Source organism: Novosphingobium sp. CECT 9465, from assembly GCF_920987055.1.
Lineage (GTDB): Bacteria > Pseudomonadota > Alphaproteobacteria > Sphingomonadales > Sphingomonadaceae > Novosphingobium.
Window position 1 is genome coordinate 226,416 of the sequence record NZ_CAKLBX010000001.1, and the last position, 230,686, is coordinate 457,101.

The 230,686-nt window shown below is 61.8% G+C and carries 218 protein-coding genes and 1 riboswitch (2 of these 219 only partly in view); of the genes, 136 read left to right on the top strand and 82 right to left on the bottom strand.

Translation table 11 applies throughout. The features are described 5' to 3' along the window. Positions 1-2,005, bottom strand: the 5' portion of a protein-coding gene (locus LUA85_RS01090; RefSeq protein WP_231466495.1) for a S9 family peptidase. 77 nt of this gene lie to the left of the window's left edge; 2,005 of the gene's 2,082 nt are visible here — the first part of the coding sequence; it begins with the start codon at positions 2,003-2,005; its stop codon lies off the left edge, out of view. Between the two features lie 62 nt (positions 2,006-2,067). On the opposite strand from LUA85_RS01090, the gene LUA85_RS01095 reads away from it, so the two are divergent. The 5 genes from LUA85_RS01095 (at position 2,068) to LUA85_RS01115 (ending at position 9,679) form a co-directional block, all read left to right on the top strand. Next, positions 2,068-3,879, top strand: coding sequence for an aminopeptidase P family protein (locus LUA85_RS01095; protein ID WP_231471730.1), 1,812 nt, complete (start codon positions 2,068-2,070; stop codon positions 3,877-3,879). 200 nt (positions 3,880-4,079) lie between these two features. Then, positions 4,080-4,694: an EF-hand domain-containing protein gene (locus tag LUA85_RS01100; RefSeq protein ID WP_231466496.1), complete on the top strand. Its 615-nt coding sequence runs from the start codon at positions 4,080-4,082 to the stop codon at positions 4,692-4,694. A gap of 5 nt (positions 4,695-4,699) precedes the next feature. Further along, the gene (locus tag LUA85_RS01105) at positions 4,700-5,437 is read left to right on the top strand and encodes a response regulator (RefSeq protein WP_231466497.1); all 738 of its coding nucleotides are present in this window, start codon (positions 4,700-4,702) and stop codon (positions 5,435-5,437) included. 4 nt (positions 5,438-5,441) lie between these two features. Then, the gene (locus tag LUA85_RS01110) at positions 5,442-6,848 is read left to right on the top strand and encodes a HAMP domain-containing sensor histidine kinase (RefSeq protein ID WP_231466498.1); all 1,407 of its coding nucleotides are present in this window, start codon (positions 5,442-5,444) and stop codon (positions 6,846-6,848) included. 164 nt (positions 6,849-7,012) lie between these two features. Beyond that, positions 7,013-9,679 carry a M1 family metallopeptidase gene (locus tag LUA85_RS01115; RefSeq protein WP_231466499.1) on the top strand — a complete coding sequence of 889 codons (2,667 nt, stop codon included), beginning with the start codon at positions 7,013-7,015 and terminating at the stop codon, positions 9,677-9,679. A gap of 68 nt (positions 9,680-9,747) precedes the next feature. On the opposite strand, the gene LUA85_RS01120 is transcribed toward LUA85_RS01115, so the two are convergent. The 5 genes from LUA85_RS01120 to LUA85_RS01140 form a co-directional block, all read right to left on the bottom strand. Further along, positions 9,748-10,551 carry a sterol desaturase family protein gene (locus LUA85_RS01120; protein ID WP_231466500.1) on the bottom strand — a complete coding sequence of 268 codons (804 nt, stop codon included), beginning with the start codon at positions 10,549-10,551 and terminating at the stop codon, positions 9,748-9,750. A 7-nt stretch (positions 10,552-10,558) separates the two neighbouring features. Beyond that, positions 10,559-10,972: an EF-hand domain-containing protein gene (locus LUA85_RS01125; RefSeq protein ID WP_231466501.1), complete on the bottom strand. Its 414-nt coding sequence runs from the start codon at positions 10,970-10,972 to the stop codon at positions 10,559-10,561. Positions 10,973-11,355: 383 nt separating this feature from the next. Then, positions 11,356-12,099, bottom strand: coding sequence for an ABC transporter ATP-binding protein (locus tag LUA85_RS01130; RefSeq protein WP_231466502.1), 744 nt, complete (start codon positions 12,097-12,099; stop codon positions 11,356-11,358). After that, on the bottom strand, positions 12,096-13,265 hold the full coding sequence (locus LUA85_RS01135) for an ABC transporter permease (protein WP_231466503.1): 1,170 nt from the start codon (positions 13,263-13,265) through the stop codon (positions 12,096-12,098). Before LUA85_RS01135 ends, LUA85_RS01130 begins: the two co-directional genes overlap by 4 nt. Further along, complete coding sequence (locus LUA85_RS01140) at positions 13,262-14,470, bottom strand: efflux RND transporter periplasmic adaptor subunit (RefSeq protein ID WP_231466504.1); 1,209 nt, start codon at positions 14,468-14,470, stop codon at positions 13,262-13,264. The genes LUA85_RS01135 and LUA85_RS01140 overlap by 4 nt, the downstream gene beginning before the upstream one ends. Positions 14,471-14,641: 171 nt before the next feature. On the opposite strand from LUA85_RS01140, the gene LUA85_RS01145 reads away from it, so the two are divergent. Both LUA85_RS01145 and LUA85_RS01150 read left to right on the top strand, forming a co-directional pair. Then, positions 14,642-15,358 (top strand): response regulator, encoded by a 717-nt coding sequence (locus tag LUA85_RS01145; protein WP_231466505.1) that lies wholly within the window; start codon positions 14,642-14,644, stop codon positions 15,356-15,358. A 13-nt stretch (positions 15,359-15,371) separates the two neighbouring features. Next, positions 15,372-16,718, top strand: a complete 1,347-nt coding sequence (locus LUA85_RS01150; RefSeq protein WP_231471731.1) for an ATP-binding protein — start codon at positions 15,372-15,374, stop codon at positions 16,716-16,718. Here the strand turns inward: LUA85_RS01150 and LUA85_RS01155 are convergent. From LUA85_RS01155 to LUA85_RS01170, 4 genes are all read right to left on the bottom strand, one after another. Next, on the bottom strand, positions 16,705-17,376 hold the full coding sequence (locus LUA85_RS01155; RefSeq protein ID WP_231466506.1) for a DUF4410 domain-containing protein: 672 nt from the start codon (positions 17,374-17,376) through the stop codon (positions 16,705-16,707). The two genes, LUA85_RS01150 and LUA85_RS01155, sit on opposite strands and share 14 nt — an antisense overlap. Further along, a complete protein-coding gene (locus LUA85_RS01160) occupies positions 17,373-17,771 on the bottom strand; it encodes a hypothetical protein (RefSeq protein ID WP_231466507.1) in 399 nt (132 codons plus the stop codon). The genes LUA85_RS01155 and LUA85_RS01160 overlap by 4 nt, the downstream gene beginning before the upstream one ends. Before the next feature lie 5 nt (positions 17,772-17,776). Next, entirely contained in the window at positions 17,777-18,361 is a 585-nt protein-coding gene (locus LUA85_RS01165) for an RcnB family protein (RefSeq protein ID WP_231466508.1), read from the bottom strand. Positions 18,362-18,486: 125 nt separating this feature from the next. Beyond that, complete coding sequence (locus LUA85_RS01170) at positions 18,487-20,013, bottom strand: TolC family outer membrane protein (RefSeq protein ID WP_371823635.1); 1,527 nt, start codon at positions 20,011-20,013, stop codon at positions 18,487-18,489. Between the two features lie 60 nt (positions 20,014-20,073). Between LUA85_RS01170 and LUA85_RS01175 the strand changes: the two genes are divergently transcribed. After that, entirely contained in the window at positions 20,074-20,928 is an 855-nt protein-coding gene (locus tag LUA85_RS01175; RefSeq protein WP_231466510.1) for a hypothetical protein, read from the top strand. 105 nt (positions 20,929-21,033) lie between these two features. Here LUA85_RS01175 and cobU read toward each other — a convergent pair whose 3' ends face one another. Further along, positions 21,034-21,543: a bifunctional adenosylcobinamide kinase/adenosylcobinamide-phosphate guanylyltransferase gene (gene cobU, locus LUA85_RS01180; RefSeq protein WP_231466511.1), complete on the bottom strand. Its 510-nt coding sequence runs from the start codon at positions 21,541-21,543 to the stop codon at positions 21,034-21,036. Between the two features lie 36 nt (positions 21,544-21,579). Beyond that, a riboswitch (cobalamin riboswitch) is annotated at positions 21,580-21,782 on the top strand. A gap of 203 nt (positions 21,783-21,985) precedes the next feature. Between cobU and LUA85_RS01185 the strand changes: the two genes are divergently transcribed. From LUA85_RS01185 to LUA85_RS01240, 12 genes are read left to right on the top strand one after another with little or no spacing between them, the layout of a single operon-like run. Further along, positions 21,986-23,842: a TonB-dependent siderophore receptor gene (locus LUA85_RS01185; protein WP_231471732.1), complete on the top strand. Its 1,857-nt coding sequence runs from the start codon at positions 21,986-21,988 to the stop codon at positions 23,840-23,842. Positions 23,843-23,858: 16 nt separating this feature from the next. After that, a complete protein-coding gene (locus LUA85_RS01190) occupies positions 23,859-24,845 on the top strand; it encodes an aminotransferase class I/II-fold pyridoxal phosphate-dependent enzyme (protein WP_231466512.1) in 987 nt (328 codons plus the stop codon). After that, positions 24,842-25,465 carry a cob(I)yrinic acid a,c-diamide adenosyltransferase gene (gene cobO / locus LUA85_RS01195; protein WP_231466513.1) on the top strand — a complete coding sequence of 208 codons (624 nt, stop codon included), beginning with the start codon at positions 24,842-24,844 and terminating at the stop codon, positions 25,463-25,465. Before LUA85_RS01190 ends, cobO begins: the two co-directional genes overlap by 4 nt. Further along, the gene (locus LUA85_RS01200) at positions 25,462-26,343 is read left to right on the top strand and encodes an ABC transporter substrate-binding protein (RefSeq protein WP_231466514.1); all 882 of its coding nucleotides are present in this window, start codon (positions 25,462-25,464) and stop codon (positions 26,341-26,343) included. The genes cobO and LUA85_RS01200 overlap by 4 nt, the downstream gene beginning before the upstream one ends. Further along, positions 26,340-27,299 (top strand): iron ABC transporter permease, encoded by a 960-nt coding sequence (locus LUA85_RS01205; RefSeq protein ID WP_231466515.1) that lies wholly within the window; start codon positions 26,340-26,342, stop codon positions 27,297-27,299. Before LUA85_RS01200 ends, LUA85_RS01205 begins: the two co-directional genes overlap by 4 nt. Continuing rightward, a complete protein-coding gene (locus tag LUA85_RS01210) occupies positions 27,299-28,072 on the top strand; it encodes an ABC transporter ATP-binding protein (protein ID WP_231466516.1) in 774 nt (257 codons plus the stop codon). Before LUA85_RS01205 ends, LUA85_RS01210 begins: the two co-directional genes overlap by 1 nt. Next, entirely contained in the window at positions 28,069-29,007 is a 939-nt protein-coding gene (gene cbiB / locus LUA85_RS01215; protein WP_231466517.1) for an adenosylcobinamide-phosphate synthase CbiB, read from the top strand. The genes LUA85_RS01210 and cbiB overlap by 4 nt, the downstream gene beginning before the upstream one ends. Beyond that, positions 28,995-30,455: a cobyric acid synthase gene (locus LUA85_RS01220; RefSeq protein ID WP_231466518.1), complete on the top strand. Its 1,461-nt coding sequence runs from the start codon at positions 28,995-28,997 to the stop codon at positions 30,453-30,455. Before cbiB ends, LUA85_RS01220 begins: the two co-directional genes overlap by 13 nt. Then, a complete protein-coding gene (bluB, locus tag LUA85_RS01225) occupies positions 30,452-31,090 on the top strand; it encodes a 5,6-dimethylbenzimidazole synthase (RefSeq protein WP_231466519.1) in 639 nt (212 codons plus the stop codon). Before LUA85_RS01220 ends, bluB begins: the two co-directional genes overlap by 4 nt. Beyond that, positions 31,087-32,091 carry a nicotinate-nucleotide--dimethylbenzimidazole phosphoribosyltransferase gene (cobT, locus tag LUA85_RS01230; RefSeq protein WP_231466520.1) on the top strand — a complete coding sequence of 335 codons (1,005 nt, stop codon included), beginning with the start codon at positions 31,087-31,089 and terminating at the stop codon, positions 32,089-32,091. The genes bluB and cobT overlap by 4 nt, the downstream gene beginning before the upstream one ends. Then, entirely contained in the window at positions 32,088-32,888 is an 801-nt protein-coding gene (locus LUA85_RS01235) for an adenosylcobinamide-GDP ribazoletransferase (protein WP_231466521.1), read from the top strand. Before cobT ends, LUA85_RS01235 begins: the two co-directional genes overlap by 4 nt. Continuing rightward, positions 32,873-33,433, top strand: coding sequence for a histidine phosphatase family protein (locus tag LUA85_RS01240; RefSeq protein ID WP_231466522.1), 561 nt, complete (start codon positions 32,873-32,875; stop codon positions 33,431-33,433). The genes LUA85_RS01235 and LUA85_RS01240 overlap by 16 nt, the downstream gene beginning before the upstream one ends. Before the next feature lie 32 nt (positions 33,434-33,465). On the opposite strand, the gene LUA85_RS01245 is transcribed toward LUA85_RS01240, so the two are convergent. The 3 genes from LUA85_RS01245 to LUA85_RS01255 are packed head-to-tail and all read right to left on the bottom strand — an operon-like array spanning position 33,466 to position 35,436. Then, a complete protein-coding gene (locus LUA85_RS01245; protein ID WP_231466523.1) occupies positions 33,466-34,266 on the bottom strand; it encodes a DNA-binding domain-containing protein in 801 nt (266 codons plus the stop codon). After that, positions 34,263-35,096: a DUF692 domain-containing protein gene (locus tag LUA85_RS01250; protein ID WP_231466524.1), complete on the bottom strand. Its 834-nt coding sequence runs from the start codon at positions 35,094-35,096 to the stop codon at positions 34,263-34,265. Before LUA85_RS01250 ends, LUA85_RS01245 begins: the two co-directional genes overlap by 4 nt. 52 nt (positions 35,097-35,148) lie before the next feature. Then, positions 35,149-35,436, bottom strand: coding sequence for a hypothetical protein (locus LUA85_RS01255; protein WP_231466525.1), 288 nt, complete (start codon positions 35,434-35,436; stop codon positions 35,149-35,151). Between the two features lie 200 nt (positions 35,437-35,636). Between LUA85_RS01255 and LUA85_RS01260 the strand changes: the two genes are divergently transcribed. The 8 genes from LUA85_RS01260 (at position 35,637) to LUA85_RS01295 (ending at position 41,143) form a co-directional block, all read left to right on the top strand. Then, positions 35,637-35,921: a DUF2282 domain-containing protein gene (locus LUA85_RS01260; RefSeq protein WP_231466526.1), complete on the top strand. Its 285-nt coding sequence runs from the start codon at positions 35,637-35,639 to the stop codon at positions 35,919-35,921. A gap of 19 nt (positions 35,922-35,940) precedes the next feature. Continuing rightward, entirely contained in the window at positions 35,941-36,399 is a 459-nt protein-coding gene (locus tag LUA85_RS01265; protein WP_231466527.1) for a DoxX family protein, read from the top strand. Next, entirely contained in the window at positions 36,396-36,926 is a 531-nt protein-coding gene (locus LUA85_RS01270) for a sigma-70 family RNA polymerase sigma factor (protein ID WP_231466528.1), read from the top strand. The genes LUA85_RS01265 and LUA85_RS01270 overlap by 4 nt, the downstream gene beginning before the upstream one ends. A 13-nt stretch (positions 36,927-36,939) precedes the next feature. Next, positions 36,940-37,584 carry an NrsF family protein gene (locus LUA85_RS01275; RefSeq protein ID WP_231466529.1) on the top strand — a complete coding sequence of 215 codons (645 nt, stop codon included), beginning with the start codon at positions 36,940-36,942 and terminating at the stop codon, positions 37,582-37,584. 125 nt (positions 37,585-37,709) lie between these two features. Next, positions 37,710-37,847: a hypothetical protein gene (locus tag LUA85_RS01280; RefSeq protein ID WP_231466530.1), complete on the top strand. Its 138-nt coding sequence runs from the start codon at positions 37,710-37,712 to the stop codon at positions 37,845-37,847. A gap of 40 nt (positions 37,848-37,887) precedes the next feature. Next, positions 37,888-38,538 (top strand): isochorismatase family protein, encoded by a 651-nt coding sequence (locus LUA85_RS01285; RefSeq protein WP_231466531.1) that lies wholly within the window; start codon positions 37,888-37,890, stop codon positions 38,536-38,538. Beyond that, positions 38,535-38,999 (top strand): (2Fe-2S)-binding protein, encoded by a 465-nt coding sequence (locus LUA85_RS01290; RefSeq protein WP_231466532.1) that lies wholly within the window; start codon positions 38,535-38,537, stop codon positions 38,997-38,999. Before LUA85_RS01285 ends, LUA85_RS01290 begins: the two co-directional genes overlap by 4 nt. Further along, positions 38,996-41,143, top strand: a complete 2,148-nt coding sequence (locus LUA85_RS01295; RefSeq protein WP_231466533.1) for a xanthine dehydrogenase family protein molybdopterin-binding subunit — start codon at positions 38,996-38,998, stop codon at positions 41,141-41,143. Before LUA85_RS01290 ends, LUA85_RS01295 begins: the two co-directional genes overlap by 4 nt. A gap of 53 nt (positions 41,144-41,196) precedes the next feature. Here the strand turns inward: LUA85_RS01295 and LUA85_RS01300 are convergent, their stop codons facing one another. Further along, a complete protein-coding gene (locus tag LUA85_RS01300; RefSeq protein WP_231466534.1) occupies positions 41,197-41,988 on the bottom strand; it encodes an arylmalonate decarboxylase in 792 nt (263 codons plus the stop codon). Then, positions 41,985-43,187 (bottom strand): NAD(P)/FAD-dependent oxidoreductase, encoded by a 1,203-nt coding sequence (locus LUA85_RS01305; RefSeq protein ID WP_231466535.1) that lies wholly within the window; start codon positions 43,185-43,187, stop codon positions 41,985-41,987. Before LUA85_RS01305 ends, LUA85_RS01300 begins: the two co-directional genes overlap by 4 nt. A 287-nt stretch (positions 43,188-43,474) precedes the next feature. On the opposite strand from LUA85_RS01305, the gene LUA85_RS01310 reads away from it, so the two are divergent. The 4 genes from LUA85_RS01310 (at position 43,475) to LUA85_RS01325 (ending at position 46,428) form a co-directional block, all read left to right on the top strand. Continuing rightward, positions 43,475-44,335, top strand: a complete 861-nt coding sequence (locus LUA85_RS01310) for a phytanoyl-CoA dioxygenase family protein (protein WP_231466536.1) — start codon at positions 43,475-43,477, stop codon at positions 44,333-44,335. 133 nt (positions 44,336-44,468) lie between these two features. Further along, a complete protein-coding gene (locus LUA85_RS01315) occupies positions 44,469-45,269 on the top strand; it encodes a helix-turn-helix domain-containing protein (protein WP_231466537.1) in 801 nt (266 codons plus the stop codon). Between the two features lie 17 nt (positions 45,270-45,286). Further along, positions 45,287-46,123, top strand: a complete 837-nt coding sequence (locus LUA85_RS01320; protein WP_231466538.1) for an alpha/beta fold hydrolase — start codon at positions 45,287-45,289, stop codon at positions 46,121-46,123. A 14-nt stretch (positions 46,124-46,137) separates the two neighbouring features. Beyond that, entirely contained in the window at positions 46,138-46,428 is a 291-nt protein-coding gene (locus tag LUA85_RS01325) for a DUF1330 domain-containing protein (RefSeq protein WP_231466539.1), read from the top strand. A gap of 90 nt (positions 46,429-46,518) precedes the next feature. Here LUA85_RS01325 and LUA85_RS01330 read toward each other — a convergent pair whose 3' ends face one another. Then, on the bottom strand, positions 46,519-47,148 hold the full coding sequence (locus LUA85_RS01330; RefSeq protein WP_231466540.1) for a glutathione S-transferase family protein: 630 nt from the start codon (positions 47,146-47,148) through the stop codon (positions 46,519-46,521). 240 nt (positions 47,149-47,388) lie between these two features. Between LUA85_RS01330 and LUA85_RS01335 the strand changes: the two genes are divergently transcribed. From LUA85_RS01335 to LUA85_RS21550, 8 genes are all read left to right on the top strand, one after another. Beyond that, positions 47,389-48,696 (top strand): MFS transporter, encoded by a 1,308-nt coding sequence (locus tag LUA85_RS01335; protein ID WP_231466541.1) that lies wholly within the window; start codon positions 47,389-47,391, stop codon positions 48,694-48,696. Further along, entirely contained in the window at positions 48,689-50,044 is a 1,356-nt protein-coding gene (locus tag LUA85_RS01340; protein WP_231466542.1) for an MFS transporter, read from the top strand. Before LUA85_RS01335 ends, LUA85_RS01340 begins: the two co-directional genes overlap by 8 nt. Positions 50,045-50,063: 19 nt before the next feature. Continuing rightward, positions 50,064-51,554 (top strand): aldehyde dehydrogenase, encoded by a 1,491-nt coding sequence (locus tag LUA85_RS01345; protein ID WP_231466543.1) that lies wholly within the window; start codon positions 50,064-50,066, stop codon positions 51,552-51,554. A gap of 18 nt (positions 51,555-51,572) precedes the next feature. Next, positions 51,573-52,349, top strand: coding sequence for a hypothetical protein (locus LUA85_RS01350; protein ID WP_231466544.1), 777 nt, complete (start codon positions 51,573-51,575; stop codon positions 52,347-52,349). A 250-nt stretch (positions 52,350-52,599) separates the two neighbouring features. Next, positions 52,600-54,147, top strand: a complete 1,548-nt coding sequence (locus tag LUA85_RS01355; RefSeq protein ID WP_231466545.1) for a tannase/feruloyl esterase family alpha/beta hydrolase — start codon at positions 52,600-52,602, stop codon at positions 54,145-54,147. Then, positions 54,144-54,527, top strand: a complete 384-nt coding sequence (locus LUA85_RS01360) for a hypothetical protein (protein ID WP_231466546.1) — start codon at positions 54,144-54,146, stop codon at positions 54,525-54,527. The genes LUA85_RS01355 and LUA85_RS01360 overlap by 4 nt, the downstream gene beginning before the upstream one ends. Before the next feature lie 38 nt (positions 54,528-54,565). Beyond that, positions 54,566-56,605 (top strand): TonB-dependent receptor, encoded by a 2,040-nt coding sequence (locus tag LUA85_RS01365; RefSeq protein WP_253073874.1) that lies wholly within the window; start codon positions 54,566-54,568, stop codon positions 56,603-56,605. After that, the gene (locus LUA85_RS21550) at positions 56,545-56,964 is read left to right on the top strand and encodes a TonB-dependent receptor (RefSeq protein ID WP_253073875.1); all 420 of its coding nucleotides are present in this window, start codon (positions 56,545-56,547) and stop codon (positions 56,962-56,964) included. Before LUA85_RS01365 ends, LUA85_RS21550 begins: the two co-directional genes overlap by 61 nt. A gap of 205 nt (positions 56,965-57,169) precedes the next feature. On the opposite strand, the gene LUA85_RS01370 is transcribed toward LUA85_RS21550, so the two are convergent. The 9 genes from LUA85_RS01370 to LUA85_RS01410 all read right to left on the bottom strand — a co-directional run bounded on the left by LUA85_RS01370 (position 57,170) and on the right by LUA85_RS01410 (position 66,921). Continuing rightward, positions 57,170-57,961: a glutathione S-transferase family protein gene (locus LUA85_RS01370; RefSeq protein WP_231466547.1), complete on the bottom strand. Its 792-nt coding sequence runs from the start codon at positions 57,959-57,961 to the stop codon at positions 57,170-57,172. A gap of 13 nt (positions 57,962-57,974) precedes the next feature. Further along, complete coding sequence (locus tag LUA85_RS01375) at positions 57,975-58,859, bottom strand: alpha/beta fold hydrolase (protein ID WP_231466548.1); 885 nt, start codon at positions 58,857-58,859, stop codon at positions 57,975-57,977. Continuing rightward, positions 58,856-59,668, bottom strand: a complete 813-nt coding sequence (locus LUA85_RS01380; RefSeq protein ID WP_231466549.1) for an alpha/beta fold hydrolase — start codon at positions 59,666-59,668, stop codon at positions 58,856-58,858. Before LUA85_RS01380 ends, LUA85_RS01375 begins: the two co-directional genes overlap by 4 nt. A 4-nt stretch (positions 59,669-59,672) precedes the next feature. Beyond that, on the bottom strand, positions 59,673-61,049 hold the full coding sequence (locus tag LUA85_RS01385; RefSeq protein ID WP_231466550.1) for an MmgE/PrpD family protein: 1,377 nt from the start codon (positions 61,047-61,049) through the stop codon (positions 59,673-59,675). Then, positions 61,046-61,972, bottom strand: a complete 927-nt coding sequence (locus LUA85_RS01390) for a hypothetical protein (RefSeq protein WP_231466551.1) — start codon at positions 61,970-61,972, stop codon at positions 61,046-61,048. Before LUA85_RS01390 ends, LUA85_RS01385 begins: the two co-directional genes overlap by 4 nt. A 151-nt stretch (positions 61,973-62,123) precedes the next feature. Beyond that, positions 62,124-63,083: an alpha/beta hydrolase gene (locus LUA85_RS01395; protein ID WP_231466552.1), complete on the bottom strand. Its 960-nt coding sequence runs from the start codon at positions 63,081-63,083 to the stop codon at positions 62,124-62,126. After that, positions 63,080-64,546, bottom strand: a complete 1,467-nt coding sequence (locus LUA85_RS01400) for an NAD(P)/FAD-dependent oxidoreductase (protein ID WP_231466553.1) — start codon at positions 64,544-64,546, stop codon at positions 63,080-63,082. The genes LUA85_RS01395 and LUA85_RS01400 overlap by 4 nt, the downstream gene beginning before the upstream one ends. A 134-nt stretch (positions 64,547-64,680) precedes the next feature. Then, positions 64,681-65,565, bottom strand: a complete 885-nt coding sequence (locus LUA85_RS01405) for a LysR family transcriptional regulator (RefSeq protein ID WP_231466554.1) — start codon at positions 65,563-65,565, stop codon at positions 64,681-64,683. A 60-nt stretch (positions 65,566-65,625) separates the two neighbouring features. Next, positions 65,626-66,921 (bottom strand): amidase, encoded by a 1,296-nt coding sequence (locus tag LUA85_RS01410; RefSeq protein ID WP_231466555.1) that lies wholly within the window; start codon positions 66,919-66,921, stop codon positions 65,626-65,628. Between the two features lie 111 nt (positions 66,922-67,032). Here LUA85_RS01410 and leuC point away from each other — a divergent pair, with 111 nt between their 5' ends. The 5 genes from leuC to LUA85_RS01435 are packed head-to-tail and all read left to right on the top strand — an operon-like array spanning position 67,033 to position 72,548. Continuing rightward, on the top strand, positions 67,033-68,448 hold the full coding sequence (leuC, locus tag LUA85_RS01415) for a 3-isopropylmalate dehydratase large subunit (protein ID WP_231466556.1): 1,416 nt from the start codon (positions 67,033-67,035) through the stop codon (positions 68,446-68,448). A 4-nt stretch (positions 68,449-68,452) separates the two neighbouring features. Then, complete coding sequence (gene leuD / locus LUA85_RS01420; RefSeq protein ID WP_231466557.1) at positions 68,453-69,079, top strand: 3-isopropylmalate dehydratase small subunit; 627 nt, start codon at positions 68,453-68,455, stop codon at positions 69,077-69,079. 3 nt (positions 69,080-69,082) lie between these two features. Next, positions 69,083-69,946 carry an oxaloacetate decarboxylase gene (locus LUA85_RS01425; RefSeq protein WP_231466558.1) on the top strand — a complete coding sequence of 288 codons (864 nt, stop codon included), beginning with the start codon at positions 69,083-69,085 and terminating at the stop codon, positions 69,944-69,946. 17 nt (positions 69,947-69,963) lie between these two features. Then, positions 69,964-71,088 (top strand): zinc-binding dehydrogenase, encoded by a 1,125-nt coding sequence (locus LUA85_RS01430; protein WP_231466559.1) that lies wholly within the window; start codon positions 69,964-69,966, stop codon positions 71,086-71,088. Between the two features lie 17 nt (positions 71,089-71,105). Next, on the top strand, positions 71,106-72,548 hold the full coding sequence (locus tag LUA85_RS01435; RefSeq protein WP_231471733.1) for an NAD-dependent succinate-semialdehyde dehydrogenase: 1,443 nt from the start codon (positions 71,106-71,108) through the stop codon (positions 72,546-72,548). 57 nt (positions 72,549-72,605) lie between these two features. Here LUA85_RS01435 and LUA85_RS01440 read toward each other — a convergent pair whose 3' ends face one another. Beyond that, positions 72,606-73,541, bottom strand: coding sequence for an alpha/beta fold hydrolase (locus LUA85_RS01440; protein ID WP_231466560.1), 936 nt, complete (start codon positions 73,539-73,541; stop codon positions 72,606-72,608). A gap of 176 nt (positions 73,542-73,717) precedes the next feature. Here LUA85_RS01440 and LUA85_RS01445 point away from each other — a divergent pair, with 176 nt between their 5' ends. From LUA85_RS01445 to LUA85_RS01455, 3 genes are read left to right on the top strand one after another with little or no spacing between them, the layout of a single operon-like run. Further along, the gene (locus tag LUA85_RS01445; RefSeq protein WP_231466561.1) at positions 73,718-74,158 is read left to right on the top strand and encodes a hypothetical protein; all 441 of its coding nucleotides are present in this window, start codon (positions 73,718-73,720) and stop codon (positions 74,156-74,158) included. Positions 74,159-74,163: 5 nt separating this feature from the next. Next, on the top strand, positions 74,164-74,577 hold the full coding sequence (locus LUA85_RS01450; RefSeq protein WP_231466562.1) for a nuclear transport factor 2 family protein: 414 nt from the start codon (positions 74,164-74,166) through the stop codon (positions 74,575-74,577). Then, positions 74,574-75,944 carry an MFS transporter gene (locus tag LUA85_RS01455; RefSeq protein ID WP_231466563.1) on the top strand — a complete coding sequence of 457 codons (1,371 nt, stop codon included), beginning with the start codon at positions 74,574-74,576 and terminating at the stop codon, positions 75,942-75,944. The genes LUA85_RS01450 and LUA85_RS01455 overlap by 4 nt, the downstream gene beginning before the upstream one ends. 58 nt (positions 75,945-76,002) lie before the next feature. Here LUA85_RS01455 and LUA85_RS01460 read toward each other — a convergent pair whose 3' ends face one another. Beyond that, on the bottom strand, positions 76,003-77,499 hold the full coding sequence (locus tag LUA85_RS01460; RefSeq protein ID WP_231466564.1) for an aldehyde dehydrogenase: 1,497 nt from the start codon (positions 77,497-77,499) through the stop codon (positions 76,003-76,005). A 146-nt stretch (positions 77,500-77,645) separates the two neighbouring features. On the opposite strand from LUA85_RS01460, the gene LUA85_RS01465 reads away from it, so the two are divergent. Continuing rightward, the gene (locus tag LUA85_RS01465) at positions 77,646-78,458 is read left to right on the top strand and encodes a helix-turn-helix domain-containing protein (RefSeq protein WP_231466565.1); all 813 of its coding nucleotides are present in this window, start codon (positions 77,646-77,648) and stop codon (positions 78,456-78,458) included. Positions 78,459-78,503: 45 nt separating this feature from the next. Here LUA85_RS01465 and LUA85_RS01470 read toward each other — a convergent pair whose 3' ends face one another. The 5 genes from LUA85_RS01470 to LUA85_RS01490 form a co-directional block, all read right to left on the bottom strand. After that, positions 78,504-80,927, bottom strand: coding sequence for a TonB-dependent receptor (locus LUA85_RS01470; RefSeq protein WP_231466566.1), 2,424 nt, complete (start codon positions 80,925-80,927; stop codon positions 78,504-78,506). Positions 80,928-81,143: 216 nt separating this feature from the next. Beyond that, positions 81,144-81,977: a CoA ester lyase gene (locus tag LUA85_RS01475; protein WP_231466567.1), complete on the bottom strand. Its 834-nt coding sequence runs from the start codon at positions 81,975-81,977 to the stop codon at positions 81,144-81,146. Between the two features lie 32 nt (positions 81,978-82,009). Next, positions 82,010-82,801 carry a MaoC family dehydratase N-terminal domain-containing protein gene (locus tag LUA85_RS01480; protein ID WP_231466568.1) on the bottom strand — a complete coding sequence of 264 codons (792 nt, stop codon included), beginning with the start codon at positions 82,799-82,801 and terminating at the stop codon, positions 82,010-82,012. Further along, complete coding sequence (locus tag LUA85_RS01485; protein ID WP_231466569.1) at positions 82,798-83,916, bottom strand: CaiB/BaiF CoA-transferase family protein; 1,119 nt, start codon at positions 83,914-83,916, stop codon at positions 82,798-82,800. Before LUA85_RS01485 ends, LUA85_RS01480 begins: the two co-directional genes overlap by 4 nt. Positions 83,917-83,918: 2 nt before the next feature. Beyond that, positions 83,919-85,082 carry an acyl-CoA dehydrogenase family protein gene (locus LUA85_RS01490; RefSeq protein ID WP_231471734.1) on the bottom strand — a complete coding sequence of 388 codons (1,164 nt, stop codon included), beginning with the start codon at positions 85,080-85,082 and terminating at the stop codon, positions 83,919-83,921. 350 nt (positions 85,083-85,432) lie between these two features. Here LUA85_RS01490 and LUA85_RS01495 point away from each other — a divergent pair, with 350 nt between their 5' ends. Further along, complete coding sequence (locus LUA85_RS01495; protein ID WP_231466570.1) at positions 85,433-86,509, top strand: LLM class flavin-dependent oxidoreductase; 1,077 nt, start codon at positions 85,433-85,435, stop codon at positions 86,507-86,509. 64 nt (positions 86,510-86,573) lie between these two features. Here LUA85_RS01495 and LUA85_RS01500 read toward each other — a convergent pair whose 3' ends face one another. Together LUA85_RS01500 and LUA85_RS01505 are read right to left on the bottom strand one after the other, a co-directional pair. Further along, the gene (locus tag LUA85_RS01500) at positions 86,574-87,404 is read right to left on the bottom strand and encodes an SDR family NAD(P)-dependent oxidoreductase (protein WP_231466571.1); all 831 of its coding nucleotides are present in this window, start codon (positions 87,402-87,404) and stop codon (positions 86,574-86,576) included. A gap of 76 nt (positions 87,405-87,480) precedes the next feature. After that, complete coding sequence (locus LUA85_RS01505) at positions 87,481-88,635, bottom strand: 12-oxophytodienoate reductase (protein ID WP_231466572.1); 1,155 nt, start codon at positions 88,633-88,635, stop codon at positions 87,481-87,483. 227 nt (positions 88,636-88,862) lie between these two features. Between LUA85_RS01505 and LUA85_RS01510 the strand changes: the two genes are divergently transcribed. The 4 genes from LUA85_RS01510 to LUA85_RS01525 all read left to right on the top strand — a co-directional run bounded on the left by LUA85_RS01510 (position 88,863) and on the right by LUA85_RS01525 (position 92,218). Then, a complete protein-coding gene (locus LUA85_RS01510; RefSeq protein WP_231466573.1) occupies positions 88,863-90,044 on the top strand; it encodes an MFS transporter in 1,182 nt (393 codons plus the stop codon). Between the two features lie 48 nt (positions 90,045-90,092). Further along, positions 90,093-90,812, top strand: coding sequence for an EthD domain-containing protein (locus tag LUA85_RS01515; RefSeq protein ID WP_231466574.1), 720 nt, complete (start codon positions 90,093-90,095; stop codon positions 90,810-90,812). A gap of 55 nt (positions 90,813-90,867) precedes the next feature. After that, the gene (locus LUA85_RS01520) at positions 90,868-91,701 is read left to right on the top strand and encodes a GntR family transcriptional regulator (protein ID WP_231466575.1); all 834 of its coding nucleotides are present in this window, start codon (positions 90,868-90,870) and stop codon (positions 91,699-91,701) included. A 139-nt stretch (positions 91,702-91,840) separates the two neighbouring features. Continuing rightward, positions 91,841-92,218 (top strand): VOC family protein, encoded by a 378-nt coding sequence (locus LUA85_RS01525; RefSeq protein WP_231466576.1) that lies wholly within the window; start codon positions 91,841-91,843, stop codon positions 92,216-92,218. A 70-nt stretch (positions 92,219-92,288) separates the two neighbouring features. Here the strand turns inward: LUA85_RS01525 and LUA85_RS01530 are convergent, their stop codons facing one another. From LUA85_RS01530 to LUA85_RS01540, 3 genes are all read right to left on the bottom strand, one after another. After that, a complete protein-coding gene (locus LUA85_RS01530) occupies positions 92,289-93,869 on the bottom strand; it encodes an NAD(P)/FAD-dependent oxidoreductase (RefSeq protein ID WP_231466577.1) in 1,581 nt (526 codons plus the stop codon). Between the two features lie 68 nt (positions 93,870-93,937). After that, positions 93,938-94,753, bottom strand: a complete 816-nt coding sequence (locus tag LUA85_RS01535) for an SDR family NAD(P)-dependent oxidoreductase (RefSeq protein ID WP_231466578.1) — start codon at positions 94,751-94,753, stop codon at positions 93,938-93,940. Between the two features lie 24 nt (positions 94,754-94,777). Continuing rightward, positions 94,778-95,545 carry an SDR family NAD(P)-dependent oxidoreductase gene (locus LUA85_RS01540; protein ID WP_231466579.1) on the bottom strand — a complete coding sequence of 256 codons (768 nt, stop codon included), beginning with the start codon at positions 95,543-95,545 and terminating at the stop codon, positions 94,778-94,780. Between the two features lie 281 nt (positions 95,546-95,826). Here LUA85_RS01540 and LUA85_RS01545 point away from each other — a divergent pair, with 281 nt between their 5' ends. Together LUA85_RS01545 and LUA85_RS01550 are read left to right on the top strand one after the other, a co-directional pair. After that, positions 95,827-96,660 carry an oxidoreductase gene (locus tag LUA85_RS01545; RefSeq protein WP_231466580.1) on the top strand — a complete coding sequence of 278 codons (834 nt, stop codon included), beginning with the start codon at positions 95,827-95,829 and terminating at the stop codon, positions 96,658-96,660. Between the two features lie 118 nt (positions 96,661-96,778). Beyond that, complete coding sequence (locus LUA85_RS01550; RefSeq protein WP_231466581.1) at positions 96,779-97,183, top strand: nuclear transport factor 2 family protein; 405 nt, start codon at positions 96,779-96,781, stop codon at positions 97,181-97,183. A gap of 69 nt (positions 97,184-97,252) precedes the next feature. On the opposite strand, the gene LUA85_RS01555 is transcribed toward LUA85_RS01550, so the two are convergent. Continuing rightward, positions 97,253-97,837 carry a carboxymuconolactone decarboxylase family protein gene (locus LUA85_RS01555; protein WP_231466582.1) on the bottom strand — a complete coding sequence of 195 codons (585 nt, stop codon included), beginning with the start codon at positions 97,835-97,837 and terminating at the stop codon, positions 97,253-97,255. Between the two features lie 237 nt (positions 97,838-98,074). Here LUA85_RS01555 and LUA85_RS01560 point away from each other — a divergent pair, with 237 nt between their 5' ends. The 5 genes from LUA85_RS01560 (at position 98,075) to LUA85_RS01580 (ending at position 101,371) form a co-directional block, all read left to right on the top strand. After that, positions 98,075-98,575 carry a nuclear transport factor 2 family protein gene (locus tag LUA85_RS01560; protein WP_231466583.1) on the top strand — a complete coding sequence of 167 codons (501 nt, stop codon included), beginning with the start codon at positions 98,075-98,077 and terminating at the stop codon, positions 98,573-98,575. Positions 98,576-98,715: 140 nt separating this feature from the next. Further along, positions 98,716-99,288: a hypothetical protein gene (locus tag LUA85_RS01565; protein ID WP_231466584.1), complete on the top strand. Its 573-nt coding sequence runs from the start codon at positions 98,716-98,718 to the stop codon at positions 99,286-99,288. A 27-nt stretch (positions 99,289-99,315) separates the two neighbouring features. After that, a complete protein-coding gene (locus LUA85_RS01570; protein WP_231466585.1) occupies positions 99,316-100,137 on the top strand; it encodes an SDR family NAD(P)-dependent oxidoreductase in 822 nt (273 codons plus the stop codon). Between the two features lie 11 nt (positions 100,138-100,148). Further along, entirely contained in the window at positions 100,149-100,979 is an 831-nt protein-coding gene (locus LUA85_RS01575; RefSeq protein WP_231466586.1) for an SDR family NAD(P)-dependent oxidoreductase, read from the top strand. Continuing rightward, a complete protein-coding gene (locus tag LUA85_RS01580; protein WP_231466587.1) occupies positions 100,976-101,371 on the top strand; it encodes a nuclear transport factor 2 family protein in 396 nt (131 codons plus the stop codon). Before LUA85_RS01575 ends, LUA85_RS01580 begins: the two co-directional genes overlap by 4 nt. Before the next feature lie 7 nt (positions 101,372-101,378). Here LUA85_RS01580 and LUA85_RS01585 read toward each other — a convergent pair whose 3' ends face one another. Both LUA85_RS01585 and LUA85_RS01590 read right to left on the bottom strand, forming a co-directional pair. Continuing rightward, on the bottom strand, positions 101,379-102,182 hold the full coding sequence (locus tag LUA85_RS01585) for an SDR family oxidoreductase (protein WP_231466588.1): 804 nt from the start codon (positions 102,180-102,182) through the stop codon (positions 101,379-101,381). A 105-nt stretch (positions 102,183-102,287) separates the two neighbouring features. After that, positions 102,288-103,496, bottom strand: coding sequence for a cytochrome P450 (locus LUA85_RS01590; RefSeq protein ID WP_231466589.1), 1,209 nt, complete (start codon positions 103,494-103,496; stop codon positions 102,288-102,290). A 271-nt stretch (positions 103,497-103,767) separates the two neighbouring features. Between LUA85_RS01590 and LUA85_RS01595 the strand changes: the two genes are divergently transcribed. The 5 genes from LUA85_RS01595 to LUA85_RS01615 all read left to right on the top strand — a co-directional run bounded on the left by LUA85_RS01595 (position 103,768) and on the right by LUA85_RS01615 (position 109,232). Further along, entirely contained in the window at positions 103,768-105,102 is a 1,335-nt protein-coding gene (locus LUA85_RS01595) for an MFS transporter (protein ID WP_231466590.1), read from the top strand. A gap of 107 nt (positions 105,103-105,209) precedes the next feature. Continuing rightward, positions 105,210-106,049, top strand: a complete 840-nt coding sequence (locus tag LUA85_RS01600) for an NAD(P)-dependent oxidoreductase (RefSeq protein WP_231466591.1) — start codon at positions 105,210-105,212, stop codon at positions 106,047-106,049. 87 nt (positions 106,050-106,136) lie between these two features. Next, positions 106,137-106,598, top strand: a complete 462-nt coding sequence (locus LUA85_RS01605) for a MaoC/PaaZ C-terminal domain-containing protein (protein WP_231466592.1) — start codon at positions 106,137-106,139, stop codon at positions 106,596-106,598. Then, positions 106,595-107,926, top strand: coding sequence for an MFS transporter (locus LUA85_RS01610; RefSeq protein ID WP_231466593.1), 1,332 nt, complete (start codon positions 106,595-106,597; stop codon positions 107,924-107,926). Before LUA85_RS01605 ends, LUA85_RS01610 begins: the two co-directional genes overlap by 4 nt. 127 nt (positions 107,927-108,053) lie before the next feature. Beyond that, entirely contained in the window at positions 108,054-109,232 is a 1,179-nt protein-coding gene (locus tag LUA85_RS01615; RefSeq protein WP_231466594.1) for an acyl-CoA dehydrogenase family protein, read from the top strand. 120 nt (positions 109,233-109,352) lie between these two features. Here the strand turns inward: LUA85_RS01615 and LUA85_RS01620 are convergent, their stop codons facing one another. Continuing rightward, the gene (locus tag LUA85_RS01620; protein WP_231466595.1) at positions 109,353-109,664 is read right to left on the bottom strand and encodes a hypothetical protein; all 312 of its coding nucleotides are present in this window, start codon (positions 109,662-109,664) and stop codon (positions 109,353-109,355) included. Positions 109,665-109,884: 220 nt separating this feature from the next. On the opposite strand from LUA85_RS01620, the gene LUA85_RS01625 reads away from it, so the two are divergent. The 3 genes from LUA85_RS01625 to LUA85_RS01635 all read left to right on the top strand — a co-directional run bounded on the left by LUA85_RS01625 (position 109,885) and on the right by LUA85_RS01635 (position 115,242). Beyond that, positions 109,885-110,532 (top strand): hypothetical protein, encoded by a 648-nt coding sequence (locus LUA85_RS01625; RefSeq protein ID WP_231466596.1) that lies wholly within the window; start codon positions 109,885-109,887, stop codon positions 110,530-110,532. Between the two features lie 128 nt (positions 110,533-110,660). After that, positions 110,661-112,367 (top strand): FAD-dependent oxidoreductase, encoded by a 1,707-nt coding sequence (locus tag LUA85_RS01630; RefSeq protein WP_231466597.1) that lies wholly within the window; start codon positions 110,661-110,663, stop codon positions 112,365-112,367. Positions 112,368-112,554: 187 nt separating this feature from the next. Then, a complete protein-coding gene (locus tag LUA85_RS01635) occupies positions 112,555-115,242 on the top strand; it encodes a LuxR C-terminal-related transcriptional regulator (protein WP_231466598.1) in 2,688 nt (895 codons plus the stop codon). 7 nt (positions 115,243-115,249) lie between these two features. Here LUA85_RS01635 and LUA85_RS01640 read toward each other — a convergent pair whose 3' ends face one another. Next, positions 115,250-117,394, bottom strand: coding sequence for a PQQ-binding-like beta-propeller repeat protein (locus LUA85_RS01640; protein ID WP_231466599.1), 2,145 nt, complete (start codon positions 117,392-117,394; stop codon positions 115,250-115,252). A 155-nt stretch (positions 117,395-117,549) separates the two neighbouring features. On the opposite strand from LUA85_RS01640, the gene LUA85_RS01645 reads away from it, so the two are divergent. Further along, complete coding sequence (locus LUA85_RS01645; protein ID WP_231466600.1) at positions 117,550-117,936, top strand: VOC family protein; 387 nt, start codon at positions 117,550-117,552, stop codon at positions 117,934-117,936. A gap of 10 nt (positions 117,937-117,946) precedes the next feature. On the opposite strand, the gene LUA85_RS01650 is transcribed toward LUA85_RS01645, so the two are convergent. Both LUA85_RS01650 and LUA85_RS01655 read right to left on the bottom strand, forming a co-directional pair. Further along, positions 117,947-119,158, bottom strand: a complete 1,212-nt coding sequence (locus LUA85_RS01650; protein WP_231466601.1) for an aromatic ring-hydroxylating dioxygenase subunit alpha — start codon at positions 119,156-119,158, stop codon at positions 117,947-117,949. Between the two features lie 298 nt (positions 119,159-119,456). After that, the gene (locus LUA85_RS01655; protein WP_231466602.1) at positions 119,457-119,774 is read right to left on the bottom strand and encodes a 2Fe-2S iron-sulfur cluster-binding protein; all 318 of its coding nucleotides are present in this window, start codon (positions 119,772-119,774) and stop codon (positions 119,457-119,459) included. A gap of 131 nt (positions 119,775-119,905) precedes the next feature. On the opposite strand from LUA85_RS01655, the gene LUA85_RS01660 reads away from it, so the two are divergent. Further along, entirely contained in the window at positions 119,906-120,220 is a 315-nt protein-coding gene (locus LUA85_RS01660) for an antibiotic biosynthesis monooxygenase family protein (RefSeq protein ID WP_231466603.1), read from the top strand. A 3-nt stretch (positions 120,221-120,223) separates the two neighbouring features. On the opposite strand, the gene LUA85_RS01665 is transcribed toward LUA85_RS01660, so the two are convergent. From LUA85_RS01665 to LUA85_RS01675, 3 genes are all read right to left on the bottom strand, one after another. Further along, a complete protein-coding gene (locus LUA85_RS01665) occupies positions 120,224-120,754 on the bottom strand; it encodes a VOC family protein (RefSeq protein ID WP_231466604.1) in 531 nt (176 codons plus the stop codon). 111 nt (positions 120,755-120,865) lie between these two features. Continuing rightward, positions 120,866-121,507 carry a TetR/AcrR family transcriptional regulator gene (locus LUA85_RS01670; protein WP_231466605.1) on the bottom strand — a complete coding sequence of 214 codons (642 nt, stop codon included), beginning with the start codon at positions 121,505-121,507 and terminating at the stop codon, positions 120,866-120,868. Between the two features lie 4 nt (positions 121,508-121,511). Then, on the bottom strand, positions 121,512-122,330 hold the full coding sequence (locus tag LUA85_RS01675) for an EthD domain-containing protein (RefSeq protein ID WP_231466606.1): 819 nt from the start codon (positions 122,328-122,330) through the stop codon (positions 121,512-121,514). Positions 122,331-122,487: 157 nt separating this feature from the next. Between LUA85_RS01675 and LUA85_RS01680 the strand changes: the two genes are divergently transcribed. From LUA85_RS01680 to LUA85_RS01695, 4 genes are all read left to right on the top strand, one after another. Next, complete coding sequence (locus LUA85_RS01680) at positions 122,488-123,270, top strand: SDR family NAD(P)-dependent oxidoreductase (protein WP_231466607.1); 783 nt, start codon at positions 122,488-122,490, stop codon at positions 123,268-123,270. A gap of 89 nt (positions 123,271-123,359) precedes the next feature. Next, entirely contained in the window at positions 123,360-123,956 is a 597-nt protein-coding gene (locus LUA85_RS01685) for a malonic semialdehyde reductase (RefSeq protein ID WP_371823636.1), read from the top strand. Between the two features lie 6 nt (positions 123,957-123,962). After that, positions 123,963-124,757, top strand: a complete 795-nt coding sequence (locus LUA85_RS01690) for a tyrosine-protein phosphatase (protein ID WP_231466608.1) — start codon at positions 123,963-123,965, stop codon at positions 124,755-124,757. Between the two features lie 103 nt (positions 124,758-124,860). After that, positions 124,861-125,721, top strand: a complete 861-nt coding sequence (locus tag LUA85_RS01695; RefSeq protein ID WP_231466609.1) for a fumarylacetoacetate hydrolase family protein — start codon at positions 124,861-124,863, stop codon at positions 125,719-125,721. A gap of 174 nt (positions 125,722-125,895) precedes the next feature. Here the strand turns inward: LUA85_RS01695 and LUA85_RS01700 are convergent, their stop codons facing one another. The 4 genes from LUA85_RS01700 to LUA85_RS01715 all read right to left on the bottom strand — a co-directional run bounded on the left by LUA85_RS01700 (position 125,896) and on the right by LUA85_RS01715 (position 130,304). Continuing rightward, positions 125,896-126,672: an SDR family NAD(P)-dependent oxidoreductase gene (locus tag LUA85_RS01700; protein WP_231466610.1), complete on the bottom strand. Its 777-nt coding sequence runs from the start codon at positions 126,670-126,672 to the stop codon at positions 125,896-125,898. A 10-nt stretch (positions 126,673-126,682) separates the two neighbouring features. After that, the gene (locus LUA85_RS01705; protein WP_231466611.1) at positions 126,683-128,401 is read right to left on the bottom strand and encodes a class I adenylate-forming enzyme family protein; all 1,719 of its coding nucleotides are present in this window, start codon (positions 128,399-128,401) and stop codon (positions 126,683-126,685) included. A 116-nt stretch (positions 128,402-128,517) separates the two neighbouring features. Beyond that, entirely contained in the window at positions 128,518-129,294 is a 777-nt protein-coding gene (locus LUA85_RS01710) for an SDR family oxidoreductase (protein ID WP_231466612.1), read from the bottom strand. Continuing rightward, positions 129,294-130,304 (bottom strand): zinc-binding dehydrogenase, encoded by a 1,011-nt coding sequence (locus LUA85_RS01715; RefSeq protein WP_231466613.1) that lies wholly within the window; start codon positions 130,302-130,304, stop codon positions 129,294-129,296. The genes LUA85_RS01710 and LUA85_RS01715 overlap by 1 nt, the downstream gene beginning before the upstream one ends. Positions 130,305-130,507: 203 nt before the next feature. Between LUA85_RS01715 and LUA85_RS01720 the strand changes: the two genes are divergently transcribed. Then, complete coding sequence (locus tag LUA85_RS01720) at positions 130,508-130,846, top strand: hypothetical protein (protein ID WP_231466614.1); 339 nt, start codon at positions 130,508-130,510, stop codon at positions 130,844-130,846. A gap of 3 nt (positions 130,847-130,849) precedes the next feature. On the opposite strand, the gene LUA85_RS01725 is transcribed toward LUA85_RS01720, so the two are convergent. Together LUA85_RS01725 and LUA85_RS01730 are read right to left on the bottom strand one after the other, a co-directional pair. Then, entirely contained in the window at positions 130,850-132,013 is a 1,164-nt protein-coding gene (locus LUA85_RS01725) for an acyl-CoA dehydrogenase family protein (RefSeq protein ID WP_231466615.1), read from the bottom strand. Between the two features lie 3 nt (positions 132,014-132,016). Further along, positions 132,017-132,703 carry a GntR family transcriptional regulator gene (locus LUA85_RS01730; protein WP_231466616.1) on the bottom strand — a complete coding sequence of 229 codons (687 nt, stop codon included), beginning with the start codon at positions 132,701-132,703 and terminating at the stop codon, positions 132,017-132,019. A 224-nt stretch (positions 132,704-132,927) separates the two neighbouring features. On the opposite strand from LUA85_RS01730, the gene LUA85_RS01735 reads away from it, so the two are divergent. From LUA85_RS01735 to LUA85_RS01760, 6 genes are all read left to right on the top strand, one after another. Continuing rightward, positions 132,928-134,190 carry an alkyl sulfatase dimerization domain-containing protein gene (locus LUA85_RS01735; RefSeq protein WP_231466617.1) on the top strand — a complete coding sequence of 421 codons (1,263 nt, stop codon included), beginning with the start codon at positions 132,928-132,930 and terminating at the stop codon, positions 134,188-134,190. A 14-nt stretch (positions 134,191-134,204) separates the two neighbouring features. Continuing rightward, positions 134,205-135,461: a sulfotransferase gene (locus LUA85_RS01740; protein WP_231466618.1), complete on the top strand. Its 1,257-nt coding sequence runs from the start codon at positions 134,205-134,207 to the stop codon at positions 135,459-135,461. A gap of 159 nt (positions 135,462-135,620) precedes the next feature. Further along, positions 135,621-136,385 (top strand): SDR family oxidoreductase, encoded by a 765-nt coding sequence (locus LUA85_RS01745; RefSeq protein WP_231466619.1) that lies wholly within the window; start codon positions 135,621-135,623, stop codon positions 136,383-136,385. 16 nt (positions 136,386-136,401) lie between these two features. Continuing rightward, the gene (locus tag LUA85_RS01750; RefSeq protein WP_231466620.1) at positions 136,402-137,559 is read left to right on the top strand and encodes an epoxide hydrolase family protein; all 1,158 of its coding nucleotides are present in this window, start codon (positions 136,402-136,404) and stop codon (positions 137,557-137,559) included. A gap of 45 nt (positions 137,560-137,604) precedes the next feature. Then, positions 137,605-138,558, top strand: a complete 954-nt coding sequence (locus tag LUA85_RS01755; RefSeq protein WP_231466621.1) for a VOC family protein — start codon at positions 137,605-137,607, stop codon at positions 138,556-138,558. Between the two features lie 39 nt (positions 138,559-138,597). Next, positions 138,598-139,329, top strand: a complete 732-nt coding sequence (locus tag LUA85_RS01760) for an alpha/beta hydrolase (RefSeq protein ID WP_231466622.1) — start codon at positions 138,598-138,600, stop codon at positions 139,327-139,329. Positions 139,330-139,380: 51 nt separating this feature from the next. Here the strand turns inward: LUA85_RS01760 and LUA85_RS01765 are convergent, their stop codons facing one another. From LUA85_RS01765 to LUA85_RS01775, 3 genes are all read right to left on the bottom strand, one after another. Then, positions 139,381-140,181 carry an SDR family NAD(P)-dependent oxidoreductase gene (locus LUA85_RS01765; protein WP_231466623.1) on the bottom strand — a complete coding sequence of 267 codons (801 nt, stop codon included), beginning with the start codon at positions 140,179-140,181 and terminating at the stop codon, positions 139,381-139,383. Between the two features lie 111 nt (positions 140,182-140,292). Beyond that, complete coding sequence (locus LUA85_RS01770) at positions 140,293-140,745, bottom strand: nuclear transport factor 2 family protein (protein WP_231466624.1); 453 nt, start codon at positions 140,743-140,745, stop codon at positions 140,293-140,295. A gap of 18 nt (positions 140,746-140,763) precedes the next feature. After that, positions 140,764-141,525 (bottom strand): SDR family NAD(P)-dependent oxidoreductase, encoded by a 762-nt coding sequence (locus tag LUA85_RS01775; protein ID WP_231466625.1) that lies wholly within the window; start codon positions 141,523-141,525, stop codon positions 140,764-140,766. Positions 141,526-141,744: 219 nt separating this feature from the next. On the opposite strand from LUA85_RS01775, the gene LUA85_RS01780 reads away from it, so the two are divergent. Further along, positions 141,745-143,232 carry an aldehyde dehydrogenase family protein gene (locus tag LUA85_RS01780; protein ID WP_231466626.1) on the top strand — a complete coding sequence of 496 codons (1,488 nt, stop codon included), beginning with the start codon at positions 141,745-141,747 and terminating at the stop codon, positions 143,230-143,232. A 58-nt stretch (positions 143,233-143,290) separates the two neighbouring features. Here LUA85_RS01780 and LUA85_RS01785 read toward each other — a convergent pair whose 3' ends face one another. Beyond that, positions 143,291-144,121: an SDR family NAD(P)-dependent oxidoreductase gene (locus tag LUA85_RS01785; protein ID WP_231466627.1), complete on the bottom strand. Its 831-nt coding sequence runs from the start codon at positions 144,119-144,121 to the stop codon at positions 143,291-143,293. A gap of 197 nt (positions 144,122-144,318) precedes the next feature. Between LUA85_RS01785 and LUA85_RS01790 the strand changes: the two genes are divergently transcribed. Both LUA85_RS01790 and LUA85_RS01795 read left to right on the top strand, forming a co-directional pair. Further along, complete coding sequence (locus tag LUA85_RS01790; protein ID WP_231466628.1) at positions 144,319-145,119, top strand: SDR family NAD(P)-dependent oxidoreductase; 801 nt, start codon at positions 144,319-144,321, stop codon at positions 145,117-145,119. A gap of 20 nt (positions 145,120-145,139) precedes the next feature. Beyond that, positions 145,140-145,958 (top strand): hypothetical protein, encoded by an 819-nt coding sequence (locus LUA85_RS01795; RefSeq protein WP_231466629.1) that lies wholly within the window; start codon positions 145,140-145,142, stop codon positions 145,956-145,958. A gap of 2 nt (positions 145,959-145,960) precedes the next feature. On the opposite strand, the gene LUA85_RS01800 is transcribed toward LUA85_RS01795, so the two are convergent. Both LUA85_RS01800 and LUA85_RS01805 read right to left on the bottom strand, forming a co-directional pair. Then, positions 145,961-147,316: an MFS transporter gene (locus LUA85_RS01800; protein WP_231466630.1), complete on the bottom strand. Its 1,356-nt coding sequence runs from the start codon at positions 147,314-147,316 to the stop codon at positions 145,961-145,963. Positions 147,317-147,503: 187 nt separating this feature from the next. Further along, positions 147,504-147,833 (bottom strand): helix-turn-helix domain-containing protein, encoded by a 330-nt coding sequence (locus tag LUA85_RS01805; RefSeq protein WP_231466631.1) that lies wholly within the window; start codon positions 147,831-147,833, stop codon positions 147,504-147,506. A gap of 220 nt (positions 147,834-148,053) precedes the next feature. Between LUA85_RS01805 and LUA85_RS01810 the strand changes: the two genes are divergently transcribed. The 4 genes from LUA85_RS01810 (at position 148,054) to LUA85_RS01825 (ending at position 153,219) form a co-directional block, all read left to right on the top strand. Continuing rightward, positions 148,054-149,268, top strand: coding sequence for a cytochrome P450 (locus LUA85_RS01810; protein ID WP_231466632.1), 1,215 nt, complete (start codon positions 148,054-148,056; stop codon positions 149,266-149,268). Between the two features lie 78 nt (positions 149,269-149,346). After that, positions 149,347-149,697 (top strand): DUF4286 family protein, encoded by a 351-nt coding sequence (locus tag LUA85_RS01815; protein WP_231466633.1) that lies wholly within the window; start codon positions 149,347-149,349, stop codon positions 149,695-149,697. A gap of 1 nt (position 149,698) precedes the next feature. Next, positions 149,699-150,457: an SDR family NAD(P)-dependent oxidoreductase gene (locus LUA85_RS01820; RefSeq protein ID WP_231466634.1), complete on the top strand. Its 759-nt coding sequence runs from the start codon at positions 149,699-149,701 to the stop codon at positions 150,455-150,457. A gap of 308 nt (positions 150,458-150,765) precedes the next feature. Then, the gene (locus LUA85_RS01825; RefSeq protein WP_231466635.1) at positions 150,766-153,219 is read left to right on the top strand and encodes a TonB-dependent receptor; all 2,454 of its coding nucleotides are present in this window, start codon (positions 150,766-150,768) and stop codon (positions 153,217-153,219) included. Positions 153,220-153,342: 123 nt separating this feature from the next. Here LUA85_RS01825 and LUA85_RS01830 read toward each other — a convergent pair whose 3' ends face one another. Further along, positions 153,343-154,263, bottom strand: a complete 921-nt coding sequence (locus tag LUA85_RS01830) for an SDR family NAD(P)-dependent oxidoreductase (protein WP_231466636.1) — start codon at positions 154,261-154,263, stop codon at positions 153,343-153,345. 44 nt (positions 154,264-154,307) lie between these two features. Here LUA85_RS01830 and LUA85_RS01835 point away from each other — a divergent pair, with 44 nt between their 5' ends. Next, positions 154,308-155,228 carry a TIGR03619 family F420-dependent LLM class oxidoreductase gene (locus tag LUA85_RS01835; protein ID WP_231466637.1) on the top strand — a complete coding sequence of 307 codons (921 nt, stop codon included), beginning with the start codon at positions 154,308-154,310 and terminating at the stop codon, positions 155,226-155,228. A gap of 42 nt (positions 155,229-155,270) precedes the next feature. On the opposite strand, the gene LUA85_RS01840 is transcribed toward LUA85_RS01835, so the two are convergent. The 7 genes from LUA85_RS01840 to LUA85_RS01870 all read right to left on the bottom strand — a co-directional run bounded on the left by LUA85_RS01840 (position 155,271) and on the right by LUA85_RS01870 (position 164,517). Continuing rightward, on the bottom strand, positions 155,271-156,458 hold the full coding sequence (locus LUA85_RS01840; RefSeq protein WP_231466638.1) for a hypothetical protein: 1,188 nt from the start codon (positions 156,456-156,458) through the stop codon (positions 155,271-155,273). Next, complete coding sequence (locus tag LUA85_RS01845) at positions 156,445-157,608, bottom strand: sulfotransferase (protein ID WP_231466639.1); 1,164 nt, start codon at positions 157,606-157,608, stop codon at positions 156,445-156,447. The genes LUA85_RS01840 and LUA85_RS01845 overlap by 14 nt, the downstream gene beginning before the upstream one ends. A gap of 434 nt (positions 157,609-158,042) precedes the next feature. Further along, the gene (locus tag LUA85_RS01850) at positions 158,043-158,471 is read right to left on the bottom strand and encodes a heme-binding protein (RefSeq protein ID WP_231466640.1); all 429 of its coding nucleotides are present in this window, start codon (positions 158,469-158,471) and stop codon (positions 158,043-158,045) included. Between the two features lie 5 nt (positions 158,472-158,476). Next, positions 158,477-159,778 carry a glycolate oxidase subunit GlcF gene (gene glcF / locus LUA85_RS01855; RefSeq protein WP_231466641.1) on the bottom strand — a complete coding sequence of 434 codons (1,302 nt, stop codon included), beginning with the start codon at positions 159,776-159,778 and terminating at the stop codon, positions 158,477-158,479. Beyond that, positions 159,756-160,898: an FAD-binding protein gene (locus LUA85_RS01860; protein ID WP_231466642.1), complete on the bottom strand. Its 1,143-nt coding sequence runs from the start codon at positions 160,896-160,898 to the stop codon at positions 159,756-159,758. The genes glcF and LUA85_RS01860 overlap by 23 nt, the downstream gene beginning before the upstream one ends. Further along, the gene (locus LUA85_RS01865; protein ID WP_231466643.1) at positions 160,898-162,391 is read right to left on the bottom strand and encodes an FAD-linked oxidase C-terminal domain-containing protein; all 1,494 of its coding nucleotides are present in this window, start codon (positions 162,389-162,391) and stop codon (positions 160,898-160,900) included. The genes LUA85_RS01860 and LUA85_RS01865 overlap by 1 nt, the downstream gene beginning before the upstream one ends. Positions 162,392-162,414: 23 nt before the next feature. Further along, positions 162,415-164,517: a malate synthase G gene (locus LUA85_RS01870; protein WP_231471736.1), complete on the bottom strand. Its 2,103-nt coding sequence runs from the start codon at positions 164,515-164,517 to the stop codon at positions 162,415-162,417. A gap of 569 nt (positions 164,518-165,086) precedes the next feature. Here LUA85_RS01870 and cofH point away from each other — a divergent pair. The 16 genes from cofH to LUA85_RS01950 all read left to right on the top strand — a co-directional run bounded on the left by cofH (position 165,087) and on the right by LUA85_RS01950 (position 180,632). Next, on the top strand, positions 165,087-167,345 hold the full coding sequence (cofH, locus tag LUA85_RS01875) for a 5-amino-6-(D-ribitylamino)uracil--L-tyrosine 4-hydroxyphenyl transferase CofH (protein ID WP_231471737.1): 2,259 nt from the start codon (positions 165,087-165,089) through the stop codon (positions 167,343-167,345). 4 nt (positions 167,346-167,349) lie between these two features. After that, a complete protein-coding gene (locus LUA85_RS01880; protein WP_231466644.1) occupies positions 167,350-168,180 on the top strand; it encodes an SDR family NAD(P)-dependent oxidoreductase in 831 nt (276 codons plus the stop codon). Beyond that, positions 168,177-168,833, top strand: a complete 657-nt coding sequence (gene npdG, locus LUA85_RS01885; protein ID WP_231466645.1) for an NADPH-dependent F420 reductase — start codon at positions 168,177-168,179, stop codon at positions 168,831-168,833. Before LUA85_RS01880 ends, npdG begins: the two co-directional genes overlap by 4 nt. Positions 168,834-168,868: 35 nt before the next feature. Then, a complete protein-coding gene (cofE, locus tag LUA85_RS01890) occupies positions 168,869-169,612 on the top strand; it encodes a coenzyme F420-0:L-glutamate ligase (RefSeq protein ID WP_231466646.1) in 744 nt (247 codons plus the stop codon). Then, on the top strand, positions 169,609-170,532 hold the full coding sequence (gene cofD, locus LUA85_RS01895; RefSeq protein ID WP_231466647.1) for a 2-phospho-L-lactate transferase: 924 nt from the start codon (positions 169,609-169,611) through the stop codon (positions 170,530-170,532). Before cofE ends, cofD begins: the two co-directional genes overlap by 4 nt. Next, entirely contained in the window at positions 170,529-171,098 is a 570-nt protein-coding gene (cofC, locus tag LUA85_RS01900) for a 2-phospho-L-lactate guanylyltransferase (RefSeq protein WP_231466648.1), read from the top strand. Before cofD ends, cofC begins: the two co-directional genes overlap by 4 nt. 81 nt (positions 171,099-171,179) lie before the next feature. Next, on the top strand, positions 171,180-172,100 hold the full coding sequence (locus tag LUA85_RS01905) for a TIGR03619 family F420-dependent LLM class oxidoreductase (protein ID WP_231466649.1): 921 nt from the start codon (positions 171,180-171,182) through the stop codon (positions 172,098-172,100). A 72-nt stretch (positions 172,101-172,172) separates the two neighbouring features. After that, entirely contained in the window at positions 172,173-172,976 is an 804-nt protein-coding gene (locus LUA85_RS01910; protein ID WP_231466650.1) for an SDR family NAD(P)-dependent oxidoreductase, read from the top strand. Continuing rightward, positions 172,973-174,070: an ecdysteroid 22-kinase family protein gene (locus LUA85_RS01915; RefSeq protein WP_231466651.1), complete on the top strand. Its 1,098-nt coding sequence runs from the start codon at positions 172,973-172,975 to the stop codon at positions 174,068-174,070. Before LUA85_RS01910 ends, LUA85_RS01915 begins: the two co-directional genes overlap by 4 nt. Positions 174,071-174,085: 15 nt before the next feature. Continuing rightward, positions 174,086-175,120, top strand: a complete 1,035-nt coding sequence (locus tag LUA85_RS01920) for an LLM class flavin-dependent oxidoreductase (protein WP_231466652.1) — start codon at positions 174,086-174,088, stop codon at positions 175,118-175,120. Positions 175,121-175,122: 2 nt separating this feature from the next. Further along, on the top strand, positions 175,123-175,518 hold the full coding sequence (locus LUA85_RS01925) for a nuclear transport factor 2 family protein (protein WP_231466653.1): 396 nt from the start codon (positions 175,123-175,125) through the stop codon (positions 175,516-175,518). Further along, positions 175,518-176,888: a phosphotransferase gene (locus LUA85_RS01930; protein ID WP_231466654.1), complete on the top strand. Its 1,371-nt coding sequence runs from the start codon at positions 175,518-175,520 to the stop codon at positions 176,886-176,888. The genes LUA85_RS01925 and LUA85_RS01930 overlap by 1 nt, the downstream gene beginning before the upstream one ends. A 4-nt stretch (positions 176,889-176,892) precedes the next feature. Continuing rightward, a complete protein-coding gene (locus tag LUA85_RS01935) occupies positions 176,893-178,167 on the top strand; it encodes a cytochrome P450 (RefSeq protein WP_231466655.1) in 1,275 nt (424 codons plus the stop codon). A gap of 5 nt (positions 178,168-178,172) precedes the next feature. Next, on the top strand, positions 178,173-178,940 hold the full coding sequence (locus LUA85_RS01940) for an SDR family NAD(P)-dependent oxidoreductase (protein ID WP_231466656.1): 768 nt from the start codon (positions 178,173-178,175) through the stop codon (positions 178,938-178,940). Positions 178,941-179,085: 145 nt separating this feature from the next. Then, complete coding sequence (locus LUA85_RS01945; protein WP_231466657.1) at positions 179,086-180,156, top strand: hypothetical protein; 1,071 nt, start codon at positions 179,086-179,088, stop codon at positions 180,154-180,156. After that, the gene (locus LUA85_RS01950; RefSeq protein WP_231466658.1) at positions 180,153-180,632 is read left to right on the top strand and encodes a nuclear transport factor 2 family protein; all 480 of its coding nucleotides are present in this window, start codon (positions 180,153-180,155) and stop codon (positions 180,630-180,632) included. The genes LUA85_RS01945 and LUA85_RS01950 overlap by 4 nt, the downstream gene beginning before the upstream one ends. On the opposite strand, the gene LUA85_RS01955 is transcribed toward LUA85_RS01950, so the two are convergent. From LUA85_RS01955 to LUA85_RS01970, 4 genes are read right to left on the bottom strand one after another with little or no spacing between them, the layout of a single operon-like run. Next, positions 180,620-181,246 carry a glutathione S-transferase family protein gene (locus LUA85_RS01955; protein WP_231466659.1) on the bottom strand — a complete coding sequence of 209 codons (627 nt, stop codon included), beginning with the start codon at positions 181,244-181,246 and terminating at the stop codon, positions 180,620-180,622. The genes LUA85_RS01950 and LUA85_RS01955 overlap by 13 nt on opposite strands. 12 nt (positions 181,247-181,258) lie before the next feature. Beyond that, the gene (locus tag LUA85_RS01960; protein ID WP_231466660.1) at positions 181,259-182,632 is read right to left on the bottom strand and encodes a phosphotransferase; all 1,374 of its coding nucleotides are present in this window, start codon (positions 182,630-182,632) and stop codon (positions 181,259-181,261) included. Further along, positions 182,629-183,261, bottom strand: a complete 633-nt coding sequence (locus LUA85_RS01965) for a glutathione S-transferase family protein (protein ID WP_231466661.1) — start codon at positions 183,259-183,261, stop codon at positions 182,629-182,631. Before LUA85_RS01965 ends, LUA85_RS01960 begins: the two co-directional genes overlap by 4 nt. Positions 183,262-183,264: 3 nt before the next feature. Next, a complete protein-coding gene (locus LUA85_RS01970) occupies positions 183,265-184,929 on the bottom strand; it encodes an FAD-dependent oxidoreductase (protein ID WP_231466662.1) in 1,665 nt (554 codons plus the stop codon). Between the two features lie 221 nt (positions 184,930-185,150). Between LUA85_RS01970 and LUA85_RS01975 the strand changes: the two genes are divergently transcribed. The 4 genes from LUA85_RS01975 (at position 185,151) to LUA85_RS01990 (ending at position 190,271) form a co-directional block, all read left to right on the top strand. Next, entirely contained in the window at positions 185,151-186,371 is a 1,221-nt protein-coding gene (locus LUA85_RS01975; RefSeq protein ID WP_231466663.1) for a cytochrome P450, read from the top strand. A 101-nt stretch (positions 186,372-186,472) separates the two neighbouring features. Further along, complete coding sequence (locus tag LUA85_RS01980) at positions 186,473-187,045, top strand: TetR/AcrR family transcriptional regulator (RefSeq protein WP_231466664.1); 573 nt, start codon at positions 186,473-186,475, stop codon at positions 187,043-187,045. A 119-nt stretch (positions 187,046-187,164) separates the two neighbouring features. Then, positions 187,165-188,775: a GMC family oxidoreductase gene (locus tag LUA85_RS01985; RefSeq protein ID WP_231466665.1), complete on the top strand. Its 1,611-nt coding sequence runs from the start codon at positions 187,165-187,167 to the stop codon at positions 188,773-188,775. Positions 188,776-188,783: 8 nt separating this feature from the next. Further along, a complete protein-coding gene (locus LUA85_RS01990) occupies positions 188,784-190,271 on the top strand; it encodes an aldehyde dehydrogenase family protein (RefSeq protein ID WP_231466666.1) in 1,488 nt (495 codons plus the stop codon). Positions 190,272-190,409: 138 nt separating this feature from the next. Here LUA85_RS01990 and LUA85_RS01995 read toward each other — a convergent pair whose 3' ends face one another. The 6 genes from LUA85_RS01995 to LUA85_RS02020 form a co-directional block, all read right to left on the bottom strand. Next, a complete protein-coding gene (locus LUA85_RS01995; protein ID WP_231466667.1) occupies positions 190,410-191,201 on the bottom strand; it encodes a tyrosine-protein phosphatase in 792 nt (263 codons plus the stop codon). A gap of 66 nt (positions 191,202-191,267) precedes the next feature. Next, on the bottom strand, positions 191,268-192,182 hold the full coding sequence (locus tag LUA85_RS02000; RefSeq protein ID WP_231466668.1) for an NADP-dependent oxidoreductase: 915 nt from the start codon (positions 192,180-192,182) through the stop codon (positions 191,268-191,270). A 90-nt stretch (positions 192,183-192,272) separates the two neighbouring features. Next, complete coding sequence (locus LUA85_RS02005) at positions 192,273-193,163, bottom strand: TIGR03619 family F420-dependent LLM class oxidoreductase (protein WP_231466669.1); 891 nt, start codon at positions 193,161-193,163, stop codon at positions 192,273-192,275. Between the two features lie 48 nt (positions 193,164-193,211). Then, a complete protein-coding gene (locus tag LUA85_RS02010; RefSeq protein ID WP_231466670.1) occupies positions 193,212-194,009 on the bottom strand; it encodes an SDR family oxidoreductase in 798 nt (265 codons plus the stop codon). Beyond that, a complete protein-coding gene (locus LUA85_RS02015; RefSeq protein ID WP_231466671.1) occupies positions 194,006-194,452 on the bottom strand; it encodes a nuclear transport factor 2 family protein in 447 nt (148 codons plus the stop codon). The genes LUA85_RS02010 and LUA85_RS02015 overlap by 4 nt, the downstream gene beginning before the upstream one ends. A 17-nt stretch (positions 194,453-194,469) precedes the next feature. Continuing rightward, positions 194,470-195,279, bottom strand: coding sequence for an SDR family NAD(P)-dependent oxidoreductase (locus LUA85_RS02020; protein ID WP_231466672.1), 810 nt, complete (start codon positions 195,277-195,279; stop codon positions 194,470-194,472). A gap of 271 nt (positions 195,280-195,550) precedes the next feature. Between LUA85_RS02020 and LUA85_RS02025 the strand changes: the two genes are divergently transcribed. Beyond that, a complete protein-coding gene (locus LUA85_RS02025; RefSeq protein ID WP_231466673.1) occupies positions 195,551-197,944 on the top strand; it encodes a TonB-dependent receptor in 2,394 nt (797 codons plus the stop codon). Positions 197,945-197,997: 53 nt separating this feature from the next. Then, the gene (locus LUA85_RS02030; RefSeq protein WP_231466674.1) at positions 197,998-199,359 is read left to right on the top strand and encodes a phosphotransferase; all 1,362 of its coding nucleotides are present in this window, start codon (positions 197,998-198,000) and stop codon (positions 199,357-199,359) included. Between the two features lie 2 nt (positions 199,360-199,361). Here the strand turns inward: LUA85_RS02030 and LUA85_RS02035 are convergent, their stop codons facing one another. Next, positions 199,362-200,036, bottom strand: coding sequence for a TetR/AcrR family transcriptional regulator (locus LUA85_RS02035; RefSeq protein ID WP_231466675.1), 675 nt, complete (start codon positions 200,034-200,036; stop codon positions 199,362-199,364). 192 nt (positions 200,037-200,228) lie between these two features. Between LUA85_RS02035 and LUA85_RS02040 the strand changes: the two genes are divergently transcribed. The 14 genes from LUA85_RS02040 to LUA85_RS02105 all read left to right on the top strand — a co-directional run bounded on the left by LUA85_RS02040 (position 200,229) and on the right by LUA85_RS02105 (position 219,102). Beyond that, a complete protein-coding gene (locus tag LUA85_RS02040; RefSeq protein ID WP_231466676.1) occupies positions 200,229-201,017 on the top strand; it encodes an SDR family NAD(P)-dependent oxidoreductase in 789 nt (262 codons plus the stop codon). 16 nt (positions 201,018-201,033) lie between these two features. Further along, a complete protein-coding gene (locus LUA85_RS02045) occupies positions 201,034-201,324 on the top strand; it encodes a DUF1330 domain-containing protein (protein ID WP_231466677.1) in 291 nt (96 codons plus the stop codon). A gap of 41 nt (positions 201,325-201,365) precedes the next feature. Next, entirely contained in the window at positions 201,366-203,333 is a 1,968-nt protein-coding gene (locus LUA85_RS02050; RefSeq protein WP_231466678.1) for an FAD-dependent oxidoreductase, read from the top strand. A 223-nt stretch (positions 203,334-203,556) separates the two neighbouring features. Next, positions 203,557-204,759, top strand: coding sequence for an acetyl-CoA C-acetyltransferase (locus LUA85_RS02055; RefSeq protein WP_231466679.1), 1,203 nt, complete (start codon positions 203,557-203,559; stop codon positions 204,757-204,759). 33 nt (positions 204,760-204,792) lie between these two features. Next, entirely contained in the window at positions 204,793-206,961 is a 2,169-nt protein-coding gene (locus LUA85_RS02060) for a 3-hydroxyacyl-CoA dehydrogenase NAD-binding domain-containing protein (protein ID WP_231466680.1), read from the top strand. Beyond that, positions 206,958-208,115 carry an acyl-CoA dehydrogenase family protein gene (locus LUA85_RS02065; protein WP_231466681.1) on the top strand — a complete coding sequence of 386 codons (1,158 nt, stop codon included), beginning with the start codon at positions 206,958-206,960 and terminating at the stop codon, positions 208,113-208,115. The genes LUA85_RS02060 and LUA85_RS02065 overlap by 4 nt, the downstream gene beginning before the upstream one ends. A gap of 5 nt (positions 208,116-208,120) precedes the next feature. After that, entirely contained in the window at positions 208,121-209,080 is a 960-nt protein-coding gene (locus LUA85_RS02070; RefSeq protein WP_231466682.1) for an alpha/beta hydrolase, read from the top strand. 64 nt (positions 209,081-209,144) lie between these two features. Next, positions 209,145-210,089: an alpha/beta hydrolase gene (locus LUA85_RS02075; RefSeq protein WP_231466683.1), complete on the top strand. Its 945-nt coding sequence runs from the start codon at positions 209,145-209,147 to the stop codon at positions 210,087-210,089. Next, on the top strand, positions 210,089-210,979 hold the full coding sequence (locus tag LUA85_RS02080) for a MaoC/PaaZ C-terminal domain-containing protein (protein ID WP_231466684.1): 891 nt from the start codon (positions 210,089-210,091) through the stop codon (positions 210,977-210,979). The genes LUA85_RS02075 and LUA85_RS02080 overlap by 1 nt, the downstream gene beginning before the upstream one ends. Next, the gene (locus LUA85_RS02085) at positions 210,976-211,803 is read left to right on the top strand and encodes an SDR family NAD(P)-dependent oxidoreductase (protein WP_231466685.1); all 828 of its coding nucleotides are present in this window, start codon (positions 210,976-210,978) and stop codon (positions 211,801-211,803) included. The genes LUA85_RS02080 and LUA85_RS02085 overlap by 4 nt, the downstream gene beginning before the upstream one ends. A gap of 96 nt (positions 211,804-211,899) precedes the next feature. After that, the gene (locus LUA85_RS02090) at positions 211,900-214,122 is read left to right on the top strand and encodes a molybdopterin-dependent oxidoreductase (protein ID WP_231466686.1); all 2,223 of its coding nucleotides are present in this window, start codon (positions 211,900-211,902) and stop codon (positions 214,120-214,122) included. A gap of 187 nt (positions 214,123-214,309) precedes the next feature. Continuing rightward, positions 214,310-216,994: a LuxR C-terminal-related transcriptional regulator gene (locus LUA85_RS02095; protein ID WP_231466687.1), complete on the top strand. Its 2,685-nt coding sequence runs from the start codon at positions 214,310-214,312 to the stop codon at positions 216,992-216,994. An 84-nt stretch (positions 216,995-217,078) separates the two neighbouring features. Then, positions 217,079-218,008 (top strand): 3-keto-5-aminohexanoate cleavage protein, encoded by a 930-nt coding sequence (locus LUA85_RS02100; RefSeq protein ID WP_231466688.1) that lies wholly within the window; start codon positions 217,079-217,081, stop codon positions 218,006-218,008. After that, positions 218,008-219,102 carry a CaiB/BaiF CoA-transferase family protein gene (locus LUA85_RS02105; protein ID WP_305799982.1) on the top strand — a complete coding sequence of 365 codons (1,095 nt, stop codon included), beginning with the start codon at positions 218,008-218,010 and terminating at the stop codon, positions 219,100-219,102. Before LUA85_RS02100 ends, LUA85_RS02105 begins: the two co-directional genes overlap by 1 nt. 55 nt (positions 219,103-219,157) lie before the next feature. Here the strand turns inward: LUA85_RS02105 and LUA85_RS02110 are convergent, their stop codons facing one another. Then, entirely contained in the window at positions 219,158-219,922 is a 765-nt protein-coding gene (locus LUA85_RS02110) for a tyrosine-protein phosphatase (RefSeq protein WP_231466689.1), read from the bottom strand. 104 nt (positions 219,923-220,026) lie between these two features. Beyond that, on the bottom strand, positions 220,027-220,221 hold the full coding sequence (locus LUA85_RS02115; RefSeq protein WP_231466690.1) for a hypothetical protein: 195 nt from the start codon (positions 220,219-220,221) through the stop codon (positions 220,027-220,029). A gap of 15 nt (positions 220,222-220,236) precedes the next feature. Between LUA85_RS02115 and LUA85_RS02120 the strand changes: the two genes are divergently transcribed. The 10 genes from LUA85_RS02120 to LUA85_RS02165 all read left to right on the top strand — a co-directional run bounded on the left by LUA85_RS02120 (position 220,237) and on the right by LUA85_RS02165 (position 229,551). Continuing rightward, complete coding sequence (locus tag LUA85_RS02120; RefSeq protein WP_231466691.1) at positions 220,237-220,470, top strand: hypothetical protein; 234 nt, start codon at positions 220,237-220,239, stop codon at positions 220,468-220,470. A 336-nt stretch (positions 220,471-220,806) separates the two neighbouring features. Further along, complete coding sequence (locus tag LUA85_RS02125; protein WP_231466692.1) at positions 220,807-222,189, top strand: Rieske 2Fe-2S domain-containing protein; 1,383 nt, start codon at positions 220,807-220,809, stop codon at positions 222,187-222,189. A gap of 27 nt (positions 222,190-222,216) precedes the next feature. Next, positions 222,217-222,783 (top strand): 3-phenylpropionate/cinnamic acid dioxygenase subunit beta, encoded by a 567-nt coding sequence (locus tag LUA85_RS02130; RefSeq protein ID WP_231466693.1) that lies wholly within the window; start codon positions 222,217-222,219, stop codon positions 222,781-222,783. Between the two features lie 118 nt (positions 222,784-222,901). After that, positions 222,902-224,191, top strand: a complete 1,290-nt coding sequence (locus tag LUA85_RS02135; protein ID WP_231466694.1) for a cytochrome P450 — start codon at positions 222,902-222,904, stop codon at positions 224,189-224,191. A gap of 34 nt (positions 224,192-224,225) precedes the next feature. Then, the gene (locus LUA85_RS02140) at positions 224,226-225,449 is read left to right on the top strand and encodes a cytochrome P450 (protein WP_231466695.1); all 1,224 of its coding nucleotides are present in this window, start codon (positions 224,226-224,228) and stop codon (positions 225,447-225,449) included. A 14-nt stretch (positions 225,450-225,463) separates the two neighbouring features. Beyond that, positions 225,464-225,778, top strand: a complete 315-nt coding sequence (locus LUA85_RS02145; RefSeq protein WP_231466696.1) for a 2Fe-2S iron-sulfur cluster-binding protein — start codon at positions 225,464-225,466, stop codon at positions 225,776-225,778. Next, positions 225,771-226,202: a globin gene (locus LUA85_RS02150; protein ID WP_231466697.1), complete on the top strand. Its 432-nt coding sequence runs from the start codon at positions 225,771-225,773 to the stop codon at positions 226,200-226,202. Before LUA85_RS02145 ends, LUA85_RS02150 begins: the two co-directional genes overlap by 8 nt. Before the next feature lie 162 nt (positions 226,203-226,364). Next, positions 226,365-227,279, top strand: a complete 915-nt coding sequence (locus LUA85_RS02155) for a VOC family protein (RefSeq protein WP_231466698.1) — start codon at positions 226,365-226,367, stop codon at positions 227,277-227,279. A 34-nt stretch (positions 227,280-227,313) separates the two neighbouring features. Continuing rightward, a complete protein-coding gene (locus LUA85_RS02160; protein ID WP_231466699.1) occupies positions 227,314-228,549 on the top strand; it encodes an acyl-CoA dehydrogenase family protein in 1,236 nt (411 codons plus the stop codon). 75 nt (positions 228,550-228,624) lie between these two features. Beyond that, complete coding sequence (locus LUA85_RS02165) at positions 228,625-229,551, top strand: SMP-30/gluconolactonase/LRE family protein (RefSeq protein ID WP_231466700.1); 927 nt, start codon at positions 228,625-228,627, stop codon at positions 229,549-229,551. A 67-nt stretch (positions 229,552-229,618) separates the two neighbouring features. Here the strand turns inward: LUA85_RS02165 and LUA85_RS02170 are convergent, their stop codons facing one another. Further along, positions 229,619-230,686: the 3' portion of a membrane-bound PQQ-dependent dehydrogenase, glucose/quinate/shikimate family gene (locus tag LUA85_RS02170; protein ID WP_231466701.1), read on the bottom strand. Its footprint extends 1,266 nt past the window's final position; 1,068 of the gene's 2,334 nt are visible here — the last part of the coding sequence; the start codon falls outside the window, past its right edge; the stop codon is at positions 229,619-229,621.

A 230,686-nucleotide genomic window follows, 5' to 3' on the forward strand; every position in this document is an offset into this window, starting at 1 on the left:
GGCCGGATTTTCCGCCATGCCCTGCGCCCATGTTGGTCTTGAGGATCAGCTCATTGGCATCGGTTTTCACTTCGCGCAGCCTGGCCACCCATTTGGCCGGTTCCCAGTAAGTCACGCGCGGATCGTTCAGCCCCGCCGTGACCATCAGCGGCGGATAGTCCTGCGCGCGGACCTGATCATAGGGCGAATAGGACTGGATCAGTTCGAACGCGGCCTTGTCCTCGATCGGATTGCCCCATTCGGGCCATTCGCCTGGCGTCAGCGGCAGGTCTGCATCCAGCATCGTTGCCAGCACATCGACGAACGGCACATGCGCCACCACCGCGCCCCACAGGCCTGGGTCCGAATTGATCACCGCACCCATCAGTTCGCCGCCCGCCGATCCGCCCGAAATGCTGATCCTGCCAGCTTGGGTGAAGCCGCGCTCGATCAGGCCTTTGGCCACATCGACAAAATCGTTGAAGGTGTTGGTGCGCGCTTCCAGCTTGCCCGCCTTGTACCACGCCCGGCCCAGATCATCACCGCCCCGGATATGCGCGATGGCATAAGCAAAGCCGCGATCCACAAGGCTGAGGCGCGTGGTCGAAAACCCCGGCCCGATGGCAATGCCATAAGCGCCGTAGCCATAAAGGTGCAAAGGACCGCCCGCGGCCCGATCCTTGCGCCACACCACCGAGACCGGCACCATCGTGCCATCGCGCGCTTCGATTTCCAGCCGCGCGGTTTCGTAAAGGGAGGCGTCGTACCCGCTGGGGATTTCCTGCACCTTGAGCAATTTCAGGCTGCGCGTGGCCACATCGTAATCGAACGACGATGCCGGGCTGACCATCGATTCATAGCCGACCCGCAGCACCTGCATCGTCCATTCGGGATTGTCGCCCAGCGATGCTTCATAACTGGCTTCGGGAAAATCAATGGGTTCGATCCGCGCCGGATCGTCGTAGTAACGGATCTCGATGCGATCCAGCCCGCGCACCCGGCCTTCGACCACATAGAAATCGCGGAACAGCTCGAACCCGGTGAGGTAAAAATCGTCCGACCCTTCGATCAGCGTGGTCCATTCGCCCGGATTGGACAGCGGTGCGGTTGCCAGCCGGAAGTTCTCGTGCGCGTCGTTGGTGTGGATGTACAGAACGGCGTCGCGCTCATCGACATCGTACTCCACGCCTGTCTGCCGCGCCTTCACCAGAATCGGCGGGGCCAGCGGATCGTTTGCGGGCACCAGCCGCGTTTCGCCGGTTTCATGATCGCCGGTCGAGATGATCAGCCACTGCTCGTTGGCTGAAAGCGCCGCGCCCACGCGGAAACCTTCGTCATCCTCGTGATACAGTTCGACATCGTTTTCCAGCGGCTGGCCGATCCAGTGCAGCCGCGCGTTGTCTGTCCGCCAGTTTTCGTTGGCGAGGGAATAGACCAGCCCGGTATCGCCCGCGACCCAGATCAGGCCGGATAACGTACCGGGAATCTCGTCGGCCAGCACTTCGCCGGTGGCAATCACCTTGATCCGCGCGGTGAAGCGTTCCGATCCGTTGTCGTCCACAGACCACGCCAGCTTCGTGCCGTCGGTCGATACGGCAATCGCGCCAAGGCGGAAATATTCGACGCCATCGGCCAGCGCCACTTCGTCGAGAATCAACTCGTCCGCGCTGCCATCGTCGGTCGCGCCAACCGGGCGGCGCCACCACTTCTTGTATTCCGCGCCTTCCTCGTATTCGATCCAGTACAGGAAATTGCCGTCCTTCTGCGGCACCGATTTGTCGGCTTCCTTGATCCGTCCGCGCATTTCGGTGAACAGTGCATCGATCACCGGCTTGCGTTCGGCCATGCGGCTTTCGAACCAGGCGTTCTCGGCCTCCAGATGGGCGAGCACGTCCTTGTCCGTTACCTGGGGGTAGCCCGGATCGCGCAGCCACGCGTAGTCGTCGGTCACGGTCAGGCCGTGGTGCGAAAAGGTGTGGGGCTTTTTCGGGGCGACGGGGGGTGTGGCAAGACTCATCCCTCGCATCTATGGTGTGTGCATGATGCCCGCAAGGCGGGCTGACGCAGTTCAGGACAAGTCCCATGTTGATGCACACACATGAAGCCCGCCTCGACGCCCTGCGCAAGCAATTGGCAGCCGATGGCCTCGACGGCTTCGTCATCCCGATTTCCGATGAACATATGAGCGAATATGTGGGGGCCTATGCCCAGCGGCTGGAATGGCTGACCGGCTTTGGCGGTTCGGCGGGCACGGCGGTTGTGCTGGCCGATCAGGCCGCGATCTTCGTCGATGGGCGCTACACGCTGCAAGTGCGCGATCAGGTGGACGGCACATTGTGGTCCTACGAATCGGTCCCGCAAACCAGCGTGGCGGCCTGGCTGGGCAAACATGCGCCGGAAGGTGCGCGCATCGGCTATGACGCCTGGCTTCACGCCAAGGGCTGGGCCGATGGCGTGGCGTTTGCGCTTCAGCCGCGAAACGCAACGCTCGTGCCGGTCACCAGCAATCCCGTCGATGCCGTGTGGCAGGATCAGCCCGCGCCTTCGCTTGCCCCTGCCGTGCCCCACGCGGATGAACACGCAGGCAAATCAGCCCATGAAAAGCGCGCGGACGTTGCCGAATGGCTTGCTGCAAAGGGGCTGGACGCCGCCGTCGTCACCGCGCTCGATTCGGTGGCGTGGCTGCTCAACATTCGCGGCGCGGACGTGGACCGGACGCCGGTGGCGCTGTCGTTCGTGATCGCGCATGCCGATGGCACCGCCGACCTGTTCATCGCGCCGGAAAAGGTGACCGCTGAATTGACCGCGCACCTCGGCAATGCCGTGCGGGTGCAATCGCGCGAAGCTTTCGTGCCCGCGCTCGAAGCGCTGAAGGGCCGCAAGGTCGCGGTTGATCCCGAACGCGCCGTTGCCGCCATCTTCCACGCGCTTGCAGATGCAGGCGCAAATGTGGTGCCCCTGACCGATCCCGTCGTCCTGCCCAAGGCGATCAAGAATCCGGCAGAACAGGCGGGCCACCGCGCCGCCCAGGCGCGCGATGGCGCCGCGATTGCCCGCTTCCTGCGCTGGGTTGCCATGGAAGCACCCAAGGGCGGAGTGACAGAGTTGTCCGCCGCTGACCGTCTGCAAGTTTTCCGTGCCGAAGGAGGCCTGCTCAGGGACTTGTCGTTCGACACCATATCGGGCGCAGGTCCCAACGGCGCGGTGGTGCATTATCGCGTGAGCGAGGAAACCAGCCGCACGCTGGAGGCCAACAGCGTCTACCTTGTCGATTCGGGCGGGCAATATGTCGATGGCACCACCGACATCACCCGCACGGTGTGGATCGGCCCGGATGCGCCGCCCGCCGAGGTCAAGGACCGCTTTACCCGTGTGCTCAAGGGCCATATCGCGCTGGCCCGCGCCATCTTTCCGAAAGGCACTGCTGGCAGCCAGCTCGATAGTTTCGCGCGTCAGTTCCTGTGGGCGGCGGGTCTCGATTACGCGCACGGCACCGGGCACGGCGTCGGCAGCTTCCTCTCGGTCCACGAAGGCCCGCAGCGTATTGCAAAGGCGGCGGGCGGGCAGGCCGGAACAGGGCAGGAGCTGTTTCCCGGCATGATCCTGTCAAACGAGCCGGGCTATTACAAAACCGGCGAATACGGTATCCGCATCGAAAATCTGGTGCTGGTCGAACAGCGTGAGATCACGGGCGCGGAAGGCGAGTTTTTCGGGTTCGAGACTCTCACGTTCGCTCCCATCGACCGCGCCCTGACAGACGTTGCGCTGCTGACGGGCGAAGAGCGCGCCTGGCTTGATGGCTATCATGCGCAAGTCCAGGCCATCCTTGCACCGCAGCTTTCGGGCGCTGACCTGGCATGGCTGGAAGCGGCCTGCGCACCCTTGCACCGTGATGAATGATCGGTCGAACCTGTGACAAATTGCGACAAAGAAACGGCTTTTTCGGCATAGTCGCGCGACAAGGTGCTCCTACATAGGGTTCATGGGAACTGCGGTCGTCCCCATCCAGTCCCCCTGGGCAAGGCTTCCCTCCCCCCTCTCCTTGCCAAAGGTGGATGGCCGCAGTTCCCACCCTTTTACGCTCATGGGAGCACACGCTTATGAAAACGAAATTCCAGATGGCCGCCGCAGTTGCGGTCATGGCAACCGCCTCGATGGCGCTTTATGCCGCATCGCCCGCCGTTGCACAGAAGATGGATGCCGATGGCGACAAGACCATTACCTGGGCAGAAGCCAAAACCAAGTCCGATGCGATGTGGGTAAAGCTGGATGTCAACAAGGACGGTAGGCTCGACAAGGCTGATCGCGCCGCCAAGATGGGTGAACGCTTCACCGCCATCGATACCGACAAGAACGGATCGATCAGCCGCGACGAATTCATCGCGCATCACAGCCAGATGAAGGATGGCAAGCCCGGCGATGGAATGCGCGATCATCGTGGCAAGAATGGGCATCGAGGCATGATGGGTGGCGGCATGCACATGGCGGCCATGGCCGATACCAACAAGGATGGTGCAGTCAGCCGGGCAGAGTTCGATGCCGCCGCCAAGGCCCACTTCGACAAGGCCGATGCGAACAAGGACGGCAAGGTCTCGCCTGAAGAACGCCGTACCGCAATGAAGGGCATGATGGGCAAGATGCGTGGTCCCGGTGGGCATCATGGTAGTATGGGCGCAATGGGTGATGGACCTCCACCCCCTCCTGCGGCTAACTGAATGCCATGAACGATACGCCGATCCGCGTCCTCCTCGTCGATGACGAACCGGCCCTGCGCGAACCCCTGGCGGACTATCTTGTCCGTCAGGGGTTTGTCGTAACACAGGCCGGTACAGCCGCCGAAGCGCGCAGCCGCCTTAACGAAACCGGCTGCGATATCGTTCTGCTCGATATCATGATGCCGGGCGAGGATGGCCTCTCGCTATGCCGCCATCTGGTCGAGGCCAAGCGGTTGCCGGTCATTTTCATCACGGCAAAGGGTGAATCGACCGACCGTATCGTCGGGCTGGAAATCGGCGCGGACGATTACGTGGTCAAGCCATTCGATCCGCGCGAACTGGTGGCGCGGATCCGCTCGGTCCTGCGGCGCGCCAGCAAGCAGTCGAGCGAGATCGACGAGGCGATGATCTATGATTTCGAAGGCTGGAGGCTCGATCCGCTGAAGCGTCGGCTGATTGATCGGGAAGGCGCGGTCGTGGCGATTTCTTCGGCGGAATTTCGCCTGCTGATGGCGTTTCTCGATCATCCGCGCCAGGTTCTGGATCGCGATCGGCTGCTTGATATGGTGCAGGGCCGCGAAGCGCACTTGTTCGACCGTGCGATCGACAACCAGATTTCGCGGCTGCGCCGCAAGATCGAGGTCGACAGCCGCAACCCGCAACTGATCCAGACGGTTTGGGGCGGAGGATACATGCTCGCGGCCGAAGTGCGCAAGCGCGCAGCAACTTCGGCCGAGGTGTAACGCATTGGCATCCAACCGTTCACGCTGGTACTTGTGGCCGCGCAGCCTGCAAGGACAAGTCCTTGCCGCCATCGCGCTGGCACTGCTTGTCGCGCAGACGATTTCGGCCGTGCTGATCTGGCGCGAACAAAGCCACCGTCGCGAATCCGGCATGGTGAGTTCGGCCGCTTTTCGCCTGCTTGGCCCATCGCCCGAACAGCGCAGGCGCCAACGCCGGGATGATGAGGATCGCGCTCCACCACCCTTCCGCGTCATGTATTCAGACCAGTCACCACGCCTTCCCGGCGAAGTGCGGTTGGCGCGGGTCGAGCACGAACTGGCCGAAATCCTCAGCGCGCAAGGTTTCGATGCTGCCGAAGTCGTCGTATTCGAGCGCGATCCCCGTCAGGATGTGGTCAGCATGCGTTTCATGCAGCGCCATCGCCGTGAACTGGCGGCGTTTTCCCGCCAGCCTACGCCTCGTCTGATCATCGCGTCGGTTCGCCAGAGTTCGGGCCGGTGGGCCTATACGCGCGTATTCAGCGAGGGCGGCGAAATGATGGTGCTGGCCCCGCTGGTCGGGCAGACTATCGTCCTTTATCTTGTCCTCGTCGGCGCGATGGCGCTGATTCTGCGCCGTATGACACGCCCGCTCAAAGCCCTGACGCGCCGGGTGGAGGATTTTGCCGGAAATCGGACGTTGGAAGGCCAGCTCGATCCCGATGGCCCGGACGATATCCAAGGCCTGATCGCAGCTCATAATGCCATGGAAGCGCGCATTGCAGCGATGCTCGATGAAAAGGACGTCATGCTGGGCGCGATCGGCCACGATCTCAAAACGCCGCTGGCCGCCTTGCGCGTAAGGATCGAAGCCGTGGACGATGATGTCGAGCGCGGCCGCATGGCGGCCACTATCGAGGACATCAATCGCTCGCTCGACGATATTCTTTCATTGGCCCGTGTCGGGCGACCGTCGGACCCTGTCGAGCCGAACGAACTGTCGGCGCTGGTGGCGGACGTGATCGGCGAATTCGAGGACATGGGCGAAGCGGTGGAACTGGGCGATACCGATCGCATCGTCGTGCCGATCCGCGCCACCTGGCTGCGCCGCGCATTGCGCAACCTTGTCTCCAACGCGTTGCGCTATGGCCATCGCGCGCGGATCACGCTGGCCCGCGAAGGCCGTATGGCCGTGTTGCGCGTCGATGATGAAGGCCCTGGCATTCCCGAAGGCGACATTGCCCGGATGATGGAACCTTTCACCCGGCTTGAAGCGTCGCGCAACAGCGGCACCGGCGGCACCGGCCTCGGCCTCACGCTTGCCCGCGCCATCGCTGACCAGCACGGGGGCACCCTGACGCTTGCCAACCGTCGTGGCCCCACCGGCGAGATTGTCGGACTGACTGCAACCATCAGACTGCCCGTGAGTTGATCGAGAGATCATCGGGCACAGATCATCGGCCAAAGATCATCAGGCAGGGCATAGTCAACCGACTTTGGTCGGGCTGCACATGTCGTTCGTCGAAAGGACTCGCGAAGGGTCAGACCGGTTGCTAGTGCAACCAATCTTCATTGCGCCGGGGAGTTCGTTTTCGCATGCGTACCATTTCACTTGTTTCAGCCCTTGCGCTGTCCGTTGCCAGCCTTGCCGTACCTGCCGTGGCCCAGCAGGCTCCCGCAAATCCTTCCGCAGCCGCAGGCGTACACACCGATCTGCCGCGCGTCGCCCACCCTTCGCACTATACCATCGCGATCACGCCGGATGCTTCCAACCTGACGTTTGCAGGCACCGCGTCAGTCGATCTGGAAGTGACCGAGGCGACCCCGTTCCTGACGCTGCATGCGCTCGATCTCAAGATTTCCTCGGCCACGCTGACCCCTGCCGGCGGCACGGCCATTCCTGTGACGGTGGCGATGGACGCGGCCAGCCAGACCGCGAAGTTCACTGCCGCCCAGCCGCTTGCACCCGGCAAGTACCGGCTCGATACGGTCTACACCGGCATCATCAACACGCAGGCCAATGGTCTTTTTGCGCTCGATTACCCTGACAAGATTACCGGCAAGGACGTGCGCGGCCTGTTCACCCAGTTCGAGGCGCCGGATGCGCGGCGCTTCGCCCCGATGTTCGATGAACCGATCTACAAGGCCACTTTCGATCTTTCAGCCGTGGTTCCCGCTACGCAACTGGCGATCAGCAACATGCCTGTCGCGCGCGAAGAACCTCTCGACAAGGGCCTGAAGCGCGTCACTTTCGGCACCAGCCCGAAGATGTCGTCATACCTGCTGTTCTTCGGCCTCGGCGATTGGGAACGCATGGCCAAGGAAGCCGCGCCGGGTGTGCAGGCGGGCATCGTCGCACCAAAGGGCAGCGGTGAACAGTCGCGCTTCGCGCTTGATGAACTTGCCCCGCTGATCCCGTACTACGCTGATTATTTCGGCCAGCCCTATCCATTGCCAAAGCTGGACAACGTCGCCGCTCCCGGTCAGTCGCAGTTCTTTTCGGCGATGGAAAACTGGGGCGCGATTCTCACCTTCGAACGCATCCTGCTGAATGATCCGGCGATCACCAGCGCGGCCGCCCGCCAGAACATCGTCACCACTCAGGCCCACGAAGTGGCGCACCAGTGGTTCGGAAATCTCGTCACCATGGCATGGTGGGAAGATCTCTGGCTGAACGAAGGTTTCGCCAGCTGGATGGAGACAAAGGCGACCGCGCATTTCCATCCTGACTGGTTCCCGCTGCTTGGCCGTGTCGAAGGGCGCGAAATCGCGATGGGTCTCGATGGCTTCAAGACCACGCACCCCATCGTGCAGGAAATCAGGACCGTCGACGAAACCAATCAGGCTTTCGATGCGATCACGTATCAGAAGGGCGAAGCGGTCATTTCGATGCTCGAAGCCTTTGCGGGCGAAACCGTCTGGCGCGATGGCCTGCGCAGCTACATGCGCGATCACAAGTTCGGGAACACCCGTTCGAAGGACTTGTGGCAGGCAGTGGAAAAGGCCGGTGCGCCGGGGCTGACATCCATTGCGATGGATTTCACCACCAAGCCCGGTATCCCGCTGGTCAAGGTCACCGGCCTTACGTGCAAGAAGGGCGTCTCGACCGTCACGCTCGAACAGAGCGAATTCAGCATCGACCGCAAGGATGATGTCGCTGCAAAGCCGACGATGTGGAAAGTGCCGCTGCTGGTTTCGGCAGGGGGCGATGCCACCCGCGCGATTCTCGAAGGCGGCAAGGGCACGGTTTCGGTCAAGGGCTGTGGGCCGGTCGTGATAAACGCGGGGCAACTGGGCTATTACCGCTCGCTCTATACGCCCAAGATGCTCGCTTCGCTGAAGACCGCGCTGCCCACCCTTGCCCCGGTCGACCAGATGGGTCTGATCCAGGACAATCTCGCGCTCTCGACCAGCGGCTATCAGGCTTATGCGCCTGCGTTCGATCTGCTGGCAGCGGTGCCGGGCAACGGCAATCCGGTCGTCGCCAACAGCGCCTTTGGCCGCTATGTCGGCGCATGGCGCACGCTTGAGGCCGATCCGGCAGTGCAAAAGGCGCTCGCAGCCAAGGTTTCGGCCAATTACAAGCCGCGCCTGATGGCGTTGGGCTTCGAACCCAAGGCCGATGAAAGCCTGCCTGATGCCGATCTGCGCTCGTCGCTGATCGGCGGGTTCGGCACGATGGGCGATCCCGATGTCGTGGCCGAAGCGCGCCGCCGCTTTGCCGCGCTGGCAAGCAACCCCAAGGCGATGGACGGTCCGCTCAAGACGACCTGGCTCAACATCGTTGCCCGCAATGCCACGAAGGCGGATTGGGACGCGCTTCAGAAGATGGCGGCAGCCTCCAACAGCGCGGTGGAGCGCCAGTTCCTCTACACGCTGCTGGGCCGTGCCGCCGATCCGGCGCTGGCCACGGCAGCGCGTGAACTGGCGTTGACCGATGTTCCGGGCAAGACCACCAGCGCCGCGATCATCGTCGCCTCGGCGGGTCTCCACGCTGATGCCACTTATGACTTCGCCCTGGCCAATCGCGCCCGGATCGAAGCGCTGGTCGATGCGCAAAGCCGCGTCACCTTCATCGCCAGCCTTGCCAATTCATCGAACGATCCGGCGATGATCGCCAAGCTGGAGACGTTCCGGGCCAGCGTCCCTGCCGAAGCCGCGCGCCCGGTGGATCGCGTGATCGGTGGCCTGACCGAAAAGGCCAAGGCACGGCCCCTGTTCGTGAGCGGCCTCACCCAGTGGCTGGGCACGAAGAAGAACTAGGCCCTGTTGTCGCCCCCTCCTCTGCGGGGAGGGGGGACTTCCATGCCGCACACGTCGCCGCATGGGCTTCACGGTGGGCCGAAAAGTATCCGGCCGACATTGCGCCCGCGGCTGGCCAGCAGATCACGCGCCATGAACAGCCATTCGCGGACAACGATCTTCAGCGGGTTTGAGGTCGCTTCGCGATGCGCAAGTCCATAGCGGACAACTTCGTCTTGCCGTTCGACAGCCAGTGTGCCGAACATGCGATCGAACACGATCAGAACCCCGCCATAGTTACGATCAATATAGGCGGCATTGCAGGCGTGATGCAGGCGGTGGTGTGAAGGAGTGTTGAAGATCCATTCGAGCGGTCCCAGACGTCCGATCAGTTCTGTATGAAGAAATGTCTGGAATCGCAGGTTGAAGACCAGCAGGCCCAGGATCAGCCATGGATCGAAACCGGCCAGGACCAGCGGGGCATAAAACAGCCATCCTGCCGAGATCAGGCTGGTCCAGCCCAGACGAAACGAAGACAGCAATGTCAGTTGCTCGGCCGAATGGTGCACCGAATGCGAAGCCCAGAACCAGCGCACCTGATGACTGGTGCGGTGGAACCAGTAATAGGCGAACTCGACGAGCAGGAAGCCGACCGCCCAGGTCCGCCAGTCATCAAGCGGAAAGCGCAGCGGTGCAAGGCTCCAGACCCATGAATAGATCGCGGCGATAATGACGCCGTTCAACGCGGCGAAGGGGATGCCGCCCAGGACAAGCGCCAGCGAGGTTAGCGCCGTGCGGCGATCATAACCGCGACCCAAGCGTAGCCGAAACAGCACTTCGGTTGTTACCATCGCCGCGACGAAGGCCAGCCAAAGCGGCGATTTCCCCATCATTTCCACGTCAGCCTTCCCTGTTCAGGGCCGTGCGCAGCGCATCGAGTTCAGCCCTGTCGACCACACCATCGCGATTGACGTCTGCGCGATCGAATAGTGGCGCAGGCGAAACGGCGAATTCGGCCTTGGTGACCTTTTGGTCCTGATTGGAATCGGCCGCCTTGATCATGGCAGTGAGCCGCTGGCCGATTTCCTGGCGGAACTGGGCGATACGTTTGACATCAGCATGGGAAATGGCCCCGTCGCCATTGCGATCGAAACGGTCAAATTGCTGCATTCGCGCCGCCCTGAACTCTGCGAGCGTGATGAGACCGTCACGATTCGCGTCTGCGCGTTCGAACACCTCCATCTGGTTGGGTTGGGCAAAGGCCATTGTGGGCGTGGCCATCATGGCAGAAGCAAGCAAAAGCCGGAATGTCATGTCATGTCCTTTCAAAGGAGGCCGCGCGCACGAGGGGCGTCCGTTATCGTGCGGCGCGGCCTCCACGCGGCCCAGGGTGGGGGGCAGCCGCGTATGAAGCTGGTGATCGGGGGGTGTCGTTCAGGGGGCAGGGGCTGCGCTGACGGTGGCCATCGCCTTGGTCAGTGCAGCAAGGCAGGCGAAGATCGATAGACCTTGTTTCATGAGTTGCTCCTTCCGCGGTTCGTCGAAGACCGGGGTTTCAAACGGAATGGAGCGTCTGCGTAAGCGGGGTACTGCACTGGACGGACAAAGCGTAACAGAGTGTTACGCCGCATCAGGGCCAATGCGGCTGCTGCCGCAACCGGCGCAGGGTCCAGCATCCGTGCCTGTTTGCCTCTCCCTTATTGGGGAAAGGGGGGATGGGGACGGGTCGCCACGGGCACACTCTTTTGGCCGGCTTCCGAAACGATACGCCCATCCTCAAGCCCGATCACTCGATCGAACAGATCGAGCGATCGGGGATCGTGGGTAACGACCATCACGCAGGCCTCCCGCTCTATCGCGATACGCCGGAAAAGCTCCATCACCTGCCGTCCGCGCACACTGTCGAGCGCGGCGGTAGGTTCATCTGCCAGGATCAGCGGGGGATCGTTCGCGAGCGCACGGGCAATCGCCACGCGCTGCTGCTCACCACCAGACAAGCGCGCAGGGCGGTTGCCGATACGGTGACCGAGGTCGAGCGACTGAAGAAGTTCTACCGCATAGTCATGGGCAGGCTGCGGCGCGACGTCCGCGATTTCCAGCGCGACGGCGACATTCTCGGCCGCTGTCAGGAAGGGGATGAGGTTGGCTTTCTGGAACACGAAGCCGATATTGTCCCGGCGGAAGGCGCGCAGACCATCGAGATCGGCATCGGGATAGGAAACCTGCTGGCCGCGGATAGAGACTTCGCCACGAGTGGGTGGCTCAAGGAGACCGCAGATCAGGAGCAGCGTACTCTTCCCGGACCCACTTGGCCCGGTGATGCCAATCAGTTCTCCGGCATGGGCATCCAGTGATGCATCGTCCAGCGCGCGGACAATGGTTTCACCGCTCTGGTAATGGCGGGATGCACCACGGACACTGAGCAAGGGGGCGCTGCTCACGACAGAACTTCCTGCGCGCGAACTTTCAGTGCGCGGGATATGCCGAACCAGCTTGCGATAATGCAGATCACGCAGAGTATGACGAACAACATGCCAAGATCGCCCGGCAGCATGACAATGCGACGCGGGAACCACGGAAAGACCGTATTGGCCAGCACCAGCGAAAGCACGAATCCGAACAGGCCGATCAGCGCCGCCTGTTGCAGGATCATCGACACGATCCGACCATTGGCCGCGCCAAGCAGCTTCATCAGTGCGATCTGATGCAGCTTCTCCATCGTCATGGTGTAAAGGATCAGCGAGATGACGATCGCGGTAACCAGCAGAAGCACCGACGTGAACGCGAGAATCTGAACGCGCAACCGCCACAGGCGCTGGTTCAGAAGCAGGTCGCGCTGTTCTGCCTTGCTGATGACATTGGCATCGCCCCAACGCATCACCGCCGCTTTCACCCGGCTGACATCGGCGCCTGGCTGGAGCGTTACCAGCACGGCGGCGATCTTGCTGTCCTGCGGGACCGAACTTTCGCCCGCGCTGGCAATCTGCGCTGCGGCGGTGCCGTTCGCCGCGCGCGCAAGCAGAACCTGCTCGCTTGGCCGGCGGGAGGCTATCGCCAGGGCGTCATTTATGGAAACGAACATCAGCCCGTCACCGGCGGAGTCCACCAGCCCACGGGTCAGCCCAACCACCGCGTATTCGTCTTTGGCGAGCCGCACCCTGGCGCCCAGAGGCAAACCGATACTGGCGTCGGCCACGATTTCGAAATGCGCCGCTGCGATATGGCGCCCTTCGGCCAGAGCAAACCAGTCGCCGCGATCCTTGGGATAATCCAGCCCGGTGATCGTTGCGCGCAAGGGCTGGCCGGCATGGTCGAATTGCTGGCTGAACTGCACGAAGCGGCGGACGGCAGCGACGCCCTGCACACCTTCGACGCGGCGGTCCATGGTGCCTGACACCGAGGAGCCTTCCGCGAAAGGACCTACGCGCTCGCCCTGCACGACCCACAGGTCCGCACCGATGCGGTCGATGACCAGCAGGGCATCGGCGACGATACCGCGATAAAGCCCCAGCGCGCCGATTGCTCCCATCAGCAGAAAGCCGATGCCAAGTGCGGTCAGGGCGAAGCGCGCAAGATTGAATCGAATGTCCTTGATGGCCAGATTCATGGCGCGCTCGCCGCTTGGCGCACCACACGCATCCCTGCATAAATGGCGTGGGGCGTCACGACGATGCTGCCAGACGCCAGACCCTTGCTGACGACAGCCAGCGATCCGTTGCTGGTTGCCACTTCGATTTCGCGCCGACGCGTCCGCCCGCCATCGACAACCCATACGCTGGCCGTTTTTCCATCCCGCATGATGAAAGACACGGGGATGGTTATGCCGGCCGCCCCGTTCGAATGGAGAATCTCCACGTTCGCGCGCTGGCCGAGCGCCCAGTTTTCGGGGAGACGGTCGACGACGACATCGACCGTGAACTCGCGTGTTTCGGGGTCTACTTCGCGGCTCAAACGGAGCACTCGCCCGGTCAGGATCTGGTCGGGATTGGCAATAAAGCGAATTCTGGCAGGCAGCCCGGCGTGAACCAGGGCAATCACGCTTTCATCAAGTCGCGTGGTCAGGACAATGCTGGTCGGATCGACGATATCCATGATCGATGTTCCGGCACTTATGATGTCGCCAAGGCTGCGATTGCGCACTGCGACCACCCCGGCAAAGGGCGCGCGAACCGTCGCCATGGCCAACTGCGCCTGATCGACTTCAAGGGTCGCTGCCGCAGCGTCGGCCTGTGCGCGGGTGCGTCCGATCGTCTGCTGGATGCCACCAAGCTGGGCCTCGCTTTGGGTCAGGCTGGTTTGCGCCTGATCGTAACTTGCGCGCGATACCCATCCGTCAGCGCGCAATTCGGCCTGCCGATCAAAGGTTGCGCGGGCATTCGCCAATGCCGCCCGCGCGCTGCCAAGATTGGCTTGCGCCTCGCGCTGCGCGCCTTGTGCTGCCAGCATATTGGCGCGGGACACCGACACCTTGCTGCGCAGGTCATCCTGTTCGATGACGGCCACCGGCTGCCCGGCTGAGACGTGCGCGTTGCGATCGACCAGAAGGCGTGTGAGCTTGCCCGATATCCGCGAACTGACATTCGCCTTGTTGATGGCATCAAGCGTTGCCGGGCCGGACACTGTCTGTTCGTAGGGCGCGCGAACGGCAGAGTAGGTTTCGGCAGGATGCGGCCATGCATAGCGCCAGAGAATCCAGGCAAGCAGCAGCAGCGCAAGCGCGCCAGCGATCCAGCGAAGACCACGACGCTTCGCGCGCTGGCGCGCAGGCGGACGCTGCAAGGAAAGTTTACCAGCAGATGCGGTGTCATTCATCGGTATGGTGCAATTCGCGCAAAGATGGATGTGGTGATGATCCTGTCATCGGCCAGCATCTGTCGCTTGTGCGTGTAAGCTGAGCACTTCGCCGCGATTGCAAAATGTAACGAAAAGTAACCGCGGTGACGGGCCGGTTTTATTGTGCGCGCCAACACGGCAATAGGAGTTATGGAAAACAGCCTCATCGCAGTTGTCGAGGACGACCGGGAAATCCGTACCATGGTGGTCGAATTGCTCGCACGTGAGGGATTCGTGCCTGCTGGTTGCAAGTCGACCAGGGAGTTCGACAGGCTGCTCGAACGGCAACGCGTCGATCTGGTCGTGCTCGACGTCATGCTCCCCGGTGAGGACGGGTTGTCGCTTTGCCGACGTCTGCGATCACAGACGGGCATTCCTGTCCTTATGGTGACTGCCAAGGCTGAAGATGTGGATCGGATTATCGGTCTTGAAGTCGGTGCGGACGATTATCTTCCCAAACCTTTCAACCCGCGTGAACTCATCGCCCGTGTAAAGGCCATATTGCGGCGAACGCGCGAGGCTAACCGCGTTACGGCGCCGCTCAGCGTCGAACGCTACCGCTTCGGGGGCTGGAATTTCGATGCCGGCTGCCGGACCCTGATCGATCCCGGTGGCGTGGCGATCGAATTGACGGGGGGTGAATTCGACCTGCTCGTCAGTCTTGTGACTCATCCCCATCGTGTGCTGAACCGGGACCAGCTTCTTGATTGGACGAGAGGGCGCAATGCGGGCCCGTTCGATCGTTCGATCGATGTGCAACTCAGCCGTTTGCGCCGCAAACTGGCCCAGCATCCTTCAGGGGAGGCGCTGATCAAGACTGTTCGTGGCGGCGGCTATGTCTTCGCCGAGCGGGTAGAGAAAGCCTAGCCCCTTGAGCGTCGTGCACAACCTTTCGCTGCGGTTTGCCACCGTGCTCATCGCGGGATTCGTGTTGCTCCAGCTCGCGGTGACGCTGGCGATGCTGCTGCCAAGCCAAGTCTACGACAGACAGGATGCCAATCTCCCGCCGCCAGATCAGGTCCGCGCCATGGCTTTCACGCTGGAGACAATCGATCCCGGCCTCCGCGCCGCCGCGCTCGCGAATTTTGACGATTCCCTGTTTCAGGTCCGCTTGACGGACCAGTTGCCGCCAGTCGAAAGGGAGAAGGCGGGCCACCTTTCCAGCCAGCGCCGGGCTTATCTTGCGGCGCTGGCTGACAGGCCCGTACTGTTGTGGCGCGACGATGCCATCATCCATCGCCCTTTGGGCGATCGGCCGGGGCCACAGAATTTCATCGATCCGACCAGACTTGCCGTCGGCTTGCGTGATGGACGATGGCTGCTTATCGACAGTCGTCCATCGGTCGTTGTCCAGCACTACATGCGCAGCCGCGCTTATGTTGGAATGGTGCTGGGGAGTTTCGTGCTGCTCGCGCTCGCCATCGCGGTTCGCCAGACTACCCGCCCGCTGGTACGGTTATCGCGCCGGATACGGACTTTCGCGGCTGAGCTGGACGCACCCGACCTGCCCCTGGAAGGCGCCCAGGAACTGCGCGATCTGAGCGCGGCTTTCAATGACATGAAAGGGCGGATTCGCGGTCTTGTCGCTGAAAGGACGCAATTGCTCGCAGCCGTTGCGCATGACATGCGGACTTATCTGACGCGGCTTCGACTGCGGACCGAATTTATCGAAGATCCTGAGCATCGACGGCGTGCCATCAACGATATCGGTGAAATGCACGATCTTCTGGAAGACACGCTGCTCTTTGCGCAGCGGGAGGCTGCGTCCGCGCCGAACCGGCAGCGGGTGGATCTTGCCGAGGAACTGACCCGGATGGTCGGGATACGAACCGAGATCGGCGAGAGTGTCGTGCTGGGCCTGGAGGGCGGCCCCTTGATCGTGGACAGCGACCCCGTGGCGCTACGGCGCATCGTGGCGAACCTTGTCGACAACGGTCTGCGCCACGGTGATTGCGTCAGGATCGATGTGGCCGGTGTCGGTTCTTCGATTCGCATGACGATCGAGGACGACGGGCCGGGTGTTCCCGACGATGCCCTCTCACGTCTTGGACGTCCGTTCGAGCGGCTCGATCCCTCCCGCGACCGGGAAACGGGCGGCGCGGGACTTGGGTTGGCCATCGTTCTGGCACTGGCTGAACGCAACGGGATTGAAGTGGGATTTGAAAATGCCGAGGCCGGGGGCCTTCGCATCATGCTGGTCATTGCCCGGTCCTTCAGTCAGCCTTGAGCGATTGTCCGCCAGTTTCAAAATAGACCGAAATTCGTTGCGCCAGCGCTTTCGAGACATTTTGCAGATCGCGACCGGCGCCTTGACGGGAATTGGTGGCTATGCCGAGCGCCGCCCCGATTGCGGCATTGGCAATCCTGCCGGTAGCGGCGCCGACGCCTGCGGGCAGGATCAGTCCCGGCCTGTTGCCGCTGCTCGCGCGCGCATCGAGATCGAGTATTGCGCCGTCCGGCGTCGAAAGGGTCGCGCGGACCGACATTCGGGACTTGCCCGCGCCAAACCCGATGAGCCAGCGCATCGCAGTATCGCCGCGTTGAAGTTCCTCGATCCGAAGTTCAAGTCGCACAGGGGCACTGCTGGCCGGGGACGACGCATGGATTGCCGGCAAACCGCGCTTGCGCAGGTCCATGACAAGTTGCTGCTCAAGCCGGTCGGCGGCTTTCAGACGATAAGGTTCATGCGAGCCGGACGAAATCGCATCTACAACTATCGTCGTCGGGCGCGCCAGGGGTGGGGCGATGGCTGTGATCTCGAAAACCTTTGTACTAGCGCATCCCGCAAGCGCCAGCGGTAACATCGCTGCCAGAAACGCCGGGGAAAGACCGGACGGGGTGCGGCGAACGTCGACCGGGGGTTGAATGGCGGGTGCGTTCGTCACTCGCTGTCGCCCGCTATCGGCATCTTCTCCAGACCCAGGTCGAAAGCCGATCTGGGGAACGCGAACTTGCTCGATGTCGTCTCGATGCATCCCTGCCCGACCAGGGGGCCTTCGCCATCTTTTGCAAGCGCTTCGGACAGCGCATCGCGCCACAGGATCATGGCCGCCAGACTGCCATCGGCAGCATCGACCAGAAGCGAAGCTGCCGCGCCATGGTCGCGGCGCAAGGTAAGCATTGTCATATGCCAGGCGACCCGAAATTGCGCCTTGGCTTTATCCTCTATCCAGAAGCGGCAGAGTTCGAGCCTTGGTTCGCCGATGGACGGCATGTCGGTACGATCCGTCTGCCCGGTCAGCGAGGGAACCCCTGCTGACGATATCGAGCCTGTTGCCATGGCGATCACCAGAACACCGGTCCAACCCGGACAACGACGCCGCTATGGCCTACCACGAGTACAACCCGGTTGCCTGCGAATATCCAGTTGTACCCGATCGGGGCAGGGGGAAGTCCGTATACTGCCGGAACCGGCACATAGTATCGCCGCAGGCCGACAGGCACGACGGCGCCGACCGCCCATGCCCGACCATAATACGGCGCCGGAACCGCGTAATAGCCGTACCCCGGAGCGAAATAGTACCCGCGCCGCGCGCCACGGTACACCGGGGGTGGCGGCGCTTGCCAGGCGTGGCCGGAAGCTGCGCGTGTTACTGTGCCACCATTGGGACCCGTGACGGTCGTGCGGGCGTCATAATGGCCACCACCCCAATGAGCGTTCCTGGAAATGCTGGCCTGCCGCCCGTCGTTCGTGCTGATCTCGCGGCTGACCGACCGGCTCCCCGGCCCCGCCTGAACCGAGCGTTCGGCGCTCCACCCTCGTCCCTGCGGGCCGCGGACGCTGATGCTGCCCTGCCCCGCCTGGGCGCTTGACGCGAAAATGGCCGAGGCAATTGCCGAAGCCATCAGGATGGTCCTGAACCGAGACATGATCGTCGCTCCTTGCTGTTCGACTGTCTGCTGAAGCGTGAAAAATGGTGGAGCGAGGTAACGTCATTACTGCGCCAGGGTGACCGACGGTGACAAAACGTATCGACAACCCGATCACGGCATCATCATTCGTTCGACATCTCGACCGGCGCCGCATCCTGGGCTGGCAGTCCGGTTGTTCTGGAAGCGTTCGGGCCAGGCTGGGGTTCGAAAGCAAAGTCCAGGAAGCTGCCGCGTACCCGCGCGTAATGGGCGGCGGGATCGTAGCTGTCTGACACATCCAGCCCCAGTTCCCGTGCATCGGCATGGCCCGTGGCCGCCAGAAGCGAAAATGCGGCGACATAAGCATCGCGCCGGGCCGTGACCAATTGTACACGGACACCAAGGAGTTCCTGCCGCGCGTTCAAAACGTCGAGGATAGTCCGGTTTCCGACCGAATGTTCAGCCTCGACCCCGCGCAAGGAAAGCTCGGCTGCACGAATGGCAGATCGTAACGACTCCGTGGCGGCTTCGGTAGACCGCCAGCTTGCATAAGATGCACGAACCTGGGCGATAACGTCGCGCTCGACCGCGATTGTCTGCTCGATGGCCGCCGTTTCTCTGGCGACGGCCTGGCGTTGTGCCGCTGCGGGCCTGCCGCCTTGATACAGGGGGACGCTGATTGTCAGCCCCGCTGCGGCGCTATGTGTAGTGGCTGGAATGAACCGCTGGTCCTCGCTTCCAAGGAAATCGGTGTAGCTGCCGTTGGCGAATGCCGAAACGCGCGGCATCACCGCGCCGCGCGCAGACCGGACATCATAACGCGCAGCCGTGCCCACCTTTCGCGCCGCCGCGATGTCGGCATTATCGGTCAGCGCCGTTTCAACTGCGGTTTCAGGCGTGGCAGGCAAGCCGGAAAGCGGCGGTGGAAGTGCCAGATCGTCGGGTGTGGAACCGACCAGCGAGACATAGTTCTCTTTCGAACTCACCAGCTGCGCACGGGCCCGCTCCAGATCAGCGCGGGCCGAATCCAGCCTGGACTGCGATTGGGCAACATCGGTACGCGTGATGTCGCCTACGTCATATCGATCCGACGTGGACTGGAGACCGACTTCGAGCGTGGTGACGTTCTGTGCGTTCAGCCGGACAATCTCGCTATCGCGGATCACATCCCAATAAGCGGCCACGACGCGTGAAAAGACCGACGCTTCCGTAGCACGCAAATCGCTCTGGCCCGCTTCGACGCGCGCCTCGGCGGCCTTGATCGCATTTCTGATCGCCCCTCCGTTGTAGAGCGGGACCGTGACGGATGCCTGGCCGGACACCGATCGGGCGGGCGTTGTCTGGACGGGCACGGTCGTGCCTTGAACCGGTTGTCCGGTACGGAGAATCTGTTCGGTATAGGCTGTGTCTGCGGCGGATAGCGGGCGCCCATCGGCCTTCGCCAGCGGAACGCTTTCGTCCGTCGCCCTTTGGTTTGCCCGCGCTGCCGCAAGGGTTGGATTGGTCCGATACGCTTCAAGGAGAGCCTCCTTGAGTGTTTGGGCATGAACCCCATGCGGAAACACCGTGAAGGCGCTGACGCTCACTGTTGCGGCGAAGCATGCTTTCCGTGCGGTCTGCCACTTCGTGCCTGTGGCGTGGGACGATAACGATGATCTTGCCGCAGGCATGGCGTTTTCCTGGCGATGGTTCCCTGATCCCTTCGCCCCTGACGGTCGCAGGTCACCGCAGTGCTGCGCCACCGTGACCTATCGTTACGAAATGTGTCGCGGTGGATATCCAGACCGGCATCGGCCGTCTGGCATTCGCAGAACCGATGGGCAGGCATAGCGGGGAAATACACCTTTCGTTACAGTCGCTCACACTGGCGAAAAGCTCGTCATTCAGTCGCATGGACGATCAATGGAGAAATCGGCATGCGGCCCCTGACGCTCGTGACCACCGTTCTGGGTGGTATCGCAATGTTTGTCTGCATTCATGCGGCGGGGGCGAAATCGAAAGGCGAGCAGATCGGATTGTTCATCAGTCCTATGGGCGAGCCATTTCGCGTGTCTCCCGGAGCGGAAGAACGTCCTTTCATGACATGGTTCGGCGCGGCTGATCGCAATCAGGATGGAAAGCTGGACAGCGCTGAATTTCGCGCCGATGCCGAGCGCTTTTTTCGGATACTGGATGGCGATGGCGATGGCAGGATCGGAGCCGTGGACATGCAGCGGTATGAAGAGGAAATCGTGCCGGAAATCCATACGCCCACATTGGGGCGAACGCAGCCGTCCATCGCGTCGCTCTTGAAGGAGGCCGGCGGCGCAGGCGGGCGACGCGCTGGCAAGCCTGACGTGGAAGAGCTGAAAAAGAAGCTGCGCGAACTGGAAGCGAAGCGACCGAAGGGACTCGAATTGTTCGGATTGCTACCGATACCCCATCCCGTTGCCTCGGCAGACAGCGATCTCAATTTCGTTGTCAGCGAATCCGAATTCGCCAGTGCCGCAGATTTGCGCTTTCAAGCGCTGGATCGCGACGGCGACAGTCTGTTCACTCCTGCCGATGCGCGGCAGGTTCTGAAAACGGCGCAAAGGCGACGTTGAGCGCGATCAACCCGTGCCTCGGTTGGTTCTGTCGCGGGCAGAAGCAGCCATCCGGCACTTGACTGTCGTCTCTGGCAGGTGCGCTCGCGCAGGACAACTACCTGCCTATTTCAGCCGCTGGGCAATGCCTGCCGTCACGAACCACACCTCGTCGGCCACACGCGCCAAAGCCTGATTGAGCCAGCCCGCTTCATCACGGAACTGGCGGGCAAGTGCATTTTCCGGCACAATCCCTTGCCCCACTTCGTTGGAAACCAGCAGCAGCGTGCCTTGCACCGCCGGTAGCAACTCCGCCAGATTGCTGCGCGCCGCCGCCACATCATGATTGCCCAGCATCAGATTGCTCAGCCACAAGGTCAGGCAATCGACCAGCATCACGCTGTCGTTTGCGTCATGCGCGGCAATCGCTTCTGACAGGGCAAGCGGGCATTCGACTGTTTGCCAGTGACCGGCGCGGTCGGCACGGTGGCGGGCGATGCGCTGCGTCATTTCATCGTCAAATGCCTGCGCGGTGGCGATGTAGATGTGCGGGCCGGGAAGGGCATCGCCCAATTGTTCGGCAAAGCCGCTTTTGCCCGATCGTGCCCCGCCCAATACAAGAACCGTCTTTCCCATTACCGCCACCCCTTGCGTTTCATATTGCGCTGCGACATAGGCGCGTCCGTTACAGGTTCCCAGCGATGGGATGAATAGGGAATCCGGGAATGGCCATCGGCCATGATCCGGGGCTGCCCCCGCAACTGTGATCGGTGAGTCGCCGCTTCGTTATGCCACTGGTTCTTGCGGACCGGGAAGGTGAAGCGGCCGACATTGACCCGAGAGCCAGGAGACCTGCCCGTAACAGTCGTTCTTTCACGCGGACGGGGTGTGCCGGGTGATGATCGAGGAATCCCTCGCGTGACGACTAAGCCAGAGTCGCATGCGGTGGGCTTCGTGTCCTTCGCGTAATCGCTGTCGTGCGGCTCTTTTGACGTTGTTCAAAAGGGGGAAACCCATGTCTGTTGCAAAATCGTCTGTTGCAAAATCGTCTGTTTTCAAGTCGGCCCTGCTCTTGTCGGTGGCCACTGTTCCCGTCGCTGCTCATGCCGAAGATGCTGATACCATCATCGTATCGGCCAACCGCACCCAGCAAACCACATCCGAAGTTGCCCAGTCGGTCACGGTCATCACGCTTGATGACATCACCACGCGGCAATCGGTGGCGGTTACCGATCTGCTCCGCTCTGTCCCCGGCATCACTGTCACCAGCAATGGCGGCCTTGGCACCAGCACGTCGGTCTCCATTCGCGGCGCGGAAAGCGACCAGACGGTCGCGCTGATCGATGGCGTCAAGCTCAACGATCCCTCGACACCGGGCGGCGGCTTCAACTTCGGTAACCTGCTGACCGGCAATATCGAACGGATCGAAGTGGTTCGCGGGTCGCAGTCGGTGCTGTGGGGCAGCCAGGCCATCGGCGGCGTGGTGAACATCGTCACGCGTACGCCCACCGAAGACCTGACGGTGAACGCCTCTGGCGAATATGGCTGGCGCGATACGGCGCGCGTGGTTGGCAATGTGTCGGGCAAGTTCGGCCCGGTTTCGGCAAGCGTCGGCGCTGGCTATCTGCGCACGGACGGCTTTTCGACTTTCAACGAAACGCGCGGCGGCAAGGAGCGCGATGGCTATCGCAACTTCGGTGCGAACGCGAAGTTCGCCATCGCTTTGTCCGATGCGATTTCGATCGATCTGCGCAGCTGGTATTCCGATGGCAAGGTGGGGGTCGATGGCTTCCCGGCACCCACATTCAGCTTTGGCGATACGCCCGAATTTGCCCGGACCAGGGAACTGGTGGGTTACGCCGGGCTTAACGCCGCGCTGTTCGATGGCCGTTTCCGCAACCGTATCGCCTATACGCTGACCGATACGCGCCGCCGCAATACCGATCTGACCGGCGGCACGGAACTGGAAACCTTCAACGCCAAGGGCCGCAACGAACGCTTCGAATATCAGGGCAACGTCGATCTCATCGATACAGTTGGCGCAACCTTCGGGGCTGAAACCGAAAAAGCCAGCTTCCGCACATCAAGCTATGGCAGCCCGTTCTCGCTTGCCGAAGCGCGGATCAACAGCGTCTATGGACAGCTCAGCGCCAGGCCGGTGACCGGTCTCACCTTCAGCGCGGGCCTGCGCCATGACGATCACGATACCTTTGGCGGCAAGACGACATTCTCCGCAGGCGGCGTGTTCACCCCGAACGAAGGCAGCACCACCCTGCGCGCCAGCTATGGCGAGGGCTTCAAGACCCCATCGCTGTTCCAGCTGTTCAGCGAATATGGCAATACCGCTCTGGTTCCCGAATCCTCGCAAGGGTGGGATGCAGGCGTTACCCAGAAGTTGCTGGGTGGCAGGATAGAGGTGGGCGCCACATGGTTCCACCGCGATACGCGCAACCTGATCGGCTTCGTGGGTTGTACGGTGCTGACCGGGATCTGCACCAATCGTCCATTCGGCACGTATGACAATGTTGCCAAGGCGCGGGCGCAGGGCCTTGAATTTGCCCTGACGCTGAAGCCGGTCGATGCGCTGCGGGTGCAGGCCAATTATGGCTATGTCGAAGCAACCAACGTGGCCACGGGTCTCGATCTGGTACGGCGTCCGCGCCACAGCATCAATACCTCGGTCGATTATGACTGGGCGTTCGGTCTGAAGACCGGGGCAACGGTCACCCATGTGGGTTCAAGTTTCGACAACGCGTCCAACACCCGTCAACTGGAGGGCTATGTGCTGGTCGATCTGCGCGCAGCCTTCCCGGTAACCGGCAACATCGAACTGTTCGGCCGGGTCGAAAACCTGTTCAACGAACAGTACGAGACGAGCTTCCGCTACGGTACGCCGCGCCGGGCGGCCTATGCGGGCTTCAGGCTGGCGATCTGAGCGGGAGAATAACGCCGTGGACCCACATACCGCATTGATGTGGCACGGCGGCCAGACAGCGGCGGCGGCGCAGCTTTACCCGGCTGCGCCCCGCCCCTGGCTGGACCTGTCAACCGGCATAAGCCCCTGGGCCTGGCCTGTGCCGGTGCTGGGGCCAAAAGTATGGCAGACGCTGCCTTCGCCGGCTGCGCTGGAACAGCTGGAACTGGCCGCTGCGCGCGCGTTCGGCCTGAACGATGCCGCACAGATTGCTGCTGTGCCCGGCAGCGACATCGCCATCCGCCTGCTCGCGCAGGTGTTGCGGGCAGAAGATGTCGCGATCATCGGGCAGGGCTATGCAGGTTATCGGGCGGCGTGGCCGGATGCGCGGGTGCTGTCTTTCGAAAACGCTCGCAATGCCGGTCTGATGATCTGCGCCAATCCGAACAATCCCGATGGCGTGGTGACTGAAGCGCGGGAGATCCGGCAATTGCACAACATCCGTATAGTGGATGAAGCCTTTGCCGACGCCATGCCGGAAGTCAGCATTCTGCCAGACCGCAACGGTGCGATCGTGCTGCGCTCATTCGGCAAGTTCTTTGGTCTGGCCGGTGTACGGCTGGGCTTCGTCATCGCCAACAAGCCGGTGATCCGCGATCTTCGCAGGCTACTGGGTGACTGGCCTGTTTCCGGCCCGGCAATCGCAATCGGCACCGCCGCCTATTGCGACAGCGCATGGCACGGATTGCAGCGGCACCGACTGGCGCAAGGCAGTGCGCGGCTGGTTGCGCTGTTGCAGGATCATGGACTGCAAGACGCGGGCGGCACGGCCAATTTCAGATTATGCCGGATACCGGGCCACGCCCCTGATTCATCCGATCTGTTTGTCCATCTTTGCCATAGCGGAATACTGGTGCGCCCCTTTAAGGACAGGCCGGATCAACTGCGGCTGGGCATTCCCGGCACGGACGCGGATTGGGCAAGGCTGGATACTGCCCTGAAAGCATGGAGTTCATCTGTATGACGGAACACAGCATTACGGACGATAGTGGCCACAACCGCCACAACGAACGCATGAAGAAGCTGAAGGTCGCGCGTGACAAAATCCAGGCGCGCAAGACCATCGAGCGCGGGCTGCTGATCGTCCACACCGGCAACGGCAAGGGCAAGTCGTCCTCCGCCTTCGGCATGGCCATCCGCAGCATCGGCTGGGGGATGAAGGTGGGCATATTGCAATATGTGAAGGGCAGCTGGGATACCGGCGAAAAGGCGTTCTTCGCCGCCAATCCCGATCTGCTGACTTTCGATGTGATGGGCAACGGCTTCACCTGGGACACGCAGGACCGCGCCCGCGATATTGCGGCGGCCCGCGCGGCGTGGGAACGCTCGAAAGCGCTGATCCTCGATCCGGCCTATGATTTCATCATCCTTGATGAACTCAACATCGTGTTGCGCGATGATACCCTGCCGATTGCTGAAATCGTGGAGTTTCTGAAGAACCGTCCGCTGGAAAAGCACATCTGCATCACCGGGCGCAATGCGAAGCCGGAACTGATCGAGATTGCCGATCTGGTGACGGAATTTCAGGAAGTGAAGCATCCGTTCAAAGCCGGGTTCAAGGCGCAGAAGGGCGTCGAATATTGATCCGCCGTCCCGCCCTGTTCACGCCCGCCGTGCTCCTTGCGCTGGCGTTGCTGCTGGCCGGATGTGGCAGTGCAGGGGGCCGTGCCGCGCCTGAAACAGGCGGACAACCCCGGCGGATCGTTTCGATGAACCCCTGTGTCGATGCCGTGCTTATGGAAATAGCCGATCCTGCACAGATCGCCGCGATCAGCCATTATTCGCAGGATCCCCGCGCCACGTCGATCCCGCTGGAGCGCGCATTGCGCTATCGGGCGGTGTCGGGTTCGGCAGAGGACGTGATCGGTGCCGCGCCCGATCTGGTGATCGCGGGGCCGCACGTTTCGATCCAGACGATTGCCGCGCTCAAACGGCTGGGCATTCCGCTGATGCAATTGACCGTGCCCGAAAGCGTCGCTGAAAATCAGGTACAGATTTCACAGATTGCCGCAAGGATCGGACGCGGCCCCCAGGGCGTGGCGCTCAATTCGCGGATCGATGCGGCGATGGCGGCCAGCCGCTGGCGCGCGGCCCCCATCGATGCGCTGATCTGGCAGGGCAGCGGACTGGTGCCGGGCAAGGGCACACTGGCCGACGAACTGATGACGCACACCGGATTCCGCAACATGAGCGGGCCGATGAACCTCAGTAAATGGGACATCCTGCCGCTGGAAGGATTGCTGGACCATCCCCCCGCCGTGTTGCTGGCCGGGCGGGCCGATATGGGCGCAGGCAGTGGTGACGGGAACCGGATGCTCACTCACCCCGCACTGGTAAAGGCGGGAAAGCAGATCACGGTCGCGGACTATCCGTCCAACCTGCTTCATTGCGGCGGGCCTGTGATCGTGCGCTCGGTCGAACGGCTGGCAGCGGTGCGCCGCGCATGGAGAGCATCGCGATGAAGCTGAATCTCGGACTACTGGCCGCCGTGCTGCTGACCATGCTGGTATCACTGATGGCCGGGCGGACATGGGTGCCGTTCGATCATTGGCTGGCCGGTGATCTGCAATCGCTGATCGTGATGGAACTGCGCCTCCCGCGCGCATTTGTCGGCGCCATCGTGGGGGCCAGCCTTTGCATGGCGGGTGCGGCGATGCAGGGATACCTGCGCAATCCGCTGGCCGATCCCGGCCTGTTCGGCGTATCGTCCAGCGCGGCGCTGGGGGCTGTCGTTTCGCTCTATTTCGGCTTTGCCATATCGGCGTGGCTGCTGCCGATCTTTGCGCTGACAGGTGCGGGCCTTGGCATGGCGGCACTGGCAATACTGGCGGGCCGGTCGGGCAGCCTGATCCTGTTCACCCTGTCGGGCGTGATCCTGTCAAGCCTGACCGGAGCGTTGACCAGCCTGCTGATCAGCCTTGCCCCCACGCCCTTTGCCTCGTCCGAGATCGTCACCTGGCTGATGGGCGCGCTGATGGATCGCAGCTGGGATGATGTGCGGATTGCCCTGCCGGTGTCGCTCGTCGGCATGGGCGCGCTGCTGTGGGCGGCGCGGTATCTTGATGCGCTGACGCTCGGCGATGCTGCGGCCCGCTCGATGGGCGTCAACATGGCACGGCTGCAATGGCTGATCGTGATCGGTGTGGGGTTGACCGTCGGCAGTTCGGTGGCGGTGGCCGGGATCATCGGCTTCGTCGGACTGGTCGTGCCGCATCTGGTACGCCCGCTGGTCGGGCATGAACCGTCGGCTTTGCTTATCCCCTCGGCGTTGACGGGGGCCTTGCTGGTTGTGCTGGCCGATTGTCTGGTGCGGATACTGCCTTCCACTTCGGAAGTGCGGCTGGGCATTGCGATGGCCTGCCTTGGCACACCGTTCTTCATGATGCTGTTGTTCAAGATGCGCCGGGAGGTGGCGTGATGGCCCTGCGATTCGAACATCTCTCGCTCACCCTGCGCAGCCGTCCGGTGCTGCGCGATGTAACCGGGGAATTCTCACCCGCCGGCGTCACGGTCATCCTTGGTGCGAACGGGGCGGGCAAAAGCACGCTGCTGTCGTGCCTGGCCGCCCTGCGCGTACCCGATAGCGGGGCGGTGATGCTGGACCGCAAGCCGTTGCTCGCCATCCCGGCGATGGAGCGCGCGCGCCGGATCGGCCTGCTGCCGCAACAGGCGGACATTCACTGGGACATCAATGTCCGGGCGCTGGTCGCGCTGGGCCGCCTGCCGCATCATGGCCGCTGGGGCCGCAGTGCCGCGGACGAAGCGGCCATCGATGATGCCATGGCGCAGACCGATTGCACCGGCTTTGCCAGCCGCAAGGCGCAGCGGCTTTCGGGCGGGGAACAGGCGCGCGTTCTGCTGGCGCGCGTGTTGGCGGGCAAGCCGGACTGGGTGCTGGCCGATGAACCGCTGGCCAATCTTGATCCGGCGCACCAGCTGGATGCCATGGCCTGCTTCCGCGCGGCGGCAACGGCTGGCGCGGGCGTGGTGCTGGTATTGCATGATCTGACGCAGGCAGCGCGGATCGCCGATCACCTGATCGTGATGAAGGAAGGCGCCATCCTGGCATCCGGCCCTGCTGCCGATGTGTTGACCCCTGCCGTGCTTGAGGCCGCCTATGGTGTGCGGGTTCACATCGGGCAGGATGAAACCGGCGCACCGGTTATCGCGGCGATGGCGCGGGTGGCATGATCGCAGATCGCCCCGAACAATTGCTGGCGGTGCTGATCGTCGAGGCAGCGCTGGGCTATCCGGCATGGCTGCTGGTGCGCATAGGCCATCCGGTGATGTGGGCGGGGCGATTGATCGCAGGCATGGACCGGCGCTGGAACCATGGTCTTCGCGCCCGCGCGGCCGGTGTGGTCGCCGCGATTGTGCTGGTGGTTACGGGCAGTGCGGCAGGGCTGGCCATCGAATGGGTGGCCAGCGAAGGGTTGGCCAGCGGCTGGACTGGCACCGTCGCCATTATCCTGATCGCCACCACCGGCCTTGCCCAGCGCAGCCTGCACGATCATGTTGCCGCCGTGATCCGGCCTTTGGCGGCGGGCGATCTTGAAGCAGCACGTATTGCGCTGTCCGGCATCGTCGGGCGCGATACCGCCGTACTGGACGCCTCTGGCATCGCCGCCGCCGCCACTGAAACCCTTGCGGAAAGCTTCTGCGATGGCATCGTCGCCCCCGCTTTCTGGTTCCTGTTGCTGGGTCTGCCCGGTCTGTTCGTGTTCAAGTGCGTCTCCACGGCAGACAGCATGATCGGCCATTGTGATGCCCGCTATCGCCAGTTCGGCTGGGCCTCGGCGCGGCTGGACGATGCGCTCAACTGGCTGCCCGCACGCCTTGCCGGGGCCTTGATCTGCCTTTGTGCGGGAAAGGGCTGGCGGACCATGTGGCGCGATTCCGGCAATCACCTTTCCCCCAACGCCGGCTGGCCCGAAAGCGCGATGGCCGGGGCGCTGGGCGTCAGGCTGGGCGGCGGCGCCGCCTATGACGGCGAATGGATCGCGCGCCAGTCGCTGGGTGAGGGGCCTGCACCGGGTGTTGCCGAACTGAACCGGGCCATGGCGGTCTATCGCCGCGCCTGCGTCCTGCTATGGCTGTCTGTCGGAGGCATCGCGTGGCTGCTGTAATGTTGCAGGGGACCGGCTCTGACGTCGGCAAATCGGTGCTGGTGGCGGGCCTGTGCCGGTTGCTGGCCAATCGCGGGTTGAGCGTGCTGCCGTTCAAGCCGCAGAACATGTCGAACAACGCCGCCGTCACTGCCGATGGCGGAGAGATCGGCCGGGCGCAGGCCTTGCAGGCGCTTGCCTGCCGCGCGCCCCTGTCTGTCGATATGAACCCGGTGCTGCTCAAGCCGCAGTCTGATCGCAGCGCGCAAGTGGTGGTGCATGGCAAAGTGCGCGGTACGTTGGGCGCGGAATATTACCGCAGCCGCAAGGGCGAACTGCTGGAAGCGGTCATGGCGTCCTACCGCCGCTTGCGCGCGCAGGCCGATATCGTCGTGGTCGAAGGCGCGGGCAGCCCGGCAGAGATCAACTTGCGCGCAGGCGACATCGCCAACATGGGCTTTGCCCGCGCGGCCAACGTGCCGGTGGTGCTGGTCGGCGATATTGATCGCGGCGGCGTGATCGCCTCTATCGTCGGCACCAGGGCGGTTATCGACCCTGAAGATTCCGCAATGATCCGGGGCTTCCTGATCAACAAGTTTCGCGGTGATGTGGCGCTGTTCGATGATGGCTATGCCGCGATTGCGCAGCGGACCGGCTGGGAAGGGCTGGGCGTGGTCCCGTGGATCGCCGCCGCGCGGGCGCTTCCGGCCGAAGACGCGGTAACATTGCAAACGCCCGATGCCATGGGCGGCGGCGTGATGGAAATCGCGGTGCCGATGCTGTCGCGCATCGCCAATTTCGATGATTTCGATCCGCTGGCCAATGAACCTGGCGTTCGCCTCACGATGGTGCCACCCGGCACACCCATCCCCGCCACCGCCTCGCTCATCATCATTCCCGGCACCAAGGCGACGATTGCCGATCTGGGGTTTCTGCGCGCGCAGGGCTGGGACATCGATATTGCCGCTCATGTCCGGCGCGGCGGGCGGGTGCTGGGCATTTGCGGCGGCTACCAGATGCTGGGCCGCACCATAGCCGATCCTGAAGGGATCGAAGGCGCGCCCGAAACGGTGCCAGGTCTGGGGCTGTTGCCGCTCGATACCGTAATGCAGGTGGACAAGACCTTGCGCGAAGCAGCTGGGGTCAGCATCGGCGATAATGCACCGTTTCGGGGCTATGAAATCCACGCCGGGACCACCACCTGTTCCACTAACGGCAATACCCGCCCGCTGCTGCGCATGGCCGATGGGCGTGATGAGGGCGCGATCAGCGTCGATGGCCGCGTGGCCGGCTGCTATATCCACGGCCTGTTCGATCTGGCAGCGCAGCGGCGCGGCTGGATCGATGGTCTATCCAACGGCGTCGATCAGGATGCGGCGGTGGATGCCGCGCTCGATGACCTGGCTGCGGCGCTTGACAGGTATGTCGCGGTGGATCGTCTGCTCGCGATTGCGGGGCAGGCGGCATGACCAGCCCGGTCTTTTCGCCCGCCTTCGCCGATGATCTCGATACGTTGCTGGCATGGCGGCGCGACGTGCGCCATTTCAACGCAACGCCTCTGCCGGACGGAACGCTCGATCATCTGCTTGACCGCGCCTGCCTCGCGCCATCGGTCGGCAACAGCCAGCCTTGGCGCTTTGTACGGGTAGTATCGGCGGAACGGCGCAATGCGATCATCACCCACGTCGAAGCGGAAAACCAGCGCGCTGCCGCGATCTATCAGGATGAAGCCCGTGCCGCCTACGATGCGCTGAAGCTGCATGGGTTGCGCGAAGCGCCCGAACATCTCGCGGTGTTCTGCGAACTGGACCCGAAAGCGGGGCGCGGCCTTGGCCGCCAGACCATGCCGGAAACGCTGGCCTATTCGGTGGTCATGGCAATCCACACCCTGTGGCTTTCGGCGCGCGCAATCGGCGTCGGCATGGGCTGGGTGTCGATTGTCGATCCGGCGGCGGTGAACGGCATGCTCGCCGTGCCTGAAGACTGGCGCTTCGTCGCCATGCTGTGCCTTGGCTATCCGGCCCAGGATAGCGAAACCCCGGAACTGGTCCGGTGCCACTGGCAAGACCGCCTCCCCGCCGATCAGACGAGATTCATCCGATGACCATCACCCCGGCCCTTGTGGAGGCCCGCCTCGATAGTCTGGCCAAGCCGCCCGGCAGTCTGGGACAGCTTGAAGCGCTGGCGGTGCAACTGGCAGTGGCTCAGGGTACATGTACCCCGCTTAGCCGTCCGCGCCGACTGGTGCTCTTCGCCGCCGATCACGGCGTGGTCGCGCAAGGCGTCACGCCGTGGCCGCAGGCGGTGACGACGGCGATGCTGGCCACGATCCTGTCTGGCCGCGCCACCAGCACGGCGCTGGCCGCTGTGCATGGCGTGGATGTGCGGGTGGTCGATGCCGGTGTGGCGCAGCCGCCTGCCGGCCCTTATCCGGCGCACTACCGTTCTGCCCCGGTTGCACCCGGCACCGCCGATCTTGCCAATGGCCCGGCGATGGATGCCGCACACTTCGATGCCGCATGGGAGCTCGGTGCGGACGAGGCGAAGGCGGCAGTGGCTGCGGGGTTCCGTGTGCTGATCGCGGGCGAGATGGGCATCGGCAATACCACCGCGTCTGCCTGCCTCACCCATGCCCTGACCGGCGTGGATGCCGATACCGCGACGGGCAGCGGCGCGGGCGCGGACCCGGCGATGCGGGCGCACAAGCGCGCGATCGTGGAACAGGCGGTCGCCCGGATTGGCAGCGCGCGTGACAAGGCGGCGCTGGCCGCCATCGCCGGGTTCGAGATCGTGGCCATGGCGGGATTCTACGCTGCGGGCGCTGCGGCGGGCGCGGTGCTGTTGCTTGATGGTTATGTAACCACCGCCGCCGCGCTGATTGCCGAAAAACTCGCGCCCGGTACGGCCCGTTCCATGATTGCGGGCCATCGCTCGGCAGAACCGGGGCATGGCGCGGCCCTTGCCCAGCTTGGCCTCACCCCGATACTTGATTGGCAGATGCGGCTGGGCGAAGGCACCGGCGCGCTGACCGCCCTGCCGCTGCTGGACAGTGCTGCCGCGCTGCTGTGCGATGTCGCGACGCTTGATGAAGTGCTGGGGCCATGATGCTGGCCAAAATCTGCAGCGCGGTGCTGCTGCCCCTGCTGCTGGCTATCCAGTTCCTCACGCGCCTGCCCGTCACCGCCGCGGTCCCGCCTCTCGACAAGGCACAACTGAAGGCGGGTCTGCGCCGCTCAGTCCTTTGGTTTCCGCTGGTGGGCGGGTTGATCGGCGGCATTGGCGCGCTGGTGCTGTGGGGCGCAGGGATGCTGTGGCCGCGCGTGATCGCGGTGGTGCTGATGCTGATCGTGGAGGCCCGGTTGACCGGCGCATTCCACGAAGATGCCGTGGCCGACTTTTGCGATGGCTTCGGTGGCGGGATGACGGCGGAGCGTATCCGCGAGATCATGAAGGACAGCCGCATCGGCACGTATGGCGCGCTGGGCCTGATGCTGGCGGTGGGCCTGCGCGCGGCCCTGCTGATTGCGCTTCCGGCAGCCTTGCTCCTGCCAGCGCTGGTCGCATCCGCCGCATTCGGCCGTTGGATGGCGGTCGTGGCGATGGTCATCGTGCCGCCGCTCGATCAGACGGGCAGTCTGGCCAAGGACATTGGCCAGCGCCCCGGCCTGGCGATCCTTGGCGGCGCAACCCTGCTGGCGCTGCCGTTCGTTACACCCCTGGCCATGGTCGCGCCGGGCGGGATGCTGGCGGGAACCGGCTGCGCGCTGTTGTTCCTGCTGTGGTTCCGGCAAGCGCTGATGCGCCATCTGGGCGGCGTGACCGGCGATTGCCTCGGCTTTGCTGTATATGCAGGGCAACTCATCGTCTTGCTCTGTGCGAGTGCGCAATGGCCAGCGCCCTGATCCTCGTCCGCCACCCGCCGGTTGTGCTGGCGTGGCAGAAGCGTTGTTATGGCCAGAGCGATCCGGGGCTGTCACGTGCGGGGCAGGCGATGGTGGCACCACTGGTCGATCAATTGGCGGCACTGGCCCCGGATGTCATCATCCACAGCGATATGCAGCGCACACGCGCGATTGCGCAGCCGCTCAGTGCGAAAGTCGGGGTCGTGCCGCTTGCCGATCCGCTCTGGCGTGAACGCGATTTCGGATCGTGGGAGGGGCAAAGCTGGAATGCCATCTACCGTGCAACCGGCAATGCGATGGACGGGATGATCGACGCACCCGATACGTTTCGTCCCGGAAACACGGGTGAGACGACACGGCAACTGATGGATCGTGCTGGCATCGCGCTTGCATCCCTGCCGCGCCGAGGCTGCATTGTCGTGATAAGTCACGGTGGGCCTATAGCCTGCGTCCGTGCAGCCGCTACGTCCGCCGACTTCCAGAGCATTGCAGACCTTGTTCCACCGCCCGGATCGGTAACCGTGCTTCAACGCGCGATGCTCTGAGCCAATCCCGAAAGCGCCACGACAATGGCCTTTCAGTCCGGGGCGGATTCAATCGCACGATGTTGCGTCGTGACCGCTTGGACAAGGCCAAGGGAAAGCCAGTTGCCCAGCATCATACCCGCCTGCTGCACCCCCTCTTCCGGGGATGACTGCGTTGCCAGCCAGTTGCACATTTCGTCAAAGCTGGCCCCATCCCTAAGTACGGTGAGGCATTGCAGTTCATCGCCAGACGTCAACCTGAATACGGGCGTAAAGCCTTCGCGCCACACAAGGCAGCCCTGCGGCTTTGGAAGGGTGGGCGACGAAGCAGGCGGTGCGCTTTCGGCCAGAGCTGTCCACAAGGCACCGCAATCATGGCCAACTTTGCGGCAGTGGAGTGATGGCACCAGTTCAACCTGCATTCCCGCCCAGTCCTCTTCGCTGAATTCACGCGTCGCGGCTGCAAATCCGGCGGCATCGATCGGATCGGTATCGGGTGCGGTGAAGGCGAGGTGCATCGACCATTCCAGCCAAGCCAGTTCCGGCACTTCGGGGTCGCCCGCGAACAGGTTCACCAGCGTTTCGGCAAAGTTCGCGCCCGCAAGATCAAGCGTCCAGCCTGCCGGTGGATGCTGAATCAGATGATGGGCAGCGGCTTGCTCAAAGGCATCGCCGCCCACCCACAGCGCCGTCTTCGGAAAGGTATCGCGCAGGGCATCGATCAGCCGTGCGCGATAGGCGCCGCGGTAGATCGCAAGCCCGGCGTCCATGCGCGCGTTCCAGCCCGAAGGCAGGGGGTGCGTCTCGTCGAACACCTGTGCCATGAATTCCTGCTGGAGCGCGGCAAGGCTCATGCGGCCCACCGTTGCGCCCCGGCGGCAATTTTGCGCGCCGTTTCCAGTTCGGCCAGCAGTTCCGGCAAGGGGGGAATGGCATCGTCCCGCTCGATCATCGTAGCCACCGGACCGGCCATGGATATTGCCTGCGCAAACAGCGACCAGACATCGTCGCAAACGGGGCGGTCATGCGTATCGATCAGGATTTCGCCAGGGGTGTGCCCGGCCAGATGGATCTGGCGAACCGCGTCCATCGGGATTCCGCCGAGGAAGTCCTGCGCCGCGTAACCGTGGTTATGCGCGCTGACGAACACGTTGTTGATGTCGAGCAGCAAATGGCAGCCGGTGCGGCGGGATACCGTCGACAGAAATTCCCATTCTGCCATGTCATCATCAGGGAAACTGCAATAGCTGGACGGGTTTTCAAGCAAAAGCGGCCGCCCCAGCACATCCTGCGCCAGCGTCAGGTTCGCGCACACGATGTCGAGCGCTTCGACGGTGTAGGGCAGCGGCAGCAGATCATGGCTGTTGTGCGCGCTGGTCCGGGTCCAGCACAGATGATCCGAAATCCACAGCGGCTCGATCCGGTCTGCCAGCAGTTTCAGCTTGCGCAGGTATTCCCGGTCCAGCCCCTGCGCCGATCCCACCGACAGCGATACACCGTGCATGGCGACCGGATAGTTCCTGCGCACGGCATCGAGCACCGCCAGCGGGCGCCCGCCATCGACCATGTAATTCTCCGAGATGATCTCGACGAAATCGACCTGCGCGGTCCCTGCGGTGAAATCCGCGTAGTGTTCGCGGCGAAGGCCGAGACCAAAACCGTGGAACGCAGGAATGCCGTTCATGCAAAGCTCCATGGAAGCGGGCCGGCCCCTGCAGAGCCGACCCGAATTGAAATCAGCCGATGTCGCCGATGGTGCCGCCGCGCGTCAGGCATTGCCCCGCTGCCATGGCCTTGAAACCGTGGCCTTTGCAGCTGTTCATGCCCTTGCATTCGTGCATGGTGGTCTTGCAATCGGAGTTGCCCTTGCAACTGTGGATGCCATAGCAGTGAACGGTATCGTCCTTGCCAAGGGCGGTGCCGCTGCTGCCTGCGGGCGCATTGGCGGCAAACGCGGTTGCAGCGGAAAGGGCGAGCGCGGCGGCTGCGGAGGCGATTCCGGCGGTCTTGCGAAGCGTCGTCATGGAAGTGTGTCCTTTCAAGCGAATGATCTTGCCGTGTGGGCAATCGGCAATTCGTCGAGGCAGCAAGGAAAGTTACATCACCCCGAAATTTTTTGCCTTTCACGGAATTTTTCCGCCGCTGTAACTTTCACGGCCTTTCCCCCGAACCCGGCAGGTAGCAGCACATGATGTGTCGCAATCCGCAAGAAAGGAAATCGACAATGACTGAGACAGCAGCCATCCGCGTTGCCGCCATCGCCATGTCGGCCGGTCTGGCCGTCAGCCTGTTGGCGGTCCCCGCCCATGCAGCCAAGGAGCCTATGGAAAAATGTTATGGCGTAGCCAAGGCAGGCAAGAACGATTGCGCCGCCGGGCCGGGCACCAGTTGTGCCGGCACGTCGACCCGCGACTATCAGGGGGATGCGTGGAAGCTGGTGCCCAAGGGCACCTGCATAAAAACGCAAACGCCACGCGGCCCCGGCGCACTGGCCCCGGTGAACCGCTGATCGGACGGAAGGCACCATCATGCGCGGTTTCGTTGCCATTCATGACCGGATGATCGCCCGGCTTTCCGGGCGTGTGCCCGAAGCGTTCGTCCTGCTGTTCGTGCGGATCAGCCTTGCGGGGATATTCTGGCGTTCTGGCCGCAGCAAGGTTGTCGAAGGAAGCTGGCTCGAAATCAGCGATGCGACCCACTTCCTCTTCGCCGAGGAATATACCGGTGTGCCATTGCCGCCCGATCTGGCGGCACCGCTGGCGACCTGGTCCGAACACCTGTTTCCGGTTTTGCTGGTGCTGGGGCTTGCCACGCGAGCCTCAGCGCTGGCGCTGCTGGGGATGACCATGGTGATCCAGTTATTTGTCTTTCCAGAAGCATGGTGGAGCGTTCACAGCATCTGGACGGCGCTGTGCCTTGTCCTGATCGTGCGCGGTGGCGGCCTCTTCTCGCTCGACACCGCAAGTGGCAGGATGCTGGCCAGATGATCGCGGACGAGCAGACCCTGGCCCGGTTGATGGCGGCGGCGCAAGGCGGCGACCGGCAGGCTTACGGTGTGCTGCTGGTCGAGGCGCGGCGCTGGCTACGCCGCTATCTTTCGCGCAAGGTCCCGCCGGGGCAGGTCGACGATCTGGTGCAGGATGTGCTGGTCGCGCTTCACAGCAAACGCGGCACTTATGATCCGGCGCGTCCGTTCCTGCCATGGCTTGCCGCGATTGCGCGCTATCGCTGGGTTGACTACTTGCGCCGCGCGTACAAGCGCGAGGATGTGGCGCTGGGGGATGATGACTTTCCGCAGGAAAGCCATGGTGACGCCGTTCTTGCCCGCATCAGCCTCGACCGGCTGTTCTGCCAGCTTTCAAATGCGCAGGCCCAGGCCATAGAACTGGTGAAAATCGAAGGCCATACCATCAGCGAAGCCGCCACGCGTTGCGGGCAGAGCGAACCTTCGATCAAGACAAACATTCATCGCGGCCTCAGGAAACTGGCCGCGCTGATCGAGAAAGCCGACTGATATGGACACTGGCATGAACAAGGACAGCAGCAGCCTGATCGACTCGCTGGTCGATGATCTCGCCCCGGTAAGATCGCTGCGCCAGTCCGATGGCGGCATTCTCGTATGTATCGCAGCGGTGCTGACCGGGACCATCGTCGTCGCCCTTAACGGATTGAACGACGATATTCTGGAAGGCAGGATTTCCGCGCCGTTCCTTCTGGCCAACGGGCTGTTGCTGGTGCTTGGGCTTGCCGCCAGCGTCAGTACGGTCACGATGGCCTTGCCGCGCGTTGGTGCCCGTCATGAAGGACCGCGCTGGGCCATGATCGCGACAGCTGTTTTCCCCGCATCGGCCATCGCCATGCTGGTGCTGCATTTCACAAGCTGGCCAAAGCTGCCCGATCTTGTCCACGGTTGGCGCTGCTTTGCCGAAGCGACGATGGCATCGCTGCTGATTGCGGGTGCACTGATTTTCTGGTTGCGGCGCGGCGCTCCGGTTTCTCTGCCAACAGCCGGCCTGCATCTCGGCGTTGCTGCAACCGCGCTTGGCACCTTCGCGTTCGGGTTGACGTGCCCGCAGGATACCATTTCCCACCTTGGCGTCTGGCATGCGGCGCCGGTCGTGCTGGGTGGCGTCGTAGGGCGCACAATCGGACCGCGTTTGCTGCGCTGGTGACGTGCGGTGGCATCGAGCAGATGAGAATGCCCAAAATAGCGCCTGCAATTCGACCCCAAGTTTACTTTACAGGGCGAGAGTCTCAGCCGTCACGCCATTCAGGAAAGGTTCCGCGATAGGCCTGCATGCCTTTTGAAATGGACGGTTTCAAAGGCGCCACCGCCGCGATGGCTGACAAAAGGTCGGGCAAAGGCAATCCAGTGCGGTTGCAATCGGGTCATGAGGCATTGCGAATTCAGCATGCCGAGTGGCAATTCCGGTGAGCTGCCATCACAATGCGCTGTAATCTGGAGCATTGATGCCGTGACCGATGAACTTTCGCAGAATTATGCTTCGGCTTTTGGCGGGACGCTTCAGCCCGGCCGGAAATGTGCACTGGTGATCGTGGACGTTGTTGCGGCCTACCTGCTGCCGGACTCGGTGCTCTACGCGCCGACGGCGCCAGCGGCCCTGGCCGTAAATCTGCGGCTTGCGGCGCAGGCCCGCGCCCATGGACTGCCGGTCGTGCTGACCAATGTAGAATACGGCGCGGATGGCGCTTCAGGTGGCCAGTTCTTCAAAAAGGTCCCGTCGCTCAAGGCGTTCATAAAGGGATCGCCGCTGGGCGGCTTTCCCGATGGGCTGCAGGACGCGGACGATATTGTGGTGACCAAGCAATATGCCTCGGCATTCTTCGGCACATCGCTGGCATCGACCTTGCGCACGCTGGATGTGGATACCGTGCTGGTAACCGGGTTTTCGACATCGGGCTGTGTGCGCGCAACCGCGCTGGATGCGCTGCAATCCGGGTTCGTGCCAATCGTGGTGGAGCCGGCCTGCGCCGATCGGCATCCCGAACCGCATCGCGCCAACCTGTTCGATCTTCAGGCCAAATATGCCGAAGTGGTGGACGAGGCTTATGCGCTGAACCTGCTGGGCAGGGCATCACCAGCTATTGCCGGAACTGTCCCATGAAACTGAACATAAACGGCACGTCTCATACAGTCGACGTCGATCCCGAAATGCCGCTGCTGTGGGTCTTGCGCGATGTGCTGGGGATGACGGGCACCAAGTTCGGGTGCGGTGTGGCCCAGTGCGGCGCGTGCACCGTGCTGGTCGATGGAACGCCCGTCCGTTCGTGCAGCCTGCCGGCCGGATCGCTTTCGGGCGAACAGGTGCGGACGATCGAAGCGGCTACGGACAAGGGGCAGCGCGTTGCTGCGGCGGTTCTGGCGGCCTGGGATGAAGCGCAAGTGGCGCAGTGCGGCTATTGCCAGCCGGGCCAGATCATGGCGGCAACCGCCCTGCTGGAAGGCAATGCCAGCCCCGGCGATGCGGATATCGACAACGCCATGGCCGGCAATGCCTGCCGCTGCGCCACATATGTGCGGATCCGCGCCGCGATCCATGACGCTGCAAGGAGGCTTGGCGCATGAGCCTGCCTCCGGTTGATCGTCGCGGCTTCATCGGGTTTGGCACCGGCCTGCTTGCGCTGGGCCTTTATCGTCCGGCGGAGGCTGCGCCATCGGGCGCGGAACCGCCCGCTGTTCTGCAGCAGCCGTTCCTGCGGATCGAGGCTGACGATGCCGTGACCGTCTTTGCCAAGCATCTCGACATGGGGCAGGGCATCGGCACGGGTCTTGCGCAGATCGTGGCCGAGGAACTTGATGCGGACTGGGCGCAGGTGAGGGTGGAGGCCGCGCCGGTGAACCTGCGCGATTATGCCCATACCACATTCAAGACGCAGACGACCGGCGGATCGACGTCCATATCCAACAGTTGGGATCAGTTGCGCCGCGCCGGGGCAACCGCGCGCGCCATGCTGGTGGCCGCTGCGGCGCGGCGGTGGAGTGTGCCTGAGGCTGAAATTACGGTGAAACAGGGCAAGGTGGTTCATACCGCTTCTGGCCGGACCAGCGGGTTCGGGGCGCTTTCGCCAATCGCGGCGCTGCTGCCCGTGCCGCCGGATGTCACGCTCAAGCCGGTCAGCCAGTTTGCCCTGCTGGGAACGCCGGTGCGTCGGCTGGATACGGCGGACAAGCACCGGGGCAAGGCGCAGTATGGTATCGACATGCGGTTGCCGGATATGCTGCACGCCGTCATCGCGCGCGCGCCGCGCTTTGGTGCCAGGGTCAAGGCGTTTGACGCCAAGGCGGCGCTGGCGGTTCCCGGCGTGGAACGGGTGGTGCAGGTTCCATCGGGCATTGCGGTGCTGGCAGGCAACACGTGGAGCGCGTGCCGGGGGCGCGATGCGCTGAACATTACCTGGGATGAAAGCGGCGCGGAGACCCGCTCTACCGATGAAATCGCCACCTATTTCAGGCAACTGGCACAGGACGATGCAGGACTGGTCTGTGCCGAGCGCGGCAATGCGGCGACCGCGATTGCCGGAGCAGCGGCGGTGGTCGAGGCCGAATTCCTGTTCCCCTATCTGGCGCAGGCCCCGCTTGAACCGCTGTGCGTCACCGGCCGGATCGATGCGCAGGGGTGCGAGTTGTGGGGCGGGTTTCAAAGCCAGACGATCAATCAGGCAAAGGTCTGCGAGATACTGGGGCTGCGGACCGATCAGGTCCGCCTGAACACCCTGCCCGCCGGGGGCAGCTTCGGGCGGCGCGCCAGCTTCACCTCTGACTGGGTGGCCGAACTTGCCGAAGTGCTCAAGGCCATTGGCGGACGGCGTCCGGTCAAGCTGATGTGGACGCGCGAGGATGATCTTGCAGGCGGTTATTACCGGCCGATGTTCCTGCATCGCTACCGCATCGGGGTGGATGAAAAGGGCCATATCGCAGGGCTGGAACTGAAACTGGTCGGCCAGTCGATCCTGTTCGGTGTGCCGACCGGAGAGGGAACGCCGCCCAAGGCCGATTTCCTGTCCTATATGGGCAACATGGCGGATCGTTATGCGATTGCCGATGCTTCGGTTCGCTGGGTCAGTCCGCAGGTCAAGGTGCCGGTCCATACCTTCCGTTCAATCGGCAACACGCATACCACGCTGTCCAAAGAGATCATGATGGACCGGCTGGCCCGGCGCGCCGGAATCGATCCCGTGGCGTACCGGCTGGCGCATCTGGGCCAGGCACCCCGGCAGGCGCAGGTGCTGCGCCTTGCCGCCGAAAAGGCCGGCTGGGGCAAGCCGCTTCCGGCCGGGCGAAAGCTGGGGGTTGCGGTGCAGGAATCCGAACAGAGCTTCATCGCTCAGATCGCCGAAGTGAGCATCGAGGATGGCACCGTGCGTGTGCACCGCGTGACCTGCGCGGTCGATTGCGGATTTGCGCTCGACCCCGGCAACATCCGTGCGCAGATGGAAGGCGGCATCGGCTTTGGCCTTTCAACCACCATGCTGAGTTCGATCACGATGACGGCGGGCGTGGTCGATCAGCGCAATTTCGATAGCTACCAGTTGCTGCGCATCAACGAAATGCCGGTGATCGATGTGCATATCGTGGACAGCGCCGAACGCCCGACTGGCGTGGGAGAGCCGGGTTCCACTTGTGTTGGCGCAGCGGTTGCCAATGCGCTGGAGGCGTTGTCCGGCAAGCGCGTCGAGCGTTTTCCGATGAAGGATCTGACGCTGGTGTGATGACGGTGTGATGGCCCCGCCCGCGCAGGTGCGCGCGCAGCGGGGCATGAGCTTCAGAAGTCTGAAAGCAGCCGTCCGAAACCTGTCATTTTTTCGGTAAAGCCGTTGGCTCGCAGGGCGTGCCAGTAGGTTGCCGTGTTGATCGCCACAACCGGCTTGCCCAGCGTCTCTTCCATTTCTGCGGCCAGCCGGACCATGGAAAGGTTCGTGCCGACCTGAACGATGGCATCAACATTGTCGGCGTCCAGCGCCAGGATCACCTTGCGCATATGGTCTTCAGGTACGCGGGCGATATTGGTCCAGCTTGTGCAGCGCAGCGGCACGTCGTGGACAATCTCGAAGCCATAGTCCGAAAAGAAGCCCCGAACATTGGCGTTCGCCGTCGGATAATAGGGGGAAACGAACGCGATGCGGCGGACGTTGCCGTAGGCGCGCAGGGCTTCGGCCGTGGCGACCGAGCCGACGCTTATGCCAAGCCCGGTTTGATCCTCCACTTGCGCGATGAAATCCGCGCAGCCGACCTTGCCACCGACGAACGAAATCGCCGATACGCCCAGCACCAGATAATCCGGGCGGCAAGTCACCGCCGTTGCCAGTGCATCACGCATTCCCGCTGAAATCTTGGCCGCGCCCTGGTTGAACGCATCGTCGGACAGCGCCACCGGATCTTCAACGTAGATGTCGCGGTACTGGTTGGTCACCCCTTGCGGGCGCATCATTTCCATGTCCGGCTGGACCACGGTGTTGGTGGATGGGCCAATCACCGCAAAGACCCGGCGCGGTCCCAGAATGTCGGTGGGGTTGATCGGGGTAGGGCCGATCAGGGCTTCGAGTTGCGCGCTCATGCGATGGCCTCCGCTTCCTTGAGGCTGCCCAGCATGGATTGGCCGATCAGGAATTGCAGCCGCGCTTCGGGATCGTTCTGCAGGATTTCCATGCGCTCGCGCTTGTCCGCCCGGTCCTGATCCCAGCCCTTGCGCATCGATTTCATGTTCTCGATCGATTGCTTCTGCACGAACGTCTGCGTCACATGGCGGCGCTGGCGGTCATAATGCGCCATGATATCGCCGGTTTCGCCGCCCTGCAGGACGCTGACGATCTTTTCGGCGATGTTGATGCCGTCATGGATGCCGCTGTTCATGCCATAACCGCCCATCGGGCTGTTAAGGTGCGCCGCATCGCCTGCGATGGCGATCCGCCCTTTCGAAAAGCGTTCGCACACGCGCTGGTGCACACGATAGATCGTGCGGTGCCGCGTCTGCACCGGCTGATCCGATCCGAGGATGCGTTTGAACACGCCTTCCTTTGTCGCGTCGGACAGCAGCGCCTCGTCATCGTCGTCCTCGCTGACCGGCAGCATGACCCGCCACAGGCGCGGCGTACGCAGCAGGACCAGCCATTCGTCGGGATCGGAAATGTAGTTTACGTTGCTAAGGCCGTCAAAAGCCTGTTCCAGAGGATAATCGGTTGACAGGCAAAGGTATTTTTCCGGGTAGGTAAAGCCTTCGAAGGACAGGTCCAGCAGCTTGCGCACTACGCTGTTCGCGCCATCGCAACCGATGACATAGCGCGCGGCGTACTGGACAACCTCGGTTCCGGTTTCGACCCATGCCAGCACATGGTCACCGCGATCATCAAGGAACAACAGGCGCGAACGATAGCTAAGCTGCGCATCCGTTTCTGCTTCAAGCGCGTCGAGAACTTCCTGCCGGACCTTGTCCTGTTCGCACTGGATACGAAACGGGAAAGGCGTCTGGTCCTTCAGCTCGGAGAAATCGAACGAAAACACTTCGCCCGATTTGCGGTCCCGATACTGGTAGACCGGCGCTTTCAGGCCATAGCTGAGCAGCGTCTTGCTGACGCCCAGAGCGTCGAGGATCGAGATCGTCGGCGGATGAAAGGTCGAAGCCCGCAGGTCCACAGCCTCACGGTTGCCTGCCTCGATGCCCGCCACGGATATTCCCGCCCGCGCCAGATAAAGCGCAGTAACCGCTCCGACAGGACCAAGGCCCACGACCAGGGTTTCGACATCAATCCGTTTCATTGCGCTTGGGTGTCCGTGCTGGAATCGACAATTGCGGCAACGCTACCGCAGCCGCAGGCGGGCAGTACCGGCGAATTGGGAATGTCCGTTATGCGGTCACCAGAGCAGAACAGGCACGGTTACAACCATGGCGGCGATGCGGCGGACAAGCACGGCTGGGCAGGCGCTCCTGGTTTGCGTATGTGACCGATATCCGGTCATCGGATCAAAGGCAGTCGCACCGCGTGTCCAGCTTGATAGGAATCGGACCAACGAACGGGATTGCGTTGAGCGCTGTGGAGATGACCATGATCCGTGAATACAGTGAAGCCGAACTCAAGGAACTTGCCGACTTCTATGAAGAGCACGGTGCCGTGCAGCTAAAAGGGCTGATCGATCCGAAGGACGCGGCGCGGGTTCTGGAAATTGCCGATGAAATGGCGGCCCGTGCCGATGACGAGCGCGCTGCAGGGTCCGACCTGTCCTATGGCCGGGCGCCGGGGCGCATGACGATCCGCTACATGTGGCGCGAAGTGCCCGAAATCCGCGATTTCCTGCTGCGGGCCGAACTTTCGAAGGCGCTGGCGAAGATCGTCGGTTCGCGGCAATTGCGCTTCTGGTTCGATCTCACCTTCTTCCACAATGGCACGCAAGACGGCGAAACCGGCGACGGCACCGCATGGCATCACGATATCGCGGCGTTTGCCTTCAAGGGTGAGATGCTGCCATCGCTGTGGATGGCGCTGACCCCCGCCACGGCTGAAACCAGCCGCCTGATGTTCATCGACGGAAGCCACAAGAACGTGCCCGGATATTTCCGTCCGCCCACGGCAGCCGATGTGAAGCCGGACGACGGGATGCTGGACATCCTCGATTACGATGCGCTGGTGGCCGAGGGCAAGGAAAAGATACTGACCTGGGATTGTCAGCCGGGCGATGCCCTGATCATCCATCCTTACACGATCCATGGCGCCCAAGGAAACGATGGAAGCGGCGGTGGCAAGCGTCGTGTAGCCATCACCACGCGCTGGCTGGGCGACGATTGCCGCTGGCTGCCGACGACCGGCCAGAGCACGCGGATGCCAGGCCTGCAACAGGCGGCGCTTCCGCTGGGTGCGCGCCCCAAGGGTGAATACTTTCCGCTGGTCTATGATGAGAAGGCTGCCTGAGCCGGGCTGCCCGGCCACCGGACGCGTAGAACCGCCAGCTATGCCATCAGGGTGCATCGGGCGCACAAAAACGCAACGCCCTTTGCTTGGCATCCCAAACTGATCATACCTCCTCCATGTCTGTCTGGGGGAAATGATGGTCGGCGAGGAACTGCAGACGCTGAAGCGCGGGCTGGAAACCCTGGCCTGCATCAATGCCCGAGGGCCATTGCAGCTGTTCGAAATCGTGCGGGCACTGCAATTGCCAAGGGCAACGGTCTATCGCATCGTGGCCACGCTGATTGCCGAGGGCTACTGCCTGCGGATACCCAATTCGCGCCTGTACATGGTGACTGAAAAAGTCCGTGAACTGGCGATGGGGCTTGATGTTTCGGCGCTGGTCACCGTCGCTGCGCTGCCGACGTTCGAGGCGCTTGCGCGCGATGTCGAATGGCCGATCGGGCTGGTCACGCCAAATGGCGAAGCGATGCTTGTGCGGCTGGCAACCGACGTGACTACCCCGCTGGCGCTGCTCAAGGCAACGCCGGGGTTTCTGGCGCCGATGATGATCAGCTCGACCGGGCTGGTCTATCTGGCGTTCGAAGACCCGCTGATCGCCAACCGTACGATCCGTGCAATCAAGGCCGATCCCGCCTTCGCGCAGTTCTACCACGGTGATGACGAGTTCGACGGGTACATCGCGTTTGCCCGGCGCAATGGCTACCTGCTGATGGAAGGACGTTTCCCCGAAGGCAGTCTGGGCTTGCCCATCCTGTTGCGCGGGCGGCCCGTCGGCGGGTTGATGATGCGTTACATCCGCGCCGGAAACAGCCGCGACAAGGTGCTGGCCCGCTACCTTCCGATGCTGCGCCAGGCCACTGCGACGATCGAAGAAAAACTGCGCGACCTGGCCTGGGATGCAGCCCCCGGACTGCCCCGTATTCCTGAAATATGACGTATGGAGAAATGAACATGGATATCTTCATTGATGGCCCCGCAGGCAAGATCGACTTGCGGCACAAGGGGCTGGACGCCGCGCCGAAGCAGGTCGTTGTGCTGACGCAGGGTGCCAATCTTTCAGGCCAGCTTGGTTATGACCTTTCGTTCGATGGCCGCACCGATTATTCGATGATGGATGCGCTTGTGGCGCGTGGGTATGGCGTGGTCACCTTTGCCGTTCGCGGCTATCGCAAATCCGAACTGAACCACAGTCCGCTTGATGTGGGGACGGAACAGGCCATCGAAGACCTTTGTGCGGTCATGGACTGGGTGCGCGATCAGGGCTTTGCCACGCCGCACCTGCTGGGCTGGTCATGGGGCGGGCGGATCGTGGGGCATTATGCGTCGCGCTTCCCGGACCGGCTGGACCGGCTGGTGCTGATGGACCCGGCACTGGGCGGCGGCAACAAGATCCCGTTCGTCGAGAATGCCGACTGGTGGCAGAATACCTACGAATATTTCTTCAACAAGCTTGAGGCCGATCTGACCGATCTTGATGGCCGCACACAACTGGCGCGTCAGGCCGAAGATACCGAACTCAATGCTCCCAACGGCATCCGCGTGGAAAACGAAAAGGGCAGTGTGCAGGTCGATCCCGCCGCGCTGCGCAACCCCACGCTGATGCTCTATGGTCATGCTGCGGCCAAGCAGGACTATATGCAGGGCGGGGCGGTGCGCGAGGAGTTCTTCGGCAGGATCGACGTGACCGACAAGGCGCTGGTGATCGTGCCCGGCGGCGGCGATTATGCCCATCTGCAAAAGCCGCGCCAGCGCATGTTTGCGGTGATCGCAGACTTTCTTGGCGCCTGAAGGAAGGATTGGGGATGACCGCATACATCGTGTTCACCAAGGAGGAAGAGTTCGACGCGGGCGAACTGGCCACCTATCAGTCGCTCACCCCCAAAGCGCGCGAAGGGCACGATGTGTCGGCGCTCGCAAAATATGGCGCTTTCACCATGCTGGAGGGCGATCCCATCGAGGGTGCAGTCATCCTGCGCTTTCCCGGCATGGCAGAGGCCAAGGCCTGGTATGACAGCCCCGCCTATCAGGAAGCAGCCGCCCATCGCTGGAAAGGCGCCCGCTATCGCGCCTTCATCATCGACGGTCTGGACTGAGTACGCCTGGTCGTAATGGGAAAAGGCCCCGGCATGATCTGCCGGGGCCTTTGCATGTCTGCTGCGAACTCGCAGCCTGCTGGCATGAATCTATTTGCGAAAGCCTGCCAGCGTATCGATCTTCACGCGGGCGGGGCGTTCAAGGCAGCGGTCCAGCCATGCCACCACGCTGGGCAGGCCGGAAATATCGAACTTGAAATTGCGCGTGATCGTGATGAGCTGCACGCAGACGTTGATGTCCGCGATGCTGAACGTGTCCAGCAGGTAGTCCTTGCCGCTCAGCGCATGGTCCAGCTCGGCCAGCTTGGGCATCATCTGGGCCTTGAGCTGTTCGACCAGCGCATAATCGCGGTCCTCTTCCTTGCGCATCACCAGATGAGGAAACAGCGCGCCGATATAGTACTCGATCTCGGTGGCCGACCAGAATGTCCATTGAAGCGCACGGGCCTGCGCTGCCTTTTCAGCAGGCCAAAGCGTGGCTGCGCCATAGTTCTGGGCGATGTACATATTGATCGCCATCGATTCCGTCATCACCACGCCGCCTTCGTCCGACAGCGCCGGGATCTTGCCTGACGGGTTTATGGACAGGAACTCTTCGGTCTTGTTGGAACCATCAAGAGTGCTGATCGGCTTCCAGTCGTATGCAACGCCGGCCTCTTCTGCCGTCCACATGCAGCGCGATGCGCGCGAACCGATTACGCCGTAAATCGTGAAGGTCATGGTGTCTCCTTTATGGCGACAGCACACTGACCGGCGCTGACACCCGGACGACTGGGTCGATCAGGTCGGTCAGTGACGCAAGGGGATGACCAAATACTCAACTCAATCGACGTTTCCGGCAGTTTTAATTCAGTCACACACCCATAGACTGCGGCTTTGGGATTTCAGCGCATCCTGAGCACGTTTCCGGCCATGCCGTTGCGTGGCGCAATGCGATTGATGGTGATCGGGAAGCGATTGATGCAAGATGTACAAGACCAGCCGAGAAGGCCGGGACACGGCCAGAAGTTGACACGGGCAGAGCTGTCCGTGGCCTGCCTGATGGCTGCGGTACAATTCTTCGGCATGACCGATTCCATGGTGATGATCCCGCTTGGCCCGGTGTTGTCGCAATCGATGGCGATGGATTCCTCGGATGTCGGTTATCTGACTGGCACTTTCGTCGCGGCGGCCTGCATTGCGGGGTTGGCCAGCTCTGTTCTGCTCGACCGGCTCGATCGGCGGCGGGTGTTGCTGGCCGGGCTGGGCGGTCTTTCGCTGATGACGGCACTGACCGGGCTGGCCAGCGGGTTCCATACGCTGATCGTGGCGCGTTTCATGGCAGGCCTGTTTGCCGGACCGACCATGGCGACGACTTACGCGATCCTGGCCGACCATATCGCCGCATCGCGCCGGGGCAGGGCCATGGGCATCGTGGCAACCGCATTCGGGGTGGCATCGGTGCTGGGCGTACCCGTGGGGTTGCAGCTGGCGCTGGTATTCGGCTGGTCGATGATGTTCGTGGTGCTGGGCGCGGTGGGGGCCGCAATCGCTTTGGGCATAGCCTGGAGACTGGGCAAGCAACCGGTGGCGCCGCCAACGACCGCCATGACCGCCACCGGCGCCTTGGCGGAATTTGCCGTGGTATTCAGGCGGCCCGCCGTGGCGGTCGGGCTGTGCGCGCTGGCCCTGCACATCGCCAGCAACATGCTGCTGATCCCCAACATGGCCAGTTTCATGGCCTTCAACCTTGGTTATCCGGTTGGCAGTCTGGGTGTGCTGTGGATGGCGGGCGGCGTTGCCGGGCTGCTGGGCGGAAACATCGGGGGGCGTCTGGCTGACCGTTTCGGCACGGTCCCGGTGCTGACATGCAATGCTGCACTGCTTTCACTGGTCATCGCAATGCTGTGGTTTGCGTATCGCCCCGGCTGGCCGCTGATGCCAGTGTTCGCCGCGTTCGTGATGCTCAACCTGTCTGCTTCGGCGATGGTCAATGCGCGTGTTTCGACCATTCCTCCAGCCGACCAGCGCGGCCGGTTCGCTTCGCTTCAGGTTGCCACCCAACATGCCTCAACCGCAGTCTGTTCCGTGCTTGCGTCGCTCGTTCTGGCGAGCGGTCCCGGCGGTGTCGTGTTCAACATGGGCTGGCTGGCGGTTGCTGCCATCCTGTCCGCTCTCGCCGTGCCGGTTCTGTTGATCGTGCTCAATCTGCTCGACCGGCCGACAACAGCCTGCTGCCCCTGTGTTCATGCCCCCGCCAAGATCATGGAGATCAAATCCGATGCCTGACACCCCAATCAACGCTCGTGAGCCGTGGTGGTCGATCAAGCTGGCACCTGCTGTCAGTTGGCGGGAGATCGGTGTCTTTCTGGTCGTGGTGGTGATTGCGAACTGCCTGTCACACTTCCAGCAACTGATGCTGCCTTATATCATGAATGCACAGCTTGAAATTCCGGCTGCGGAACAGGGCAAGTTGTCGGGCGCGCTCGCCACCGCGCAGCAACTGGCCGTTCTGCTGTTCGTCGGCTTTGCCGGGGGCCTTGCCGACAGGATCGGACGCCGCCGCATCCTGCTGATTGCCTTCACAGGTTTTGCGCTGTGCATGTTTGCGTTTCCGCTGGCGGCGTCGGTGCTTGCGCTGTTCGTCATCCGGTTCGTGTTCGGCATTTTCCAGACCGGCCATACCACCGGCGGCGCCACGCGCATGGTTGCAGACTACCCGGCCGAAGCATCGCGCGGAAAATTCATTTCGCTGATGCTGGTGGTGCAGGCCATGGCCGTTGCCCTGTTCGTCGGCATCATTGGCGCTCGCGTACCGGGATGGCTGGCCTCAAGTGGATATGATGCAAAGGAATCCGGCCAGATCGCCTATGTTCTGGCAGGCGTCATCATGCTGGCGGCGGTCCTGTTCGGCAAGCTGTTCCTCAGCAAGGACCGCTCGATCGATCGCACCGAAGCCGCAAAGCCGGAGGACGGCAAGCAGGGCACTTTGCGCAACTTTGCCGAAGTGTGGAAATACGCCAAGGTCAATCCGCGCTTCGGCTTTGTCATGCTGATCGGCATGGTGATCCGCACCGATTCATCGATTGTCGGCGCTTTCCTCGCACTGTGGGTGGTGAACGCGGCCAAGGCGCAAGGCGTCGATGCGGCATCCGCCACCGCCACCGCCGGGTTGCTGCTGTCGATCCTCAGCGTGGCATCGTTCGTCACGCCGCCGTTGTTCGGGCTGCTGGCAGACAGGGTCAACCGCATCGTGCTGCTGCTGATCGGCGTGGCGCTGACCGGCACGGCCTTCACATCGGCGTTGCTGGTGCAGGATGTCATGGGCTGGGGCATCTTCGTTACCGTATCGCTGATCGGGCTGGCCGAAGGGGCGCAGACAATTGCCGCTCAATCGGTGTTCGGTCAGGAAGTGCCGCCGCACATGCGCGGATCGGCAATGGGCATCTTTGCCGCGATGGGCACGGCCAGCGTCCTGCTGGTGACGATTGTCGGCGGTTTCATGTTCGATACCGTCAGCTATGCCGCGCCGTTCGCACTGACCGGCGGCCTCCATTTCATCTGCCTTTTCTTTGCGTTGGTGCTCGTGTTCCGCAAGGGGCGCGCCATGTTTGCCCCAACGCCCTCCGCCGCTTGAAGCGATCAAGGACGAAACCATGAAAATCAGCGATTACCGCCGCCACGTTGGCAGCATCATCGATGGGCAGGCCGTTGCCCCGATGCCCGGAGGCTATGATATCGAGGTAGTGAATCCGGCAACGGAAGAAGTCGCCGGACTGCTGCATGAAGCCGATGCTGCAGAAGTGGGTGCAGCAATCGTTGCAGCACGCCGTGCTTTCGATGAAGGTCCGTGGCCCCGGATGAGCGCCGATGCCCGCAAGGCCATCCTTTATGCGGTGCGGGACAAGATTCTGGCGCACAGCGATGAACTGGCGTTCCTTGAAATCATGAATACCGGCCTGCCGATCGCATCGATCCGCTGGCAGATCACGCGCGCTGCGGCCAATTTTGAAATGTTCGCCGATGTGGCGGGGTTGGCTGCCGGGCAGACGTTTACCCAGAACGCCAGCTATCTGACTTATGTGACGCGCGAACCCAAAGGCGTGGCTGCGCTGATTGCACCATGGAATGCGCCGCTGGCACTGGCTTCAATGCGGGTGGCCACCTGCATCGCCTTTGGCAACACTTGCGTACTCAAGCCTTCCGAATTCACGCCGCACAGCCTCTTCCGCTTTGTCGAACTGATCCATGAAGCCGGCATGCCTGCCGGTGTCGTCAACCTCGTCAACGGCCGGGGCCATGTGACGGGCGCCGCGCTGACCGAAAGCGCACTGATCGATATGGTCGGCTTTACCGGCGGCACGGAAACCGGCCGTGCGATCATGGCCGCTGCCGGGCGCAACCTGAAACCCTGTCTGCTTGAACTTGGCGGGAAATCGGCCAGCATCGTGTTCGAAAGCGCCGATTTCGAACAGGCGCTGGACGGAACGCTGGCCGGAATCTTTGCCAACAACGGGCAGCAGTGCCTGGCCGGTTCGCGCATTCTGGTGCAGCGGTCCATCGCCGACCGCTTTATCGAAGCGTTCGTGGCGAGGGCCAAAAGCATCCGCATCGGCGATCCTTATGACGAACGGATGGAGATGGGACCGCTGGCCTATCGCGGCCACATGGAGCGTGTACTGGGCTATGCCAGGATCGCCGAGGCCGAAGGCAGCCGCGTGCTGGCCGGTGGCAGGCGGGCGGCAGGCCATGACAAGGGCTTTTATGTCGAGCCGACGGTCGTGCTGGCGCAGGACAATGGCGCACGGGTTTGCCGCGAGGAGATTTTTGGCCCGTTCGCCTCGATCATCGTGTTCGACACCATCGACGATGCCATCCGCATCGCCAACGATTCCGAATTCGGCCTCGTATCCTATGCCTGGACCAGTGATCTTGCCACGACGATGCGGTGCAGCCGCGAAATCCGGGCCGGAACCGTGTGGGTCAACACACCGATGATGCGCGAACTGCGCGCACCGTTCGGGGGATACAAGGCATCGGGAATCGGCCGCGATGGCGCCGAAAGCAGCCTGGCATTTTTCACCGAATTGAAGACCACCAGCATCCCGGTGGCGCCGATTGCCATTCCGCGCCTTGGCGCCAACTGAATTTTCGAAGGAAAGACGATGAGCGAAATTGATGTCTTCGCGGCCTATCGCAAGATGTTTACGTCCACCGAAGACGGGCTGGTGGCGTGGTGGTATTTCGGCGGCGCGTTCGTGCGGCCTGAAGGGTTTCCCGAACTGCCGGTGATTCAGGCAGAAACGGTAATGGTCTACCGGACGGAAACCGTTTCGGCCGATCAGTACAAGATCCACTGGTGGGAAATCGGCCTGTTCCGCGATCAGAGCACCAACCTGCCGGTCACGACCTGGGAAAATCCCGTTACCGGCGAAGCGATCAAGGCTCCGGCCTCTTTCGAGGAAGGCCCTGCCTGCTTCACCATTACCCGCAACGGAACCGGCATCGATGTGCATCTGGTGCAGGCCAACGCCAACGTCCGCGATGTTACAGTAACCGCGCGCGATATTGGCGGGCGGGTGTTTCTGGAACAGGTCGAGCGCAAGATTCGCGGCTTTCCGCTGCCCGATGGCACCATTCCCGATCCTGATACCGCCGATGCCTTTGATGCCGTGACCACGCTTTCGATCTTTTGCGACAGGGTGGAGCTGGAGGATCCCGCGACAGACCGGGTTCACAGTTCTGGCGTCTACCTGCTCGAACTGCCCGCGCTGCCATTGTGGATGAACTTTGGCGATATGAAGGGCGATAATATCGTGCGTGGCCGCATGATAAAATCGCCGTCGATCGACGGGACGATGAATCCCGTGGCGTGGGAAGACTTGAAAAAGGCATTTCCGCAGCGTTTCGACGGCGACCGGATCAAGCCAAAGTGGGGCTGATCGACTGAACCTTTACGCCAGGTGCCGCCAGCGCGGCCCCTGACATTTCCAAAACCGGGGCGAAGCGCGGCATGGCGGCGCTTCGCCCCGTTTTGTCTGCAATTTTGGCCAATCTTTGCGGGCATTTGACAGCTGACGCCCACCTGTGACGCACTATGCGTAAAACACAACAAGGATGGATCAAAGCGCGCTAAAACGCAGACCTATTCAGGGTAGTCTTGTCAACACAACGCAACATGCGGGACCTACCATGAAGCGCGCATTCCTTACGATCTCAGCAACGGGCCTGGCACTGGCCAGCAGTGGCTTCTATGCCGCGCAAGCCGCGCAGGATACCATCGCCGGTGGGCCGGCAGTCGCCGCAGGCCAGGGCGCCGGCACCATGGCGCCAGAGGCCTGCACTGCACTGGCCGGAGGGCGTTTTCACGATCTTGAAGGCGCGCCAACGCATATCGTCTCGGCAACTTACAAACCTGCCAAGGGGGATGTCGGCGCCTATTGCGATGTCCAGGGTTATGTGAATCCCACCGTCAATTTCGGCCTGTACCTGCCGATGTCGAACTGGAGCGGGCGCTATCTTGTGCGCGGCTGCGGCGGCAGTTGCGGCAGCGTGGCCGTGGCGCTGGCGTGCACCCGGCATGTCCGCGATGGCTATGCCTGCCTGCACACCGACATGGGCCACCGTTCGACCCTTTCGGACAACAACTGGGTCGACAACAACCTGCAGGGGCTGGTCGATTTCGGTTATCGCGCCACCCATGTAACCACCGTGGCCGGGCGGGCCATCCTGCGCGCGTTCTATGCGGGGCAAGAGAAGTACAGCTACTTCTTCGCCTGCTCCACCGGCGGTCGGCAAGGCATGGTAGAGGCGCAGCGCTTCCCCCAGGACTTCGATGGCATCGTGGCGATTGCGCCCGCCAGCATGGGACCGTTCGGGCCGCGCCGTGATCCGTCGCAAGTCGATCCTGCCATCTTCAATTTCGATGCTGCCGGGAATGCGATCCTGCCGAACCGCAAGGCATTGCTGGTGCATCGCGCGGTCGTGGCGCAGTGCGACATGAACGATGGCGTGAAGGACGAACTGATCGGCGATCCGCGCAAGTGCGGCTTCGATCCGGCCAGTTTGCAGTGCAAATCGGGCAATGGTCCCGATTGCCTCAGCGCCGAACAGGTCGATGTCGTGCGCAAGATCAACAAGGGGCGCGGGGCGCAGTACGGGTCTGAATTCAACTGGATCAACAACTACCTGCAGCCCGCCCGCCTGGCCGGTGAACAGACCGTGCCCGAAAAGCTGCAAGGGCGCGGTGATCCGATCGTGGTGGATACGCTCAACAGCCCGGCCAACCCGGACCTGCGCCCGTTCCGTGATCGCGGCGGCAAACTAATCATGGTGCACGGCTGGGATGACCAGTCGGTTCCGCCGCTGCCTTCGATCGATTACTATGAAACGATGACCCGGACGATGGGCGGTCCGGCACCGACCGGTGCCTTTGCCCGGTTGTTCATGGTGCCCGGCATGGATCATTGCAGCGGCGGCGCCGGTGCCTATGCGATCAATTACATGGCCGCGCTGACCGAATGGGTCGAAAACGGCAAGGCCCCGGACAAGCTGGTCGGTTATCACCCAAAGCCTGAGACCAGCCTTGATTTCTTCAGTGTCGATCTGCCGCGCCTGAAGCCGTCCGACTTCGCCTTTTCGCGACCGCACTTCGCCTATCCGGCCACGGCACGGTATTCGGGCAAGGGCGATCCCACCAAAGCCGAAAACTTTGTCGCCGTGAAGCAAGGTGCGAAATGACCGCTCTCCGCATCATATTCTCCGCCTGGTATGCAGCCGGAATGATCGTTGCAGGCGGTCTGGCCGCGCCGGTTCATGCCCAGACGGCCAGTGTCGAATTGCAGGGGCCTGAAATGCAGGGGGCGGCTTCTGCTTCTGGCAAACTTGCCGATGAACTGGGGGCCAAAATGGCGTCCGAGGAGGAGCACGGCCACGCCAGTTTCTTCCCGCGAAAGAACGTCCTGGCCCTTGTGACCAAGTCAATGTGGGAAATCATCTACCACAGCGATGCATCCACGCCCGTCCTGCTGGACGCGCTGGCGATGCTCAAAAACCGCGTAACGACGCCCATCCAGAAAGAGGCTGTCGATCGCATGCAGGTGGAGCTTTCGCTCAACTAACGCAACCACCACCAGATATTATCTCTAAGGGGGGTAACATGGATTACACTGCTGCAAATCGAGGAAATTTCAGGATCAGGGCGATTGTCTCGTCTTCGCTGCTTGCCCTTGCGGCGTTTGCGGCACCGGCCCATGCGCAGACCGAGCCGGCGCCTGTCGAAGCTGAGGCCGAAGAGGGCAACGCGATTGTCGTGACGGCCCGTCGCAAGGAAGAAGTGCTTCAGGAAGTTCCGCTGTCCATTAACGCGCTGTCGGCCGCGAAACTGCAGGAATCGGGCGTTCGCAACGCGCGTGACATCGGCTATCTTACCCCCGGCGTCATCATCAACTCGGCCGGTGCGGAATTCTCGACCCAGCCGATCATTCGCGGCGTTGTCGGCCTTGGTGGAAGTTCCGGGGTTGTCTCGTTCCTCGATGCGGTGCCGCTGCCAACCGCCAGTTCGATCAACGTCTCGATGCTCGACATCGCGCGGGTCGAAATCGTCAAAGGCCCTGTCGCTGCGCTTTATGGCCAGAACGCCTATGCAGGCGTCATCAATTATGTGACGCAGGTTCCGGGCAGCGATTTCGGGGGCAAGTTCGAAGCGTCAGCCGCCAATGGCGATTACTATCATGCCAAGGGCCTGATCGTGCTGCCGGTCGTTCAGGATCTCCTGTCGATCAGCATTGCCGGCAATTACGAGAATTTCGGCGGCATCTACAAGGATGCGCTCAACGGCAACAAGACCGGCGGCTATGAAAAGCGCGATGTGCGCGTTTCGGCGCACTTCACGCCGACCGACCGCCTGACCATCGATGGCAGCTTTTATTTCGGGCGTGACCAGTTCGATGTCACGCCGCTGGTCTATGCCGATAACAACTGCGGATCGCGGATCGCGTCCGGGGTGACGGCTGGCCAGTTCACCGTCTATTGCGGGCCGATCAAGTTCAACCCGGTCGAGGTTGCCAATCCGCCTGCCTCTTCGGAAATTTCCGGCAATGACCGCACGGTCTATTTCGGCAATATCCGCGCCAAGTATGAACTGGGGTATGGCGATATCGGCCTGCTGATCGGTTATCAGGATTCGGTCGAGCGCCGGTTCAACGATTTTACCGGGACGCGCAACGGCATCGATTTCCTGCTGAACAACGGCAGTGTTGCCAAGATGCTGGAATACTTCGGATCCGATGGCAATACCAAGGGCTGGAACGCGGAACTGCGCTTCAATTCGCCGTCCGACAAGCCATTCCGCTATTCAATTGGGGGGTACTATTCGAAGGATGATGGTCTTACCTCGACCATCATCAGCCTTGATGGCACCAGCCTTCCGGCTGGCCTGGTGCCAGCCTCTGCGCTGACCCGTGATTACACGACCTATGATGGCAATCCCAGTACCACCCGAACGACGATCAACGAGACCGACAACGAAAGCTATTCGGGCTTTGTTAGCGCCGATCTGGACGTGTTCGAGGGCATGACGCTTTCAGGCGAGTATCGCCGGTCGCACTATGTCACGGTTACCGATCAGGTGCGCAGCACGACCTTTCCCAACACGGTTCGCCCGCTCGGCGCGCCTTTCAAATTCAGCTACGATACCGACGCCTATCGGTTTTCGGCCAAGTACAAAATCCTTGAAAACATCATGACCTATGCCAGCTTCGGCCAGGGGGTGAAGCCGGGCGGGGCCAATACCCGCGCGTCTATTGCTGCGGAGCGGACGTTCGGGTCTGAAACGAACCGTTCGTATGAACTGGGCGTCAAGACCACCTTCATGAACAATCGCATCCAGATCAACGGTGCGTTGTTCCGGGTGGATTCAAGCGACTATCAGATTCTCGGACCTTCGGACGATCCGAACAACACCGGCCTTGTCACCAAGAACTTCGGTGGTGCCCGCAGTCAGGGCGCCGAGTTCGAACTGAACTTCGCGCCTGTGCGCGGCTTCAGCCTCAGCCTCGGCGTGGCTTACACCGATCCCAAGTTCAGTGAAGGCACACTGGACTTTTCGACCGGCGCGTTGTGCCTTGCGGTCGCCCAGTGCGACAAGAGCAAGGTCGTGACCGTGCCGCAGGCATCGGGGGGGCACACGTACCGCTAAACCTGGCCGGCAATCAGGTTCCGCGCACCAGCAAGCTGGCGGGCAACCTTGGTGTCGCGTTCGATGGCGATCTCAGCGATACGCTGGGCTGGTTCGCACGGGCCGACAGCCGGTTCGAGAGCAAGCAATACGTGCTGCCCGACAACCTTGCCACGACGGCTGAACGCGTTGTCGTCAACCTTCGCGCCGGCGTGAAGACCGATCGTTACCGGTTTACCGCCTTTGTCGATAACCTGACCAACAACCAGACCCCTGAAAACGTATTGAAGCTGACACGCCTCAACGATTTCCAGGGCAATCTGTCGGGCTATCTGCCGCTGCCGCGCATGTATGGCGTGACGGTTGCCGCCGACTTCTGAGTGATGTGACACGACAGGGGGCGGTGATCGGGAAACGGTCACCGCCCCTTGTTGCGTCCGTGATACTGCTTGCCGCCTCCGGCGCATGCACTCCGCGCACAGGCGAACGCAATTGCCGCCGCAAATGCGGACGCTACGGCGGTTCCGATGAGGTGGGTGAAGTTTGGCGATTACATCGTTTGCAAACGATACAATCGCCTGAAGTCTAGGGTAGAAGCCCCAGATCGCTGTCGCTGGCGATGGCGCGCTTGTCGTGCGGTGGCCAGGGGCGCGTGCTCCAGTGCGGTTCCAGGGCAAAGCTGGATACGGTCCGGCCTGCGACCAGCGCTCCGCTGCCGGCATTCCGGCTGTAATCGAAGTAGAGCTTCACGATCTCTTCGCGGCTGTGCAATTGCGCGGCGGGGTGGGCGAGAGCCGCATCCCGCCAGCGGTGAAGGCGGGCGAAGCTTTGCGGGATTGCGTAGCCCTCATAGTATTCGGCGCACCACAGCCGTTTGAGCGTCGGCACCATCATGGCTTCGGCCCAGCCGAACCGGTCGAACAGAAAGTCTGCACCTGCTGCATTGCGGAGCAGGTAGGCATCCAGCGCGGCGAAGCGTTGGTCGAGTGCGGCGACAAGTTCATCGCGCCTGGCCGGATCCTGCGATTTGAGCAGGGTATAGCCCGCCACGCTGAGTGCGCCGGAAAGCGCGGCGAACAGGCATTCGATGGCGTGTTCATAAGGATCTGCCCGCGCGATCGGCACCTCGCCATGCGTTGCGTCGAGATAGCGCATGATGACTTCGCTTTCGCGCAAAACGCCCTGCGGGGTATCCAGCGCCGGAAGCTGGGCCGATCCGCCGGTCTTGTCGAGCAGCCATTGCGGGCGCGGTTGTGACAGGTCCAGCGGATGATCGGCATAGAGATGCCGCAACCCCTTGAGATCGAGCAGTATCTCTACCCGTTCCGAAAACGGGCAGCCGGGGAAATTGTACATCACATAAGGCGTCGTCGTCATGGCAGTGCGCCTGTCAGCGAGGGATGACCGGGATGAAGGCGTCTGCAAGCTGGAGGAACGACGTTATCGCTCGCTGGAACAGGTGCCGGGTGCCTTGCAGGTGTCCATAATCGCTGGAGCGCGGGATGATGACGAACTGCTTGTCCTCGCACGGCAGGGCTTCGAAAAAGTCCTGTCGCGTGTATTTTCCGCGCATATAGGGCGCGCGGGCCGCAGCGTGGCCGTAGATCAGCATGGTCGGCATCGTCAGGGTATCGGGTTCCAGCGCGATGGTGCCCAGCGCATTTTCACGGCGCACACCGTTGGGTGCGCGGGGGGAAACCTGCTCCACCGCTTCGGCAAAGGCGCGGTGCATGGCCGGTTCGGTATATTCAGGTTCCAGCCGGACCATGTAATCGGCCGTGCGGTTGATCCACCAGGCTTCATCCGGTCCGGGCGCGGGCAGTACCGGGGCATTGCCGCCCAGCGCGGGGTCCATCAGCACCAGCCGTTCGACCTGCTGCGAATGGCGCGCTGCATATTGTCCGGCGATGCGGCCGCCCCATGACCAGCCGACCAGATGGAAGCGTGGCACACCCTGATCGGCCAGCCATGCGGCGATTGCGTCCAGATCCCGGATCGCGGCTTCGGTATCGTAGGCCAGCGGATCGGCGGGGGCATCGGACAGGCCATAGCCACTGAGCGAAAGGGTGACCGCACCCATGCCCTCGGCCACGATGGCGTCCATCAGCGAATAGCCGGGCTTTTCGTCCCACTGAAAATCGAAGGCCAGCTGCCCGGTGATGTTCGATGCGTGAACCAGCAGCACGACATGCTGCGGCTTGCCGGCAAGCCCCTTGGTCCTGATCGACAGGCGCCCGTTGGGACCGGGGATGAAATGGTCCTGCTGGCCGGTCATGCGCGCAACAGGAATTCCGTGGCGAGCCGCGCGGCTTCGGCGGGCTGCTCGATCACCAGATAGTGCCCGCAATCCTCCAGTATATGCATTTCGCAATTGGGCAGGATGGTTGCGATCTGCGAAAAGCCGACGCCGCTTGGCGCGGTCCTGAACGGAGTCATGTTGTCTTCCGCGCCGCCCAGCAGCAGCGTGGGCATCGTCAGGCGGGGCAGCAGCGGGCTGAGATCGGTGGCTTCGATGGTTTCGGTGCCCTTGATGAAGGCTTCGGGTTCGGTTGCCGAAAATGCCTCGTACATCTCGTCGAACTGCGCCTGCGCTTCGGGGCGTTCGTAATAACCGCGTGCAAAGCCTGCGACCGATGTCAGATCGGTCACCGCTGTCATCCCGCTGTCGCGCGCGGCCTGTTTCCACGTCTTGCGCATCATCCGCGCGGCCAGATCGTATTTGGCGACGAAGCAGCTGAACACCAGGCGGTCGATTACTTCCGGGTGACGTGCGGCAAGGTTTACCCCGATCATCGCGCCGAACGAAGTCCCATGCAGGCTGACTTTGTCATACCCCAGCGCCACGATGAATTCGTAGACGATTTCGGCAATCCCGGCCATGCCGCCTTCGCGCAGTGAACCGGTGCTTTCGCCATATCCGGGCAGATCGAAGTCGATCACTTCGAAGGATTCGGCCATCAGCGGTGTCATCCGGGCAAAGTTGTGGTGACCAAAGGCCGAACCGTGAATTTGCAGCACAGGCTTGCCGGTGCCGGTCTTCTTGTACCAGATGGTTTCGCCACCGGGGATGGTAATGGTCGGCATAGGATCAGTCCTTGCTGATGAGGGCGATGAGCGGGGCCACCGATGGCGCATCGTCAAGCGCCCAGATGGCTTCGGTGATGGCTTGCGCCCGGCCTTCGGGCAGGATGTCGGCCCCATATTGTGCCAGCAGGGCGGCCAGTTTGTCATCCGGTACGCGCGCGCCGGGGGTGCCGAGGAAGAAATCGACGTTGCAGGTTTCCGTGCTGCCATCGGTGAAGGTGGCAACAAGGGTGCAGCCTTCGAAGGTCGGGCGGTCCGGGTCGGCGGTCAGGAAAACACGGTCTGACAGCGCGATTACCGCTGGATCGGTATAGCACGCTTCGGCGGTTTCGGCGGTGGTGAACTGCCCGCGCAGCCATGCCGCCGCCACGCAATGGCACAGGTCGAAAGTGGCCTGCTGTGCGCTGGCTGGGCGGCCAAAGCGTTCCCGGCGGCCCTGCACGATGGAAACAACGATTTCCTGGACCTTGAAATCGAACCGATCGATGGTGCGCCCGTTCGCGCGGCCCAGCACTTCCAGCGCGCATTCCACCGGGCCGTGCGTGATCGTCTCGGTCGGGACGACCTTGTAGGTCTGGCCAGGAATGCGCCATTCCTGCCCCAGACTTTCCAGCACCGGTTCGATCTTGGCCCGGTCTTCGTCGCTGTGGGCGGCAAACATGCCCTGATCGCCTTCGAAGGCGGTGGGCGGTGCGGTGAACCCGCGCCGGGCCAGTGTGCAGGCGTTGATCCCGCCGCGCGCCGCATATGCAGTGACCAGCGACAATGTGTGGCTGCCTGCGGATTCATAAAGCCCTGCCGGGGTGCACATCGCAATGCCCAGCGCATGCTGCATCTGTTCATCGTTCAGCCCGGCAAGCACGGCGCATGCTGCTGCAGCACCGACTCCGCCGGTCAGCCCTGCGGGAACCATGCCGCGATAATACCCGGTGGGCATCAGCATCCGCGCGACCGCCAGTTCCACTTCCAGCCCGATGACCAGCGCGGTAATCAGTTCATGGCCTGACTTCTGCTCCGCCTCGGCCTGTGCCAGCACGGCGGGCAGAACGCCCGATACGGCATGCATGAAGCACGGGATGTAAGTGTCGTGAAAATCGAGCACTTCATACAGCGCACCGTTGACCATCGCGGCCAGCGCGGGCGGCAGGTTGGTGCCCAGCCAGTGAACATGCGCCCCGGTGCCGCCTTGCGCTTCTTCCAGCGCCCAGGCGTTCAGGAGAGTGATGGCTTCCTGATCCACCGCGCCGACCGAAGCCTTGAGTTGGTTGAGCAGCAGCCGCCGGGCTTCGTGGCGGATTTCGGGCGGGATGGTGCCCTGCGCGGTCGCGCGCATCCATGCAACCAGCCTGCCGGAAACGGTATCGGGCCGAAAACCGCTCACTGCGCCGCCCCCTGCGGCAGCGTCACGTCCTTGGCAACATCGCCATACATCCATTCAAGGATTTCGGGCGCGGCCTGATGGTAACCGCCAAGGCTGGTCAGCGCGTCCCATGCCGGAAAGCCGCGCAGCCCGGCCAGCGTCGGGCGGCCATCATAGTTGAAGGTGCACAGCGTGGTCACCGGATAGGCGTGAATCGTGTGGACGTGATCGGCAAGGCCGGGCGCTGTACCCAGCAGGTGGGCCGCATTGGCGGGATCGGTGACGACCAGATCGATCCACGCCTGATACTGGCGCTCTACCGGGTGCGTCTTGACCGGGTAGCCTGCCTTGCGTTCCGCTTCCATGTCCGGCACGTCGAACAGGCTGAGGCGGGCGCGGATCACGGCCGGATGATTCTGCCACGATTCCACCAGCGCCCGCAGCGCCGCCCGGAACGATGCTTCATCCCCCTTCTGCCGCAGGAACAGTTGATACGTCGGGCTGGCTGGCAGCCCTTGCGGCATCGCAATCCCGGTGGCGTCCTTGTAAGTCCAGGCGTTGGTGCCCAAGGCCTTGTAAGTCGTGCTCTGGTCAACGATCAGGTCGATATCGCCAAGAATGCCGGGAAGCACATCGCGCGGAGGGGATTTGCCGAACGCCTCAAGGCCAGCCTCATCGCGGTAGCGCACATCCGATGTCCACATCAGTTGTTCGTTCTGGGGACAGGCAAAGGTTATGCCCGCGACCGGCGCGAACAGATCGGAGACAACCGGATCGTACTGGAAATGACGATAGTCGTGGATGCCATCGCGCCGCGCAATCGAAGGGCTGTGCACGTCGCGCCAGTAACGGCGCACGACTTCGAGGGGCAGCGACTCTTTCTTCCAGCCGCAGGTTACCCGGCAGATTGTCGATCTGTTTTCGATCGCGGCAAGGTCGTTCATGCGAATGTCTGTCCCTGTTTTACTGTGAAGCAAGCGCCAGTGCGCCGATGCCGCATCAAAGCGGCCCAATGCATCGTTCGCAATGCTTGCCGGTCTGTGTTGAGTTAAATGCAGTGTCTGTTGAGATTTGTGGCCAAGCGTCAGTTGGCGGTCAGGCCACGCAGTTATGGATGAAATCTGCGGCTGCGGTGATGGTTTGCTGCGCTTCGCCGATCAGTCCGCCCAGCGTCAGGAAGCCGTGGACGTGACCCGGCAGATAGCGCATGTGCGTGGCGCACCCGCTTTCGCGCAACCGTTTGTCGAGGGCAAAAGCCTCGTCGCGCAAGGGATCGTGACCGGCCACGGCGATGAATGTGGGCGATAGCCCCAGCAGGCTTTCGGCCAGCAGCGGAGAGTTGCGCCAGTCGGCGCAGTCGGCCGGTGAAGTGCAGTAATGCTGCCGGAACCACGCCATCGTCGCGGCGGTGATGGGGACGTTGCGCACTTGCGCATAGGATGCGGTGCCGCCCCTCAGATCACATACCGGATAGAACAGCACTTGTGCTGCGGGCATGGGGCGGCACAGATCGCGGGCGTGCAGTGCCGTAGCAAACGCCAGCGCGCCACCAGCACTGTCCCCCATCAGCACGATCCGCCGCACGTCCACGTTCCATGTGCGCGCGCGGTTGATCAGCATGGCGTGAGCGTCGAAGCAATCCTCGACCGCTGCGGGCGAAGGGTGTTCGGGGGCCAGCCGGTAATCCACGCTGACAACCTGCAACCCGGTGGCCATGGCCACGTGGCGGCAGATGGCGTCGTGGGTATCAAGATCGCCGATGACCCAGCCGCCGCCGTGCAGGAACATGATGACCGGCGCCGGACCTTCGCCCGCGCCTGCGGGAAGGTAGCGGCGCACCGCGACCGGGCACTGGCGTCCGGCGAAACTGTCATCAAGCGTCTCTATTCCCGCCAATACCGGAAGGCCGACGCTGTCACGCGCCGCCCGATAGACTTGGCGTGCCTGAGCGACGGTCAATTGTTCAAAGCTTGGCCGGGCGGTCGCCTTGACCATTGCCAGATAGGCGCTGACATCCGGGTCAAACTCTATTCCGGCTTCGATGGTCGCCATCATGAAGGCACGGCTTCAAGGCATTGATAGGCGTTTACATCGAAGCGCTTGGTTGCGTCGATATAGGCCTGCACCGGCCCGCTCCAGTTGTTGACCACGCGGCCTTGCGCGTTCTTGTACCAACTGGTGCAGTTCCCGGCCCATGCGGTGCCGGACATTTCGTGCTGCAGGGCCTCGTCATAGGCAAGATAGGCATCCTCGCGCACGTCCACCGCGCAGTGGCGCGCAAACGCATGGCTGAGCGCCTGCGTGATATAGCCGAACTGCGCCTCGAACATCGACAGGATGCTGTTGTGGCCCAGGTTGGTGTTGGGACCATAGACCATGAAGAAATTGGGGAAGGCGGGCACCGTCATTCCCTTGTAAGCGCGCGCGCCGCCTGCCCACGCGGATCGCAGGCTGGCAGCGTTGCGCCCGAAGACTTCGACCGGACCCTGGAATGACTGCGTTTCAAACCCGGTTCCGTAAACGATGATATCCACCGCGTGGAGCGCGCCGTCCGCCGTGACGATGCCTTCGGGCACGATTTCCCGGATTGGCGCTGTTTCAAGGGCAACATTGTCACGCATCAGCGCCGGGTAGTAATCATCCGATCGCAACACGCGCTTGCAACCCAGCGGGAAGTCCGGGAGCAATTTGGCGCGCAGGGATTCATCGGGCACTTGCCGGGCAAGATGGGCGCGGGCCTCATCCTCGATCAGGCGGGCTTCATCGCTGCCTTCGCGCATCCGCAGAAAGGTGGTTTCGCGCCACGCGAACAGTTCTGCCTTGTTGCGTCGAAACGCTTCGGGATCGCTGGTATAAAGCGCCAGTTCTTCCGGCGAATACGGCCGGTCGCCACGCGGAACGATCCAGTTGGGACTGCGCTGGAACACGGTGAGGTGGCGGGCCTGCCGGGCAAGGCTGGGGATATACTGGATGGCGCTGGCGGCATTGCCTATGCTGGCGATGCGCTGCCCCGAAAGCTGGAGATCGGCGGGCCAGCGTGCCGAATGGAACTGGTGTCCGGCAAAGCGGTCTGCCCCGGAAATATCGGGCACTTGGGGCCGGTTAAGCTGCCCCCACGCGGCGATGAACGCCCGCGCCGTCACCGTGTTGCCATTGGCGAAAGTGATCGCCCACAGCATCTGGGCATCGTCCCAGCGTACTTGCGTGATTTCGCTGTCATAGGCGATATGCGGGGCCAGATCGTGGCCATCGATCAGGCTTTCGGCATAGCGCAGCAGTTCGGGCTGCCCGGCATAAAGCCTGCTGACCGAAAGGTGGAGCGCGAAGGAATAGCAATAAAGATGCGATTCTGTGTCACATGCCGCGCCGGGATAGGCATTGTCGCGCCAGGTTCCGCCCGGCCTGCTTTCCTTTTCGAAGATGCGGAAAGCGGTGATGCCCTGCGCCTTGAGCATACAGCCCATGCCGATTCCGCCAAGGCCTGCGCCCAGGATCGCAACGTCCAAGTCTGCCTTCATCTCACCCTCTATCGCATGGATGCGATCCTCTACCTCAGGGGAGGGAGGTGAAATAATGCCTTTGCGGTCACCTGATCTGAGCATTTGGCAATGCTCGCGGCGGCACGGGGTTTTGCAGTGCAGCCGGTTTCCGGTCAGATGGCGCGGAAGCGTTCCATCAGCAGTTCGGCCTGCGGCGTCAGCAGGCCGCCTTCGCGGAAGAACAGGCCAACACGGGTCTGCGCAACCGGCGTTTCGCATTCGAGCGGCACGATCCGTCCCTGCTCAACCGCTTCGCTGATGACCGCTGCCGGCAGCACTGTGAGGATGTCGGTATCTTCCAGCCAGTGCCGGATCAGTTCGATCGAGTTGGTCTTGAGCACCTGCCACGGCACACTCATGCTGCGCGATTCGAAGAAGATGGCGAAGGCGCGCTGAACCCCTTCGCTGTTGAGCATGGCCCAGTGGGCGTCGTGCAGATCCTGTAGCGTGGCAGTACCGCGTTCTGCCAGCGGGTGGTTGCGAGCGCAGAACACTTGCGAACGATGGGCGTGCAGCGGTTCGATCACGATGCCATCGTTGCGGTGAATCTGGCCGATCAGTCCGAACGCGAAATCAATCGCTTCGGCCTTGACCATTTCCAGCAGTTCCACGAACCCATCGGCGACAATGGTGAACCGCATTCCGGGGCGTTCCCGGCGCAACCGTGCCAGCAGTTCAGGCACGACATACCCTGCATAGTTCTGGGTGATCCCGAATTTGACCTCGCCCACGCGGGCCTGTTCGATGGCTTTTACTTCATCGACCGACTTGGCCACTTCGTTGAGGATCACATTCGCACGGCGCATCACAGACAAGCCGTAGATCGTTGGTTCGACCCCTTTGGGGCCACGGATCAGCAAAGGAACGCCCAGCCTGTTTTCAAGGCTTTTGATGCTGCGGCTCAAGCCGGATTGCGAGATGCAGCATTTGTCGGCGGCCTTGAGCAGATTGCCGCTTTCGACAGCCGCCAGCAGATGCTTGAGTTGCTGGATTTCCATGGTGCGATCCCTTTCTGCCTCATTCGTGCCATCTGCGAACAAAAAGTCAAGGGTAGGGCTTCAGGGTTGCGTTTTTGTGTGGGTGCCTATGGCCTGCGCCACTGACAGTACCTTGTGATCCGACCAGCGGGGACCGCACAGCGTAAGACCTACCGGTAATCCGGCGGGCGTCCGGTGCAGCGGCATATTGACCGCCGGTATGTTGAGCGCGGTGAGCATGCCGTTGAAAATCAGGCTGCCGGTGGCATCAAGCCCGAACGGGGCTGGACCGGGCGTACTTGGGCATATCACGGCATCGAACGGCGCGGTCAGGCGGTCGAACTCCGCGCGACAACGGGCGGTGCGGTCCATCGCCTCGCGCAGTATCTGTGCGGTGATGTTGCGCCGGTTGCGCACCATATCGAGTATTGCAGGGGCGATCAGGTCCGGTCCCAGCACCGCTTCGCGCAGGAATGACCGGCCGCCTTCACCAAACATGATGGTTAACTGATCCTCGGCCAGCGCTTCGAAAAGCGGTGGAAGGACAAGCTGTTCGACATTGGCGCCGGCCTTTGCAAGCATCGTGGCGCATTGCGTCATGGCTGTGCGTGTATCCGCCTCGGCAGCGTGCCAGACCGGGGTCTGCCACAGGGCAATGCGCAAGTCCTGCAACGGCGGCACATCGCGCTGGCCGGGTGCGAAGACATCGAGCACCAGTCCCAGATCGCCAGCGTCGCGGGCAAACCAGCCGATGGTGTCAAGGCTGGGGGAGAATGGTTTGGCGCCTTCCGTGGCGATAAGCCCCCATGTGGGCTTCAGCGCCCATACCCCGCAGAACGAGGCCGGACGGATGATCGATCCGCCGGTCTGCGTGCCCAGAGCCACCGGAACATGGCCATCGGCGACGGCGGCAGCCGATCCGCTGGACGAACCGCCGGGCGTATGGCCGGGCGCCTGCGGGTTCATCGTGGGCGGAACCGCGCCGATAGAGGCAAGTTCGACCGTGGCGGTCTTGCCGATGATCGTTGCACCCGCCTGGCGCAGGATGGCAACGCAGGATGCATCGGCATGGGCATCGGAACGGGCAGCTTCGTGGAAGCGGCAGTTGTACGTCGTCGGGAAATCGCGCGTGGTGATGACATCCTTCACCCCGATGGGCAGGCCCGCCAGCGCGCCGGTGGCGCCAGCAACATCGGTGGATCGGGCACTTTCCAGTGCGGTTGCGCGGTCCAGATGCGCCCAGGCCTGGATCGCGCCATCACGCAGGGCGATCCGGTGGAGACATGCGGTCGCGGCCTGCGTTGCGGTCAGGCGGCCAGCCCGGATCGCGGCCACTGTCTGCGTGGCGTTCAGGGTGTCGGCGGGCTGTTCTGTCAATGGATCGGGCATGTCTTTCAATGCGCGCGGATCGGCCGCGATGAAACGACCTGTTGGTCAACGAGGGTGACTTTTAACGCAAGTCTATGGCGCATGAAATGACTTATCGGCATGGAGGCTGCGAGGAGATCGTCCGTGCCCGTATTCCCATCCACCCTCTATGCAAAGCTCTGGAACGCCCATCTGGTGGCGGATCTGGGTGACGGGCAGGGGCTGATCTACATCGACCGCCAGCTCCTGCACGAGGTCAGCAGCCCGCAGGCCTTTGTCCAGTTGCGCGAAAAGCATCTACCGGTGCGGCGGCCCGATACCCAGCTTGGGCTGATCGATCATGCAGTGCCTACGCTGCGGCCCAGGGGGTGGCGGGCAACCGGCCAGGCAGGCAGCCAGATCGATCTGCACGTCCGCAATTGCGCGGAAAACGGCATACGCTTCTTCGGTGCCGATGATGATCGGCAGGGTATCGTTCATGTCGTGGGGCCGGAACAGGGATTTACCCTGCCGGGGATCACGCTGGTCTGCGGCGACAGTCATACCGCCACGCACGGCGCGTTCGGGGCGCTGGCTTTCGGTATCGGTGCCAGCGAAGTGGCCTGTGCGCTGGCCAATCAGGTGCTGATCCAGCAACGCATGAAGACAATGGCAGTCACCTTCGATGGTCGCCTGCCCGCAGGCGTCACCGCCAAGGACATGATCCTGGCGCTGATCGCGCGCATCGGGTCTGCGGGGGCAACCGGCCATGCCATCGAGTATCGCGGCGAGGCGGTGCGCGCGCTGTCGATGGAAGCGCGCATGACCTTGTGCAACATGACCATCGAGGCCGGATCACGGGTGGGCCTGATCCAGCCCGATGAGGTGACCTTTGACTATGTGCGGGGGCGCAACGATGCCCCGGCTGGCGCGGACTGGGACCGCGCGGTTGCATACTGGCGCACGCTGCGCAGCGATGATGACGCGCAGTTCGATGAAGCCGTCGTCATTGATGCCGCTAGTCTCGCGCCTATGGTGACCTGGGGGACCAGCCCGGATCAGGCGATTGCGGTTTCCCGGCCGATCCCCGAACCGGCCAGCGAACGGGACCGCAAGGCGCTGGATTACATGCGATTGCGCCCCGGACAGCACCTGTCCGGCGTTGCCATCGATGCAGTGTTCATCGGATCGTGCACCAACGGCCGGATCGAGGATCTGCGCGCCGCCGCACAGGTACTTGCCGGGCGGCGAAAGAAGGAAGGCGTACAGGCCCTGGTCGTGCCCGGCTCCGAACAGGTCAGGTTACAGGCAGAGCGCGAAGGGCTTGACCGCATATTTCTTGATGCAGGCTTTGAATGGCGTTCTTCCGGCTGTTCGCTGTGCGTGGCGATGAATGACGACCGGTTGCAGGCCGGCCAGCGGTGTGCATCCACCTCCAACCGCAATTTTGAGGGGCGGCAAGGCGCGGGCGCGCTGACGCACCTGATGAGTCCCGCCATGGCCGCCGCTGCGGCAGTGGCCGGGCATATCACCGACTTTTCGATGCTGGACTGCTGACGCCATGGACACGTTTGACCGCCTGCACGGCATCGCCGCCCCGCTCGATCAGGATGATATCGATACAGACATCATTTATCCCGCCCGCTTTCTGTTGATCACAGAGCGCGCCGGTCTTGGCCAGTATGCCTTTTTCGACTGGCGCTTCGACACGCAGGGCCAGCCTCGGCCGGATTTCGTCTTGAACCAGCCACCGTGGAGCGATGCGCAGATCATCGTGGCGGGGCAGAATTTCGGATGCGGATCGAGCCGGGAACAGGCGCTGTGGACCATGGCGGGGATCGGCATCCGCTGTGTGATCGCCCCCAGCTTTGGCGATATTTTCCATGCCAACTGCTTCAAGAACGCGATCCTGCCGATCACCTTGCCCGCCGCAGATCACGCGGCGGTGGTGCAGCAGGCGCAGGCGGCGCGGGCGATGACGGTCGATCTGCAAACCTGCACCATCACGCTTGGCGATGGCACCGTGATCGGCTTCGCGCTGGATGAACGCCGCCGCCAGTCGCTGCTCAATGGCTGGGACGAACTGGACACGATCCGGCTGACCCATGCCGCAGACATCGAACGATTTGAGAACATGCAGCGCGCTGCCCAGCCGTGGCTGTGGCGCAAGCCAGAAAGGACGAACTGAATCATGGCCAATTCCATTATCCGCCAAAAGCTTGATCGTGGCGAATTCTTCATCGCACCGGGCATTCAGGACATGATTACGGCGGCAATCGCCAACCATGTCGGCATGGAAATCGTCTATGGCAGCGGCTACTGGCTGACGGCCTCGGCTTATGGCCTGCCCGATGCCGGGATCGCCAGCTACACCCAGATGCTGGACCGTATGGCCACGCTGTGCGCAACATCGAACGCAGCGGTGATTGCCGATGCCGATACCGGCTATGGCGGCCTGCTGAACGTGCATCACACCGTGCGCGGTTATGAGGATGCAGGCGTTGCCGCAATCCAGCTTGAAGACCAGGAATTCCCCAAGAAGTGCGGCCATACCCCGTTCAAGCGGCTGGTAAGCTGCGATGACATGGCCGAAAAGATCAGGGTGGCGTGCGATGCCCGCCGCAATGCGGATACCCTGATCATCGCGCGCACCGATGCGCGGCAGAGTGAAGGGCTGGAGGGCGCGCTTGCCCGTGCCGAACAGTATCGCGCCGCCGGGGCGGATATCCTGTTTGTCGAGGCGCTGACCAGCGAAGAGGAAATGCGCATCGCGTGTGACCGGATCAAGGCGCCGATGATGGCCAACCTTGCCAATGGCGGGCTGACACCGATGTTCAACGCCGCGCAATTGCAGGACATCGGCTATGCGTTGGCAATCTTTCCGTCGATGACCAGCCTGATCAGCGCGGCGGTTACCGAAATCGCGTTGCAACAGATCAAGGATGGCCCCGGATCGCCCGATCCCGATGGCCTGCCGATGTTCGATTTCAAGCAGTTCTGTTCCCTGATCGGGTTCGAGGATGTGTGGGCCTTCGAACGCAAATGGGCGCGATAAGGGGGGAGGCAACCGCGATGAAAATCACTGCATCCGTCCTCGATTCGATTGGCCAGAGCGGGCCATACGCCCGGACCATGCCGCTGCGCGTGACCGAGGTCGAACTTGATACGCCCGGCCCGGACGAACTGCTGGTGAAGATTGAAGCGGCCGGGCTTTGCCACAGTGATCTGTCGGTCATCAACGGCGATCGCCCGCGCCCGATGCCGATGGCCATCGGGCACGAAGCGGTGGCGACGGTGCTGGAACCGGGCAGCGGTGCGGGCGGGTTCTTTGCGGCGGGTGATCGCGTGGTGCTGAGCTTTCTGCCGCTCTGCGGCCATTGCCAGGCCTGCATGTCTGGCGAAGGCTATATGTGTGCCAACGGTGCGGCGGCAAATGGCGCCGGGGTGCTGCTCGGCGGGGATACGCGTCTTTCGGAATGCGGCCACCGTGTGCACCATCACCTTGGCGCTTCGGCCTTTGCCAGCCATGCCGTGATTGATCGGCGGTCGGCGGTGAAGATCCCGGCGGATGTGCCGGTGGAAATCGCCGCGCTGTTCGGTTGCGCGGTGCTGACCGGGGTTGGCGCGGTCCTCAACACCGCACTATTGCGGCCGGGCGAAAGCGTGGTGGTCTATGGGCTGGGCGGGGTCGGCCTTGCCGCGCTGATGGGCGCCATTGCGGGCGGCGCGACAAGCGTGGTGGCGATTGATCCGGTGCCGGAAAAGCGCGCACTGGCGCTGGAACTTGGCGCCGTGGCGGCGCTCGACCCCGCCGAAGGCGAGACGGCAATCATCGCCGGGCTGGGCGGCACACGCCCCGATCTGGTGGTGGAGACGGTGGGCAAGGCCAGTGTGCTGGCGCTGGCCTATGGCCTGGCGCGTCGCGGTGGGCGAATCGTTACGGTCGGCCTGCCCAATCCTTCGGACATGCTCAGCATTCCGGCGGTTTCGCTGGTCGGCGATGGCAAGACGCTGATGGGCAGCTACATGGGATCGTCGATCCCTTCGCGTGACATTCCCCGCTACATCGCGCTGTGGCGCGCGGGCCGCTTGCCGGTGGACCGGCTGCTGACGTCGGTCAGCCCGCTGTCGGACATCAATGCCCTGTTCGACCGCCTCCAAAGCGGCGAGGCGATCCGGCAGATCGTCATTCCCTGAACCTGATAGTGCGGAGTATTCCTGTGCGAGAGCATATTTACCAGGCTGGCCTGATCGGCGGCGAATGGGTCAGTGCCGATAGCGGCGCTGTGATCGCGGTACGTAATCCGGCAACCGGGGCTGTGCTGGCCACGGTGCCCGACATGGGCGCTGCCGAAACGCGCCACGCGATAGAGATTGCGCAGGCCGCCATGGTGGGCTGGGCTTCGCGCACAGCGGGGGATCGCGCCCGCATCCTGCGCCGCTTCTATGATCTGATGATGGCGGAACAGGAAGCACTGGCCAGTCTGCTGACCCGCGAACAGGGCAAGCCGATCAAGGAAGCGCGCGCGGAAATTGCCTATGCCGCCAGTTTCATCGAATGGTTTTCCGAAGAGGCGCGGCGCGCCTATGGTGAAGTCATTCCGGGGCATGCGGCTGACAAACGCATCGTCGTGCTCAAGCAGCCGATCGGTGTCGTGGCGGCGATCACGCCGTGGAACTTCCCGTCTGCCATGATCACGCGCAAGATTGGCCCGGCGCTGGCCGCAGGATGCACGGTGGTGCTCAAGCCGGCAACGCAGACCCCGCTTTCCGCCCTTGCGCTTGCAGCGCTGGCGCTCGAAGCCGGAGTGCCGCCCGGCGTGTTCAACGTGGTGACCGGCAGCGCCCGCGAAATTGGCGGCGAATTGACCCGGCATCCGGCGGTGCGCAAGATCAGCTTTACCGGATCGACGGAGGTGGGGCGCACACTGATGGCGCAGTCTGCGGCCACGATCAAGAAACTCAGCCTCGAACTGGGTGGCAACGCCCCCTTCATCGTATTCGACGATGCCGATGTGGATGCAGCGGTCGAGGGGGCCTTGGTGTCCAAGTTCCGCAACAGCGGCCAGACCTGCGTCTGCACCAACCGCTTCTTCGTGCAGGAGGGCATCCACGATGCGTTTGTGGCAAAGCTCGCCGCGCGTGTGGCGCAGATGCAGCTGGGCGACGGTATGGATGCCGCGACCGATCTTGGCCCGCTGATCGATGACAAGGCCTGCGCCAAGGTTGCCGAACATATCGCCGATGCGCTGGCGCAGGGCGCACGGCTGGAGACCGGCGGCAAGGCGGCCCGGCGCGAAGGCACTTATTTCGAGCCGACGGTATTGTCCGAAGTGACCGACACGATGCTGGTCGCGCGCGAAGAGACGTTCGGCCCGCTGGCCCCGGTCATGCGCTTCCGCACCGAAGCCGAGGTGCTGGAACGCGCCAACGCTTCGGAATTCGGCCTTGCGGGGTATGTCTACACGCGCGATCTGGCGCGCACCTGGCGGGTGAGCGAGGCGCTGGAGACCGGCATGATCGGGATCAACACCGGGCTGATATCAACCGAAGTTGCGCCGTTCGGCGGGATCAAGCAATCGGGCCTTGGCCGCGAGGGCAGCCGTCACGGCATGGATGATTACATGGAACTCAAATACCTGTGCATGGGTATCTGAACGTAACGAAGGCCCGGAGCGATCCGGGCCTTGGTTGCGCGTGACCCTGCGTACTGTTTAGAGGGCAGGTGAAACTGCGCGCGCTTCTGCAAAGAACGGCAGCAGCACATCGACATATTCCTTTGCCCGTTCGGGGTGGAAAATGTCGTGCATCGGATGGACTCCATCGAACCGGTGTTCGCGTACATCGGCAATGCGGCTGGTGAATTCCTCGTGGCTTGTCCGATTCCAGTCGGTTCCGCCGCGCAGCACCAGCGCCGGGCAGCGCAGCGATGCCAGTTTATCCTCGATCGGGAAGTCCAGCAGCGGCTGCATCGTCGGCGGTGAAAAGGCAAAGACTTCAAGCAGCGCGATATAGGCCTGTCGGAACCGGTGATCGGGCTGGGCAGGCACCGTCATGCCGGGATTCAGCTTCTGCAGCAGGTGCAGGAAGTGTTCCCAGTGGGTGCGCGCGTGGCTGCCATCCTCCTGCCAGTCCGCAGGCACCGGCACTGTCTGCGCCGCACGCATTTCGGCGGAATAAAATGGTGTCCCGTCCAGGACGAGGCGCTCTACCAGTCCATCGTTGCGGCTGGCCATCTCGATGGCGGGAAGGCCGGTATAGTGGCCTGATACGAGGATGGTTTTCGAAAGCCCCAGCGCCCTGATGGCTTCGATCATCACATCGGCGATCTGTTCCATGGCAAGCGGCCGCACGAACTTGTCGGACCTGCCATAACCCAGCAGGTCGATCGCATGGACGGTGCACCCCTGATCGGCAAAATGCGGGAGGGCATCGGGTATCAGCGCCGTACCGAACGACGTGATGTTCAGGATGCACACCGGAATCGCTCCGCTGCCGCATGATTGAACAAAGATATCGCCTTCAGACGTGGTGACAAACTGCTTTGAAATTCTGTGCATCGTGTTTTCCCGTTTGGCCGAACGGAATTGGGCAAGGTAAAACAGGACAGCAACCGCTTCAGGCAGGGCGACCGCTATGTGGACGCCCATCGCTGGCGTTGCGCACGGCTTTGCGACGGTGCGAAAGCGGCGGTTTGATCGTCACGATCCCTATCACTGTGTCCGCATAGCGTACACGCCCATTATTGCCCGTGATCTTGGCAGGCATAATGCCAACCTTGCCCGGAACGGGGACGCCGGTCGCGGCCTCAGGATAAGGAATGGCGATGACCGAGTTGCAAACCCCCAAACCTGCACAACACCTTGCCGATCTGGTCCCGGCGTTGGCACAAGGATGCAAGGTGGTGAAAATCGTCAACGACGACGATGGCAACGCGCGGTTTGAAACCTGGGATCCTGCCGAAGATGGCGGAGTGCCGCCCACCTTGTGGCGCCACAAGGCAACTTCGGTAATGATCAACACCGTTCCTGCCGGTGCGCGCGTTCCGTTCCATAACAGCGCAAACACGGGCGCTGGTACGCTGCTGATCCTGCTCAAGGGCTTGGCGGTATATTGGGTGGATGATGGCGCGGACTGCGGCAAATCCTATTATCCCCACGCACCTGGGATGGTGATCTGGGGACTCGATTCCACCGGGCGCGGCCACGGCGGCATGGTTCTGGAAGATGCCGTTGTCCTGCAGGTCATGCTGGCACCGGAGGAGTGAGCGCCATGGTGGCTGAAATCGATCAGATCGTCTGCGAAAACGCGGTGCGCAACCTTGTCGCCGCTTATGCCCGCCGTGCCGATTCACTTGATGCTGCGGGCGTTGCCGATCTGTTTGCCATTGATGGCACTTTGACAGTAGGCAGCGGTACGCACGAAGGGCGTGACGGTATTGTCAAATGGCTGTCGGCCATCGCGGCAGCTTCTCCGCCCGAAGGCCGGCATATCGTTTCCAATCTGCTGATCGATGCAAATGCGGCAGCCGAAGGAACGGCTACCGCGCAAGCGGACATGATCTTCGTTGCCCGTACGGGGGAGGGCGGCCCGCTGCACATTCTGGCCGCAGGCCATTATCAGGACCGTTTCACGAACACCCCGGACGGCTGGCGCTTTGCGCAGCGCCAGATCTTCTTCGCGTGACCGCAAGCCCGCGCCACGCAGCCGACGATCCGGCCATGACGGCATCGCCGGACACCCCGCGGAACTGGCGTTCGCTGGCAACCTATGCCTGCGCGCAGCTGGGCGGATCGGTCTTTCTCCACTTGCCCGCGATGCTGCTGATGCCGTTTCTGACGAACGCGCTGGCGGTGCCAGCCGCCATCGCGGGCATGGTGATCTTCCTGCCGAAATTCTGGGTCGTGCTGTTCGATCCGCTGATCGGCGTCATATCCGACAAGCTCAAGGCGCGCGGCATAGGACGCGCGAAGCTGGCCTTTGGCGGCGGTATTGCCATGGCGTTCCTGCTGCCGCTACTGTTCGCGCCGGTGCTTTTGCCCGAACCGTGGATGCGCGCGCTGTTCGTGCTGATTGCCTATCTTATCGGCAGCACGGCGTTTTCGGCATTTTCGGTGCCTTATCTTATACTTGCTTCGGAAGTGGCCGAAGCGGACCGTGATCGCACAACTTTGCTGTCCATGCGCCAGGTCGCGAATTATTCGGGTGCATTGCTGGTCAATTACGCCCCTGCCCTTGTCCACGTGTTCGGTGCCGGACGCGAAGCCTATGGCAAGATGGGCATGATTTTTGGCGCTGTTTGCCTGGTGACAACCTTTTCGTTCTGGCCGTTCCGGCGGATGGCCACGGCCCCTGTGGAACAGGGCGCAACTGTGGGAATGGGCGGGCTGGCACCGTTTCTGGCGCTTGCTGCGCATCGCCGGTTCCGGGCATTGCTTGCGGCCTATGCCATGCAGATGGCGGCTGTTGGGGTCATATCCGCCAGTTTTCTGTATTACGTGGTCTATTGCCTGCAAGGCGATCTGGTGCTCGTCAGCACCATTGCAACCTGCCTGACCATTGCAGGAATATTGGCGCAGCCGGTGTGGGTGGCAATCGAGCGGCGTATCGGCGCTTTGCAGACTTATGCTCTGGCCGTGGCGGGAATGGCTTGCAGCGATTTCGGCTATGTCCTGCTCAACCCCGGCAACAACGCGCAGGCTTTCGCCCTGGCTGCCGTGGTCGGCATCTTTTCAAGCGGCTTTTCGGTCATGGCGTGGACGCTGTTGCTGGCCCTGATGACCGAAGCGCGCCTTGGCCAGGGCGGCCCGCAGGAAGGAGCCTATGCCGGGGTCTGGTCCGCCAGTGAAAAGATTGCGATGGCCGCCGGTGCGCTGATCGGAGGCTTTGCCTTGCAGTTGACCGGCTTCCGTTCAAGCACATCCGGGTTCATCGCGCAGTCCGATGCTGCCATTTTCGGCGTCAGGCTGGTGACCGGTGGCCTCACCAGCGCCTTGCTGGTGGGCAGCCTTGTCTTCCTGCTGATCTATCGCCGCGCGCACATCGCCCGCTGAACTGGCGGCGGCGGTGCCTCTGAGGTGCCGCCGCCGGTTCAGCGCCTGTTGCTCCACTTCAGGGCCTGTCGCCGATACGGATGGTGATCGCCTTGATCTTCAGGAACTCTTCCAATCCGTTACGGGCAAATTCGCGTCCCCAGCCCGATTGCTTGTTGCCGCCAAACGGTGTCTGCGGACTCATCGGCCCATGCACGTTTACGCCGATCTGACCGGCATCGATCCGGCGGGCAACGCGTAGCGCCCGTTCCAGATCGCGCGTCCATACCGATCCTGACAGGCCGAACGGCGTGTCGTTGACGGTATCGAGCATCCGTTGTTCATCGTCGAAACGGATCACACTCATCACCGGGCCGAAGATTTCCTCGCGCGCGATCCGCATCGCGGGGTCAACTTCCGTAAACACGGCGGGCCGCACATAGTGGCCGACAGCCGGCACCGGTTCGTCTCCGCAGACCATGCGCGCGCCTTCAGCTTTTGCCGATGCGATATATCCGGCCACGCGCTGTTTCTGTGCCGCTGAAACGAGCGGACCCAGATTGGTGGAAGGTTCGGTCGGATCGCCCACGATCAGGTTGCGGGTATGGTTGCCCAGAGCTTCAACGAACCGGTCATGGATATCGGCATGGACGAAGACGCGCGTGGCCGCGATGCAGGCCTGCCCGCTGGCCACGAAGCACCAGCTTGCCGCCGTGCGCGCAACCGCTTCGACATCGACATCGGGGAACACGATGAACGGTGATTTGCCGCCAAGCTCCAGCGTCACCTTCTTGAGGTTTCCGGCCGCCGCCACGACAATCGCCTTGCCTACTGCGGTAGAGCCGGTGAACGTGATCTTGTCGATACCGTCATGGCTGGCCATTGCCGCGCCGATGGTTGCCCCGTGGCCGTGCACCACATTGAGGCTGCCCGGCGGACCGCCCGCCTCCTGCCACAAGCGGGCGAAATACGATGCGCAGAGCGGCGCCAGTTCGGCCGGCTTGAGTACCACGGCGCACCCCGCCGCCAGCGATGGTGCCAGTTTCAGGCCCATCATGCCCGGCGATGCATTCCACGGGATGATCGCCCCGACCACGCCGATCGGTTCGCGTATCGTCAGCCCCATGAACTGCTGCACGTCGGCGCCGACAATCGGGTCGAACGCCTCTCCTGTGATCTTGTCGGTCCACCCTGCGTAATAGCGGAACAATGCCGGTGAAAGTGAACCGGCAACCCCGCGCGAAGATGCAAGGGTCTGGCCAAGCTCTGCGGTCATGATCTCTGCGATGATCCCGGCGTCGCGTTCGATCAGCGCGGAAAAGCGGTTGAGGAGCAGGCCCCGATCACGCACGTTCATGCGCCCCCACAGGCCGTTCAAGGCTGCCCGCGCCGCTGCCACGGCGTGATCCAGCTGTTCGGTGGAGGCTGCGCGGATCGTGGTGAGCACGGTTTCGCTGGCCGGGTTCTCGATGGGAATATCGGCGCCTCGTCCGCGGACCCACTCGCCACCGATCAGCAGATGGTGATCGCCTTCGATGAACTCACGGGCTTGCGGGGAAAGGGCATGTGCGGTCATCGATCCGGTCCTGTAGCTGCGCTTTCCGAAGCGATGCGCAGGAAGAACCGCAGGGCCAACCGGCAAATACCAACCGTTCGATAAGCGGACGTCCGCCGGAAAAGACATGCGGCCAGCCGCCTGTGAATTTGACAGGTTGTGAAGCAATGTTACAGTTCTGTGCGGCCACGATCATCGCAGCGGTCGAGGAGGTATCAGGGGTGCAACCCGGCGCGCAACTCAACTCCATGGTGCGCGGGATGCAGGCGCTTGAACTGCTGGTGCAGGGTGGCGCGATGACGATTTCGTCGATTGCCCAGGCGCTGGATCTGCCGCGCCCGAACATCTATCGGATTATTCATACGCTGGAAACGACAGGTTACTGTCGGCGTGTGCCGGAAAGCGCGCTGTACATCGCGACGGACAAAGTCGTCGGGCTTGCCCGGTCGCTGTCGCTGGCCGACAGGGTCGTCAACGCCGCGATCCCGGTGTTCGAACAGATGCGCGAAGACATCGAATGGCCGGTGGCGCTGTCGATGCGCGAAGATATGAAAATGCGTATCCGGCTTTCCACGGACCGTGGCAACAGCCGAGCCATTGCCAAGTTTCCGCCTGGTAAGACAACACCGCTGTTGAAGACGACCACCGGCATTCTGGCGATTGCGCTTTCCCCCGAAGACCGGCGCGATGCAGATGTGGCCGATCTTGCGGCCAATGGGCAACTGGGCGAATTCTTCTTCGGTGATGAAGCGATGCTGCGCCGTGTGCTGCAGCGTGCTCAGGTGGATATGTATGGGCTGAACGACAGCCGCTATGTTGAAGGTAGCATCGGGGTGCCGATCATGCTTGATGGCATGATCGTGGCAGGGATCACGATGAAATACATTCGCGCAGGGATGGATCGCCAGCGCATCTTGAGCTTTTATCTGCCCCGGCTGCGCGCCCATGCGCAAAGGATAGCCGACGCCACTCTGGTCTGACCGGCGGCCGCCCCGGTCAAGGCGGCCACCGTTAATTCACAAATGTCAGAAGCGGATGCCGGCGCGCACACCAAGCTGGCGCCGGGGGGCCAGCATGACAACCGCCGCCTGATCCGATGCCGTGGCACTGGCAAGGTTGAGATAGCGGAACGCGGCGCGCGGGGTATCATCATCGAACAGGTTGCGCGCGAACAGCGCCAGGCTCCAGCGATCGCTTTCGATCCCGATCGATGCATCGGTCTGGAAATAGGACGGGAGATAGGCCTGGTTGGTTGAATCCGAATTGATGAACCTTCGGCCAAGGTAGGATTCGGTAATCTGGAACACGACCTTGTCATCGCCAGAAACCGGCTGCACGAAGCGCGCATCGACCGTCACCGCATCCTTGGGCACATCGGGCAGATAATTGCCGCTGACATCGCCGCCGGGGAACAGGGCAACCGCTGCCGAATCCGCATCCAGCACGAAGTCGGTGTACTGCGAAATAGTGTGCGCATAGCTGATGTTCAGATAGAGCGGGTCGATAGGATGCAGGGCGAGCTGCATTTCAAGACCATAGGATCGCGCCCGGCCAGCATTGCCGACCGCGGTCTGCGCGACATTGATCCCGCCGATGTTCACGATCTGGTTGAAGTTGATCTGCTGGTCACGATAGATCGAATAGAACCCGGCCAGATCGAAGATCAGCTTGCGGTCGAACGCCGATCCCTTGACCCCCAGTTCCCACGAATAAAGCTTTTCCGGTCCGTAACGGCTGAGATCGTAGCGTTCGGTGTTGGTGATCTGTGCAAAGCCTCCAGGCTTGGTGCCCTTGGCATAGCTGCCATAGATCATCAGATCGGGAGAAACTTTGTAATTCACCGCCACGCGCGGGTTGAAATAGGTGATGCTGGCTGATGCGGTTTCGGTTGGCGGCAGGACATAGCCGCCCGTCGGCAGGAAGTTTGCCGCCTTGAACGGGCCGCCGGTGAACGATGCAAAGCCGAGCAGGGCAAAGCTGCGCGCCACTGGGGCATGGGCCACGTCGATTGTCTCGCGCGCCAGGCGGGCCTCACCTGTGAACGTCAGGCCATCAAGCACTTCATAGCCGAGCGAGGCATACCCCGATATGTGCATGGTCTTGCGCTTTTCGAAGCTGTACGGGAAAATCGCCGGATCGCTGGGCGCGCGCACGACATTGTTCAAACCATTGGAGCAGCCGATCAGCGGGCGCACCGAAGCCAGCCGGTTGGCGCATGATGCAAAGAACGCCTCGGTCTTGTCGGTCAATTCTGCATTTTCATGCAGGAAATAGGCGCCAACCAGCCACTTGAGGCGGCTTTGTCCTTCGTTCTGCAAGCGCAGTTCCTGGCTGATCTGGCGCGTCTTCATGTCTGCCAGGAAAAGCTGGCGGACCGAAAAGCCGAACGGCAGCGCCGGTTCCTGTCCCCATGCCGCATCGATACCCTGGCTGGCATCGTAGGCCAGCCCATAGGTCGTCGCATGGAGCGACACACCGCCAAGATCCAGTTCGACGTCGAGGCTGCCGCGATGAATGTCGCTTTCCAGCCCCGGAAGATCGCCGAAGAACGTGATGTTGTCCGGCTCGCCCGTTACCGGACCGGAAACATACTTGAAGCCGCCCGGCGTGGTCGCGTTGAAGGTTTGCAGCGAAGCCGCCGCCTGGCCATTGCGCGAACTGGTGTAGCCATAGCGCAGCAGAAAGCTGAGATTTGCTGTCGGTTCGAACAGGACCTGCGCGCGTACGCCGAAGGATTCCTCTTCGCCCACTGCGGCCCCGTTCGTGGCATTGCGATAGAACCCGCCGAACTGGTGATAGCCGGCGTTGATGCGCACGGCCAGCGTGTCGCTCAATGGGGCGTTGATGTACCCGCCGATGTCCTGGGCATCGTAAGTCATCGATTGGGCCTGCACACCGCCTTCGAAGGTATGGGTCGGGCGCTTGGTCACATAATTGATGGCGCCGGCAAAGGCGTTGCGGCCGTACAGGGTGGATTGCGGTCCGCGCACAACCTCGACCCGTTCAAGATCGAGGAGTTGCATGTTCATCAGGCTGCCGCCGCCAGCGGTGCCGATCGCCGCGCTGTTGCTGTCGATCCCGTCTTCCAGCAGGGCAACGGACGGCCTTCCGCGCAAGGTGGAAATGCCGCGCAGTGTCGGGCGGACATCGTCCGGGCCAAAGCCCTGGCTTACCTGAAGGCCGGGCGTGAGCCGGGCAATATCGGCCACCGATCGCACACCCTGGCGCTCGATCTGGTCCGCGGTCAGCACCGCGATCGATACCGGCACCTCCTGCAGACGTTCTTCGCGGCGGCGCGCAGTAACAACGATGCCGCTGTCCGCGCTGCCTTCGGCGGCGGACTGACCGGCGGATGGCGGATTGATGGCGGCGTCCTGCGCCTGCGCCGTACCGGCCCAGGCCATGGTAGCAAGGCTGAGCGAAGACAGCAGAAAACGATAAGGTTGCATGGACAACTCCCCACAGATGTTGGCTGCGTGATCGATCCCCGGAAGCCCCCGTCGCTTCCTTTTCAGACCAGCACTATGGCTGGAATGAACAGCTTTACGCCTGCTGATAAGCGGTTTGCGGCATGCGAACGCTATGCGGACAAGTCCGCCATTTCCAGGCTCGCAATGGGGCAGCCCCGCCCGACGACGCCGTGCGCGAGCCGTGATATTTCACGTTCAACCGGCCGATCCCGCGCGCGCCAATATCGCCGCCGCCCTGAGCATGACCGGTCGGTCGATCATGTGCCCATCAAGCTGCATCACGCCCGACGCGTTGTGCGTATTCCAGGCGGTGAGGACAAATCGCGCCTGCTCGACTTCTTCTTCTGTTGGCGACAGTTCGCGGTTGGCGATTTCGACCTGGCGCGGATGGATGCACAGTGCGCCGGTTATGCCAAACGCCCTGCCTTGCCTGACCGCATTGGCAAAGGGCAGAGTATCGCGGAATTGCGCAATGCTGGCAGGAACCGCAATGGCCATGATGCCGGACCGGCTTGCCGCCAGCGCGAGTTGGCGGCACGGCAGGTCCAGCAGTGCCGGCGTGGGCGCAACCCCAACGCCAAGCGCAAAATCCTCACTGCCCAGCGCAAGCCCGATGACCCGTGGAATCATGGACAGTGCCGCCATGTGTTCCAGCCCGGCCGCGCTTTCGACAAGGCAGATAATGCCGATGCTGTCCGCCTCCAAGCCGTGCAGATTTTCGAGTTCGCCGATCATTTCAGCAATGATCCGGATATGTGCCGGTTCTTCGACCTTCGGCACCATGATTGCAGACACGCCGGGCCTGATGCACGCAGCCAGATCTTTCAGGATTGCCAGCCATGGTTTGTTCACGCGCACGACCAGCGCCTGCTCCAGCGCTGCAAGGCGGTCTATTTCAGCGCCTATTGCATCACGCGCTGCCTGCTTCCGCGCTGGCGCCACCGCGTCTTCCAGATCGAGGATAATCGCGTCTGCGCCGCGCAAATGGGATTTCCGCAGACGGACCGGATCGTCCGCGCTGACGAACAACAGGGATCGCCAATCGGGTCTGCCATGTCCTGTCACAGGTCGATCCGCGCCTGCGTGGCAATCCCGCCCGATGAATCGATCGCAACCAGATCTGCGCCATCGGCATCTTCAGTCAGGCCCAGTGTAAATGTATCGCCATCAAAGATCGGGCGCAGCGCCTTGAACGAAAACGCGCGCACGGCGCATTGGGGCCGGTGCTGCATGAAGTGGTCCATCAGCAAGGTGGCGATATAGGGACCATGGACCACCAGCCCCGGATAACCTTCCTTGGCCTGCGCATATTCGCGGTCATAGTGGATGCGGTGGGCGTTGAAGGTCAGGGCGGAGAACCGGAACAGTTCCACCGGGCCTATGCTCAACCGTCGGGCAACAGCAGGAACATTGGCAACCGTATCGGGCACGGGTGGACGCGCAGGGGTTCCGGCAGCGGCGGCGGCGCGGTAGACGATGCTCTGTTCTTCCTCGATGGCGATCCTGCCATTGACCGAGAGCAGGTGAGACAGCGTGACAAACTTCATCGCGCCGGACTTTCCCGTCTTGTCCACTTCGCTGACCACGGTGGTCTGGCGCTCCACCGTCTCGCCCAGACGGACAGGGCGGAGGAACCTTATGCGGCTTCCGGCCCACATCCGCCGGGGCAGGCCGTCGGCAGGACGGGCCGGGTGGCCATCAGGCCCGATCAGAGATTGGCGGGCGTCGGGCGGGAACAGCAGCCAGTGTGCCAATGGCGGAAACTCGCCCGCGCGCCACGGGGTGACGGTGTGGTCGAGCAATGCCGCCAGAAGCCGTGCGTGGCGGTCCGATGCAATATCGCTGTCGGTCATGCAAACTCCCGGCGTATCGCTTCATCATGCTGGCCAAGGGCAGGGACGGGCAGCGCCGATGGTTCCCTGTCGCTCCACCGGACCGGTGATGCCGGAACCGAAGCAGGCCCGGTCGGCGTCTCGATAACGACGCGGCGCAACTGGCTATGTGCTGAAAGGCCATCCACCCCGTTCAGCCGCGCCCAGGCCGTCCCGGCAGCTTCAAGCCGGGCAACAAGCGTATTGGTGGACAGAGTTGCAAAATGGCGGTTCACCATCTCGTCCAGCTGCGCGCGATGTTCGTACCGCAGGGCATTCGTTGCAAAGTGGGGATGATCGGCAATCGCCGCATCGTTCAGCACCGTCCGGCAGAAATTTGCCCATTCGCGCTGGTTCTGGACCGAAATCACGATCGCGCGTCCATCGCCGGTCATGAATGCGCCGTAAGGCGCGATCGAGGGATGGGCGAGACCGGAGCGCTGCGGGGCTTTGCCTGTATAGTCATAATGCAGCAGCGGCACGGCCATGATGTCGGCGATGCCATCGAACAGCGATACCGCGATGCCCTGTCCCCGGCCGGTACGCTCACGCTCGAACAGGGCCTGAAGAATGGCGGCGTGGGCATTCATGCCGCAGGTGATGTCGGCAATCGACACGCCCACCCGTGCGGGTCCATCAGCAGTGCCGGTAATCGCGGCAAGGCCCGCCTCGCACTGGATCAGGAAATCGTAGGCCTTCATGGCGGCGGCAGGCCCCGCGTCACCATAGCCGCTGATGTCGCAGGTGATCAGGCGGGGGTGTCGCTGGCGCAACTCGTCGGAGCCAAAGCCCGCGCGGGCCGTTGCGCCGGGGGCGAGGTTCTGGACGAACACATCGGCGCGTTCGAGCAGGCGATGCAACAATGCGCTGTCCTGCGGCTGCTTGATATCGATGCGCAAGGATTCCTTGCCGCGGTTGAGCCACACGAAATAGGCGCTTTCGCCATGAACGACGTGGTCGTAGGCGCGGGCGAAATCGCCCTCTGCGCGTTCGAGCTTGATGACCCGCGCACCCCCTTCCGCCAGTCGCATCGTGCATAGCGGTGCTGCCACCGCCTGCTCCAGTGATACGACGGTGATCTCATCCAGCGCCGCCATGGTCAGAACGTCTTCGGCATGCCGAGCACGTGCGTACCCACGTGGCTCAGGATCAGGTTGGTGCTGATTGGCGCGACCTGATAAAGCCGCGTTTCGCGGAACTTGCGCTCGACATCGTATTCTTCGGCAAAGCCGAAGCCGCCGTGCGTCTGGACGCACATGTCGGCGGCATACCAGCTCGCCTCGGATGCCAGCATCTTGGCCATGTTCGCCTCGGTCCCACCGGGCAACCCTTCGTCGAACAGGCGGGCGGCCTTGTCGACCATCTCGGCTGCGGCAGAAAGCTGTACGTGGGCGCGCGCGATGGGGAACTGGATAGCCTGATTGGTGGCAATCGGTTTGCCAAAGACGTTGCGGTCGTTGGCATAAGCGGTTGCCCGGTCGATGAAGAACCGCCCGTCGCCAATGCATTCGGCGGCGATCAGGATGCGCTCGGCGTTCATGCCTGAAAGGATGTACTGGAATCCCTTGCCTTCTTCACCCACCAGATTGGCCACCGGAACCTTGAGGTCGTCGAAGAACAGTTCGGTCGTCGCATGGTTGAGCATCGTGCGGATTGGCCGGATCGTCAGGCCATTGCCCACGGCCTCGCGCATATCGACCAGCAATACCGACATGCCCTGCGATGGCTTGGCGCATTCTTCGCGGCGGGTGGTGCGGCACAGCAGCACCATCAGATCGCTGTGCTCGGCACGGCTGATCCAGATCTTCTGGCCGGATACGATGTAGTGATCGCCGTCACGCCGGGCGAATGTGCGGATGCGCGTGGTGTCGGTGCCTGCGGTCGGTTCGGTAACGCCAAAGGCCTGAAGGCGGATCTCGCCGCTGGCAATCGCAGGCAGGTAAGCGGCTTTTTGCGCTGCACTGCCATGCTTCAGCACGGTGCCCATCGTGTACATCTGCGCATGGCATGCGCCACCGTTGCAACCTGACCGATGAATTTCTTCAAGAATGGCTGTTGCCGCGCCAAGGCCCAGACCGGAGCCACCGAATTCTTCAGGGATCAGGACCGAGAGAAAACCCGCCTGCGTCAGCGTCTGGACAAATTCGGTGGGATAAGTGCGTTCGTGATCAAGCGCTTGCCAATACGTGCCGGGAAATTCGGCGCATAGACGACGCACCGAGTCACGGATTTCAGGATAGGATTGCTCACCAAGTTCAATCATGTCGCGCCCTGTATGCTTGATGCTCATCGCGGCTGTGGCCGCTGCATTGATCGGGAACCACAAGCGACGGACAATTGCCACGGTATTGCCGTCAATGACCGGATAGCGGACCCCCTATCAAACAGGGTTCATGCGGAACACGCATTTGCAGTCATGGGAAAACCCGAAATCCCGTTGCACCGGCAAGGGTCTGGAAGCAGAGCGCGAATGCTCACGCAAATTTTCATTGAAAATCAAAGCATTGTGTAATTATATGCATAATTATGGCATCGTGCATGATGGCAATTGATTTCGTTGCGCCGCGGTGCGATGCAAAGGCAAAGACGCCACGATTCTGCGGGAGAGCATCGATGAAAGTTTCATACCTTTGCATGACGGGTTACGATGGTCCTGCGCCTGGGATCGAGATATGGCCTGCGTCCCCTGAGTTTTGCGAGCCTGCGGTGGCGCAAGGGTCCTATGCGCGGTATCTTGAGATGGCGGAGACGGCCGAGGCGCTGGGTTTTGACTGGGTGAGCGTTTCGGAGCATCATTATGCGCCGTACCAGATGACGCCGAACCCGATGATCATGGCATCGGCGATCATCCAGCGTACCCGCCGTGTGCGTGTCGCCCTGCTGGGTCCGCTGGTGCCGCTGAACAATCCGGTGCGCCTGGCCGAGGAAGTGGCGATGCTCGATGCCTTGAGCGGCGGGCGGCTTGAAGTGCTGTTCCTGCGCGGCACACCCAACGAACACAAGACTTACGATACCCAGGCCGACCAGACCAAGGCGATGACGCAGGAAGGCATCGACCTGATCCTGAAAGCCTGGACCAGCGAGAAGCCGTTTGGGTGGGAAGGCGATCAGTACCAGTTCAACACGATCTCGATCTGGCCGCGCATCACGCAATTGCCGCATCCGCCGGTATTCGGATCGGGCAACAGCGAGGATTCGGTGGTGTTTGCGGCCAGGCGCCGGATCGGCATCGCGTTTTCCTTTGCCGCGCCGGAAACGGTCAAGGGCTGGATCGAACTGTACCGCGCCGAATGCGCCAAGGAGGGCTGGGAGCCGACCCCTGCGCATGTGATTTACCGCGGCATTGCCTATTGCGCCCCCACCGACGAGCAGGCGCAGTCCGACATGATTGCCTATTTCGGGGCGCAGGCCGAAGCACAAGGAACGCTGCAATCGGCAACGCTGGGCGGCCCGCCCGTTCTCGAACTGGTGGCAAAGCCCTATTTCGTGGGCAGCCCCGAAACGCTGATCGAAAAGTTCCGCGTGCTGCACGACATCGGCGTGGGCGTGTGCGATCTGCCGTTCGTGATCGGCACGCCCGACCAGCAGCGCGCATCGCTCGACCTGTTCGGCAGGAAGGTCCTGCCCACCGTGCAAAGCTGGGACATGGCACACTTCCCCCAGATCGCCCAAACCGAACCCGCCGAATAATATCCTGCGCGGCGGACAGGCGATCATGGATAAAGGCGCGGCCACACCAGGCCGCGCCTTTTGCCTATGCGGCGGGTTGGCCCGCTGCCTGCATCGCGGCCATCATTTCGCGAAAATCTGCGAGTGATGGAGCGTGGCTGGCATAGCCGCCGTCAACGTGCAGATTCTGGCCCGTGGTATAGCGCGATTCGTCCGATGCAAGGAACACGGCTGCCTTGGCGCAATCTTCTGGGGTACCGATAAAGGGCGTCAACATGTGGCGCAGCATTACATCGCGCACAGGCGGCGGCATATTGTCTTCGGTTGCCCCCGAAACGATCAGTCCGACCATCAGGACATTCGCCCGGATGCCGAACTTTCCGTACTGGGCCGCAATGTTGTAAGTGAGGTTGTGCACCGCGACTTTGGACGCGCCATAGGCGGTCTGCGCAATATCGCCCTGTAGCGCCTTGGTCGATCCGGTGGTGATGACCGAACCGCCGCCCTGCCCGATCATATGTGGAATCACATGCTTTGCGCAAAGCATCGGTCCTTTGACGTTCACCGCCATTGTGCGGTCCCACAAGTCCCCGTCCATGTGCATCACATCGATATCGCGGGTCATGATATCCGGCCCGGTCATGGCGGCGTTGTTATGCAGCACATCGATCCGGCCATAACTGTCGAGTGTGAACTGGACCATCGCGCGCACCTGTTGCTCGTCCGCGATGTCGGCGGAAAAGGGTTTGGCCTCACCCCCTGCGGCAACGATCCCGGCAGCGACCTTTTCCGAAGACCTGCTCTGGCTGCCGACGATCACCTTGGCGCCCTGCCGCGCATATTCGGCGGCGCAGGCCGCGCCAATGCCCGAACCTGCACCGTTTATGAGGATGACCTTGCCTTCAAGACGATTCACGACACTCTCCCCGAATAGATATGATCTTGTGGTTGATGTTCATGCCATGATCGGCGCGCGATCATTCGAGGCGCAGTTAATCTACGCTGGCCAGGACCCTGGGATGGAATGGCAGAAACGGTTCGCCCGCCTGCACCTTTTCCGCCCATGCCGGATCGGAAATCAGCGAGCGGCCCACGCCGACCAGATCGAATTCGCCCGCCGCGATCCGCGCTTCCACATCGGGCACGTTGTTCACGGCATCGACTTCACCGGCGAAGCTGTTCTTCAATTCGTTCTGCAGGCCGATGCCGCCGACCGCCATCGTTGGCAGACCGGTAAGCTTGCGCGCCCAGCCGGCCAGGGTCAGAGGCGAACCTTCGAACGCAGGGTGATGATAGTAACGGGTGCTGGCATCGAAGATATCGACGCCTGCATCAGCCAGCGCGCCCAGCAGGTCGCCCAGTTCGTCCGGCGTCTGGGCCAGACGTGCGTCATAATCCTGGGTCTTCCATTGTGAAAAACGGAACATGATCGGCAGATCGCCCACTTCGGCGCGGATCGCTTTCACCACTTCGGCGCCGAAGCGCGCGCGTTCTTTCAGTGTGCGGCCGCCCCAGCGGTCTTCGCGGCGATTGGTTTCGTGCCAGAAGAACGAATCGGGCAGATAGCCATGCGCACCGTGGATGGCGATGCCATCGAAGCCGACATCGCGGGCATTGGCGGCGCTGCGTGCGAACGCGGCGATGACGTCGACGATCTCTTCATCGGTCATCGGCGTGGTCGGGGGCAGCATCTGGTCAAGATAGGGTTGGGGTGCGGTGGTGTAGCCACCCTGTGGTCCCCAAAGACCCGATGGGCGCGACGACATGTATTCAGGGTGCGGCCCGGTGTTATGGGTGCGGATCACGCCCTGATGCCACAATTGTGGAAAGATCACGCCACCGGCCTGATGCACACCCTCAACGATTTCCCGCCAGCGCGCCAGCGCCGCATCGCCATGCAGTTCGGGCATGTTGCCTTCGCCCAGCGAACCCACGCCAAGCGCGGTGGGATGATCGATGCCGATGCCTTCGCTGACGATCAGCCCGACGCCGTGTTCGGCCCGGCGGCGGTAATAGGCCGCCATCGGTTCTGAAGGAATGCCGCCAGGCGATGCCGTGCGCGTCATTGGTGCCATGACGATACGATTGCGCAAGCTGACATTGCGCACGGTCAACGGACGAAAGATCGGTCGTTCCTGAATAGTCATCTCTGGCCTGTCATTGTTGGCACCCCGATAGGCAGGAAGTGCAAAAAACCTTCCTTTCCTTGTCCAGACAGGCGTGACCAGGCACCTGTCACAAGGCAGGACGCAACGGTCCGGCAAGTTCAACGTCCGGTCCATATCAGGCGATAGGCGCGAGCCATCTTCCGCAGTGTAGGCGTTGGTTCAACGGCAGTCGCCACAAGATATGCCGTATCGCGGGAGTAGCTTGAGTGGATATCACGCAGAACAGCGAAAACGGAACCGGGATGCCCGGTGCGATCGGCCTGTGGGCGCTTCTGCTCAGTTCGTTGTTTCCGATGCTGGGGTTGTTTGCGCTTGGCCCCGCGTTGCCCGCAGTGGCTGCTGCCTTTCCGGGCGATCCCAACGCCGAAGTCATGGCGCAACTTATCGGCGGTGCCAGTGGTATCTCGTTTGCGCTCAGTTCGCCGATCATCGGCGGGATGATCGAACGTTGGGGATACAAGCGGATATACATAGCATCGCTGGTTGCGTTCGCGATCTTCGGGACCCTTCCCGTATTGCTCAACAGCCTGCCACTGATCCTGTTGACGCGGGTGATCATGGGCATGTGTGTTGCAGGAACGATGACGGCGGGCCTTGCAGGCCTTGCCACGCTTCCTGCGCACGTGCGCCCCGGTCTTTATGGTCGCAACGCCATGATGTCGAGCGTGGGGGCCGTCGTGATCTTTCCGGCAGTAGGGGCCATATCGACTTACGGTTGGCGCTTGCCGTTTCTGATCCACCTTATTGCGCTTGCGGCGGTGCCGATGGCGATGACATTGCCCACCCGGTCAATCCCCACCAGCCACTCGCGCACAGAAACCGGCGGGCGCGGGCTGGGCGTATCGCCAGTGCTGCTTGTGCTGGCGGGCTTCATCGGGCTTGTCATGTATGTCGGTCCCATGTTCTCGCCGTTCTACCTTCACACCATCGACGTGACGGACCCGCGCCTTGCTGCCCTGCCATTAAGCGGCATGTCCATCGGCGCGATGACGATGACAGGCAATTACGGACGGCTTCATGCCAGGCTGGGCGCGCACAAGCTGTTTGCGCTGACGCTGGTATTGTCTGGAATCGGCTTGCTGATCGCAGGTTTTGCGCCGAACCTGCCGGTGTTCATGGTGGGAATGTTCTGCGTTTCGTGCGGGATTGCGCTGTTTGCGCCCAACGTCAATTCGCACATCGCGGCCACATCCGCCAATCCGGCGCGCGGCATAGGCTGGGCGATGTCCGCCATGTTCGCTGTCCAGGTGGCGTTCCCCTTTCTCGCGCGTGCGATTTCACAGGCGGCGGGACCGGCCGGGGTATTCATCGCCTTCGGCATTTGTGCGCTGGTGCCCGGCCTCGCAACGGTAGCGATGAACCGACGCCGGGCGCACCGGCTTGCCTGACGGCATGGGTCTGAACAGGATTGAAAATAAAGAAAAGGGACACAGACGATGTGGCGGATCACGGCTTTCCTGAAACGGCACCCCGGCCTGACGCGCAAGGAATTCATCCTGCAGGCAGAAGCGCTGATGACCCGGATCGCCGATCATCGGGGCGCCCCCGTGCGCGTCATCCTCAACCTTCCGATGGACCCGCTGCCCGTGGAACTGGCAACCATGTTCGGCGACAGGTTCGATGCCGTGGTCGAGCTGTGGTTTGCCGATGCGCCATCGGCAAATGCCGCGCTTGCACAATTGGCCGCAGACGAGGCCATCGGCGCATTGGCCGCTTCGGCAATTGACCAAGGTGGCAGCCACGCATGGCTGGCCGAAGTGGTCCCCCAGATACCGCCGCCGCCGGCGTTCCTGAAGTTCGTGGTTGCAGGCCAGATGGCCGATAACTTTACCTTGGCCGAAGCGCAGGAATACTGGCGGACAGAGCATCCGCGCCTGTTCCTGACGGTCACCGATTTTGTTCCCTATATCGTTGGCTACACCCAGATGCATGGCCGCAATGAATTGGCGCCGGGCGCCATCGATTGGCTGGCTGCTCACGATTTCTATCCGATGTGCGCCGAAATGGGGCTGCGCAGCGTGGAGGATGTCGTCACGGCTTATTCGATGCCCAGCTATCTTGCGATTATCCGGCCGGACGAGGAATACTTCAGCAAGCCCGGCGAGATGCTTTCGTTTGCTTCTGACCGCGCATTGGCATGGGATCAGGGCGGGTGAAGGTCGTCCGTCCTTGATCCACCCGGCAATTGACAAGGCCGGTCGGGATACTGCTATGATCATTTCCGATGAATCAGCAGAATGCAGCCAGCCTTGTAACGCGCCCATCACACATGGCGATGAGCGATCTGGCGTGAGCGTAATGGCGGGCGCGGCAACAGTCCAATCCGGTGCCGCCGGACTGAACGAGGACGATGACCAGAGCATTACGCACCGGGCTTACGTGCAGATCCGTGCAGGGCTGATTTCCTGTCGGCTCAAACCGGGATCGCGGTTGAAAATCGCGCAGTTGCAACGCGATCTCGATATCAGCCAGGCAGCGGCTCGCGAAGGACTGTCGCGGCTTGCCGCCGAAGGCCTTGTCACGATTGAGCGCAACAGCGGATTTCGGGCCGTACCGCTTTCGGTTGATGGCTATCGTGAACTTGCCGATGCTTGTCTGACCATCGAACTCCCCTTGCTGCGTTCATCTATTGCACGCAGCGATTTTGCATGGGAAGGTGCGCTGCTTTCAGCCTATCACATCTCATCGCGCGTGTTGGCGCAAGTGGGTGACGACGAGATCAGCATGGACGCTTACGTGCGCCATCGCGAGGATTTCCACCGGATACTGTTCGCCAAATGCGGAAACCAGTGGCTGCTGCGCGCATGGTCGCAACTTTATGCCCAGCAGATGCGATACCGCCATACTTTCCGCGAACTGGCACGGTATGAACGTGGCTTGCCTGAAGACTACCGCAAGTTTCTCGACGCGGTGATCGAGCATCGTGCCGAAGATGCCGAAAAGCTGTGGCGCGAAAATCACGACAAGGTCGTCGCCTTTATCGAAGCGAACCTCAAGCATCCCTTGCCCGATGCGGGAAAATCGCGGCGGAAGCCCAAACAGTAGTCTCTCCTTTCGTCCGGCAGGATACCGCACCCGGCCATTCACGCGATAGCATGGGGCAAGAGCCTGTCAGGCCGGATGACCACTTTTGCGGCCAGAATGTCCGGCTCGGATTTCGGATCTGTCTCACGGGAGAAAATCAATGGTAGCTTATGCAACCGTCGGCACGAACGATGCCGCCAGCGCGCTGGAATTCTATGACGCCCTGCTAAGCCCGTTTGGCATGGCACGTTATTTCGATCATCCGCGCGGCGGCGCGATCTATGGCAAGGACGGCAAGACCACCTTTGGCGTACTGGCCCCCTTCGATGGCGCACTGGCGACCGTCGGCAATGGTTCGATGACGGGATTTGCGCTGGAAAGTCGCGCCGAAGTCGATGCCTTCCATGCCAAGGCGCTGGAACTGGGCGGTTCGTGCGAGGGCGAGCCGGGTCTGCGCGGGCCAGAGGAAATGGGCATGTACTTCACGTATGTGCGTGACCGCGAAGGCAACAAGCTTTGCGCGTTCAAGGTCGGCTGAAACCGGCCCGATCATTTGCAATCGCCGCCGCACCCTGCGGCGGCGATGCTTCACCGGGGCAACATGCCGGTCAGCTGGTAACGCTGTCGAAATCCAGCCCCAGATCTTCGAAGATAACTTGCGCCGCATTTCGACCAGGCCCGCCGGTCACGCCGCCGCCGGGGTGGGTGGACCCTGCCGTCATGTACAATCCTTCGATCGGCATGCGATACTGGCCCCATCCGGGCACGGGGCGGTTCCCGCCCAACTGCCAGCTGTAAAAGGCAAGATGCTGAATATCGCCGTTCACCAGGCTGGTGTTGTAGCGCGTAATATCGAGCGGCGTCATGAAGTGCTTGCCGAGAATATTCTCGTCAGTCACGTTAGGCGCGATGGTGCGCAGCCTCTCGATGAAGCGATTGGCCCATTCCTCGCCGATTTCATCCCACTTTTCGCGCCCGCCATCCTTGAGATCGAGCGGGGCGAAAGCATAGATGTGCAACTGTGCCTTGCCTTCGGGTACGCGCGTGGCATCGGCGCGGAACTGCTGGACATAAATGGCGAAATCGTCGCGCGGAATACCTCGCTTCAGCTCCTGAAACCCCTGCGCAAACTCGTCGACATCGGCATGGCCGGTTTCGACCCAGTAGAAATCGTCGATTTCCTGTCCGACGAAATGCGCTGGCTCCTTTAGGGCGAGATGGACGGTCATCGGCTGCAACGATGCATATTTGAGCACATCCACGCGATGAACGAAGCCCGGTGGCAGCTCCGCACCTTCCACCATGTGCGGAAACACCTGCGCCACATGCAGCCCGGCAACCACCGCCTTGCCTGCACGAATTTCCTCGCCGGAATCGAGCACCACCCCGCGCGCGGTTTGGCCTTCCAGCAGGATGCGATCGACCTGGGCGTTCAGCCGGATCTGGCCGCCGTGATCCTCGAAGCAGCGCACCAGAGCGTCAGCCAGCACACCCGATCCGCCCACCGCGATGCCAAGGCCGAATTTGTAGGTATAGGGCAGGATGAGATAGAAGCCGAAGCCGGTGCCGTAATCGAACGGGTCGAGCATCGTTTCCGATGCATAGCGCGCAAGCGCAATGCGGATCTTGGGGTGCTCGATCCATTCGCAGATCAGATCCCATGCGCTGATCGCCTGCAACCGCATCAGTTCCTGCCCTTCGGGCGAGGCATTCATCATCATCGCCTGCGCGCCCGGATCGGGCGGTACGCTGAACATGCCCATGACCAGCAGGTCGAGCGTCTTGTCGACCGTTTCCACGAACCGCCGATAGTTGCCGGCATCCTTCGGACTGATCCTGGCGATGGACTGGGCGGTGCGCTCCATGTCGCTCCAGAATTCCAGCACGGTGCCATCATCGAACAGCAGTGCCGAGATGCGTTCGGGATGATTGTATTGCAGCCCGTATTTGGAAAGCAGCTGAAGTTCGTCATTGCGGATCAGCGGATTGCCCTGGATCAGCGAATGGCTGACCGAACATACGTCCTGCTTGAAGCCCGGCCCGGTCAGTTCCCGTGTTGCCACGCTGCCTCCGGCCCGGTCCGAACGCTCGACGATCAGCGTTTTTACGCCTGCCTTTGCCAGATAGCAGCCCACGATCAGCGCGTTGTGGCCGGCGCCTGCGATGACCACGTCATAATTGCCAGACATTTCTTTCTGCCTTTCTGTCTTGATCCTTCAGGCGCGGCGCACGTTTTCATGCACCGCGCCATGTGCATTCAGAAAGTGTCTACCGGCGGCAGTTCGGGGGCTTCGATTTCGCGCATGTCTGCCATCTGTGGCTGATGGGCGGCGTGGCCACCATCGACCGAATAGGCCTGTCCGGTGATGTATTCGGATTCATCTGCCGCAAGAAACGCGGCCATCGCAGCAATGTCTGCCGGAATGCCGATCCGTGAGGTCAGCGATTGGCGCTTGATACGCTTCACGAGGTCTGGATACGCGGCAAGGCTGTCGTTGATGATCGGCCCCGGCAGAATGGCGTTGCAGCGGATGCCCTGCCGCCCATGTTGCGCGGCGACATATTTGGTCAGGCCGATCACTGCGGCTTTCGAGGTGCCATAGGCGATGCGGACGTTATCGCCCATCAGGCCCGAATCCGATGCCGTGTTGATGATCGAACCACCGCCGGCGGCGATCATGTGCGGGATGGCATATTTGCACCCCAGCATCACCCCCCGCACATTGACGTTCATGACCAGATCCCAGATTTCCAGCGGGATATCGACGGCGGTGCGATCCTGCAGGTTCACTTCCTTCGAAGTGGCCGCTGCATTGTTGAACAGGATGTCGATCTTGCCAAAGCGCGCAATCACTTCTGCGACGCCGGCTTCGATGGACGAAGGATCGCCGCAATCGAAATGCAGTCCGATGGACCCGCCGCCAATGCGTTGGGCGGTATCCTTTGCCCGATCTTCGAAAAGATCGGCGACAACGACGGTCGCGCCTTCGCTGACGAACCGCTCTGCGGTTGCCGAACCAAGGCCGCCGGCACCACCCGTTATAACCGCGATTTTTCCTTCAAGCCTGCGCATATGCATTCTCCCGTTTTGTTGCTTTCAGCGTGCCGTATCGATGATGAACCCGCCGTCCGGCGTCAGGCTGTATCCGGTCATGAAGCGCGCATCGGCACTTGCGAGGAACAGCGCCACCGGCGCGATGTCGAGATCAGGGGAACCCAGCCGCGCAATGGGGGAGTTGGGCACCCATGTCGGTGTACCGGCGTCGTCCGCCGTGGTCGCATCGAACGAATCGGTCTGTGCAATCGGCAGGATGTTGTTCACGGTGATGGCATCTGCGCCCCATTCGCGCGCCGCCACCCGGCTCAGTGCGCGGATCGCTTCCTTGGCCATGGCATAGGGCGCAAAACCCGCGGCGCCGATCACGCCCACCGACGATGCGAAGTTGATGACCCGGCCCGCGCCGCTACGCTTCAGATAGGGATAGGCAGCCTGCATCGTGCGCAGGCAGGCGATTGGCCCGGTCTGGAACTGCTGCATCAATTGTTCAACCGACAGATCGTTGACCGATGATTGCACCGTAGACAGGTCGAACGCGTTGTTGACCAGAATATCCAGTCCGCCGAATGCCTCAGCCGTGGCGGCAATGGCCGCGGTTATGTCGTCTTCGCGAGACACGTCACAGGCAACGCCAATCGCGTTGCCGCCGGTCGCCGTGATTTCGGCCACCACTTTGTCCACATTCGCGCTGGTGCGTGATGTGACGACAACGCGCGCGCCTTCGGCTGCAAACAGCCGGGCAATGGCACGGCCAATGCCGCGGCCCGCGCCGGTGACAAACGCTGTTTTCCCGTCCAGACGATTCATGGGCCTCTCCATCGGGCCTTCGCGGCCTTTTGCGCATCTTGTCGTCAGGCAGCGCTCACTGTTCCTATCCGCCGGAGGGGTGGAACTTGCTGAACTGGTCTGACGACCCCGCCGGACGGCGCGTCAAACGAATTGCGCTGTCAGAGTCTGTCCGGGGCGGTCTTCACAATTCCAACCTGTCATCGGGCAGGGCCTGCCACGGGAGGGCAGGCTAAAGTGTGCATGGAGCGATACCGATCCGAAGATCGGGCGCTGGTTGTGGTTGAGGATCGGAGCTTTCGATGAGTGCAGGTCTGCAAAAGCGCTGGTTCATTACCGGAATTTCAACCGGGTTTGGCCGGGAACTGGCCCGCGCGGTCGCGCAATCGGGCGAAAAGGTATTGGGCACGGTGCGCAAGGCTGCGCAAATTGCCGAACTGGCCGCCGAGGGCATCGACGCCATCGTCATGGATGTGAACGATCAGGTGGCGGTCGATGAAGGAGTGCGCGCTGCAACCGAACGGCTCGGCGGAATAGACGTGCTGGTCAACAACGCTGGTTTCGGCATGGTCGGTGCCATCGAAGCGCTATCACTGGACGAAGTGCGCGCGGTGATGGAAACCAATTTCTTTGGCGTCCTGCGCGTCACACAGGCGCTGATCCCGGCAATGCGCGCCAGCGGCGGCACAATCGTGATGATTTCGTCCATGGCCGGCCAGATCGGCTTTGCCGGGGCGGGAGCCTACTGCGCCTCGAAGTTCGCGCTTGAAGGCTTGTCGGATGCGCTGGGGGAGGAACTGGCACCATTCGGCGTGAATGTCCTGATCGTTGAACCGGGTGCCTTCCGCACAGATTTTGCCGGGCGTTCCATGCTGGCGGCCGAAGGGTCCGTCGATGCCTACGCCGGAATGCAGGCTGGCGAGGCCAAGCATCGGGCCGCGTCGTACAGCGGGTCAGAGCCGGGAGATCCTGTGAAAGGCGCGCAGGCGATCGTCGACATCATCCGTGCAGGCAACATGCCACGTCGCCTGGCCCTGGGCGAAGACGCGGTCAACGGCATCCTGCATAAACTGGCCAATGTGAAGAATGACGTGGAAACGTGGCGCCAAGCCTCGCTCGGTACGGCATTCGCATGATGTTTCCCGTGCAATGGGAAACATTCCCGAATGCGCGCCGAATGCGTGATGGCGTTCCGGGAGAACCGCCTTCGGCGAAAACGTGTTTCAGGCATTTATCATCACAGGAATCCGAACCATGACCGATATCGCAACCAAGCCGGATTCGATCATTGCCGTTGAACGGTGGAACACGTTCTGGGGCGCGCGGGACCTTGAAGGCATGAAGACCGTCGCTGCTGACGATTTCATCCAGTGGCATGCGACCGTGCGCAAAAACCTGACCAAGGATGAAGAGTTCGACATGCTGGTCGAGGCGCTCAAGGTCATGCAGATCACGTTCAAGAACATCTGCCTGACGCCGATGAACAATGATACGGTACTGCAACAATGCGTTGCCGATATTGCCATCGAAGGCGCAGGGACGCGCAACGATGTGCCTTTCGCCATGGTGTTTCACACGCGCGGGCAGAAAATCACGAAGTGCGAGGAATATATGGACGGCATGTCATTGCCGCCCATAGAATTCACACCGCAGGATTGATGACGCGACAAGCACCTGAGATGGTTCCGTTTGTGGCCGCGCAGAGTTTCGCTCCACGCGGCCAGCGTGTCATTCGGCGGCAGCCATGACCGGCTGTTCGCTCAACTGATCGTTGCGCAGCGCGGCCAGCGTTTCCGCACTTGGCGGCACAACACAGACGCTGCCGATGCCAAGCGCCTTGAGCACGCGGCCGGTGCCGACCCAGCAGCCAAGCATCAGGTTCGTGTCGCCAATTTCTTCTTCGGTGAACAGGGCGTGCATGCGCTCCCACAGCACATCATCGCCATTGATGCTTTCAATGTCGCGTTCAAAACGGTCGGCATATTCGATCAACAGCTTCTCCCGATCGGTAAAGCCTTCCCAATCGTAGTTGCAATCGATGGCATTCTGATAGAATTCTTCGGGAATCTCGCCACCGTCAAAACCCGGCCAATCGCGCCACAGCCGCATGCCCGCGCAGATCGGGCAGTTCGTGCGGGCAGCACCCATGATCCGCATGCCTTCGCGTTCGCGTGCGGTCAGGGTCGTCTCAGGTGCGTCATAGATTGTGCGGAACATGCGTTGGCGTGTGTCGAGCAGCTTTTCAGTGCCAACGTGGTTGAGAATGTGGACCAGCGGTTCGCGGTCTGCGGGAATGTCTACTCTGTACGGCATTGTCCTCTCCTGCATTATTTCGTCAGGGAATTATCCGACAATGCGCAGTGCATAGTTTGCAGTTTCAATCCACATCTGTCTTTGGATAGGGTTGTAAAATCAGGGGGGGGTCATGGCCTTGCAAAGGCGTGTCCGGGAACGGCATAATCCCTGCTTGGCAGATCTTCTGGTAACCGCCGCGATTCTATGCATCATAATGCACGATTCAGATGAAATCGTCATAATGGGAGAGAGAAAATGGCCGACGGGCAGGCAGGGCTGGCACTTGAAGATGATTCAGGTTTCACCATCGGCAGTTTCATCAGGGCGGTGTACGAACAGGTTCCGGCTACGATTACCCGCGAACAGGTGCTTGCGACCCTGATTGCGCTTCAGGATACATATGACACGCCCAATATTGCCAAACGGCTGACGTTGCTGGCCGAGGATTGCGTGATCGAAGACCCCGCGGGATTGCCACGCGGCGGTGGCCGGGCCGGAATGGAAGCCTTCTATCGCAGCACTTTTGACAACGGCGTGAGGATCAACCGCAGCCCGCGCGAACGCATCATCGTGGGCAATGAAGCGATCGAGCATTCCGCGATGACTCTGGAAAAGGACGGGCTGGAGCCGCACGACCTGGCGCACGTGGTCCACTATAGGTTTGATGATGACGCGCGGATCAAGACAATGCGCGTGTTCTTCGATCTCAAGAGCATATTCCGCCAGCCTGATGTGAAAGCGGACGGCGGCTGGTAATGCGCTGCGCTCGCTGTTGTTTCATGCATGATCTGGCGCAAATCGCGATGAGCGCCTGCCCGCTGGTAGGATCGTAGCATGCCGAGGTGAAGCAAAGACGGCGCTCATGCCGCACAACGATGCAGCAGGGAGAACCGAGGATGCTCACCCTTTCAACCGCGCGCCAAAGTCTTGCCCGGCTCGATGCGCGGATCGCCGCCGAATCCGATGCCACGCGCCGGGGCTGGCTGACGGTTCATCGCAATCATTGGTGGGGGGAAGTCATCAACGATGTCGACATGGTGATGGAAACGATGTCGCACGGCCCGATTTCCTACAGTTTCGACGGACACCCCTTCATGACGCCGGAAGGCGGCATGGCCACTATCGTCGATCGCGCCGGAACCCGCGCAATGTATGAAGGCGTGGTTGCGCTGGGCGTTCGCATGGCGGGGCCGTTCGATGAAGAACGCGTCGCCTTCGATGAGAACGGACTTATCGTTCGCGCCGTTCTCAGCGCGATCTATCCCGGCGCTTTCATGACCAGGCATAGCGAACCTGTTGATCCAGATGAGTTCTATCTGGCGCGCTGGCCCAATATCACGATGATGCGCTTCGATGCAGACGGACTCATGATGGGCGAAGACATCATCAACGGCGCGCCGCTTCTTGTGCAGCAGGTAGACCGCAGCAAAGTCGACATGCTGGTGGACGGTCCGCTCGAATTGGCCTGATGCCGAATTATCTTGAAGGAATATTCGATGAGACGACTGGAAGGCAAAGTGGCCGTCATCAGCGGCACGGCCGGCGGGATCGGCGCTGCAACAGCGCGGCGGCTTGCATCCGAAGGGGCGAAAGTGGTGCTGGCCGACATCAATGTCGAAGGCGCGGAAAAAACGGCTCAAGGCATCCGTGACGCCGGTGGCGAAGCGATGGTGCAGTACCTCGATCTTGCCGAAGAAAGCAGCATCACGGCGCTGATTGCGGCGACGATTGCCAGGTATGGCCAGATCGACGTGCTGTTCAACAACGCTGCCGACACCCGTTATGAAACCATGCTGCACGATGCGTCGGTCGAATTCATGGACCCTGACCTGTGGGACAGCGTGTTCCGCATCAACACGCGCGGCACCATGCTGATGATCAAGCATACGCTGCCACACATGATCCGGCAGGGCGGGGGTTCGATCATCAATACCAGTTCGGGCGCGTCGCTGCGCGCCGATCTTTTCCGCGTAGCCTATGCTGCGTCCAAGGCCGCGATCAACGTGCTGACCGAATACGTTGCGGCGCAGTACGGCAAGAAAGGCATTCGCTGCAATGTCGTCTCGCCCGGTCTGGTGGTGACGGAAAACACCGAGATGAATCAGGGCCACAATCTGGACCTGTACCTTGCCCATCACCTGACCCCGCGTTTGGGACGGCCAGACGATCTTGCCGCGATGGTTGCCTTGCTGGCATCGGACGATGGCAAGTTCATAACCGCGCAGATCATCCCGGTGGATGGCGGAATTTCCACCCATTTCCCGCATGTCGCAGAAACCCGTGGCGGCGTTGACGCCTACAAACCGGCCAAGAACTGAGGAGCACCCCGATGGGCAGACTGACCGGAAGAACATGCATCGTCACGGGCGGCGCGGGCGGCCTTGGTTCGGCCACGGTGCGGCGGCTTTGCGCCGAAGGCGGGCAGGTGGTGATCGCCGATGTCATGCTGGAGCCGGCCGAAAAGCTGGCGGCGGAAATTCGCGCCGAGGGGGGGGATGCCATTGCGCTCCACCTTGACCTGGGCGATCCTGCCAGCATCGAAAAGCTGATCGACGACACGCTGGCGCATTATGGCAAGCTGGAAGTCGTCTTCAACAATGGCGCAGCCACCAACCCCGATTTCCTGAACCGTGACGGCACGGCTGGCGACATGGAAATCGACGTGTGGGACGAGACATTCAAGGTGAATGCCCGCGGCACCATGTTGATGATTAAGCACGCGCTGCCTGCATTGATCGCATCGGGCAGTGGCGCGATCATCAACACCAGTTCAGGTGCTGCGCTGCTCGGCGATCTTGCCCGCACGGCCTATGCTGCGTCGAAATCGGCGGTCAATGCGCTGACGCTCTATGTCGCTGCGCAATATGGCAAGCAGGGCGTCACCTGCAACGTCATCTCGCCGGGCATGGTGCCTACGGCCACATCGCGGGCCAATCAGCCGGAACTGATCCGAATGGTCGAACGTCACCACCTGACGCCGGAACTGGGCTATCCCGAAGACATTGCCGCGATGGTGGCACTGCTTGCATCCGAAGACGGGCGCTTCGTCAGCGGGCAAATCCTGCGTGTGGACGGCGGCGTGAGCAAGGCATTCGCTCATGTGGCCGACAATCGCGACCAGTTCGAAACGCACGTTGCTAATATCAATGGTGCGGCATGACCGGGGCCGCAATCGATCGGGTCGCGGCGGTGGCAGAAAGCTGGGAAGCTGCCTGCCGCTCACGCGATAACCAGCGGATCGTCGCTCATCTGAGCGACGATGCCGTGGTCTGGTACAACTTCCAGCCCGGCACCGAACATTCAAAGGCGGCCTATCTCGGTATCCTGGAATCGAGCGCCAGGACTTTTTCGAATCAGCGTTACGATGACATGCGGGTGCACCTGCATCCGGGCGGCTTTGTCGAACAGGCCACTTTGGCGGGCGATACGGCAAAGGGCGTGATCGAAGTGCCATTCCTGCTGATCGCCACCGTCGAAGGCGACAAGATCACCCGGATCGCCGAATATTTCGACACCACCATCATGCACAAGGCCGGGCTGGCGACCAGCTAGGCCCGGCTTACAGGATCGAGTTGGTCTGGCCGCCATCGCACAGGATGGTTTCACCTGTTGTGAACCCGGCCTGTTGCGAACACAGGAACAGGCATAATGCGGCCATTTCCTGCGGTTTTCCGGCACGGCCCGTGGGAATATGCTGCACCATGTTGCCCCGGAAGTCGTCAAAGCTCATTCCGGCGGCTGCTGCCTGCTCGTGCGTCCATGCCCGATTGGCTTCTGTGTCGATGTAGCCTGTGCCGATGGTGTTGATGGTGATGCCCTGCGCTGCCACTTCACCCGCAACCGTCTTGGCCAGCGCACTTGCCGCCACGCGGGTGCTGTTGGCAAGTACATAGCCAAAGTTCAGGCCGCTGCGCACCAGTTGCTTGGCAGTGCCCGATCCGATGGTCACGATACGGCCCCAGCGTTGCTGCTGCATGTGCGGCAGCACCACCCGCAGCATGCGCGCATAGCACAAGACGACGCTGTGATAGGCCTGCGCCAGCATGTCCTCGTCCACATCGGCAAAGGTGCCGGGCGGTGGCGGATCGAGATTGTAGATCGCAATGTCAGGCGCAGCGAGATTTGCCACCGCGAAATCATGAATGCGCTGATAGCTGGCAAGATCGAGCAGGTCCGCGCTGATGCCAACCGCTTTCACGCCCTTGGCCTGCACCGCGGCGACCGTTTCATCGATGGCCTGCTGCCCACGCGCGACAACGATGACATTGGCCCCGGCATCGGCAAGATCGAGTGCAATCTGCCGCCCGATCCCTTTGCTGCCACCCAGCACAAGCGCCGTGCGCCCTGCAATGCCCAGATCCATTACCCGTTCTCCCTATCCGTTGTTGGGACAAGGAAAGGACGGGCGCGCAGCGATGCAATCTGCCGCCCGGTAGGTCTTTGTCCATACCGGGCGGCGATAGCGGGTTCAGCCCCAGCGCAAGGGCAGTTCGGTCACCTGAATGACGTTGCCGGGGAACCATGGCACGCGGAAGCCTTCCTGCACCCGAAACTGCGGAATGACCTTCACGAACTCCTCGATCGCGGTCTGAAGTTCGCGGCGGGCCAGATGCTGGCCAAGGCAGCGATGAAGGCTGTGGCCCAGGGTGACGTGCATCGGCTTGCGATCGAGGCGCACGTCCTGTGGATTATCATAGGCTTCAGGATCACGCCCGGCGAGCGGGGTGGACATCGAAACGACATCGCCCGGCAAAAGGGTGTGTCCATGAAGCTGGTGCTCTTTCGAAACGATCCGCTGAGTCGAAACCGCAGCATAGGCGCGCAGCAATTCCTCTACGGCCACGACATTCTGCGAAGGGCTGTTCTCGCGCATGGTCTGCTGATCGTGCGGGTTCTCGGCAAGATGGCGGAACTGCAAGCTGAGATTGGCGGTTACGGTATCAAGCCCGCCGAGGTAGAGATTGAAGGCGTGGCCGAACACTTCCATGTCGTTCCACTTGCGGCCATCGACTTCGAGCAGCATCGTTTTGCTGATAAGGTCATCGCCGGGGTTCTTGCGGCGTTGCGCGATGGTTTCCATCAGCAGTTCCTTGACGGCGCGCACACTGGCCACGCGCACATCATGATCGGTTCCGCGCAACAACTGGTTTTCCCATTCCAGGAACTGTTCCAGTCGTTCCACCGGCAGATCGATCATTTCAAGGAAGATCGTGATCGGGAACAGGACGGCGAAATCCTGCACGAATTCGCATTCGCCCTTGTCCTTGAACTTCGCGATCAATTCCTGCGCACGACCGCGCACCTTTCCGTCCAGCTTCATCATCTGGCTGGGCGAATAGATGGGATTGAGCGCCGAACGGTACGCGGTGTGGACCGGGGGGTCGAGTTCGGTGGGGATGATGTCCCAGTCTTCGCCGATCATTTTGGCAAAGCCGGTGTTGCCGCTCTTGTGATAGTTTTCGGTATCGGCATAGATCTTGCGCAGATCTTCGGCCCGGCGAACCACCCAGCCCGGCTGATTGAACGAGACGTTGTCGGCATAGAACACGGCAGGTCCGGCATGAATTTCCGGAACGATCGTTTCGTGCGGGTTTTCGTAAATGACCGCGCGGTCGAAAAGCGCGCAATGGCGCATTTCGCGGGCGGGTGCCTGCGGACTGGTCGCAGTATCATTCATGTCAAACTAGCCTTCCATTCATTACACGGCCAATGCCGCACCGCTGGTGCCGATCGGCGAACTATCCTGATCGCATACTCGCAACATCAGGAATGCGCGACGCAAATCCCGGCAAGCACGATGATGCAGCGGATGGCAGGCGCAAGGAAGCGGAGCGCCTATCCAAAGGCGGGTTCGTCCCGCAAGCTTTGCCTCGACCTGTTGGGCCAGAATGCTGAACCGCCTCCGCGCGGACCAAATGGCTTAAATTTCAATTCGGAAAGGGGAGGGCATGGTCGGTTCCGCACAAGCGGAGAAAGCGTCGAGCTATCGTTGGGTCGTCCTGCTGGTCCTGACGCTCGCGCACAGCTGCCATATCATGGACCGCATGGTGGTGAGCATCGTGATGGAACCTGTGCGTCACGAATTCAACCTGAACGATACACAACTGGGGCTGATTTCGAGTCTGGGCTATGGCTTGTTCTATGGCGCGGCCGTGCTCCCCATGGGCATGTTGATCGACAGGACCGTCCGCAAGAATGCGCTGGCCGTGATCCTGGCCTTGTGGAGCGCGGCAACGGCGGTCTGCGGGCTGGCGACCAGCTGGATCGCACTGCTGGTTTCGCGCTGCGTCGTCGGCCTGGCCGAATCGGGCGGATCGCCTGCCGGCCTGTCGCTGCTTTCGGACTATTTCCCGGCGCGCGAACGCTCGACCGCGGTGGGCTTGTGGTATCTTTCCTCGGCCATCGGGTCGATCGTGACATTCATCGTCGGCGGGATGATTGCAGCGGCCTATGGCTGGCGCATGGCGTTCTTCCTTGCGGGGGTGCCCGGAATGATCATGGCGGTGGTCGTGTTCTTCGTGGTGCGCGAACCGAAACGCGGGGCAAGCGACGAAGTGCCGGGTGTCGTCCAGTCGGCTCCTCCGGCCGAAAAGCTGTCGTTCTTCCAATCGCTTGCTGAAATCGGCGCCCGCCCGGCCGCTGTGCATATCCTGCTCGGTGTGCTGCTGACGGCGGCGGCGATCTCGTCCTATTCGACCTGGTCGATCTCGTTCCTGGTGCGCCAGCACGGCCTCAAGCTTTCGGAAGCCGGGCTTACCGTCGGCCTTACAACCGGCCTGCTGGGCGCACTTGGCGGCGCCACTTTCGGCTGGCTTGCCGACCGTAGCAGCCGTCGCGATGCACGGGCAAATCCATGGCGGTCGGGCATGATCGCTGCAAGCACGTCACTCATTGCGACATTCCTTGGCATTGCCTCGTTGTTGACCGAAAGCACGGTCCCCGCGCTGGTTCTGGTGGCCTGCTATGCCTTCTTCTTCAACAGCTATAACGGTCCTGCCAACGGACTGCTGCTGATCGTTGTGCCGTCGCAGGTGCGTGGCTTTACCATCGCACTGCTCCAACTCGGTGCGACGTTGCTGGGCTTTGGCGTGGCACCGTTTGTCGTCGGGCGGCTTAGCGACATGATCGGCGGTTCAAATTCGCTGGGCTGGGCGCTTTCGATCATGCTGTTGTGCCATCCGGTGGCGGCAATGCACTTCGCACTGGCGGCGCGGCATGTGAAGCGCAAGGGCACCGGCCGTAGCGACGGCCCGGACGACGCGTTGCACCCGGCCACTGCATGACGGCGCGACGAAGCTAGTTTTGGCACTCGTGCGAAGACTTGTTGCCGTGACGGTGAACGTGCAGATGGCCTAGAAGGCCGCAAATCCCGGTTCAGGAGAGTTCTCAAATGGTGCAGGCGATCGGTTCAGTAGGTTTCATCGGTCTTGGCAGCATGGGCGGATGCCAGGCGCGCGAGCTGGCCAAGCTGTCGCTGCCGCTGACGGTGTTCGACAAGTTCCCCGCATCGATGGAGCCGTTCCGCGGCAAGGCGACGCTGGCCGGTAGCATCGCCGAACTGGGCGGTTGCGATGTCGTGGGCATTTGCGTTCAGGACGACAAGCAGGTCACCGAATGTTTTGACGAACTTATCCCGGTCATGAAGCCCGGCTCGGTCATTCTGGTCCACAGCACCATTCGCCCGGCAACCGCCAAGGCGCTGGCGGAACGCGCGGCGGCTGTCGGCGTTGAACTGATGGACGCTGCCGTCACGCGCACTGAAATGACCAATGACGGTCCGTTCGTGTTCTGCATGCTCGGCGGTGACGAGGCGACGATGGCGCGCGTACAGCCCGTGCTCGATGCCTATTCCACCAACACCATGCTGGTCGGGCCACTCGGTTCGGCGATGGGTCTCAAGATCTGTAACAACCTTGTTTCATGGTGCCAGATCGAACTGGGGCTGGAAGCGATGGACCTTGCCGAAGCCGCCGGTGTGCCGATCGACAAATTGATCACCGTGATGCAGCGCAATGGCGTGATGACCCCGCCCATGAATGGCTTCATCGCATTTCGCAACAATCCCGGCGATCAGACCCGCCGCGATCTGATGGCGGTGCAGGCCGGCATCGGTGAAAAGGATCTGACGCTTGCCCATGAACTGGGCGAAGCGGTCGGCAAGCCTTCGGCGATGGGCGCCAATGTGAAGAATTACGTGAAACAGGCAATCCTTGACGTGTGCCGTCGCTAAATCAGCCGTGTGACTGTGATCTGATGCCGTCCTTCAAGCGGGTTGGTGCTGCTTGACGGACGGCGTTCTCGTCTCCAGTCAGGCATCATGACAGACCGCCAGCCTCGCCGCCGTTTCGACGAACTGGTCGTGGGAGAGCGACGCCAATCCCCTCCGATCGTGCTGGATGAGCAGGCAATCATCGCTTTTGCGCGACAGTTCGATCCGCAGTGGTTCCACGTCGATCGCGATGCAGCGATGCAATCGGCCTTTGGCGGCCTGATCGCAAGCGGAGCGCACCTTATCGCGATATGGCGGCGCATGGATCACGATCTGAACGGCGATATCGATTACTATTGTGGCGTGGCAATAGAGGATTTGCGCTTTCGAATGGCCGTTCGTCCAGGCGACAGCCTGACTTTGGAATCCGAAATCGTGGCATGCCGTCCTTCGTCGTCTGATCCAGGGCGGGGGCTGGTCACCCAGGCCTATCGCATGGTCAGTGGCAAAGGCGATGTCGTGCTGGAATTACGCGCGATCAATCTTGTCTATCGTGGAGCAGGGGCATGAACGAAGCAACGCCGGGCGGACAGGCCACCGCCGGCAGCGAGCGCTGGTTTCTCCTGCTGCTTGGGCTGATCTACATGATGAACTTCGTGGACCGAACGATCATTTCGGTGGCTGGCGAAGCGATCCGGCGTGAGTTGAATCTGTCGGATCTGCAGCTGGGTTTGCTGGGCGGCCTTGCTTTCTCGCTGTTCTATGCGGCGCTTGGCATTCCGCTGGCACGTCTGGCAGAGCGCCGCAGCCGTGTCGGGATCATCGCTACGGTGACCGCAATCTGGTCAGTCATGACGGCATTGACGGGTGCAGCCGGCAATTTCGTGCAAATCCTGCTGTGTCGCATGGGTGTTGGCGTGGGCGAGGCCGGATTCACGCCCGCCCTGGTTTCGATGATATCGGACCGTTTTCCCGAAGAACGTCGCGCCAGCGCCTTTTCCACCATCGCTATCTGGGTTTCGATTGGCGGCGCGGTTTCTGCGACGGTCGGTGGCTGGGTGGTGCAGAATTACGGCTGGCGCGCGGCATTCGTGGTGCTGGGCCTGCCCGGCATCATCCTTGCCGTTCTGCTGAAGCTGACAATCCCGGAGCCGCCGCGCCGCAACGCAGGCGATGTGACGCCGTCGTTCGGTGCAGTGCTGCGGCGTGTCGGACGATCCCCTGCGTTTCTCTATCTTACCGCCGCCAGCGGGTTGGTCGGCATGGTCAGCTTCGGGCTGAACCTGTTCATGATCCCGCTGCTGGTGCGCCGATACGGTCTCGATATCGCACAGGCAGGCATGATCTTTGCCATCTCGCTCAGCCTTGCGATGGTCATCGGCAATTATTCCGGGGGCCGCGCGGCCGATTGGCTGGGCAAGCGCGACATCGGCTGGTTCGGCAAAGCGCCAGCCCTGCTGCTGATGATCTCGCTGCCGCTTTATCTGACGGCCATCCTGCAATCGGACTGGCGCTGGTTCATGGTGCTGATGTTCTTCGCTGCCGGATCGCTCAACGCATTCCTGCCTGCGATCATGACCGTGACGCAGCGGTTGGTGGAGCCGCGGATGCGGGCGTCTGCCGCGGCACTGCATGCCTTCGGGCAAACGGTGGCGGGGCTGGGGATAGGATCCGTCCTGCTGGGCTGGCTGAGCGACCGTCTGGCCGCCCAAGCCTATGCCGGCGATTATCAGGCGGATTGCGCTCATAAAGCCGTGACGCAGGCGTGCAGCGTCGGCGCGGCACAAGGATTGCAGCATGCGATGATGGCGGTTGGCGTGGTGCTGGTCGGTGCGATCATATTCTATCTTCGCGCTGCCAGGGCGCTGCGCCGCGAAATTCCGGCCAAGGCGGCATAGCGATTGCCCGTTAGGGCAATTCTTTTTGGCCCCGTCGGCTCCTACCTTACGAAAGGCACGGCGTCCGCTCTGCGGGCTTACAGCCCCGCATGTAATAAGATGCGTGCGTGAGATAAAGGATGTGCAGATGGCAAGCTCGATCGCCGAAGTGACCATGGATCGCAACGATCCTCAAGCCATGCTGGATAGCGCGCGCGCGATGTTGCCGCAGGTCATCGCCACAAGGGACGAAGCAAACCGTCAGGCGGACGTACTGCCCGAAACCATCGCGGCAATGAAGGCTGCGGGTCTGTTGCGCGCCTTTCAGCCCAAGCGCTGGGGCGGTCTGGAACTCGATCCGCGCCACGTCTTTGCGCTGCAAAACGTATTTGCGGAACATTGCATGTCCACCGCCTGGGTGTTCGGTGTACTGTCCGTGCAGTCATTCATGCTTGGTCGGATGGATCCGCTGGCCCAGGCCGACGTCTGGGGCGACGATCCCGACGCGCTGGCTTCGTCATCCTTCGCCCCGGTCGGGAAGGTCACGCCGACTGACGGCGGCTATCGCATCAGCGGGCGCTTCACCTTTTCCAGCGGCAGCAGCCACGCCAAATGGGCGGTCGTGGGCGGCATGGTCCCGCCGGATGAAGCGCGCCCAGCGCCGCAGATGCGCCTGTTCCTTGTGCCGATGAGCGATTGCCGCATCGACCGCGTGTGGGATACATTCGGCCTGCGCGCCACGGGCAGCAACGATCTGGTAATCGACGATGCCTTCGTGCCCGCCTATCGTACCTATGTTCCCGACAGCGGGCTATTGCCGCTTCCGGCGGCATCGGGCCTGTCACCACTTTATCGCCTGCCGTGGCTCTATGTCTTTGCCTCGTCCATTTCCAGCCTTTCGATCGGAGCTGTGCGCGGCGCATTGGCCTCCTTCACGGCCTCCACGCGCGAAAGGCAAGGCGCTTTCGGTTCCGGCGCATCACGCGACAATCCCCGTTTTCTATCGATGATCGGCCGCGCGCGCGTTGAACTCGATTCGATCGAGCGTCAGTTCCACGACAATTACGCGCGACTGAGCGAAATCGTTGCGCGTGATGAGACGCTGCCGATGGACGAGGCGCTGCTATACCGTGCGCAACTGACGGGCTTCATGCGCCGTCTTGCCCCGTTGGTGGACGAAATGATGCTTCTGCTTGGTGGGCGCGGCATCCAGCGCGATGGGCCGCTGACGCAACTGTGGCTGGACATGTCCGCCGCACGGGCACACGCTGGCAACGATCCGTCTGCCGTGCATTCCCAGATCGCCGGGGAATTGCTGAACGCCTGATTTGCCGCGAATGGCTTCGAATCTGGACCAAAAATGAAAACGCCGCCGAGACTCTCGGCGGCGTTTTCAGTGGGAAAGGTGGGGCTGGCGCCGCCTGTCAGCGCGCCAGCACACAACCGATCAAAGGCGGCTGATTTCCTTGCGGCTCAGCGAGCTGACAAGGCCGCGTTCGCTGACCGTCAGGGTAGCGATCGGAATGTAGACCATCTGCATATCGCTCACCACCGCAACAGCCGAACCGCGTACGCGGTCAACACGTCCGATGCGGCGACCGTCTGCCGACCAAACCATTTCGCCACCCTTGATTTGGGGCGCGGCGACAGCGGCAGCAGCGGGGGTGGCGGTGGGGGCAGCAGCGGGTTCTGCCATCTGCGCTGCGGCGGGAAGTGCGACAAGGCCAAGGGCCAGTGCGAACACGGAATGGATTTTCATGTCTGTCACCAATGTTTCAATACGATGGGTGACGGGGTGGCCCGCCGTCGGTTCCGATTACCGCTGACCGGACCTATTGTCGATAGCGATTCGGAAAATAACTTGCAGACGGACAGGCCAGATATATGGATCGCTTGCACATATGGTCGAGACGGTTCAGTCTGTCGCCAAGCGCTCAGAAAGGCGCATTTGCCGGGTGAAGGACGGAAAGGAGCCAAAATTGATCGTCAACAGTGCGCCGGTTCGCAAGGATTCCTGTCCTCCCGCACCGGATCCTGCCCTTTCGGGCAAGCGCGCGGTTGGTCGGCCCCGCCGCCTCACTCTTGACGCGATCGTGGATGCAGCCTGTTCGGTGGGAATCGAACGGCTTGAAATGTGTTCGGTAGCGCAGCAGCTGAATACCGGCGTCGCGACGCTCTATGGCTACGTTCGCGGCCGCGACCACTTGCTTGAACTGGTTGCCGAACGCATGGCATCGCGGTCCATCCCCGATAACTACGGCGGCACATGGCAGGAAGTGCTGTTCGGGCACGCCGCGCTGTGCTTTGCCATGTTCAATTCCAGGCCCGAAATGATCGGAAACCTGATCGGCGGAGAAAAGACCGACCGTGAAGTCGCCTATGCCACCAACATCATCGCGATGCTGGAAAAGCGCGGACTTTCACGCGAATTGGCTCTCGATCTTTATGTCGAGGCAAACCAGGCGGTCATCGGCGCAGCTGTCATGCTGGTCCGGCGCAAGATTCTGGCGCATGCAGGCGTGGACGAACAAGGCAATGTTATTGCTCTGCCTCCGGGGCTGGGTGACTACCGGCCAACGCTCGACCGGATCGTGCGGGCTTACGAAGAGATACTGGCTGCGGATTGATCGTCCGGTTGCTAATTGTAAGCACCGTTCAACGATTATTGTCTTCGCTTTGGACTGCCTCTCCTAGATTTCCCCGCATAAAGGCAGTGCCGGATCAACCGAGCCAGGCCTGTTCGGGAGAAATGGCTGTGGCGGAAGTCATCCGCAAGGACGTGGTCGTCATTGGCTCTGGCGGAGCCGGGCTTACCTGCGCGCTGGTTGCGGCACGTGCCGGGCTGGATGTCCTGCTTGTTGAAAAGGAAGACCGTATCGGCGGTACGCTGGCGTGGTCCGGCGGCGGCGTATGGTTCCCGTTGAGCAAACCGGGGCGCGATGCCGGTTTCGATGACAGCCGCGAAAATGTCCTGACTTATCTGGAAACCATTGGCGAAGGCACGTTCGATCCTGCCTTGATCGCCGCCTACGTCGATACCGCGCCAGAACTTGTCGATATGCTTCACGCCACCACCGACATACGCCTGATCGCCTATCCCGGCATGGGCGACTGGTTTCCCGAAGCCCCTGGCGCCGCCGCCGCAGGTGGGCGCGCGCTGGCCCCGGCGGAATCGGATGGCAAGCGTCTGGGTAAGGACTTCGCACGGTTGCGGCATCCGCTGGGCGTTTTCAATGCGCCGGGCGGTGGCTTCATGGTCGATCTGCCGGACTTGCCTCACCTTGCCGCCATCGGAAAATCCCTGAAATCGACGCTGTATCTGGCCCGCCTGTTCGCACGGTTCCTCGCCGATCGTGTGCGATTCGGGCGGGGTACACGCCTGACCATGGGCAATTCGCTGGCCGCCGGGTTGATGAAAGCGGCACTGGAGGCGGGGGTGGAAATGTGGACAGATTCGCCCGCCACCGCCCTGCTGACTGGCGAGAACGGACGCGTGACGGGGGCAACGGTAAGACGCCAAGGGCGCGATGTGCAGGTTCATGCCACGCGCGGCGTATTGCTGGCGTCAGGCGGATTTTCCGCCGATGCCGAAATGCGCCGCAAATACATCCCCTTCGGCGACCAGCACTATTCGCTGATGTCCGATTCCAATGCGGGCGATGGTATCCGCATGGGGCAGGCGGCAGGCGGCGAGTTCGTGGAAAAGGGATTCCAGCACGGCGGCTGGGTCATGCTGTCGCTGGTCCCGCAGGAAGATGGCAGTTTCGTCAAGTTTCCGCACATGGTCGCCGATCGGACGAAGCCTGGCTATATCACCGTGAACAAGGCCGGTCAGCGGTTCACCAATGAAGCCTCGCTCGATCCCATCTCAGGCATGCACGCTACCGGTTCGGTGCCAGCCTGGCTGATCTGCGATCATACCGCGATGCGCAAGTATGGCATGGGTCCGGTCAGGCCCGGTGGCATGGGGTTGAAGCGTCATCTGCGGCCCGATTACATCGAGACGGCGCAAACCATACCGGAACTGGCAGCGAAGCTGGGCATCGACCCTGCCGGACTTGCCGCCACGGTCGAGCGCCAGAACGGATTTGCGCGCACTGGCGATGATCTCGATTTCGCGCGAGGCAAGTCTGCCGCCGACCGCTCCTTGGGCGATCCGGGGCATGAACCCAATCCCAACCTTGGCGAGATCACGACTGCTCCGTTTTATGGATTGCGCGTTCATCCCGGCGATTCCGCCACGATGCTGGGTCTGCGCGTTGATCGTGATGCGCGCGTGCTCGATCCGCGGGGCAATCCGGTAGATGGTCTTTATGCTGCCGGTCTGGACATGAACTCGGTGTTCCGTGGCCGCTCCCCCGGCAGCGGTTCGAACAACGGTCCGGCGATGATCTTTGGCTACCTTGCGGCCAAGGCAATGGCGCGGGGCGTGAACCGGACTGGTGAGGAAGACGCCACTTGACGCTCCGTCAATGAAATTGTCGGCTAAAATGCGCGGATTTGGCCGCTGCGCCAAACAGTTATCGCCTCTGGTAGAGGCCAGCCCCTTGCCGAGCAAGCGGTTACCCCTATCCTTCGAGTCAGTAAAAACGAATCATAAGCGCACGTGTGCATGAAAACGTGCCATGGACCCTGGAGAGGACCACCCGATGAGCGTCATGCCGACCGCAGTCGTGCCGCCTCGCGCGCCACACGATCAAATTGTCCGCCCGAACCTGGAAGCCAAGATCGATGCGGTTGACCGGTCACGCGTCACCACTGTGTTTGCGCCCGCCGGTTTCGGCAAGACCATGGCCGTGCTGCAATGGGCAACTGCACTGGCCGGGCGGGGTCGCCCGGTGCTATGGCTTGCCTCGCGGGCTGGAATCGCCAGTTTCGAGCAGTTCGCCGATGCCTTGCGCGCTGCCTGCACGGCCAATGCGCTGGACTGGACTCATCAGACAGCCGGCGCACAATGTATCGATGCGGCCGCCAGCTTCGCCGCGATGGTCGCCTCATGCCCGGCACGACCGGTGCTTGTGATCGACGATGCCCAGGTCCTGCCGCCCGAAGTGCACGATTTCCTGACCGACGTTATCGCAGGCGCGCGCGATGCGATGACTACGATCATCGTATCACGAAGCTTCGGCAATGTGCCCATCGCGCGCCTTCGCGCACAGGGCTATCTGTTCGAAATCGGCTGGGGGGATTTGCGCTTTTCGGTCGAGGAAACCACCGACCTGATTGATTGCGTTGGCGCGGTGCCGCTTTCATCCGATGAAATCGAAGTGATGGTGGCGCAAACGCAAGGGTGGCCGGCCGGCATCACGATGACCCGGCTGATACAGGATCGCGAAATGCGCGATGGCGAAGGCCGCTTCATCCCGCCTTCCGGTCTGCGCCGGGAATTTGAAGAGTATTTCGGCGAAGAAGTGATGTCGCGCGAACCTGCCGACGTGCGCGAATTCCTCGTCAGCACGATCATCCTTGAAGAACTGACCGCTGATATTTGCGCGGCGATGACCGGAAACGACGATTCCCGCGCCGTGATGGAGCGGGTCGAGGAGCGCGGCCTGTTTCTGCGCGCCAGCGATCTTGACCGGACCAGCTATCGCTATCATCCGCTGTTCCGGGAAATGGTGCTCCGCCGCCTGAATGATCGCGATCCGGTGCGCGCGGCCGAATTGCAGCGCCGTGCCAGCCGCCACTTCGCGGCCGTCGGCCAGTACCTGAAGGCCGTGGAACATGCGCGGTTAAGCAATGACGCCGAATTTCTGGCGGACATGCTGGATGAACTTGCCGATCCCCTGACATTTTCGGGCAATCTCGATCTGGTCGATCAACTGGTTGCAGCGCTTCCCACCACCGTGTGCCGCACGCGTCCCCGGCTGGCGCTGGCCATTGCGTGGCGGCGCATTCGGTCGCTTGCGTTCGAATCTGCCGAAACGCTCGTCGGCATGGCGCAGGCCGAATGGGAACGCCGCCAGGCTCTGGCCCATAACCCCATCGACCAGCAGCGTCTGGCAATGGCGATAGAGCACCGTGAACTGATGCTTGCCGCCGGGCGCGACGATATGCGCGCTATCGAAACCCGCGCTGAAACCCTGTTGCGCAAATTCGGTGATGACGAACCTTATCTCAGCTGCACGGTACTGGCGCAACTGATGGCATCGCGGCGTGAACTGTACCATTTCAAGGACGTGCTGCGGCTTGAGGCGGAAGCCCGTCACGCGCTGCGACGGCCGGGATCGGATTTCGCTGCCATCGCGCTCAAGACATCGATTGCGCCCACTCTGGCCGCACAGGGCAAGACCGATGCAGCCGAAGCCATGCTGGAAGAAGCACTCGATTATGCCCGCGCGCTGGGCAAGCCGGGGATCGCGGCGCTGCCATCACTGCCACTGGCAGAAATGCTCTATGATCGCGGTGATGTCGCACGGGCGCGGGCGCTGGTCGAAGAACACCTGCCGGTTGCACACGAATGGGGCTTCGTCGATCAGATCGTTTCCGGTCACATCGTCAAGGCGCGATTGCTGTTCAACGATGGCGATGCCGCCGGTGCGGCAAAAGTGCTGAAGGAAATGCAGGTTCTGGCTATCGAATACGGCCTGGACCGCATGCGTGCCATCGCCGTCAGCGAACAGGTGCGGATGCTGATCCGTTCGGGCGAGGCGCAGCAAGCGCGCACTTTGATGGAAACCAGCAATTTCTGGCCCTCGGCCGAACCCTACCCCACGCTCAATCCCTCGCGCCTGCACGAAAGCATCGCCATAGCGGTGATCCGCATAGAAATGCACGGGCATCGCCTTTTGCCAGCGCGCAAGATTGCCAAGCGCTGGTCCGAATTCGTCCGCAGGAACGGTGCCGTTCGATCGGGCGTGACCTTCGAACTGCTGCTGGCCGAAATCGCGATTCTGGGAGGCGACAGATCGGAAGCGCGCCGCGCGGTGCGCGAAGCCGTCACGCTGGCCGCGCCAAGCGGATGGACGCAGATATTTCTTGATGAAGGCGAAGCTATCAAGGCGATCCTGAGCGAAGCTTATGGCCAGGGGCCACTCGTCGATAGCGTCCCAGACAGGTTTGGGCGCAAACTGGTTGCCGCGATGCAAACGGTGATCGCCATCGACAATCAGGATGGCAACGACAGCGACTATGGCCTTTCCGGCCGGCTGATGAACCGTGAAATCGACATTCTGCGCATGGTCGGCGGCGGGTTGCGCAACCGTGAAATCGGGGACCGGCTGGGGCTGACCGAAGGCACGGTGAAATGGTACATGCAGCAGATCTACGACAAGCTGGGCGTCCGGCGGCGACCGCAGGCCGTAACCCGCGCCCGCCAGCTCGGCGTCCTCGGCTGATTTTCGATCAGGGCTTTTGCGGCGCGTCCACGGCGAAGACGTAAATCGCATTTCCGGTGGATGGCAGGTAGATATTGCCGATCTGTCCGGTCACGACCGCCCAGGCACCCAGCGGACCTGCGGGCACCGCGATGAATTGTCGCCCGCCTGCCGTATAACTGATCGGGAAACCGTGCGCCGGAGCGCCAAGCCTCGCCTGCCACAGCACTTTGCCGGTAGTGCTGTCATGCGCGCGGAAATGGCGGTCGGCATCGCCGATGAACACCAGTCCGCCCGCCGTGGTCAACGCGCCTGTCGTAAATGGCGTCCGCTGCTGATAATCCCACACTTGCGCCAATGTGCGCACGTCGTAAGCGGCGAGTTTACCGAAATTGCCGTTGCTGCCCGGCATTTCGATCTTGCCGCCGGGTTCGATGGCATTCGCGCCGCCAAGCCCTCCGCCGCCGATCTTGAATTCTACCTCTGCCCCCTTCATGCCTCCGCACATCTGCAACAAGGGGATGATCAGTGCGCCGCGCTTTGAATCATAAGCGCTCGCCGGCCAATCGTGCCCGCCGAATGTGGTGGGGCAAGTGCGCACCACATCGCCCACTTTTGCGGTCAGGATGTCTGGCCGGTATGTCAGGCGGCCGGTCCTGCGATCGATTTTGGACCACACATCCTGATAGACGGTTTCGGCAACGTCGATAAAAGCGCCGGACTTGCGGTCAAGCTTCCACAGCAACCCGTCCTTGCCGATAGTGAACACGTTCTGCCGCCCGTCAATATCTACCAGCACCCGTTCGAACACGCTATCGAGATCGAGCGTGTCGCCCGGCATATGCTGGAAATGCCACTTGATCCTGCCGGTGCGCGGATCAAGTGCGAGCGTGGAGTTGGTGTAGAGCGCCGCATCGCGGGGGGTCATGTGACGGCTGGCGGCGACCCACGGCTTGGCCTGCGCGGTGCCGATATAGAACGTATCGAGCGCGGCATCATAGCTGCCCGGAATCCAGCCATCGCCGCCCGCGCGAAATTCGGACGGCAGGCCTGCCCAAGTATCGCCGCCGGGCTGGCCGGGCTGGGCGATAGTGGATGTGCGCCACAGTTCCTTGCCCGTTGCAGGATCATACCCTGCGACAAAGCACGGCGTCTTCTTGAAGCGGTCACAGCCGTTGATGCCGCCTACCAATACACCGTTTGCCACGATGGGCGCGGCCGTCTGGGTAAATCCTTCAGCAGTATCCGCGCGCTGGGTACGCCACACTTCCTCACCGCTGCGTGCATCGATGGCAACCAGTGCGGCATCCTGCGTCGCGATGAAAAGATTGGTGCCATAGATCGCCATGTTGCGCACCGGACCAAGCGCAACCGGCTCTCCATCGGCGCGCTCATAGCGGTACTTCCAGATGAAATCGCCGGTTGCCGCATCCAGCGCCTGCACCTGGCCCCCCGGCGCAAGCATGTACATGATGTCATCGTGAACGATGGGCGTCGGTTCGTTGGTGCCATCGGGCAGGGCCATGACCCATGCCAGCTTCAAGCCGCCGACATTGCCGACGTCGATCTGCGCCAAGGGGCTTTCGCCATGACCATCGCGGGTGCGCCGCCAGTTCAGCCAATCGCCCGGCGGCGGCGTGGTAAGCATCGCCTCGGTCACCGGAGTGAATGTTTCGACCCGGCGGTTGGGCGTGGCAAAGGTCGCCATCAACTGGGCAAAGGCGTTGCTTTCGGGCGAATCGCTGTGCGCGCTCGCTCCGATAACCGGTGTGGGTTCAGCGCGCGCCACACGCGGGGCTGCGGCCTCGTTCCGGGCCATGACATATTCCGTCACGGCCAGCGCTTCACGGTCCGTCAGCGTACCGGGCGATCCGGGCGGCATCATCGCCTTGATATAACTGCCAAGATCGCCGCTGCTGCGCGTACGCCATTTGTCCAGAAACACCGGTCCGGTCAAAGCCGGACCATGCGATGATCCGCGCAGGCTGGAATCATGGCAAGCGGCACAATTCGCCTCGAACACCGCCTTGCCCCGATCCACCTGCATCTGGCTGAATGGCGCACCCACATCGGCCCGTTCGGGCGCTTGCGCAGCGGTTGTCGTTGTCAGCACCGCAAGCAGGGTCGCGATGCCAGACGCCGCCATACCCTTGCTTGCAGACGATACCGGCATCTCTTCCCCCTTGTTTTCGTGTGGGTCATCCTCACCCCCAGCGATGGCGCGGCATCTGCCGACCGATAGGTTTGCGGTTCTGCGCCATTTGCGTGACACAACCTGCCTGCCAGAGGACGGGATACGATCCGCCTCATATCGTGGATTTTCGGGGCATGAGCATTTTTACGCACATCTGCATCGGCGCCAACGACTTGCAGCGGGCGCAGCGTTTCTATGACGCGGTATTGACACCCCTGGGCATCCGCAATCTTGGCGCCTTCCTCGATCAGGGCGTGGGTTATGGCCACAAGCTGGCAGAACTGCTGATCCTGCGCCCGCTGGATGGTACGCCGGCCCAGGCGGGGAACGGCGGAACGGTCAGCTTCAAGGCGCCGGGGCGCGAAGCGGTGCGCGCATTTCATGCGGCGGGGCTGGCCGCAGGCGGCACCGACGCAGGCGAACCCGGCCCGCGCGGCGCGGTGGAACACGCCTATGGTGCCTATCTGCGCGATCCCGACGGGAACAAGATCTGCGCCTATTGCTTTGGCGCCAACGACTGAGCGGGAACGCTCAGCCCTTTACATGCGGCGCAAGGATCGGCTTGACCCGCAGCGCCGGGGGCACATTGTCCGCACCGATCTTGCGATCGATTTCCTCGTTGTACCAATAGATGAACTGTTCCTGGAAGCTGAGCACGACATCGGTGATGTCCCCTTGCTTGTAGGATCGCTGGATCGTGGGAAACAGCCCGATATCTTCTGCCAGAACGGTTTGCTGGTTTTCCAGCATGGTTTCCCAGAACTTGGTATCTTCGTCGTCGTCGCGCGGCCAGCCCATCAGCATGTTGGACATCACCATCTTGTCCGGTCCCTTGGGCCAGAAAGTCTGCCAGTTGAAGCCCACCGGATCGAGCGCGGTAAAGCTGTTGGGAAAACAGGGCAGCGCGAACACGTGGTCCCTGAAGCGTGTGGTGAAATCGTCGGGTGTGGCCTCATCATGGCCCGCGGAAAAGAACGACTGGCCGCCGCGCTTGCGTGTGACAAAGCGGGCATGGCCGCCTTCGAACAGCGAAATCGTGAAGCTTTTCGATTCAAGGTAGGGTGACAGCGTTTTGGCGTGCACCGTGTTCACGTGATAGATTTCGAGGAAATTATCGTACGCGGTCTTCCAGTTGCAGTCGATCTCCACGTCCAGAACGCGCTTCACCACCATGCCATCGATCGGAAAATCATCGATCTGCGTGGTCAAAGGCCCCAGAAATTCAGCCAGCGGCCCGGCATTTTCATCGAAATTGATGAAGATGAAGCCGCGCCATGTCTCGCAGCGTACCTGAAGCAGCGGCTTGTCCGCCTTGTTCAGGCAGGCGAAGTTGTGGGCTTCGGGAACCGACTTCAGCTCGCCTTCCGATGAAAACCCCCATGCATGATAAGGGCAGATGAACCGCTTTGCCACGCCTTCGGGCTGGGTAACCAGCGCCGCGCCGCGATGTCGGCAGGCGTTCTTGAATGCGCGGATCGTGTCGTCCGTCCCGCGGCTGAGAATGATCGACTGATCGAATTGTTCGAACAGGCGATACGATCCCTTCTGCGGCAACTGGCTCGCATGGCCGACGCACAGCCAGGTCTTGCGGAATACGTGTTCCATTTCGAGCCGATAGAATTCAGGATCGAAGTAGCGCGCTGCCGCCAGATCCGGCAACGCCGGAAAATCTTCGGGATATGTCGAACGCTGAAATTCGCTTTCGACTTCGGCATACATGGTTTCGAGTGATTTCGGGTCCATCGGCTATCTTCCCCAAGTCATTATTTTTTCGGACTATCTTGCGATTATATTGCGTGACTTAGCGAACTGCGGGAACAGTTTCAGAGGCCGGTCGCGCCAAGGGGCGCTCCAGACTTGCGTAAATCAGGATACTTGTGTCCTGCGGCCCCATTGCATGCTCCCGGAGTCTTCACATTGCTGAAGCGGGCTTATCATGAATGCGGGGGGCGTGCAGTCACCCTCGCTTGACGGTCAGTCCGACAAGCCGGTGGGCCGAAACGGCGTGGTGGCGCGGGCATGACCGCGCCACCCATTCAACTCAGTCTTCAGGAGCGATCGTCACGCGCATGCCATCAAGTGCGCTGGTGAAATTGATCTGGCACGAAAGGCGTGAATTGGCCTGACGGTGGTCCGAACTGTCGAGCAGATCGTTCTCGTCGGCGGTGACTTCGGGCAACTGGCCAGCGAAGCTTTCGTCGACATAGATATGGCAGGTTGCGCAGGAACAGCATCCGCCGCACAGCGCCAGCAATTCGTCCACGCCGGCATCACGGATGATTTCCATGACCGAAACATTGGTGCTGGCATCGACGTTCTGTTCTGAACCATCGCGCTTGGTGACAATAAGCGTGGGCATTGCTGGATCTACTCCGGAATTGAGTGGCAACTGTGGGCCTAGGCTGCCCGTATGCGCCCTGCACTGTCAGGCGCGTCAACGTCCCCTGCCTGTCGATAGGTCTGCCCCATGGGTGTAAGGTCTAGCTGGCGATGACCGCTGCGGAGATTCCGATCATGGCCGCTTACGTACGTTTTTACCGGATGACGGCGCGCGGTGGCGAAGGTGCCGCGCTGCGCAGCGCTCTTGAAGCGCTGGCCGGCACGGTGCAGCAAATCGAAGGCTGCACCGGCACGGAATTGCTCGAATATGCAGACAAACCCGGCCAGTTCGTGTTCCTCGAACGCTGGGTTTCTGCCGATGCCCACAAGGCTGGCGGCAAGCTGCTGGGCAAGGACGTGTTCGGTCCGGTCATGGCCGCGCTTGACGGCCCGCCCGATGCGGCCGCGCTTACGCCGCTGGATTAAAGACTACGCGAGCTTCGGCACGATACCTGCCATGTAGGCCGTCACTTCGTCCGAGAACCAGCAATGCTCGACGTAGTGGCCCAATGTGCCGCGTTCGTCGGTATAGAACCAGCGCACATCGTCGCCTGCCCAGCCATCCACGACCACCGGATGCTTCACCGTATCCCATGTCGCGCGATAGCGTTCGAAATCGGCAAGCGTCCCCCGCACGGTAGTGCCGAAGTGATGAAACAGCATGGCGAACGAACCGTCTTTCGGCAGTGGGTCCGACCAGACTTCGGCGCCCGGTCCAAGCGGCTCGATCACTTCCAGTTCGGTTCCGGCCGTTCTTACCAGGGCGAGGCGCAAGGGCGGTTGATCGGGGTGGGTCTGGTTCTCCTGCGTGTTCATGATGCAATAGCGTTCCAGTTCGAACGCTGCATCCAGACGGCGCAGTGCCTCGTCCAGATCGGTGGTTACATAGGCAATCTGATGCATGTGCAGGGACGGAAAGCTGAGCATTCCGCCAGCATTGCCTTTCGGTTGTTCAATCATGGTTTGATCATCCCCTCAGCACTTGTTGTTGCGTTCAAACGGTTCTTCCAACGCGGCGTTTCCCGCAGGCATGACTATTCTTCTGGGCCGACATCAAGCCCGCACCGCGGCCTATTTGCGCAAGGCGCGCATGATGAAATCAAGCGCAAAAGTGCGTGTGTCGGCCGGGTTCTGCTGCCAGTTGCGCCCTGAATACCGTTCAAGCATCGTCGAGGAAGACAGGCAGCCGACCGTGATGATCACGGTCATGAACTCGATCTTGTTGCTGTCGATGTCAGGGTGAAAAACGCCTTCGGCCTGTCCTCGGCGGACGACCTCGGCAAGGCGATCTGCCAGCAATTTCTGCAAGTTGCGGATCTCGTTGATTGAACGCAGCTGTGCGCCGTCGTGCATGCTCTGATCAAGCGAGACCATCCCGATCAGCGGGTCTTCGGCATAGATGTCGTAAACGTCTTCAAGATAAGTGCGGATCGCCTGTTCCGGCGAGAGGTCTTCGAACGGAATCCGCAGCAGGCGCTCGTTCGTGGTGATCGAGATGTCTTTGAGCAATTCCCAGTACAGTTCGTCCTTCCCCTTGAAATAGAAGTAGACGATCTGCTTGCTGACGCTGGCGCGACGCGCGATGTGTTCGACTTTGGTGCCATCAAAGCCATTTGCACCGAATTCCTTGCGCGCAGCTTCCAGAATTTTCCGGATGGTCGCCATCGGATCGCGCGTACCGCGTGGCCGCGCAGAAGTTTGCTCTTCAGTCACCCGTTCAACCTACCAAGCTGCGGCACATCTTGCCAGCCCATCGCGGAGGCAGGCCCGTCCGGCCAAAATCCCGTGCTTCTGCACGGCCGCCCGAATGCTCTGAAGCCTTGCCTGCACACAAGGCGTCTTCCAACGCAGTTGTGCACACCGGCCATCCACTTTCCGCGCCCGGCGCCACGAACAATTCGCGCTCGGCCACCATCATCGTAACGATGGCCGTCCGATCGACGAATAGCAGTTCGTCGTCCGCAATCGCGCGCATGACCGGCGATTCCGCGCCGACTTCGGCCAGATCTGCGGGATCGACCCAGAATTCCGGCATACCATCGAAATCCAGCGCGGAGCCGCGTGGCTGATCACTGTCAAACACATGATTCTGGAAATAGAGCTGAAGAAAATCAGCGGCATTGTGCTCCACCAGGCCGACTTCAACATGGCGGGTCCGCCAGTGATGCTGGGCTTGTTCGCGCGTCAGATCGGCGCGGCGCATCAGAGTCACCATGATCTTGTTTGGCAATGGCCGCGTCCCGCGGTCGTTTATGAGCAGCGGATTGACATAAAGCTGTACGCAATCACCCCCTTCACGAACATTGGCGGCAAAAGCATCGGCGCTCTCACGGCCTGAAAACCACGTTTCGATGATGGCGACATAAGGCGGCAAGGGATCACCTCCACCCCGCACGTCCACCGGCAAAACCTCGTTGAAAACCAACCGCGTGAGGCCGGCAATGTCTGTTGCCAGCCGCGTCCTGACGAAGTCCTCCCATGCTTGTGCGGAATGTGCGGGGCCAAGCAGCGAAATAAGCTTTACCGAACCGTTCATAAATTTCGTCCGCCCTTGCTTTTGCCTGTCCGGCGATCATCCCTCGTACCGTCCTTCCTGGGCCACACCGTCGGCAAGGTTGCCCGCCGCCGGGCAGGTCACGTCATTGGTCCTTCACGCTCTTTTGCCGGGCATCGACGTGCGGACAAGGAATGGCATGGAGCGGATGAAGGGCAAGGTCGCGCTCGTTACCGGCGGCGCGGGCGGGATCGGCAGCGGCATCTCGCGGCGTATGGCAGCCGAAGGTGCGATCGTGCTGGTTGCCGACATCCTGCTGGACGAAGCGCAAAAAATTGCTGCTGATATCGGCAACGGGGCCTCTGCGATTCGTTTCGATGCCTATGATGAACGGTCGATCACAGCGATGGTCGCCACCGTGCTTGAGCGACACGGTCAACTTCATGTACTGGTCAATAATGTGGCTGATACCTCGCTCACCACTTTCGATGGCAACGTGCTCGAAACCGATCTGGCGACATTCGACAAATCGGTCGCTTCGAACCTGCGCTCAATCTTTATTGCAACCAAGGCAGCCCTGCCGCACCTGATCGAAAGCAAAGGCGCGATCGTGAACATCGCTTCCGGCTCGGCCATTGGTGGCGACACGTGGCTGACGGCCTATTCGGCGGCAAAGGCGGGCTTGCTTTCTCTCACCCGGAATACCGCCGTGCAGTTTGGCAAGCTTGGTGTTCGTTGCAACTCGATCTGCCCCGGCTTCATCGCGCATGGCAAGGCCAAGGAAATGATGCCCGATACCTTGCGCTCGGTGCTCGATGTTTCGTTTGTGACCCGCAATGGAGAGCCTGAAGATATTGCGGCGCTAGCCACGTTCCTTGCATCTGACGAAGCCGCTTTCATCAATGGCGAGAACGTGGTTTGCGATGGCGGGCATTCGGTGGGGACAACGCCATGGCGCACTGGTGCGGTCAACGCGGCTTGATCGGCCCTTTTGCATGATCGGCGCGATGTTGCCCGTCGAAGGCCGTAGGCGGCAGATCAGGTCCGCAATATACTTTCCGTAACGAGGATATGATGGAAAAGAACCCGCTCGACCCCCACGCTCTCGCCCAGCTTTTTACCGAGGCGCGGACTTACAACAGCTGGTCCGATCGCAAGGTGGATGAAGCAACCCTGCGCCAGCTTTATGCGCTGGTGTCAACCGGGCCGACGACCGCCAATTCCAACCCCGGCCGCTTCGTATTCATCCGCAGTGCCCAGGCCCGTGAAAGGCTGCGCCCGCACCTGAGCGCGGGCAATCTCGACAAGACGATGAGCGCGCCGGTCTGCGTGATCGTGGCTTATGACACGCAGTTCTACGAATTCATGCCGCAGCTTTTTCCGGGGCGCGATTTTTCCGCCACGTTTGCAGGCAAGGACGCGGTCATCGCCGACACGGCAACGCGAAGTTCCACGCTGGCGGGTGCCTACCTTATCCTGGCGGCGCGCGCGCTTGGTCTCGACACCGGGCCGATGTCGGGCTTCAACAAGGAAACGCTGGATGCCGAATTCTTCCCCGACGGGCGCTGGAAGTCCAATTTCCTGTGCAACATCGGCTACGGTACGCAGGAAAACCTGTTTCCCCGCAACCCCCGGCTCGCCTTCGAGCAAGCCTGCCTTGATCTGTAGGGCAGCATGACATTTCACCAACCATACCAGCCCATGCTGATCGGCGGCTGCAACTTGCGCGATCTGGGCGGACACGAAACCGCCGACGGGCGCGAAGTGCGCAAGGGGGTACTCTACCGGTCGGGGGTGCTGGCCTACCTCACACCTTCGGACCACTGCTGCCTCGCGCGATCACAGATCCGCACCATCGTCGATCTGCGCCGACCGGACGAGATTGCAGAGGAACCGACCGAATGGGCGCTGCCGGTCCGCCAGTTTGCCTATCGCCTTGATGCCGAACGCGAAGCCGCGCAAAAAGGCGCTCCTTGGATGCAGTCCGGCACCCCGGAAGAGGCGCGGACGTGGATGATCGAATCCTACCGCTCGATGCACGAATGGTTGGCCACGCCATTGCGCGCGATCTTCGATGCGATCCTCGATCAGGAAATGGCCGTGCTGTTCCACTGTGCAGCGGGCAAGGACCGCACCGGCTTCTGCGCGGCTATCGTCCTGGGCCTTCTGGGCGTTTCGGAATCGACGATTCTCGAAGAATATGCCTTTACTGAAAAGGCCATCGATCTTCTGGCCTTCGCCGCCACGCACCGGGCCGCCCGGCTTGGCCTTGCCGCCACGCGCGAAATCACCGAAGGCGCCGGCGCCGGAATGATGGCCGTTCTGACACGCGCCGATCCTGATTACCTGCGCGCCGGACTGAACGCCGTCATCACGCGATATGGTTCTGTCGAAGGGTATGTCCAGCAGGCGGTCGGCCTGACGGATGAACAGATCGCTACCGTACGTTATCAACTGCTCGAAGACTGACGTTGCGCAGTTTCGATTGCGTTTACCCACCCAAAGAAAGGTGGCGCGCTGGGCCTGTTTGCACTTAGAGGCGGGCACACCTGTCTGCGCAAGGAGTCTTTTGATGCGGTTCGTTCGATACGATGATGGCGGCACCCCCCGTCTTGGCCTGGTCCGTGGCGAGGCGATCGTTTCGCTCGCACCGATTGCGGATGCCTATCCCACCATGCATGCCATCATCGAAGGCGGTGACGCTGCACTTGCTGCCGCGCGCGGCGTACTGGACACCGGTGCCGATGCACTTGCGCTCAAGGATGCAAAGCTTCTCGCGCCGATCGAACGGCCCAGCAAGTTCATGGCCATCGGCATGAACTATGCCAAGCACCTTGAAGAAGCCGACCGTCTTGGCATCGCGCGCGTTGCCACCCAGATCTGGTTCAACAAGCAGACGACCTGCATTTCCGGGCCTTTCGATGATATTGATCCGGGCGTTACCGAAAAGCTCGATTACGAAGTCGAACTGGGCGTGGTGATCGGCAAATCGGCCAAGAAGGTCAGCATTGAAAACGCCAAGGACTATGTCTTCGGTTATTTCGTGGTGAATGACGTGTCCGCGCGCGACTGGCAGTTCCAGTCGCCCACGATGACGATGGGCAAGTCGTTCGACACGCACGGCCCGATGGGTCCGTGGATCATCACCGCCGATGAAGTTGCCGATCCGCATGCGCTGGATCTGCGCTGCTACGTGAACGGTGAACTGCGCCAGTCGAACAACACCGGCAACATGATCACCAATGTCTGGTCGCAGATTTCGCACCTGTCGACCGCGTTCACCCTGCTGCCGGGCGATCTGATCGCCACCGGCACACCTGAAGGCGTTGCGGCCGGCATGGAACCGCCTGTGTTCCTGAAAGCCGGCGACGTGATCCGCTGTGAAGTGGACGGCATCGGCGCCATCGAAAACACGGTGATCGCGCCAGCCTGATTTGCATTTGGGAATGCCCACCCCCAACCCCTCCCGCTTGCGGGAGGGGAGCGAGACTTTCGGCTCCGCAGGAGACGTTAGTCGCAGCGGGGTGGGCATCCGGCGCTCGATTTACGCACATCAAAAAGGCCCCGCGCGATCACCGCGCGGGGCCTTTTTACGTCTGCAATAGCCTTACTTCGATTGACCGGTGCCACTGCCGGTGGCGGGCATCAGCATGTTGGACATGCCGCCATCGACCAGCACGTCGATGCCATTGATGTGCCCGGCCTGCGGTGAACACAGGAACAGGATGGCGTTGGCGACATCTTCAGCCGTGCCCAGCTTGCCCAGCGGGATCGCGGATTCGCGCTGCTTGCGGCGCGTGTCATCGTCGTATCCTGCCTTCGTCATCGGGGTGTAGGTCGGCCCCGGCGAAACGGTGTTGCAGCGGATGCGGTCCGGTCCCCATTCCAGACAAAGCTGGCGCATCAGCATCAGCAGCGCGGCCTTGCTTGATGAGTAGAAGCCAAGCGCAGGCGTTGGCTGCGTGGCAGACATCGAGGCGGTGGCGATGATCGCGCCGTGGCTTTCGCGCAGATAAGGGTGCGCCGCCTTGGCGATCAGCCAGGTTGCGCGGGTGTTGATGGCATACATCAGATCGAACTGTTCGGGTGCCAGATCGACCAGCGCGCCGCCCATGATGATCCCGGCGTTCGAAATCACCGCATCGATCCCGCCCATGTGCGCGATGGCCGCATCGACGATGCGCGTGCCGCAATCGAGGCTGGACAGATCGACCACGGCAGTTGCCGCGCTGGCGCCTATGGCGTCTGCCACAACCGCAAGATTGGCCGCGTCGCGATCCGCCAGCAGCATCTGGTGCTCACCCGGAATGGCCGTGCCACCAGCAAGAAGTTCGGCGCAGGCCCGGCCTATGCCGCTGGCGGCCCCGGTGATGATAAAGCGCATCGCGGTATCCTTATTCGACTATATCGAGTTCGGTGATGAGTTGCTGGCGCAGCTTGAACTTCTGTATCTTCGAAGCCGACATTGGCCATTCGTCGATCAGGCGGATGTGGCGCGGCACCTTGAACGAAGCGATCCGCTGGCCGACGAAAGCGATCAGTTCGGCCGCGAATTCTTCTTCCGAAATGGTTATCGGCCCGTCTGTTTCAACGAACGCCGCCGGAATTTCAGCCAGACGCGCATCGGGCAGGCCGACAACTTGCGCAAGGCGGACCAGCGGGTGCGAGGCCAGCACGGCCTCGACTTCCGCCGCAGCCACGTTTTCGCCGCCGACCTTGAGCATGTCCTTGAAGCGACCGTGGAACATCAGGTGCCCGGCATCATCGAGCGAGCCGATATCACCCGAATGATACCAGCCTTGCGGGTCAAGCGCCTCTGCGGTCTTTTCGGGGTCCTTGTAGTATCCGTCGAACAGGTTGTAGCCCCGGATCAGCACTTCACCGCGCGTTCCGGTGGGCAGGTCATGGCCATTGGCATCGACAATGCGCACTTCGATGCCCAGCAACGGCGTGCCGAGCCGGGTGAAGCCCATTTCCGGGTCCATGTCATAGCCGCCGGTGGTGACGATCCCGCTGGCTTCGGTCATGCCGAAGGTGCCGACCTGACGCATGTTCGGGGCCTTGTCGCGATAGGCCTGACCCACCGATTCCGGCATGAAGGCAAAGCATGAATTTTGCAGGCGCACCGAACTGAGATCGGCCTTGGCCCAATCGGGATGCGCGATCATCGCCTGATGGAACGTGACGAACGGCAGGAACATCATCGTTGCCTTTTCCGCCTCGATCTGGCGCAGGCTTTCGCCCGGATCGAAGTGGGGCTGGCCGATGAATGTACCGGCGACGTTCACCGCGCCCAGCATCGCCAGCATGGCGGCGATATGGAACAGCGGCATGGGCGACCACGCGCGTTCGTCAGGCGTGAAAGCCCAGCGATTGGCCGTGAGGTTGATCGTTTCGCGCACGATGGCCTCATGGCTGAGCAGGCAACCCTTGGGATTGGCCGATGTGCCCGATGTGTACAGGATCATCGCGGTATCGCGCAGCCGGACGCACAAGCGGCGGCGATGGACATCTGCAACCGGGACCGTACCGGCAGCCGCATCGAACGCGTCCTGCCCAAGGCAGCCGGGAGTGACGCTGCCTGCCCCCGAACCATCGGTCGCGCGCAGCACCACGATGCGGCGCAAGGCAGGCGCAGCATTCAACGCCAGCGCTGCGGGATCGGCCTGACCGGCAAGATCGGGGAAGGCTTCTGCCAGGCGGCCGGTGAAGTTGACATGCTGCGTTTGCGTATCGTCGGTAACAATCGCAACGAGATCGGCATTGTCGGCGACATAGGCCATTTCGGGCGCCTTGTAGCGCGCGTTCATCAGCACCGAAACGGCCCCGACCATGGCATTGGCGAACAGCGTTTCGACAAAGGCGATGCCTGACGGGAGCAGCACGCCAACATGATCGCCCGGCCTGACGCCCAAGGCCAGAAGGGCACGAGCTTTGAGCAGGACGGCATCGACGACGGCGGAATACGTTTTCCGCCCTTCGGGGAAGACCAGCATCTCCTTGTCGGGTGCGCGATCGCAAGCTCCCAGCAAAAGATCGCCCAGTGTCGTCGCCGTGATCCGTATGCGCGCCGGATCTTCCGACAAGCCCGAACCACCACCCCTGTCAATCATCCCTGAACCCACCCTGTAAACTTGACACCATGCAACAAAGTCCAACCACCAAGACTAGGGACAGCGCGCTGTTCGCGGTCCTTTCCATCGGTAGGGGTTGGACCGCGCGGCGGTTGTCAGCCGCAGCCGACTACGCCACCATCGACCGGGATTTGCGCGCCGGTAACATATCCGCCACCCCTGCCGCACAGGAACACGATCACTGCCGCAATATCGCCCGGCGTGCCCAGACGGCGCAGCGGAATATGGGCCAGCAGATCAGGGTCCACGCTATCTTCATCGCGCATGTGTGCGGTCATCTTCGTGGGGAAGAAGCCGGGGATGACCGCGTTGACGGTGATGTTGCGCTCAGCCAGGTCACCCGCCAGATCGCGCGTCATCATGTGCACGGCGGCCTTCGAAGCCGAATAGCTATAGGCATGCAGGCGTTCGACCGACATGCCAGCGACCGAACCGATGTTGATCACCCGCGCAGGATCGTCGGGCGTACCCGCCGCTGCCAGTTCGGGCAGCAGTTCGCGCACCATCGTGAACGGCGTCTGCACATTCACTGCCATGACCGATGGCCACGCCTTGTCGGGGAAAGTATCGATCTCTCCGCCCCAGGTCTTTCCGGCATTGTTGACGAGGATGTGGCAGGGACCGACCGCCGCGCGATACCGCTGGACCAGTTCCACCGCCGCTTCAGGGGTCGAAAGGTCCGCAGGCAGCGCGATACAGCGCCCCAGCGACGCCATTTCGGCCGCCGCCGCTTCGCACACATCGGCCTTGCGCGAGGTGATCGCCACGGTTGCGCCCGCAGAAAGCAGCCCCTCCGCGATCATCCGGCCCAGGCCCTGCGCCCCGCCGGTCACCAGCGCCGTCTTGCCGGTAAGGTCGAAAAGCGGCGACATTACATCACCACCGAAATCTTGCCGAATGAATGCTTGTCACGCAAGTGCAGCAGCGCCTCACGCGCTTCAGCCAGCGGGAACGTGCGTTCGATCACGGGCTTGATCTTGTGCTGATCGGCAAAGAGCAGCATTTCCCGGAAATCGACAGGATCACCCACCTGGCTGCCGAGCAGCGTTGCGCTTTTCAGGAACAGGTCGGTTGCGTTGAACTTGATTTCGTTGCCTGCGGTTGATCCGTAGATCACGATGCGGCCGCCGGGATTGATCGCGCGGATATAGTTGGGCAGGCTGGGGCTGGGCGCGCCATCGAGCACCACGTCGACGCCGCCGGTCATCTTGCCGACCTTCTTGCGCCAATCGGGATCGGTGAACAGCAACCCGTCCTTCGCCCCCATCTTGCGCGCCTGATCGAGCACTTCCTCACTTTCGCCGGTGCAATAGACGTTGGCGCCAAGAGCCACTGCAAAGGCCAGACCGAACGTGGCAACGCCGCCGCCGATGCCGGAAATAAGCAGGGTTTCGCCCGGCTTGAGCTGGCCCTTGAACATGATCGCCCGCCAGGACGTGAGCGCGGTAAGCGGCATCGCGCCAGCTTCTTCCCAGGTCATGAACGCGGGCTTGGGGGCAAGGTTTTCAGCCGGAACGCAAATATATTCGGCAATCGTGCCGGGGAAGGGCATGCCCAGCAGGCCAAAATCGGGCGCTGGCGTATCGCGGCGATCGCCCCACTGCCGTGCAGGATAAAGGATCACTTCGTCCCCCACGCTGGCGCCGGTCACGCCTTCGCCCAGCATGTCGACAACGCCCGCGCCATCACAACCCATGACTGAAGGAACCGTCATGCCGGGATACTGCCCGTGCGCGATGAACAGTTCGCGGTGGTTGACCGATGCGGCCTTGACCGCAACGCGGACTTCGCCGGGACCGGGGGTGGGAATTTCCACGTCCCGCACAGCAACGGCTTCAGGTCCATCGGTGGATTCGAGCAACAGCGCCTTCATTGTCGTCATCGTAATAGTATCCCGGTTGCCATGGTCGGCCGCGCGACCGTTTGCGTCGCGTTGCGCGGTCCCGCAAATTGCGGAACCTGTCAACCGATAGGCGGGCAGCTTCCGTTGCGATGCCGCCCCCATGGTTGATGATGCGCAGTAGTAATGCCGATCGCACCCGCTATGAAGCGCGCAGTGCAAGTCCGCGAAATTCAGGCAGACCGATGGCCCGCAAACACTCGAAACATGAACCTTATGGCGACGTGCAGGATGATGACGATGCACCGCCGCCGGTAGTGCCCTGCTGGCTGTGCGGCAGGCCCACGGGCAAGACCATCGTCTGGCACCATCCCGTGCCCAAAAGCCGGGGCGGGCGCGATGTCGTGCCCATGCATTCCATTTGCCAGCAGACGCTGATCACCAATTTTACCAATTCGGAGCTTCAGCGCCACGGACTGGATGTCGAAGCCTTGCTCGCCAACCCTGTTGTACGAAAATTCGTCGATTGGGTGGCGAACAAGGACCCCGATTTCACGGCAACGATAGCCAGGAAGAAGCGCTGATCCTTAATAGGAGCGCGGCAGGCCAAGGCTTTCGGCAATGCCGTTGCGCACCATTTCATTGGTGATCGGGCCGATCCGCCACAGCCGGGAATCGCGCCAGTACCGCTGCATGTCGGTTTCTGCCGAATAGCCCATGCCGCCCAGGATCTGAATGCCGAGGTCCGCCGCCTGATTGGCGTTTTCCGATGCCATCAGTTTCAGCATGTTCGCCTCGACACCGACAGGCTCGCCCTGGCTCTGCTTGTCGGCGCAATACATCATCATCAGTTCGGTGGTCTTCTGCATCGTGGCGATATCGGCCACATAATGCTGCAGGCTCTGGAAACGGCCGATGATGCCGCCAAACGCCTTGCGCTGCTTCATGTAATCGACCGCGTCTTCCAGCACGCCGTCGATCACGCCCAGACAGAACGCGCCGACCATGATGCGCTCATTGTTGAGCGTTGGCAGCAGCATGTACCAGGCCTTGTGCGGCTCTCCCAGCACCAGTTCGTCGGGCACGAACGCATCTTCGAAGTGGATCGAGCATGATCCCATCGAACGCATGCCAAGCTTTGCCAGCGGGGTAATCTTCACGCCCGGCGTACTGGTAGGCACCCAGAACAGGGTCAGGCCCTGATGCTTCTTTTCCGCTGCCTTGTCGCTGCGCGCGATGACCAGCAGGTAGTCCGCCACGTGGGCCGATGAACTCCAGATCTTTTCGCCGCTGATCTTCCAGCCGCCATCCACGCGCTCTGCCGTGGTGGTCATCGCGCCGAGCAGATCGGTGCCGCCCGCCGGTTCGGTAAAGGCGATGGCAGCCTTGAGCTGGCCCGTGGCGATCAGCGGCAGGAACTTCTTCTTCTGTTCGTCGCTGCCGTAAAGCCCGATGGACTTCGACCCGGCGAACGAGGTGATGCCCCATATCCACGCAAGACCGCCCAGCGACCGCGCCAGTTCGCGCGCCAGCAACATCTGCATCAGCACATCGCCGCCCTGACCGCCAAATTCCTCAGCAATGCCGACGCCGTGGAAGCCCGCCTCGGTGAACTTGTCCCACAGCGCGAAGGGATAGGCGTGTTCATCGGCTTCCAGCTTTCGCGCCCATTCCTTGGGCACTTCGGCATCGACCCAGCGGTGGACCATATCGCGGAACGCGCGGTATTCTTCGGGAAGTTCGAAATCCATGGGCTATTCTCCAGCAGGTTGGGGGCTTGCGGCCCCAGGCTCGGCAAGCGCGATCATGCGCCCGGCAAGCGAATCGAAATGGGCGAGGGCCTGCTCGCGATCGCCGCGCTCCAGCGCAGCAAGGATGCCTTCATGCAGGCGCAGGCCCGCAGGGCTGATCGTTGATCCACCACGCAGCAGGATGAATCGCGCGACCAGTGCCAGCCGGTCCAGCGTGACCCGCAGCAATTCGGTATTGGCGGCGGCGGAAATGATCGTGGTATGAAACGCGTGGCTGGCACGGATCGCATCCAGACGGTTTTCCGCGCCCGCAGCCAGAACGCGGCGATATATTCCCACCTGCATATTCAGGTCACGGATTTGTGCGCTGCCGATGTGCGGCATGCCGCGCACGTATCCCAGCCGCCACAAGTGCGCCTGAACGTCCAGAAGATCGCGCGTCGCGGCAAGATCGATGGGCGTAACCCGCTTGTGGCGATGGGCTTCGATCTCCACCAGCCCCTCGGCCTGCAACACCCCCATCGCTTCGCGAACCGGTGTCGCGCTTACGCCCAGTTGTGCCGCCAGCGCGGTTTCGCGCAGAAACACGCCCGGCTCCAGAATGCCCATGACGATGGCGTCGCGCAGACTGTCGACCACCACGTCCCGGCGAGTGGCGGGCGCGCCGACACGTACAAGCGAAAGTGACATGGGGTTTCGTCGCTCCTGGATGGTCCGGCCGATGCGATATCGGCGAAATGCAAGTCAGTCAATATATTCTATAGAATGTTAAGGCACAGCGCATCGCATGGCTGGCAAGCGATAGTGTGGGCGCACAGGCACAAGTGAGCGCTCTTGCCAAAAAGCGCCCTCCTGCTGACGATAGGAGCGAAGATGAGCGGAGCAACGACCGCTTGGACAGTATGGAGAGGCGCATGACCCGTTTTCGCACGCTCGATCACCCGATGATGCCCGCGATCGCGTGGATTCCCGATCGCCCGGCCGAATGGCTGAACGATCACATTGCGATGAACCGCGCCACGTCCAACGCCTACCTCATCCCCGGCGATGAAGGCGATGTGGTGATCAACACCGGCACGGGCGCGCAGGGTGAACAGATCCGCAAAAACTTCGAAGCCCTGATCGGCCGCCCTTTGAAGGTTGCGAAGATCGTCTTCACGCAAAGCCACCCGGACCATACCGGCGGGTGGCAGTTCTTTGCCGATGAAGGCGTGGAAACCATCGTGCAGCGCAAGTTCGAGCGCATCTGCCTGGAACGCAAGCAGATGGGCCAGTTCTTCGGGCGCCGCAATGCCAAGGTGCTTGCTGCGCTGATTCCGCCGGGCAGCACCGGTGCCTTCTGGTTCGAAACGCGCGATCCTGCCCCGCTCACCGAATTTGCCGATTCCCATGAAATGACCGTGTCGGGTCATCACTACCAACTGCTGTCGATCCCGTCGGGCGAAACGCTCGACGCGCTGGCCGTGTGGATGCCAGCCGAAAAGACGCTGTTTTTCGGCAATTGGGCCGGTGCGATAATGGGCGCTTTTCCCAACTTCTACACTGCGCGCGGTGATCGCGACCGGTCGATCGTATTCTGGCTGGAGGAATGCCAGATGATGATCGATCTTGCGCCGGAAATGCTGGTGACGGGGCACGATGATCCCATCGTCGGGGCCGATGCCGTTCGCGCCCACCTGACCAAGCTGCGCGATGCCGTGCAATATGTGCATGACGAAACGGTGGCAGGCATGAACGAAGGCAAGACCTTGCCCGAACTGATGGCATCGATCACGCTTCCGGCGCACTTGCAAACCAACCCCGGACGTGGACCGATCAACTGGTATGTCCGCTCCACATGGGAGGAATACGCGGGCTGGTTCCGGCAGGAACGCACCAGCGAGCTTTATGCCACGCCGGCCAGCGCGGTCTGGCCGGAACTGGCGGAACTTGCCGGCGGACTACAGGTGCTGGCCGACAAGGCGCGCGCGCATCTGGATGCGGGCGACCCGGAAAAAGCGCTTCACCTGATCGAAGTCGCCGTCGTTGCCGCCCCGCAGGACCGCACCGTGCGCGAGACCGAACTGGCCATCCTCGAAGCCCTGGCAGATCGCACCGAAGGCCGCGTGTTTGACGAATTGGGCTGGCTGGAAAGCGCCATCATCGAAACGCGTAATGCGTTGAACACGAACGCATAAGGGGGATCGCTGCCATGTCCGAAGTCGCCGAAAAGATCCGCCTGACCGATCTTGCCAATCCCGTGCTTACCGACATGCAGGTGGGCGCACTGGCATGGTCGCAGGCCAATCCCGTGACCCTCACGCCCCAAGCGGTGCTGGCAGCCGCACAGCAAGCCACCGGCCTGTCCGATTTCGGCCCGGACGATTTCCGCGAACGGCTGGCGGTGTGGATGCGCGCTGGCGATAATGACACCGAACTGAGCGCCGCCGGGCGCGGAACGCTGTTCAGCGAAGCAGTGCGGCTGGCATCCAACCGCCTGCAGCTGGAAGACACCGTGCAGCGTCATCCCGAAATCCTCGACATCAATATCGAGCGGCCCCTGATTATCGCCGGTCTGCCCCGATCGGGAACGACCTATACGCTGCAACTCATGTCGGCCGATCCACGCCTGCGTTCGTTGCCGCACTGGGAAGCGACGCGGCCCATCGCCGCGCCGTGGATCAAGGACGGCAAGGACACCCGTTACGATCTGTGCGCTGCCGAATGGGCGCAGATGGACGCGGTAATGCCCTATATCAAGATGATCCACGAATTCACGCCGGATCACATTTCCGAAGACATCGAATTGCAGGGCCTTGATTTCGGAGGGTACTATTTCGAATGGATCGCGCACGTGCCCGAATGGCGCGATTATCAGTTCGCGCACGATGCCACCTCGATCATGCGCTATGTGCGCAAGGCCATGCAGGTGCTCAGCTGGCAGAAAGGCCCCAACCGCTGGGTTTCGAAATGCCCGCAACACATGGAACAGTTGCCGGCAGTCAAAGGGGCCTTCCCGGATTCCTACATTGTCATCAATCACCGCGATCCCGTGGCTTCGATCCAGTCGGCGATTACCGGCATCGCTTATGGTGCGCGGCTGACACGCACACGGGTCGATATGCAGGGAATCGCGGACTACTGGATTGATCGTTACGAACGCCTGCTTCGTGCCTGTGTGCGTGATCGCGATCGGCTTGATGCCTCGGAATCATATGATCTGTATTTCCACGAATTGATGGCAGATCCCTTCGGCCAGTTGCAACGGGTCTACGAAGGTGCAGGCGTTCCGTTCGACCAGCAGACGCGCGATGCCTTCCAGCAGGCGATCGACGCCAACAAGCGCGGCAAGCACGGACAACTCGCCTACAATCTGCGCGAGGATTTCGGGATCGAACCGGCGGCCATCCGCGAACGCTTCCAGTTTTACTATGACCGCTTCCCCGAAGTGCGCGTGGAGGTGAAATAGCGCCACGAACGCCCCGCACAGTCGGGACAGTCCTATCCGCCCTGCCATAAGGAAGGTTTGCCGCTATAGCCCACCGGGCATGACTGCGCCGCAATACGGCCCCGCTTGCGGGAACGGTTTGCATGCCTTTGTGGCAGCCTTGAAAAATGTGGAGCGGAAATGAGCGGATTGTTGTCGGTTGAAGGCAAGACGGCGCTGGTAACAGGTGGCGGCAGCGGCATCGGGCGGATGATCGCGCAAGTGCTGGTGGCGCAGGGCGCGCGCACGTATATCGTTGGCCGTACCCTCGCCACGCTGGAGGCCACTGCCGCCGAACTTTCTGCAAGCGGCACTTGCATTGCGCTGGCCGGTGACCTTTCGTCGGTCGAAGGTGGCCGTGCCGTTGCAAGCGCCTTTGCCGGAATGGAACCGAAACTGGACCTGCTGGTGAATAATGCCGGCACGATGTATGATGCGCCGATCGAAGAATTTACCGAAGAGGGCTGGGATTCGGTCGTTGATCTCAACCTGAAATCGGTGTTCTTCCTCACCCAGGCGCTGTTGCCGCAGCTGCGCGCGGCGGCATCGACCGACTCCCACGCAGCCGTGGTCAACATCGGTTCGATCGGCGGGCTGCGCATCGGTCCGAAGGAAAACTATTCCTATCAAGCCGCCAAGGCTGCGCTGCACCACATGTCCGGCGGGCTGGCCAAACGCCTTGCGGCAGAAAACATCACCGTCAATGCCATTGCTCCGGGCTTCTTCCCTTCGGCACTGACGCCGGTCGATAACCCGGCCATCGTTGAAATGATGTCGGGGCTGGTCCCGCGCAAGCGCATCGGTACGCCTGAAGATATCGGCGGCACTGTGGCATTCCTTGGCAGCCGGGCTGCCAGCTTCATCACCGGTGCCGTGATCCCGCTCGAAGGCGGCATGGCGCTCTGACCACAAGGAACCTGTGATGAGCGCAGTCACGATCAAGCCGTTCGAGGTCGTCATCGATCCCGCCGATGTTGCCGATCTGCGGGGGCGGCTTGCGCGCACCCGGTGGACGGACTGGCTGCCGGAAACAGGCTGGACTTATGGCACCGATGAAACATTCATCAAACGCTTGTGCAGTTATTGGCAAGATGGCTTCGATTTCGGCGCCTTCGCCGCGCGGCTGAACGCATACCCGCAGTTTCTGGCTGAAGCGCACGGCGAACGACTGCACTTTTATCATGTCCGGTCGCCGGTCGCGACGGCACGCCCGCTGGTGCTGGTCCATGGCTGGCCGGGTTCGATCGTCGAATTCCTTGATCTGATCGGACCGCTCAGCGATCCCGAAGCGCATGGCGGCAAAGCGGAAGACGCTTTCCACGTGATCGTTCCCTCGCTGCCCGGATACGGCTTTTCCGGTCCGACCCGGCATACGGGCGTAAATGTGGAGCGGACCGGCGCGATGATCGCCAGCGTGATGGAGACGCTGGGATATTCACGCTATTTCGTTCAGGGTGGCGATTGGGGTTCGATCGTCACCAGCAGAATGGCGCAGGATTATCCGCAGGCCGTCGCCGCTCTTCACGTCAATATGGCCCCCGGTGGCCCAAACAATCCCGCCATCCCGGTAGAAGGGCTGGACGAAGCAGAAGCGGCCGAATACGCCCGGTTGGGCCAGCACATGGCGATAGATGCAGCCTATGCCTTCATCCAGTCCACCCGCCCGCAGACGCTGGCCGTGGCGATGAACGATTCCCCGGCCGGGCTTGCGACTTGGATCATCGACAAGTTCTACGCGTGGACCGATCACGGCGGCGATCTTGAATCCGTGTTCGATTTCGATCACCTGCTGGATAATCTGTCGGTCTACTGGTTCACCGGCACCGCCGGTTCCAGCTTCCGGCTCTATCATGAAAACAACTTCCGCACGGTCTATGCTCACGCCGTGGTCGACGTGCCAACGGGCGTTGCGCGCTTTGCCGGTGAACCGTTCCGCTGGCCACGCTCACTGGTAGAGCGTACTTATCGCAACGTGCAGGACTGGCAGGAATTGCCGCATGGCGGCCATTTCGCGGCGTTTCAGCGCAAGGACGATTTCCTGCGGGTGGTGCGCGGTTTCTTTGCCAGTCAGGCGCTGTAAATCGTTCTGGATTAATGATTTGATGGAAATGAGAGGACAATGACGATGGCTACGACCGAGCAGGCTGGCGGCCCTGCTGTTCATTCGCTGGACCACTTCTGCCTCACTGTGCCCGATCTTGACGAGGCGCGGACGTTCTACAGCGAGTTCGGGCTGGATGTGCGCGACGTTTCGAACGGATTGGAGCTTTACACTTTCGGCAACCCGCACCGCTGGGCCGTGATCCGTCCTGGAGCGCGCAAGAAGCTCGAATATCTGTCATTCGGTGCCTATGCAGGCGATCTTGAACGGTTCCGGCAGAAGTTTGCCGACCTTGGCATCGAAATCATCGATACGCCCGCGATCGCCAAGGGCAGTGGCGATGATAGGGGCATCTGGTTCCGCAATCACGACAATACGCCCATTCAGGTGGTGGAAGCCGAAAAGTGCTCGCCCGATGAAAAGGCCCAGTTTCTCACCCGCTCGGTCGGACCGGGTGAAAGCGCCGCCGTTTTGCGCAGCAAGGCGCAGAAAGTGCGCCCGCGCCGCCTGTCACACTTCCTGATCTTCACCACCAGCGTCTCGCGTGACATAGAGTTCTACAGCGAGACGCTCGGCTTGAAGCTCTCCGATCGCTCGGCCGATGCGGTCGCCTTCATGCACGGCGTCTTCGGCAGCGACCATCACATGCTGGCACTGGCCGGATCGGCGGGGCCGGGCATGCACCATTCCAGCTGGGACGTCGGCACGGTTCAGGAAGTGGGCATTGGCGGATCGCACATGGCAAGCCTTGGCTATGACAAGGGCTGGGGCTTCGGCCAGCACGTGCTGGGCGCCAACTATTTTCACTATGTTCCCGATCCATGGGGCAGCTATGCCGAATACAGCTGCGACATTGATTACGTACCGGCCGGGCATGATTGGCCCGCTGGCGACCATGCAGTGGAGGACTCGCTCTATCTGTGGGGACCGCCGCTGCCGGAAAACTTCATCACCAACTTCGAGCTTCAGGATTCCTGAATCCCGCACCGATCACGACAGAACAAGGACAGCAGCGCGATGGCGACAATAGTTTTCCTCCACGGCGGAGGCATGGGTGGCTGGGTTTGGGACGAACTGGCCACGACCCTTCGCGCCGAAGGGCACAAGGTTTTCACCCCCACCTTCACAGGCTTTGGTGAACGCTCGCACCTGATCAGCCGCGATGTGACCCATGACGTGCACGTCACCGATATCGTCAACGTCCTCGAATTCGAAGACCTGCACGATGTCGTGCTCGTCGCCTTCAGCTATGGCGGTTCGGTTGCTCCGGGCGTGGTTGCGCGCGCGGGCGACAGGGTGCGCCGCGTGGTCTATTTCGACGGCATCGTGCCGATCGCGGGCAAGAGTGTGGGCGAGGCCATCGGCTATATGAAGACCGAGGATGCGGCGGGCCTTGATGCCCTGCTGGCTTCGGGCGAAGGCCCTGTCGGCACCGGCGTTGCCGAAATGCAGCGCAATGCCGCCAAGGAAAAGCCTTACAAGATGACCCCCGAAAAGCAGGAATGGCTGCTCGCACGGATGAGCGACATGCCCCTGCGCGGCATGGTCAGCCCGGTCACTGCTGGTGGCGACGCCATCGACAAGCCGGTCGATTATCTTGGCATCCTGGGTGATGTGATGGACCCGATGCAGCATGATCGGGCACGTGAACTGGGCTGGAAGGTTGAAACTGCCGGGCCAGACATCGATCACGCCTTCATCGTCGGCGCGCCCGATCGCGCGCTGGCATTCCTGCGCCCGCTCCTTTGATTTGCCTTGGCCGGACCTGCCTGGTCAGGTCCGGCCAACAGCATTACGTGATCAATAGCACTGGGCCATCATCCCGCCATCAAGCGTGATGGTATCGCCGCTGTGATATCGTGACATATCACTGGCAAGATAGACCGCGATTCCGGCCAGATCATCGGGTTTGCCAATCTGCTTGATTGGCGTTCGTGCCACCGTAATATCGATCATGTGCTGCACCATCGCGGCATTTGCGCCTGCATCTTCACCGCCGATGTCAGTGGGGATATAGCCGGGGCAGATCACATTGCAGCGCACATCATATGCGCCCATTTCCACCGCGATCGTCTTGGCCATGGAGTTCAGCCCGCCTTTTGCCGCGGCATAATGCGCCATCCCGCCAACGCCGGTAAACACCATCAGGCTGCCGTTGAGGATGATCGATCCGCCACGGTCGCCTGCATCGGCCCGCGCTTTCATGTGCTTTGCCGCTTCGCGCACGGTGTAGAACACCCCGTGCAGGTTGACATCAAGCAACCCGTGCCATGTCGCATCGCTCATCATGTCGACAGGCTCCATCGTGGCAAGCCCGGCATTGGCGATCACGCAATCGATCCGCCCGAATTCCGCAACGGCAGCATCCATCGCAGCGGCAACCGCCGCGGGATCGGTCACGTCAACCGCGCGGCTGCCCGTGCGGCCGCCGAATTGGGCCAGTTTCGCCACAGCCTCGCGGTTGCGATCTTCGCGTCTTCCCCATATGATCACATCGGCACCGGCGCGCGCCAGCCCGGTCGCAAAGGCCAGGCCAAGGCCGGAATTGCCGCCGGTGACCAGCGCCACCTTGCCAGTCAGATCGAACAGGTTTTCCGCCATTTGCACCGCTCCCGCATATTGGCTCCGCCCACTCTGGACAGGCCGGATCACGCCATCAAGCCGGTTCGCTATCGCTTGGGTGCCAGCGTTGTTTGCTGCGCGCCGCCTATTTCAATCGGCCGATTTTCCCCAAAGCAGCCGATCGGCATATTTGGTGTCGAGATACTCCCAGTATTCCGCCACCCGGCCGTTTTCACAACGATAGAAGAAGTTGTAGAAATTGCGGTAATGCTCGTTCGCGCGCACGGTCATCGCATCGAGGATGAACCGGCAATCGACATAATCGCCTTCGGCGATGATCGTCTGGATTTCAATCGTCACGGTGCCGCGCCGGTACAGCACATCATGGAAACAGCTGCGTATTTCCTCGACGATGGAATCGCGGCTGGCAATGGTCTGCGCGCCGTGCTGTCCATCGTCGACCATGAAGGATGGCGCGACATAATGCTGCACGACATTTTCGGCGAGGCTATCGCGAATACCCTCCAGATCGAACGCCGCGACCGATTGCAGGTACTTGGTCACCACCGCCTTGTTCATGGCCAATGTGTCGGCAACGCTCATCAAGGTCTCCATTGCCCGTCAGCGCCCGGCGTCCATCTTCAGCCCGCCATCGGCAAACCAGCTGTATCCGGTGACGTAACCCGCCTCCGGGCTGACGAGGAACAGCGCGACCGGCACGATGTCCTTGTCCAGATCGCCCATGCGCGGCACCGGGCTGGGGGCGACTTGCGCCAATCCCTGATCCAGTGCGTTCTGGAAGCTTTCGGTCAGCGCGACCGGCATCAGCGCATTGACGGTGATGCGCTTGTCGCCCCATTCGCGCGCGGCGGTGCGGGTCAAACCCCGGATCGCTTCCTTGGCCATGTTGTAGGGCGCCATGCCCATGGTCCCCTCGATCGCGGCGGCAGAGCCGAAATTGAGAATGCGCCCGTCGCGCCCTTCCATGAAGGGATAGACCGCCTGCATCATTCTGAGCGCGGCCAGCGGGCCGGTGATCATCTGGCGGTTGAAATCTGCTTCCGAAGTGCCGAGCACGGACTTGGCGGCAGAGGCCAGTTCAAACGCATTGTTGCAGACGATGTCGATCGTTCCGAACACTTCGGCGGTGTGGGCCACCGCTTGCGCGATGTCCGCTTCCTCGCCCACGTCGCAACGGATGGCGAGGGCAGTGTGTCCGCCGTGCGCCTCGTTAAGTTCGCGGGCCAGCGATACGGCGTTTTCATGGGTGAACGACGTGACGGCGACTTTTGCCCCTTCAGCCGCAAAACGCCGCGCCATGGCACGGCCGATGCCCCGTCCCGCGCCGGTGATGATGGCGACTTTGCCTGCAAGCCTTCCCATGGTCTCTCCTGTGGGTTCCAAGTCCCTTTCTCGCAGGACTCCGGGATGGCGCGCTGAATTTCACCTGCCGGGGGAAGGGCCACGGCAATGTTTTCCCGGAGGATAAGGGTGTCTTCCTGACGGACCGTAAAGCTCTCGCCGGGAGCCGCGATTGTGCGCGGCCGGGGCGGGGCCTATGGTTGCAGCCAACCTTGAAGAAAAGACATGGGAGATGTCGAAGTGGCAAGCGTGATTGACAATGTGGACGCCCATCTCAAATATCTCAAACACGGCGGAAAGCTGTTCATCAACAATCAGTGGGTTGATGCGAAATCGGGCAAGACTCTCGATGTGTTCGATCCTTCTACCGGCAAGGTGATTGCCCACGTGGCGGCGGCCGACAAGGAAGATGTGGACGATGCCGTGATGGCAGCACGCGCTGCATTCGATGGCGGCAAGTGGTCGCAGCTTACCCCTTCGGTACGCGGCCAGTTGCTGTGGAAAATCGCCGAACTTCTTGAGCGCGATTTCGACGCTTTCTGCCACCTCGAAACGGTGGACAACGGCAAACCGCTGGCATTTTCGCGCGGCGATGTGACGCTGGCGATCGACATGTTCCGCTATATGGCAGGCTGGGCCACCAAGATTCGTGGAGAGACCACTCCACTATCGCTGGGCTTTCCGCACCTGAGCTATACCACGCGCGAACCGGTGGGCGTTGCGGCACAGATCGTGCCGTGGAACTTCCCGCTGTTGATGGCCGTGTGGAAACTTGCCCCTGCGCTGGCGGCCGGATGCACCGTCGTGCTCAAGAGCGCGGAACAGACCCCGCTTTCGGTCTACAAGCTGGCAGAACTTTTCCAGGAAGCCGAATTTCCGGCGGGCGCGGTCAACATCATTTCGGGCTTTGGCGAAACCGCAGGCGCCGCGATGGCGGCACATCCGGCGGTAGACAAGGTGGCGTTCACCGGATCGACCGAAGTGGGCAAGATGATTGTCCGCGCCGCGACCGGCAACCTCAAGAAGGTGACACTGGAACTGGGCGGAAAATCGCCGGTGGTGGTCCTGCCGGACGCCGATCTTGATGCTGCCGCGGCAGGTGCTGCTGCCGGTATCTTCTACAATCAGGGTCAGGTCTGCACCGCGGGTTCGCGGCTTTACGTGCACAAGACGGTGTTCGACAGGGTCGTCGGCGCGGTGGCCGATCGCGCCAATGCTATCAAGGTCGGCCCCGGTCTTGATGAAAGCAACGACATGGGACCGCTGGTATCGCAGGAACAGCATGATCGCGTAATGGGCTTCTTCGATTCAGGCCGCGAAGAGGGCGCGCGCGCGGTTGCAGGCGGTGAGCGGCACGGTGATACGGGCTATTTCGTAAAGCCGACCGTCTATGCCGACACCACGCATGACATGCGGCTGGTTCGTGAGGAAATCTTCGGCCCGGTGATTACCGCCATGCCTTATGACGACGACGATCTTGACCGGATCGCCGCCATCGCCAACGATTCCGACTTCGGCCTTGCCGCATCGGTGTGGAGCCGCGACATTTCCAAGGCGCTGAAGCTGGCCGGCAAGATCAAATCGGGCACGGTGTGGATCAATTCGCACAACGTCTATGACGCGGCGCTGCCGTTCGGCGGGTTCAAGCAATCGGGCTGGGGCCGCGAAATGGGCGAATACGCGATCCAGAACTATACCGAGGTAAAAGCCGTTACCGTCAAGCTTTGAACCGGCACCTTATCGGGGCAGGGATGCCGCCAGCCAACGGCGGCATCCCTGGTCAGTGTCAGTAAGCCGTTGCGATGCTGACCGAACGGTTGCTCTCGATATCGGATGCGATGGCAGAAACCTTGGCTTCGACCACGGCCATCCCGTCCGCGCCGCCGACAAGGTAGAGCGGCAGCGTTTCGCCTTCGATCATGTCGATCATCAGTTGTGCGAGCTTTGCAGGGTCGCCCAGCTCATTGCCCACATGCTCCTGCGAGCGTTCTGCAACCTGCCCACACGGGTAGGCACCGTAGACATCGCGCATCCCATCCCGGATGGTGTTCGAGCGTGCCGACCAGAAATCGGTGCGGTAACCGCCCGGTAGCGAGACCATCACCCGTACCCCCAGCGGGGTCAGTTCAGCATGCAGCGCCTCGCTCAACCCTACGACGGCATGTTTCGCCGCAGCATAAGCCGATCCGCCGCCAAAGCCTTCCATCCCGGCCATGGACGCCACGTTGATCAGGGTGCCGCGTGTGGCGCGCAAATGGGGCAGGGTCGCCTGGCATACCGCTACGGTGCCGAAGTAGTTGACGTTCATGGCCAAGCGGAAATCGTCGATTGAGCAGGCTTCGACAACGCCGAACATGCCGCAGCCGGCATTGTTCACAACCACATCGATCCCGCCCAGCCATTGCGCCGCTTCGGCAACGCCTTGCGCCACGCTGGCCGGATCGCTGACATCCAGCGTGACAAGCCGGGCGTTGTCTGCTTGCGCATGGGGCGGCAGTGGAGAAGGCACATTTCGCACCGTGCCGACAACCCTGTCGCCATGCGCGACAACCGCTTCCATCAATGCCTTGCCAAGGCCGCTCGACACCCCGGTGATAAGCCAGTTCCTGCCCGCCATCTCGCCTCTCTCCATAATTGTTCAGCCGATGCTTAGTGCAAGCGGGCGCGGACGGGCCTGTCATCGGGAAGGCGTGTTCTGCCGCAATTGGACGGTGCGTGGCGTGGCGGGCTTGGACTCTTCGTGCGCGCCTTTGTATCCCTGCCCGGTAATCGAGCGCACCGGCAAAGGTGCCACGAAGTGGGGAGAGCAATGTCGTGCGGGGATTGAACGGGAAGATCGCCATCGTGACCGGCGGGGCCGGGCGCATCGGCAGGGCCGTGGTGGCGCGGCTCGTGGCCGAAGGTGTGCAGACCGTGGTGGCAGACATCAACCATGCCGATGCTCACGCCGTGGCTGCCCTGCATGGCGATATGGCCCATGCGATTGCTTTTGACGCTGGCGATGCCGCTTCAGTGCGCGCGCTGGTCGATGGCGCGGTGGACAAGTTCGGCGGGCTGGACATACTGCACAACAACGCCGCGTTCGTGGGCCTGGGCGAACTGGGCGTGGATACCACCGCACCCGAAACTCCGCTGGATTTGTGGGACATGACCATGAACATCAACGTGCGCGGCTATTTCGTTGCCTGCGCGCAGGCCATTCCGCACATGATCGCAAGGGGCGGCGGTTCCATCATCAACACCAGTTCGGGTTCAGGCCATCGCGGCGATGATGTGCGCATCGCCTATGGCACTTCGAAGGGCGCGGTTTCTGCGATGACGCTCTATGTCGCTGCACAGCACGGCAAGCAGGGTGTGCGCTGCAACGCCATTGCCCCCGGCCTGATAGCGGATGAACGCCTGCGCGAACTTGCCCCCAGGCTGGTTGCCTTGAACGAGCGGCACAACCTGCTGGCCCGCGTGGGCAATCCAGACGACATCGCCTCGCTGGTGGCCTTTCTGGCGTCCGATGAATCCGCGTTCATCACCGGCCAGGTCATCACGATTGATGGCGGCCAGACTTCGCACAACCCGCAGATGGTCGAGGCGATCGAACTGGGCAGCGCCTACTCCTGAACATTTCTGAAAGACACGCCATGACCCGACCCACCCGTTTCTGCCGCGTCGCCTGGATCGTCGACGACATGGATTCCACCCTTGCGCAGTTTCGCGATCTGTTCGGCATGGGCATGCGGTTTGGCCCCATCGCGCCCGATATTATCAAGGCCGGGATCGACGAACACGGGTTCGAGCCGATCCAGCTTTACGTGCCCGCAGCGGAACTGCCGTTCATGCAGGGGCTGCCCTATCCGCTGGTCGAGGTAGCGCTGGCGGTCGATGATTGCGAGGAAACCTATCGTTTGCTCGCCGCCGATGACATCTTGCCTTCATTCACCAGCCCTCTGCCGGGACCGGATACGCAGGAACATCTCTATGCCCACGGCTTTGGCGGCATTCCGGTCATGTCGTGCACCGATGGCGATAACGAATCGATGATGGAACCCTTTCTCGATCTGGAACATGCGCCGGTCCCCAAATGTGGCGTGGTGGTTGTGGCGGCAGATGATATCGATGCCATGGCCGCGAAATTTTCCCGGTATTTTGGCATGACATGGGTAGCGACGGATGCAGGCGGCCTTGGCGCGCGGGCGCTGGTCGGGCCGCACCGGATCAAGCTGGTGGAAACGCCGTCAACGGTCGCCCGCACACATGCCATGCAATGCGTGTTGTCATCCGAGATCATGGTTGAGGACGTGGATGCGTCACGCGCCAGGCTGGAGGCAGCAGGGTACAAGGTACTGATCGAACGCACCTTTTCCAGCGGGCGCAAGGGCTGGTACTTTGGCAAGGTACTCGCCGGGATGCCGATCGGCATTTACGACGCGCGCGATGACGCCGAGGCGCGGGGGTTGTAAAATCACGCGCGGATAGCGGCCAGTTCCTCGCGGACGGCGGCGTGGCGTGCGGGAGTGAGGCCGAAGCGGCTGACGACCAGAGCCGACGCTATATAAAGCACCCCCGGCACAACCCCATACAGGATCGAAACGCCGCGCAGCGCGGCTTCGCTGTTGGCCGGACTACCCGCCTTGAACCCGATAAGGTCGAGCGCAAAATAGACGATGCCGATGGACATCGCCTGCCCGAATTTGTGGGTGACGGTGAGGAGCGCAAAGAGCATGCCGGTGCGGTCCTGCCCTGAAACCAGCCGGTCCTCATCCGCAACGTCTGCCATCATCGAACGCGGCAGCATATCGACCGAGCAGGCCATCGTGCCACCCAGCAGGCCCATGCCGAAGAAATAGACCATGTTGCCCGGCGGCATCGCCATCATCAGCACCATGTACGTGGCAAAACCGCAGCAGCCGATGGCCAGCGCGCGGTGCCGTCCGACACGGTTTGAAATCATTGACCAGACCGGCGCGGTAGCAACGCCTACGACATAGAACGCCACGAATTGCAGGCCGACATAGGCGAACGGCACTTGTTTCAGCATCGTGAAGAAGAACAGGAACACCGCCGCGCTGATTCCCAGGCCCAGGCCGACACACAATTGCGTGATCAGCAGGAGGCGGGTGGAGGAAAGCCCGAACAGGCCGAGATAATCATGCAGCCTTGCGGTATGCGCCTGTTTCGGGGCATCGCCTTCGCGCACGGCCGCAACCGTCACCGCGATCGTCAACGGTACGCTGGCAAGGATGAACCAGCCCATCGTGCGCACGGTAAAGCTGCTGTCATTGGCAATCCGGTCTGCAAAGAACACAGGCATCGCCATGACAAGGATCTGCCCGACGGTGTTGAACACCATCCACCACGCGAACACGCGCGATCGTTGCTGGTAATCGTCGGTAATGGCAGCGCCCATGCCCATTTGCGACAGCACCACAATGGAATAGCCGACATAGGCAAGGACCAGCCCGACCGAAAGATAGAGGGGTCCCACCCCTGGCCGCGCCATGAACAGCATCCACGTCCCCGCCATCACCAGCGGACCGCCCAGAAGCAGCCACGGGCGGAACTGGCCCCAGCGGGTGCGCGTACGGTCCATCAGTCCGCCCACGAACGGATCGAACAGCAGGTCGGCCAGCCGCACAACAGTGAAAATCAGGCCTACCGTCGCGAGATTCAGTCCCAGCGTGTGGGCATAGAATTCCGGCAGGTAGATGATCAGCGGCAAGGTGAGTGCCGACATCGGCAGGGCGGGCATGGCCAGCGCGGCCAGCAGGAGATGCGAACGGTGGCTGCGGGAATGCAGCACGGCGGTTTCATCCGACATTGACGGCGACCTTCGCGATGGAGGGTTCTGGCATGCCGGATTGGCCGGAAGCTTCATCTGATAGTCGTGCTGCATCAAGATTTGGATCGGTCATGCAAGTCTCATCCGCCCGCAGCAGAAAACACGGTCGCTGCCATGCCATCTGCCTATCGCAACGCGCGCGACACCAGCACTATCTTGCGAAAGGCTAAACCTGTCCTTGCGGATTTTGATCCGCACTTGCTGAAACCGCAGCCTGGCGAACGCCGGTGCCGAATGCCTTTGACCAGTTCATCAGCGCCCATATGGCCGGTTCAAGCGCGATTGTTGCATCGGTCATCCCATATTCGACGCGGGGTGGCACTTCGGCAAAAACCGTCCGTGTGACCAGCCCGTCAGCTTCAAGTTCGCGCAATTGCCGGGTCAGCATATGCTGCGTAACGCCCTTTATGTTGCGCAGCAGTTCACCGAAGCGATAAGGCCGATGATAGAGAAGCCAGAGAATTTCAAGCTTCCATTTGCCTGATATGAGGGTCAAAGTTTTGCGCAGCTCAGCATAATCTTCGGGCTGCACATCCCTATTCTTCGCAACAGGCACATCCATGATACTAACCCATTAAAATTGATACTACTTGTTGCGTTCCAATGTGTCCGATAATCGCGGCCGTGGAAAGCTTCAGATCAGGTCAACACGGTTCGGCCAAGCGCCTGCAATCATCCAGACCACGATCACGATGCAACGCAACGAGGGCACTACCATGGATTTTCAACTGCCAGAACCCGTCATCCCGGACCATGTTCCAGATCAGCTGGTCCGCCCGTTCCCCTACATGTTCGGCATGACCACGCGTGCCGATCCTTTTGGCGATTGGGCGGCCGCCGTGCATCAAGGCCCGGCGATTTTCTATGCCCCCCATGCCTATCCCGGCGCAACTCCGGCGTGGATTGTGCGCAAGGTGGCCGATCTGCGCAAGATCTACATGGACACGGAAACCTTCTCCAGCAAGGATTTCTCGCCCTATTCCAAAATGGTTGGCGATACCTGGACGAACCTGCCGGTTGAAATCGACCCGCCGCAGCATGGCAAGTACCGCGCGTTCATCAATCCACTGTTCACACCCGCCGCGATGGCCCGCCTTGAAGAGCGCATTCGTGGTTACGCCATCGAATATATCGAAGCATTCCGCGAACGTGGTTCATGCGAATTCATGGCCGATTTCGCGTTCGAATTCCCGATCAAGGTGTTCCTTGAACTCATGGATTTCCCGCTCAGCAACACGGCGCAATTCCTTGAATGGGAAACCGGCCTGCTGCACGAAATGGACATGGCCAAAATGGCCGACGCCACGCGCAATGTCGTGGCATTCTTGCGCGAACAGATTGCGGAGCGCCGCCGCAATCCCCGCCAAGACATCATCAGCTATGCCTTGGGCGTGGAAGTCGAAGGGCAGAAATTGACCGATGACGAACTTGTGGGCTTTGCCTTCAACCTGTTCATTGGCGGTCTGGATACGGTTTCCACCAACATGGGGCATCAATTCCTGCATCTGGCCCGCAATCCCGACCATCAGACATTCCTGAAGGAAAACCCCCAGCGTACGCAAAACGCCATCGACGAAATGATGCGCGCCTATGCTGCTGTCACCACATTCCGCACATGCACGAAGGAAACCGAAGTTGGCGGCGTACGGATGATGCCGGGTGACAAGGTGGCCATGTCAACCACGCTGGCGGGCCGCGATCCCGAAGAGTTTCCAGAGCCGGGCATCGTCCGCTTCGACCGCAATCCGCGTCATGTCTCGTTCGGCTTCGGGCCGCACATGTGCGTGGGCATGCACCTGGCGCGCCGCGAAATGCGCATCGCCATCGAAGAGTTTTTGCAGCGGATTCCGCAATTCAGCGTCGAACCAGACCAGGAAATCGAATACCATCTGGGCATGATCCAGCCGGTCCGCCTCCCGCTTGTCTGGTAAAATGGCTTATCTGGCGGCAGGACAAGCGCTGGCTACGCCAGCATATCTCCTGTGCCGTCACGCTTTCAAGGACACGACATGCCAATCTTCGCCTATGTAGTGCACAGCAATCCCGTTGCGGGACGCGAGGACGAATACAACGACTGGTACAGCAATCGCCATCTGGCTGATGTCGTCGCCGTGCCGGGGTTCGTATCGGCCCAGCGGTTTCGCCTGACGGACGGGGAAGAAGAAGGTCGTCCTTCGCAAAAATACATGGCAATCTACACCATGGAAACCGACGCGCCGGAAAAGACGCTGGAGCACCTCACATCGCTGGTCGAAACAGGTGCCATGCACATGAGCGAGGCCTTCTCGATGGAAGGCATGGCAACCCACCTCTATGAAGCGATCACGCCTGTGGTCGCAGCGCCTGCAAAGGACAATTGACATGACAGTGCGGGAGTTTGACGGGAAAGTGGTTCTCGTGACCGGAGCCGCATCCGGTCTTGGTCGTGCGGCGAGCCTGCGTTTTGCAAGTGAAGGCGCAAAGCTGTGTCTTGTCGATCTTAACGCGGAAGGATTGGCGGAAACCGCACGCCGTATTGCCGATTCCGGCGGCGACAGCACCACCTATGCCGCAGATATTGGCGATGCGACCAATTGTGCACGCGCCGTGGCAACGGCCGTGGAAGCATTTGGCCAGCTTGACGTGCTGTGCAATGTCGCTGGAATCCTGCGGTTCCACGCGCTGGCCAATGTTACAACCGAAGATTGGGCGCGGCTGTTTTCTGCAAACGTCACGGCGCCGTTCTTCATGATTCAGGCAGCAATGCCGCACCTTGTGGAAACGAGGGGCAACGTCGTGAATGTCGTCTCGACGGCAGCGTTTCTGGGTCAGGCCTACACCGCGCCCTATGGCGCCACCAAGGCGGCGTTGCTCAGCCTGACCAAATCGCTGGCGATGGAGTTCATGCATTCACCCGTGCGCATCAATGCGCTTGCGCCGGGCGGGATGCTGACGGAAATGGTGCAGACGCTGGAGTTCCCGCAAGACGCCGATCAAAGCCTGATTGCGCGCTACATCGGCATCCGTCCACCCGCGCAACCCGAAGACATTGTGGAACCGCTGCTGTTCCTCGCTTCCGATCGCGCACGTACGGTTCATGGCGCGTGTTACACCGCCGATAGCGGTATAACGGCAGGCTGAACGCTCTGCGGGCGGTTCGTTGCGGACCGCCCGCAACCCGTCGAAATTTCTGATCTTGCGTGCCGAAGGTGCCTCGGCGCGCGGCTTTGCGCGTCTGCAATAGCGGCCAGACATCGCAAGTGGCTAATCTGCAACATAAATTCGAAAACTGCCTCTGTCGCCTGCCTTGATGCCGCAGACCCTACCAACGGATAGGAACGGGCGAATACGGAAGGTTTGTACCGGGCGGCAGGTTCGGACGATCCCAGACCGCTCCGTCAATTTGTGTGCCGTGCAACCCTATGCCGGCAATTTTTGGAGAGTTTACCATGAATGCCAAATTTGGGCAGCTTCTAGCAGGGACGGCGGCTTGTGCGCTGGGTCTCGTTTCGGGTACTGCATACGCTGCGGAACCCCAACTCGCTTCTGAAGCCCAGGCCGTTTCCGAACCCGCATCCGCACCGCAGGCAGACGAAGCGCCCGCCGTGGCCGACATCGTCGTCACCGCGCGCCGCCGTGACGAGCGGTTGCAGGACGTGCCGGTTTCGGTTGTCGCATTTTCGGGTGCCGCGCTTGAGCGCAGCAGCGTTCAGACCATTGCCGACATTCGCACGATTTCTCCGGGCCTGACGTTCTCGTCCGAAGGCGGCAAGGACAACACCGCCGTCACGCTGCGCGGCATCGGTCAGATTCCCACCGGCGAAGTGACTCCGGGCGTGGTGACCTATTTCGCCAATGTCCCGATGGCTTCGCTTGGCTCCAACGTGCCAACATATGACATCGGCAGCATTCAGGTGCTCAAGGGTCCGCAGGGCACCTTGTTCGGCCGTAATACGCTCGGCGGCGCGGTGTTGATCACGCCACAGGCCCCCAAGCAGGACTTTGGTGGCTATGTGCAGGGCACATATGGCAATTTCGATTATCGTGAAGTGCAGGGCGCACTGAATGTCCCGCTCATCCCGGATGTGCTGGCCGTCCGCGTTGCCGGACAGATCCGTCGCTCCGATCCGCTGATCTATTCGATCAACGGCGGTGCGGGCTTCAACAACATCCATCAGGACAGCGCCCGCGCGACCATCGCTTTCACTCCCAACGACTGGCTCGAAAACACGACGGTTGTCGATTATTTCAAGGCGCGGGAATACGGTTCGGGCTACTATCTTCTGCGCCAGAACTTCAGCTTCACCAACCTTTTTGCACCGTCGCTGGGTCCGGTCGCGGGTGGCATTGTTGGCGGCTCGCTCGACGCCCAGGCGGCGGGATATCTTGCCCAGCAGCAGCAGAACTTCTACGGTGCTTTCACCGATAGTGCAGGCTCCGGTCGCGCCAACCGTCGCGCCTTCGGCATTTCGAATGATACTTCCGCATCGTTCGGCGATTTCACGCTTCGCAATATCTTCGGTTTCCGCAAGAACCGCAGCGACCAGCTGATCAACACCGCCGCGCTTGGCCCGACGACTCTGCCGGGCGCGCTGTTCGGCAGCCCGGTCGATGTGCCGTTCACCGTGTTCCATGCCGCAGCGTTCATCCAGCGCCAGTACCTGACCAACGAAGTCCAGTTCCTCGGCAACTTCGACAAGTTCAACTTCATCGTCGGTGGCTTCTACAGCCACGACAAGCCCGACGGCCCGTCGGGTTCGACGTTCGAAGCGTTTGTCACCCCCGGCACACCCGCATCGGTGGTAACTGCCAACGTGACGAACACCAACTATGCCGCGTTCGGCCAGATCACCTACAAGCTGACTGACAGCGTTACGGTGAACGCGGGCGCGCGCTATAGCTGGGATCGTGTCTCGGCATGCGGTGGCGCCATCGGCACTACTTATGCCTCGGACGAAGCCTGTCGCGCCATTGCGGATCGCGGCCTGGCCGATGGCGTCGGCGTCGTGACAAACCGTGGCTCGGCACCAAGCTGGACGTTCGGTCTTGACTGGAAGGCGACCCCTGACCTGCTGCTTTATGCGGTTACACGCCGTGGCTATCGCGGGGTCAATATCAATACGCCGCTGTTCGAAACGCCGTTTACCACAGGCGGTACGGACCCGGCATGCGGCTTTGGCAGTGGCCAGTGCGTGGACCTGCGCCCGTTCCAGAAGACCGACAAGGAAACGCTGACCGACTTCGAAATCGGCCAGAAGCTGAACTTCGAGGTTTCGGGCGCCACCGGCCACCTCAACACGGCAGTGTACTACAGCAAGTACAAGAACGCGCTGCAGTTCCTCAATGCCCAGGCCATCGTACCTTCAACGGCACCTGACAATCCCACCAATGCCTCGTTCGGTGTCAACGCTGCCGATCTTTCGATCTTCGGTGTGGAACTGGATGCAGCGGTCAATCTGACGCGCGATCTGACGTTCACGTTCAACGGCGCTTACACGAACATCAAGGTCGACAAGATCACGCTGCCACCGGTGGCCGGCATCTCGTTCACCGAAAACGATGTAAATCGCTACTCGCCATCGGTCTCAGGCACGGTCAGCGTCAACTGGACGCTGCCGTTCCACCCCGCGGACGGCGATCTGGTGTTCAACAGCGATCTCTTCATGACCGACGATTTCGGCGGCCAGTATGGCGAGAAGCTGCCGGGATACAAACTGATCAACATGCGGATCGACTGGAAGAACATCGCGCGCAGCGGCCTTGACCTGGGCTTCTTCGCACGCAACCTGACCAAGGAACGCTACTTTGCCGCGCCGGACGTTCTGCTCAAGAGCTTCCCGGTCAATTCCGTGGCGGTGGGTGATCCGCGTACCTATGGCGTCGTTGCCCGCCTGACGTTCTAAACCACACGAATGCCCGGCCCTGCTGACCTGCTGTCGCAGGAAGAGCAAGGCCGGGCCTTTTGTTTGCAGCGTGGCAGGGTCCGCTTGTTCGTACCGGCATTTGACTGGTCGGAAAGCCCACAGCTAGGCGATGCAACCTACTGAACCGCCATCGACACGAAGTGCAGCGCCGGTGATATAGGAGGCTCGTTCGGAGACGAGAAAACAAGCTGCATCTGCCAGCTCTTCCACGCGTCCCATACGGCCAAGTGGAATATTGGCGCGCCACACTTCTTCAATCACCCGTTTTTCCAGTGCGGCGCCGGTTTCTGAAAAACCTTGAGCGGCGGCGCTGTTGGTGATGGATTTCATGGTGTTTGGCGTCATTACCGGCCCTGAAACCAGCGTGTTCACGTTCACGCCGCAATCACCGAGTTCGGCTGAAAGACTGGCGGTCATCGAATGCAGCGCAAGCTTTGCCGCGCCATATTCGGGATGGTTCACCATCGCGCGATAGGCAGCGCCACTGCTGACGTTGAGCACCCGGCCCCATCCGCGCTCGCGCATTGCCGGCACCATGGCCTGAATCAATTGCACGGCGTAGAATGTCGATGTCTGGAACTGGCGCTGCCAGGCATCGGCGGGTGCGCCAAACCAGCGGTGCGATTCAGACGCGGCCCCGGCACAGTTGATCAGGATATCGACCGGCCCCGTGGCCATGGCATCGCTGGCAAGACGGAACACGTCGGCAGGATCATCAAGCTGCGCGAGCAGCGCGATGGCGTTTCCGCCCTGCCTTTTGATAAGGTCGCATACCGCCAGTGCGCTGTCACGGTTGCGGCCATGGACAATGATTTCCACGCCTTCCTTTGCCAGGGATGCAGCAATCGCGGCCCCTATTCCGCTGCTTGATCCCGCGATCAGCGCACGGCGCCCGGATATGCCAAGGTCCATCTGCCCGTTCTCCTCTTTCGATCCTGAAGGGCAATCGACAGAAGGATGATCCGACGCGCCTGCCACCGGGCAGGACAAGGGCAATCCCGGTTGCTGCATCAGGGTCATCATCAAGGCCCGCTGCAAAAGCCGGGCGCTGGAAGAGGGCCGACACCATGAAGATCAACATGGCAATTCCGCGCACACTTGAAATTCCTGCCTTATGCCAGCCGTGGGAAAAGGCGATGGGTGCGGCAGAGGTCAAGCGCACGATGCAGCTGGTTGATAAGCTTGGTTTTCACCGTGCCGTGCTGGGGGAGCATTTCCTCATCCCCAGCGATCACCTCGCACTCAGCGGCGCATTCTGGCATCATGGAACGGGGGCGCTTTCCGCCGTCGCGGGAATGACCGAGAACATTCACCTCGCCTCTTCCATCACCATCCTGCCGCTCCAGCACGCCATTGTTCAGGCGAAGGCCTGGTCGACGCTGGACTGGTATAGCGGCGGACGTGCCATCCCGGTTGTTGCGGTGGGCTGGCTGAAGGACGAGTTCGAGATGCTGGGCGTGCCGTTTCACGAACGCGGCAAGATGATGGACGAATACGTTCAGGCCATGCTGGCGCTATGGTATGAGGAAGATCCTGTTTTCGAAGGAAAATATGTCAACTTTCGTGACGTTCGCTATGAACCCAAGCCCGTGAAGGGGCGGATTCCCCTGTGGTTCGGCGGCGATAGCGAGGCCCCGTGGAAGCGCGTGGCGAAATGGGGGGATGGCTGGCAACCGGCATTCAGCCAGCCTGACAAGTTCCCGGAAATCATGGACTTTATCCGTTCGCAACCGGAATACGATGGGCGTCCGCTGGGGCTGTATTTCCCCATCGAATCGATGCGGGTTGGTGAAGGCCATGTGGAGACGAATGCCGAGAACACGACCGGCAGCTGGGATGCGCAAAAGGCCATCGATCTGTGCGGATGGCTGGCGGGCCAGGGAGTGACCGAAACCAACATTCCCTTGCCTCCGCTTCGCGATGCGGAGGAGTATCTTGATTTCCTGCGCTGGGTGGGTGCCGAAATAATCCCCCGCGTCACCGGCTGAGACAGGAGGCGCGCAACGCGTCCTCCCATCTCCGTCCGCAGGCTACCAGCGATGACGCCATTGGGCACCGCGCAGGCGCCGCCGCAAAGTCTGCTGGCGTTCTTCCGGCGTTATGATGGCCGTGTCGGCGGGCAGGTAATCCCGCACTCTGGCAGCGTCGACAATCCGCAAGCGCGGCTCCGGCCCGGAACTGGCCTGTGTCCAGCGGTGCATCAGCGATCCGGTCAGGTGTCCTCCGCAATCGAGCCAGTTGGGCACACCGGGATCTTCTGCTGCAATTACGGCCCGGAACTGGCCGTCGCTGTCTATAGCGGCTTGGGCTGCATTCAGGCTGCTCTGTCGGTTGAACCAGTCAACCGTGTTCCAGAGTGGATCGTTGAGCTGGATGTTCCAGTATCGCACTTTTTCAGGCAATTCGGTTTCCACGATCATCGCCTGCCCTGGTTCGAGCGCGAAGATGCCCTGATAATAATGCTGTCCCGAAAGACCGCCACGTCCGGCCCAGTCGTCGTGTTCCAGCACATTGACCAGGCCTTGCTTCCGCTGCCTTGCGCCATATCCCATGGCAAACCCGACATAGCGTTCGACAAAGGTGGACAGCGCGGTCAACCGTCTTGCGATTTCCTCTGCACCAAGCCGCGATGGGCCAATGGGACGGTCGATGCGCTCTATGGCGATCTTCGCTTCTTCTTCGGCGCCCCAGTTGTAATAGGCCCGGCGGACAGAGATGTTGCAGGCGCGCGGATCGAGTTTCACCCAGTCGCCGATGTGGCCTTCCGGGCGTTCTGCACTTAGCAGGATGTCGAAGCTGCCATCTTCGGCCAGCGTGCATTCGTCGAGATCGATAAAGCCAACCGACGGTCCGAACGTGTCAAGCACGCCGATCGACCCGGCATTTATGTCGAATAGAACGAAGACACCGGTGCCGCGCTTGCCGCTGAGACGATAGGCGCCATCCCCCCGGATCGATGCCGAGCCGTAGATGAAATCGGGATTGACCCCGACGCTGTTCATGACGTTGCTGACCGAGCAGACGAATTCCGGGTGGTCTGGATCGACGAAGGTGCTTTGAAATCCGGCCGCCAGGGCCATGAACATCAGCCGGTAGGCTTCCTGCCGTGCTTGCGGATCCGAAGGGTCGGCCAGCAGATCAAGCACCTTGTCGGCTTTTGCCAGCAGATCAAGATAATCGGACCACTGCGGCAGGATGCCTGTGTCAGATGAAGTCATGGTAGGTCTCTGTATAGCGCGCGAAGCGGGTGCGAACGGTTTGTTCGTCGAGACCGAACTCCTCAAGGCTGTAACTGCGCTTGCCATGCTTGTCGGACGGGTTTTCGGCCAGCCACTGAAGGACGTTTCGGGCGCCCTCGTCGCTCAGTTCCCGGCCGAATTGGGCATAGGCTTTGCGGATCGTTCCGACAGGTTCTGCGATAAGATCCTTGAAGCGCATATCGTGGATGGGCAGGTCTGGCGTTTTCGCGCGATAGTCCATCATCGCCTCGATCCCGTCTGACCACAGATTCAGAAACTCCTGCCCGATCTTTTCCTTGCCGGGTTCGTCATAGGCCGGAGAGCGTATGACGTACATGAGCTGGGAGATCGACGCGATGACCTGCGTGGGGTCCCGGTGTGGCTGAATGAAGATCGCATCCGGGTACACGGTGCGCAGTTCGCGCATCTTGTACATATGTTCCTGAATCTTCAGCACCCAGTGCTTGCGCGGGTTCTTCCAGCTCAATTGCTGGAGCCACATTTTGTGAACCTCGTATCGGAATGTCGCGTCAACGCCCTGGAACCATTCGTAAAAACGTGGAAGGCGCTGCAACATGCAGTAATTGCTGCTCTGAAAAGAGCTGGTCATGAACGATCCGCATTCCTGCGGGATCATCGCGCCCAGTGGATGGCCCTTGAGCAGTTCCTTCGGATCGCCACCGAAATGTTCCCACAAATAGGTATCGTATTTGGCGATGCGAGGATCAGTCAGTTCGGTTGCCCGTTCTGGCGGTGGCGATGGATAGGCGATTTCCCACTGGAGCGGCGCGCGGACGTTCGGATCTTCGTTCAGCAAGGCGTGAAGAACGCTGGTGCCACAGCGTGGCAAGCCAACAATGAACAAAGGTTCGCGGATTTCCACTTCGGCTATTTCAGGATGGCGCGCGCGGTCATCGGCAATCTGTTTCAGCCTGCCAAGATCGTCATGGATCTGAAACAGCAGACGGGCGCGGCCGTTGGCGTTGAGATCGTCCATTTCCGCGCCGGACCGCAGCAGCATTTCCAGCCCTGGCCGCACGTTTTCGCGCAAGTATTCGGGCAAGGGGTACTGGTTCAGCAATGTTTCTGCATCCAGCTTCGAGATGTCAGGTTCCGCCACGGTTGCCATTCTTTCATATCCTCCAGGTCTTGCGGTCCGGTTGCGCCCTCATCAGTCGGCTTTCGGCAGGGCATCGGGTTTTCGTGTTGGGCTGCGTTCGTGCGGCCTGTTTCAGGGAAAGCTGCCTTTCTCTGCCTCTTGCATAACCTACCGCACGATTGGTCTGCTTTTACATACCGGGGTGGTTTGCCGCGTTGAGTGAGCCACGCACCGTTCAGAAAGCCATGGATCGCCGACGGCATACGGGAGATCAGCCCGCCCGTGCGCCATCGTTCAAGGCAAACCTCCTGCCAGCCTCGGCAAAACAAAAAAGGGCCAACTTGCGCTGGCCCCGTGAAGAGTTCGAATGGATGCCTGGAGGGGGGTGGCCTATTCCCGGTCAGGCTTCATGGTGCAAATGCGGGCCGGATTAATCGATAATAATCCGTACACCGTTTGCCCCTTCAACCGGTCAAGCCGACAGCAGCAGCACCCGCGAGCGCGCAGATTTCATCATTGTCGCTGGTATCGCCGGTAACGCCAACCGCACCCATCACGGCGCCATCGGTGTTGCGCAACAGAATCCCCCCTGCGGCAGGGACGATCCCTGCGGGGTTGAGACCTGCCGCGGCCGTGATGAAGGTGGGGCGTTCGATCGCCATTTCCGCAATCGTGCGCGAAGATATGCCCAGCGCCAGCGCACCCGATGCCTTTGCGGTGGCGATCTGCGGGCGAAGGTTCGATGAATTGTCTTCCCGCGCCAAAGCGATCATGTGCCCGCCCGGATCGAGCACGACCACGGTGAGCGGCTTCAGGGCGAGCTTGCGGCCCTCCTTCAGGGCGGCCGCCACGATGGTTTGCGCCTGTTCGAGCGAGATACTGCGTTGGATCATTGTCGTTACTCCTGGGAAAGATGGTTGAGCGCGGCCGGGGCAGGCCCACCAGTGGCCCAATCGAGCAGTTCCACCGTATGGACCACCGGAAGGCCGGAGAAACGGGCGATCTGGGTGGCGCAGCCGATATTCCCGGTGGCGACAACATCGGCATCAAGGCGTTCGATATTGCCTGCCTTGCGCTGGCCAAGCTGGTCGGCAATTGCCGGTTGCAGAATGTTGTATGTGCCTGCCGAACCGCAGCACAAATGCGCTTCGGCCGGGGTTCTGACCGTATAACCGGCCTGCGCCAACAAGCGTTTTGGTGCTTCTGTCACCTTTTGCCCATGCTGCAACGAACAGGCCGGGTGATAGGCCACAGTTAACCCGCGGTCTTGACCGTTCGGAAGTTCGATCCGCGCGAGGTACTCACTTACGTCCATAGCCATTGCACTGACCCGCGCGGCCTTTTCCGCATAGGCGGGATCGGACCGCAGCATGAACCCGTAGTCCTTGATCGTGGTGCCGCAGCCCGATGCGGTTACGATGATCGCGTCAAGGCCTTCGCCTTCGATTTCGCGCATCCACGCATCGATATTGCGGCGCGCGGCGTTGTGTGAATCATGCTCGCGGCCCATGTGATGGACGAGCGCGCCGCAGCAGCCCTCGTCCGGCGCAAAGATCACGTCATAGCCACAGCGATTGAGCAACCGCACGGCGGCTTCGCGAAACTGGGGGCGCAGCACCGGCTCGGCGCAGCCCTGCAACAAGGCAACACGGCCCTTGCGCTGCGATACGCGGGTCGATTGGGCCAGAGTCGGTGCGGGAATGCGCGACGGTGCCAGTTCCAGCATTGCCGCAAGCGGGCGCAGCGCTGCCACGCGACGGAGCAGTGGCAGGAATGGGCGGCCCAGTGGTGCAAAGGTCAGGGCCAAGCGGAAGCGGCCGGGATGGGACAGGACGAATGCCAGCACGTTGCGGAAGAAGCGCTCCGACGCCGGGCGCTTGTATCGCTCTTCGATATGCGCGCGGGCATGATCCACCAGATGCATGTAATTTACGCCCGAAGGACAGGTGGACATGCACGACAAGCACGACAGGCAGCGATCGAGATGCTTGACCACTTCCGCGCTCGGTTCGCGGTCGTTCTCAAGCATGTCCTTCATCAGGTAGATGCGCCCGCGCGGGCTATCCAACTCGTCGCCCAGCAGCACGTAAGTGGGGCAGGTGGCGGTGCAGAATCCGCAATGCACGCATTTGCGGATCACTTCTTCCGAGGCGCGCATCGCCGGATTGGTCAGGGCCTCAGGCGGGAAGCGGGTCTGCATGCGCATCCTCCGAAAAACGGCCGGTAGCGAAGACGCCCATGGGATCGAACGCGCGTCGCACACGCTGCTCCAGCCCGGCAACGCCGGGTGCGCGTGGATGAAATGCAGGAATTTCCGCGCGCATGCCGGCATCTGCGACAATCAGCGTGGCTTCCCCGCCGAATTTTGCGGCAGCTTCGCGCACTATTGTTCCTGCATCATCAAGTGCAATCCACAATTGTCCACCCCCCCAGTCCATCGCCCAGTCAATGCCCAAGGGGGCAAGGGCTTCGAGCAAGTCGGGCGCATGGCGCGGCGGCAGGTGAACGCGCCAGCGGACCGCGCCGGAAAGCTGCGCACCGGTCATCGCTTCGGCCCAAAGCGGTGCGGCGTCTGCTTCATCAAGCTGCTGCAAGGCGCAGTGATCGCGCAGCAGGGCCGGAAGTGCCAGGCACCGCGCCGCAACCGATGGGGCAAAACCGGCAACGCGCAGCAGCGTGATCCCGCGCGCGAGGTGCGCAGCGGCTGATACATCCGCATTGCTGCCCAGCGCGCATGACATTGCCGCATGCGCCGCGCGAGGAGACAGGCCTTGCGCCATCAGGGTTATGGTCATGCGCGGACGCGGCAGTACCTTCAGCGTAAGTTCGGTCATGCCGCCAAGGCGGCCCCATGAGCCGGCCATAAGCTTGGGCAGATCATATCCGGTGACATTCTTGACCACTTTGGCCCCCGCGACGAACATCTCGCCCCGTCCCGAAACGGCGGTCAGGCCCAGCAGGTGATCGCGCGCGCTGCCAGCGGTAACTCGCCGTGAACCCGCGACGCCTGCTGCCACGGTCCCGCCGATGGTGGCGCCAGCCTCACCCCACGGCTCGAATGCCAGCATCTGTCCTTCATTTGCGACAAGCGCTTGCACATCGGACAGTGGCGTGCCGGGCCGAACGGTCAGCACAAGTTCGGCGGGATCGTAATCGACCACGCCCTGAATTGACCGCAATGAAACGACAGTGGCGTCGCGCGGTGCACCGATCCCGGCGCGCGTACCGCCGCCGCGCAGTTCCAGCTTTGTGCCACACGCCCCTGCATCGGCCACAATCTGGCACAGGTCCAGCGTATCGCGGGGTTCCAGAATGGTCATCAGAACCTCGGCAGATCGGGAAAGGGCAGGGCGCCGTGGTGCACGTGCATCCGGCCCAGTTCTGCGCAGCGGTGCAGCGTCGGGAACACTTTGCCGGGATTGAGCAGCAGGCCCGGATCGAAGGCGCACTTCACACGCTGCTGCTGCTTCAGGTCTGCTTCGGAAAACATTTCCGGCATGAGGTCGCGCTTTTCGATGCCCACGCCATGTTCGCCGGTCAGCACGCCGCCCACTTCGACGCACAGCCGCAGGATGTCGTTGCCGAACTCCTCGGCACGATCGAGTTCGCCGGGCGCGTTGGCATCATAAAGGATCAGCGGGTGGAGATTGCCGTCACCGGCATGAAAGACATTGGCCACGCCCAGCCCGTATTTTTGCGACAATTCCTCCATCCGCCGCAGCACTTCGGGCAGGCGGCGGCGCGGGATGGTGCCGTCCATGCAATAGTAATCCGGCGAGATGCGGCCCACTGCCGGAAACGCGGCCTTGCGCCCGGCCCAGAACGCCATGCGCTCGCCCTCGTCCTGCGACACGCGGTTAGTGACCGCGCCGTTATCGTCCGCCATCCGGGCGATTTCGCCGATCAGGTGGTCACACTCTGCGCCCGGACCATCCACTTCAATGATCAGCAGCGCGCCCACGTCGAGCGGGTAACCGACGTTGACGAACGCTTCGGCCGCGTGAATGGCGGTCCGGTCCATCATTTCCATCCCGGCAGGAATAATGCCCTCGGCAATGACCTGTGCCACGCAGGCCCCTGCGCTTTCCGCATCGGGAAAGCCGACCAGCACCGCGCGCGCCGTTTCGGGCTTTGGCAGGATGCGCACCGTCACTTCGGTCACCACGCCGAGCAAGCCTTCGGAGCCCACGATCACGCCAAGCAGGTCCAGCCCGCTAGTGTCCATGTGCCGTCCGCCCAGCCGGACCACTTCACCGTCCATCAGCACGAGTTCAACGCCGAGCACGTTGTTGGTGGTCAGGCCATATTTGAGACAGTGCACACCGCCTGAATTTTCCGCGACATTGCCGCCGATCGAACAGGCGATCTGGCTGGATGGATCGGGCGCGTAGTAGAACCCGCGCCCCTCCACCGCCTGCGTGATGGCCAGGTTCGTCACGCCGGGCTGAACAACTGCAACCCGGTCCTCGTAATCCACATCGACGATGCGTTTGAACTTGCCCATGCCCAGCAGCACGGCGTCAGCCAGCGGCAGCGCTCCGCCGGACAGCGATGTGCCCGACCCGCGCGGCACCACCTTCACATTTTCAGCATGGCACCAGCGCAGCACTGCCGAAACCTGCTCCACCGTTTCCGGCAGGACGACCAGCATGGGCGGCTGGCGATAGGCGGTCAGCCCGTCGGATTCCCATGGCAGCAACGAATCCGCATCGTCGATCACGCCTTCGCCCGGCACGATGGACCGCATCGCCGCTACGATCCGGTCCCGCTTGGCCAGCGTTTCCGCATCGGGCAAAGGCATGAGAATAGACATTTGCGAATTCCTCTCCGGGAAGCTCAGTTCGCCGCTTTTGCCCGCTGGCGGAACTTGTGGAGCAGTGGCTCGGTATAGCCATTGGGTTGGGCCACGCCGTCGAACACCAGCGCCCGCGCCGCCTGGAAGGAAAGGCTGCCCTCAGGATCGTTCGCTATCGGCAGGTACGCCGGGTCGGCAGCGTTCTGCGCGTCGACCTTGGCGGCCATGCGCAGCAGGGATTCGTCCACTTGGTCAGTCGTGACGATGCCGTGCAACAGCCAGTTGGCGATGTGCTGGCTGGAAATGCGCAGCGTGGCGCGATCTTCCATCAGGCCCACATCATTGATGTCCGGCACCTTCGAACATCCGATTCCGGCATCGACCCAGCGCACCACATAGCCAAGGATGCCTTGGGCGTTGTTGTCGATTTCATCGCGGACTTCCTGATCGGACCAGTTATGCCCCAATGCTACCGGTATGGTCAGCAGCGCATCCAGACTTGCCACGTCTTCGCTGCGGCGCTCTTCCTGCCGGGCGAATACATCGACCTTGTGATAATGCGTCGCGTGCAGCACGGCAGCGGTGGGCGATGGCACCCATGCGGTGTTTGCGCCGGTTCTGGGATGGCCGATCTTCTGCACCAGCATATCGCCCATGCGATCGGGCATGGCCCACATGCCCTTGCCGATCTGCGCCTTGCCGGACAGGCCGCAGGCCAGACCGATCTGCACGTTGCGATCTTCATAAGCCGCAATCCAGGCGCTCGCCTTCATGTCGCCCTTGCGCATCATCGGCCCGGCTTGCATCGAGGTGTGCATCTCGTCGCCGGTGCGATCAAGGAAACCGGTGTTGATGAACATGATGCGGTCTTTCACCGCACGGATCGTTGCTGCCAGGTTCGCGCTCGTCCGGCGCTCTTCATCCATTACGCCGATCTTCAGCGTGTGGCGTTCCAGCCCCAGCATGTCTTCCACCGCATCGAACAGGTCGTTGGCCAAGGCTGCCTCTTCCGGTCCGTGCATCTTGGGCTTGACGATATAGACCGATCCTGAGCGGCTGTTGCGCAATGGCCCGGTGCCGTTCAGGTCATGCAATGCGATCATGGTGGTGATGATGGCGTCAAGGATGCCTTCGGGCGCTTCACCGCCATCGGGCAGCAGCACCGCCGGATTGGTCATCAGGTGGCCCACATTGCGCACCAGCAGAAGCGAACGGCCCGGCAGGGTAAAGGCAGTGCCATCGGGCGCCACATAGGCGCGGTCAGGATTCAGGCTGCGGGTCATCATCGCCCCGCCCTTTTCGAATGTATCCGTCAGTGTGCCCTGCATGAGGCCCAGCCAGTTGGAATAGGCCGCAACCTTGTCCTGCGCATCCACGGCTGCAACCGAATCCTCGAAATCGCAGATGGTGGTGACGGCGGCTTCCATAAGCACATCGGCCATGCCCGCCGGATCGTCCTTGCCGATGGCATGGGCGCGGTCGATCACTATTTCGATATGCAGTCCGTTGTGGCGCAACAGCAGGTTGTTGCCGGCGCGGCCCACAAGCTGCGCCGGGTCCGCCAGCATCGGAACGCCGCCGGTCCAGTCGGCCCAGCTGCCCGAAGCGAGCGGGGCCGCTTCGTCAAGGAATGCCTTGGCCCAAGCGATGACCTGCGCGCCCCGCACGGCATCGTATGCCTTGCCGGTGGCCGCGCCCGGAATCGCATCGGTGCCGTAAAGCGCATCGTAAAGGCTGCCCCAGCGCGCGTTTGCGGCATTGAGCAGGAAGCGGGCGTTCAGCACCGGCACCACCAGTTGAGGCCCCGCGACTGCCGCCAGTTCGCGGTCCACATTTGCAGGGGATACCGTGAACGGAGCCGGTTCTGGCACCAGATAGCCAAGTTCGGACAGAAACGCCTTGTATGCGGGCAGGTTCAGCGGCTGCCCTGCGTGGGCCTTGTGCCAGTTGTCGATGGCCGATTGCAACGTATCACGCTTTGCCAGCAAAGCTCTGTTGCGCGGAGTGAAACCTGCCAGAACGCCTGCCATGCCCTGCCAGAAATCAGATGCAGCAACGCCGCTGTCCGGTAACGCGCGGTTTTCCAGAAACTCGGCGAGTTCCGTCGCAACTTGCAGCCCCGCTCTATCGACGTAACCGGCCATCATATCCCCTTTTGCTTTCCCAATGCGCTCTCGTCGCTTATCGACCGTTGGCTTACAAACTACGGTGAAAGTAGCTAAGTTGGCGCTGCCTAGCCTGCTTGTCAGGAATGTGGGACGGTTGATTGATGCCGGAGCGTCCAGCAGTTTTGTCGAGACCGGCATTCTTCGCACGGTCAATCCCATTCCATAGGGCACCGGGGTGAACCGAGCGCTTTGTGCAGACGGCGGGGCATTGCCGGAAGGCGGGCGTATGGCATTGAAGGCAATGCGATCTGCACGAGGTCGCGACCTATCCTTTGGCGGGTCAGGGGATGGACTCAATCCCTCAAGCCTGCATCGAGTGGATGTCGACGCGTTGTGGAAATGCGAAATGCAGGAATGGAGTCAATGAAGCCTGGCATATGCGGTCCGTGGGGTAACCCGCCGGTGCATTCTATCGCGTCCATGCTTATCGCTGTCTCGGTGCCGGGCAAGCCTTCCAACACTGCGCCACAACGGAGAGTATGACGATGGGCATTTGGGAAAGTCGCCGCGCCAGCGCAGGCGAAATCAGCCATGCATTTGCCACCATGCATTTGTCAGACATGATGCACGCGGCAGAGGCGCTGACGCTCGCCGGGCATGGTGCGCTCGTGACCTATTCCCGCAAAGTCTTCATTCCGCTGACGAAACTGTGCCGCGATGTATGCCATTACTGCACATTCGCGCAGACGCCGGCGCGGGCGGGGGAAGCCTATCTTGATCGCGATGCGGTGCTGGCAATCGCGCGGGCCGGGGCTGCGATGGGCTGTCGCGAAGCGCTGTTCACATTGGGCGACCGCCCCGAAGCGCGCTATTCGGCCGCGCGCGAGGCACTGGCGGAACTGGGCCATGAAACGACGCTTTCGTACCTTGCCGAAGTGGCCGCGCTGGTGTTCGAGCAGACGGGCCTGCTGCCGCACCTCAATCCCGGCCTGATGGACGCGGCGGACTATGCCGCATTGCGGCCCCATTCAGCCTCGATGGGGATCATGCTCGAATCCGCGTCTGACCGGCTCTGTGAAAAGGGCGAGGCCCATCACGGGTCCCCCGACAAGGAGCCTGCACGGAGGCTGGCCTCCATCGCCGCGGCGGGCGAGTCCGGGGTTCCGTTCACGACCGGGTTGCTGATCGGCATTGGCGAAACGCGATTGGAGCGGATCGAAGCGCTGCTGGCGATCCGCGATCTGAACGACAAATACGGTCACATCCAGGAAGTGATCATCCAGAACTTCCGTGCAAAGCCGGGCACGAAGATGGCCGACCGGGCGGAACCGACGCTGGAAGATCACCTTTGGACAATCGCGGCGGCGCGTTTGATTCTTGGGCCGGAAATGACCATTCAGGCGCCGCCCAACCTGCATGACCGATCAGCGCTTGGCGATCTTATCCGCGCAGGGGTAAACGACTGGGGCGGGGTCTCTCCGCTGACGCCCGATCACGTCAATCCCGAAGCGCCGTGGCCGCATCTCGAAGTGCTGGCCGATGCTACCGCCGATGCAGGCCGGGCCTTGCGCCAGCGTCTGGCGATCGGGCCGCGCCATGCGCAGCAAGCGACGCGGTGGTGCGATCCGCGCATGGCGCCTGCGGTGCTGCGCGCAGTGGATGGGCGCGGATTGCCCAAGGACAGCGACTGGGCGGTGGGCCATGGCGATGCCGTGCCTGAACTGGCCCCTGCGCCCGCCACGGCTGCAATTGCCCACATTCTTGAACGTGCGCGCGATGGCGAGCGCTTGGACGAGGCGGCGATTGCCAGACTGTTCACTGCCGATGGCGACGACTTCGAAGCGGTTTGCGCGCAGGCAGATGCGTTGCGCGCCGAAGTTGTCGGTGAGACGGTGACATACGCGGTCAACCGCAACATCAATTATACCAACATCTGTCTTTATCGCTGCGGCTTCTGCGCCTTTTCCAAGGGCAGCACCAAGGCGATGCGCGGGCCTGCCTACAGGCTCGATTTTGCCGAGATCGGGCGGCGTGCGGCCGAAGCGGTCGAGCGCGGGGCGACCGAGGTGTGCCTGCAGGGCGGCATCCACCCCGATTACGACGGCAACACCTACCTCGATATCGTGGCGGCGGTGAAAGCGGCTGCGCCCGGCATTCATGTCCATGCGTTTTCGCCGCTTGAAGTGATGCACGGCGCGCGGACGCTGGGGCTTTCGCTGGAAGATTTCCTGACGCGGCTGAAGCATGCAGGCCTTGCGACACTGCCAGGCACGGCGGCGGAAATCCTCGATCCCGAAGTGCGCGACATCCTGTGCCCGGACAAGGTCACCGCGCACGAATGGCTCGAAGTGATGCGCGCGGCGCACAGCGTCGGCCTGCGCACCACGGCTACGATCATGTTCGGCCATGTCGAGCAATATCGCCACTGGGCGCGCCATCTGGCGCAAGTGCGCAGCCTTCAGGAAGAAACCGGCGGCTTCACCGAATTCGTACCGCTGCCGTTCGTTCACATGGAAGCGCCGATCTGGCGCAAGGGCTTGGCGCGCTCCGGGCCGAGCTATCGCGAGGCGGTGTTGATGCACGCCATCGCGCGGATCGTGCTGCATCCGGTGCTGACGAATATCCAGGTCTCGTGGGTCAAACTGGGGCCGGAGGCGGCGGCGGCGGTGCTGGCGGCAGGGGCCAACGACCTTGGCGGCACATTGATGGATGAATCGATCACGCGCGCCGCTGGCGGTGTGAACGGGCAGGAATTCGGCCCGCCTGAAATGATCGCACTGGCAAAAAGCGCAGGGCGACCGGCGCAGCAGCGCACGACACTGTATGAATGGGTGCCGGACCAGAGTCCGGCCATGACGGAGTGATGAAATGACGAATTTGAGCCGGCCGCTTGAAGGCAAGGTTGCGATTATCACGGGCGGCGGCAGCGGTATTGGCCGGGCAACTGCCAAGATGTTTGCCGCGCGCGGCGCCAAAGTGGCGATCACCGGGCGGACCGAATCGAAGCTGGCAGATGTTGTCGCCGAAATCGAAGCGCAGGGCAGCGAAGGCCTTGCCATCGGGATGGACGTGACCAGCGAAGATTCGATTGCCGCGGGCATTGCGCGCACGGTGGAACGCTTCGGCCAGCTGGATATCCTGCACAGCAACGCCGCGCAGACCGGCGCGATGTTCGAAGATGCCGCGATCACCGACATGACCGTGGAATTCTGGAACAAGGCTTTCGCTACGAACCTGACCGGTTCGATGCTGGCGGCCAAGCACGCGATCCCGCACATGCAGAAGCAGGGTGCAGGATCGATCATTTTCACCGGGTCCGGCAAGGGGCTGGCGGGCGATCTTGATTATCCCGCCTATGGCACCACCAAGGCAGGGCTGCTCGGCCTGTCGCGCTATGTCGCCACGCAATATGGCAAGCAGAACATCCGCGCGAACGTGATCGTGGTGGGTCTGGTGATGACCGAGGCATTGGACGAAAACCTGCCGCCCGAAGCGCAGGCGCTGATGAAGGAACACAATCTCGTGCCGTTCCTTGGCTCGCCTGATGATATTGCCGAAGTGGCGGCGTTCCTGGCGTCCGACCAGTCGCGCTACATCACCGGCGCGTCGATCGTCGCCGATGGCGGTTTCACCGCGCATTCGGGCGTCTATGCCGACATGCAGCGCTTCATGGCCCACGCTGCGGCAGGTGCGGCATGAGCGGGCAGGTCATTGGCGTTATCGGCGGCACCGGCAACTTGGGCGCTGCGATTGCGTGGCGTCTGGCGCGCGCGGGCCGCACGGTCCTGATCGGATCGCGCAAGGCCGAAGCGGCGCAGGAAAAGGCGGCTGAACTGGGCCACGGCCTTGTCGGCATGGCCAATGCCGATGCAGCGGCGCAGGCCGATCTCATCATCGTGACCGTGCCGTTTTCGGCGCAGGAAGCGACGCTGGCCGATATCAAGCCGCATGTGGTGGGCAAGATCGTGGTGGATACCACGGTGCCGCTGGTGCCGCCCAAGGTGATGCGCGTACAATTGCCCGCCGAAGGATCGGCTGCCGCGCGCGCGCAGGGCCTGCTGGGCGAAGGCGTGACGATGGTTTCGGGTTTTCACAACGTGGCTGCGCACAAGCTGGCGCAGGACATCGATGTGGGCTGCGATGTGCTGGTGTTCGGCGATGACAAGGCGGCGCGCGCCGAAGTCGTGGCACTGGCCGATGCAATGGGCCTGCGCGGCCTTCACGCAGGCGCGCTGGTCAATTCCGCTGCGGCTGAGGCGATGACCTCCATCCTGATCTTCATGAACAAGACCTACAAGGTTGACGGCGCAGGCATTCGCATCACAGGAGAGTTGATTCCTCCGGCGGATTGAACGCCTGACGGAAAGTCCTGAGGAACGCGACCGAAGTGCCTGGTATCGAGATCATTTCCCTTTCGGCAATCGGCGAAGTGCGGGCAGGTGAAGACCTGCCCGTGACGCTTGCCCATGCGGTGGCGAGCGCCGGGACCCGACTGGGCGATGGCGATGTGCTGGTCGTTACGCAAAAGATCGTGTCGAAAGCGGAAGGGCGGTCGGTCGCGTTGGCCGATGTGGTGCCGGGGGCTGAGGCACTGCGGCTGGCCGAAGTGACCCGCAAGGATGCGCGGCTGGTGGAACTGGTTTTGCAGGAATCCACCGACGTTGTGCGCGCGGTGCCCAACGTGCTGATCGTGCGGCACAAGCTGGGGCTGGTCATGGCCAATGCGGGCATCGACCGGTCGAACATCGGCGCGGGGGACGACGAGCGGGCGCTGCTGCTGCCGGTCGATCCTGATGCTTCGGCGGCGCGAATTTCGGACGCATTGGGCTGCCCGGTTGTCATATCCGACAGTTTTGGCAGGCCGTGGCGCATGGGCGTGGTGGCAGTCGGCATCGGAGCCGCAGGGCTTCCCGCCATCGATGACCGGCGCGGGCTGCTTGACCGGGACGGGCGCAAGCTGGAAGTGACGCAGATTGCGGTGGCCGACCTGCTGGCCAGCGCGGCAGCGCTGGCGATGGGCGAGGGCGGGGAAGGTATTCCTGCGGTGATCGTGCGCGGCTATGCCGTGGCTGGCGCGGCGCGGCCTGCATCCGATCTGACGCGGTCCCTGGCCGAAGACTTGTTCCAGTGAAAGTCACCGTGCTGACCGGCGGCGTGGGCGGGGCCAAGCTGGTGCTGGGGCTGCTGCGCGTGTTGCCCGCCGCCGACGTGACCGCCATCGTCAATACCGGCGATGATTTCCGCCATCTGGGGCTGCACGTTTCGCCGGACATCGACACGCTGCTTTACACGCTTTCGGGCAAGTCCAACCGGGAACTGGGCTGGGGTCGGGCCGATGAAAGCTGGAACTTCCTGGAATCGTTGCGAGACATGGGCGGGCCGGACTGGTTCCAGCTGGGCGACCGCGATCTTGCTCTGCACGTGTTGCGCACCGCGCGGCTGACCATGGGCGAGGGGCTGGACGCAATCACCGCCGATTTTGCAAGGGCCATGGGCATTGGGGCCACGATCCTGCCAATGTCGAACGACAGCATTGCCACGCAGCTTGAGACGGATGAGGGCTTGCTGGATTTTCAGCACTATTTCGTGGCGCGACGTTGTGTGCCCAAAGTGAGCCGTATCCGGTTTGATGGGGCGGAAGCCGCCCGCCCCGCGCCGGATGTGATAGCAGCCATTGCCAGTGCAGATGCCGTGGTGGTGGCGCCTTCCAATCCGTTCCTGAGCATCGATCCGCTGCTGGCCGTGCCCGGCATTCGCAGCGCCTTGGCGCAAACGGCGGCGGCGGTGGTAGCGGTATCTCCGATCATCGGCGGCAAGGCGGTGAAAGGGCCGACGGCCAAGCTGATGGAAGAACTGGGCATCCGGTTGGCCAATGCTTCCATCGCCGCGCACTACGCCGATTTTATCGATGGGCTGGTGATCCACGATGACGACGATGCGCCCGCCGGCATCGCGATTGCCCGGACCGATACGCTGATGCGCGACGATGATGACAAGGCCCGCGTGGCGCAGGCGGCGCTGGACCTTGCCGCCAGCATCGCAGGCCGATGAACTGGACCGCCATCGTCCCGCTGAAAGCGGCGGCGGATCGCAAGACGCGGCTTGCAGGCGCGTTGGATGGCAGGGAAAAGGCAGCGCTGGCTGAAGGCATGGCGGATCACGTGATCGCCACGCTGGCGGGCGTTGCTGCCATCGCTTCGATTCGCGTTCTTTCGCCCGCATCGGGGGATATTCCCGGCACGGTGTGGCAGCCCGACCACGGCCAGGGTTTGAACGCCGAACTGGACCGGGTTTGCACCGCGCTGGCGGGCTTGCCCATGCTGATCGTCCATGCCGACTTGCCGTTGATCGGGACCGACGATGTGGCCGCCCTGCTTGCGGCAGCAGAAGCGACGGGTGCGGCAATTGCCACTGACCGGCATGGCACGGGCACCAATGCGCTGGCCATGCGTGAGGCGACCTGCGTCGGCTTTGCGTTCGGACCAGACAGTCTGGCCCGGCATCTTGAGCGCTTGCCCAATGCGGCGGTCCTGCGGCGCGAGGGACTGGCGATCGACATTGATACGGCAGACGATATTGCCGCAGCGCGAAGTGCCCTTCCTTTGGGAAGGTGGTGAGCAGGGCGCCTCTGCGCATGATCCGTCCGTAATCAGCGCAGGCTCCGTGAGGGCTGCGCGAGAACCGGCGGAGGACAGACGATGAAGCTCAACATGGGCGTTCCCAATTCCATGCACGTCAAGGCGATGGTGCAGCCGTGGGAGTTTGCGCTGTCCGGGTCGGACATTGGCGATCTGATTGCCGAGGGCGATGCACTGGGCTTCAACAAGTGCATGCTGGGCGAACATTTCGTGATCCCGCCTGAACATTATGACCTTTCGGGCTATCATTATTTCCACGTCGTGGTGGCCTTGGGCTATCTCGGCGGGCGCACCAAGAACCTGCGGCTGTCTTCGTCGGTTTCAATCCTGCCGCTGCAAAGCCCGATCGTGCAGGCCAAGGCATGGTCGACGCTCGACTGGCTGACCGGGGGCCGTGCCGAAGCGCTGTTCGGCGTGGGCTGGCTGAAGGAAGAGTTCGACATGCTCGGCGTGGATTTCCACAAGCGCGGGCGCATGGCGGACGAATATCTGGCCGCGATGATCGAGCTGTGGACGTCCGACAATCCGTGCTTCGAGGGTGAATTTGTCAACTTCAAGAATGCCGGGTTCGAGCCGAAGCCGATCCAGAAGCCGCGCATCCCGATCTGGCTGGGCGGCGATGCCGAGCCGGTGCTGAAGCGCGTGGCAAAGTTCGGCGATGGCTGGTCGCCATTCCGCACCCCGCCCGAAACCTTCCCCGCCTGCATCGACCTGATCAAGTCGCAGCCCGAATACGATGGCCGCCCGATCGAGGTGTTCTTCGCGCTCGAAATGCTGAATGTGGGCGCACATCACGAAGTGATGGACGATCCGCGCGCGCCCGGAACCCGCGATGCGCAGAAGATCATCGACCAGATCGGCTGGCTGAAGGAACTGGGCATCACCGAAACGATCGTGCCGCTGCCGCCGGGTATTACCGACAAGTCGGAATATATCGAGCGGCTGCGCTGGGTGGCCGAAGAGATCATGCCCAAGGTCTGATTTTAGCAAAATTCGGGACGGCAACGGCGGAGAAAATCGCCGGGCGTCCGCCATGGAAGAGGATCAACACGCATGAACAGGTTTGACGGAAAGGTTGCCTTTGTGACGGGCGGCGCTGGCGGCATCGGCAAGGCCGTGGCCCAGCGATTGATTGATGAAGGCGCGCGCGTTGCCGTGACCGACATTTTTGGCGAGGCGGCGCAAGAAGTTGCCGCGGCCTATGGCGACAAGGCTATCGGCTTTGCGCTGGATATTGGCGACGAAGATGCGGTCAAGGCTGCTGTGGATGGCACTATTGCCGCGTTCGGGCGGCTCGACGTGTTGGTCAACAATGCCGCGCTGACCGACATGGCCACGATGATGGGCGATACCAACGCCGTGACCATTCCCAATGACGTGTGGGAGCGTACGCTGCATATCAACGCCACCGGCTATCTCTATTGCTGCCGTCACGCGATACCGCACATCGCGGCGGCAGGCGGCGGTGCGATCGTCAACCTTGCGTCGGGTTCCGGGATGCTGGGTGATTCCGCGCGCATTGCCTATGGCACATCGAAGGCGGCAGTCATTTCGATGACGCGCTATATGGCGACCCAGCACGGCGGGCAGAAAATCCGCTGCAACGCGATTGCGCCCGGCCCGATCGTGACGCCGCATTCGCGCAAGGTGGCGGGCAAGGAATTCGACATCATCGCCCGGCACATGCCGATGGGCGAACTGGGCGAACCGGCAGACATCGCTGCGCTGGTGGCGTTCCTTGGATCGGCGGAATCGCGCTATATCAACGGGCAGGTCATCGTGATCGATGGCGGCATGTCGGCACACCATGCCCATGTGATGGACATGATGGATTACGCCGCCGGGCAGCAGGGGTGAGCGTGGGCCTGACCACGGCGCGCGGTCATCCGTCGCGGGAGCAGCGGCTTCCGACCGATCTTGCGGCGGTAGATGCGGCTTGGCTGCAAGGTGTGCTGCGCCACTGCTATCCCGGCATCGCGATCACCGCGATGGAAGTGGTGGAGATCATTCAGGGCCACACGACCAAAGTGCGCGTTGCCGTGACCGGATCCGATCCGGCGGTGTTGCCGGGGCGGCTGTGCCTCAAATCGAACTGGTCGGGCAGTCCCTTGAGCGGCGAGGCCAATGTCAACGAGGCGCGGTTCTACAAGGACTTGTGCGAAGGGCTGCAATTGCCCGCGCCGCACTGCTTCTATGCCGACTGGGACGACGACGCAGATGGCAAGCAGGGCTTGCTGGTGCTGGAGGATATGGAGGGATGGGACGGCAAATTCGGCACTTCGGCTGAGCCGATCACCATTGATCAGGCGATGCGCGGGGTGGCCGCGCTGGCCACGCTTCATGCCAGCACATGGGCTGATCCCCGGCTGGACGCGGCGGGCTGGCTTCAGCGCGCAATGGCGCCCGATCATGCGGGCGATGATTACTGGGCGATGATGGCCGACCACTACGACAAGGTGAACCGCCTGCCCGAACGGGTGGCGATGTTCCCTGCGTGGTTTGCCAATGATCCGCAGAAGCTGCGCGACGCGTGGTTGCAACTTTGTGCGCACGATATGGCCGATACCTCGCCGTTGTGTCTGGTCCACGGCGATGCGCATCTCGGCAACAGTTATGGTCTGGGCGATGGCGGGCGGCTGTTCCTGGATTGGCAGATCGTGCGCAAGGGCCATCCGTGGCGCGATTACAGCTATTTCGCGGCAGGTTCGATCACGATTGCCGACCGCCGGGCAGGCGAGCGCGATCTGTTGAAGCACTATCTTTCGGTGCTGGCGCAGCACGGCATCGTAATCGATTTCGATACGGCGTGGACCGAATATCGCCGCTGGATCGTGTGGGGGCTGGTTTCGTGGCAGTCCAACATCAACCCAAAGGAAGCTACGCTGCCCTCGCTCGAACGGTTCTGCGTTGCTGCCAAGGATCTGAAAATTGACGAACTTTATAACGTCTAGAAATGGGGCCAAGGCATGACTGCAAGTGAACACATATGGGCGCAACTGCCGCCGCTGCCCGCCAAGCAACTGGTGTCTGCGGTCGAGCGCTATGAATCCGCCGGGTTGGATGGCATCTGGGCTTCGCAGACCTTCGGCGCGCCGTTCCTGCCACTGTCTGCCGCTGCTGCGGTCAGCGAGAAGCTGAAGCTTGGCACCGGCATCGCGCTGGCCTTCGTGCGCAGCCCGCTGGAAACGGCGTGCAATATCATGGATATGGACCTCATCAGCGGCGGCCGCGCGGTTCTGGGGCTTGGCTCCAGCGCGCAGAGCCTGACCGAAGGCGCGTTCGGATCGACATATGGCAAGCCGCTGTCGCATATGCGCGAAGTGATCGGCCTGATCCGTGCCATCGTGGCCAAGGGGCATACTGGCGAACTGGGCGTGCTGGAGGGGGAATACCACAAGCTGGACCTCACCCATTTCCGCACCCTTGCGCCCCCGGTGCGAACCGAGATCCCCATCTTCCTGCCCGCCGTGTTCCAGAACGCCTGCGAAATGGCGGGCGAGATCACCGACGGACTGCTGGGCCATCCACTGTGGAACGCGCAGTGGATCCGCGATGTGGCAACGCCTGCGCTGAAGCGCGGGCTGGACAAGGCAGGCCGTCCGCGCAGCGCGGTGACGGTGAACCTGCAAATGTTCGTGGCGGTAAACCCGGACAAGCGGGAAGCGATCAACGATGCGCGCGCCAATATCGCATTCTACAGCCAGTCACCGCAATACCTGCGCTATTTCGACGGCATCGGCATGGGTGATTCCGCCCGCGCCTTGCAGGCCTGCTTTGCCACTGGCGATCTGGCCGGAATGGTTGCAGCCTGTTCTGACGAGATGGTCGAAAGCATCGCGCTGGTCGGCCCCAAGGATGAAGTGCTGCGTCGCTTCCACGAACGCGTCGAACATGCCGACGCCTGCACCCCGGTGATCCCGCATTACGGGCTGGAACCGGACAAGATCGCCTACTACACGGCCGGCATCGCCGACCTGTTCTACGGAAATGGGAAAGCCTGAGAATGACTGACGTCGAAGCGAACAAGGCGGTGGCGCGCCGCTATATGCAGGCCGTGGTCGATGGCGATATCGCCACGGTCGAGGCCTTGCAGCACCCCGATTGCACCTGGTGGATTCTGGGGCACGGTGACATGACGCGGCAGGCGTTCATCGACAGTGTGCGCGACGGATTGCTGACCGCCAACAGGCGCGTTGCCGATATCGTCGGCATCACTGCCGAGGGTGACCGGGTGGCGGTGGAAGTGCGCGGGGAGATGACCTTCCCCAACACCGTCTACCGCAACGAATATCACAACCTGCTGATCGTGCGTGATGGTCTGATCGTTTCGGGCAAGGAATACATGGACACCCGCGCGGCCGCTGCGGCGTTCGCTCCTGCTGCCGGTGGGGCCGCGTAATGGCTGAGACGACCGGCGTCCCTGAATATGACGATGCCGCTGTGCAGCGCATCCGCGATTTCGTCGAAGCGACGATGGGCGGCAAGATCGTGCGGATGGAACAGCAGGTACGCTGGCGTCCGGCATGGTTTGCCGATGTCGAGGTGGACGGCAGGATCGTGGAACTGCATTTGCGCGGCGATCGCACGGGTGACGTGGCGATCTTTCCCGACCTGAAGCGCGAGGCGGATATCATCCGCGTACTGCACACCCAGGGCATTCCAGTGCCCGAAGTCTACGGCTATCTGGCCGAGCCGCCGTGCATCGTGATGGAATCGATCAAGGGCACACGCGATCTTTCGGGCCTGACGCCGGAACAACAGAGCGCGGTGGGCCGCGAATACATGACGGCGGTGGCCGCGATGCACGCGCTGCCGGTGGAGGCGTTCGCCGAGGTGGCGGACATGCAGGTGCCGCAGGGTGCCGAAGAGGTCGCGCTGGTTGGCCTCAACACCTACATGCCGCAGTATCTGCGCACCAAGAAGCGGCCAGAGCCACTGCTGGAATTCGTGATCCAGTGGATCCGCCGCAATGTGCCGAAGCATCGCACCCGCGCCGCCTTCATCCAGTTCGATTCCGGGCAGTTCCTTGTCCACGACCAGCGCATGACGCAGTTGTACGATTTCGAATTCAGCATGATCGGCGATCCGATGGTCGATCTGGCGACGATGGGCATGCGCAACACGATTGAGCCGATGGGCGCATCGATGGCCGAGTTGTTCGGCTATTACGCCGAGGCCAGCGGCGAGCCGGTCGACCATGATGCGGTCCTGTTCCATGTGCTGCAATTTTCGCTGCTGGGCACGATGCAGTTCACCGGCACGGTCGCCGATCCGCGCCCTGCCGATCCGCATTCGGTCTATCTCCAGTTCGATCTGGCGCTGCGCCGCTCGATCCTGCTGGCGCTTTCAAAGCTGACCGGGGTTCCGTTGCCCGAACTGCCGCCGCTGGTGGAGCGGACCGGCGACAATGCGACCTTGATTCGCAAGCTGACCGACACGCTTTCGGGCATTGCGCCAAAGGATGCGGTTGCTGAGGGACAGAAGGGGCAGGCGGCGGAATTGATCGAATGGGTCGCCCGCGCCGATGCCTATGGCGCTGCGATGGTGGCACAGAACATTGCCGATGTGAGCGCATTCCTGAAGCAGGACTTTGCTGATTGGCCCGCAGCCGAAGCGGCGCTGGAAGCTTTCGTTCTGGCCGCCGGTCCCGAACAGGATGCCGCCTTGCTGACGCTGCTGGGGGCCATCGAGGGGCGCCGGTTGCAGGTGTTCGGACCGACGTCCATCGGTGAGGCGGCGCTGCATGTGCGCCTGCCGCAGGGAGTTTGATGCAATGACCGGCACGTCCTCCGATGTCAGCGAAATCTCCCGCGATTTTGCCGCAGTCAGCAGCGTTTACGGCACCGACACCGAAGACCCTCACGCGGTCTATCGCGAAGCCCGCAAGCATGAGCCGATCATGGTCGGCGATATTCTGGCCAAGTGGAACGTGCCGTCGCAGGCGGACTATTCCAACCTTGGGCGGCAGGTGTTCACGCTGTTCCGCTATGATGACGTGTTGCAGGTCTTGCGCGATCCCAAGACGTTCACCAGCACACTGTTGCAGGAAGGATTGGGGCAGTTCCTTGGCGGTTTCCTGCTGACGGGCATGGACGATGCCACGCACAAAGTGGCGCGCAAATTGCTGGCGCCGGCGTTTTCGCCCAAGGCAATTGCCGGGTGGAAGACGCTGCTGACGCCGGTGGTGACCGATGCCGTGGCCAGGCTGGAGCCGCGCGGCAAGGCAGAGTTGATGGAAGACCTGCTGCTGCCGCTGCCGGTGCGGCTGATCTATGAAATCATCGGATTCCCCAAGGATGAGGCGAAGACTCAGGAATTTGCCGCGCGGGGGATGCGCATTCTGGTGGGGCCGCAGCGCGATCCCGAAAAGGCCAGGGCCAGCATGGCCGCCGCCTTTTCCGCCGCGCAGGAACTCTATGACGATACGCTGGAAGTGGTGCGCCAGCGCCGCGCCGAAGGATCGGTGGGTGAAGACCTGATCGGCTATCTGCTGCGCGCCGAGGCCGATGGCGAGATGCTGGACGATGCACATATCACCGAGCTGATCCGCCAGATGCTGCCCGCCGCCGCCGAAACCACGACGCGATCGTTCGGCAGCATGCTGGTTGCGCTGCTCGCACGCCCGGCGCTGCTTGAGCGTATTCGCAATGACCGTTCGCTGGTGGCCAAGGCGGTGAACGAAGGGATGCGCTGGGAAACCGCGTCGCAGTTTCTTGCGCGGCAAGCCGCCGTCGATGTGGAGTTCCACGGCGTGAAGGTGCCCGCAGGGGCGGCCCTTTCGCTCTGTTCGGGATCGGCCAATCGCGACGAGACGGTCTTCGAGAACCCTGATGAATTCGACATCGACCGGCCACAGAAGGTCAACGTCGGCTTTGGCGCAGGTGTGCACATGTGTCTGGGCATGCCCGTGGCCAAGACCGAGATGGAGGCGATGCTGAACGCGCTGCTGGATCTGCCAAACCTGCGGCTGGACCCGGACCAGCCGCCGCCGGTGATTGTGGGCGCGCAGTTGCGCGGGCCGCGCGCGTTGCATGTGGTGTGGGGATGAGCGGCATGTTCAGCGGCAAAGTTGCGCTCGTCACCGCAGCAGGCGCGGGCATCGGCATGGCGACGGCAGAAGGTTTCGCCCGGCGCGGGGCGCGGGTGATGCTTTCGGACATCAATGCCGAGACGGGCGAGGCCACGACCGAGCGGTTGCGCGCCGAGGGGCACGATGTGCGGTTCCTGCGCGCCGATGCCACGAACGAAGATGACGTTGCCGCGCTGGTGCGCGGAACGGTGGCCGCGTTTGGCGGGCTTCACCTTGCGGCCAATATCGTGGGCGATGCACACCGTGATGCTTCAGGCGCGGACTTTCACGAACAGAGCCTTGAATCGTGGGAACACACGCAGGCGGTCAGTTTGCGCAGCGTGTTCCTTTCGATGAAGCACGAGATCGCGCACATGATTGCGCACGGCGGCGGGGCGATCTGCAATGTCACCTCGCTGGCGGGGCTGCTTTATGTGGGCGCTGCGGGCGCGGCTTATGCGGCGTCGAAGGCGGGCGTGGTGCGGCTGACCAAATTTGCCGCCGTATCCTACGCCGGCCGGGGCGTGCGCGTGAACTGCATCGCGCCGGGGGTTACGCCGACGGAGGCCTATAACAAGGCGGGGCCGGAGATGGGGCAGATGGTGATCGACCACCTGCTGCCCAACCAGCCGATCAGGCGAGTCATCGCCACGTCGGAGCAGGCCGATGCGATTGCGTGGCTGTGCAGCGATCAGGCGTCGATGGTGACGGGCCATGTCCTGCCGGTCGATGGCGGATGGACCGCGCAGTAGTGGCTGGGACGGCAGCGCCGCCGTGCCCACGCCGCTGCGACTAAGTTCGCCTTTGGCTCACTAAGTCTCGCTCCCCTCCCGCAGGCGGGAGGGGTTGGGGGTGGGCCTGAAGCGTCTCGGTAAAACTGACCAACGGGAGATGGCCATGGCTTTGCGGATTATTCACTGGGCGACCGGTCACACCGGCAAGATGGTCATCCGTGCCACGGCAGAGCGCCCGGATTACCGGATCGTCGGCGGGTTCACGTATAACCCGGACAAGGCAGGCCAGGACATCGGCACCGTGGCGGGGATAGACCCGCTCGGCGTGGCGCTGACCAATGACCGCGCGGCGATTCTGGCGCTGGAGGCTGATTGCGTGCTGTTTCTGGCGGGCGCGGAAAACGATGTGCCCGGCAGCATCGCCGATATTTGCGCGCTGCTGGCGTCGGGCAAGAACGTCGTCACCACGGCGGCCAACTTCATCTATCCCAGATCACTGGGAGCCGACGTGGAGGCGCAATTGGCCGCTGCTTGCGCCAAGGGTGGCGCCACCTTCCACGGGCTGGGCATCATGCCGGGCTTTCTGGCCGAATCCGTGCCGCTTTATCTCGCGCGGCTGTCGCGCCGGGTGGACCGGATGGTCGCGTCAGAAACGCTGATGTACGACAAGTATCCGAGCACTTATCAGATGTTCGACCTGATGGGTTTCGGCTATGCGCCTGATGATCCCACGCCAGCCTTTGCCAATGTGGAACTGGTGGGCGAGACGTGGCGCCATTCGGGGATGCTGGTGGCCGACGTGCTGGGCCTGCCTATCGACCGGATCGAAAACTTCCGCAACGTGGCGATCACGCCGCGCGATCTGCATGTTGCCGCCGGAACGATCCGGGCCGGGACCGTGGGCGCGATGAATTTCGGTGTGCGGGTGATTTCGGGCGGGCGTGAGCGGATCGTTCTCCAGCACTTCACGCGCATGGCCGAAGACCTCGCGCCCGAATGGCCGCAGGGGCATGGCTGGCTGATCGACCTTGAGGGCGAGCCGACGATCAATGCGCGGATCGACATCGGATCGGACAGCGTTATGCCGACCGACGATGCCTGCATGGCAACCGCGATGCACGCGATCCATGCGGTGCCCTATGTGGTCGCGGCACAGCCCGGCATCATGCTGCTGACCGATGCGCCGCCGCTGGCGGGAACCGATGCATTCCATCAGGCGGCGCCCGTCGCATGACCCCCGAAGCAGTCGCGACCGCATGGATCGAAGCGGCGGTTGCCGGCAAAGCAGCGGGCTTGCGCGCGCTGTTTGCGCCCGATTGCCGGATCTTCGTGGCCGGAGACATGCCATTCTGCGGGTGGATGGACGTGGATGCGTTCTTTGCGCAAACTGCCGTGCTGCCGCTCGATGGACCTATCGTGTTCGAGATCGGCGAGATGGTGACGCAAGGTGAGCGGGTGTGGTTCGAAGCGCAGAGCGCTGCGAAACTGATCGGCGGTGGCGATTACCGCAACATCTATATCTTCCAGTTGCAGGTGCGCGGTGGACTGATCACCGAGTACAAGGAATTCGGCGATACGCTGCACATCTGGCGCACGATTGATGATCCGCGCGTGCGTGGTGAAGCGATTGCGCGCCAGCCGCTGCTGACCCATGTCACGCGGCGGCTGGTCGGCAATGCGATTGCTGGCGGATCAGATCACGAAGCGTAGGCGTATTCGCCGCCCTTTTCGATGGATGCGCGGAAGGCCGGGCGGGCGTGCAGGCGTTCCACCCATGCGGTCATGTTCGGGTAGGCGGTGATGCCGATCAAGGCGCGCGCCAGTTCGGCGATGAAGCTGACCTGGATATCGGCAGCGGTGAACGCATCGCCCACCAGATAGTCATGCCCTTCGAGCGATTGTTCGATGTAGTTCAGCACACCTGAAAATTCGGCATCGGCGCGCTGATCAAATTCGGTGCCCGCAAGCCCTGCCGCCAGGCCATAGACTTTCAGCATGATCGGGGTGGTGCCGATGGACACTGCAATGTTCATCCATTCGAGATAGCGCAGCAGATCGGGGCTATCGGTGGCGGGCGCCAGCGCGCCATTGCCATAGCGGCGGAGGATGAAATCGATGATCGCGCCCGATTCCACGATGGTGCCGTGTTCGGTTTCCAGCGCCGGGGCCTTGCCGATGGGGTGGGCGGCCTTGAGCGCCGCCGGACCCATGCGGGTTTCGGGATGGCGTTCGTGGTGGACGACCTCGAACGGAACGCCGAGCTCTTCGAGCAGCCAGAACACGCGGAACGAGCGGCTGTGATTGAGGTGATGGAGTTTCAGCATCGCAGGGCTTCCTTATCCGGCAGTGGGGCGCGGGTAGGCATCGGGGAACACATGATCGAGCGGAGCCAGCCCGCGCGTGATGATCGGGCCGGGGTAATCGCGCAGCAATTGCAACCGGCGCATCTGGCGGCGGTGGAAATAGCGCACCAGCGCGCGATCCTGGTCGGGGCTGGCCTGCTCTACAAACGCGTCGAGTTGCGCTTCCAGTGTGGCCGCAGCGGCATCGGCAATACCGAGAATGTCGCGCGCATCGTCCAGTTCGGCCTGCGCGATGGCGTCCCCGCTTTCGGCAAGGCGCTGCAAGTAAAATGCCAGCGATTGCGCGGGGTGCTGGCGGAAGAAGCCTTCGGTGGGCAGCGTTCCGCACTGCACCGCCAGATCGCGCCACGCATAGGCATCGCGCGGGACAATGCTTGGCACTGGTTGCACCGGATCGAGCGCGTAGCCTTCGCCCTCGGCAATGGCTTCCAGCGCGGCGCGGCTGGTGCCCATGGCCCATGACAGGTATTCGACATAGGCGGGGTGCGGGCTGACCTTGCGGAAGGTGGCCTTGGTCATCATCGGCACGGCGATGAACAGCAGCACGGTGTAATAGGTCAGCACCGGCCAGTCGATTTCACTGCCGCTGTCCTGCACATAGCGGGCGAACATGGCGGCCACATCGCTGATCGGTTCGTTGATATCGCGCACCCGGATCGACGCGAGATCGGCAATCGGATCGCCCAGCTTGGCCAGTTCCAGATCGTAGAACGCGGTGACGCGCTCTCCGTTATGGAAGAACTGCGGGGCATCGCCAATCAGCACCACGTTGCTGTTGCGGTGCAGCGGCAAGTGGCGGTGCAACCATCCGGTTACGAAGCGCAGCAGCGCGTCGGGCTGATCCTCAGCTTCGTAATGGCTTTCTGCCAAGCGCAGGTAATCGAGTGCCACGGCTTCAGGCGTTTCTCTTGCGGTCAGGCCTGCTGCGATGAACGGTGCGGTGTCGAGCGCGTGAACGGCTGCAAGGTAGCCCGCGTAGTCTTCGACCATGCGTTGCACGGCGGGGTTGCCATCGACATCGCCCAGAAACGGCGTGTCTGCCATGTGCGCCATCACGATCGCTTCGGGATCGGCGATCCAGCCGTGAATGTGCGGCACCGGAATGCCGTTGCGTTCGAACAGGCTCAGCACTTCGTATTCGCGGCGCAGCGGGCAGATGCCAAGCCCGCTGGGACGGTCGCCGCGCACGTGGAGTTCGAGCGTTTCGCTATCACGTTCGACCGTCACCTGCCACGATGGCCGCCAGCGCGGCAGGCGCTCGAACGCGGTGATCTTTCCGCCGATATTTTCGGCCAGCCATGCGCGGATTTTCGCGTCATCCTGCGCGGCGATGTCTTCGGGCGTCATTTTGCGGCGCGATCGACGATGGCGCGGCAGCGCTGGTAGCCGGGGCGCGCTTCCATGCGTTCGACATAGGCGGCGATATTCGGGTTGCCTTCCACATCAACGGGCACGAACTGGCGGGTCATGGTGAAAGGAAACGTCATCATCACATCAGCGGCGGTAAACTGGTCGCCCGCCATGAACGGCACTTTGGCCAGATGGGCATCGGTGAACGCCATCAGTTGCGCAATGCGCGCGCGGCCATAAGTGCGCGAGGGGTGGTCGGCTTCGATCCCGCCGAACTGCGCCATGATTTCACCCACCAGCGCGGGCATCAGCGTCGATTCGGCGAAGTGGAACCAGTAGAGATATTGCGCATAGTCCGGCGAATCCGGCCCCAGCGCGAGCGCGCCGCCGCCCTGTGTGGTGGCGAGGTATTCGATCACCGCGCCACTTTCAGCGATCTTCTGGTCACCAATGCCCAGCACGGGCGATGAACCCAGCGGGTGCAGCGCCTTGTATGCCGGTTCGGCCTGCATGGTCACGGGGAGGCGCTCGAAAAACTCGATGGCATAAGGCGCGCCGAGTTCTTCCATCAGCCAGACGGCGCGTTCGGAGCGGGAGCGTTCAAGCTGGTAGATCGTGATGGTCATCGTTCAGGCTCCTGCCGTCTGTAATGCGGGTGTCGCGTGCTGGCCGGTCATGTGCAGGGCTGAAAGGTAGCCGTAGAGCAGCCCGCGCGTGTTCGCGATGCCGCTGTTGTAGCCGCCGCCAATGTCGAGCCAGGCGGCGGAATTGCCCGCAGCGTAAAGGCCGGGGATCGGGGCGTCGCTGGCATTCAGCACACGCCCCTCGGTGTCGATCGGCAGGCCTGCGGTGGGTACGCCCATCGTCACCCGCTCGATCTTCACAGCATAGAACGGCCCCTTTTCGATGGGGCCGAGGTTGGGATTGAGCAGGCGCGGATCGCCGGTCATGATCCGGCCCCACGGTACGCTGCCGCGCGCGAAATCTTCGTCCATGCCGGTGACGCAGAAACCGTTGAAGCGGCGGACCGTCTCCTCCAGTCCGCCGGCATCCACGCCGATGCGGTTCGCAAGTTCGGTGATCGTATTGGCGCTGGTAGCCATTCCTTCGGACAGAGGCTGTCCCGGCCAGGTCGGCATCAGGCCATATTTGTCGACCATGTTCTGATCGAACACGATCCACGCGGGCCAGTTGGGCTGGCCCTGTTCCTGCCCGTCGAACCGGCCGACCTTCGTGGCGACATCGGGATAGAACGCATCGTTGGCAAAGCGGCGGCCATAGCGGTTTACCGCGATGCTGTGCGGCGCGCCCGGCAGCCACATGCGGTAGGAGGGCTGGCCGTAGATGGTTTCGGCAGGCACCTTGTAGCCGATGAAGATGGGGCTTTGCGCAGGTGCGCGGGCCGGGATCGCGATGGCTCCGGCCTTTGCCGCCATGATGATATGATCGCCGGTAACGCTGGGCGGGGCCATGCTGCCTGGCTGTGGCAGCGCATCGAAGGCGCTGACGAATGAAGGCTTCCAGTCATAGCCGCCGGTGGCCAGCACCACGCCGAGCCGGGCGCGGACACGCTTGGTGCCGTTTTCATCACGCAGGATAACGCCGGTGACTTCGCCGTCTTCGACGACAAGGTCGATCACTTCGGTCGATGTACGCATATCGACGCCAAGGTTCTTTGCGGCCAGCACCTGGGCGGCGGCAAGGCCCGCACCGGCACAGCGTTCGCCTGCTTCGACATGGCGTTGCAGGCAGACGCCGACGTGTTCGCCGCCATCCTGCATTGCAATCCATTCGTTCGATGTGGTGTAGCTGTAACCATCGCCATAAGGCGAGGTCAGAACCTTGTCGGCCAGATCGCCGAGCCGTTCTGCCTTGAACGGCAGCACTTCGACATAGCGGCCCTGAATCTTCGATCCGGTGACCGCAGGGTAATAGTAATCGGGCAGGCCCTTGACCACGGTCATCTCGATGCCGATGGAATCGGTCATGAAGCGCAGCGCCTCGCGCCCGCGTTCAATGAAAACCGTGCGCCGGTCTGGCGTGGCGTACCCTTGCGAGAGGTGGGCGAGGTAGGCATCGGCATCGGCATCGCTGTCCTCCATCCCGTCCGGCTCCTGCAGGTGGTTCGGACCAAGCCAGAGCTGGCCGGATGACAGCGCCGAGACGCCGCCGAGGAGGTGAAACTTTTCAGCGACAAGCGCCGTCGCGCCACGATGAGCCGCCGTCAGCGCAGCGGACATCCCGCCAAGGCCGGAGCCTACGCAAACGACATCGAAAACTTCGTCCCATGGCATTGTTCTTCTCCCGGCTTCCTGCATCGTGGTGCGCGTTTGCGTCGTGGTGAAAACCTATCGTTGTCTAGGGCGGCCGCTATCGCGCGCGGCCATGGTTGCGGTACAAACTAAAGATTGGCTTGCTCGCGACAGAGTTTGCGCTGGCGCAAGTCTTCGCGGTGGCGCTGTGGTATTGGCAGACAAGCCGGGTTGCAGACTCGGCTGCATTGAGGAGATTAGCCGTGGCCACCGCCCCTGTTGCAACGCGCCCCGCCCACGTTCCCGAAGAACTGGTTGTGACGCTGCCCCTGTATGCCCGCAAGCGGGTGGACGAATGTCCCCAGGAAACCTTGATTCCGCAGTTGCAGGCAACCTTGCCACCGATTTCGTATGTCACCAACATCTTCCCCGGCGATCAGCCCGGCTGGCTGCTGACCAGCTATGAAGATACGATGGCCATGCTGCGCGACCCGGACAATTTCACTAAGAACGGCATGGGCAAGTGGGCGCAGAACATCGGCGAAGACTGGCTGGTCATCCCGACCGAGGCCGATCCGCCGATTCACACCGCCTATCGCGCCGCGCTCAATCCCAAGTTTGCGCCGCAGAAGATGGCTGCGCTGCGCGATCAGGTGCGCGAACGCGCGCGGGTGCTGATCGCCAAGTTCAAGGATCGCGGACATTGCGATTTCGTTGACGAGTTTTCGGAAAAGTATCCGATCAACATCGTTCTCGACCTGCTCGATCTGCCGCAGGACCGCATGGCCGAGTTTCTGGAGTGGGAAAAGCAGATGCTCCACACCAACGACTGGGAAGTGCGTGGCAACGCCGTCCGCAAGGTGAAGGCCTATCTGATGGGCGTGATCGAAGAGCGTCAGAAGAACCCTGGCGACGATTATATCAGTCAGATCTTCGATAACGAAGTCGATGGCCGCAAGTGGAACGTCACCGAGGTGTTCGGCCACTGCTTCAATCTCTATATCGGCGGGCTGGATACGGTAACGTCGCTGCTCGGCAATATTTTCTGCTTCCTGGGACGCTATCCCGAACGCCAGCGTGAACTGCGTGAAAAGCCGGGCCTGATCGTGACCGCGGTGGAAGAATTCCTGCGCGCCTATGCGCCGGTCACCGCGTTCCGCATCGCCGCCAAGGAAATCGAAATCCGTGGCCAGAAGATCATGCCGGGCGAATATATCTCGGTGGCAACCCCGGTCACGGGCTATGATCCGACCTATTACGACGAACCGGAACTGGTGAAGTTTGATCGCAAGGCCCCGCACATTTCGCTGGGCGGCGGCATTCACAAGTGCCTTGGCATGCACCTGGCGCGCATGGAACTGCAGATCGCGCTTGAGGAATTCCTCACCGCGCTGCCCGAATGGCGCATCAAGGACGGTTTCAAGGTCGAATATTTCGTGGGCAACATCATGCACGTGCCCGAACTTGAATTGCAGTGGGGCTGACATTTCGGGAGGCGCTGCAAGCGCCTCCCGATTGCCTTCGCAACGGTGGGCCGATAGGGCGGGACCCACCGATTGGCCAACGCGAAGGAAGTGGACGCACCATGCGAAAGGACGCCGCGCGCAACAGGGACCGCCTGATTGCCGTGGCGCGCGAATTCTTCCGGGCCGGTGCTGCGGACATTTCGCTGGAAGATATAGCGGTCAAGGCCGGTGTCGGGCGCAGCACGCTTTTCCGTAACTTTGCCGACCGGCTCGATCTGATCCGTGCAGTGCAATCGGTCGAACAGCAGGCAATTGCCGAAGAATGCGTCAGGTTGGGAGATAGTCCTGATGCGCTGTTTTCGCTGATGCGGACCGTCGCCCGGCTTACGTCGATCTATCGTGCAATGGACGATACCCTGCTCGCCAGCGCGGCGGGCAAGGAAATGATGCTGCAAGCCTCCCGTGAAACCGCAGACCTTTTCGCCGCTCCGTTCGCACGGGCACAGGCGGCAGGGCTGTTGCGGCGGGATGTATCGATCGAAGATGTGCTGATCGCATGCAACATGATCGGGAGCGCGCAAGACAGCGATTTTTCGACAGGCGATGCCGTGTTTGAGCGTGGCTTTGCTTTGATCATGCAGGGTATGGGTGGCTGCGCGTGGAAAAATGGAGCGATTGCCCCGCAAGTATGACGGCACTCTCAAAAGATGGGACTTGCAGTCCCACTTAATGCTTGCCACAGCTTGGCATCAGCACCGGGCGAATCGTTCTGGCAAGAACGGCAATGACCGTGGCGAGAGGAAGGTTTGAAATGACCGACGCAACGTCGCAGATTTATGATTTCATCATCGTGGGCGCTGGCTCATCGGGCTGTGTGCTGGCCAATCGGCTGTCTGCAAACCCTGAAACGCGCGTTCTGCTGGTGGAAAGCGGGCCGGACGACACCAGCCCGCTGATCGCCATGCCGCGTGGCATCGGCAAGCTGCTCGATCCGCGCAATCCGCACGTATGGTCCTATGACGTATCGCCCGGCGGCAACAAGCCGTCCGAAATGTGGCTGAAAGGCCGCGCGGTCGGCGGCTCCAGCGCGGTCAACGGCATGGTCTATATTCGCGGCGCGCCGATCGACTACGATGGCTGGGCGGAAGCGGGCTGTACCGGCTGGGGCTGGGACGAGATCGGGCGCTGCTTCGTCGAATTGGAAGATCACGAACTGGGCGAGGCCGAATGGCGCGGGGTCGGCGGGCCGATCCACGTCAGCGTCCATCCCAGCCGCAACGGCCTTTGCGAAGCGGTGCTCACCGCCGCGCAGCAGATGGGCGTGGACCGCGTGGCCGATGTCAATGATGTCGATGTGGTGCGCGAAGGTGGCCTAGGCTACCAGACGCGCAACATTGACAAGGGCAAGCGGGTCAGTTCGGCCAAGGGCTTTCTGAAGGAAGCGCGGGAGCGGCCGAACCTTGATGTGCTGGTCGAAACCGACGTGTTGAAGGTGGAAATCGAGGACCGCCGCGTAACCGGCGTGACCTTGCGGAACAAGCGCGGCACGCGCTTCGTGGCCGGGCGCGAAGTGATCCTTTCGGCAGGCGCGGTGCATTCGCCCAAGCTGCTGCAACTGTCTGGCATTGGGCCTGAGGCCGTGCTGCGCGCCGCCGGGGTGCCGGTGATTGTCGATTCCCCCGATGTGGGCCGCAATTTGCGCGAACATCGCTATGTCCAGACGGTGTACCGGGTGAAGGGCGACAGCATGAACCTGAACTATCAGGGGCTGGGGCTGCTCAAATCGGTGCTGCAATACGGCCTGTTCGCCAAGGGTGCGCTGACTCACGGCGCACACGAAGTCGGCGGTTTCGTCAAGACCCGGCCTGGGCTGGACCATGCGGACGCGCAGATCGGCGTCAGCCTTTATTCGCTCACCCAGACCGACAAGGGCGTGGTGCCCGACAAGCACCATGGCCTCACGATCCTGGGCTATTTCACCCGGCCTGAAAGCCAGGGCGAAGTGCGCATCCAGTCGGCCGACCCCGATGCAAAGCCGTTCATCGACGCGAACCATTTTTCTGCCGAGATCGACCGGATCACCGCCGTATCGCTGTTCAACTGGTTGCGCGCGCTGGGTCAGCAGCCCGCGCTCAAGGACTGGATCGTCGAGGAGCAGTTCCCCGGCGATATGGTCAGGACCGACGATGATATCCTGCAAAACGCAGTCGCGCTTGGCGGCACCGCGTTTCACATCGCGGGCACTTGCCGGATGGGCGCGGACGACCAATCCGTGTGCGATCCGCAGTTGCGGGTGCGCGGCGTGACCGGCCTGCGCGTGTGCGACACTTCGATCTTCCCGACGCTTGTATCGGGCAACACCAATGCTCCCGCGATGGCCGTCGGCCTGCGCGCGGCCGAAATCATCCTCCAGACCGCTTGAGGCCCCCCATGACCATTCCCTTTACCGATATTGACCGCCTGTACATCGACGGCGAATGGCACCCCGGCGCTGGCACCGAAGCCGTGCTCAATCCCGCCACTGAAGATGTGATTGGCGAAGCGCCTGTGGGCGATGCGGCGGCGGCGGAAGCGGCGATTGCCTCGTCCTACGATGCGTTCGAAAACGGGCCATGGCCGCGCATGTCGCAGGGCGAACGCACCGCTGTGATGCAGAAATTCCACGATGCGCTTTACGCAAAGCGCGGGCAGTTGGTGGAACTGATCATCAAGGAAGTGGGCTGCGCGCAGGCCGTTACCAGCAACGTGCAGGTGGATGCGCCGCTGGAGCACTTGCAATCGGCGATCGACTATTCGCTGCGCGAAGAGCCGCGCCAGATCCCGGTTGCGTCCAACGCCAACATGATCAACCCCACCGGCCCGCGCATTCTGGGTGGTGGCACCGTGGTGCGCGAACCCGTCGGCGTGGTCAGCGGGATCACCGGGTATAATTTCCCGTTCCTGCTCAATCTGGCCAAGGTGACACCGGCGCTTCTGGCCGGCAATAGCCTGATCCTCAAGCCCTCGCCGTTCACGCCTTATTCCGCGCTGATGCTGGGCCAGATCGCGGACGAGATCGGCCTGCCGCGCGGCGTGCTGAACGTGATCACGGGTGGCCCTGACGTCGGCACGAAGCTGACCACCGATCCGCGCGTGGACATGGTGACGTTTACGGGGTCCGAAGCGGTCGGCGCTGCCATCATGGGGCAGGCTGCGCCCACGTTGAAGCGTGTCCATCTGGAACTGGGCGGCAAGTCGGCCATGATCGTGCGCGAAGACGCCGATATCGAGGCCGCCGCCGCGATGGCGATCATGGTGCTTTCGGTGAATGCCGGGCAGGGCTGCGCCATCACCACGCGTTTCCTCGTTCACAATTCGGTGCGCGCGCGCTTTGTCGCCACGGCCAAGGCGGTTGCGGCCCACTGGAAGGTGGGCGATCCTTCCGATCCCACGGTACTGATGGGGCCGCTGATCCGCGAATCGCAGCGCGCCAAGGTTGAAAAGCTGATCCAGTCGGGCCGCGACGAAGGCTCTGCCCTCGTCGCCGGCGGCACCCGTCCGGCGGGCCTTTCCAAGGGCTTCTTCGTGGACATCACGCTGTTCGACAATGTCGACAACAAGTCCACGCTGGCACAGGAAGAAGTGTTCGGCCCGGTCGGCTGCGTGATCGGATATGATACCGATGACGAGGCAGTGCGGATCGCCAATGAATCGCGCTATGGCCTGAACGGTGCGATCATGACCGCCGATTCGGCCAAGGCCTATGAAATGTCGCTGCAGCTGCGCACCGGCAATGTCGCGATCAACGGCGGCATCGGCAAGATGGCCTATGCTCCGTTCGGCGGCTACAAGCGGTCGGGCATCGGGCGCGAATACGGGCCGGACTGGCTGCGCGAATTCCAGCAGGAAAAGACGATCACGTACCCGGTTGGGCGGTAAGTCCGCATCTGCAAATTATGTTTCGTCATGGCGAGGCCGAAGGCTGAAGCAATCCAGAGCCGCAGTGACCTGCGCTCTGGATTGCCACGTCGGCTTCGGCTCCTCGCAATGACGAATGTTTGAGGTGAAAAGCGAGACTTACGCTTCCAGCAGGCGGTGGCGAATGGCGGCGACCTGGGCCTCTTCGAAACCCAATGCTTGCCGGACATAACCCTCTATCGAACCGTGCACTTCGGCCACGCTATCCAGCGCAGCCTTGAGATAGGCCGGATCGGCGGACATCAGCGCATCGCGCACATCGGGTGCCATCTTCTCGAACGGATGCTCGCCGTCGGTCAGGCCCATGCGGGCGGCGCGGTGGACGCGCGTAAAGGCATAAAGATCGACCGCCGTGTTGGTCAGCGCAAAATCGGCCAGGATCGTGTCTTCATCGACGCCTGCAAGGCCAAGAATGATCGCGGCGCAAAACCCGGTGCGGTCTTTTCCGGCCGCGCAGTGGAACAGGACCGGCGCTTGATCGTCCAGCAGGGCTTCGAAAATGCCGCGCAACGGACGGACCAGCCATTGCTGCATTGTGGGGTATGAACCGATCAGCCACGCGCGCAATTCGGGACCGGTCGCGGCCTTTTCCCACGCAGCACCGCGTTGCGACGAGGCAATGGATTCCTCCAGCTGCCATGACAGGTTCTGCACCGGGCTGGCCCAATGAGTGGGTTCGGCGGCGATTTCATCATCGCGGCGCAAATCGATGGTGCGAATGCCCAGCGGCGCGATTGCCTCATGATCCTGCGGGGTCAGATACGTCAACACGCCTGAACGGTAAATCAGTCCGCGCCGAACAGTTCGGCCATCGGTTGCAGGATAGCCGCCAAGGTCGCGAAAATTGCAGCCGCCAGCAAGGTCGAATTGAACGGTTTCCTGAATCGTCATTCTATCCTCCGATAGCTTTGGCGCGAATAGGACCGCCCCACCTCGAATCGCTGCGATATTGCCAGATCAATATGTCAGGACGATTTTGCCCCGCACATTTCCGCCTGCCACTTCGGCCATTGCCGCCACTGCTTCTTCCATGGGGTATGTGCGCTGGATAGTGGGCTTCAACTTGCCAGCATCCGCCAGCGCCGCGGCATCGGCAAGGGCGCCGGCATCGGGCGCGCCGAAGGTCATCGTGGCGCGGACACCGCGCCGGGCCGCTTCGGCTTCGTCCGGCGGCGCGGTCAGCGTGACGAGGATGCCGCCCGGCTTGAGCAGACCCCACGAACGGGCCTGTGCTGGCGGTCCGAAAGCATCAAGGACCACGTCGAAATCGCCGATGGTTTCTTCATAGGCCGTGGTGCGATCGACAACATGGTCCGCGCCAAGGCCGCGCACGAAGTCCATCGTTGCAGGAGAGGTCAGTGCCGTCACTTCGGCACCGAGCGCCTTGGCAAGCTGGATGCCGATACTGCCCACCCCACCCGCTGCGGCATGGATCAGAAGCCGGGTTCCCGGACCGACTTGCCCGGCATCGAATGCAGCCTTGATGGTGACGATCGCCACGGGCAAGGCCGCGGCTTCGATCATCGAGAGGCTGGCGGGTGCCTTGGCGATCCAATCCGCCGACGTTACCAGAACATCGGCGAAAACCCCGATAGGGCCGATCGATCCATAGACCGCATCGCCCACGGAAAACCCGCTCACACCTTCGCCAAGTTCGGTGACGGTGCCTGCAAATTCATTGCCGAGGGTGATGGGGAACGGGGCCTGGATGAAGTCCTTCATGTGCCCGTCGCGGATTTTCCAGTCGACGGGATTGACCCCGGTTGCGGCAACGGCAATGCGTACTTGTCCGGCGCCGACGACCGGCTCCGGGACGTCGTTGATCACGACCACATCGGGACCGCCCCAAGCGGTTATCTGGACAGCTCTCATATCATCCTCCGTCAGCGCGGGGCACCGCATCGATGTTGCCCAACCTAGTCGCAGTTTGCTGTATTGTTCCTTCCGGCGGGCAGGTTGCCTTTACAGCACGTTGGCGGCGATCGTTTCCAGAGCGGCCTGCGCATCCTCGACGCTTGCAATATGCGGCAGGCTGAAGGCCAGACGGTCGACACCGGCATCCTCGTACATGCTGCGCAGTTCGCGATTGTCGTCGCCCGGAGCCAGGATCACGCCGATTTCGAAGTGGGCGATGTCGCGCCCGGCTTCCTGTGCATAGGCCATGATCTTGGCGCGGCCCTGCTTTACATGCTCCGGCCCGGTCATGTCTGTTTCGGTCAGGGATAGCAGGCGCGTTCCGGCGTAGGCGGGAAGCCAGCCCTGGCAATGCTGGCCAACGCGCTTGAGTACGCCGTCGCTGTAGCCGCCCAGCAGGATCGGCGTGTGCGGCTTTCGTGCCGGGCGCGGATACATCTGCACTTCGGGGAATTGGAAGAAATCGCCGTCGAAAGCGAAAGCGTCCTGCGTCCACAGGCCTTTCATCACTGCGATGCTTTCCATCGTATAGTCCCAGCGCCGTTCGAAGCTGCCGCCGCTTGCTTCGATCTCGATCCGGCTGGCGCCGCCGGTGCCAAGGCCGAGCATGAAGCGGCCATTGCTGTACGCGTCCAGGCAAGCGACCTGCTTGGCGACATCGACCGGGTGCTTCATCGGCATGATCAGTACCCCGGTCGATACTTCGAGCCGGGTGGTGAGCGCAGTTGCCCGCGCCGCGCCGATCAGCGGGTCCTGATAGAACGGTACACCATGGGTGTGCGGCCCTTTGATCTCCTCGCGCAGCGGGCGGACGGTGTGATGGCCGGTGGTCAACCAATCGAAGCCGATCTGTTCGGCGATGCGGCCGATTTCGCCCATATCGACATCGTTGATCGGTACGCCGGGATCGGCAAACGGCCTGCTTACGCCAATTTTCATCCACGCTCTCCTGCAAGCAGACGGTGCATCATCCGGCCCGGCTGCCGATTATCCGTAAAAGAATTTCATCAATTCGCTTTTCGCCACAACGCGTTCGCGCCGGGCGGCATTGGAGGTGACCGGATCATCAGGCGAAGTTTCGTCCGGGTTGTAGATCGGCCCGGAACCCAGTGCGTCGATCGTGCCACGCGCCAGGGCGGCGGTATCCGAAGCGCCGGTGGCTTCGACCGGAATGCCGCGCCGTGCCAGCGTTTCGCGCAGCATCGGAGTATCGGCGATCTTGAAGAGCAGGGTGACCACATCCACACCGCGCGGCGTCAGTTCGGCCCAGAGCGATTCACACAGGTTCAGTGCGAAACCCTTGGTCGCCGTATAGATGCCGGATTGGCCCACGCCCCCAAAAGCCGCTTCGGAGCCGACAACGATCAAACCGCCGCCGCCATTTTCAACCAGCCTGCGCCCGAAGTGGTTGAGCGCTTCGGTGAGGAACAGTACGTTGCGCTGGATCGTAGCTGCCCAGTGGGCATAGGGCTGGTCGATGAATTGCGCGCCCGATGCTTCGGCCCCGGCGTTGAACACGGCAAGGTTCAACCGCAAATCCGCAGTAGCGGCTTCGATCTGCGCGACTGCATCGGGCGCTCCCAGATCAAGCGAGAGCGTGCGGACCTCTACGCCAAGGGCGCGGATTGCAGTGGCGGCCTGCGCCAGTTTGTCTTCGCGACGGGCAATCAGCAGGCAGTTCATGCCGCGCCGCGCCAGATCGGTTGCGAAAGCCAGACCCAGCCCGTCCGATCCGCCGGTGATGAACGCCCATTTGCCCGGCGCGATGGCCGCCGACCCGGTCATTGCGCCACGGCTTCGGGATTGCCCGCCGGGTTAGCGCCACCGCTGATGCCCATCTTGCGGTTGAGATCGTCCATGTCGAGGTATTCACGCCATTTGACGATCAGGCCATCATCATTGAATTCATAGATCGCGACCATCTGGTGCGGGCAGGGGCGACCCATGATGATCGCCGTGTCCGAGCGTTCCTGCATCACCATCCGGTCGTTCGACACGATATTGACTTCGTTGCATTTGTTGTTGGTGGCAAAGGTCATCTGGTTGAGGATTTCGGCGCGCAACGCGTCCTTGCCCTTGATCACCGGGCCGCCCGGAACCCACAGTTGCCATTCCGCATCTTCGGCAAAGAACGACAGGATTTTCTCGACATCGGGCCGCACTTCATCGCTGCCGTCGCCCCAGGCGTCGTGCATCGTGCGGACCTTGTTTTCCAGTTCGATACCCATGGTGTTTTCCTTTGAAATCAGTTGCCAGCAGAAAGCGCGCGGGTGACGCTGATGAACGGCACGGTGCAGCTTTGTCCGCCATCGACCGGATAGAGCATCCCGTTGACATAGCGCGATTCGTCGGATGCCAGGAACAATGCCATCGCCGCGATGTCTTCTGGTTCGCCGATGAAGGGCGTGTTCAGCACATCGAGGAACAGGCGGTCCATTTCCGGCGTGGTCCACTGGATCTTGGCCGGGGTCTGCGTCGGGCCGGGCAGGATCGCGTTGCTGCGGATGCCGCGCTTGCCATATGTTGCAGCAATTGCCTGCACGAACCAGTTGAGGGCGGCCTTGGACGAACCATAGCTGTAGGCAGTAATGTCTCCGCCCATTGAACTGCCCGACGAGGTGGAAATGATCGAGCCGCGCCCGCGTTCGAGCATGTGCGGGATCGCCAGCTTGCTCGCGATCACCGCGCCAAGCACGTTGACACGCAAGTTGGCGAAGAAGATTTCGGGATCGAAGGCGAGGAAATCCATATCGCGCATCGCGTGTTCGGTGTTGGTGTAGAGCGCGTTGTTGAACAGGACGTCGATCTGGCCGAAATCGGCGATGGTGGTGTCGATCATCCGTGCAAGGTCGTCTTCCTTGCTTACGTCCACGGTGATCGCGCGGGCCTTGCCGCCGGCATCGACCACGGCCTGCGCCACGGCCTCGGCAGGCTCTGCGCGAATGTCGGCGACGATAACGGTTGCACCTTCGCGCGCGAACATTGCAGCGCTGGCGCGGCCAATCCCGCTGCCACTGCCGGTAATGATGCAGACCTTGTCCGCCAGTCTTGCCATATTATTCAAGCTCCTCTTCGCCGCATTGGCGTTCGTTGCGGTCAAAGTTGCGGTTTTGCCAGGCCCCGTTACCTGTCGAACGGTTGGTGGGGCGGGTAGTTGCGACTTCCACGGGCCATGGACTGCTGCCTGATGTGCGATCTGGAAAATCGTTGATGATTTGTCGGCGTGGAGTCGGCTGCCCTTTCCAAAGACAGGTTATCAAATGGCCGCCCAAAGACAGCAGACTCGCGAAAACGAGAATTGACTGACTTACCGGGAGGACACACCAATGATTTCGAAGGGCCAATCCAAGAGCCTTGTCGCCTTGCTGCTGGCAACGACGGCAACCCCTGTTTTTGCGCAGGACAATTCTGCGGCTGAACAGCCTGCGGGCCAGAGCGATGGGGACATCATCGTCACCGCGCGCCGCACGTCCGAAAACATTCAGTCCACCCCGGTTTCGGTTACCGCATTCGGTACGGAATCGCTGCGTCAGGCACAGGTTCGCGATACGCAGGACTTGTTGTTCAAAACGCCGGGCGTGTTTCTGGCGGGCAGCGGCGGGCGCGAAAACTCGAACTTCTCGATCCGCGGCCAGTCCAAGGCGCTTGCCGGCAACAGCGCGCCGGGCGTGATCAGCTATTTCGCCGATGTGCCCGCGCCGACGCTGGGGTCCAGCATCCCGACGTACGATCTGGCATCGGTACAGGTGCTGAAAGGTCCGCAGGGGACCCTGTTCGGGCGGAACACCACCGGCGGCGCCATTCTCTATTATCCCACCGCCCCCAACTATGAACTCGGCGGGTACGTGCAGGCATCCTATGGAAGCTATGACGCCCGGATCGCCGAGGCGGCGATCAACCTGCCGCTCGTCGATCAGAAGGTGGCGCTGCGCATTTCCGGCCAGTACCAGAAGCGCGATGGCTGGACCAAGAACATCGGCATCGGCAATGACGCGGACGATCTCAATTCGCGCGCGATCCGCGGTTCGCTGCTGCTTGAACCGGTCGATGGGCTGAAGAATACCACCATCGTCGATTATTACCGCAACCGTTCCACCGGCGGTGCTTCAGTGCTGGTCGATGTCTTTGCCGGGCCGAACGCGCTGACCGCCACCGGAACGCTGGCGGCGGCGCAGGCGCAGCTTGCCTTGCAGCAGGCCCGTGGCGTCCGCGTAATCAATTCGGATATCGATGCATTCGAACATGCCGAACGCTTTGGCGTGACCAACCGTACCGAAGCCACGCTTTCGGACGCGATCCAGCTCGTCAACACGTTCGGTTATCGTCACACCAAGGTCGATTATTTCTCAAGCGTCGATGGCCTGCCCACGCTGATTTCCGATGGCACTGGGGCGATTCCCAAGGGGCTGCCGGTGATGGTCGTCGGCGGACGCCAGACTTCCGATGTGGAACAGTTCACCGAGGAACTGCAGTTCCGCGGCAAGGCTGCCGATGAAAAGCTGGATTGGCTGGTCGGGGGCTTCTACCTGAAGAGCAAGCCCAAAGGACCGACCGGCACCTATATCCCGGTCTTCATCCTGCCCGGCATCACGAATGCGCCTTTCAACTATGGCTTCTTTACCGAGACCAGCAAGGCAGTGTTCGGCAACGTGACGTACAAGCTTGATGCCATTACCGACGGTTTGCGGTTCAGCGCCGGTTTCCGTCATACCTGGGACGAAATTACCGCATGCGTAGGCAGCGGAACGTCTCCCGATCCGGTTCTGTCGCCTGCTGATTGCAACAATGCCGTCCCCGCGATCAGGAACAGCAGCATCAACAAGACCTCGTCCAAGGCAGCGACCTGGACCGTTGGTCTCGATTGGCAAGCATCTGATTCGGTATTCCTTTATGCGGTGACCCGCCATGGCTATCGCGCAGGCGGGATAAACAGCCCGACCCTGGCCGGACGTCTTGCGCAGTTCCAGTCGTTCCAGCCGGAAAAGGTGGACGATATCGAAGTGGGTATCCGTTCGGATATGCATGCCGGCGACGTGGCCATCCGCTTCAACGCATCGCCTTTCGTGGGCTGGTACAGCAACGTGCAGGTTCCGGTTTCGGGCCTGAACACGCAGGCGACCTGCAGCACGACGACGCCGGGCGGCACCGATGCACCCCGCTCGCCCGATGGCGATTGCAATGCGAACAACGACCCCAGCGGCGGCACCCTGCTGGTCAATGCCGGTTCGACCCGCGTTGCGGGCATCGATCTTTCCGCCCGGATCGCGCCGACATCGACCCTCGCGTTCGAGGCGGGTGCCACCTTCCTTGATCTCAAGACGCGTTCCTTGACCGTGCCGACCGATCTTCAGTCCTATCTGCGGGTACTGGAAGTGCCGTTCAATCTGGTTGCAAAGCAGACGGTTACCGCTGGCGTACGCTGGACGCTGCCCGTGCCCGAAAGCATTGGCAAAACCGTGTTCAGCGGCGATTTCTACCATTCGAGCAGTGTCCAGTCTTCCGATGCGATCCTGCCCGCTTACAGCATCGTCAATGCACGGCTCGATATCAGCGAGATCGGCGGATCGTCGGTCGATGCCAGCGTCTTCGTGCGCAATGTGTTCGACAAGGAATACCTTGCATCGAGCAACGTCGGATCGAACCTGCTGGGCGTGCAGAGCGGCTTCATCGGTGCTCCGCGCACGGTGGGCGTCGAACTGCGCTATCGTTTCGGCAACTGAACCGGATATCGTCTGAACAGAAAGCCGGCGCGGTCGGTGGGGGGAGAGCACGAATGGTATTGCAAGAAGTGCAGCCCCCCACCGATGCCACCGACCGCAAGGTTTTTGACTGGCTGACCGCCAACATCGGCCCGGTTACTGCATTCGAACGGCAGCCGCGCTGGCGGCCGGGCTGGAACGTGATCGCGAGCGGAGCGCCGCTTTACGTGCGGGGGCCGCGCGGGGATACTTATGCCTCGCCGGTCGACATGTTCCAGGAAGCCGAAATCCATCACGCGTTCGAACGTCACGGGATTCCCGCGCCGCGCGTTCATGGGATGATCCCCGATCCGCTGTGCATCGTCATGGAAATGCTGCCCGGACGGATCAACAGCGGGTCGATCGAAGACCCGGATATTCGGGCGCTAGTGCGCGAGCGGTTCATCGGCATCGTGGCTGATGTGCATCGCTTGCCGGTGGAGGCCTTTGCTGCCGCGAAGCTGCCGGTGCCGCGCACACCTCGCGAAATCGCGCTCAACCTCTACGCGCCCTCATACGAGATATTCCGCGAGCGCATTGCAGGCCGTCCGTGGCCGCTGATGGAATTTGCATGGGGCTGGCTCAACCGCAACGTGCCCCAGGACCGCACCCGCGCCACGTTCGTCAACTATGACGGCGGGCAGTTCCTGTTCAGTGATGACGGGGCGGTGACCGGACTGATCGATTTCGAGGTCTCCTCGCTCGGCGATCCGGCGGCAGAACTTTCGGGCATGCGGCTGCGCGATTCCTCCGAACCGTTGGGTGACCTTACCGCGCTTGTCGCACGTTATGAGGCGCTGACCGGTGACCGCATTTCGCGCCAGCTGATCGAATTCCACACCGCCGGGTTCTGCGCGGTCAACGGCTTCCTGATGTGGCCGCTGATGTTCGACAGCGCGCCGGAGCAGGACTTCATCGCCTACCTCAACTATTGCGTGGGCACGAGCCGCTGGATGATTCGCGCCATCGCCGATCACATGGGCGTCACTCTGGTCGATCCGCCGGAACCGCACGTGCAGCCGCTGGGGTTCGAGCAGGCTTCACGCCATCTTGTACGCCACATCGAGGCCTTTGCGGATGGTACGCCCGCCGAAAACTATGCCCGTGATTCTGCCGCGCATCAGGCGTTCTACATGGGGCGGCTCAATACATATGGGCTATCGGTGCAGGCAGCCGATCTGGACGATGTTGCCACGCTGACGGGCGTACGCCATGATACCTGGGAGCAGGCGCAAGCCGCGTTATCGGAATGGGTGGCGCAGGCAGGTGCGGAGTCAGACGCGGCGCTGGTCCAGCATTTCCATCGCTGGTTGCAGCGTCAGGCGTTCATGCTGCGTGATTGCGGACCGGCCGCATTCCTGCCCAAACTAGACCTTCAGCCGATCCGCGAACGCTGAAATCAGGCCGGGTTACGGACCGCCGCCAGAACAAATTCGATACTGTTCGCGCGCCATGCGGCGGCGTTCATGTCCGAGCCGGTGCGTGTGCGCGTGACCAGTGAAACCATTGGCGATGTCGCGAACCACGTGGTCACGAAACTGTAGATGGCCCAGAACAGCTGATCCACATCGCAATCGGGACGGAATACGCCTTGATCGCGGCCGCGCTGCACGATCGGACCCAGAACGCCGTCAATCAGCGTCCTGATAACTGTCGCCAAAGGGCTGGCCTTGCCGACATGGGCAAAGGCATGCTGCGCCTCATCGATGGTCATCTGCGCGATTTGCGGCCGCTCGACAAATTCGCGGAACATGTTGTGCATGAACTGGCGAAGCGCTTCTTCGGGGGCAAGCGCGGCATATTCGGTGCACCCGATGAAGGCGGCGGTCTTTTCGGCGGCCTCTTTCAGGATGACCGTGTAAAGATCGGACTTGCTTCCGAAGTAGTAGTACAGAAGCTGCTTGGAAACTTTTGCGCGGCGGCAGATTGAATCCACTGTCGTCCCATCGAAGCCATGAACGGCGAACTCATCCTTTGCGGCATTTACGATGTCTGCAATCGTGGTGGCGTTGGAGGTGCGCCGACCCCGGTTTGGAGGTGCTTCAGCAACGGGGCATTCGCCGATTGTTGGCATGTCTCAACCTCTCCCGACCGGGAATCGCCGCCCTGACCAGGCGTTGAATTATTGCCTTATGCGATAACGCCGCCGCGACCTAAACACAACGCCTGCGCCGCAGCGCTTCGGCTTCTGCATCGCGCCACATTCCGAGAAACAACAAAACGACTTGAGAGGATGTTCATGCTGTTTGGAAATCTGAACGATCGGGTGGCAATCGTAACCGGATCAGGCGCAAACATCGGCGAGGCTTGTGCCAAGGCGCTCGCCGGCGCCGGAGCGCATGTGGTGGTGGCCGATATCAACCAGAGCGCGGCAGAAGCGGTGGCGGCCGATATCGTGGCGTCGGGCGGCAGCGCGATGGCGCACTACCTCGATCTGGCCGACGAACAGAGCATCGTCGATCTGGTCGCCGCCACGGTCGCGAAATACGGGCGCATCGATATCCTGCACAACAACGCCGCCGATACCCGGCCCGATTTCATGGCGCAGGACAAATCCATCCCTGAAATGACCATCGAAGTGTGGGACCGCACGTTCGCGATCAACACGCGCGGGCCGATGCTGATGATCAAGCATGTGGCGCCACACATGATCGCGGGCGGTGGCGGTTCGATCATCAATACCGGTTCGGGTTCGGCCACGCTGGGTGATGTGTTCCACCCCGCCTATTCCACCTCGAAGGGCGCGCTGCACACGTTGACGCGCAACGTCGCGGCGCAGCTGGGGCATTACAACATCCGTTGCAACGCCGTGCTGCCGGGCCTGGTGCTGAGCAAGGGCGCGCGCGAGATCATGTCCGCTGGCGAGATCGACTTCATCCAGCGCCACGTCCTGTTGCCGCGCCAGAGCAAGCCTGAGGATATTGCGGGGCCGGTGCTGTTCCTTGCCTCGGACGCAGGCAGCTTTGTTACCGCACAGGTGTTCAGCGCCGATGGCGGCATCGTTCACCATTCGCCGTATTACGCCGATGTGATGGCAATGGCCGAAAGCAAATAATCGAAGGGAAAAGCTGATGGCTTCCTATGTGATGAGCATGATGAACAAGCACGACCTTGCCAAGTATGGCGAGTATTCGGCGCAGGGGTTCGTTTCGCTGCAAGGCCTGCCGTTCGAGGTGATTGTTGGCGAAAATCTGGAGGTACTGGAGGGCGACGCACCGGGCACCAGTGTCGTTGTGATGAAGTTCCCGGACAATGACGCGGCGATGGCCTGGTACAAGTCGGAGGCTTACCAGAAGGCGATCCCGCTCCGGCAGGCGGCTGCCGAAACCATCTTCGCCATTCATTTTACCGACAATCAATAACGCGTGACCTGCGCAAAGCGTGCACGTTGGAGGGGATTTCCATGAGCAAGTATGCAACGATGTTCAGCCCGATCACGATTGGTCGGCTGGAAGTGAAGAACCGTGTGTTCATGTCGCCACATGGCATGGTCGGGCTGGGCATTGGCACCGACCGGCAAGTTGGCTATTTCGAAGCGCGCGCCAAGGGTGGCGCAGGCTTCATGGTGATCGCAAGCTGCCAGGTGGTGCCCGCGCCGCTGGTGCCGCCCGGCTGGTTCATCGAGGCCTATAATCCCGAACATATCCCCGCAATCCGCCGGATCGTTGATGCCGCGCACAAGCATGGCGCCAAGATCGCGGTGCAGGGCGTCTGGATGATGGCCGATCCCGACAAGGCGCAGGCTTCTGCCATTGCGCCACATACCGTGCTGGCCGATACGCAGCCGCGTTCGATGACGACCGCCGAAGTGCACGAACTGATCGAAGCGCACGCCGTTGCCGCATCGCATGCCGAACAGGCAGGCGCTGACGGCTTTGAATTCCCGATCAATGCGGGCGGTGGCCTGCAAAGCTTCACATCCGAATTCTACAACCAGCGCACCGACGAATATGGCGGCAGCCTGCCGAACCGCATGCGTATCGTTACAGAGATCATCGCCGCGATCCGCCAGCGCGTAAGAGCCGACTTTGCGATCGGCGTTGCGGTGAATGCCGATGAATCCACGCTCGGCGCCAGCGGGATCGATGATGGCATTGCCCAGTGCAAGATCCTTGAAGACACCGGAATGGTCGATTGGCTGCGCATCACGGCGCGCGGGCAGAAACCGCAGATGACGCAGTACCACTACCCGTCGTCCTACATGGGCCGCGAAGGCACTCATCTGGATGCTGCTGAAGCGGTCAAGAAGGCGGTCAAGCTGCCCGTTGTCAGTGGCGGACGCATCCTGACGCCCGCGTTTGCCGATCAGGCTATTGCCGATGGACGCTGCGATATGGTGTTCGTCGCGCGCTCGGTGATTGCCGATCCCGAATGGCCCAACAAGTGCCGTGATGACAAGACTGCCGAAATCCGGGCCTGCATCGGCGATCTGGAAGGCTGCTTCCTGCGTTCGTGCGTCGGACAGGCGGTGGGCTGCACCGTCAACCCCGAAATCGGCCACGAATACGAAGGGCCGATTACGCCTGCTGCCACCAGCAAAAATGTGGTGATCGTGGGGGCGGGGCCTGCGGGCCTGCAGGCCGCGCTGGTTGCCTCGCAGCGCGGGCACAAGGTTACCGTGCTTGAAAAGTCCGATACGATCGGCGGTCACGTGACGATGCAGGCTTTGCTGCCGGGGCTTGAAGACCGGGCAGAACTGATCCGCTGGCTCAAGCTGCAACTCGACAAGGCGGGCGTTCCGATTCACACCAATATGGAAGCGACGCCTGAATCGGTGAAGGCGCTCCAGCCCGATGCCGTTATCATCGCCACCGGCGCGCGCTATTCGAAGACCGGCGCAAGCAAGGCGCAGTTGACGGGAGTCCCCGGCGCGCATCTGGAACACGTGTTCACACCTGAAGAGGTGCTTCTGGAACACGCGCGGATCGGAAAGCGCATCGTCGTTTATGACAATACGTCGTACGAAGTCGGTCCCGGCATCGCGGAACACCTTGCCAATCAGGGCAAGGAGGTTTTCCTCGTGACTATCGATTCCGCAATGGCAATGTCGGTGACGGAACTGGGTTTGAACAAGGTGATCGCCCGCCGTGTCATTCCGAAGGTGACCTTCCTGCCTTCGACCGAAATCACCGCCATCGACGAGAGCAACGTAAGTTTGCGTGGAGTCTATTCGGGTGAGACCTCGGTCCTCGAAGGGATAGACAACACCATCCTCGTCACGTCGAAGCCGCCGCAGGAAGATCTCTATCATGCTATGGTCGGCGATATGCCCAATATCCGCATCATCGGCGATGCGCGCGAAGCACGCTGGAGCGTTTTCGCAACCGACGAGGCGATCAAGGACGGGAGACGGGCAGCCCTGCTGATCTGACGGGCGCCTGCACCATAATCTAGTCTGCAATATCAGGAGGTTTCGGGAAACCGGGGCCTCCTTTTGCAGTTGCAGGTGCAGCACCGGTGGGCGGGGACCGCACCATGCTGCACCCATTACCCGCACCAAGAGACGCCTTTCGAAAGATAGGTGCTATGGACTAGGCGGCCAGACAGGGGCACACTATATCGCGTTGGACCATCCATTTTGCAGGGCGAATTCCATGGAAGCCTATATCTACGATCATGTTCGCACACCTCGCGGCAAGGGCCGTCCTGATGGCGCACTGCATGAAGTCACATCGGTCGAAATGGCCAGCCAGCTGCTCCAGGCGCTGCGCGACCGCAACGATCTCGATACCTCGCTGCTTGACGATGTGATTCTCGGAATGGCCCAGCCGGTCGGCGAACAGGGCGGAGTGCTTGCCCGCGCGGCCGTGCTGCAGGCAGGTTATGCACAAACCGTTGCGGGACAGCAGATCCATCGTTTTTGTGCGTCCGGCCTTGACGCTGTCAGCCTGATCTCGGCGCAGGTCCATTCGGGCATGATCCAGGCCGGGATCGGCGGCGGCGTTGAATCGATGAGCCGTACCGTCATGGGCTATGATTCCGGGGCATGGACATCCGATCCGGCCGTTGCATTCCACAATTATTACGCCCCGCAGGGGATTGGCGCAGACATCATCGCTACGCTTGATGGCTTCAGCCGCCAGGATGTCGATGCCTTTGCCGCAGAGAGCCAGCGCAAGGCAGCCGTCGCGTGGGAAAACGGCTATTTCAAGAAGTCGATCGTGCCGGTGAAGGACGTCATGGGCGAAGTGCTGCTCGACCATGACGAACACATGCGTCCCGGAACCACGGTTGAGAGCCTGGCCAAGCTGAAGCCGGCATTCGAAGGCTATGGCAAGGGCGGTTTCGAAGCCGTGGCGAAGGCCAAGTATCCTGAAATCGAGGAGCTGAACTACGTCCACCACGGCGGAAACAGCTCTGGCATCGTCGATGGCGCGGGCATCGTTCTGGTCGGATCGAAGGAATTCGGTGAACGTGCCGGCCTGAAGCCGCGCGGCCGCATCCGTGCTTATGCCAACATCGGTTCGGAACCCACGATCATGCTGACCGCACCGGGCGCATGTTCGGACAAGGCGCTGAAGAATGCGGGCATGAGCCGCGCCGACATCGACTTGTGGGAACTGAACGAAGCATTCGCCAGCGTTGTCATGCGCTATCAGCGCGAAATGGGCATTCCTGATGACAAGATCAACGTGAACGGCGGCGCGATTGCCATGGGGCATCCGCTGGGTGCAACCGGCGCCATGATCCTTGGAACCGTGCTCGACGAACTGGAGCGGCGCGACAAGGAAACCGGGCTGATCACGCTCTGCGCAGCCAATGGTCTGGGTACTGCCTCGATCATCGAACGCGTCTGACGCGCAACTCACGTTTTTGAAGCGGAAAACCTCATGCAGAACATGAAACTCGAAACGAACGCAGACGGCTTCGCGATCCTGACGCTGGATGCTGCCGGTCAGACCATGAATGTCGTCAACGACGCCTTCATCGCGGATATGGAAGAAGCGACCGCGAAGATCGCCTCGGACGAAAGCATCAAGGGCGTGATCCTCACGTCGGGCAAGCCGGCCTTCATGGCCGGTGCCGATCTTACCCAGCTGGTGCAGGGCTTTGGCAAGCTCACTACGGCAGAAGCTTACGGCTTTTCCCAGCGCGCCACCGCGATGCACCGCGCGATGGAACAGTCGGGCAAGCCGTGGGTCGCCGCGATCAACGGATTGGCGCTCGGTGGCGGCTTCGAGCTGGCCCTGGCCTGCCACCATCGCATTCTGGTAGACAATCCCAAGGCGCTGGTCGGGCTTCCCGAAGTCAATGTCGGGCTGCTTCCCGGATCGGGCGGAACCGTGCGCCTTGCCATCCTCGTCGGCTTCAAGAAGGCGCTGGACCTGCTGTTGACTGGCCGCACGGTTGCCCCGGCAGAAGCGCTCAAACTGGGTATCGTCGATGAAGTCGTGCCCGCTGACAAGCTGATCGATGCTGCGCGCGCGTGGCTCGCGACCGGTCCCGACCCGGTCCGCCCGTGGGATGTGAAGGGCTGGGTGCCCCCGCAGAAAAAGGGGCTTACGGTTCCCGAAGATTCGGCCGCCTACATGATGATCGCAGGTTCGATCGCCCAGAAGGGCTACAACATGCCTGCGCCGCAAGCTATTCTCTCCGCGGTTTTCGAAGGGCAGCAACTGCCGTTCGACAAGGCGCTTTCGGTCGAGAGCAAGTATTTCGCCAAGCTGCTTACCAGCCCGGTTTCGCGCAACATCATCCGCACCACGTTCATATCGAAGCTGGCAGCGGAAAAGGGCGCACGTCGCCCGGAAGGCATCGCCAAATCGGAAGTCAAGAAAGTCGGCGTCCTGGGTGCCGGCATGATGGGCGCGGGCATCGCCTTCGTTTCAGCCAATGCCGGGATCGAAGTCGTACTGCTTGACCGTGATGTGCCCACCGCCGAAAAGGGCAAGGCCTATTCGGCCAAGGTTCAGGGCAAGCTGATCGAAAAGGGCAAGCTGACGCAGGACAAGGCTGATGCCGTGCTTGCGCGGATCACGCCGACTGACGATTATGCGCTGCTCGAAGGCTGCGACATGATCGTCGAGGCGGTGTTCGAGGATACGGCGATCAAGGCCGAAACCACGAAGAAGGCCGAAGCTGTCATCCCGGCGACCGCAGTGTTCGCATCCAACACGTCCACACTGCCGATCTCGGCATTGGCGAAGGCATCGCAGCGGCCCGACCAGTTCATCGGGATCCACTTCTTCTCGCCAGTGGACCGCATGGGCCTCGTCGAAGTGATCGTCGGCGCGCAGACCTCGAAGGAAACACTGGCGCGCGCGCTCGATTATATCGCGCAGCTGCGCAAGACGCCGATTGTCGTCAACGACAGCCGCGGCTTCTACACCAGCCGCGTGTTCCAGACACTGATCCACGAAGGCGGCGCAATGCTGGACGAGGGCGTACCGCCAGCCGTGATCGAAAATGCGGCCAAGGCGATCGGTATGCCGGTCGGCCCGCTCGCATTGCTGGATGAACTGACCTTCGATCTGCCGCTCAAGATCGTCGACCAGGCGATTGCCGAGGAAGGCGACAAGTACACGCCGCCTGCTGGCGTACCCGCGCTGCGCCGGATGAAGGCGCTCGGCCGCAGCGGTCGCAAGACCGGTGGCGGCTTCTACGATTACCCCGAAGGTGGCAAGAAACACCTGTGGGCCGGTCTTGCCGATGAATTTCCGGTCAAGGGTGGCTGGGACATCGAGGAACTGAAGCAGCGCTTCCTTTATGCGCAGGCTATGGAAACGGCCCGTTGCCTTGAAGAGGGCGTACTGGAAACATCGGAAGACGCCGATCTTGGTTCGATCTACGGTTGGGGTTTCCCGGCGTGGACTGGCGGCACGATCAGCTACATCGATACCGTGGGCATCGAACGCTTCGTATCCGAAGCGGACAGGCTTGCGCAGAAGCACGGACCGCGCTTCCTGCCATCGGCATGGCTGCGCGCCAAGGCAGCCAAGGGCGAAGGCTTCTACCCCGCCGCAAAGGCCGCTGTCGCAGAGGAGCTGGCACCAGCATGAAGCGCGTGATCTTCGAATCGGAACACGAACAGTTCCGCGATAGCGTCATCAAGTTCATGCAGGCCGAAGTTGCCCCTCACGCCGAAAAATGGCGTGAGCAAGGCATGGTCCCGCGCGAGCTGTACCTGAAGGCTGGTGAGCAAGGCCTGTTGTGCACATGGGCCGATGAGAAATATGGCGGCGCGGGAATCGACGATTTCCGCTTCGAACAGATCATCATCGAAGAGAACATGCGCCACGGCGATATCGGCTTCTACATCAACCTGCACAACGATCTCGTCGCGCCCTATATCGCCAAGCTGGGCAATGACGAGCAGAAGGATCGCTGGATGCCGGGGATCGTCTCAGGCGAGAAGATCCTCGCCGTGGCGATGACCGAACCTTCGACCGGGTCCGACCTTGCGGGAATGAAAACCCGCGCCGAGGACAAGGGCGATCACTGGCTGCTGAATGGCGCAAAGACCTATATCTCGAATGGCATCCTGTCCGATCTGATCGTGGTGGCGGCGCGCACCGACCCGGAAAGCCGCCACGGCCTCAGCCTGCTGGTGGTCGAGCGCGGGATGGAAGGCTTCGAACGCGGGCGCAAGCTGGCCAAGATGGGCCTGCACGCGCAGGATACCGCCGAGTTGTTCTTCAACGATGTCAAGGTGCCCAAGGCCAACATGCTTGGCGATCCGGGCCAGGGTTTCCGCTATCTTGCCCGTTTCCTCGCGCAGGAGCGGCTGGTCGCGGCTATCGGCTTCATGGCTACCGCGCAGACCGCGTTCGACATCACGCTGGATTACGTCAAGGAACGCAAGGCGTTCGGCAAGCCGATCGGCGCATTCCAGAACACCCGTTTCAAGATGGCGACGATGCGCACCGAACTCGATGCCGCACAGACCTATATCGACCAGCTGGTTCTGCTCCTGAACGCAGGGGAGCTTTCCGCTGAAGACGCATCGGGTGCCAAACTTCTTGCATCGGAGCTTGAAGGCCGGGTGATGGACGAATGCGTCCAGTTCCATGGCGGTGCCGGTTACATGGAAGAATACCGGATCAGCCGCATGTACACCGACGCGCGCATCAGCCGGATCTTTGCCGGTACTTCGGAAATCATGCGCGAAATCATTGGTCGCGGATTGGGTCTCGACGAACGCAAGCTGTCCTGATCGGGATGACTACGCGTCATCTGGTCGATCCGGCGCTGTTGCCGCTGATCGATTCCATGCCGCCAATGCAGCTGTCGGACGCCACCCTGCCGATGATCCAGGCGGCTCTGCCGGCCATGGTCAAATCGGTGCCCTTGCCTGATCTTCCGGTCACCATCGGTGATGTGATGGTGCCTTCAGGCGAGGGCGACCGCACGATCCGCTGCATGATCGTGCGCCCCGATGCAATGGCGGACAACGCACCTGCGATTCTGCACATGCACGGCGGCGGGCATGTGCTGGGCATGCCCGAAATGAATGCCGGAACGCTGATGCAGTGGGCCGATGCGTTGGACTGCCTGATTGTGTCGGTCGATTATCGGCTCTCGCCCGAAACCCGCTTTCCCGGCGCTATCGAGGATTGTTATGCCGCGCTGGGCTGGCTGCATGGAGAGGCTGATGCTCTGGGCATCGATCCCGCGCGAATCGCCGTCAGTGGTGAAAGTGCGGGCGGCGCGCTTGCCGCAGGGCTTGCCCTGCTGGCGCGTGACCGGGGCGAATTTGCGATTGCCTTCCAGCATCTTGAACAGCCACGGCTTGATGATCGCACCGCGACGTCGGCCACGCCCAATCCCTGTACCGGCGAATTTGTGTGGACGCGTGAGAGCAGCCACTATTGCTGGATCGCGCAACTGGGCAAGGAGCCGGGCGGTGACGATACCTCGCCCTATGCCGCCCCGGCGCGGGCGAGCGACCTTTCCGGCTTGCCCCGTACGTTCATCGCCGTCGGCGCGCTCGACTTGTTCGTGGACGAATGCCTGGATTATGCACACCGCCTGATCCGCGCCGGGGTGCCGACCGAATTGCATGTCTATCCCGGATGCATGCACGGCTTTGGCATGGCCCGCGAAAGCGGTCCCGCGCAGCGGGCACAGGCGGATAACCTTGCCGCTTTTCGCGCTGCGTTCGCTCCGGTACGCTCGTAACGCCGATGTGCTCGTAACGAACGTGCAGGCTGCACATTATGACCAATATGCGGAGTGGAAACCGATGACGACCCGGCATCTTGTAGATCCTGCAGTGCTGCCTGCGCTGGAGGCGTTTCCTTCGTTGCGCGCAACGCGCGAAAGCCTGCCTGCGATGCGCGCCACCATGGATGCGGTCATGGCCGCGGTGGCGGTCCCGGTTTTGCCGGTCGCGCCGCAAGAGGTCCATATTCCTTCGCCCGAAGGCCACCAGGTCCGGGCCATCCTGTTGCGCCCGGAAGGACTGGCAGGCGCGGTTCCCGCCATCCTGCATATTCACGGCGGGGCATACATCATCGGTGCGCCGGAAATGAGTGTGCCCGAACTGGCTGAAACGGCTCAGCAACTTGGCGTGGCAATCCTGAGTGTGGACTATCGCCTGGCACCGGAGCATCCGTTTCCTGCCGGGATTGAGGACTGCTATACGGCGCTTGGGCACTTGCATGACAACGCGGCCGCGCTTGGCATCGATCCGTCACGAATTGCGGTGATGGGCGAAAGCGCGGGCGGTGGACTGGCAGCGTCGCTGGCGTTGCTGGCGCGGGATCGGGGCGAATATGCGCTGGCGTTCCAGTTGCTCGATGCTCCGATGATGGATGACCGGACGTGTGTGCGGCCGCGCAATCCGGTGACGGGTGAGTTCATCTTTGCGCCTGAAGACAATCATTTCGGCTGGAGCTGTCTTTTGAATGCTGAACCGGGCGGGCCTGATGTTTCCCCTTATGCCGCAGCGGCGCGCGCCACGCAGCTCGAAGGTCTGCCGCCAACGCTGATCGCCACGGGCGCGCTCGATCTTTTTCTGGATGAGAATGTCGACTATGCGATGCGCCTGATTGCAGCTGGAGTGGCGGTAGAACTGCACATTTATCCCGGATGCCCGCATGGTTATGTGATTGCAGCCGATGCGCCGGTTTCGAAACGCGCACTCGCCGATAAGCGCGCTGCGCTTCGCCGTGGGCTGGCGATCTGATGCCCGTCCTCGATGTAGAGCGCCTGCGGGCTTACAAAGTCCCCGAAGCGCACGATCTGTTCGATCCGCGCGACGCCATCCTTTATGCCTTGGGCACTGGTGCGGGTCTGTCTGCCGATGTCGATGAACTGGACTTTGTGTTCGAACGGAACCTGAAGCCCTTGCCGACGATGGCCTTTGTCATGGGTACGGCAGGTTTCTGGCTGATGGATCCGGCGGTTGGCCTTGATTGGCCGCGCGTCCTGCACGGCGAACAATCGCTGGTGCTGCATCGCCCGCTTGAAGCGCAGGAAGAACTGGTAGGATCGACCCGGATCGGCGAAATTGCCGACAAAGGCCCCGGTAAACCGGCCATGTTCCGGGCCTATCGCACATTGAGGGAACTTGGCGGCGCCATCGTTGCTGAAATGTCCGAGCTTTGGATCTTGCGTGAGGCAGGTGGCTTTGGCGGCGATCGGAATCTGCCGGGTTCCGATCGCATGGTCATGCCCGATGGTCCTCCGGCATTCAGCCTCGATTTGCCGACGAGCCGGCAGCAGGCGCTTGTCTATCGCTTGTCGGGGGATCGCAATCCGCTGCATGTCAGCCCAGAAACGGCCAGGCTGGGGGGGTTTGACCAACCGATCCTGCACGGGCTATCCACGCTCGGCCTGGTAGCACGGGCGCTGATCCACCTGCATTGCAAGGGTGATCCGCAGCGGCTTTCGGCAATTGCGGCGCGGTTCACCGCTCCGGTCTTTCCGGGTGAAACCGTGCGGACGCAAAGCTGGCGGGAGGGTGATCGGATCGTATTCAGAGCCATTGCGCTGGAGCGGGACACGATCGTTATCGACGGCGGTACGGCAAGCATCGATCGCTTTGCCGACCAGCAAACAGGAGAAATTGCTTGAGTACCCTCCACGGCAAAGTTGCACTGGTTTCCGGTTCGGGGCGCGGCATCGGCAAGGCTATCGCCCTTCGGCTCGCCAAGGCGGGCGCAAATGTGGTGGTCAACGATCTGGACGAATCCTTCGCCAACGAAACGGCGGCCGAAATCGAGGCGCTTGGTGCGCGAGCGGTTGTCTGCTGCGGCGACGTGACGACCCCAGACTTTGGCGACCGCTTTGTTGGTGCCGCAGTGGAAGCATTTGGCACGATCGACATCATCATCAACAACGCGGGCTATGCCTGGGATTCGGTCATCCAGAAGACCAGTGATGAACAATGGATGGCGATGATCGACGTCCATCTGACTGCACCGTTCCGTATCCTGCGCGCCGCGCAACCCATCATTGCCAATGCTGCCAAGGCAGAAATCGCCGCCAACGGTCGCGCCACGCGGCGTACGGTGGTGAACATTTCATCGGTTGCTGGCCTTGGCGGAAACCCCGGACAGAGCGGCTATGCGGCTGGCAAAGCAGGAATTGTCGGCCTTACCAAGACCTTGTGCAAGGAATGGGGGCGGTACAACGTCTGCGTCAACGCCGTTGCCTTTGGCGCAATCATGACCCGGATGACCGCCGGGGAAGCCGGTTCTTCGACGATCACGGTCAAGGACCGGGAAATCAAGGCCGGTGTCAGCGATGAAATCCTTGAGGCCATGGAAAAAGGCATTCCGCTGGGCCGGGCGGGCACTCCTGATGAAGCGGCAGGTGCGGTGTTCATGCTGTGCCTGCCCGATGCAGACTATATTTCCGGCCAGGTGATCGTTGCCGGAGGCGGCTGGTCGCTCTGACCGGCGACAACGCCCTGTCATGCCCGACCCTGCCAACAGGCAGGTTCGGGAAGGGCGCATGACCAGTCACTTGATCGCAAGAGGAGTCTGGATGCCATGACGGTCAGCGAAGCCGCAACTATCGAAACACGCTTTGGAATCTGCAAGGTATGCTGGGCGGGATGCCCCGTTGAAGTGACCGTTGAAGGCGGCCGCGCGACCAAGGTGGTCGGAGATCGCCAATCACCGATCTATGGCGGCTATACTTGCCCCAAAGGCCGGGCGATGCCCGAAGCCCACTATTCGCCCACCAGAGTGTTGCATCCCCGCAAGCGCATGCCTGACGGCAGTTACATCGAAATTCCGATGGAGCAGGCGCTGTCCGAGATTGCCGCCCGGATTGAGGCGATTTCGGCGGAGCATGGGGCTGAAGCTATCGCCGTCTATCCTGGCAACGGAAATCTGACCAATCCGATCAATCCGGTGATCGGCGCCATGTTCATCATGGCGATGGGCACATACCCGGACCGCTTCTTTTCAGTTCAGACCATCGATCAGGCGGGCAAAGTCATCGCGCAGGCGTTGCACGGCCGCTGGATCGCAGGGCCGCAGCCCTTTTCCACTGCCAAGACCTGGATCATGGTCGGCACCAATCCGGTCATTTCCAAGCAGGGCGTCATGGTCAATCCCGGCCAGACCGTGAAGCAGGCGGTGAAGAACGGGATGAAGCTGATCGTGATCGATCCGCGCGCCACTGAATCGACTGCACATGCCTTTCTGCATATCGCGCCACAACCCGGCCAGGATGCCAGCATTCTGGCGGGAATCCTCCACGTTATCCTTAACGAAGGGCTATACGACGCAGACTTTGTGGCCGCCAATGCCATCGGCATCGATGTGCTGAAGGCTGCAACAGCGCCCTTCACGCCCGAACATGTTGCCTCCACTGCAGGAATCAGTGCCGAAGATGTCGTGCTGGCAGCACGCACTTTTGCCGCAGCTGAAAGCGGTTGCGTGGTGACCGCCACGGGCGCGCATTTCCCCCTTCATGGAACGCTTTGCGAATATCTGGCGCTTAGCCTGAATACCGTATGCGGTCGCTGGGTGCGCGCAGGTGAAGCGCATGCCCAGCCCCACGTCCTGCTGCCCGAAGTCGATATTCGCGCCCAACCCCACGCCCCTTATCAGCCATGGGACTTCAGCAAGACCAGCCGCATCAATGCCTTGCCGCAGACCGTGGTGGGCGCCCCGACCGGTACTTTACCTGACGAAATCCTGACGCCTGGACCGGGCCAGGTGCGGGCGTTGATCTGTTCCGGCAGCAATCCCGCCGTTTCCCTGCCCGATCAGAATCGTGCAGGCCGCGCACTGGCTTCGCTCGATCTGCTGGTGGCGATTGATGTCGAAATGTCGAACACGGCGCGCATGGCGCATTACGTGATCCCGGACAAGATGGCGCTGGAGACACCTGCCTGTTCGCAATTCTCTGAATCAATGAAGTATTATGGCATCTGGACTGGCGGCTACGAACAGCCTTACGCCCAATATGCTCCCGCCGTGGTTGAACCGCCAGCAGGGTCTGACACCATCGAAAGCTGGGAGTTTTTCTACGAACTGGCAAAGCGGCTTGGCAAGCAGATCACGTATTTTGGCAATGCGGCCGGCACCGGCCAGCACTGGGACAAGGCACCCGTCGCGTTTCCATTGCCGCTGGAACGTCGGCCCACGACCGAGGAGATGTTCGAGGCCATGTGCGCAGGTTCCCGTGTACCACTGGCCGAGGTCAAGCAGCACCGGCACGGCAATGTGTTCGGTGATCTCAGCCTGACGGTCCTGCCGCGCGCTGACGATTGCACCGCCATGCTGCAATTGGGCGATCCTACAATGATGGCCGAACTTGGGGTCGTCTTCACCAATCGCGGTGACACGGCGAATCCGAGTGATGAATTTCCGCTTATGCTTATTCCGCGCCGCGCGAATGAAATGATGAATTCAATCGGGCGGACCAATCCCAAGCTGGCTGCACGGCGCACCCATAACCCGGCATATCTCAATCCCGCGGATATCGCTCATTTCGGGATGGCATCGGGGGACATTATCAGCATCCGTTCCCGGCATGGCGAGATCAAGGGCGTTGTCGAAGCGGAGCCGCGCCTTCGCGCCGGGACGCTTTCGATGTCTCACTGCTTCGGTACGAACCCCGATGAAGTGGATGACCCGCTTGGGCAGGGCGGCTGCACCTCGCGCCTGATGGACGCCAATGCTGCCTTCGATCCGATATTCGGCCAGCCGCGCATGGGCGCCATTCCCGTCGCGATAGAAGCAGTCGTTCCGGCCTGACGCCGGGTAGGGACCAGTGCGGCAGCTTGCTGCCTGCGCTAAGTGTAAACCACTATCACTTCTGTTGGTGCATCAATGCCAAGCCCTATCTACGGATAGGAAAAGATGATTGCGTTGCGCGCGCATTTGGTGAAAGAAGGCGCGCAAAGGCGATCATCAGAGTCGCTTGGCAGGAGAGTGCAGCATCATGGGTCTTGTCCCCACGACGATCATCCCCCCGCGCGCAACGTCAATAGTCGTTCCGCGCAAAGGCTTTCTCAACCTGGTCGAGCCGATTGCGCGCGCCCGGCTCGTCACGTTCTGCGCCCCTGCGGGCAGTGGCAAGACGACAGCGGCGCTCTATTGCCACAATCTGATGAAGGCAGAGGGCCGCCCGGCGCTGTGGCTTTCCGTCCGGGCGGGCATTCGGGATTTCCCGTCCTTCTTCGGCGCGCTGAAGGCGTCCGGCCTTGCGGCAGGGCTGGCCTGGGATGATCTGGCGGGCGATAGTTCCGAAGAAAGCTGGCTTGCAGCATTGGCGCAAGTGCATGAAAAGCCGCCGGTTCTGGTTATCGATGATGCGCATTTGCTGCCGGTCCCGGTGCTGGATTTCATCAGTCAGGCCATTTCCAGCGCACGCGATGCAATGACCGTGATCCTGGTTTCCCGCGGGGCCTTGCCGATCCCGGTGGCTCGCGCACGCTCGCTCGGTTTTCTGGTCGAAGTTGGCGCGTCCGAACTGGCATTTGACGACGATGAGGCAAGCGAACTGATCGCGCGCGTGGCGGGCGTTCCGGTCGATGCCGAAATCATGCAGCAGATCGTGCGCGATGCCCATGGCTGGGCGTCGGGACTGGTCATTGGCGGGGAACTTTACCGTCGCGAACTGGCGCGCGGCAAGACCTGGCAACCGTTATCGGACAACCTGCGCAGGGAGTTCACCAGTTATTTTTCCGAAGAGGTTCTGGCGCTCCAAACGCCGGAAATGCGGGACTTCCTTATAAACACCTGCATTCTCGAAGAATTGACCGGACCTTCGTGTGCCGCCGTGACTGGTGATGACAATGCGCGGGCCATGCTTGACGATGCCTATCGCGCCGGCCTGTTTATCGATGCCATCGATGAGGAACGCAGCGTCTATGCCTATCACCCGCTGTTTCGCGCGATGGCACTTGGCCGCCTTTATGAACGGGCGTTTGCCCGCGCGGCCGAAATTCACCGCCGCGCCAGCCGGTTCTTTGCCGGAAGAGGTGATCTGCTGAAGGCGCTGGAGCATGCCTCAGCCAGCGGCGATCAGGAGTTTCTGGCAGATCAGCTTGACCTCCTTGCCAATGATCTGACCACCGCAGGGCACCTCAATCGACTGGACGAAATTGCGACGGAACTGCCATGGCCGGTTATCTCGACCAGGCCGATGCTGATCCTGGCGATGGCCTGGCGGCGTATTCGTCGGCTATCCTTCGCTTCAGCATCGCGGCTGATCGATACTGCCATTGCCCTGCGCGACACACTTGCCGAACAGGGCAAGCTTGACAGCTATGCAGCGATTGGACTGGACCATCATATCCGCCATCGGCAGATCATGCTCGCCGCCGCTCAGGATGATCTCAGCCGTGTCGAGCGTGATGCGGAACAGCTCATTTCCGAAATCGGTGATGATGAAGCCTATCTGAGTTGCACCCTTCTTGGGCAGGTCATTGTCGCACGGCGTGAGTTCTATCATTTTCACGATACACTCAAACTGGAGGCAGAGGTGCGCCGGGCGCTTGATCGGCAAGGTGCCGAATTCGCGTCGATCGCGCTGAAGTGTTCGATTGTCCCGACGCTGATGGCGCAAGGCAAAACCGGCATTGCGCGTCGTTTCAGTGAAGAAGCTTTGGCATCTGCCAATGCTCGTGATGCCGAAATTCCCGGCCTGGCGGCCTTGCCCGCGTTGCCATATGCCGAACTTCTCTACGAAATCGGGGAAATGGATGCGGCTGGCGAACTGGTTGAACGCTATTTGCCGGGAATCAGGCAATGGGGTCTCGTCGATCAGCTTGCTTCAGGGTATCTCGTGCGCGCGCGCCTGGCTTTTGCAAAGGATGACAGCGTAACGGCATTGGCCGGACTTGAAGAAGCGCATCTTGTTGCCATCGAATGCGGTCTGGAGCGGCTTCGCGCCCATGTGGTGGCAGAGCAGGTCAGGATTCTGATAAAGTCGGGCCAGATCGACGAGGCCGAGGCAGCCCTGCGCGCTGTGGGCCAGTCTCTCGAAGAAGAGCCGGTCCCCACGCTGAACCCTTCGCGACGTCGTGAATGCCTTGCCATGGCGTGGATACGGATCGAGATGCAGCGCCACCGCCTGGCGCGCGCCTGCAAGGTCGCCACGCGATGGCTGGAATTCGTGCGGCGCAGCGGCGCGGTCCGCTCGGCCGTTGAATTCGAGCTTCTGCTGGCAGAAATATTCGTGCTGCAGGGCAATCGTTCCAAAGCGCGGCGCGCGGTCCGTTCTGCGGTTGAACTGGCCGAACCTGCGGGCTGGATTCGCGTTTTCCTGGATGAGGGCGAAGTGATCACCGCCTTGTTGAGCGAAGCCTATGCCAATGGTCCGGCGCTTGATACCCGTGCTGACAAGTTTGCGGCGATGCTGGTGGCGCGGGTCGACAACGGTCCCCAGATCGATGTTGACGAAAGCGAAAGGGCGTTTGGCCTTACCGGACGCCTTGCCAGCCGCGAAGTCGATATCCTGATCATGGTTGGCGGCGGCTTGCGCAACCGCGAGATCGGCGAACGGCTTGGTCTCACCGAAGGCACGGTCAAGTGGTACATGCAGCAAATCTACGACAAGCTGGGTGTGCGCCGCCGTCCGCAAGCCGTGCTGCGCGCGCGCCAGTTCGGCATCCTGACTTAAGATAGGCGCGCAACGGTCCGCCACGGTGCTTCCGGGGCGGGCACAAGGCACCGTAACCGCCATCGGCACTTACACGAGGACACAATGGCAAAAGGCAAGGTCATCATCAGTTGCGCCATCACGGGTGCAATCCATACTCCGTCGATGTCGGAATTCCTGCCTGTCACGGCAGAAGAAATTGCCGAGTCCGCCATCGGCGCTGCCGAAGCCGGTGCCGCAATCATTCACCTGCACGCGCGCAATCCGGTCGATGGCCGCCCGGATCAGAACCCCGATCTGTTCCAGCCTTTCCTCAAGGTCATCAAGCAGCGTTCCGATGCGGTGCTGAACCTCACCACCGGCGGCCATCCGTCGATGGCAGTGGAGGAACGGATTCGCCCGGCACAGACCTTCGCTCCCGAAGTGGCCTCGCTTAACATGGGGACAATGGGTTTCGGCCTTTTCCCGATGCTGGATCGCTACAAGACCTTCAAGCACGCTTGGGAAGCTCCCGCACTCGAAGCATCGCGCGATCTGGTGTTCAAGAACACTTTTGCCGATATTGAGCGTCTGCTGGGCATCCTGACCCCGCTTGGCACCCGGTTCGAGTTCGAATGCTACGACACCAGCCATCTCTACAACCTCAAGTATTTCCTGGATCGCGGGCTGGTGAAGGCCCCGCTGTTCATCCAGACCTGCTTTGGCATCCTGGGCGGCATCGGCAGCCACCCGGACGATGTGATGCATATGAAGCGGACGGCAGACCGATTGTTCGGCGATCAGTATGAATGGTCGGTACTGGGTGCAGGGGCGCGTCAGATGAGCATCGTTGCGATGGCGGCATCGATGGGCGGCAACATTCGCGTGGGTCTTGAAGATTCATTGTGGGCGGGCAAAGGCAAGCTGGCCGAAACCAATGCCCAGCAAGTCACCATCGCGCGCCAGATCATCGAAGGCATCGGGCTTGAAGTAGCGACGCCGGATGAGGCGCGCGAAATCCTCGACCTCAAGGGTGCAGACCGGACCAACATCTGATGACAGGCAGGACGGGGCCGCTTGCCGGCATTCGCATCGTCGAAATCGACGCTATCGGCCCCGTGCCGCTCGCCGCCATGCTGCTTGCGGACATGGGGGCAGACATCGTGCGCGTTGCTCGGCCGCCCAGCGCTGGCGCGGGCGCGTGGGATGATGTTGGCGGCGATATTCTGCACCGCAGCCGCGCCGTCACTTTTCTGAACCTGAAAGATGAAGGCGATCGCGCCGCGCTCATGGACCTGATCGAAACGGCCGATGCGCTGATCGAGGGCTATCGGCCCGGCGTGATGGAGCGCCTTGGGCTTGGCCCTGAAGACTGCCTGGCGCGCAATCCCGCGCTCGTTTTCGGCCGCATGACGGGCTGGGGGCAAAGCGGCCCGCTGGCGTTGCGCGCCGGGCACGATATCAACTATCTGTCGATTACCGGTGCCCTTCATGCGATGGGTGATGGCTCCAACCCGCCGCCTGTGCCGCTTAACCTTGTCGGCGATTATGGCGGCGGTGCGATGTTTCTGATCGCGGGCCTGCTGGCTGCAATCCTTTCAGCCAAGGCGACGGGCAAGGGGCAGGTGGTCGATGCCTGCATCACAGATGGCGTTCCTTCGCTGATGAGCCTGTTCTATGCCTGGGAGCCGAAGGGCCTGTGGACCGACGCCCCCGCGTCCAACCTGCTGGACGGCGGAGCGCCATTCTACCGGTGCTATCGCTGTGCCGATGGCCGCGATGTGGCGGTGGGTTGCCTGGAACCCCAGTTCTTTGCCCAGATGATCAAGGGCCTGGGGTTGGAAGATCGCGGATACCGGCAGGATGATCGTGCCGACTGGCCGCGCATGGAGGCCGATTTCAAGGCCATGTTCGCCACCCGCCCGCGGGATGAATGGGCGGCATTGTTTGCGCAAACCGATGCTTGCGTCACGCCCGTTCTTTCGATGGCAGAGGCGCCGACCCACCCGCACAATGTCGCACGGGCGAGCTTCGCAGGCTATGACGGGATCAGCCAGCCTGCGCCCGCACCGCGCTTTTCCGCCACCCCCGGCAATGTTATCCCGCCCCAAACGCTGGCGATCGAAACGGCGTTGAGCCGCTGGTCCTAAGCCGCGAACGGACGGGCAGCAGGCAGGTTTTGGACCTGCCTGCGGGTTCCCATCGTCAGGCGTCGGCAACCATGGTGTCACGGAAACGCGCCAGCAGGCGAGAGTCGACGCCGGCGGCTCCGAAATAGCCTTCAAGGTTGCCGTATTCCGCCGAGATTGCGGCAAAGGCAGCTTCAAGAAACGCAACGTCGACGCCAATCATGGCGTCGATCAATCCCTGGGTCGGCACGAAGCCGAAAGCCTCCAGGAACTGCTCTTCGATTCCGCCCCGCAGGCGCAGGTTCTTGGCGAATACGTCGGACCGTTCATAATCGGCGATCACGACGTCATCGGGCACTCCGACAGCGCGCAGCAGCAGCGCAATCATCACGCCGGTACGGTCCTTTCCGGCGGTGCAGTGCACCAGCATGGGAGTTTCACCGTCAACGATCGATTCCACCAGATGGGACAAGTGCGGGAGCAGCGCTGCGGGGATCGACGCATAATTGTCAGTCAGTGCGCGGCGCACCGTTTCAGGGGACTGGTCTTCGCGCAATGCTTCCCAGCCGTTGTTGGTCTTGACCCGCAAGTCAGCCGTCACGTCAAGATTCAGCAGGCGCGCGGTCGCGGCCCAGTTGTTCGGGTCCTTGTCGCGTTCGCCGGCAGACCGCAAGTCGCAGACCAGCTTGATATTCAGGGCAGTCAGCTCTTCGCGATGAATCGGTTCGAAACTTGCCGGACCTTCGGAGCGATAGATGATGCCGGGGCGCACGATGCCGCCGCCGGTCGTTGGCAATCCGCCAATATCGCGGAAATTCAGCTTTGATAGAGCTTCGGTCATCGGGGCACCTGTGGGTTTGAAAAGCGGATTCGCTTCTGAATTCAGCAGCGGACCTGCCATCGGTGAGCGGGCAATACCATGCCCCTATAGTTCGGCAGGGTCAGTCAACAAGATTGCTGACAGCCGTCGACGACCAGCGTCTTTCCCGTGACAAGCGCCTGATCGGCGATGCAGGATGCCTTGGGCGTTGCGGCAGGTTGAATGCGCTTTGTAAGATGAATTTTGCGCCGGGTCATTTCTCCGCGCCGGAATGTGGTCAAACCTTTGTCGCTCGCGTACGAAACAGCCACCTCGGACAATCGGGAAATCTGCGAATGAAGCTCTACAGCAAGGATGGCGTGGAGATGATGGACGTCAAGTCGATTGATCTCGATGGCGAACGACTGGTTATCAAGGGCAAGATGATGGGTTCAATGGCGACAACGATTTTCGTTGCGCCAGCGGACATGTGGGGTGCGTTCACTTTGTTTCCCTGGCGTGTGAAGCTGCGGATGCCGGGTTTGCTGTTGCGCGGCTGGCTGGCAGAGCGGCGCGCACGTCAGAAGTAGGTCCGCACCGGCTTTCCACCTCGTCTGACATTCAGGAACGATAGCCGCGCGACTGCGCGGTCGCTGCATCTGCGCGCGCAGATGCTGCAACATTCTTTTGCAGCAAAGATGCAAATTTGACCTGCGTCAAAGTGGGAATCGGCCTTTTAGGGCTTTAGTCCTCCTTGAGAGGACAAAATGAACAAACTCTGTCTCATCGGTTCCAGTCTGCCCGCCCTTTGCAACCGCAAGGCGCGGGATATGCGCGCAAACCTGTTTCTGCCGCGGGCTGTCCATCCGGCGAGAAATCTCACCATCGCAATCTGAAAACGGCCAAACCGGAAGGGATACTTTGTCATGCGTATCGACCATCTCAGCAAGTTTCAGGACGACCCCGTTTCCCACTTGATCGATCTGGAAAATCGCGAGGTGTCCGTCGCCACGCTTTACGATCCCGATCTTTACGAACTGGAAATGGAGCGCATCTTCGCCAGGGCCTGGCTGCTGCTCGGCCATGAAAGCGAAATCCCCAAGGTCGGTGACTATGTCGTGCGCCTGATGGGCGAAGATCAGGTGATCGTCGCCCGCGCGGCCGACAATCAGGTCCACGTCTCGTTGAACGTCTGTCCGCACCGCGCCATGCATGTGTGCCTTTCGGATTCAGGCAACGCCCGTGTGCACAAGTGCATCTATCACGGCTGGGCCTTCCGCCCCGACGGCAGCTTCATCGGCGCGCCGATCGAAAAGGAAAAGATGCATGGTGAAATCAAGTCGAAGGAACAGCTGGGCCTGAAGAAGGCGCGCGTCGCAACGCTTGGTGGCCTCGTATTCGCCACGTTCAATCATGACGGCCCGTCGCTGGACGACTGGCTCGGCGACATGAAGTTCTATTACGAAATGCTGTTCTGCCGCACGGACAACGGCCTCGAAGTGCTTGGCCCCCCGCAGCGCCTGACGATTGACGCGAACTGGAAGACGGCGGGCGAACAGTCGGCCTGCGACGGCTTCCACACGCTCACTCTGCATGGTTCGCTGCTCGAAGGCGGCGCGATGGCGGGCGAGGAAAACACCGAGCACGAAAGCGCCCCTGCCATGTACGGCGTGAACGTTTCGGGCAACGGCCATTCGCTGCGTTGCATTCCGGCTGACACGAGCTGGGCAATGATGGCGGGCAAGACTCATCCGGGCATGACCGATGACGAACGCCTTGAACTGATGCCGCCTCCCGGCATCACCAAGGAACTGCTGCCGCAAGTGCGCAAGAACCTGACCGCTGAACAGTTGCACGTTTTTGCCAAGGCCCCGCCGGTTGTCGGCGGCATGTTCCCCAACGTGAACATCCTGTTCGTCTATGCCCCGCTGCGCGATGGCACATTGGGTTCGGCGCTGGTGCTGCATTCGATCAACCCCAAGGGCGTCGATAAATTCGAATGGGTGACCTATTTCTTCACCGAAAAGGACGCCACGCCTGAGGTCAAGCACATGATGCGCGCCGCCGCAGCGCAGCTTACCGGCACCTCCGGCATCATCGAACAGGACGACAGCGATACCTGGCCGCACATGTCCGAAGCATCGCGCGGGTTCATGGGCCGCACCGAAACGCTGAAATACCAGGCGATCCTTGGCGAAAACCGCCCCGACGACTGGCCGAACAAGGCGCGCGTCTATTCGGGCTTCAGCAAGGACGATGCGCAGTGGAACTGGTGGCTGGCCTATCACGAACTGATGACCAAGCGCTGATCCGTCGGTTATGCAAAGGATTGAAAGATGTCTATTTCAATTGAAATGAAGCCTTCGACGACCAGCAGCTCGCTGACCGAAGTTGCTTATGGAAGCGAAGTCTACAACCAGATCATGGGGTGGATGATCCGCGAGGCGCGCCTGCTCGATCATCGCCAGCTTGACGAATGGCAGACCTATTTTGCGGAAGACCTGATCTACAAGGTGCCCGTGCGCCTTACCCGCCGGGTGCAGGGCTTCGACAGCGAGTTCAGCAGCGAGGTCGGTCACATGGATGACGACTATGGTTCGATGACGGCCCGCGTCCAGCGCCTGACCGGAACCAAGAGCGCCTGGTCCGAAGACCCCGCATCGCGCGTTCGCCGGTTCGTCACCAACATCTCTGTCTGGGAAACGGACATTCCCGGCGAATACGAAGTGTCTAGCTATCTGCTGCTCACCCGCAACCGTGCCGATGCGCGCGATTACAAGCAGTTGAGTGCAGAGCGCAATGATCGCCTGCGGTGGAACGGCGAACGCTACTTGCTGGTCCAGCGTACGGTGCTGGTCGATCAGGTCGTGCTGGGCATGCCCAATCTGGCGATCTTCCTCTGAACTGAACACTTGCGACGAAAAGCAGCATTGCGGGCGGGCGTCGGCAAATCGCGCGAGCCAACCCGGAATGCTGCCGCAAGACAGTTCACCACATTCAAATTCCAGTGAGGAGCACTCCATGGGAGTCGACCGGATCGATCCACTCGACAAGATGCTGAGCGATTATCGCCTGGTCAGCGATACTTATACAGGTCGCTGCCCTGCCAATCCTTATCCGCTGCTGCAACAGAAGCGCAGCGCGTGTCCGGTGATGCAGGGTGATATTCTTGCCGAATATGAAGTCCCAAGCCAGGCGGATTTCATGCGTTCCGGCCGCCCGATCGTGACGCTGTTCCGCTACAAGGACGTGCATGCGGTCCTGAAGGACCCGGCGAACTGGAAAAGCTATCTGCTGGCAGAAGGCTTTGGCGCGGCGGTCGACAACATGCTGTTCACCGGCATGGACGGCGAAGTCCACGACAAATACCGTGATCTGATTTCGAAACCGTTCCAGCGATCGGTCGTCCGCGCGCAGATCGATACGCTGATCAAGCCGATCATCCGCGATGAGTATGTCGCGGCGATGCGCCCGCTGGGGAAGATCGATCTGATGCGCGATTTTGCGCTGCCGTTCCCCTTGCGCGTCGCCTATGCCTACCTGGGCTTCCCCGATGATCCACGCGTTGTGCAAAAGCTGGCAGGCCTGGCGCTGCAAGTTCTGGCCGGGCCGCAGTTCAAACCCGAAGTTGCCCAAGTGACGGTGCCTGCATCAATGGCGGCGGGCATTGAAATGCACCAGACGATCCTGCCGATTGTTGCCGCGCGCCGTGCTGCCGGAACCGATGGTGATGACGTTATCAGCTACATGATGCGGACCGAAATCGACGGCAAGCGTTTCGATGACAACGACATCACCGCCTTCGTGCGCATGTTGCTGCTGGCGGCGGGCGAAACCACAACCCGCGCATTTGGCAACATGATGGTGCAGTTGCTCGAATGCCCCGATGTGATGGAAGAGATCCGCCAGGACCGTTCGCTGATCCCGAAGGCGATCAACGAAACCATGCGCCGCGATCCGACAGCAGCCGCGCTTGCCCGCATCGCCGACAAGGACATGGTGGTTGGCGGCGTGACGATTCCTGCCGGTACTGCCGTTTCATTGTCGATCGCTTCGGCCAATCGCGATCCCGAAACGTATGAACGCCCCGATGAACTGTGGATCAAGCGGCCCATGCGCCCCTTGCTCAGCTTTGGCTTTGGTCCGCACATCTGCATGGGGATGCATCTCGCGCTCGCCGAACTGGAAGTCGCGCTGGACGCGCTGCTTGATCTGCCGAACTTGCGCCCCGCTGCGGGCACGGCCCCGGCGTTCGTGCGCGGACTTAACCTGCGCGGCGCAGACTCGATCCCCGTTGAATGGGACGTCTGACCAACGGCTACAAAAATCCTGAGAGGATTTCACAATGCAATTCATGACCACGATGCAGCCAGTCCCGGATCACGTTCCGGCCGAACTGGTTCGCAATTATCCCTTCGTGCTGGGCAACATTACCAGCGGCAATCCTTACGACCGCATGGTGCATGATGTGCATCGTTTCGCTCCGCCGGTGTTCTATGCAATGGATGCCTATCCGGGCGGAACCCCGGCCTGGGTTGTCCGCCGCTTTGCCGATCTGCGCGCGATTTATGCGGATGACACGCATTTCACGGTGAAGGGCTTTGCCCCGTTCGCAATGATGATCGGCGAAAGCTGGGGCAATGTTCCCGCAGAAGCCGATGCTCCGCTGCACGATCAGTATCGCGCTCTGCTCAATCCCCTGTTCACGCCTGCTGCGCTGAAGAAGCTGGAAGCCAAGGTCACTTCGGTTGCCGGCGATCTGGTGGCGAAATTCCGGGATAAGAAGTCTATCGATTTCCGCGCGGAATTTGCCGTTCCTTTCCCCGTGTCGATTGTGCTCGATCTGCTGGGCTTGCCGCTGGAGCGGATGGACGAGTTCATGGAGTGGGAGCACATGCTGCTCCATGATCTGAACATGGAGCACTTGCAGACGGCCACGCGCAATGTCGTCGGCCTGTTCCGCGACGTGATGAAGGAGCGCCGCGCCAATCCGGGCACCGATCTGGTCAGCTTCGCGCTGAACGCAAAGCTGGGGGATCGCAGCCTGACCGATGACGAAGTGGTGGGCTTCTGCTTCAACCTGTTCATCGGTGGACTGGATACGGTGACGACCAACTTGTGCTGGCAGTTCCGGCACCTTGGTAACGATCTTGAACTGCAGCGCACATTGCGCGCCAATCCCGCGCTGATCCCCGATGCCATCCAGGAACTGCTGCGGTTTTATTCCCCTGCCAGCACCTTCCGCACCTGCATCAAGGAAATCGAGATCGGCGGGGTGACGATCAAGCCGGGTGACAAGGTGCTGATGGCAACCTTGCTGGGCAGCAACGACCCGGAACAATTCGATCATCCCGAAGAATTCCGTATCGACCGTCGGCCCACGCACCTGGCCTTCGGTTCGGGCATTCACCATTGCCTTGGCCATCATCTGGCGCGCCGCGAACTGACCGTGGCCATGACCACCATTCTGCGTGAGCTGCCCGAATTCCGCTATGACAGCGGGGTCGAGGTGCTGACCGATCTGGGCGGGGTCATTCAGCCGCGCGCCGTTCCGCTTTTGCTGGGTTGAGAGAGAACCGACCGATGACCAGAATTACCTTTCAGCTTCACGATGGCACGACCCGCACGATTGAGGCCGGTTCGGATACGAACCTGATGCGGGTTGCCGTCGAAAACGACGTGCCGGGGATCAATGGCGAATGCAACGGCTGCACCACATGCGCCACGTGCAAGGTGCAGGTGGCCGAAAGCTGGTTTGCCCTGCTTCCGCGCGCGGATGAAAATGAGGATTCGCTCCTCGAAGATACCGCGCCGCGCACCCGGCTTTCCTGCCAGATTGCCATCACACCCGATCTCGATGGGCTGACCGTGACCGTCCCGATCAGCCAATATGTCTGAAGGAATCGTTCTGGATTGCGCCGCCCTTCTCGAACGGTCATTCGAAGTTGCAGCGGAACGGGGCGGCGACATCACCCCGCTCGTTTTCGCGCGTTTCTTTGAAATCGCTCCGAAAGCAGAGGCGCTGTTCCAGCTCGATACGCTCGACCCGCAGGCGCGGGGGCGGATGCTGGCTGAAATGCTGACCATGCTGGTCGATCAGGCGCGTGGCGAAGGCTATGTCGGGCCGACGCTGGCGACCATTGCTGCCGATCATGTGGCCTACGGGGTGGAAGATTTCAGCCTGTACGAAGCATGGCTGGACGCGCTGACAGACGTGGTGCGCGATTTGAATGCAGCGGGATGGACGCCCGAAATCGCTGCGGCATGGCAACGCCAGCGCGGCCAGTTTTTAAGCGCACTGGCCCGTAAACGCCACCAGTAACGTCTGCGCGACTTTCCGAGCAAGGCCTCTGCAATCTGGGCTTGAACGCATTCCCGATCCGCTCTGTGTTGAACAATTAGAACAAAATATGTTCAAATTGTTGATGTGGATCAACGATCGTGCCTGCCTTTCGTGGTCCTTTGAGAACAAGGAGAGCAAAACATGACAGGTAGAGGACCAACAACGCTTGCCGTCACAAGGGTCAGCGGTGTGACGCTGGACATTACGGATCGTGATGCAGCCTGCAAATTCGTTGCCGCATTGGGCCTGGAGCTGGCCGAAGCGGGCGATACCGTTGTCGCCAGTGCCGCCGACGGCAGCAGCATGACTTTGCGCGATGCGCCTCGCCGCCGGTTGACCGGCCTGCGCTTCGATTGCCAACCGCAAGACATCGATGGCCTGGCTGATGCGGCCGCCGCCTTTGGCGCCACAATTCTTGGCCACACCGCAACGACTTTGGTCCTCGATGGGCCGGACGGCCTTCTGCTTGAAATCCGGGCGACCGCCTCTGCCACGCCCCGCAACGAAGCGCTGATCCTGCCGCATGCGCCGCTCCACAGCCAAGCGCCCGATGCACGACCGTTGGCGCTCTCCCATGTTGCCATATTCGCCAGCAACCCGCCCGGCGCGCTGGAATTCTACAGCCAGGTGCTGGGCCTGCGCATGTCCGATCAGTGCGGCGATGGCCTGATGTTCCTGCATTCCGGCCATGGCGGAGATCACCACATCCTTGCGCTGGTCGGATCGACCACGTCCGGCCTGCATCACTACAGCTGGGAAATGGGCACTATCGACGGCATCGGTCTGCGCGCCAATCGCCTGGCCGAGGCCGGATATGTGCGGGGCTGGGGGCTTGGCCGCCATGTGCTGGGGTCCAACTTCTTCCACTACATCGCCGATCCGTGGGGCTGCCATGCCGAGCTGACCACCGGTCTCGATCAGGTCGATCCCGCCACCTGGCAGGCAGGCGATCACGATCCCGTGGATGCCTTTTACCTGTGGGGACCGCCCCTGCCCGAAGGCTTCATCGCCAACGCCGAAGAACATGAACGCAGCCTCGCCCTGGCAGAAGGCTGACACCCCAAAATCCTGGATCGAAAGGACCAATATCATGGCAACCGCAGCTGCATGGAAGACCGAAATCGCCGATACCGGCTATAATGAAAAGGCCGAGAAGGAACTCGTCGGCCGCGCGAAGGAATTGTATCCCGTCATCCTCAAGGGTGCGGAAACCTGTTCGGACAAGGGCCGCTTGTCCGATGAAGTCATCGATGCGCTGACCGATGCCGGTTTCTGGGATATGGCATTGCCGCGCCGCTGGGGTGGTTATGGCACCAGCTGTCGCGCGATGTCGCTCGTAGGCGCCGAACTTGCCCGCGCCGATCCGTCGGTGGGCTGGGTCTACACGGTTTATCATGGCAGCACCTGGGCGGCGAGCCTGACGCCCGATGCCACGCAGGAAGCCCTGTTCGGCGATGGCAGGAAGGCGGTGATCTGCGCCGTCGCCAATCCTCCGGGCAAACTGGAGCCGGTCGATGGCGGCTACTTGCTGACCGGCCGCTGGCCATATGCTTCTGGCTGCTACCATGCCGATTGGGCACAAGTCGGCTGCAACATCCATCACCCCGATGGCAAGGTCGAACACGGCGGAAACGCCTATGTCCGCATGGAAAATGTGACCATCGAGGAAACGTGGCACATGATCGGCATGAAGGGCACAGGATCGAACACGATCAGTGTCGACAAGGTGTTCATCCCGCATGCGCAGTTCGATTATGTCGCAAAGAACGGCATGGCCAATCACTATCCCGGCAAGCGGCATGTTGGTGAAGCACAGGATTACTGGCCTTTCATGCCGTTCTTGCGCGCTACCGCCCATTGCGTGGTGGGCGGGGCCGCGCTGGAAATCCTCGACCGGGTGACCAATGCGATGCATGGCCGCAAGATCCTGTACACGACCTATAACGACCAGTCGCAATGCGTGAACGCACAGGCACAGCTGGGCGAGGCGGCTGCGCGCATTCATGCGGCCATTGCCGTCACGCTCAAGAACGTGGACCTCGTCGACGAGGTGGGCCTGACCCGGCAGCCGCTGACAGCGGCGCAGCGGGCGCTGAGCAAGGCGGAAGGCTCCATCGCAGTAGACCTTCTGGCACAGGCCGTGGACAAGCTGATGTTCCTGGCCGGATCAAGCGCCTTCAACGATGCCAATCATTTGCAGCGCCTGTATCGCGATTGCGTGTTCGGCATGCGGCACACCGCCAACCTGCCCTATGTGGGATATGAAATCCTCGGCAAGGCGCTGCTGGGCATCACGCCCAACATCGCCCATCCCGATTTCATCTAGTTCTGACGCAAGATAGGATACGCGCCGCCGCTCCTGCGGGAAAGAGACGCTCTGAACCATTGGGAGGGGCGGCGCGTGAACAAGGCAATAAAGGGCTATCTTGCAGACGGTCTGTGGCTGCCGGAAGGGCCGGTTGCGATGCCGGACGGCAGCCTGATCGTGGTCGAAGTGCTGGGCGGCAGGCTTACCCGGATCGCCGCCGATGGGACGAAAACAACCATCGCGGAACTTGGCGGCGGGCCGAATGGCGCTGCAATCGGGCCTGACGGGCGCTGCTATGTCTGCAACAATGGCGGCTTCCGGCACATGACATTGCCGGATGGGGGGCTGCTGCCGCTGGAGGCACCGCTGGATACACCACCCGGTTCCATTCAAGTGGTCGATCTGGCAACCGGCGCGTTCGAGACGTTGTACGAACATTCCGAAACCACACCCTTCTGGGGGCCGAACGACATCGTGTTCGATGATGCCGGAGGCTTCTGGTTTACCGATTTCGGGCGTGACCGCGGGCGCACCCGCATGCGCGGCGCGCTTTATTACGCGAAGGCCGACGGGTCTGAAATTCGCGAGGTGGTGCCTTCACTGGATGGCCCGAACGGGGTCGGCCTCTCGCCGGATGGCAAGACTCTCTATGTCGCGCTCACGTTCGAGGGGCACCTGATCAGCTTCCAGCTGTCCGCGCCGGGGGTGATCGACACTTCGACCTCGCACATGCCCAATGGCAGCTCGATCCTTGGGCGGGCAGGGCCGGGAATGTATCTCGATAGCCTGGCGGTCGATAGCGTGGGACGCATCTGCTGCGCATCGCCCGGCGTCGGGGCGGTGCTTGTTTTCCCTGCCGAAGGCGGGGCACCTGAGGTGGTGGCGATACCCGATTTCCTGACGACCAACATCGCTTTTGGCGGGCCGGATCGCCGGACGGCCTACGTCACCATGGGCAGCAGCGGACGCGTTGCCATGATCGAATGGGACGTTCCGGGGCTGGAACTCGCTTTCAATTAAGCGAGGCTTGATCGTCCGCAATGCCGGAAGTTTCCTTACGGGAACTTCCGGCATTGTCAGTCAGGCCCTACTTTTTCGGCAGGGCATAAGCGATGATCTCGTCGCTTTCCCCCGATAGCATTCCTCCATGCCCGCCTGCCGCAATCACGACGAACTGCCGCCCGCTTTTTGATGACCAGTAGGTTGACGGTGAGGCATTGCCGCCTGCTGGAAGGCGCGCGCGCCAAAGCTCGCGGCCCGTAGCCACGTCATAGGCGCGGAACGCATGCTCCTGCGTCGCGCCGATGAACACCAGTCCGCTGCGCGTTGTCACCGATCCGCCGATATTGGGAACACCCATCGGGATCGGCAGCAAGGTTGGCAAGGTCAGCGGACCACTATCGCGCGATGTGCCGAACCTGCGGCTCCACACCATCTTGCCAGTGCGCAGATCCACCGCGTTGATATGGCCATAGGGCGGCTGCTGGCACGGTATCGCCAGCGGCGAGAGGAACGGCGCGATATGCGCGGCATAGGGCACACCCTGCTGCGCCACCGGCCCGCCGACGTCGGACATGTGCTTTGCCGTCATCGGCTTGACGCCCATCTTGTCCGCTTCGCTGCGGGGGATCAGGCGGTTGTAGTTGGCGACCTGATTGTTGTTGACGATCATCAACTGCCGGGCCGGATCGACCGACACGCCGCCCCAGTCAACACCGCCAAGATAACCGGGCCATGTGAGCGTTGGCTGCTTGGTGGAAAGCGGCGTCATGTCACCCGCAAACCGCGCCTCGCGAAAGCGCAAGCGGCACATTGCCTGGTCGATGGGGGTAAGGCCCCACATGCCCTTTTCGGTGGGGCGCGGTCCACCGAACGATGGAAACGCCACCGAATAAGGCTGCGTCGGCGCAACACGTTCGCCCGGCACACCATCGGTCGGCACCGGCTTTTCCGCAACGGGGAGAATCGGCTTGCCGGTGGCACGATCAAGGAAGAATATCTCGCCGCGCTTGGTCGGTTGCAGCAGGCCTTTGATCCCGCCGGGCAGGTCTACCAGCGTTGGCTGCGCGGGAACGTCATAATCCCACAGATCGTGGTGCGTGGTCTGGAAAGACCAGCGCACGGCGCCGGTTTCCGAATCGAGCGCGACGACCGA

Coding starts and splice junctions, on each gene's coding strand:
- cofH (WP_231471737.1), top strand. CDS start 165,087: ATGCATTTGTCAGACATGATGCACGCGGCAGAGGCGCTGACGCTCGCC.
- leuD (WP_231466557.1), top strand. CDS start 68,453: ATGGACACGTTTGACCGCCTGCACGGCATCGCCGCCCCGCTCGATCAG.
- LUA85_RS01940 (WP_231466656.1), top strand. CDS start 178,173: ATGTTCAGCGGCAAAGTTGCGCTCGTCACCGCAGCAGGCGCGGGCATC.
- LUA85_RS01325 (WP_231466539.1), top strand. CDS start 46,138: ATGACCGCATACATCGTGTTCACCAAGGAGGAAGAGTTCGACGCGGGC.
- LUA85_RS01860 (WP_231466642.1), bottom strand. CDS start 160,898: ATGACCATTCTGGAACCCCGCGATACGCTGGACCTGTGCCAGATTGTG.
- LUA85_RS01210 (WP_231466516.1), top strand. CDS start 27,299: ATGGCCCTGCGATTCGAACATCTCTCGCTCACCCTGCGCAGCCGTCCG.
- LUA85_RS02000 (WP_231466668.1), bottom strand. CDS start 192,182: ATGAGAGCTGTCCAGATAACCGCTTGGGGCGGTCCCGATGTGGTCGTG.
- LUA85_RS01160 (WP_231466507.1), bottom strand. CDS start 17,771: ATGGCAACAGGCTCGATATCGTCAGCAGGGGTTCCCTCGCTGACCGGG.
- LUA85_RS01390 (WP_231466551.1), bottom strand. CDS start 61,972: ATGAACGACCTTGCCGCGATCGAAAACAGATCGACAATCTGCCGGGTA.
- LUA85_RS02160 (WP_231466699.1), top strand. CDS start 227,314: ATGGCAACCGCAGCTGCATGGAAGACCGAAATCGCCGATACCGGCTAT.
- LUA85_RS01120 (WP_231466500.1), bottom strand. CDS start 10,551: ATGATGGGGAAATCGCCGCTTTGGCTGGCCTTCGTCGCGGCGATGGTA.
- LUA85_RS01575 (WP_231466586.1), top strand. CDS start 100,149: ATGGGCAGACTGACCGGAAGAACATGCATCGTCACGGGCGGCGCGGGC.
- LUA85_RS02120 (WP_231466691.1), top strand. CDS start 220,237: ATGAAGCTCTACAGCAAGGATGGCGTGGAGATGATGGACGTCAAGTCG.
- LUA85_RS01355 (WP_231466545.1), top strand. CDS start 52,600: ATGAAGCGCGCATTCCTTACGATCTCAGCAACGGGCCTGGCACTGGCC.
- cobO (WP_231466513.1), top strand. CDS start 24,842: ATGACGGAACACAGCATTACGGACGATAGTGGCCACAACCGCCACAAC.
- LUA85_RS01470 (WP_231466566.1), bottom strand. CDS start 80,927: ATGCAACCTTATCGTTTTCTGCTGTCTTCGCTCAGCCTTGCTACCATG.
- LUA85_RS01645 (WP_231466600.1), top strand. CDS start 117,550: ATGAGCATTTTTACGCACATCTGCATCGGCGCCAACGACTTGCAGCGG.
- LUA85_RS01140 (WP_231466504.1), bottom strand. CDS start 14,470: ATGAATGACACCGCATCTGCTGGTAAACTTTCCTTGCAGCGTCCGCCT.
- LUA85_RS01815 (WP_231466633.1), top strand. CDS start 149,347: ATGCCAATCTTCGCCTATGTAGTGCACAGCAATCCCGTTGCGGGACGC.
- LUA85_RS01935 (WP_231466655.1), top strand. CDS start 176,893: ATGACCGGCACGTCCTCCGATGTCAGCGAAATCTCCCGCGATTTTGCC.
- npdG (WP_231466645.1), top strand. CDS start 168,177: ATGAGCGGGCAGGTCATTGGCGTTATCGGCGGCACCGGCAACTTGGGC.
- LUA85_RS01485 (WP_231466569.1), bottom strand. CDS start 83,916: ATGGCGGCGCTGGATGAGATCACCGTCGTATCACTGGAGCAGGCGGTG.
- LUA85_RS01685 (WP_371823636.1), top strand. CDS start 123,360: ATGATGGAAAAGAACCCGCTCGACCCCCACGCTCTCGCCCAGCTTTTT.
- LUA85_RS01345 (WP_231466543.1), top strand. CDS start 50,064: ATGAAAATCAGCGATTACCGCCGCCACGTTGGCAGCATCATCGATGGG.
- LUA85_RS01555 (WP_231466582.1), bottom strand. CDS start 97,837: ATGCCGTACAGAGTAGACATTCCCGCAGACCGCGAACCGCTGGTCCAC.
- LUA85_RS02155 (WP_231466698.1), top strand. CDS start 226,365: ATGACAGGTAGAGGACCAACAACGCTTGCCGTCACAAGGGTCAGCGGT.
- LUA85_RS02065 (WP_231466681.1), top strand. CDS start 206,958: ATGAAGCGCGTGATCTTCGAATCGGAACACGAACAGTTCCGCGATAGC.
- LUA85_RS01595 (WP_231466590.1), top strand. CDS start 103,768: ATGGTCGGTTCCGCACAAGCGGAGAAAGCGTCGAGCTATCGTTGGGTC.
- LUA85_RS01830 (WP_231466636.1), bottom strand. CDS start 154,263: ATGATGACCCTGATGCAGCAACCGGGATTGCCCTTGTCCTGCCCGGTG.
- LUA85_RS01695 (WP_231466609.1), top strand. CDS start 124,861: ATGCGGTTCGTTCGATACGATGATGGCGGCACCCCCCGTCTTGGCCTG.
- LUA85_RS01565 (WP_231466584.1), top strand. CDS start 98,716: ATGCTCACCCTTTCAACCGCGCGCCAAAGTCTTGCCCGGCTCGATGCG.
- cobU (WP_231466511.1), bottom strand. CDS start 21,543: ATGGGAAAGACGGTTCTTGTATTGGGCGGGGCACGATCGGGCAAAAGC.
- LUA85_RS01440 (WP_231466560.1), bottom strand. CDS start 73,541: ATGGGCGTCCACATAGCGGTCGCCCTGCCTGAAGCGGTTGCTGTCCTG.
- LUA85_RS01745 (WP_231466619.1), top strand. CDS start 135,621: ATGAGCGGATTGTTGTCGGTTGAAGGCAAGACGGCGCTGGTAACAGGT.
- LUA85_RS01550 (WP_231466581.1), top strand. CDS start 96,779: ATGACCGATATCGCAACCAAGCCGGATTCGATCATTGCCGTTGAACGG.
- LUA85_RS01250 (WP_231466524.1), bottom strand. CDS start 35,096: ATGAACGGCATTCCTGCGTTCCACGGTTTTGGTCTCGGCCTTCGCCGC.
- LUA85_RS01750 (WP_231466620.1), top strand. CDS start 136,402: ATGAGCGCAGTCACGATCAAGCCGTTCGAGGTCGTCATCGATCCCGCC.
- LUA85_RS02020 (WP_231466672.1), bottom strand. CDS start 195,279: ATGGCAAGACTGGCGGACAAGGTCTGCATCATTACCGGCAGTGGCAGC.
- LUA85_RS01255 (WP_231466525.1), bottom strand. CDS start 35,436: ATGACGACGCTTCGCAAGACCGCCGGAATCGCCTCCGCAGCCGCCGCG.
- cbiB (WP_231466517.1), top strand. CDS start 28,069: ATGATCGCAGATCGCCCCGAACAATTGCTGGCGGTGCTGATCGTCGAG.
- LUA85_RS01395 (WP_231466552.1), bottom strand. CDS start 63,083: ATGATGGCGACCATCGAAGCCGGAATAGAGTTTGACCCGGATGTCAGC.
- LUA85_RS01280 (WP_231466530.1), top strand. CDS start 37,710: ATGCCTTTTGAAATGGACGGTTTCAAAGGCGCCACCGCCGCGATGGCT.
- LUA85_RS01305 (WP_231466535.1), bottom strand. CDS start 43,187: ATGAAACGGATTGATGTCGAAACCCTGGTCGTGGGCCTTGGTCCTGTC.
- LUA85_RS01205 (WP_231466515.1), top strand. CDS start 26,340: ATGAAGCTGAATCTCGGACTACTGGCCGCCGTGCTGCTGACCATGCTG.
- LUA85_RS02095 (WP_231466687.1), top strand. CDS start 214,310: ATGGGTCTTGTCCCCACGACGATCATCCCCCCGCGCGCAACGTCAATA.
- LUA85_RS01240 (WP_231466522.1), top strand. CDS start 32,873: ATGGCCAGCGCCCTGATCCTCGTCCGCCACCCGCCGGTTGTGCTGGCG.
- LUA85_RS01320 (WP_231466538.1), top strand. CDS start 45,287: ATGGATATCTTCATTGATGGCCCCGCAGGCAAGATCGACTTGCGGCAC.
- LUA85_RS02090 (WP_231466686.1), top strand. CDS start 211,900: ATGACGGTCAGCGAAGCCGCAACTATCGAAACACGCTTTGGAATCTGC.
- LUA85_RS01965 (WP_231466661.1), bottom strand. CDS start 183,261: ATGACCATCACGATCTACCAGCTTGAACGCTCCCGCTCCGAACGCGCC.
- LUA85_RS02080 (WP_231466684.1), top strand. CDS start 210,089: ATGCCCGTCCTCGATGTAGAGCGCCTGCGGGCTTACAAAGTCCCCGAA.
- LUA85_RS01450 (WP_231466562.1), top strand. CDS start 74,164: ATGGTGGCTGAAATCGATCAGATCGTCTGCGAAAACGCGGTGCGCAAC.
- LUA85_RS01755 (WP_231466621.1), top strand. CDS start 137,605: ATGGCTACGACCGAGCAGGCTGGCGGCCCTGCTGTTCATTCGCTGGAC.
- LUA85_RS01995 (WP_231466667.1), bottom strand. CDS start 191,201: ATGACGATTCAGGAAACCGTTCAATTCGACCTTGCTGGCGGCTGCAAT.
- LUA85_RS01540 (WP_231466579.1), bottom strand. CDS start 95,545: ATGAATCGTCTGGACGGGAAAACAGCGTTTGTCACCGGCGCGGGCCGC.
- LUA85_RS01360 (WP_231466546.1), top strand. CDS start 54,144: ATGACCGCTCTCCGCATCATATTCTCCGCCTGGTATGCAGCCGGAATG.
- LUA85_RS01260 (WP_231466526.1), top strand. CDS start 35,637: ATGACTGAGACAGCAGCCATCCGCGTTGCCGCCATCGCCATGTCGGCC.
- LUA85_RS01300 (WP_231466534.1), bottom strand. CDS start 41,988: ATGAGCGCGCAACTCGAAGCCCTGATCGGCCCTACCCCGATCAACCCC.
- LUA85_RS02010 (WP_231466670.1), bottom strand. CDS start 194,009: ATGACCGGGTCGGCGGCCATCGCGCCGGGCAAATGGGCGTTCATCACC.
- LUA85_RS01675 (WP_231466606.1), bottom strand. CDS start 122,330: ATGAACGGTTCGGTAAAGCTTATTTCGCTGCTTGGCCCCGCACATTCC.
- LUA85_RS01380 (WP_231466549.1), bottom strand. CDS start 59,668: ATGCCGACCATTACCATCCCCGGTGGCGAAACCATCTGGTACAAGAAG.
- LUA85_RS02150 (WP_231466697.1), top strand. CDS start 225,771: ATGTCTGAAGGAATCGTTCTGGATTGCGCCGCCCTTCTCGAACGGTCA.
- LUA85_RS01570 (WP_231466585.1), top strand. CDS start 99,316: ATGAGACGACTGGAAGGCAAAGTGGCCGTCATCAGCGGCACGGCCGGC.
- LUA85_RS02145 (WP_231466696.1), top strand. CDS start 225,464: ATGACCAGAATTACCTTTCAGCTTCACGATGGCACGACCCGCACGATT.
- LUA85_RS01880 (WP_231466644.1), top strand. CDS start 167,350: ATGACGAATTTGAGCCGGCCGCTTGAAGGCAAGGTTGCGATTATCACG.
- LUA85_RS02140 (WP_231466695.1), top strand. CDS start 224,226: ATGCAATTCATGACCACGATGCAGCCAGTCCCGGATCACGTTCCGGCC.
- LUA85_RS02100 (WP_231466688.1), top strand. CDS start 217,079: ATGGCAAAAGGCAAGGTCATCATCAGTTGCGCCATCACGGGTGCAATC.
- LUA85_RS01585 (WP_231466588.1), bottom strand. CDS start 102,182: ATGGATCTGGGCATTGCAGGGCGCACGGCGCTTGTGCTGGGTGGCAGC.
- LUA85_RS01170 (WP_371823635.1), bottom strand. CDS start 20,013: ATGCCTGCGGCAAGATCATCGTTATCGTCCCACGCCACAGGCACGAAG.
- LUA85_RS01970 (WP_231466662.1), bottom strand. CDS start 184,929: ATGCCATGGGACGAAGTTTTCGATGTCGTTTGCGTAGGCTCCGGCCTT.
- LUA85_RS02135 (WP_231466694.1), top strand. CDS start 222,902: ATGGGAGTCGACCGGATCGATCCACTCGACAAGATGCTGAGCGATTAT.
- LUA85_RS01710 (WP_231466612.1), bottom strand. CDS start 129,294: ATGTCGCCGCTTTTCGACCTTACCGGCAAGACGGCGCTGGTGACCGGC.
- LUA85_RS01095 (WP_231471730.1), top strand. CDS start 2,068: ATGCACACACATGAAGCCCGCCTCGACGCCCTGCGCAAGCAATTGGCA.
- LUA85_RS01515 (WP_231466574.1), top strand. CDS start 90,093: ATGTGGCGGATCACGGCTTTCCTGAAACGGCACCCCGGCCTGACGCGC.
- LUA85_RS01405 (WP_231466554.1), bottom strand. CDS start 65,565: ATGGAAATCCAGCAACTCAAGCATCTGCTGGCGGCTGTCGAAAGCGGC.
- LUA85_RS01125 (WP_231466501.1), bottom strand. CDS start 10,972: ATGACATTCCGGCTTTTGCTTGCTTCTGCCATGATGGCCACGCCCACA.
- LUA85_RS01545 (WP_231466580.1), top strand. CDS start 95,827: ATGAGTGCAGGTCTGCAAAAGCGCTGGTTCATTACCGGAATTTCAACC.
- LUA85_RS01865 (WP_231466643.1), bottom strand. CDS start 162,391: ATGTCTATTCTCATGCCTTTGCCCGATGCGGAAACGCTGGCCAAGCGG.
- LUA85_RS01495 (WP_231466570.1), top strand. CDS start 85,433: ATGAAAGTTTCATACCTTTGCATGACGGGTTACGATGGTCCTGCGCCT.
- LUA85_RS01620 (WP_231466595.1), bottom strand. CDS start 109,664: ATGAAAATCCATTCCGTGTTCGCACTGGCCCTTGGCCTTGTCGCACTT.
- LUA85_RS01925 (WP_231466653.1), top strand. CDS start 175,123: ATGACTGACGTCGAAGCGAACAAGGCGGTGGCGCGCCGCTATATGCAG.
- LUA85_RS01535 (WP_231466578.1), bottom strand. CDS start 94,753: ATGCGCAGGCTTGAAGGAAAAATCGCGGTTATAACGGGTGGTGCCGGC.
- LUA85_RS02110 (WP_231466689.1), bottom strand. CDS start 219,922: ATGACCGAAGCTCTATCAAAGCTGAATTTCCGCGATATTGGCGGATTG.
- LUA85_RS01725 (WP_231466615.1), bottom strand. CDS start 132,013: ATGGATTTCGAACTTCCCGAAGAATACCGCGCGTTCCGCGATATGGTC.
- LUA85_RS02055 (WP_231466679.1), top strand. CDS start 203,557: ATGGAAGCCTATATCTACGATCATGTTCGCACACCTCGCGGCAAGGGC.
- LUA85_RS01785 (WP_231466627.1), bottom strand. CDS start 144,121: ATGGCGGGCAGGAACTGGCTTATCACCGGGGTGTCGAGCGGCCTTGGC.
- LUA85_RS02105 (WP_305799982.1), top strand. CDS start 218,008: ATGACAGGCAGGACGGGGCCGCTTGCCGGCATTCGCATCGTCGAAATC.
- LUA85_RS01735 (WP_231466617.1), top strand. CDS start 132,928: ATGACCCGTTTTCGCACGCTCGATCACCCGATGATGCCCGCGATCGCG.
- LUA85_RS01950 (WP_231466658.1), top strand. CDS start 180,153: ATGACCCCCGAAGCAGTCGCGACCGCATGGATCGAAGCGGCGGTTGCC.
- LUA85_RS01910 (WP_231466650.1), top strand. CDS start 172,173: ATGAACAGGTTTGACGGAAAGGTTGCCTTTGTGACGGGCGGCGCTGGC.
- LUA85_RS01100 (WP_231466496.1), top strand. CDS start 4,080: ATGAAAACGAAATTCCAGATGGCCGCCGCAGTTGCGGTCATGGCAACC.
- LUA85_RS01770 (WP_231466624.1), bottom strand. CDS start 140,745: ATGAGCGTTGCCGACACATTGGCCATGAACAAGGCGGTGGTGACCAAG.
- LUA85_RS01715 (WP_231466613.1), bottom strand. CDS start 130,304: ATGACGACAATGAAGGCGCTGTTGCTCGAATCCACCGATGGACCTGAA.
- LUA85_RS01590 (WP_231466589.1), bottom strand. CDS start 103,496: ATGAATGATACTGCGACCAGTCCGCAGGCACCCGCCCGCGAAATGCGC.
- LUA85_RS01660 (WP_231466603.1), top strand. CDS start 119,906: ATGACCGCTGCGGAGATTCCGATCATGGCCGCTTACGTACGTTTTTAC.
- LUA85_RS01980 (WP_231466664.1), top strand. CDS start 186,473: ATGCGAAAGGACGCCGCGCGCAACAGGGACCGCCTGATTGCCGTGGCG.
- LUA85_RS01275 (WP_231466529.1), top strand. CDS start 36,940: ATGAACAAGGACAGCAGCAGCCTGATCGACTCGCTGGTCGATGATCTC.
- cobT (WP_231466520.1), top strand. CDS start 31,087: ATGACCATCACCCCGGCCCTTGTGGAGGCCCGCCTCGATAGTCTGGCC.
- LUA85_RS01820 (WP_231466634.1), top strand. CDS start 149,699: ATGACAGTGCGGGAGTTTGACGGGAAAGTGGTTCTCGTGACCGGAGCC.
- LUA85_RS01600 (WP_231466591.1), top strand. CDS start 105,210: ATGGTGCAGGCGATCGGTTCAGTAGGTTTCATCGGTCTTGGCAGCATG.
- LUA85_RS01105 (WP_231466497.1), top strand. CDS start 4,700: ATGAACGATACGCCGATCCGCGTCCTCCTCGTCGATGACGAACCGGCC.
- LUA85_RS01800 (WP_231466630.1), bottom strand. CDS start 147,316: ATGTCGGATGAAACCGCCGTGCTGCATTCCCGCAGCCACCGTTCGCAT.
- LUA85_RS01700 (WP_231466610.1), bottom strand. CDS start 126,672: ATGCGCTTTATCATCACCGGGGCCGCCAGCGGCATAGGCCGGGCCTGC.
- LUA85_RS02035 (WP_231466675.1), bottom strand. CDS start 200,036: ATGCCAACAATCGGCGAATGCCCCGTTGCTGAAGCACCTCCAAACCGG.
- LUA85_RS01850 (WP_231466640.1), bottom strand. CDS start 158,471: ATGATCCAACGCAGTATCTCGCTCGAACAGGCGCAAACCATCGTGGCG.
- LUA85_RS01490 (WP_231471734.1), bottom strand. CDS start 85,082: ATGATTGAACTTGGTGAGCAATCCTATCCTGAAATCCGTGACTCGGTG.
- LUA85_RS01165 (WP_231466508.1), bottom strand. CDS start 18,361: ATGTCTCGGTTCAGGACCATCCTGATGGCTTCGGCAATTGCCTCGGCC.
- LUA85_RS01445 (WP_231466561.1), top strand. CDS start 73,718: ATGACCGAGTTGCAAACCCCCAAACCTGCACAACACCTTGCCGATCTG.
- bluB (WP_231466519.1), top strand. CDS start 30,452: ATGACCAGCCCGGTCTTTTCGCCCGCCTTCGCCGATGATCTCGATACG.
- LUA85_RS01465 (WP_231466565.1), top strand. CDS start 77,646: ATGTTACAGTTCTGTGCGGCCACGATCATCGCAGCGGTCGAGGAGGTA.
- LUA85_RS01640 (WP_231466599.1), bottom strand. CDS start 117,394: ATGCCGGTATCGTCTGCAAGCAAGGGTATGGCGGCGTCTGGCATCGCG.
- LUA85_RS01690 (WP_231466608.1), top strand. CDS start 123,963: ATGACATTTCACCAACCATACCAGCCCATGCTGATCGGCGGCTGCAAC.
- LUA85_RS02005 (WP_231466669.1), bottom strand. CDS start 193,163: ATGAAAATTGGCGTAAGCAGGCCGTTTGCCGATCCCGGCGTACCGATC.
- LUA85_RS02030 (WP_231466674.1), top strand. CDS start 197,998: ATGGTATTGCAAGAAGTGCAGCCCCCCACCGATGCCACCGACCGCAAG.
- LUA85_RS01235 (WP_231466521.1), top strand. CDS start 32,088: ATGATGCTGGCCAAAATCTGCAGCGCGGTGCTGCTGCCCCTGCTGCTG.
- LUA85_RS01990 (WP_231466666.1), top strand. CDS start 188,784: ATGACCATTCCCTTTACCGATATTGACCGCCTGTACATCGACGGCGAA.
- LUA85_RS02125 (WP_231466692.1), top strand. CDS start 220,807: ATGCGTATCGACCATCTCAGCAAGTTTCAGGACGACCCCGTTTCCCAC.
- LUA85_RS02060 (WP_231466680.1), top strand. CDS start 204,793: ATGCAGAACATGAAACTCGAAACGAACGCAGACGGCTTCGCGATCCTG.
- LUA85_RS02050 (WP_231466678.1), top strand. CDS start 201,366: ATGAGCAAGTATGCAACGATGTTCAGCCCGATCACGATTGGTCGGCTG.
- LUA85_RS02015 (WP_231466671.1), bottom strand. CDS start 194,452: ATGGGTATCGAACTGGAAAACAAGGTCCGCACGATGCACGACGCCTGG.
- LUA85_RS01135 (WP_231466503.1), bottom strand. CDS start 13,265: ATGAATCTGGCCATCAAGGACATTCGATTCAATCTTGCGCGCTTCGCC.
- LUA85_RS01530 (WP_231466577.1), bottom strand. CDS start 93,869: ATGTCTGGCAATTATGACGTGGTCATCGCAGGCGCCGGCCACAACGCG.
- LUA85_RS01810 (WP_231466632.1), top strand. CDS start 148,054: ATGGATTTTCAACTGCCAGAACCCGTCATCCCGGACCATGTTCCAGAT.
- LUA85_RS02045 (WP_231466677.1), top strand. CDS start 201,034: ATGGCTTCCTATGTGATGAGCATGATGAACAAGCACGACCTTGCCAAG.
- LUA85_RS01335 (WP_231466541.1), top strand. CDS start 47,389: ATGCAAGATGTACAAGACCAGCCGAGAAGGCCGGGACACGGCCAGAAG.
- LUA85_RS01350 (WP_231466544.1), top strand. CDS start 51,573: ATGAGCGAAATTGATGTCTTCGCGGCCTATCGCAAGATGTTTACGTCC.
- LUA85_RS01960 (WP_231466660.1), bottom strand. CDS start 182,632: ATGACGCCCGAAGACATCGCCGCGCAGGATGACGCGAAAATCCGCGCA.
- glcF (WP_231466641.1), bottom strand. CDS start 159,778: ATGCAGACCCGCTTCCCGCCTGAGGCCCTGACCAATCCGGCGATGCGC.
- LUA85_RS02075 (WP_231466683.1), top strand. CDS start 209,145: ATGACGACCCGGCATCTTGTAGATCCTGCAGTGCTGCCTGCGCTGGAG.
- LUA85_RS01505 (WP_231466572.1), bottom strand. CDS start 88,635: ATGACTATTCAGGAACGACCGATCTTTCGTCCGTTGACCGTGCGCAAT.
- LUA85_RS01740 (WP_231466618.1), top strand. CDS start 134,205: ATGTCCGAAGTCGCCGAAAAGATCCGCCTGACCGATCTTGCCAATCCC.
- LUA85_RS01840 (WP_231466638.1), bottom strand. CDS start 156,458: ATGACTTCATCTGACACAGGCATCCTGCCGCAGTGGTCCGATTATCTT.
- LUA85_RS01520 (WP_231466575.1), top strand. CDS start 90,868: ATGATCATTTCCGATGAATCAGCAGAATGCAGCCAGCCTTGTAACGCG.
- LUA85_RS01460 (WP_231466564.1), bottom strand. CDS start 77,499: ATGACCGCACATGCCCTTTCCCCGCAAGCCCGTGAGTTCATCGAAGGC.
- LUA85_RS01115 (WP_231466499.1), top strand. CDS start 7,013: ATGCGTACCATTTCACTTGTTTCAGCCCTTGCGCTGTCCGTTGCCAGC.
- LUA85_RS01245 (WP_231466523.1), bottom strand. CDS start 34,266: ATGAGCCTTGCCGCGCTCCAGCAGGAATTCATGGCACAGGTGTTCGAC.
- LUA85_RS01765 (WP_231466623.1), bottom strand. CDS start 140,181: ATGGCGGAAAACCTGTTCGATCTGACTGGCAAGGTGGCGCTGGTCACC.
- LUA85_RS01370 (WP_231466547.1), bottom strand. CDS start 57,961: ATGACGACGACGCCTTATGTGATGTACAATTTCCCCGGCTGCCCGTTT.
- LUA85_RS01680 (WP_231466607.1), top strand. CDS start 122,488: ATGGAGCGGATGAAGGGCAAGGTCGCGCTCGTTACCGGCGGCGCGGGC.
- LUA85_RS02130 (WP_231466693.1), top strand. CDS start 222,217: ATGTCTATTTCAATTGAAATGAAGCCTTCGACGACCAGCAGCTCGCTG.
- LUA85_RS01835 (WP_231466637.1), top strand. CDS start 154,308: ATGAAGATCAACATGGCAATTCCGCGCACACTTGAAATTCCTGCCTTA.
- LUA85_RS01365 (WP_253073874.1), top strand. CDS start 54,566: ATGGATTACACTGCTGCAAATCGAGGAAATTTCAGGATCAGGGCGATT.
- LUA85_RS01905 (WP_231466649.1), top strand. CDS start 171,180: ATGAAGCTCAACATGGGCGTTCCCAATTCCATGCACGTCAAGGCGATG.
- LUA85_RS01795 (WP_231466629.1), top strand. CDS start 145,140: ATGACCCGACCCACCCGTTTCTGCCGCGTCGCCTGGATCGTCGACGAC.
- LUA85_RS01705 (WP_231466611.1), bottom strand. CDS start 128,401: ATGATTGACAGGGGTGGTGGTTCGGGCTTGTCGGAAGATCCGGCGCGC.
- LUA85_RS02070 (WP_231466682.1), top strand. CDS start 208,121: ATGACTACGCGTCATCTGGTCGATCCGGCGCTGTTGCCGCTGATCGAT.
- LUA85_RS01845 (WP_231466639.1), bottom strand. CDS start 157,608: ATGGCAACCGTGGCGGAACCTGACATCTCGAAGCTGGATGCAGAAACA.
- LUA85_RS01615 (WP_231466594.1), top strand. CDS start 108,054: ATGGCAAGCTCGATCGCCGAAGTGACCATGGATCGCAACGATCCTCAA.
- LUA85_RS01430 (WP_231466559.1), top strand. CDS start 69,964: ATGAAAATCACTGCATCCGTCCTCGATTCGATTGGCCAGAGCGGGCCA.
- LUA85_RS01375 (WP_231466548.1), bottom strand. CDS start 58,859: ATGACCGGCCAGCAGGACCATTTCATCCCCGGTCCCAACGGGCGCCTG.
- LUA85_RS01665 (WP_231466604.1), bottom strand. CDS start 120,754: ATGATTGAACAACCGAAAGGCAATGCTGGCGGAATGCTCAGCTTTCCG.
- LUA85_RS01525 (WP_231466576.1), top strand. CDS start 91,841: ATGGTAGCTTATGCAACCGTCGGCACGAACGATGCCGCCAGCGCGCTG.
- LUA85_RS01655 (WP_231466602.1), bottom strand. CDS start 119,774: ATGCCCACGCTTATTGTCACCAAGCGCGATGGTTCAGAACAGAACGTC.
- leuC (WP_231466556.1), top strand. CDS start 67,033: ATGGAGGCTGCGAGGAGATCGTCCGTGCCCGTATTCCCATCCACCCTC.
- LUA85_RS01270 (WP_231466528.1), top strand. CDS start 36,396: ATGATCGCGGACGAGCAGACCCTGGCCCGGTTGATGGCGGCGGCGCAA.
- LUA85_RS01985 (WP_231466665.1), top strand. CDS start 187,165: ATGACCGACGCAACGTCGCAGATTTATGATTTCATCATCGTGGGCGCT.
- LUA85_RS01480 (WP_231466568.1), bottom strand. CDS start 82,801: ATGACCGACAGCGATATTGCATCGGACCGCCACGCACGGCTTCTGGCG.
- LUA85_RS01425 (WP_231466558.1), top strand. CDS start 69,083: ATGGCCAATTCCATTATCCGCCAAAAGCTTGATCGTGGCGAATTCTTC.
- LUA85_RS01730 (WP_231466616.1), bottom strand. CDS start 132,703: ATGTCACTTTCGCTTGTACGTGTCGGCGCGCCCGCCACTCGCCGGGAC.
- LUA85_RS01760 (WP_231466622.1), top strand. CDS start 138,598: ATGGCGACAATAGTTTTCCTCCACGGCGGAGGCATGGGTGGCTGGGTT.
- LUA85_RS01955 (WP_231466659.1), bottom strand. CDS start 181,246: ATGCTGAAACTCCATCACCTCAATCACAGCCGCTCGTTCCGCGTGTTC.
- LUA85_RS01945 (WP_231466657.1), top strand. CDS start 179,086: ATGGCTTTGCGGATTATTCACTGGGCGACCGGTCACACCGGCAAGATG.
- LUA85_RS01930 (WP_231466654.1), top strand. CDS start 175,518: ATGGCTGAGACGACCGGCGTCCCTGAATATGACGATGCCGCTGTGCAG.
- LUA85_RS01290 (WP_231466532.1), top strand. CDS start 38,535: ATGAAACTGAACATAAACGGCACGTCTCATACAGTCGACGTCGATCCC.
- LUA85_RS01650 (WP_231466601.1), bottom strand. CDS start 119,158: ATGGACCCGAAATCACTCGAAACCATGTATGCCGAAGTCGAAAGCGAA.
- LUA85_RS02025 (WP_231466673.1), top strand. CDS start 195,551: ATGATTTCGAAGGGCCAATCCAAGAGCCTTGTCGCCTTGCTGCTGGCA.
- LUA85_RS01825 (WP_231466635.1), top strand. CDS start 150,766: ATGAATGCCAAATTTGGGCAGCTTCTAGCAGGGACGGCGGCTTGTGCG.
- LUA85_RS01635 (WP_231466598.1), top strand. CDS start 112,555: ATGAGCGTCATGCCGACCGCAGTCGTGCCGCCTCGCGCGCCACACGAT.
- LUA85_RS01340 (WP_231466542.1), top strand. CDS start 48,689: ATGCCTGACACCCCAATCAACGCTCGTGAGCCGTGGTGGTCGATCAAG.
- LUA85_RS01265 (WP_231466527.1), top strand. CDS start 35,941: ATGCGCGGTTTCGTTGCCATTCATGACCGGATGATCGCCCGGCTTTCC.
- LUA85_RS01720 (WP_231466614.1), top strand. CDS start 130,508: ATGGCCCGCAAACACTCGAAACATGAACCTTATGGCGACGTGCAGGAT.
- LUA85_RS01605 (WP_231466592.1), top strand. CDS start 106,137: ATGACAGACCGCCAGCCTCGCCGCCGTTTCGACGAACTGGTCGTGGGA.
- LUA85_RS01870 (WP_231471736.1), bottom strand. CDS start 164,517: ATGGCCGGTTACGTCGATAGAGCGGGGCTGCAAGTTGCGACGGAACTC.
- LUA85_RS01775 (WP_231466625.1), bottom strand. CDS start 141,525: ATGGGAAGGCTTGCAGGCAAAGTCGCCATCATCACCGGCGCGGGACGG.
- LUA85_RS01145 (WP_231466505.1), top strand. CDS start 14,642: ATGGAAAACAGCCTCATCGCAGTTGTCGAGGACGACCGGGAAATCCGT.
- LUA85_RS01310 (WP_231466536.1), top strand. CDS start 43,475: ATGATCCGTGAATACAGTGAAGCCGAACTCAAGGAACTTGCCGACTTC.
- cofC (WP_231466648.1), top strand. CDS start 170,529: ATGAACTGGACCGCCATCGTCCCGCTGAAAGCGGCGGCGGATCGCAAG.
- LUA85_RS01920 (WP_231466652.1), top strand. CDS start 174,086: ATGACTGCAAGTGAACACATATGGGCGCAACTGCCGCCGCTGCCCGCC.
- LUA85_RS01330 (WP_231466540.1), bottom strand. CDS start 47,148: ATGACCTTCACGATTTACGGCGTAATCGGTTCGCGCGCATCGCGCTGC.
- LUA85_RS01295 (WP_231466533.1), top strand. CDS start 38,996: ATGAGCCTGCCTCCGGTTGATCGTCGCGGCTTCATCGGGTTTGGCACC.
- LUA85_RS01610 (WP_231466593.1), top strand. CDS start 106,595: ATGAACGAAGCAACGCCGGGCGGACAGGCCACCGCCGGCAGCGAGCGC.
- LUA85_RS01400 (WP_231466553.1), bottom strand. CDS start 64,546: ATGAAGGCAGACTTGGACGTTGCGATCCTGGGCGCAGGCCTTGGCGGA.
- LUA85_RS01560 (WP_231466583.1), top strand. CDS start 98,075: ATGGCCGACGGGCAGGCAGGGCTGGCACTTGAAGATGATTCAGGTTTC.
- LUA85_RS01580 (WP_231466587.1), top strand. CDS start 100,976: ATGACCGGGGCCGCAATCGATCGGGTCGCGGCGGTGGCAGAAAGCTGG.
- LUA85_RS01315 (WP_231466537.1), top strand. CDS start 44,469: ATGATGGTCGGCGAGGAACTGCAGACGCTGAAGCGCGGGCTGGAAACC.